Below are 230,686 nucleotides of genomic sequence, written 5' to 3'. Positions count from 1 at the left end.
GGAGAAGATCGACGGTGCCCGTGGCGCGCGCCCAGGTTCGGCGCCGCGTCAGCCTTCGAACACCGCACCGCGCAAGGAAACCACCGCCGCTGCACCGAGCAACAACGCCATGGCGTCGTTGTTCGCCAACGCCAAGCAGTTGAAGAAACGCTGATGGACGTGCCGGCCGAGCTGATCGAAAGCGCGTTTTTCCACTTGCTCGGCTGCCGTTTGCACAGTCTTGAGGCCGGGGTGGCGCACGTCGCCCTGGCCCTTGAGCCTGAACTGCGTAATCGCGGTGGCAAGCTGCACGGCGGGGCGATCTTCAGCCTGGTGGACATCGCCATGGGGCTGGCCTGCTCCAGCACCCATGGTTTCGACCAGCAGAGCGCGACGATCGAATGCAAGATCAACTACATCCGCGCCGTCGCTGACGGCGAGGTGATGTGCACGGCGCGGGTCATTCACCCGGGCCGGCGCACGCTGGTGGTTGAAGCGGATGTGATGCAAGGCGACAAACTGGTCGCAAAAGCACAAGGCACGTTCGCTGTCCTGTAGCTAGCAGTCATCGATTTGAGTTAATTTCGGCGCTGCGAATCCTGTGGGAGCGAGCAAGCTCGCTCCCACAGGATTCGCAGTTTCTGAATGACCGGCATTAGGCCTATCCGGCTCCAGAACCAGGCGAAAACGCCAGTTTTAACTTCACCCTTGTAGACCGTCTTGCCCACCCCCATATTGGGGCGACTGACGCGTGAAGGAATCCAACTTGAGCGAACTTCTCAACCGCCGCCTGGCTCTGCTCGGCGAGCGCGCTAACCTCTCTCTGCTCGAGCAGTGCCTGCACGGCATCGAGCGCGAATGCCTGCGCGTTACCGGCGAGGGTCGCCTGGCACAGACTCCGCATCCGGAAGCACTGGGCGCCGCGCTGACCAACGAACAGATCACCACCGACTATTCCGAATCGCTGCTGGAGTTCATCACGCCTGCCCTGCCGGACCCGGCAGACACACTGGCGAGCCTGGACAGCATTCACCGTTTCGCCTACAGCAAACTCGGCAACGAGTACCTGTGGAGTCCATCGATGCCGTGCCCGTTGCCGGCCGAGGAAGACATCCCGATTGCCTATTACGGCACCTCCAACATCGGTCAGCTCAAGTACGTCTACCGCAAGGGCCTGGCCCTGCGCTACGGCAAGACCATGCAGTGCATTGCCGGGATTCACTACAACTTTTCCCTGCCGGAAAAGCTCTGGCCGCTGCTCAAGGAAGCCGAAGGCTTTGTCGGTACTGACCGCGACTATCAGTCCTCGGCCTACATCGCGCTGATCCGCAACTTCCGCCGCTACAGCTGGCTGCTGATGTACCTGTTCGGCGCATCGCCTGCGCTGGATGCCGGGTTCCTGCGTGGCCGCGCCCACCAGTTGGAACAACTGGACGCCGACACGCTGTACCTGCCGTACGCCACCAGCCTGCGCATGAGCGACCTGGGTTACCAGAGCAACGCGCAAGCCGGGCTGACGCCGTGCTACAACGATTTGAGCAGCTACACCGACAGCCTGCGCAAAGCGGTGGCCACGCCTTACGCGCCGTACGTCGAAGTCGGCACGCACAAGGACGGTGAGTGGGTTCAGCTCAACACCAACATCCTGCAGATCGAAAACGAGTACTACTCCAACATCCGCCCCAAACGCGTGACCTACACCGGCGAGCGGCCGATTCAGGCACTGGTGGCCCGTGGGATTCAGTACGTCGAAGTACGCCTGCTGGACATCAATCCGTTTATGCCAATGGGCATCGACCTGCCTGAAGCACGTTTCCTCGACGCGTTCCTGCTGTATTGCGCGCTTAACGAGAGCCCGTTGCTGACCGCCAACACCTGCAGCAACGCCACCTCGAACTTCCTCAGCGTGGTCAAGGAAGGTCGCCGTCCGGGCCTGCAATTGCAGCGGGACGGCCAAGCGGTCGACCTGAAAGAGTGGGCCTTCGAGCTGCTGGAAAACATCGCCCCACTGGCCGCGCTGCTGGATCAAAGCCACGGCGGTGATGCCCACGGCAAAGCCCTCGACGCACAACTGGCGAAGATCAAGGATTCGTCCCTGACCCCTTCCGCTCAGGTGCTGGCCGCAATGAGCGAGCACAAGGAAAGCTTCGCCCGGTTCTCCCTGCGCCAGAGCCAGGCCCATGCCGAGTTCTTCCGCAGCGAACCGCTGGCGGCCGAAGAGCAGGCACGCTTTGATGCGTTGGCGCGCTCGTCGCTGGCGCAACAGGCTGAGCTGGAACAGAACGAAGTCGGCGATTTCGATGTGTTTGTCGGCTCGTATCAGGCGAGCATTTTGGCGATCAGTAACTAGACATACATCTCTGTGGCGAGGGAGCTTGCTCCCGCTCGGCTGCGCAGCAGTCGCAAGTGCAGTGACCGAATTTAATCTGACACGACATCACTGCTGTATTGGGAGTCCTTCGGCCTCCAGCGGGAGCAAGCTCCCTCGCCACAAAAGCGCTACGTGCTTACTCCAGCCTAAAGTTTTCCGCTCATAAGCTCATTCGAAAAAGTTATTTATTTTCGAGTTCTTAGATCATTTAGTCTCATCACTCGCCGAAACCCCGGCCGCCTGATGAGGACTTTCATGATGAAACGGCATTTCCCCCTTCGCCTCCTGGCGGCCGCCTCCCTGGCCGCAGCCAGCCTGTTTGCTCAAGCAGCCGACTTCACCGTGGCCTACCAGACCACCGTCGACCCGGCCAAAGTTGCCCAGGCCGACGGCGCCTATGAAACCGCCACCCACGCCAAAATCGACTGGCGCAAATTCGACAACGGTGCCGACATCATTGCCGCCATTGCTTCCGGCGATGTGCAGATCGGCTACCTCGGTTCCAGCCCCCTGACCGCCGCGATCACGCGCCAGGTTCCGGTGCAGACCTTCCTCATCGCCACCCAGATCGGCGCCGCCGAAGCACTGGTGGCGCGCGACGGTTCCGGGATCAAGACCCCGCAAGACCTGATCGGCAAGAAAATCGCCGTACCGTTCGTCTCCACCGGTCACTACAGCCTGCTGGCCGCGCTGAAACACTGGAACATCGACCCCTCCAAAGTGCAGGTCCTCAACCTCGCGCCGCCGGCGATCATTGCCGCGTGGAAACGCGGTGACATCGACGCCACGTACGTGTGGGACCCGGCGCTGGGCGTGGCCAAGGAAAACGGCAAGGTGCTGATCACCTCAGGCGAACTGGCCAAGTTCGGCGCGCCGACCTTCGATGCCTGGATCGTGCGCAAGGACTTCGCCGAGAAACACCCGGAAATCGTCACCGCGTTCGCCAAGGTCACCCTCGACGCCTACGCCGAATACCGCAAAGACCCGCAAGCCTGGCTCGCGGATAAAGGCAACGTCGACAAGCTGGTAAAACTCTCTGGCGCCAAGGCCAGCGACATCCCGTTGCTGCTGCAAGGCAACGTCTACCCGCTGGCGGCCGATCAGGTGATCACCCTCGGCGCACCGACCACCAAAGCCATCACCGACACCGCCACGTTCCTCAAGGAACAGGGCAAGGTCGACGCCGTCCTGCCGGATTACGCGCCGTACGTCAGCGCCAAGTACATCACTAACTGATCGGAGTACACCGCGATGGCTTTGCTACAGCTGGAGCGCATCAGCGCACAGTACCCAGGCAGCCCTGAACCGGTCCTGGCGGATATTTCCTTGAGCCTCGGGCCCCAGCAATTGCTGGTGGCCCTCGGCCCGTCCGGCAGTGGCAAGACTTCGCTGTTGAACCTGATTGCCGGTTTTGTCGAACCCAGCGCCGGGCGCATCACCCTCGATGGCGTGCCGGTCAAAGGCCCGAGCGCCGAGCGCGGCGTGGTGTTCCAGGACGACGCATTGTTGCCCTGGCAGGATGTGTTGGCCAATGTCGGGTTTGGCCTGGAACTGGCTGGCGTCCCTCTGGACGCACGCGAAATCCGCGCCCGTGAAATGCTCGCGCTGGTGGACCTCGCCGGGTTCGATTCACGGCGCATCTGGCAGCTCTCGGGTGGCCAGAAGCAACGGGTTGGCCTGGCCCGCGCGCTCGCCGCCGACCCGCGCGTCTTGCTGATGGACGAACCGTTCGGCGCCCTCGACGCCTTCACTCGCGAACAGATGCAGGAACTGTTGCTGCAAGTCTGGCGACGCACCGCCAAACCGGTGTTCCTGATTACCCACGACATCGAAGAAGCGGTGTTCCTGGCCACCGACCTGATTCTGCTGGCGCCAAACCCTGGGCAGATCGTCGAGCGCCTGAGCCTGGATTTCGGTCAGCGCTACGCGGCCGGTGAATCGGCCCGTGCGATCAAGTCCGACCCGCGTTTTATCGAAACCCGCGAACACGTTCTGGCCCGTGTGTTCTCCCAACGGCAGGAGCGCGCCTGATGAGCAGCTATGAGATTGCGCCGACGACCACCAAACCCTCCCGCTCACCGACCGTGACCCCGCTGCGACGCAGCCTCGGCACTCGCTGGATCAGCCTGCTGACCCTGTTTGCGCTGCTCGGTCTCTGGTGGGCGGTGACCGCCAGTGGCCTGATCGAACCGTTGTTCCTGCCGCCCCCTTGCGCCGTGTTGCAAAAAGGCTGGCTGCTGGTGACCACCGGTTACATGGATTCGACCCTTTGGCAGCATCTGGGAGCGAGCCTGAGCCGTATCGGTCTGGGCCTGGGTTTTGCGGTGCTGACCGCCGTGCCGGTGGGCATCGCCATCGGGCACAACCGTATCGCGCGCGGCATTCTCGATCCGCTGATCGAGTTCTACCGCCCTATTCCACCGCTGGCTTATCTGCCACTGATTGTGATCTGGTGCGGCATCGGTGAACTGTCCAAGGTGTTGCTGATTTACCTGGCGATCTTCGCCCCGATCGCCATCGCCACGGCCACCGGCGTACGCACCGTCGACCCGGCCAAACTGCGCGCCGCCCAGTCACTGGGTGCGACTCGGGCACAGTTGATTCGTCATGTGATTCTGCCCAGTGCCTTGCCGGACATTTTGACCGGCGTACGGATTGGCCTGGGCGTGGGCTGGTCGACGCTGGTTGCCGCCGAACTGATCGCCGCCACCAGCGGTCTGGGCTTCATGGTCCAGTCGGCCGCACAGTTTCTGGTCACCGATGTGGTGGTGTTGGGGATTCTGGTGATCGCACTGATCGCCTTCGCCATGGAAATGGGCCTGCGCGCCCTGCAACGCAAACTGGTGCCGTGGCACGGCCAGACCCACTAAATAAACATGTGGGAGCGGGCTTGCTCGCTCCCACAAACAGCTCAGCGCCCCGGATTGAAGAAAACCACCATGAGCACCCTGAACATCGTCCCTTTAAGCTCCGCCCTCGGCGCGCAAATCAGCGGCGTCGATATCTCCCGGCCGCTGACCGTCGAGCAACGCGATGCCATCGAGCAGGCACTGCTCAAGCATCAGGTGCTGTTCTTTCGCGACCAGCCGATCAACCCGCAGCAGCAAGCGCGGTTCGCGGCGAATTTCGGCGACCTGCACATTCACCCGATCTACCCGAACGTGCCGGAACAACCTGAAGTCCTGATCCTCGACACCGCTGAAACCGACGTACGCGACAACGCCGTGTGGCACACCGATGTGACCTTCCTCCCGACCCCGGCGCTGGGCGCGGTACTCAGCGCCAAGCTGTTGCCGGAATTTGGCGGCGACACGTTGTGGGCCAGCGGCATTGCCGCTTATGAAGCCTTGTCCGAACCGATGAAAACCCTGCTGCACGGCTTGAGCGCGACCCACGACTTCGTCAAATCCTTCCCGCTGGAACGCTTCGGCACCACCCCTGAAGCCCTGGCCCAATGGGAAGAAGCACGCCGCAAGAACCCGCCGCTGTCACACCCGGTGATCCGCACCCACCCGGTGAGCGGGCGCAAGTCGTTGTTCGTCAACGAAGGCTTCACGACGAAGATCAATGAGCTGACAGAGACGGAAAGCGAGGCGATTCTGAAGCTGCTGTTCGCCCACGCCACCCGCCCGGAATTCACCATCCGCTGGCGCTGGCAGCAACACGACGTGGCCTTCTGGGACAACCGCGTGACCCAGCATTTTGCGGTGGACGACTACCGCCCGGCACGCCGGGTGATGCACCGGGCAACGGTGTTGGGGGATGTGCCTTACTGAGTGATAACACCCAGGTTATGGATCAACACAACGACGAGGCGCACTAACAAACGTTCAACATCAACACTCGCGGCACTTACAACACCCTGCGCGAAGCCGCGACCCGCTTGAATGACGGCCGCCCCGGATTAGGGCTGGGTCAACGGGCAGCTTTTGCGGGTGAATGGCGGGTTGGTTTAAAGCCATGGCGCGCAGAGACGCCTATGCTCGATATGACGGGGTGAATCCGAGAGGACGCCTTCGCGGGCAACAGACATTTGAAGGGCGGAGCGCACCATGCACACCACCATCATCATTACCTTCGGCCTGGTCCTGCTGGCGTTGATGCTGTTCATTGGCCAGAAACTCGGCTTCAGCCGCCAGACCCTGACCTACGGTTTCGTGGTGCTGTGGCTGGCGCTGACCGTGATCAACGGCGCCATCGGCATGATCACCGCCGGCCAGTCGCTGACCTCCGAGTTGATGGTCGGCTTCATGGTGTTTGGCGTACCAGTGGCGGCGCTGGTGCTGTTCATGGCCTTGAACAATACCTGAGCGCCACCGGCCCTCGATCAACGCACCAGGTGCAGGAACTGCATGTGCCGTTCGTACTGGTCGAGGATGTCGTTGATGATCTGCTCCTTGGTGTAGCCCACCAGATCGTAATCCTGACTGCCCTCACTCAAGTGCACTTCGGCCCGGTAATAACGACGGTTGTTGAGTTCCTTGGAACCCATCCCGCCACGGGCGAAGGACGGCGTGAAGTAGCCGCGCATCTGCACCTGATAGATGAACGGGTGCTGTTCGCCATGACCGATTTCCAGGCTGACGCTGTCGTTGGCCGGGTCCGGCTGCGTGACCACGTTCAGGCCTTTCTCGACGAACACCGCCGTCACTTCCTCAATCGCCGGACGCACTGTCGTGTCGAGGAAACGGTACACCTCGTCGCGAGACGGGAAGTGCACCGCCTGACTCAAGCGCTGACGCCAGCCGCCCTTGCCGCGCCGCGATGCCGAGACCGGCGCCAACGAGTGCAACTGGGCAATCTGCTTCTGCGACTCCAGGTAGAACGCCTTGTGCAGCCCCCACATCATCAGCAGCAAAATCATCGAAAACGGCAGCGAAGTGAGTACCACCGCGGACTTCAGCGAATCGATGCTGCCAGCGAACAACAGCGCACTGGTCACCAGTGCGGTCATCGCGCCCCAGAACACCCGCAGCCATTTCGGACCGTCCTCATCGGCATTGCCGCCCTTGGCCGACAACGTCGAGAGCACCACGGTGCCGGAGTCGGCCGAGGTAACAAAGAACACGAAGCTGATGAACACCGTCACGGCGATCACCGTTTTGCTCCACGGGTAGGTTTCCAGCAGCAGGTAAAGGGTCATCGACGGGTTGTCGATGGCCGACAGGCCAAGGGCGCTCATGCCGTGATTGAGCACTTGATCAATGGCGCTGTTGCCGAAGATCGACATCCACGCGAGGGTGAAACCGAGCGGAATCAGCAGCACGCCGAAGACGAATTCACGAATGGTCCGGCCACGGGAAATCCGTGCGATGAACAGGCCCACGAACGGCGACCATGCAATCCACCAGGCCCAGTAGAACACCGTCCAGCCGCCCAGCCAGTCGCTGGGTTTGTCGTAGGCGTACAGGTCGAAACTCTTCATCGGCAAGGCGCCGAGGTAGTCGCCGAGGTTCTGGATCAGGGTGTTGAGCAAGTGCTGGGTAGGCCCGGCGAACAACACGAACAGCAACAGCGCGCAGGCCAGCAGCATGTTGATGTCGGACATCACCCGCACGCCTTTATCCACGCCCGCCACCGCGACAATGATCGCCGCGCCCATCATCAGCGTGATCAGGCCGACCTGAATCCACTGGGTGTGGGCGATGCCGAACAGGTAGTCGAGGCCCGAATTGAGGTGCAACACGCCGAAGCCCATGTCAGCACCCAGGCCAAACACCGTGGCGATGATGCCGAAGCCGTCCACCGCGTAACCGATAGGGCCGTTGATGCGTTTGCCGATCAGCGGGTACAGCGCCGAGCGCAGGGCCAGCGGCAGGTTATGCCGATAGGCGAAGTACGCCAGCGCCATGCCGACAAAAGCAAACACGCCCCAGCCATGCAGGCCCCAGTGCAGAAACAGAATCTGCATCGCCTGGCGCGCCGCATCCGCCGTGCCGGCTTCGCCCTGGGGCGGTTGCAGCATGTGGGTCAGGGGTTCGGAGACGCAGAAGAAAAACAGCGTGATGCTGATCCCGGCGGCAAACAGCATGCCGGCCCAGGACAAGTAACTGAATTCGGGCTCGTCGTGGTCGGCACCGAGTTTTATCTTGCCGTAGCCAGATAAAGCGGTGACCACCACGAAGACCAGATACAGGGTCATCGCCAGCATGTAGTACCAGCCGACCGTGTTGGCCGCCCAGTTTTGCGCCGCCAGAAGCCAGGCGCCGGACTGTTGCGGGAAGGCAATAACCACCAGGCCGAACAGCAGAATGAAGGTCGCCGCGAAGTAGAACACCGGCGGATTCATGCGGATTTGACCGCTGGGAGGGGTGGACGATGCACTCATGACGCGTGCACCTCAAGGGGGTAAAACGTGGCTGTCAATAACGGACTCAGCAAAGGCAAGCCTCCTGTTGTGAGCGGGCAGCGAACCACCGGTCTAACTTGAATGAACGTTCAAGTTAAACATGGATGGGCTTTGAGGACTAATCGCAAGGCTCGGCGGCACTGTTCGTACGCTAGCTCAAGGAAGGGTATGACGTGGGGTTGAACGGAATCGTTCACCGGAAAAATCAGCTAAATTCCATTCTCGCGATTCGGCTTGAAACCTTTCGCGAGCAAGCCCGCTCCCACAGTGGTTTTCTGTCGTTCACAGATGTTGTGTTCGACGCAGATCCATTGTGGGAGCGAGCTTGCTCGCGATGAGGCCGGGTCAGTCAGTCGAGATTCCGGGATTTATTTCTGCGTCCCATCATCATGCTGCAAATTCGCCTGCGTCAGGTTGCACCCGGCCGGCACGCTGCGGGTCAGCCAGACGTTGCCGCCGATGGTCGAGCCCTTGCCGATGGTGATCCGCCCCAGAATCGTCGCGCCGGCATAAATCACCACGTCATCTTCGACGATTGGATGGCGCGGGTGGCCCTTCTGCAACTGGCCGTCTTCGTCGGCCGGAAAGCGCTTGGCGCCGAGGGTCACGGCCTGATAAATACGCACGCGCTCGCCGATGATCGCGGTCTCGCCGATGACCACGCCCGTTCCGTGGTCGATGAAGAAGCTGCGGCCAATCTGCGCGCCCGGGTGGATGTCGATGCCAGTGGCCGAGTGGGCGATTTCCGCACTGATCCGCGCCAGCAGCGGCAGCCCGGCGCGATACAAATGGTGGGCCAGGCGATGGTGAATCACCGCCAGAATCCCCGGATAGCACAGCAACACTTCATCGACGCTGCGCGCCGCCGGGTCGCCGTGATACGCCGCCAGCACATCGGTGTCGAGCAGGCTGCGCAAGCCCGGCAAGGCCAGGGCGAAATCCTGAATCAGGCTGATGGCCTGCTTTTCAACGGCAGTGTCGACCTGGGCGCTGTGGCGCGCCACATAGCGCAACTCAAGCCGCGCCTGGCCGAGTAAGGCATTGAGCGCCACGTCCAGGGTGTGGCCGACGTAAAAGTCTTCACTTTCCTCGCGCAAATCCACCGGCCCCAGCCGCATCGGGAACAAGGCGCCGCACAGCGCTTCGAGGATTTCTGCCATGGCCGCACGTGAAGGCAACTCCCGTCCGCCCTGCTCGCCGCTCACCCGACCATTTTGCGCTCGCCACTGATCGCGGGCGGTACGCAGTTGACTGACGATGGTCTGCAATTGCCAATGGCTGGAACGCTCGCTCACGGTAAAGATTCCTCACGACGGGCGGCCGGACAATCGGGCCGCGCAAACGGCGTTCACTTTACGGCATCGCTCCAAGCCAGATTTAAGAACTAATTGTTCTGTTCTCAGCATTTTTTGGCATAAGCGAATGCAGGTTGCCCCGCCATATCAGCCTGCCTATAGTCCAGACATCTCCTGTAACCAGTACGGCACCATGATCAAACAACAGCTTGCTCGCTTCAATCGACTGGACCTGCTGGGCAACCCCACCCCCCTGGAAAAGCTCGAACGCCTGTCGGCCTGGCTGGGGCGCGATGTGTACGTCAAACGCGACGACCTGACGCCGCTCGCCATGGGTGGCAACAAGCTGCGCAAACTCGAATACCTCGCCGCCGATGCCCTGGCGCAAGGGGCCGACACCTTGATCACGGCCGGTGCGATCCAGTCCAACCATGTGCGCCAGACCGCCGCCCTGGCCGCGAAACTCGGCCTGGGCTGCGTCGCCCTGCTGGAAAATCCCATCGGCACCCATGACAGCAATTACCTGGGCAACGGTAACCGGCTGTTGCTGGAACTGTTCGACGCCAAGGTCGAGTTGGTGGACAACCTGGACAACGCCGACCAGCAACTGCAAGCACTGGCCGAGCGGCTGCGCAGCAACGGCAAAAAGCCTTACCTCGTGCCGATTGGCGGCTCCAATGCATTGGGCGCGCTGGGTTACGTACGCGCCGGGTTGGAACTGGCCGAGCAGATCAAGGACACCGGGCTGGACTTCGCCGCCGTGGTCCTGGCCTCGGGCAGCGCCGGCACTCACAGCGGCCTGGGCCTGGCCTTGAGCGAAGTGTTGCCACAGCTGCCGGTGATTGGCGTCACGGTCTCGCGCAGCGACGAAGACCAACGCCCGAAAGTCCAGGGCCTGGCCGAACGCACCGCCCAATTGCTCGGCGTCTCGCTGGCCGCAAGCTTCAAGGTCCAATTGTGGGATGAGTATTTCGCCCCTCGCTACGGCGAACCGAATGCCGGAACCCTGGCGGCTATCAAGTTGCTGGCCAGTCAGGAAGGTCTGTTGCTGGACCCGGTCTACACCGGTAAGGCCATGGCCGGCCTGCTCGATGGCATCGGCCGCCAGCGCTTCGATGACGGCCCGATCATCTTCCTGCACACCGGTGGGGCGCCGGCGTTGTTTGCCTACAACTCGGCGTTTTGAGCCTGTCGGAATAAGGTCTTCTGTGGCGAGGGCGTTCGCACCCGCGCCACAGAATTTGTACGCAGACCTTATATTCCATAAAGGAATAACAACGTGAATTTACAGTATTTTCACATCTAAGAAACCCGTCATATAGTCTCGCCACAGGCGAAGTTGCCACAAGACGCATACGCTTGCAGTTAAGGCAGGATGATGCAGCCGTCCAGATCCCGCTTTGCCTTCTTATCCAATAACGTCTTCATAAGAAAACACAGGGGCTTGTCATGAATTTTTCCGCACTACGTCGAAATCTGCTTCTTGGCTCGCTGGGTCTGGCACTGGGTGCTGGCCTGATGGGGCAAGCGGTCGCGGGTGAACAACTGCAAAAAATCAAGGACGCCGGCGTGATCAACGTCGGCCTGGAAGGCACTTACCCACCGTTCAGTTTCGTCGATGCCGACGGCAAACTGGCCGGCTTCGAAGTCGAGTTCTCCGAAGCCCTGGCCAAAGAGCTGGGTGTGAAGGTCAAACTGCAACCGACCAAATGGGACGGCATCCTCGCGGCGCTGGAATCCAAGCGTCTGGACGCGGTGATCAACCAGGTGACCATCTCGGACGAGCGCAAGAAGAAGTATGACTTCTCCGAGCCGTACACCGTTTCCGGGATTCAGGCACTGACACTGACCAAGAACAAAGACACCATCAAGACTGCCGCCGATCTGGCCGGCAAGAAAGTAGGCGTAGGTCTGGGCACCAACTATGAGCAGTGGGTCAAAGCCAATGTGCCTGCGGCTGACGTGCGCACCTACGAAGATGACCCGAGCAAGTTCCAGGATCTGCGCGTCGGCCGCATCGACGCCATTTTGATCGACCGTCTGGCCGCGCTGGAATACGCCAGGAAAGCCAAGGACACTGCCGCCGCCGGCGAAGCGTTCTCCCGCCAGGAAGCCGGTATTGCCCTGCGCAAAGGCGAACCTGAGCTGCTGGCCGCGGTGAACAAAGCCATCGACAAGCTGCGGGCCGACGGTACGCTGAAAACGCTTTCGGAAAAATACTTCAGCGCTGACGTTACCCAATAATGGAAGCAGGTTTCCAACTCGCGCTCGACTCCGCGCCCTTTCTGCTCAAGGGCGCGTACTACACGGTCATCCTCAGCCTGGGCGGGATGTTCTTCGGCCTGCTATTGGGCTTCGGCCTGGCCTTGATGCGCCTGTCGCGCTTCAAACTGGTGAGCTGGATCGCCCGCATCTACGTGTCGTTTTTTCGCGGCACGCCGTTGCTGGTGCAATTGTTCGTGATCTATTACGGCTTGCCGCAATTGGGCATCGAGCTTGATCCGCTGCCGGCGGCCCTGATCGGCTTCTCGCTGAACATGGCCGCCTATGCCTGCGAAATCCTCCGTGCCGCGATCAGCTCCATCGAGCGCGGCCAGTGGGAAGCTGCCGCCAGCATCGGCATGACGCGCGCGCAAACCCTGCGCCGGGCCATCCTGCCGCAAGCGGCGCGCACAGCCTTGCCACCGCTGGGCAACAGCTTCATTTCGCTGGTCAAGGACACCGCGCTGGCGGCCACCATTCAAGTGCCGGAGCTGTTCCGCCAGGCGCAGTTGATCACCGCCCGTACCTTCGAAATTTTCACCATGTATCTTGCCGCCGCGCTGATCTACTGGATTCTTGCCACGGTGCTTTCGCACCTGCAAAACCGGTTGGAAGAGCGGGTCAATCGGCACGACCAGGAGTCCTGACCCCATGATTGTCGTGGAAAAACTGACAAAGCAGTTCAAGGGGCAAGTGGTGCTCAACGGCATCAACCTGGAGGTCAAGGAAGGCGAAGTCGTCGCCATCATCGGCCCCAGCGGCTCGGGCAAGACGACCTTCCTGCGCTGCCTGAACTTTCTTGAAGAACCCACCAGCGGCCGGATCAAGGTCGGCGATATCGAGATCGATGGCAGCCGCCCGTTGAACCAGCAACAGGGGCTGGTGCGGCAACTGCGCCAGCACGTGGGTTTCGTGTTCCAGAACTTCAACCTGTTCCCTCATCGCACGGCGTTGGAGAACGTCATCGAGGGTCCGCTGGTGGTGAAAAAAATCCCCAGGGAGCAAGCGGTGGCGCTCGGCCGCAAACTGTTGGCCAAGGTCGGCCTCGCCGGTAAGGAAGACGCTTACCCGCGCAGGCTCTCCGGGGGGCAGCAGCAACGCGTGGCCATCGCCCGGGCGCTGGCCATGGAACCGGAAGTGATCCTATTCGACGAGCCCACGTCGGCGCTGGACCCGGAGTTGGTGGGTGAAGTGCTGGCGACGATTCGTGGCCTGGCCGAAGAGAAACGCACCATGGTCATCGTCACCCACGAAATGAGTTTTGCCCGTGATGTGGCCAACCGGGTGGTGTTTTTCGACAAAGGCGTGATCGTCGAGCAAGGCGAAGCCAAGGCGTTGTTTGCCAACCCGAAAGAAGAACGAACACGCCAGTTCCTCAGCAAGTTCCTGGACTCTTGAAAAGCCAAACATTTAATCTGCCTGCCACTCATTAGTTCTTCATCCATGGAAGGATGCTGACACTTCTCACCCCACCCATTCTTTCAAAGAATATGATGTGCACGATACTTATCGTCTTTTTATTACCGATAAAAATTTGATCCGCGCACAGTAAGCCCACCAATCAAACACATCACCCACTATTCAAACCTGACCCCTATCGTTAACTAGTCAACGCAAAGGCTGGCGGTATATAGATATACCCGACTCTGGATCCAGAACCTGTAACCTTCGACAACCGAAAATCAGAAAACCGCTCAGATAGCGCGGAAACACTGGCACACATAACCGCCGTGCCGAGGCAAAGTCCATACTGCGCGTAGACCATCACCTCCTGCACAGTAGGAACTTTCTGAATACTCCCGCTTTATAAAGTTACTCTCTCGCCGCTATTGACACTTCCCCACGCCCTCTCTTATCTAGCGACAACAGGCCTTTAGTCATTCCCTCAATTCACTAAAGACCTGCCCATTCATTACCAAACATTAAACTTTCATATTGCTGACCCCTTAACGCCTTTGATCTTTCCGAAACGGACTTCGTTGTAATGTTTCAAGGAGAATACTCATGACCTGCCTGTCGAACAGAGTTGAACTGGCCGCGCCCACGCTGGCGCAATCCACCAGAAACGGCATCAACCTGTGCGCTGCGGCGCACCTGTTGATCGAAATACCGCCCTACGCCGCCATGGACGAAGGCGATTTGATCGAGCTCTACTGGGACAACTGCTACGTGGCCTCCAGGGTGCTGACAGCCGCCGACCTTGGGGCCCCGGTGAGCCTGCGAGTCCCGCAGAGTTTTGTCGGCAATGGCACCTCCGGCACGCATTACCGGGTGATGCGCGTCGGTCACGGGCCGGTGCTGTCGGCCACCCGACGGCTGCACATCAAACTCGATTGCCCGGGCGGCCAGCCCCAACCCCTGGCGGACAATGAAAACCAGCACCTTGACCCGGTCATCCTCCCGGACCCGATCCGCCGTCATGGCGTCAATGCCAGCCAGATCAAACGTGGCGTGCCGCTGACCATCGCGCCCTACCTGAACATGGCGGCGGCGGATGCAATCACCTTGCGCTGGGGGGACGTGCGCATGGACTTGCCCAAGCTCAAGGCGAGCGAGGTCGGGCAGCCGATCAACGTCTGGGTCCCACCGGCGGTGATCCTTGAGGCGGGTGAAGATCCACGCCTGGAAGTGACCTACTGCATCCTCGACCGGGTCGGCAACAATTCGCGCTGGGCACCGGTGCGCACCTTGAAAATCGGTTGTGTGAATCCCTATCTGAAAGTGCCGTTGAAACCGGACCCCAAGACTGCTGAATCCCGAAAAAATTGAAACACATAACCAGAGATCAAGATTATTTGTGGCGAGGGAGCTTGCTCCCGCTGGGGTGCGAAGCGCCCCCAGCCCCTGTTGCCCCGTTGCATCAGTTGAATCGCAGTCACTGGTTTTACGACTGCTGTGCAGCCGAGCGCAACGGTGCGGCGTTCCGACAAGCTCCCTCGCCACAGAATCCCATTGCCAACGTTTCACAAAACTCTTAACCAACCGGGCCACTCACCCTTCTATACATATTCCTAAAAGTTAGTTTATTAATTATTTATACACGCTTAGGGTATATACACCGGACCACCGGACATTCTTGATTTCGATTTCGCCGCGCCAATGCGGCTTATCCATGAGATGTGAGGTAGGTATGGTCAGGAACAAAATCACCCCGGTGCAGATCGCCAGGGCATTGCGTGCAGCCAAGGAGCGGCACTGATGTCTAATCTGGCAGATGCAGGGGTCCAGACTGATCTGGACATCGCACCGTTGTTGTTGCCCGCGCACGTACTGAGCAGCGACGCTCAGGCACTCGAAGCCGCCCATGAACTCGCGCAAGTCGCCCGCCAGCAAGCGGCGCGGCGCGATCAACTGCGCAAATTGCCCTGGTCAGAAATTGAACAATTCACCCGCAGCGGACTCGGCAGCATTGCCATCCCTCGGGCGTACGGCGGCCCCGACGTTTCGTTCGTCACCATCGCCGAAGTCTTCGCCATTATTTCTGCGGCCGACCCGGCGCTCGGGCAAATCCCGCAAAACCAGTTCGGCATCCTCAACCTGTTGCTGCACACCGCTACCGAACGGCAGAAAAAACAGCTGTTTCAAAGCGTGCTCGAAGGCTGGCGGATCGGCAACGCGGGACCTGAACGCGGGACCAAAAACACCCTTGAACTCAAGGCCCGGATCACCGCTGACGGTGACGGTTTTGTCATCAACGGCCAGAAGTTCTACTCCACCGGCGCGCTGTTCGCCCACTGGATCGCCGTCAAGGCACTGAATGACGACGGCAAGCAAGTTATCGCGTTCGTCCGCCGTGGCACGCCGGGGTTGCGCATCGTCGACGACTGGTCGGGCTTCGGTCAGCGCACCACCGCCAGCGGCACCGTGCTGTTGAACAACGTGCGGGTCGAGGCCGAGCTAGTCGTGGAAAACTGGCGAATCAACGACAGCCCGAACATCCAGGGCGCCGTGTCCCAACTGATTCAGGCCGCCATCGACGCCGGCATCGCCCGTGGAGCCCTCGACGACGCCATTCAGTTCGTCCGTGAGCGCGCACGGCCGTGGATCGACGCCAAAGTCGAACGCGCCAGCGATGACCTCTACGTGATTGCCGACATCGGCAAACTGAAAATCGAACTGCACGCCGCCGAAGCGCTGCTGCGCAAGGCCGGGCAGGTCCTTGATCAGGTCAACGCGGCGCCGGTCACTGCCGAGTCCGCCGCCCGCGCCTCGATTGCCGTGGCCGAAGCCAAGGTGCTGACCACCGAGATTTCGCTGCTCGCCAGCGAGAAGCTTTTCGAGCTGGCCGGCAGCCGCGCCACGCTCGCCGAGTTCAACCTCGACCGTCACTGGCGCAACGCCCGCGTCCACACCCTGCACGACCCGGTGCGCTGGAAGTACCACGCGGTGGGCACCTATCACCTGAACGGCACCCTGCCCGCTCGGCATTCCTGGATCTGAACGACCAGAACACTTTTGACCAGATCTCTGGAGAAACACATGACTCTTTCCCAACACGTCGCGGTCATTACCAGCGATGAGCAAGCCCTCGTCGTCGCCAGCGATCTGGCCGACGACTTCAAGCGCGACAGCGCCGTGCGCGACCGTGAACGCCGCCTGCCGCACGCCGAACTGGAAGTCTTCACGCGCTCCGGTCTGTGGGGCATCACCGTGCCCCGGGAATTCGGCGGCGCTGCGGTTTCCAACGTCACGTTGGCCAAAGTCATCGCCCTGATCGCCCAGGCCGACAGTTCGCTGGGGCAGATCCCGCAAAACCATTTTTATGCCCTTGAAGTGCTCCGCGTAAACGGCACGCCCGAGCAGCAGAAACGCCTGTACGCCGAAGTCCTTGCCGGTCAGCGCTTCGGCAATGCACTGGCCGAACTGGGCACCAAAACCGCCCATGACCGGGTCACCCGCCTGACCCGTGATGGCGCCGGATTTCGCATCAACGGTCGCAAGTTCTACGCCACCGGGGCCATTTACGCGCAACGGATTCCGACCCTGGTGATCGATGAAAACGGCGTCCAGCAGTTGGCATTCGTCCCCGCGGATACCCAGGGCTTGAGCGTCATCGACGACTGGAGCGGCTTCGGCCAGCGCACCACCGGCAGCGGTTCGGTGGTGTTCGAAAACGTCTACGTGGCCGCTGAAGATGTGGTTCCGTTTCAAAGCGCTTTCGAGCGGCCGACACCGGTCGGCCCGCTGGCGCAGATTCTCCACGCGGCCATCGACACCGGCATCGCCCGCGCCGCCTATGAAGACGCCCTGCATTTTGTGCGGACCAAGACCCGCCCGTGGATCGATTCCGGCAACGAAAAAGCTACCGAAGATCCGCTGACGATCAAAAGCTTCGGCCACTTGAGCATCCGCTTGCACGCCACCGAAGCGCTGTTGGAACGCGCCGGCGAATTCCTCGACAAGGCCCAGGCCGACACCAACGCGCAGACCATCGCCGCAGCCTCGATTGCAGTCGCCGAAGTCCGCGCCATCAGCACCGAAATTTCCCTGGCCGCCGGCAGCACGCTGTTCGAACTGGCCGGCAGCCAGGCAACCCTCGCCGAACATGGCCTGGACCGCCACTGGCGCAATGCCCGCGTGCACACCCTGCACGACCCGGTGCGCTGGAAGTATCACGCGATCGGCAATTACTACCTCAACGATGAAAACCCGCCACTGCGGGGGACGATTTGATGAGTACGCCGCTGGAAACGAAAAAACAGATCCTGCTCAATGCCTTCAACATGAATTGCATCGGGCACATCAACCACGGCCTGTGGACTCATCCACGGGACAACTCGACCCAATACAAGACCGTCGAGTACTGGACCGAGCTCGCACAGTTGCTGGAACGCGGGCTGTTCGACGGTTTGTTCATCGCCGACATCGTCGGGGTTTACGACGTTTACCAGAACTCCGTCGATGTGCCGCTCAAGGAGTCGATCCAGTTGCCGGTCAATGACCCGTTGCTGCTGGTGTCGGCCATGGCTGCCGTGACGAAAAACCTCGGCTTCGGCCTGACCGCCAACCTCACCTACGAGCCGCCGTATCTGTTCGCCCGGCGCCTGTCGACGCTCGATCACCTGAGCCGTGGCCGGGTCGGCTGGAACATCGTCACCGGCTATCTCGACAGCGCCGCCAAGGCCATGGGCCTGAGCGAGCAGGTCGAGCACGACCGTCGTTACGACCAGGCCGATGAGTACCTCCAGGTGCTCTACAAACTCTGGGAAGGCAGTTGGGAAAACGACGCAGTGATCAACGATCCGCAGCAGCGGATCTACGCCCAACCGGGCAAGGTCCACAAGGTCGAGCACCACGGCGAGTTCTATCAGGTCGAGGGTTATCACCTTTGCGAGCCGTCACCGCAGCGCACGCCGGTGCTGTTCCAGGCCGGCAGTTCGGATCGCGGCCTGGTGTTCGCCGGGCAGCACGCCGAATGCGTGTTCATCAGCGGCCAGAACAAGGCCTCGACCAAGGTGCAGGTGGACAAGGTGCGCGCCAGCGCCATTGCCGCCGGGCGCAACCCTGAAGACATCAAGGTGTTCATGGGCCTGAACGTGATTGTCGGGGACACCGAAGACGCCGCGTGGGCCAAGCACGCCGAGTACCTGAGCTACGCCAGTGCCGAGGCCGGGGTGGCGCATTTCTCGGCCTCCACCGGGATCGATTTTTCCGCGTATCCGATCGACGAACCGATCCAGTACGTGAAGAACAACGCCATCCAGTCCGCCACCAAAAACCTGCAAAACAACGACTGGACCCGCCGCAAATTGCTGGAACAACACGCCTTGGGCGGCCGCTACATCACCGTGGTCGGCTCACCTGAACAGGTCGCCGATGAGCTGGAATCCTGGATCGCCGAAACCGGCCTGGACGGCTTCAACCTGACCCGCATCGTCACCCCGGAAAGCTATGTGGACTTCATCGACCTGGTGATTCCCGAGTTGCAGCGGCGTGGGTCGTACAAGACCGCCTACGAGCAGGGCACCTTGCGCGAAAAGCTGTTTCACGCAGCGGCGCATTTGCCCGAGCAGCACACCGGCGCAGCGTTCAGACGCTGATTCCTGTGGCGAGGGAGCTTGCTCCCGCTCGGCTGCGCAGCAGTCGCAAAACCTACTTACCGGTTTTATCTGGCACACCTCATTGAATGGCTTTGGGGCCGCTTCGCAGCCCAGCGGGAGCAAGCTCCCTCGCCACAAAATGCGCACACACATTAAATAATTGACTGGAAGAACCACCATGACCAAGAAACTGTTAACCCACCCAGTCAAAGCACTGGCCCTGGCCCTCGGCCTCTTCAGTTCCGTGACCTTCGCCGCCGACGCCCCGCTCAAGGTCGGCACCACCGCGGCCTTCGCCATCCCGCTGGAAGCCGCCGTCGAAGAGGCTGGCAAGCAAGGCCTGAAAGTCGAACTGGTGGAATTCAGCGACTGGATCGCCCCGAATGTCAGCCTGGCCTCGGGTGACATCGATGTGAACTACTTCCAGCACATCCCGTTCCTGGAAAACGCCAAGGCCGCCGCCGGTTTTGACCTGGTGCCGTTCGCGCCGGGCATTATCAACAACGTCGGCCTGTACTCGAAAAAATACAAAAGCTTCGATGAGCTCCCGCAAGGCGCCAACGTGGCCATCGCCAACGACCCGATCAACAGCGGGCGCGGCTTGCAACTGCTGGCCAAGGCCGGGCTGATCACCCTCAAACCGGGGGTCGGCTACAAGGCCACCGAGGACGACATCGTCGCCAACCCGAAGAAAATCAAAATCCTCCAGGTTGAAGCCGTGCAACTGGTGCGCGCGTATGACGACGCCGATCTGGTGCAAGGCTACCCGGCCTACATTCGCCTGGCGAAAACCTTCGACGCCACCTCGGCACTGCTGTTCGACGGCCTCGATCACAAGGAATACGTGATCCAGTTCGTGATCCAGCCAAAGAGCAAAACCGATCCGCGCCTGATCCGGTTTGTCGACATCTACCAGCACTCGCCGGTGGTCCGCGCTGCCCTGGATAAAGCCCATGGCAAGCTCTATCAAGCAGGCTGGGAAGGTTAACCATGAATGCCGCCAACGCCTCGCTTCGACTGCAAACACCCGCGCCTCGCAGCGCACAACAGACCGAACTGCACCCGGAACTGAACCGTGCCCACGTGCGTTTTATCGGCCTGGGCAAAACCTACAACGGCCAGCAAGGCCCGGTCGCGGCGCTGCATGGCATCGACCTGGCGATCCGGCGCGGCGAAGTGTTCGGCATTATCGGGCGCAGCGGTGCGGGCAAGTCATCGCTGATCCGCACCATCAACCGCCTCGAACAACCGAGCAGCGGCCGGGTGCTGATCGATCAGGTGGACATCGGCGAGTTCGATGAGGATCGCCTGGTGGCGCTGCGGCGGCGCATCGGCATGATCTTCCAGCACTTCAACCTGATGTCGGCCAAGACCGTGTGGCAGAACGTCGAGTTGCCGCTGAAAGTAGCGGGCGTGCCCAAGGAAAAACGCCAGCACAAAGTCCGCGAACTGCTGGAATTGGTCGGCCTGCAAGAGAAACACAAGGCCTACCCGGCGCAGCTTTCGGGCGGGCAAAAACAACGCGTCGGCATCGCCCGGGCGCTGGTGCACGACCCGGCGATTCTGCTCTGCGACGAAGCCACTTCGGCGCTGGACCCAGAGACCACTCAGTCGATCCTCGGCCTGCTGCGCGAGATCAATCAGCGCCTGGGGCTGACGATCATTTTGATCACCCATGAAATGGCGGTGATCCGCGATATCTGTGACCGGGTGGTGGTGCTCGAACACGGGCGGATCGTCGAGCAAGGGCCGGTGTGGGAAGTGTTTGGCAACCCGCAGCACGAGGTCAGCAAAACCCTGCTCGCGCCACTGCAACACGCACTGCCGCAAGAGCTGCAAAACCGTTTGCAGGCACAGCCGCAATCATCGGAAGCCGCCGTGGTGCTGCGCTTGCAGTTCACCGGCAGCCGCCAGGATGAGCCGGACCTGGCGGCGCTGTTCAGCGCCCTCGGCGCACGTGTGCGCTTGCTGCACGGCGGCGTCGAGCGGATTCAGGGGCATGCCCTCGGGCAGTTGCTGCTGGCGGTGAGCGGCTCGTCACTGGACGCCGAGGCATTGCGCCAACGCGCCGAACACTGGGCACAACACGTGGAGGTGCTGGGTTATGTGGTTTGATCGATTGCTTCAAGGGTTCATCGACACCTTCCTGATGGTCGGCGTGTCATCACTGATCGCGCTGCTGGCGGGCATTCCGCTGGCGGTGATTCTGGTCACCAGTTCCAAGGGCGGGATCTTCGAAGCACCGACGCTGAACCGCGCACTGGGCGTCTTCGTGAACCTGTTCCGCTCGATCCCGTTTCTGATTCTGATGGTCGCGCTGATTCCCTTCACTCGGCTGATCGTCGGCACCACTTACGGCGTGTGGGCCGCCGTGGTCCCGCTGACCATCGCCGCCACGCCGTTCTTTGCGCGCATCGCCGAAGTCAGCTTGCGCGAGGTCGACCACGGCTTGATCGAAGCGGCACAGGCGATGGGTTGCCGACGCTGGCACATCGTCTGGCATGTGCTGTTGCCCGAGGCGCTGCCGGGGATCGTTGGCGGCTTCACCATCACCCTGGTGACCATGATCAACTCCTCGGCCATGGCCGGCGCGATTGGCGCCGGTGGCTTGGGCGATATCGCGTACCGCTACGGGTATCAGCGCTTTGATAGCCAGATCATGCTGACGGTGATTGTGTTGCTGGTGCTGCTGGTGGCGGTGATTCAGTTGGGTGGGGATCGGTTGGCACGGGTGTTTAATAAACGTTGAACTAGACCTGAGCTCAGCGATTCATCTCTTACGCCACTAAACTTAACTTGCGTCGCACTTGTAACTCCGGCCTTAAAAGTTCGGCCTCAAACATCTCCTTGAAAGACAAGGAATTATCACCCAAGGCATCACTGAGCTTTGAAAACATACCCAGCAAGCCTCTTTTCACTTCAGTTGACAGCTCTGGAAATGCTTTAACCCCATTGCGGGGATCCATAGACAATTTGCTCGCCCTGCTATAGTCATCTCTACCGCCCCCAACTGTTTCAAAAGTATTTGAAACGCTTAAAGTCTTTCCCTGATTCAACGACCTTGACATTCCAACTACTGCAGACACCCCTCGATATCCTTCCACTGAAAGTGATGGAAGATTTCGAACATCATTTAATGTAAATCCTACTGCTAAAGACTCGTCCCTCAAAAAAACCTTTACCATTTGCTCATGTGAGGTCAGTTGTCCACTGACCTGGCTATTATGCTCTATTGGAGCTCTTCCGTCGTGGACAGAGCCCTCATAAGGGGATTGCCATTCAGGCATGCCTATTCGCGAATCCACACTCAAAGGATAAATATCAACCACGCCACCAAGGTCATTATCAGCCACGCCATCAGGATCATCCTCAGTCGGAAACGGTATAACACTTACTATCCCAGAAAAACTATTACCCGGTCGCGACCGTTCAAGATAATAAGCAAGATGAGTGCCTGGGCGCATTTCTGGGATTTCATAGTTCACAACAACCTTGGACTGAGTCAGTTCATCGGAACCGGACCACACCTTCGAAAAATGCAAAACAACTGTACCTTCGGAGTCAAAAAATACGACAGGGCTATTCTTGAAAGATCGATAAATATTTAGCCCATCGAAAACTCCAAGAGGATCCGCACTCACCCACCGCTGCAACCACGGCGCGTAATACCGATACCCGTAGTAATACAACCCCGTCGCATCCCGCTCTTTCCCCGAATACCGAATGCTCTTGTACTTCGCCACCAAGGCACTTTTACCCGCCCAACACGCCGTGCCCCCGAAGGCGTAATAGTGTTCCTGCGTCAGCACACCGGCCTGATCATCCAGCTCCAGAGTGCTGGACCCCAGATGATCACTCAGGCTGTAGCGCCGTTGATTGTTGTCGATGCCCTGCGGTGCAGACGTGGGCCAATGCAACACCCGCACGCTGCTGCGACCGGCTTCCAGGCTGATGACATGGTGTTCTTCACCGTCGGCATCCCGGTGAATTTCCAGCCCCGGTAGATAACGCACTTCGGCTTGCAGGGTTCGGGCGCCGGTTTGCGTCAGGGTGACTTTGCGCAGGCGATGGCCGGGGCGGTCGTAGACGTAACGTTCGTCATCATCGGGGCCGTCATCACGCTGGACCAAGGTCACCCGGCTCAACTGATTACGGGTGTCCCAACGCATCGCTTGTCCGCGTTGCAACGCCAGTTGATTGCCGTTGGCATCGAAGCCTTGGGCGATGTCGGCCTCCCCCGGCAAGCCGCCGTCGTCTCGTTGGCCGAGGCTGCGGTTACTGGCGCTGGCGGTGAACATCGAGAAGCCCGGAGCGTCGCTGTGGTGACGGGTGATCAGGTTGCCCGCCCGGTCATAGTCGAAGGTCTGGGTGTAAGTGCGCAGTTGGTTGGGGTCCAGTGGCGTCGGTACTAACCCCGGCAGCGCAGGCCCATGGCTCGGGGCGCTGACCTCCCAGCCTTTGGCTTCGACCAGTTGCGACAGACTGTCGTAGCGGTAGTGGCTGACCGGTTCGATGCGCTGGTTGTTGAAATGCCCGACGCTCCGGGAGCGGTCTTGCAACTCGACGATATTACCCACGGGGTCATAGGTGTAATTCAGATCCTGCAACGGCTTTTGCTGTGCCAGACCGGCCACCAACCTGATCAGGCGACCATCGTCGACGCCATACTCGGATGTGGTCACCACCCCGTTGCCAGCCGTTTCGCTGTCGATCTGGCCAAAGGCGTTGTAATGAATATTGCTGACCAGCACATGCGGCTCTTCGGCCGCTGCCTGTTTCAGCCAGACACCCTTGAGCTCTCCCGCGACGGTGTGGGAGAAGGTTCTGAGGTTGTGTTTTGCATCCGTCTGAACCCGGATCTCACCCGTCGGGTTGTAGGTGTGCGTCGTGATGAACGACTGCGGTTCCAACAAGGCATCCCGAGCGTCGATTGCCAGCGGCCAGTCCGGCGTTTCCAGGTCCGAGAGTACCCGCCGATCTTCGCTCAGTGCCAAGCCATGGAGGCCATAATCGGCGAAGACTTGAGAACCGGCAGGGTCATCGTGGCGGATCACTTGCCCGCACTGGTTGTGTTCAGCGAACGCTTCATCCGAACTGCCATAGGTCAGTCGATCAACGATTCGCGCAGGTCCGTCACTGGCCTGCTCCGTGATCACCACCGGGCGCTGCAACCCGTCGTACTCGGTGTGACGCTGACTGCCGCGTCCGTCCCACCCCGACCGCGACTGGCCCGTCTCGCCCAGCAAGCTCAACTGCCAGCCGCCGTCGACACTGTCGGTCAGCAGCGCAGTGCCGGACAGCGTATGAGTGGTCGCCAGATTGGGCCTAGGCGCCATCTCCCACAACCGCGGATCCCACGAAGCAATCAAACGCCCCGCCGCATCGAAGCGCTGCCGGGTAATCCGCGCATCCATGGCTTGCTCGACACGCTGACGGCAGTACCCCACGCTGCGGATCGCCAGCCCACGAGGGTCCGTGACCGACAACGTCGGTGTGGCGGTGTGGTGAGAAACCTGGACGGTCATCGCGCTCCCTCGCTCGCTTGAACCTTGCGCAGAGTGAGCGCTTTTTCGTCTGGCCGATACTGTAAGAAGTAACAGGTGCGACAGAGGATCAAGAATGCGTAGTTACCGGGAGCCGATGGCGGTTTCACCATCACCCTGGTGGCGGTGATTCAGTTGGGTGGTGATCGGTTGGCGCGGGGGTCGAATAAGCGCTGACTACCGCCCCTCAACGCCCAGCAAAACAGGATCGGAATATTGAAGGCCGCGTGCTTCTTGCCGGAGGGAGTGGCTGTTCGGCTCTGGCGGCACTCGCGGTGGGTCGCATGGGTTCTGCCAATCGTTCGGCCCGTTTCGACTCGGCCTCGTTTCTATAGATCTGCTCGGCCGTCAGGCCTGTCGCATCCATTTTGAAGATGACATTCATACCTTCGTTACTGCCCCAACGCTCTTTAGCGGCGTCCCACACACCCTGTTCTTTCAGGTACCCGATCAAACCTGGGAAATCATGCTTGAACGCATTTACAAGGCGTGAGTATTCCTCGGGCGAGGCAATGTTTGATCGAAGAGTTGATTCAAATGACGCGCTCTCGGGTACTGGGACGTAACTGACCGACTGCTGTCCTGGAGCGAACTCACGAATCATCGACGCTACGTCGATAGAGGATTCGGGTTTGTAGTGTCCAGAATGATTGTCGATGATGAACTTTGATGAATCATGCTGATCGACTTTCAAACGCCCGGCGAACTCTGGCAGCCCCATGTCGGGCTGCATGCCCATGTGCTGAAAGTACATATTGGCAAACAGACGAAGCTTACTGTTTTGATCGCGAAAAAGGGCAATCGCATGCCCGAACGGGGACGGGTACCACTCAGGATTTTCGCCCTCGAACACCTTCATTCCTCGACCAAAAACTGACCCGGCACTCACGAAGGTACTCCTCTTGTTGTCCCAGACCAGCTCCTCGAACCATCCCGTGCCAATAGTTTTGGCGACAGGATTGACGATATCGGCAATAAAAATATCCAGCGGGATCTTTAAAGTGCCTTGCCCGTCGTAGTAATTGAGTGGGTTGTTTCCCACCATTTGATAAAGATTCGGACCGTCTACGTTCCCCGCCGGATCCGGACTCACCCACCGCTGCAACCAAGGCGCGTAATACCGATACCCATAATAATAAAGCCCCGTCGCATCCCGCTCTTTACCCGAATAACGAATAGTCCTGTAGGTGGCCTCGGTAGCATTTTTCCCCACCCACCACGCCGTCCCGCCAAACGGGTAATAACTTTCCTGACTCAGCACCCCGGCGTCTTCATCCAGTTCCAGGCTGCTTGAGCCGAGGTGATCGCGGAAGTTGAAGCGCACCAGGTTGTTGCTGAGCCCTTTGGGTCGTTCTCCCGGCCAATGCAACACTCGCACACTACTGCGTCCAGCCTCGACGCTGATGACGTGGCGTTCCTCGTCGTTGGCCGTGTTGCAATACACTTCCAGTCCCGGCAGATAACGAACTTCACCCAGCAATGTACGACTGCGTGTCTGTGTAAGCCTGACTTTGCGCAGACGATGGCCAGGGCGGTCATAGGCATATTGCTCGACGTCAGGCGGCCCATCGCCACGCGCCACCAGCGTCACTTCACGCAACTGATTACGCGCGTCCCAATTCATTGCCTGGCCGCGCAGAAGCTGCCGCTGATTGCCGCATGCATCGAAGCCGTTGAAGATTTCTTGCTCATCGGGCAACGAACCGTCCTCATGCCGGGCAAGGCTGCGGTTACTGTTGCTTGAGGTAAACATGGCGAAGGTGTGCGTGCCACTGTGGTGCCGGCCCTGTAGATTTCCGGCCCGGTCATAGTCGAACGTCTGGGAGTAGCGGCGCAGTTGATCAGGGTCCAGCGGCGACGGCTGCATCACTGGCAACGCAGGGCCATAGCTCGGTGTGTTGACTTCCCGTCCACTGGCTTCGACCAGTTGATAGAGGCTGTCATAGTGGAAGCTGCTGACCGGCTCGATTTCTTGATTCTTGAAGTACCGAACGGATTGAGCGCGGTCTTCGATACGGCGAATGTTGCCGACAGGGTCGTAGTCATAGTAGAGGTCTTGAAACGGTTTACCGACAGGGTCGCAGAGCCGCAGTCGGGTCAGTCGCCCATCGTCGGAGGCGTATTGAACGAAGGTCTTCACACCGTTGCCAGCGACTTCACTTTCAACCTGACCGAAAACGTTGTAACGAATGTTGCTGAGCAACAACCTGGGCGACGCTGAAGAGTCTGCGAGTTGCAGTCGAACTGTCTTCAGGTGTCCCGCCAGCGTATGGGTAAATACCCGGGTGTTGTCCATTGCATCCGTCTGCCGCTGCACCTCCCCTGATGCGGTGTAAACCTGAGTGCTGATGTAGCAGCGTTTTTCCAGCAATGCGTCACGCGCATTGCTATCGGGCAACCAGTCGGGTCGATCCAGGCTGAGCAAAAATTGCCGTTGCTCCGAGAGCGTTTGACCGTTAATTGCGTACTCGGGAAACCGCTGAGTACCTGCCGGGTCATCATGGCGAGTCAACTGACCACACTGGTTGTGAACAGCATTCTGCTCACTGGCGTCTGCGTAAGTGAGGCGCTCAACCACACAAGGTCGCTCCTCGACCGTCCACTCTTTGACTTCAGTCGGTCGCACTTGTCCATCGAACCGGATGTGACGCTGACTGCCTCGGCTATTCCATACAGAGCATACCGAACCGGTTTCATCCGCCAGGCTCAATTGCCAACCCGCATCGACGCTGTCGGTCAAAAGGCTCTTGCCTGTCAAGCCGTAGGCGGTCGCCAGATTCGGCCTGGGCGCCATCCCCCACAACCGCGGATCCCACGAAGCAATCAAACGCCCCGCCGCATCGAAGCGCTGCCGGGTAATCCGCGCATCCATGGCTTGCTCGACACGCTGACGGCAGTACCCCACGCTGCGGATCGCCAGCCCACGAGGGTCCGTGACCGACAACGTCGGTGTGGCGGTGTGGTGAGAAACCTGGACGGTCATCGCGCTCCCTCACTCGCTTGAACCTTGCGCAGAGTGAGCGCTTTTTCGTCGGGCCGATACTGTTAGAAGTAACAGGTACGACGGTTAATCAACGGCGCAAAAGCGCCTATAGTCGGCCCATCTCCCTTGCCTGCGCAGCCGATCATGAAACACACCGCCGACGACCTCGAACAGATCACCACAACCACGCTGGGCCACTACAACCAAGTGGCCGAAGATTTCCGCGAAGGCACCCGCGATCATGACGTCAGCCAGAACATCGACGCGCTGTTGCGGCATATTCAGGGCTCACCGCCCTTCACCGTGCTCGATTTTGGCTGCGGCCCCGGCCGCGACCTGCAAACCTTCACCCGCATGGGCCACACCGCCATCGGCCTCGATGGCTCGGAACGGTTTGCCCAAATGGCCCGCGAGGACAGCGGTTGTGAAGTCTGGCAGCAGGACTTCCTCAAGCTCGATTTGCCGGCCGAACGCTTCGACGGAATCTTCGCCAACGCGGTGTTGTTTCATGTTCCTGCTCAGGAATTGCCTCGGGTGCTGAAGCAGTTGCACGGGGCATTGAAACCGGGCGGTGTGTTGTTCAGTTCAAATCCGCGTGGGGACAACCGTGAAGGCTGGAATGGCCCGCGCTTTGGGGCTTATCACGATCTGACAGCGTGGCAGGAACTGCTGACGGCCGCAGGGTTTGTCGAGTTGGAGCATTACTATCGACCGGCCGGGCTGCCGAGGGATCAGCAGCCTTGGTTGGCGAGTGTCTGGCGTAAGGGGTAGTGGGCTGGGTTGGTGGCGTCTGCACTAGCGCTTTCGCGAGCAAGCCCGCTCCCACATTTGATCTTCAGCGAACACAAAACATGTGTACGACACGATCCAGTGTGGGAGCGGGCTTGCTCGCGAAAAGAGCGCGAAGCGCTCGCCGTTACTGTGCGGTTTTCTTCGGCTCCTTGATCTTGTACCAGGCCACGTACAGCGCCGGCAGGAACAACAGCGTCAGCAAGGTGGCGACGACGATCCCGCCGATCATTGCGTAGGCCATCGGTCCCCAGAACACTTCGCGGGCGATGGGGATCATGCCCAGGCTGGCGGCCGCCGCCGTCAGCAGGATCGGCCGCCGTCGGTGCTCGGTGGCTTGCACCACCGCGTCCCACGGCGCGTAGCCGTCACGTTCGAAGGCATCGATCTGGGTCACCAGAATCACCGAGTTGCGGATGATGATGCCGATCAACGCCAGAATCCCGAGGATCGCCACAAACCCCATCGGCGTGCCTGTGGGAATCAGCGCCAGCACCACGCCGATCAGCCCCAGCGGCGCGACACTGGCCACCAGAAACATCTTCTGCACGCTGTGCAACTGGATCATCAGGAAGGTCGCCATCAAAAACAGCATCAACGGCACGACCTTGGCAATCGGCCCCTGGGCCTTGCCGCTTTCTTCCACCGTACCACCGGTGGCGACCTTGTAGCCCACCGGCAAACCGGCGGCAAACTGGTCGATGGCCGGTTTCAGCAGTTTCACCAGGTCGGTGGGTTGAATCTCGTCGCGCACCGCCGCTTTGATGGTGATGGTCGGTTTACGGTCGCGGCGCCAGACCAGCGGCTGCTCCAGTTCATAACGCACAGTGGCGAACGCCAGCAGCGGAATCGACGTGCCGCCGGGCGTCACGATTTGCAGGTTCTGCAGGGTCTCGGGCGTGCCGCGTTCGGCGTCCACGGCACGACCTACCACGTTGATCAGGTAGATATCGTCGTCGACCTGGGTCAGCGCCGAGCCGCTGACGATGCTGTTCATCAGGTTCGACACGTCCTCGGAGGACAACCCGAGTTGCCGCGCCTTGTCCTGGGCGATGTCGATGCGCAGGACTTTGCCCGGCTCGTTCCAGTCATAGATGATCTCGCCAATGTGGCTGTTCTTGTCCAGTTCGGCCGCCAGTGCAATGGCATGTTTGCGCACCTGGTCGATGTCTTTTCCGCTGACCCGGTACTGGATCGGCCGGCCGACGGGCGGGCCCATTTCCAGGGCCTGCACGTAGCTGCCGATGCCGACAAAGTCTTTGCGCAGCCGTTCGCGCAAGCGTTGGCTCAGCGCTGCGCGGGCCTTGAAGTCTTTACTGACGATCACCAGTTGCGCGTAGTAGGGGTTCTGCAACTGCTGGTCCAAAGGCAGGTAGAAACGGATTGCCCCCTCGCCGATGTAAGTGCTCCAGCGCACGATGTCCGGATCGTCCTTGAGCGTGGCTTCGAGGCGGTCGACGGCCTTGCGGGTCTCGTCCATCGAGGCGTTTTGCGGCAGGTTCAGGTCGACGAGGATTTCCGGACGGTCCGAGGACGGGAAGAACTGGTTCTGCACGAACTGCATGGAAAACACTGCGAGCACGAAGCACAGCAGCGTGATGCCGATGGCCCACCAGCGGTGGCGCAGGCACCACATCAACCCGCCATTGAAGGCTCGGCCGATGCGTCCGGGTTCGGCGTCATGGGGTTTCACATCGGCGCTGAGGATGTGCACGCCGATCACCGGGGCGAACAGCACCGCGACGATCCACGACACCAGCATGGCCACGGCGATCACCGCAAACAGGGTGAAGGTGTATTCACCCGCCGAGCTGGCGTTCAGGCCAATCGGCACAAAACCGGCCACGGTCACCAGGGTCCCGGTGAGCATCGGGAACGCAGTGGAGGTGTAGGCGAAGGTTGCCGCCTGCTCCTTGGTTTCGCCCATTTCCAGGCGTGTGACCATCATCTCCACGGTGATCATCGCGTCATCCACCAGCAGGCCGAGGGCGATAATCAACGCACCGAGGGAAATCCGCTGCATGGTGATGCCGCTGTATTCCATGAAGATGAAAACCATCGCCAACACCAGCGGAATCGAGCACGCCACCACCAGCCCGGCGCGCACGCCCAGGCTGATGAAGCTGACCACCAGCACAATGATCACCGCCTCGAACAAGGCACTGGTGAAGCCGCCGACCGCCTCTTCGACCACTTCAGACTGGTCCGAGACTTTATGCACCCCCACGCCCACCGGCAGGTTGGCGGTGAGTTCATCCATGCGTTGATGCAGCGCGTTACCAAACGCCTGAATGTTGCCGCCCTTCTTCATCGCGATTGCCAGGCCGATGGCCGGCTGACCATTGAAGCGAAACATCGGGGACGCCGGGTCGACGTAGCCACGGCTGATCTCGGCAATGTCCGCCAGCCGATAGAACCGGTCGTTGAGCCGCAGGTTGACGTCGGCCAGGTCTTTTTCCGAAGCGAATTGCCCCGAGGTGCGCACGGAAATGCGCTCCGGCCCGGCCTCGATCACCCCGGCCGGCGTCACCGCGTTCTGGGTTTGCAGGCTTTGCACCACCTGACGCTGGTCGATGCCCAGCGCCGCGAGTTTGCGGGTCGAGAAGTTCAGGTACAGCACTTCGTTCTGCTGACCGACCATTTCGATCTTGCCCAGCCCCGGCACATCCCGGATCTCGGCGCGGGCCTGTTCGACGTAATCGCGCAACTGGCGCATCGACAGGCCATCGGCGGTGAAGGCGTAGATCGAGCCGTACACGTCACCGAACTCATCGTTGAACGCCGGCCCCTGCAAGCCCTGGGGGAAGGTGCCGCGAATGTCGTTGATCTTCTTGCGCACCTGATACCAGATTTCCGGAATGTCCTTGGCACTGGTGGTGTCGCGCAGGTACACGAACACCGTCGATTCGCCGGGGCGGGTGTAGCTTTTCACGTAGTCGAGGGAGTCCAGCTCTTCGAGTTTTTTCTCGATGCGGTCGGTGACCTGCTTGAGGGTTTCTTCCTGGGTCGCGCCCGGCCAACGGGTCTGGATGACCATGGTCTTGATGGTGAAGGACGGGTCTTCTTCGCGCCCCAGGTTCAGGTACGAAAACACCCCCATCAGCAGTGCGACGAACATCAGGTACCACACGAACGACTGATGCTTGAGAGCCCATTCGGATAGGTTGAAAGGCCCTTTCATCGTGGACTGTCCTCGTCGATTTTGATTTTCTGCCCCGGTTTGAGGCTGTTCACGCCAGCACTGACCACCCGCTCGCCGGGTTTGACGCCGCTGGCGAGGGTCACGCTGTCGGCGCCTCGGCTGAGCAATGTGACCTCCCGTGGGGAAACGGTTTGGGTGGCCGTGTCGATGACCCAGATCCGTGTTTTGCCATCGACCTCTTGCAGGGCACCGAGGGGCAACTCGATGCGCGGCTCGATGGCTGAACTCAAGGTCACGCTGATTGCGGTGCCGAGCCGAAAGCCTGGCGGCGTCTCGGCCAGGGTCAGCCGCGCGCGGCGGGTCCGGGTGGCGCTTTGCGCCTGGGGTTCGATTTCGCGCACGGTGGCGGTGGTGTGAATGTCCGGGTCGAGTTGCGCCGCGACCAGAAACACCACGTCGGCCGGCAACCGTTCGGCGAGGTTGGCCGGCAGGTCGATCACTGCTTCCTTGATGTCCGGCCGCGCCAGCGTCACCACTTGTTGCCCGGCGCTGACCGTTTGCCCGGCCTCGGCGTTCCAGGCCGTGACCACCGCGGCATGGTCGGTGTGCAGTTGGCTGTAATTGAGCTGATCCTTGGCCTGATTGACCGCCGCTTTGGCCTGGTCCAGTGACGCCTGGGTGGTTTTCAGGTCGGTCTGGGCGATGTCCAGTTGTGCCTGGGCGCCCACGCCACGGTTGAACAGTTCCTGCTGACGCCGGGCATTGGCCTGGGCGTTGATCCACTGCGCCTCGACCCGCGCCAGGTCGCCCTGGCTGGCCCGCAACTGGTTCTGTTGATCGGTCGGGTCGAGGGTGGCCAGCAACGCGCCCTTCTCGACCTCACTCCCGACATCGACGTTGCGACTGGCAATGCGCCCCGGCACGCGGAAACCGACGTTGGTTTCATAACGCGCCTGAATGCTCCCGGCAAACCGCCCCAGCGCCTGTTGGTCGAGGGACTGGACTTCAATCGACAGCACCGGCCGGACCGGTTCCGGTGGCGGCTCCTTTTTCGAGCAGGCGCTCAGCAACAGGCCTGCAGTCAACCACAACAGGCGTTTCATGGCTGGTCTCCCGTGGGCCCTGCGTCGAGAGGCACGGCGATTTCCACTCGCGAGCCTGGGTGCAGCAACTGACCACCGGCGGTCACGACGTTTTCGCCGCCGCTCAGGCCGTCACTGATGATCACGTTGCCCGTCAGGTAGCGCGCCACCGTAACGCCCCGCAGCTGCGCCGTACCGTCGTCGCCGACCACCCAGACGGCCGGGGCGCTGAGGTCTTTGGTCAGCGCCGACCACGGCAGTTCCACCGCCGACTTGCCCGGCACCTTGGCCGTGGCGCTGACCACCGAGCCCAGTTGCATGCCCTGGGGCAGGTCGTTGAGGGTCACCTTGACCTGCACCGTGCCGGTTTGCGCGGAGACGGCCGGGGTGATTTCACGCACGGTGCCGGTGGTGTTGATGGCCGGGTTATCGACCAGGCTGACCACCAGCGAGCGGTCCGCGGGCGGTGCGATCAATAACGACTCATAGACATTGAACACGGCGTCACGCGCCCCGTCCCGGGCCAGGCTGAAAATCGGCTCCGTGGCCTGCACCACCTGGCCGACCTCGGCCTGACGTGCCGTAATCACCCCCGGCGCTTCGGCGATCAGCGCGGTGTAGCTCAATTGTTCGCGTGCGTTGGCCAGTTGCGCCTGGGCAGCGGTCAAGGCGCTTTGACTGCTGCGTAATGCGGCTTGGGCGGAATCGTACTCACTCTGGCTGGTGTAGCCCTTGGGCAAGAGTTTTTGCTGGCGCACAAACGCTGCGGCGGTCTGCGTGACCCGAGCCTGTTCGGCGACCACCTGGGCCTGCGCCGTGTCGACATTGATCTGCAAATCCTTGGGGTCCAGCCGGGCCAGTACCTGTTGGGCCGACACCCGGTCACCGACATCCACCAGGCGCTGGATGATCTTGCCGCCGACGCGAAACGACAACTCGGTCTGGACTCGTGCCTGGACGTCGCCGGTCAAGGTCACCGACGCCGCGAAATCGGCGGGGTTGACCGCTTGCACGAAGACTCGCGGGCGCTCTTTTTCGAGCGGTTTTTTATCGCCACACGCACCCAGCAGAGCCAACAGCCCCAGGCCGACGAACAGCTTTATTTCACGACCAGCCATGCAGGCTCCTTTGCGTCAGACCGTCACAAACGTGACTATGCGACTGAGAGCTTAGATCAGGGTTCCCTGTCTGCACGGGCCGTCCTTATACTGCCCACCGATCGTTCCCGCGCACGGCGAGGAGCGCCGCCATGGAACGCAATCCCACACGACCGGATCGGCGTGGGCACGACCCGAGAACGCCCCCATGCTCAAGACCCTCGCGGTGGCCAATTACCGTTCGATCAACAAACTGGTGATCCCGCTGGAGCGGCTGAACCTGATTACCGGCCCTAACGGCAGCGGCAAATCCAACCTCTACCGGGCGCTGCGTTTGCTGGCGGAAACTGCCCAGGGCGGCGTGGTCAATGCGCTCGCACGCGAGGGTGGCCTGGATTCGACGTTCTGGGCCGGCCCGGAAACAATCAGCCGGCGCATGCGCAATGGCGAGGTGGCGGTCGAGGCGTCGGTCCGCCATTCCCCGAAACGCCTGCGCCTGGGTTTTGCCGGTGAAGACTTCAGCTACTCGATTGCCCTCGGCCTGCCGGAACCGAGCGAGTCCGAGTTTTCCCTGGACCCGGAAATCAAGAAGGAATGCATCTGGTCCGGCCCGGTCTACCGGCCGGCCAGTTTGCTGGTGGACCGCGACGGGCCGATGATCCGCGCCCGCGAAGGTCGCGGCTGGGGCGTGCTGGCCCAGCACACGCCGAACTTCGACAGCCTGTTCGATCAGGTCGGCAACCTGCGCACGTCACCGGAAGTGCTGGAGCTGCGCGAGTTCATTCGCCGCTGGCGCTTCTACGATCACTTTCGCAGCGACGCCGATGCGCCGGTGCGCCAGCCGCAACTGGGCACCCGCACGCCAGTGTTGCACCACGATGGCCGGGACCTCGCGGCGGCGCTGCAAACCATCATCGAGATCGGCGACCCCGAGGCGTTACACACGGCCATCAGCGACGCGTTCCCCGGCGCACGGCTGAACATTGATCCGCTGCACGGTGGCCGGTTTGCCATCGAGTTTTATCAGGAAGGGTTGTTGCGGCCCCTGTCGGCGGCCGAACTGTCGGACGGAACCTTGCGCTATCTGCTGCTGGTCGCGGCGCTGCTGACACCCCGGCCGCCGACGCTGATGGTGCTCAACGAGCCGGAAACCAGCCTGCACCCGGATTTGTTACCGGCCCTGGCGCGCTTGATTATCCGCGCCTCCGGACAGTGCCAGGTGTGGGTGGTGTCCCACGCCCGACGGCTGATTTCGGCGTTGCAGCAAGACCCGGAGTGCAATTGCATCGTGCTGGAAAAAAACTTCGGCCAGACCGGGATTGTCGGGCAGCGGATGCTGGACGAGCCGGCGTGGCATTGGCCGGATTGAGCGTCGCACCCTCTGTGGCGAGGGAGCTTGCTCCCGCTCGGTTGCGCAGCAGCCGTAAACCTGGCAATGCGTTACAGACAAATCGCAAACGCAGGTTTCAGGGCCGCTACGCGCCCCAGCGCGAGCAAGCTCGCTCGCCACAGGTGGAATCAATCAGCAGCTTAGCCCTGCCACTTCCCGCCTTCAACGATCACGCTCTCAGGCTTGGTGTCGTCGCTCAGTTCTTTGCGCACGTACTGGTCGTACAGTTTGAGCAGGTATTTCTCTTCGCCCAATTTCGCCAGTTCGGTGTTCACCCAGTCGCGCAGTTCGAGGTTGCCCTTCTTCACGGCCGGCGCGATCGGTGCTTCAGCGCCCAGGGTTTGCGTCAGTACGCGGTAGCCCGGGTTCTGCTTGGCCCAGCTGAACAGGATCAGGTTGTCCTGCGCATAGGCATCGCCGCGACCACTGGACAGCGCTTGCAGCGACTCGGTGTTTTTCTCGAACTTGAGCAACTTCCAGTCCGGGTGGTTCTTGGTCAGCCAGATATCGGCCGTGGTGCCGGTGGTGACGATTGTGGTGCGGGTCGCCAGATCCTCCAGGCTCTTCACGGTGCTGGCCTCAGGGACCAGCGCCTGCACCGCAACCTTGAGGTTCGGATTGGTGAATTCCACCGCTTCCTTGCGCTCCGGAGTCACGGTCATGTTGGCCAGGATCAGGTCGACCTTGTCGCTTTGCAGGAATGGAATCCGGCTCGCCGGTTCCACCGCCACGAACTCGACCTTGTTCTCGTCACCCAACAGGTCCTTGGCAAACCGGCGACCAATGTCGGTATCAAAACCCACGTAGCGCCCGGCTTCGTCAACAAAGCCAAACGGCGGTTTGTCGGTGAACACGCCGACGATCAACTTGTCGCGTGCCTTGATTTTTTCCAGGTAGCTCGCCGCAGGCGCCGCGCTGGCGGTGGACGCCGCAGGCTTGGCGGGCTCTTCGGATTTGTTGCAACCGGCCAGCAACGCGAGGCCGACCAATGGGAGTAGCAGCAGTGAAGACTTGGCAGTTTTCATGAGGGTTCCAGTTCCTTGGCAAGAGTCTTTTTGGGCAGGGCTTCAACGAAGGAGAACTTCTCCAGGAACTGCTGCGCACGTGCGGTCTGCGGGTTCGTGAAGAACGTCTCGGGAGGGTTTTGCTCAAGGATGCGCCCGGCATCCATGAACACGATGCGGTCGGCCACGGCACGGGCGAAGGCCATTTCGTGGGTGACGATCAACAGCGTCATGCCATCGCGGGCCAGGCCCTGAATCACCTCCAGCACTTCCTTGACCATTTCCGGGTCCAGGGCGGCGGTGACTTCATCGAACAACATGACCTGCGGGTTCATGCACAACGACCGAATGATGGCGATGCGTTGTTGCTGGCCTCCGGAAAGCTGACGCGGAAAAGCATCGCGCTTGTCCGAAAGACCTACCCGTTCAAGCAAGGCTTCGGCTTGTTCGCGGGCTTCGCGCACCGGACGCTTTTGCACCTTGAGCGGACCGAGCAACAGGTTGTCGAGCACGCTCATGTGCGGGAACAGGTGGTAGCTCTGGAACACCATGCCGATCTGCTGGCGCACTTCGCGCCAGTCGGTGGTTTTGCCCAGCAACTCGCGGCCGGCGAAGTTCAAGCTGCCGCTGTGGGCGACTTCCAGGCCGTTGAGGCAGCGCAGCAAGGTGCTTTTGCCGCACCCGCTGGGGCCGAGGATGACGATCACCTCGCCGGCCTTCACGCTCAGGTCGATCCCGTCGAGAACCTGATGTTCACCGAAAAACTTGTTGAAACCCTTGAACTCGATCAATGCGCTCATGCTTGCGTCCAGCGCCGCTCCAGCACGCGTGAAGCGGCCGACAGCGGGTAGCAGATAAAGAAGAAAAACAGGAACAACGCGCCGTAGATCAGCACCGACTCGTAGGTGCGTTCGATGATCTGCTGGCCGACCTTGATCACGTCCACCACGCCGATCAGCACCGCCAGCGAACTGGTCTTGATGATCCGCGTGTAGACGTTGATGGTCGGCGGCGTCATGCGTTTCAGCGCCTGGGGGATCAGCACGTAACCGTAAAGCTGCGGGCCGGACAAACCAATCGACAGCCCCGCCTCGCGTTGCCCGTGCGGCAACGAATGCAGCGCGCCGCGCACCACTTCACCGACCTCGCTGGCGCCCCACAACGACAACACCAGCACCGCGCACCAGTAACTGGGAATGCTCAGACCGAAAAAGATCGGCAGGCCGAAAAACAGCAGATACAGCCAGACCAGCACCGGGATCGCCCGGAACAATTCCAGATAGACCCGCAGGATCGCGTTCAGCCATTTCGAATTCAGGGTTCGCAACACGCCGTAGAGCACGCCGCCAACGGTGCTGATGGCGATGCTCAAAAAGGAAATCGACAGGGTTTGCGCCGCGCCACGGCCTAGTTGAGGCAACGACACCCAGAGCAATTCAAGACCCGAACTGGCCATGCTGGAGCCTCCTTTCCAGGCGGCTGAGCAACAGCGACAGCGGCAAAAACAGCAGCACGCAAATCAGCGTCAACACGGCGAGCATTTCGTAGGTTTTGTAATACAGCGCGATGTAGCTCTTGGTGGTGTAGAGAATCTCCGGCACCGCCACCGCGGACACCACGGTGGTTTCCTTGAGCAGGAAAATGAAGTTGGCGAACAGCGACGGCAGGCTGAGGATCCCCGCTTGCGGCAGGATCACGTAGCGCAACAGCTGCCCGTTCGACAGACCGATGGAACGCCCCGACTCCAGTTGCGCCGCCGGCACCGCTTCGACGCCGGCCCGCAGCACTTCGGTGAGGTAGGCCCCACCCAGGAAGGTCATGGTGATGATCGCCGCCGTAAAACCGGAGACTTTGATGCCCAGCGCCGGCAAGGCGAAGTAGACGAAGAACAGCTGGATCAGCAGCGGCGTGTTGCGGGCCAGTTCAACGTAAAGCCCGACGAGACGTCGCAGGTAAGGGGTACGGAATACCAGGATGGTCGCGTTGATCAGGGCTACCAGCAACGAGGTGCCGATGGCGATCAGCCCGACCTGCAGTGTCACGCCCACGGCTTTGAGAAAAGCCGGAAGGGTGCTGAGGATGAAAGCGTAATCGAATGTCATTGAAGATCCTGAACGCCGCAGGGTAGGCGGCGGTGGTGCAGTCCATTGGGCTGTGGATAACAGCCCGGCAGGGGCAGACTTTAAAGGCATAAAAAGAATTTTTTAAATACCGATAAAGCATATTGATATCACGCAAAAAGCTAACCCACGGTTTGCGGTGTCTGCACAGGCCAGCTATTTTCCCTAACGCTGTAGGAGAGCTCTTTTTTTGCGTGCAGCTCTCCAAGGACACACAGCTTTTGGCCAGACTCCCCGGCCCCCCATCACAAGGACGATAAAAATGGCTGACGCGAAAGCACCCCAACGGCTGGACCCGCAGGACATCGTGAAATTACTGGTGGCGTTGCGCAGGGCGCTGAAGACCCGGGTGGCCTGAACCTCTAGGAGCAAGCACATCCCCTGTGGGAGCGGGCTTGCTCGCGAAGAGGTCGTGTCAGTTGCTATCAATGTTGGCTGACAGACCGCTTTCGTCGGGTCGCCGCCCGGAGCAAGCCCACTCCCACAGGGGTTTCGCGTCATTTTCCCCAAAGAGTGCAGCACACAAAAACGCCGACGCTAATACAAGCCGTCGGCGTTGAAACCTTGAAGGGGTTTAAAGCTGCGTCAGATCAGAACGCCGGCAGGACCGCGCCGTTGTACTTCTTGGCGATGAATGCTTTCACCTCCGGGCTGGTCAGGGCCTTGGCCAGTTTCTGGATCGCCACGCTGTCCTTGTTGTCCGGACGGGCCACCAGGAAGTTCACGTACGGCGAATCCGCACCTTCGATGACCAGCGCGTCCTTAGCCGGGTTCAAACCCGCTTCCAGCGCGTAGTTGGTGTTGATCATGTCCAGGTCGACCTGATCCAGCACACGCGGCAGCATGGCCGACTCCAGCTCCTTGAACTTGAAATTGTGCGGGTTCTTGGCGATGTCCTTTGGCGTGGCCAGGGCGTTTTTCGGGTCTTTCAACTCGATCAGGCCGGCCTTCTGCAACAGGATCAGCGCACGGCCGCTGTTGCTGCCTTCGTTTGGAATGGCAATGGTTGCGCCATCTTTCAATTCAGCCAGGGTTTTGACTTTCTTCGAGTAGCCACCGAACGGTTCGACATGCACGCCGATCACGGTCACAAGGTTCGTGCCTTTGCCGTCGTTGAAGCTTTTGAGGTACGGCAGGGTCTGGAAGTAGTTGGCGTCCAGACGCTTCTGATCGACCTGTACGTTCGGTTGCACGTAGTCGGTGAAGACTTTGATTTCCAGGTCCACGCCTTCTTTGGCGAGGGTGGGTTTGATCAGTTCGAGAATCTCGGCGTGGGGCACCGGCGTTGCCGCCACCACGAGTTTCTCCCCGGCCTGGGCCAGGCTTGCGGTCAGGGCAGCCGCCAATGCGGTGAACAACAGAACCTTTTTCATGCAGTGTCCTTATTTGTCGTTATCGACAACGGCTAAAAAGTGAAGTGCCAGTGAAGGGCTATCGCTGGTGTGAAGCGGACAATACCGAGATTTTTTATTCCCGAACAATATCTTTTATTCACTTTTATATTCCATTTAGTTCGCACACCAAAAAAGACACTTAACCCTGTGGCGAGGGAGCTTGCTCCCGTTCGATTGCACAGCAATCGCAATTCGATGAACGCGGCTTGCCTGACAGAAATTGGTTGCTGATTTTGGGGTCGCTTCGCAACCCAGCGGGAGCAAGCTCCCTCGCCACAGGGTTATAGGGCGACCAATAGATCTGTGAGCAGGCTTTTGAGGGATGAACGTTCAGCAGCCGTACCGTTTTTGCTGACTTGCGCGACCTGCCGCTTGATCTGCTCCAACGGTGAAAGAACCTGCGGCAGGTTCAAATGCTCCGGCAAAATCTCCTCGCCACTGCTCACCAGCAACGCAAAGTGAATGACATTTTCCAACTCGCGGGTATTGCCTGGCCAACTGTGCTGTTCCAGCACGTGCTGCGCCGCGTCGCTGATAAACGGCACTGGCAGGTCGAGGCGCTGGCTGTAGATACCGAGGAAGTACTCAGCCAATGACTGAATGTCGCCGACCCGCTCGCGCAATGCCGGCAACTCAAGCTGCCCTTCGCTGAGGTAGTGATACAGGCGCTCGTGGAATTTTCCGGCGGCCACGGCCTGGGCCAGGTCGATGCTGGTGGCGGCCACCAGGCGCACGTCCACCGGGCTTGGCTGCTGGGCGCCGACGCGGGTGACTTCGTGGTTTTCCAGGGCCGCGAGCAACTTGATCTGGATCGGCAACGGCAAGTCGCCGATTTCATCCAGGTACAGGGTTCCGCCGTTGGCCGAACCGAACCAGCCCGCGCGGCTGCTGGCCGCACCGCTGAAACTTCCGCCCGCGTAACCGAACAACTCGGCATCGGCGTAGGTCGGGCTGATCGCGCCGCAATTGACCGACACGAACAAACCGCCGCGATCGCTGCCGCGATGGATATGCCGCGCCAGCAGCTCTTTGCCGCTGCCGGTTTCACCGCGAATCAACACCGAAATCGAGCGTGGTGCCAGGTGTTCCAGTTCCTGGCGCAACTGTCGCGAGCGCGGGTCGACGAACACCAGTGCCTTGGCGCGAATGCTCAGCGGGCTTTTTTCAGCGTCGGGAAAGGTCAGCAATGGCTGACCGAAAGACTCATGCAGACTCATGGCAGACTCCCGCCCAAAACCGCCGGGAGACGGGGGCGATTAGAAAAATAAAAGGCTCAAGCGCGGCGCAAGGCGTGATGTTCCATGCGGTTTTGCAGCCGGTAAAGGTAGGCGAAACCCTGCTCCCAGCGATGGTGGCCGGACTTCACATTGATGTGCCCGGCGCCCGCCAGGATTCCCGCTTCGGCACCCCAGTTGCGGGCCAGTTCCAGGGCACGCGGCGCGCTGACGGCGGCGTCGTTGTCGGCGCTCACGACCTGGCTCGGGAACGGCAGCAAGTGCGTCGGGATCGGTGCGAAGTTGCGCAAGGCCGGCACGCAGGCCGGGCGCTCGACGTCGGCCGGCGCGACCAGCAAGGCCCCGCGTACCTGACGCAATGCCTGCACCGGCGCGGTGGCCGCCCAATGGGCCACGGTGATGCAACCCAGGCTATGGGCGATCAGGATCACCGGCGTGCTGTCGGCGGCAATGGCCTCGGCCAGCGCCGCCACCCAATCTTCACGGCGCGGCGTCAGCCAGTCGGCCTGCTCCACACGCGCGCTGTTGGGCAGACTGCTCTGCCAATGGCTTTGCCAATGATCTTCTGGCGATCCTTGCCAGCCCGGCACAATCAGGTAGCGAATTGATTCGTTGCGCATGGGGAGCTCTCCTGTGCGTGTCTGTTCCTGATCGAGTATAGGGACGAGAGTTATATTCGTTAAGGAATAAGAAGCTATTTATTAAGACCACAATAGAATATATAGAGGCTCAATGTGGGAGCGGGCTTGCTCGCGAAGGGGCCCTGACATTCAACATTGATGTCGACTGGTACTCCGCTTTCGCGAGCAAGCTCGCTCCCACAAAGGATTCGGTGTTCCTTCGAAACAAAAAAAGGGCCGCACCCTGCCAAGGAGACGGCCCCGGAAAACTTGAAAACGGTTAACGCGCCGTGATCACCGACAGCTTGGTGATTCCCGCTCGCTCGATGGACGCCATGGCCCGCGCCACTTCGCCGTAGTTCACCCCGTCGTCGGCCTGCAATTGCACGCGCACCTGCGGGTCCTTGGTCTTGGCGGCCTGCAGGTTGAATTCGAGCAATTCGGGCTGGATTTCGTCCTTGTTGATAAACAGCTTGCCCGCACCGTCGATACTCACCACCAGCGGGTCTTTCTGCTCAACCGGCGCGACCGCTTCGGTCTTCGGCAGGTTGATCGGAATCGCGTTGGTCAGCAGTGGCGCCGTCACGATGAACACCACCAGCAACACCAGCATCACGTCCACCAGCGGCGTGACGTTGATCTCGCTCAGCACCTCGTCACTGTCTTGCGTGGAGAAGGCCATATCAGGACGCCTCCTTCACTTTTTGCGGGCTGCCCTGGGCCGCCGCTTTATGCGCAGTCGGGTGGATCAGCACCCGGAACGAGCTCTTCTGCGCCAGGCTGTAGAAGTCATGGGCGAAGTCATCGAGGTCGGCGGCGGTCAGCTTCAAGCGCCGCAGGAAATAGTTGTAAACCAGCACGGCCGGCACCGCGACCGCGATCCCCACGCCCGTCGCCACCAGCGCGGCACCAATCGGCCCGGCCACGGTTTCCAGGCTCGCGGAGCCTGCGGCGCTGATGCCTTTCAAGGCTTCCATGATTCCCCACACAGTGCCGAACAAACCAATGAACGGCGAGGTGCTGCCGATACTGGCGACCACCGCCAGGCCAGTTTCCAGCGAGCGCCGTTCCCGCACGATCTGCTGGCGCAAGGCGCGCTCCAGGCGGTCCTGATGATTGATCGCCTGGCTCAGGTCCGTCGCATGCGGCGCTTCGCCGACCTGGATCGCGGCATAACCGGCCTGTGCCACGCGGGCCGCCGCGCCGGGTTGGGTTTCACTCAAATCAGCCGCCGAATCGAGACTGGAGGCCGCCCAGAACTGTTTGTGGAATTTGCGATCCTGGGCTTTCAAGCGCGCGAACTGCACACCCTTGAGCAACGCCAGGCCCCAGGTGGCGACGGAAAAAACCACCAACAGCCAGATCACCGCGCCTTCGATGGATTCAAGTGGAGATGCCAGTAACGTCATGATGTGTTCCCTCTGTGTAAGCGTTTAGCGCGAAAAGGTTTCGGTTCAATGAATCTTGAAATCGATGGGCACGCTGACCCAGCCGTCCTGGGCGACATCACCCTGCTTGGCCGGCACGAAACTCCAACGTTTCACGGCGGTTAAGGCCGCGTCGTCGAGCTGCTGGCGACCACTGCTTTTCTGAATCTGGATCTCTCCCGGTTTGCCGCTGGCCAACACCTGAACCCGCAACAACACCGTGCCTTCCCAACCGCGCCGCTGTGCCAGCGACGGATATTCCGGCGCCGGGTTTTTCAGGTACGCCGCGTTGGCCGATGCCGGAGTGACTGGCGCGGGCGCCGGCGGCGCAACGGGTGCCGGCGCGGCCACGGGCGCGGCGGGTTGCGGCGTCGCGGGCGGTTGTTCAACCGCTTTCGGCGCCGGTATCGGGGCCTGCTTGATCACCGGTTTTGGCCTGGGTTTGGGCGGTGGCTTGGCCGCCAATTCATCCACCACGGGCGGCGGTGGCTCGACCACGGGTGGCGCTGGTTGCGGGGGTGGCGGCTCGACCACTGGCGGCGCCGGGCGTGAAAATTCGATGGTCATCGGCGGGGTCTCCGGCGGCACGACGGGCAGCGCCGGTGTCGGTTGCTGATTGACCCAGTAAATCACCGCGCCATGCACCAGCAACGCCAGCACCCCCAGCAGAATCCCTTCGCGTCGGCTGAGGATGCCCTTGGGCGTGCGCTGCAACCGCAACTGACCCAATGGCACCCGATGGGGGCGGCCGAGATCGACCAACTCGCCACTCGGCGCCTGCCGCCATAGCACTTCATGTGCGCTGGCGGCGGTCTGGACATTGCCCATTGATTGACTCCCTACGGTCTTCTTCAATAAATCGATCCGCCGACGCCTGAATCCCCCACGCGGCCGTCTCGATGGATGAATCATTGGGCCAGACGCTTATCTCCGAAAGTAACATTTACAGTTATGAATAGATCCAAAACGCATAATAAGATCCACCGCTGTCTGCCAGCCCCCGGAATCAAAGGGCTGTAGAGGATCACGGCAAATGCCATGCTTTTCAGGCATTAAAAATATTCAGGGAAGGCATGAGCTTTGAGAAGTAAAGCGCGCATCGCACAATAAGAAGCAAGGAACCCAGATAGAGATGTCAGAAAAAACTTGAACACCAACAGCAACAACAAACATCCAAACCGATTATTAAAAAACAAACAAACACAAAAAAGCCGCCCACACTTTTACATGCAGGCAGCCGGTAGATATTAAACGTGGAATTTATTGCTTGACGAACTCGCCCGCCAGGCCAACAACATCGCCATCAAAGTTATTACGAGAACCGAACGCCTTCAGTTTTGAGTAATTATGATCAGGCGAGAACAGTGTCCACGCCTGGTAGCCGGTGCCATCGTTCAGGGCCGCGAACGTGATGATGGTTGGCTGACCGCTGCTGTTCTGGAAGTGGTAGTGCCCATAACTGACGTCGTAATTCACACCGTTCTGGCTCAGCTTGCCGCTGAAAGTCCCGTTCGAGTCATTACCATCGGTGATGACCAGTTTGGCGCCGGCGTTAGCGTTTACATAAGTCCCGTTAATACTCGACATAATGAATTTCCTTTGTCGTGAAATAAGTATCTTCCAATGAATGCAAGTTCTCTCCTGAAAACTCACGAAACAGAGCATGGACGGACATTCCATTATTGTCCACGCACAAAACACTTATTGTCGGACGAAAGCGCTATATGCACTACCCAAACACTTCATAATCTATACCCCCGGCCTACCTGTTTATTGCGACTGGCACTAACGCTTTAAATATTCAAACAGTGCCTAGGGTCTGTACGAAAAGTCGCCGAGTGGCGATCAGGCAAGGCAAAAACAGGCGAGGAAGCGGAGTTTACGGGTTGTAAATGAGCATTCCGAGCCTGTTTTTAACGCAGCATGATCGACACGCAGGCAGTTTTCGTACAGAGCCTAGAATTCATAACGACCAGTCACACCCAATGTCCGCGGTGTTCCGAGCAACCCTTCGTACCCGCCGTTGCCGCCCGTCCAGAGGGTCGTGTAATAGGTTTTGTCGAAGGCGTTCTTCAACCACAACGAAACGTCCCACTGGCCGTCGTTGAAATCGCCGCGCAAGCCTGTGGATAAATTCACCACGGCGTAGCTGGGGATCTGCCCGAAATCGGAGTCCTCGACCGTGCCCACCGCTTTGGAGCGGAACGCGTAGCTGGCGGTGACGTATTCTTCCAGGCCGTTATTGAGGTTCCATGTGTATTCGCCGTTGGCGTTGCCGATCCACTTCGAGGCGCCGACCACTTGATGGCCGCTGAGGTCGCACGATGCCGGCGCACCAGGACGCAGACTGACTTCGGGCGGGCATGGCGCATCCTTGTAGGAGAGGTAACTGACGTCGTTGTACGAGCCGTTGATGTTCAGCGTCAGGCCTCGCAGCGCAATCAGCGTGCTTTCCACTTCCACGCCCCGTGAACGCACCGAGCCGGCGTTGGTCAGGTACTGCACGCGGTTGGCTTCGTCATAGGCGTTGGTCTGGTAGCCGTTGACCCGGGTCCAGAACAGGTTGGCGTTGAGTTGCAGGCGTCGGTCCCACAGGGTGCTTTTGAAACCCAGCTCGGCGTTGTTGGCGCGCTCGGTGCCGATCAACAAGGAGTCGGCGCCCGCCGTCGGTGCAGAGCCGACCACCAGGTTGACCCCACCGGATTTCTCGCCATGGGACAAGGTCGCGTAGCCCAGCAGATCATCGGTGAAGTGGTAACTGAGGTTCAGCAAACCCGATGGGCTGCTGCTGTACTGATTCAGATCCCCGGAATCGTATGCCCCGGTGCGACCGCGCCGGGCGTTGGTCGCCGCACCAGTCACTGCTGCGCCGCCCAACGGCGCATCGCGGGTCACCCACGCGCTCTTATCCTCGTAACTGCCACGCACCCCGGCGGTGAAATCCAGCCGCTCGGTGAGGTGCCAGGTGCCTTGGGCAAACAGCGCAAAACTGTTGGTTTCGATGTGACCGTTGCCGACCGTGCTGACGTTGGCCAGCGCGCCCCGTGGCGTGCCATTCCAGATGTCGGCTTGCGGGCCGTAATAGGCGAAGGATTTGTTGTCCAGATCCGAGCCGAAATAGTAGGCGCCCAACACATAATCGAAAGCGCCACCGGTAGGTGAGGCCAGGCGAAACTCCTGGGAATACTGTTTGTCTTCCACCGAAACGCCTGCGTTGTAGGCAGCGGCCACATTCAGGCCATCGTCGTTGCGCGGGGTGAAGTTCCACCAGCGATAAGCGCTGACCGACGTCAGGGTGAAATCGTTCGGCAAGGTCCAGTTGGCCTCCAGCGAGGTGCCGCCCTGGAACACGGTGACGTGCTGATCGTTGTTCAGGTTGACCTTGCGGTGGGAGCCGTCCACCAGGGTCGCACCCGCCGCCCTGGCCCGCGACTGGTAGAGGTTGACGCCATTGATGGTCGGCCCGGTGCTGTAGAGCACTCGCGTCCCGGCGCTGGAATCCTCTTCGTTGTAGTCGCCGATCCAGCGCAGGTTGAAGCTTTCATTCGGTTTGTAGAGCAACTGGCCGCGAAAGCCCTGACGCGAGCCGCCATTCAAATCATGACCGTCGTACTCGTTCTTGATGTCGCCGTCACTGCGGGTGCGATAGGCAGAAAAACGCCCGGCCAGCTCATCGTTGAGCGGCCCGGAAACCGTGCCCTTGGTTTGAAAGTATCCGTCCTCGCCGACCGAGGTTTCGATGCTGCGCTCAGGGGTGAAACTCGGCGCGCGAGTGCTGATGTTGATCACCCCCGCCGTGGTGTTTTTGCCAAATAACGTCCCTTGCGGGCCACGCAGGACTTCCAGTTGCTCGATGTCCATCAGGTCGAACACCGCCATGCCCGGCCGTCCGAGGTAAACGTTGTCGATGTACAGCCCGACGCTGCCTTCCAGGCCATCGCTGGCCGGGTTGTTGCCCAGGCCACGGATCGACACGCTGGACTGTCGCGCATGCATGTAGGCCACGTTGACGCTGGGCACCAGTTGCTGCAGATCCTGGATGCGATAGACCCGCTGGCTCTCCAGCGCCTGGCCGCTGATCACGCTCATCGGCGTCGGCACCGCTTGTGAACTTTCTTCGCGACGCCGGGCCGTGACCGTCACGGTTTCCAGCCGCCCGTTGTCGGCCTTGGCCTTGCCGGCGGTGGTTTTGCCCGCACCCTCGGGCGGGGTTTCGGCCTCGGCAGCGTACCCCTGGGTCCAACTGGCGCTGCCGGCCAGCAACAAGGCCAAAGGCAGGCGCTTGAGCCGTCGTGGCGTTAAGGGTGACGCGAGATTCAACGGGCTCATGGGCGGCTCCTGGTCAAAAAATACACACAGCGCATATTCTTTAAAGTTATTTATTTATGTTTTTACAAAGATTTACTGCATAAGAGATTGCCTTTATAAGGAGTCGACCTAATGCATATCCAATGCATTTCCCCGATATTTTTTATGTGAAAAATGCATATCGATTTGCGCCAACTCCGTCACTTCATCGCCCTCGCCGAACAGCGCAGCTTCGTCGCGGGCGCGATGGCGGTGAACCTGTCGCAATCGGCCTTCAGCCGCAGTATTCAGGCGCTGGAACACAGCGTCGGCTGCCAGTTGGTGGACCGCGGACGCAAGGACCTGGCGCCGACCAAACAAGGCCAGGTGCTGCTTGAACACGCGCGGCGACTGGTCAGCGGCGCGCAGCAAATGGCCAACGAGATCAGCCAGTTCAATGGCCTGGAGGCCGGCGAGTTGCGTTTCGGTTGCGGCCCGGCGCCCGCCGCCGGGTTGATCCCGCGTGCGATCGGCAGTTTCATCGGACGCTACCCCAAGGCGCGGGTGCAGTTTCAGGTGGACGACTGGCAAACCCTGGGCAAGCGCCTGCTCAGTGAAGAGTTCGAATTCTTCGTCGCCGACACCCGACAGTTCGAAGCCCACCCGGATTACCTGACCCAACGCCTGCGCCCGCGCAAATGGCATTTCTGCTGCCGCGCCGGGCACCCGTTGGCGGGCCTGGCATCGGTCAGCGCGGCGCAACTGATGAGCTACCCGATGGCGGTCAGCATCCGCCCGCCGAACCTGCGCAAAGTCATCGTCGACCTCAGCGGCCGCCCGGACTTCAGCCCCAATGTGGAATGTGAAAACAGCTACAGCCTGCTCGGCGTGGTACTGCGCTCGGACGCCATCGGCATCGTCGGCGCCTACAGCGATGTGCTGCATCACACCCGGGGCGAACTGGTGTGCCTGAAAATCGAAGGGCTGGCCGATGACCTGGAGGAGCTCTACACCCGCTACGGCATCGTCAGCCGCGCGGGGTATCGGTTGTCACCGTTGGCCGAGGCGATGATCGCGCAGATCAAGGCGATTGATGAGCGTGATGACGAGGTATGTTCATTGGAGAACATCGCTGTCTGATCGCGAGCAGTTCCCGGACAGCAATGCACTTGCTGCATAAAAACCATTCCCCAAACGCACTTGCCTCACCCCCACCGCACCAGCGAAAACCTTCACCTGTCCTCCACTCGGTGAACCCCATGCCCAACACCCAGAACCCCGTGCGCAACGTGCTGTACATCATGTGCGATCAACTGCGCCGCGATTACCTGTCCTGCTACGGCCACCCGCACCTGCACACCCCCAACATCGACCGCCTCGCCGCCGCTGGTGTGCGGTTCAGTCGTGCTTACACCCAAGGCACGATTTGCGGACCGTCGCGGATGTCGGCCTACACCGGGCGCTACGTCAGCAGCCATCAAGTCGCCTGGAACGCCGTGCCGCTGCCCCTCGAAGAACTGACGATTGGCGACTACCTGCGCCCCCACGGCATCCGCACCGCGCTGGTCGGCAAGACCCACGCCACGCCCAACCTCGACGCGCTGCAACGCCTGGCCATCGACCCCGCAAGTACGCAGGCCGAGGCACTGAACGAAGTGGGGTTCGAGCCGTACTTCCGGCACGACGGGATCTTCCCCGACGACCCGCTGTTCGACGACAAACGCGAGTCGGCGCCCTACACCCATTACCTGCGCGAACACGGTTTTGACGGTCGCAACCCCTGGCACGACTGGGCCAACGCGGGCGCGGGCGCACACGGCGAAATCCTCAGTGGCTGGCACATGCGCAACGCCCACCTGCCGGCACGGATTCCCGAGCAGCACTCAGAAACCGTGCACACCACTGACCGCGCCATCGACTTCATCCGTGAGCAACAAGACCAGCCGTGGTGTTTGCACCTGTCGTACATCAAGCCGCATTGGCCCTACATCGCACCCGCGCCTTACCACGCGTTGTATGGCGCCGATCAAGTCCTGCCAGCCGTGCGTGCGGCCAAGGGAGAGGCAAGCGATCACCCGGTCTACCACGCGTTTCGACAGCACGAAGAGAGCCTGAATTTTTCCCGCGATGAGGTGCGCCTGAACGTAATCCCGACCTACATGGGCCTGATCAAACAGGTCGATGATCAGCTCGGGCGGCTGTTCGATTTTCTCGAAAGCAGCGGCCGCTGGGACGACACGCTGATCGTGTTCACCAGCGATCACGGGGATTTTCTCGGCGACCATTACCTGGGGGAAAAAGAGTTCTTGCTGGAGCCGGCGGTGGGCGTGCCGTTGATCGTCCGCGACCCGCGTGCGGCGGCGGATCTCACCCGTGGTTCGGTGGATGCACGACTGGTGGAAACCATCGACGCCCTGCCGACATTTCTTCAGGCGCTGGGCCTGCCGAGTGCGGAACATCGGCTGGAAGGACGTTCACTGATTCCGCTGTTGCACGCAGAAAAAACCGACTGGCGCCGCTATGCAATCAGCGAATACGACTACGCCTTCCAGGCCCCGGCGCGCGAACGCTTGGCACAACCCATCGACCGCTGCCGCATGACCATGGTGCGCAGCGACCGCTGGAAATATTTGGCGTACGACGGCTTTCGGCCGCAGCTATTCGATCTGCTGAATGACCCGCAGGAATTGCACGATCTGGGTACAGACCCGACCTGCGCGGCGGTGCGAGAAGAACATGCAGGGTATCTGTTCGAGTGGATGCGAGGGCTGAAGCGCCGCACCACCATCAGCCATCAGGAGATTGAGCTGCGCGGGCAGTGGTTTCGGTATGGCGAGCCCGAGATCGAGAAAGTGGTGCAGATCGGCGTTTGGTGAAAAAGCATCACGAGCAAGCTCGCTCCCACAAGGTCTGTGTCTGTTCACATTGACTGTGTTCAACACAAATCCACTGTTGGAGCGAGCTTGCTCGCGATAGCGTCAGATCAAACGGCGCCGATTTCAGCCGCCTTGATAGTCTGACTCCGCTGCCCCTCCACCCCTACCGGTACTTCGCCCCTGAGCGTCACGCGACGCACGATCCGTTCCTGCGTGCCGTAATCATCCACCGCGTAATGCTGGGTCGAACGGTTGTCCCAGATCGCCACGTCACCGGCCTGCCAGCGCCAGCGCACGGTGTTTTCCAGGCGCGTGACATGACTTTGCAGCAGGTTGAACAAATGCGCCGAATCGGCCTGTGAATAACCCTTGATACGTTTGACGAAATGCCCCAGCAACAGGCTTTTTTCGCCACTGATCGGATGCACGCGAACCACCGGGTGCTCGGTCTCGTAAACCGTCGAGGTGAAGATTTTGCGATAGCGCTCCAGCTTCTCTGCCGAGACATCGGGCTTGGCGCCTGCGTAGTCATATTCGTTGCTGTGCACCGCCCAGAGTTTGTCCGCCAGCTCACGCAACTCCGGCGCCAGTTCGTTGTAAGCGCTTGCGGTGTTGGCCCACACCGTGTCGCCACCGTGAGACGGCGCCAGCACCGAGCGCAGGATCGAGGCTTTCGGGTAGGCGTCGACGAAGGTCACGTCGGTGTGCCAGGAGTTGGCACGCTGGCCTTCAGCACCATCCAGCTCCAGCAGGTAACGGGTGCCGTCGCGCACTGGCACGGTCGGGTGCGCCACCGGTTCCCCGAGCAAATGCGCAAAGGCTTCCTGACGCTGATCGTCGAGGTGGGTCTGGGCACGGAAGAAGATCACTTTGTACTGCACCAGTGCCTGCTGGATCGCTTCGACCGTGCTGGCGTCCAACTCACCGGACAGCGCGATACCGCGAATCTCGGCACCGATGCGACCGGCCACCGGATGAATTTCAAGCGCGTGAACAGCGGGTTTTACAGCTAAAGCGGCATTGCTCATGGGTAGACCCTCATCTGACTGCTTACGGTTGAACGGCAGCGAACCAACGCTCTATCTATATTCAATTTAGATCTAATAGATATTCACATGCTTCGTTGACGGAATAAGAGCTTGCATTTAAAACCTCAAGCCACCCTCGTCGCAAATGCCTTCGAGCTATTTTTAGGATGCCGGGAAAGCATATGGATCTTCGCCAGTTGCGTTACTTCATCGCCCTCAACGAACACCGCAGTTTTGTCCGTGCGGCGGATGCGATGGGCATCACTCAACCGGCGTTCAGCCGCAGTATTCAAGGGCTGGAACAGGAGTTCGGCTGCGTGCTGGTGGACCGAGCCAACAAGGATCTGCGCCCCACCCCCGAGGGCCAGGTGGTGCTGCAACACGCCTTGACGCTGGTGCAGGGCGCGGCATTGCTCAACGCCGAAGTGACGCAAATGACCAAGCTTGACGCGGGTGAGTTGCGCTTTGGTTGCGGCCCGGCGCCAGCGGTCAAACTGGTGCCGGACGCGGTGGCGCAGTTCGTCAATTCGCACCCGAAAGTACGCACCTGTTTTCAAGTGGATAACTGGGAAAAACTCAGCCGCGCCCTGAGCCGTGAAGAGATCGAATTCTTCATCGCCGACATCCGCCATTTCGAGGCCGATCCGAACTTTCAGACGCGCGCGCTAACCCCCAAGCGCGGGGTGTTTTTCTGCCGCCCGGGGCATCCATTGCTGGCCAAGGAAAGCCTGTCGACCAACGACATGTTCGACTACCCGCTGGCGACCACGCTGATCCCGCCGGGCATTCGCAAACTGCTGGCGAACCTCAGCGGCCGCACCGATTTTTCACCAACCATCGAGACCGAGCATTTTCCGGCACTGGTGAAAATCGTGTTGCAGTCCAACGCGATTGGCGTGGGCACCGAGGAAGCGTTTGTCGAAGACATCGCCCAGGGTTCGCTGGCCCTGCTGCACTGGCGCAACCTGCCGCAGAACATCGAGAGCATGAATGCGCGGTGCGGGATTGTGAGCCGCACCGGGTTCCGGTTGTCGCCCGCGGCGCGGGCGATGATCGAGACGTTGGTGGCGGTGGATAAGCTGGAAGTTAGCGTCGCAGTTTGACCGCTCTTGTGGCGATGGAAGCTTGCTCCCGCCGGCCGATCCGCGCCAGGGCGCAGCAGTCGCAACCCGGCCACCGAGTTCTGACTGAATGAATGCGGTACTTCAGGTTGAGGCGGCTTCGCGCTCCAGCGGGAGCAAGCTCCCTCGCCACAGTTGAGTGCTTACAGTTTTGCCGCAGTCAATTGCGGCGCCACCCATTCGCTTACCTTGAACGGCTTGCGAATCAGCTTCTGCTGCGAAGCCAGGTCCACGGCGTCCTGCAATTTGCCGAGGAACACCGGGTCCAGGGTCGAGGGGAAAATCTCGCTCAGTTTCTGGTCCTTCAGGTCCTGCTGAAGAATCACCTGTGGATAACTTGCCAGCCCCGACACCAACTGAATGTAGGCGTCCTTGTTGCTGTCCTGGGTCAGCCACTCGACGGCTTGCTGTTGCGCCTTGAGCAATTTCGCCACGGCTTCGGGATGCTCGTCGACAAATTTCCCGGTCCCTATCAGCACGCTCTGAATACTGCCCGCACCCCCCAGATCCTTGGTGCTCAGTGGCAACTCGGCCAACCCCCTGGCTTGTAACGCGGTCAGCCCGGAGCCGCCCCACGACGCGTCGATCTGTTTGGCCGCGAGTGCCGCCACCGCAGCGTTGAAATCCAGGTTGATGACTTTCAGGTCCTTCTCGCTCAAGCCCTGGCTGGCCAGTGCGGCGTCGAACGACAGTTGGCTGGCGGTGCCCCGGAAGATCGCCACGCGCTTGCCTTTGAGGTCCTGCAAGGTCTTGATCCCCGAACCCGGCACCACGCCCAGATAATGCTTCACGCCACGGGCCGAGGCGCTGAGTAGCCGGGTGTCGAGGCCGTTGGACTTGCCGATGATCGCCGCGAGGTCGCCGAGGTACGCCAGGTCGACCTGACCGTTGGCAAAGGCTTCGTTGATCACAGGGCCAGCACCCTTGAAGAAACTCCACTGGATGGTGATGCCCTGATCGGCGAAGGCCTTTTCGAAAATCTGCTGCTGGCGCAACACGTCCACCACCCCGCCGCCACTGTGCTGCGTGCCGGCACTGAGGTCCGGTACGGCGATGCGGATTTCCTTGAGTTCGACCGCGCTGGCGTTCAGCGCCAGACCGGCGAGCACACCCGCAGCGAACAGATTGATAACGCGTTTGAAGGGAAAGTTCATGGGGGCAGCTCCTGATCACGGCGGGCGTTGAGGAGCCAAAAGTAGGCACAGTCGATCCAAACATTTAAATACTAAAAAATAACAATTTAATAACTAAAAAACATATACCCGCTAAAACGTACGTCCTGACGCGGTATGCAAAAACAGCATCGAAAATATTCTTCGAATGCATTGGATGCGTGGAAGCAGCAGGCCTTAAATGGCTTTTCTTATCTCCAAAAAGCATCGTTTTTAAATTTCATAGATCCATTTTGCATGAGCCTAAATCCTGTAGGAGCGAGGCTTGCCCGCGAAGAGGCCATCACATCCAGCATTGATGTCGGTTGTTACATCGCCTTCGCGAGCAAGCCCGCTCCACAAGGTCACCAACGGAGGTCCCTTCATGGCCCGTGTTTCCCTGCTGAGCCTGCCGCTGGCCGCACCCTCGTTAAACGCCCGGCGCTTGTGGCCAAGCCTGAACCAACGCCTGCTGCCGTGGCTGCTGCCGATCAGTCTGTTCACGCTGTGGTGGCTGGCCAGCCGTTATCACTGGATGAGCGAGCAGATCCTGCCCGCACCGTCGCTGGTCTGGAGCAGCGCGGTCGAGCTGTCCGGTGGCGAACTGTGGAGCCACTTGGCGATCAGCCTTCAGCGGTTGTTCTGGGGCTTGCTCACGGGGATCGGCGCAGGTGCTGTGTTCGGTGCCGCACTGGGTTTCAGCCAGCGTTTTGAACGCCTGGTGTTCCCGACCTTCGCCGCGCTGGCGCAAGTCCCGACGCTGGCGTGGGTTCCACTGTTCATGGTGTTTTTCGGCATCGGCGAAGTGTTGAAACTGGTGGTGCTGATCAAAGCCATCGTAGTGCCGGTGACCCTGCACACACTGGTCGGCGTGCGCGATGCCCAACCGAAACTGCGCGAAGCCGCAGCCGTATTGCGCTTACCGCCCAGGCTGCTGATTCGACGGCTGATACTGCCCGCCGCACTGCCGGCGTTCATGGCCGGTGTACGGCTGGCGCTGGCGGCCGGGTGGACGTCATTGCTGGCGGTTGAATTGCTGGCATCCAGCGAAGGCATTGGCTACCTGATGGTCTGGGCGCGGCAGTTGTTCATGCTCGACATTGTTTTCGTCTGCATCGTGGTGATCGGCGTGTTGGGCGTGGCGATGGACCGTGGCATCGGCCTGCTGGATCGCCAACTGGTGCACTGGCCGCACCCGGCCACCGCTGAAATCCGTCGCGGCCCGCGCTATCAAGGCTGGCAGCGCCTGCAATCGTGGCTGCTGCCACTGGCCCTGCTGACGCTGTGGCAAGTTGCGGTGGATCAGCAGTGGGTCGATGCGAACATTCTGGTCAGCCCCTGGGCGGTGCTCCAGACCACCGGCCACGGGTTGCTCGATGGCACGCTGCTCGGCGGCATGGCGCTGAGCCTGGGCCGCACCCTCGGCGGGCTGGCGCTGGGTGGTGGTCTCGGGTTCGGGCTGGGGCTGTTGCTGGGGTTGTCATCGGTCAGCGAACGCCTGCTCGGCCCGACCCTCGCGGCCATCCGCCAGATCGCGATTTTCGCCTGGGTGCCGCTGCTCACGGCGTGGTTCGGTCTGGGGGAACTGGCCAAGTGGGTGTTCGTTGCCCTCGCGGCGTTCTTCCCGCTGTTCATTGCTACCCAGCGCAGCGTCGCCAACCTCTCACCGCAGCTCAACGAAGCCGCGCAAGTCCTGCGCTTGAGCCTCGGCCAACGCCTGCGCCGGTTGATCCTGCCGGGCGCCGCGCCGGGGATATTCGCCGGGTTGCGCCTGGGCCTGATCTACGCCTGGCTCGGCACCATCGGCGCCGAATATTTCATGCCGTCCAACGGCGGCATCGGCAGCCAGATGATCGGCGCCCAGCAACTGCTGCGCATGGACCTGATCATGGCCGGCATGTTGCTGGTGGGCCTGACCGGCGCCCTGCTCAACCTGATTGGCCAACACATTGAAACCCGCGCCACGCGCTGGAGGCACGTATGACCGCACCGATTGTCAGCTTCAACCATGTGGGCAAAACCTTCGACGTCGACGGCTTTGAGCTGGAGGCGATTCACGAATTCAACCTGGACATTGCCGAGGGCGAATTCGTCGCGATTGTCGGCTCCAGCGGCTGCGGAAAATCCACCTTGCTGCGCTTGTTGGTAGGGCTGGACACCCAGTTTCGCGGGCGCATCAGCGTCGACGCAAAAGCCATCTCCGGCATCGGCGGGGAGCGCGGTATCGTGTTCCAGGAACACCGTTTGTTCCCGTGGCTGACGGTCGAAGAAAACATTGGCCTGGGCCTGGTCAACGAACCGCTGAGCGCTGCCCAGCGACAAAAGCGCATTGGCGATTTCATTGAGTTGGTGGGCCTCACCGACTTCACCCGCGCCTACCCGCATCAACTGTCCGGCGGCATGGCGCAGCGAGTCGCCATTGCTCGCGGGTTGGTGGCCAGCCCACGGATTCTGCTACTCGACGAACCCTTCGGCGCCCTCGATGCGTTGACCCGTCAACAGATGCAGGACGAACTGCTGGCGATTCGCAGCCGGGCAAGCATTACTACGGTGCTGGTCACCCATGACGTGGAAGAAGCGATCTTCCTCGCCGACCGCGTGGTGGTGATGGAGCCGCGCCCCGGACGGATCAAACAAGTCGTCGAGATCGCCCTGCCCCATCCGCGCCAGCGCAGCAGTTTCGACTTCCATCAATTGCGCGAAGAGCTGCTGCACGAACTGACCAGCAACGATCACTACCAACCGCCCATTCCCGAGCAGATCCGCGACCTGCCGCTGACGTTCATTGCTTGCTGACGTGGAGGTGACTGGCGTGATCCTCAGTGCTTTGCCGTTTCAGCCGGATTGAGGCCGCAATCACGTGCGCACACCTTCCACGGTTCCACCCTGAACCTCATCCTTGCGCACAAACCGGTTCGCCCGTGCAAACGTGCCGAAATCGTTGAAGCGCACGCCCATTTCGCGCATCACTTTGTGCGCCACCGGCACGGTCATCTGGCGCAGGTAAAACGGTTCTTTCACCACAAAGTGATGGATGCCGTGGCTGCTGCCGAAGTTGAAGCAAAACGCCTGCAACGGCCACATCCACCACGGGTTGAGCACTTGGGTTTGCTGGATCACGTTGCCCGGTTCGATGTCGCCGTAGTAGTGCATGTTCGAGCTGATGAAGTGCAGGCAAAAAGTGCGCAGCACGTTCGGTCCGATGATCACCACCGCCGCAATGTCGATCACCTGCATCACCGACAGCGTGGTTGCTGACCACTCCACCGACGTTCCCAGTAAATACGCGATGCCGTTGGCGGCATGAAAACCCAGGAACAGGTACCACGCGCCCCAATGCATCAGCGCCAATGGCGCGTAGACCTTCAGGGTGCGTTTGACGATGCTGAATTTGTGCGCCCGGGTCTTGGCGCGCAGCAGGCGGATGAACGCCGACATCACGTTGTCGCCCACCATCAGCAACCGCGCAATGCCCCAGGGCTCGCCGTTGGTGATGGCGCGTTCTTCCATGTCGGTTTCGCTGCCGGACACCTTGTGATGGTTGAGGTGCAGGTGGCGACGAATCCACGGATTGATGGTGCTCGGTCGCGCCAGCCAGACCAACCCCATCATCAGGTTGTGCGGCACACGCTGCTTGCGGAAATACATGCTGTGGATCAGGTCGTGTTCCAGCTCATGGGTCAGCGACGCAAAAAATGCATTCAGCAGCAGGCATACCCACCACGCCATGTGCCCGGTCATGTACAGCGCCGCCGAGCCGAGCATCCCGGCCAGGGCGAAGGCCAGAATGCCCGCGCCCAACGCATCCTGATGCTTGAGCAGCGGGTAGCGCTCACGCAACTCGACACCGCGCGCCAGCACCACTTCACGAATATGTGCTGATCGCTGCGCTGCATTCAGTCGTTCGGGACTTGCAGAAGTACCGTGCATGCTTCCATCCTCTGGTTATTGATGTTCGCATCCTGCCCTGTGTCTTCCTGTGCAGTGCTAGCTGTGAACGCCAACCTGTTGACTGGAAGCGCCAATCATCATGATTGAACCCACCTCCCTCGCCAGCTGGACCCGCGCCTTGCGCAAACAACTCGACGCCCTGGGTTTCGACAGCGGCACATTGTGCCAACAGGCCGGGCTCGACCCGCAGTTGATGGACGACCCCAACGCCCGCTACCCGCTGTCCGCCACCACTCGTTTGTGGGAACTGGCGGTGCAGGTCAGCGGCGATCCGGCCATCGGCTTGCGGGTGTCGCGCTTCGTCAGCCCGACCACGTTTCACGCATTGGGTTACGCGCTGGTGGCCAGCGGCAGCCTGCGCGAAGTGTTCGAGCGCATCGTGCGGTATCACCAGGTGGTCAGCGACGCGCTGGAGCTGGCGCTGATTCGCGGCGAAGATCGCTACTGCTTCATCCTGAAAGTCCCCGAAGGCAGCCCGACGCCAGCGCCCGAAGCCATTGACGCGTTTGCGGCGATTTATGTGCGCACCTGTCGCAACCGCCTCGGCCGCGATTACGCGCCACTGGCGGTGTACCTGCGCCGCCCTGAACCGGCAGACCCGAAACAGTGGCACACGGTGTTTCGCGCACCGATCCACTTCGGCGCCGACGAGGACCGGCTGGAGTTTGCCCTCGCCGATTTCGACAGCCACCTGGACGACGCCAACCCGGAACTGGCCGAGCACAACGAAACGGTGCTCAACCGCACCCTCGCGCAGCTCAAACCGCTGACGTGGGAACGCAAGGTACGCGGCGCCATCGAAGCGCAATTGCCGGAAGGCGAACCCGGCGCCGAGCGCATCGCCCAGGCTTTGCACCTGAGCCTGCGCAGCCTGCAGCGGCATCTGGCCGACGAAGGTTGCCGCTTCGACACGTTGCTCAACGAGTGCCGCGAAAACCTCGCGCTGCTGCACCTGCGCGATCCGCAGTGCTCGTTGAGCGAGATCAGTTATTTACTGGGATTTGCCGACACCAGCAGCTTCAGCCGCGCATTCAAGCGCTGGACCGGGATGACGCCGGGGCAGTTTCGGGATGGGATGCGGTAACCGTTTCGGAGGATGAGTTGGTTTTACCGGCCCCGATCACGCCGCAACAACTTGCGCACCCGCGCCACCAATTCACTCACCGCAAACGGCTTGAGCAAGTAGTCGTCGTCATGCAGTTCCAGCCCGCGCAACCGGTCTTCGATGCCGTCGGTGGTGGTCAGAAACAGCACCGGCGTGGCCCCGAGCTGGCGGATCTGTTGCAGCAACTGCCAGCCGTTGAGGCCGGGCAGCATCACATCGAGGATGATCAGATCGTACGCCTGCGCTTCGATGAAGCGTCGACCGGCCATGCCGTTGTCCGCCACATCCACTGTGTAACCGGCCTCGCTCAACCCCTGGGCCAGAAGCTTCGCGACCTCGGGTTCGTCTTCCACTAACAGCAAACGCATGGCACACCTCGATTATTCAGAGGTACAGGCTAGGCGTGTTTGGCTTGATTGCCCATCACAACCTTCAACACATTCCCACAGGGGTCAGTGGTTGCCGTTAGATTGTGGCCAACGCCCGTAACCGTTCGGTGTCGAGGATCTCGATCTCGCCGTAACCGAGGTTGAGAATGCCCTGGCTTTCGAGGTCCTTGAGGATCTGGTTGGTGGTTTGGCGCGACAGCGACAACAACAACGCCAGTTGCTCCTGGGGCAGTTGCAGAACGCGCCGCGCCGGTTCGAGTTCGCCGTAGCCGTCGGCGATCATCAGCAAGCGGTGCGCCACCCGGGCCGGGGCGGGCAGCAAGGCCAACTGTTCGAGATTGATGAAGGTCAGGCGCAGTTTGTGGCTCATCAGCAGCGCCAGTGGTTGCCAGTGCTGCGGTTGTTCGTCGAGCAGGGCCAGCAACGCCGATTGCGGAATGTGCAGCAGGATGCTGTGGCCCACACCGACAGCATCGTGGGTGCGCGGCTGGCCGTCGAACAGGCAGATTTCACCGAACCAGTGCGGCGGTTCGATCACGCTCAGCAGCGCCTCCTTGCCCTGCTCGTTCACCGCCCCGACCCGCACCGCGCCTTCAAGCACGGCGTACAGGCCACACGGCGAATCGCCGCGCTTGAACAGCCGCTGGCCCGGTGACAGGCGCCGCACGCGGGCCATGGCCAGCAGACTATCCTGTAGCAAGGACGGCAAATGGCTGAACCACTGACCGCTCATCAGGCGTGACCGCCAGGCCTGCATATCCATGAAATCTCCGGGTTGATTGTCGTCTGGCTGACAGAGCAGCGACCGCGCACAGCGGCATGATCGGCGTCCCTACAGGAGCAAGCACCATGAAAAGCCTCGTTGACCACCTCAGTCAATACGCCGCTTACCACCGTGACCCGCGCAACATCGCCAGCCACTTCATTGGCATTCCGCTGATCGTGGTCGCTGTCACGGTACTGCTGTCACGGCCGGAATGGCCGCTGGCCGGGCTCTGGCTGTCGCCAGCGGTGCTCGTGGCGCTGGCCTCGGCGGGGTTCTATTTGCGCCTGGAAAGGCGCCTTGGCGGGGTAATGACGGTGCTGCTCGGCCTGTCCGTTTGGCTAGGCCATGTACTCGCGCAGCAGAGTACGTTCGTCTGGCTCGCCAGTGGCGTCGCGATGTTTGTGATGGGCTGGGCGATCCAGTTTGTCGGCCATTACTACGAAGGGCGCAAACCGGCGTTTGTCGATGACGTGACGGGGCTGATAGTCGGGCCGTTGTTTGTGGTGGCGGAGTTGGCGTTTTTGCTGGGGTGGCGGCATGACCTCAAGGAACAGATCGAGGCGCGGGCCGGAGGGGTGCGTTTGCGCCAGAAAAACGCAGCAACATAAGACGCTGTGTGGCGAGGGCGCTTGCTCCCGCTGGCCTGCGAAGCCGTCCTAAAACCAGCAACCGCGTTTTTCAGGCAGGACAAGGGGCTTGCTTTGCGACTGCTGCGCAGCCGAGCGGGAGCTTGCTCCCTCGCCACAGGTCAGTACAGACCCTGTGGGAGCGGCGATCCGACGAAGTTTTGGCTGTTAGAGGCTCGCGTGTTTCTGCCAGACCTTCGGTTTGAAGAACAGCGTCTCGCCACGCGCCAGGGCCGGTCAGGCTGTCGTGGTCCTTCACCACTTCGGCTTCGATCAGTTCGCTCTGGCCTTCAACCTTCAAGGTGACGCGGGTAGTCGCGCCCAACGGACGGATGTCGCGTACCTCGGCCGCGTGGTGGTCTTCCAGTTCAGTGCGCGACAGCGACACTTCATGGGGACGGAACAGCACGTGGTTGTCTTCACCCAGGTGCAGACGGTTCGAGTCGCCGAGGAAGTGATACACAAAGTCGCTGGCCGGGTTTTCGTAAACGTCACCCGGTGAGCCGATCTGCTCGATCACTCCCTTGTTCATCACCACGATGCGGTCGGCCACTTCCATCGCTTCTTCCTGGTCATGGGTCACGAACACCGAGGTCAGGTTGATGTCTTCGTGCAGGCGTGCGAGCCAGCGGCGCAGCTCTTTACGAACCTTGGCGTCGAGGGCGCCGAACGGCTCGTCGAGCAACAACACTTTCGGCTCCACCGCCAGGGCACGGGCCAGGGCGATACGCTGACGCTGACCGCCAGAGAGTTGTTCCGGGTAGCGATCCGACAGCCAGTCGAGTTGAACCATGTTCAGCAATTCATGCACTTTGACCGCGATCTGGCTTTCACTCGGACGCTGGTTTTTCGGCTTCATGCGCAGGCCGAACGCGACGTTGTCGAACACCGTCATGTGGCGAAACAAGGCGTAGTGCTGGAACACAAACCCGACGTTGCGATCACGCACATCGTGCCCGGACACGTCTTCACCGTGGAACACGATGCTGCCGTCGTCGGGGGTTTCCAGCCCGGCGATGATCCGCAGCAAAGTGGTTTTGCCACAGCCGGACGGGCCGAGCAATGCCACCAGCTCGCCGCTGTGGATGTCCAGGTTGATGCTGTTCAGCGCCTTGAAGGCGTTGAAATTCTTGCTGACATTACGGACTTCGATCGACATGACTTATTCCTCCGCGGCGCTGGCGCGCAGGCGGTTAATACGGGACTCGCTCCACTGCTTGAGCAGCAGGATGAAGAGCGCCAGGATCAGCAACAGGCTCGCAACGGCAAACGCGGCGACGTGGTTGTATTCGTTGTAGAGGATCTCGACGTGCAGCGGCAAGGTGTTGGTCACCCCGCGAATGTGCCCGGACACCACCGACACCGCACCGAACTCGCCCATCGCCCGCGCAGTACACAACACCACGCCGTAGATCAGGCCCCACTTGATGTTGGGCACGGTCACATGCCAGAACATCTGCCAACCGTTGGCACCCAGCAGCCGCGCGGCTTCCTCTTCCTGCGTGCCCTGCTCCTGCATCAACGGGATCAGCTCACGAGCGACGAAGGGCACGGTGACGAAAATCGTCGCCAGCACGATGCCCGGCAGGGCGAAGACGATCTGAATGTCGTGGTCCTGCAACCACGGGCCGAAGAAACCCTGGGCGCCAAACATCAGCACGTAGACCAGACCCGCAATCACCGGCGACACCGAGAACGGCAAGTCGATCAGCGTCACCAGCATGCTCTTGCCACGGAACGAATACTTGCTCACACACCAGGCCGCGCTGACGCCGAACACCAGGTTCAGCGGCACCGAAATCAGCACGGCGATGACCGTGAGTTTCAAGGCCGACAAGGCGTCGGGTTCAAAGATCGCGGTGAAGAACGCACCGAGGCCCAGTTTCAGCCCCTGGGACACCACGATCAGCAGTGGCAGCAACAGGAACAGGGCAAAGATCAACCAGCCGAGAGCGATCAGTACTCGCCGTGCCGTGGCGCTGCCACGGCGAGCCGCGTTGGCCGAAGACGCAGCGGAAATAGACGATTGGGACATGTTCCGCGCCTCCTTATGGGGTTTCGATGCGCCGCTGCAACAAGTTGATCAGCAGCAACAGGACGAAGGAAACCACCAGCATCAACACGCCAATGGAAGTAGCACCGGTGTAATCGTACTGGTCGAGCTTGACCATAATCAGCAGCGGCAGGATTTCGGTTTTCATCGGCATGTTACCGGCGATGAAAATCACCGAACCGTACTCACCGACGCCACGGGCAAACGCCAGGGCGAAGCCGGTCAGCCAGGCAGGAAGCAAGGCCGGCAGCAGGATGTAGCGGAAAACCTGCAACGGTTTGGCCCCCAGGCACGCGGCGGCTTCTTCGATTTCACGCGGGATATCGGCCAATACTGGCTGTACGGTACGTACCACGAATGGAAGTGTAACGAACGTCAGTGCCAGGGTGATGCCCAGGGGGGTGTAGGCGATCTTGAAACCCAGGTCCGCTGCAAACTGACCCACCAGCCCGTTGGGCGCGTACAGCGCGGTCAACGCGATACCGGCCACGGCCGTCGGCAATGCGAACGGCAAGTCGATCATCGCGTCGATGACTTTGCGCCCCGGGAAGGTGTAGCGCACCAGCACCCAGGCCAGCAGCGTGCCGATGATGCCGTTGATGATCGCGGCACACAGCGCGGTGCCGAAACTGAGCTTCAACGCCGCCAGCACACGGGGTGCCGAGATGATGGCCCAGAACTGGTCCCAGGTGAGTTGGGCGGCATGCACGAACATCGCTGCCAGGGGAATGAGCACAATCAGGCTGAGGTACACCAAGGTGTAGCCCAGCGTCAGCCCGAAGCCGGGTATGACGGGGGAGATACGACGCGACATAAAAGTCCTTGGTTGAACACGGTTAACGCACGAAGCCCGGAAGCGAATTCCGGGCTCTGCGCAAGCTACTGGGCAACGCGCCTCACGGCGTTATTGCGCGGTGTAGATCTGGTCGAACACGCCACCGTCATTGAAGAATTTCGGTTGGGCGGTTTTCCAGCCACCGAAATCCTTGTCGATGGTCACCAGGTCCAGTGTCGGGAACTGCTTGGCGTACTTGGCTGCCACGTCCTTGTCACGCGGGCGGTAGAAGTTCTTCGCCGCGATCTCCTGGCCGGCCGGGCTGTACAGGTGCTTGAGGTAGGCCTCGGCGATCTGCTCGTTGCCCTTCTTCTCGGCATTCTTGTCGACGACCGCCACCGGCGGCTCGGCCAGGATCGACAGCGAAGGCACGACGATGTCGAACTTGTCGGCGCCGCCGTCTTCTTTCAATGCCAGGAACGCTTCGTTTTCCCAGGCCAGTAATACGTCGCCCTGACCGTTGTTGACGAAGGTGATGGTCGAACCGCGAGCACCGGTGTCCAGCACCGGAACGTGCTTGAACAGCTCCTTGACGTATTCCTGGGCCTTGGCTTCGCTACCGCCAGCCTTCAGGCCATAAGCCCAGGCGGCGAGGAAGTTCCAGCGCGCACCTCCGGAGGTTTTCGGGTTCGGGGTGATGACTTCAACGCCGTTCTTGGTCAGGTCGCCCCAATCCTTGATGCCTTTGGGGTTGCCCTTGCGCACCAGGAACACGATGGTCGAGGTGTACGGCGTGCTCGCTTCCGGCAGACGCTTCTGCCAGTCGGCCGGCAAGGTCTTGCCCAGTTTGGCGATTTCGTCGATGTCGCCGGCCAGGGCCAGGGTCACCACGTCGGCCCGCAGACCATCGATCACCGCCCGGCCTTGCTTGCCCGAGCCACCGTGGGATTGCTGGATCTTCACGGTGTCGCCAGCGTGGTCTTTCTTCCAGAAGTTGATGAACTCGGCGTTGTAATCCTGATACAGCTCGCGGGTCGGGTCGTACGACACGTTGAGCAGCTCGTAATCCTTGGCAACCGCGGAACCAGCAAAAAGGGCACTGGCCAGAGCGGCCAGCGCGTAACGGCGAATCGACGACATAGTGGAGCTCCTGAAATTCTGGGTGTTGGCTTTTCTTATTGGCGCTTCAGGCCCGCATTCGTGCTTGAACGCTTGTATACACGCTGGTTGGGGTCATGGGATGACGCCCTCCGGTTGACCAGTCGGGGCTCTCACACGTGAGAGGGTGACGCGGGGTTCAACTCGGTTTGTGGCCGGGGTTCTGTAAACGGAATTTCTCTTTGCGCTCGATCTGCACCACCTGGGCGTTATGCACGGTGATCTCCACCGCACCGAAGCGCAGATCGCGCAGGGCGCTTTGGATTTCGCGCAAGATGGTGGCTTCGTCCTGACCGTCAACGCTACGTAGAGATGCGCTCATGGTGTTGCTCCTGAAATGAGTAGTGCCTGGCAGTGGCGGCACTGCTTGCGGCGTGAGAGCAATAGTAGATAGCCGCAGATATTCTTAAAAATACTATTTAAGAATGCTTATATAACCAGAAGATTGATCGCTCCCACGCCCGAACGCGGAGCCCCGCCCACGGCGCTCTGCGGCGCTGTTCGTCAGGAGACACAGAGCATTTCGGGCGGCATACGTGGGAGGGAACTGTCGATCAGTGACGGAGAATCACGGGGGCCCGCGTCCAGTCCAGTTGCTCAGCCGGCACCGGCCGGCCAAACCAGTAGCCCTGGCCCAGGTCGCAGTCATGCTCAAACAGGAAACCCGCCTGCTCGGCCTGCTCGATGCCTTCGGCGTGAACCTGCATGCCCATGCTTTGCGCCAGGGCGATGATGACCCGCACAATGGCGGCGTCGTCTTCGTCCCACGGCAGACCGGCGACAAACCCCTGGTCGATCTTGAGCTTCTGCACCGGCAAGCGCTTGAGCCGCAGCAACGACGAGTAACCCGTGCCGAAATCATCGATGGCCAGCCGCACTCCCAATTCGCGCAAACGGTGCATTTGCTCCAGCGCCACTTCCGGGTCCTCCATCACCGCGCTTTCGGTGACTTCCAGCTCCAGATACGCCGGGTCCAGGCCTGTGTCGTGCAGCACCTGAGCGACGCGTTCATACAACTCGCGACGGGCGAACAGCCGCGTGGAAACGTTCACTGCCACAAACGACAACACCACGCCCGCCTGTTGCCACTGGCACATCTGCTGACACGCCTGCTGCATGACCCACGCATCGATTTCGGCGATCAACCCGGTGCGTTCGGCAATCGGGATGAACTCCGCAGGCGACACCAGCCCCCGTTGCGGGTGCTCCCAGCGCACCAGCGCTTCGACACCGATCAGACGGCTGCTCTTGAGGTCGTGAACCGGCTGGTAGTACACCCGCAGTTCCTGCTGCTCCAGGGCGCGACGCAACTCAAACGCGATCTCGACCCGCTGCTGGGCATGGGCCGTCAACTCTTCGGTGTACAGGGCATAGCCATCGCGACCGGCGCTTTTGGCCTTGAACAGCGCCGAGTCGGCATTGCGCAACAACTGCTCGGCACTCAGGGCATCACTGGGAAACAGGCTGATGCCGACACTCGCGTTGATGAACAACTGATGGCCGGCAATCTGAAACGGCTCTTTGAGGCCATCCAGAATCCGTTGCGCCAGCGCCGCCGCCTGCACCAGTTGCGGGCAGCTTTCGGCCAACACCGCGAATTCGTCGCCACCCAGGCGCGCCAGCGTAATGCCGGGGCCGAACATGTCCCGCAAGCGCGAGGCCACGGCCTTGAGCAATTTATCGCCGACGTTGTGCCCCAGGCTGTCGTTGATCATCTTGAAGTGATCCAGGTCGATCATCAGCAAGGCGCAGCCACGCTTGTGGATTTGTGCGGAGGCCAGCGCCTGCTCGGCACGGTCGGTGAACAACAGGCGATTGGGCAGGTCGGTCAGCGGGTCATGGTGGGCCAGGTGCGCCAGCTCATGCTCCGAATCCTTGATCGCGCTGATGTCGGAAAACACCGCCACGTAATGGCTGAGCTGGCCACGGTCGTCGTGAATGACCCGGATCGTCTGCCACTGCGGGTAGATTTCGCCGCTCTTGCGCCGGTTCCAGATCTCGCCACTCCACTCGCCGCAACCTTTGAGCGTGGAGAACATGCCTTGATAGAAGGCCGGGAGGTGATGGCCGGACTTGAACATGCTCGGCTGGCGGCCCAGCACTTCTTCGCGCTGATAACCGGTGATTTCCATGAACGCCCGGTTCACATGGACGATCAGGCCCCGGCGATCAGTGACCAGCACCCCCTCGCGCGTACAGTCGAACACCGCCGCCGCCTGACGCAAACGCACGCGATCTTCGCTGCGGCGTCGCAGCTTCGCGCCGATGCCGATGAAACTGAACAATCGCGCCCGCGCCAGGAAGATCAGGTAGGCGCTGAACAGCACCCACAGGTAACCGTTGATCAGTTGCCATCGCGGCAGATCAGCGGATTGATCGAAGAATTTGTTCAATAAATAACCAGTAATGCCCAGCCAAACGACCGAAATCACCAGATAAAGCAGCGATGCACGCAAAGCATCGCGAAAAGAGGCCGACATTAGGCGATCCATGTCCTTACAAAAAGGTTGGAATTATAGAGTAAAGAAACATTCCGCCACTCTTATCTGAAAGGCCGACTGGTTTTATCTGTGTGCTGAGTGATAATGCGCGGGCTGTTTTTTTCTTTATCGAGGGCCATACAGCCTATGTGGTACGAAGGTTTACTCGGCTTGTCGCCTTGGCAACTGGTGGCAGTCACCCTGTTAATGACCCACATCACCATCGTGGGCGTCACGGTCTATCTGCATCGTTATTCAGCCCATCGCTCCCTTGAGCTCAATGCGGGCCTGAAACATTTCTTCCGCTTCTGGCTGTGGCTGACCACGGCGCAGAACACCCGCGAGTGGACCGCGATCCACCGCAAGCACCACGCCAAATGCGAAACCGTCGATGACCCGCACAGCCCGGTCATCCTCGGCTTGTCGACCGTTCTGCGCAAAGGTGCCGAGCTGTACCGCGCCGAAGCGGAAAACCCCGAGACGCTGCGCATCTACGGCAAGAACTGCCCCGAAGACTGGATCGAGCGCAACCTCTACAGCCGCTTCCCGTTGCTGGGCGTGGCGATCATGGGCGTCATCGACCTGCTGCTGTTCGGCACCATCGGCATCACCATCTGGGCAATCCAGATGATGTGGATCCCGTTCTGGGCCGCCGGCGTCATCAATGGCCTGGGCCACGCCATCGGCTACCGCAACTTCGAGTGCCGCGATGCGGCGACCAACCTGGTGCCGTGGGGCATCCTGGTCGGGGGCGAAGAACTGCACAACAACCATCACACCTACCCGAACTCGGCAAAACTGTCGGTGAAAAAGTGGGAATTCGACCTCGGCTGGGCCTGGATCCAGGTCTTCAGCTTCCTGCGTCTGGCCAAGGTTCAGCGTGTAGCGCCGATTGCCCACCGCGTCGAGGGCAAGGGCAGCCTGGACATGGACACCGCCATGGCGATCCTCAACAACCGTTTCCAGATCATGGCCCAGTACCGCAAGCTGGTCATCGCGCCGCTGGTCAAGCAAGAGCTGGAAAAGGTCGATCACTCGGTGCGTCATCAATTCCATCGTGCCAAGCGCCTGCTCTCGCGGGAAACCAGCCTGCTGGATGACAAGCACCACATGCGCATCCAGACCATGCTCGAGCACAGCCAGGCACTGAAGGTCATTTACGAAAAGCGCCTGGCCTTGCAGCAGATCTGGGTCAAGACCAGTTCGAACGGTCACGACATGCTGGCCGCGATCAAGGACTGGGTACACGAAGCCGAAGCCAGCGGGATCCAGTCGCTGCGTGATTTTGCCAACCAGTTGAAAACCTACTCGCTGCGCCCTGCCGCCGTCTGAAGGGCTTGCCTGTGGCGAGGGAGCTTTCGTTCGGTTGCGAAGCAGCCGCAAAACCGGCGACGCGTTTTAACTGACAAAACGTAGTCGCCTGATTTGGGGCGGTGTACCGCCCAGCGGGAGCAAGCTCCCTCGCCACAAAAAGCGGGAACTAAGCTTCAAATCCCCTATCTCAAAGAGCACTTCGCCATCCTGGCGGGCTTTACTGTGGCCGCTGTCGAATCTTTAAGCGGCGAACGCCCTTTGAGAGTTGTGCCGATGGTCAATAAAAGCCTAATAGACTCATCCCTCCCCCAGTGGCCAGAAGCCGCGCAAACCCTGATGGCGTTGATGCACGCCCAAGGCGAAGTGGCGCGCCTGAGCGAACGCGAACAGTTGTTCAGTTCGTTGCTGGTCAGCGTCAACGCTGTGCTCTGGGCTTTCAATTGGGAAACCCGGCAAGTGCTGTATGTGAGCCCGGCCTATGAACGGATTTTCGGCCGCTGCGCCGGTTTACTGCTGGCCGATTACCACGAATGGCGTGACAGCATTTACCCCGACGACCTGGACTACGCCGAACGCAGCCTGGCCGAGGTGCTGGAAAAAGGTGCCGTGGAAGACCGCGAATATCGGATTATCGCCGCTGACGGCCAGGTGCGCTGGCTCAGCGACAAGTGCTTCATCAACCGCCAGGCCGAGCCTGGCCAACCGGTGATCGTGGTCGGCATTGCCGAAGACATCACCGAAAAGAAGCAACTGGAAGCCGAGCTGCAACGCCTGGCCACCACCGATGCGCTGACTCAGAGCAGCAACCGTCGACACTTCTTCGAATGCGCCAACCGCGAGTTCGAACAGGCACGCCAACAAGGCTCGCCGCTGGCGTTCCTGTTGCTGGACATCGATGACTTCAAAAGCATCAACGACACCTACGGCCACCCGGAAGGCGACAACGTGCTGCAACGGATCGCCGAATGCGGCCGGGCGGCGCTGCGTCGAGGTGATCTGTTTGGGCGGATCGGCGGCGAGGAATTCGCCGCCGTGTTCCCCGGCTGTGCGCCGGACATGGCCCTGCACGTAGCCGAACGGCTGCAACGGGAAATCCAGCGCCTGGGCTTCAGCCACGACGACCAGACGTTCGGCATCACCGTCAGCCAGGGCCTGACCAGCCTCACCGCCGACGACGAAACCCTCGACAGCCTGTTCGCCCGCGCCGACGCAGCGATGTATGAAGCCAAACGCCAGGGCAAGAACCGCATCATCTCCGCCTGACGATTTTCCGGCTGAACTCAATACCTGTGGCGAGGGGGCTTGCCCCCGTTGGACTGCGCAGCAGGCCCATTTTTTGGGGCCGCTTCGCGACCCAGCGGGTGCAAGCTCCCTCGCCACAGAAACCGTTTCTACAGGGACGGATCGGTCTACTTTTTGCGCAAGCGCATCAGTTCCGGCAACCCGATCTTGAGCAATCGCGCCGTCCGGCACTTCGCCAGTTCCTCAATGCCCTCATGCTCGGTCAACCGCGCCAGTTGCCCGGCCATGTTCATCACCAGCGCTTCACGGGAGTAAACCCCGCCCCCAAGCTGATAGACCGCCGCAATCAGCTCACGCAACTCCAGCGGCAAGCGCCAGCGCGTGCGCAGTGCCGATCCGTAAGCCGCACCAAACTCTTCCAGCGCATCGCCAACCTCTTCCCACTCGTCCAGCTCACCGCCAGCCTGCTTCCATTCCTGCAAACAGCGCAGCAGCGCCAGGTCGCCCAAACGGTGCAGCATGCCGGCGCAATAACAGCGTTCCTGATCCAGGTCCAACAAGCGCGCCAGGGTTCGGCCGTATTCGGCAGTGCGCAGCGACAACTCCCAGTAACGTTCGGCGTAATCAGCCAGGCATGGCTCGCGCAGGCGCGCGCTGCGCTTGAGGGTGAGGCCCAGTATCAGATTCATGCTTTGCCCGGTGCCCAACCGTTGCAACGCCTGAGACAGGGTTTGCACCGCGCTGCCGTGATGCTGCGCAGCGCTGTTGGCTGCGGCGATCAGCACCGCAGTGACCTGTGGGTCAGTGCGGACTTCCTCTTCCAGCAGTTTCAGGTCCAGGCCATTGGGGTTCAGGCTGCGCTTGACCGCCAGTTGCACGTCCGTCAGCAACGGCGCGCCGTCCGCCAGTTCGCGGCGTCGCTCCAGGAATGTCGACAAGGTCATGCCAGGCGCCAGCGTCGGGACGTCGCAGGACACCGACTCCCCCGCATTCAGCAGCAAGTCCTGCAAACGCTGGGTCAGGCTTTCCATGTTCAGGGGTTTGGTCAGGTACGCCGTCGGCGCCAGTGGCAAGGCTTCGCGCACGCTGGCGCTGTCATTGCGACTGCTCATCAGAATGAACGGCAACACCGGGTTTCGCCGTCGCTGGCGCACACTGCGCAGCACGCTCAGGCCATCGACACCGGGCAGTTCCCAATCGGCGATCACCAGGTCATAAGGATGCTCGCCCAGCAGGTCCAGTGCTTGTTGACCGTCTGCGCACAGATCCAGCCGAGCGTCGCAACGCACGTTCAACAACACCTGTTTGAGCAAGTCGCGGGACCAAGGGTCGGCCTCTGCGATCAGCACTCGTGGCACAGCGGGTAAATCAACAGCAGTCATGCAGCACGCTCCGAGGGCAATGCTTGCACCTTAGACAATGCTGGCACTTCGATACAGTGCCATCGCCCCCGATAGGTTTCATAAGACGAAAAAAACCCGCCGAAGCGGGTTTTTTGTCGATCAGGTCACACTCGGCGGATCACAGCTCGGAGAAGCACTCTTCGATGATCGCCAGGCCTTTGTCCAGTTGCTCGTCCGGCGACGTCAACGGCACCAGTACGCGCAGCACGTTGCCGTAAGTGCCGCACGACAGCAGGATCAGGCCCTTTTCACGCGCCTTGGCCACAACAGCAGCCACCGCAGGAGCGTTAGGCTTGTGGCTGTCGCCGTTTTCGAACAGCTCTACCGCGATCATCGCGCCCAGGGCACGCACTTCACCGATTACCGGGTACTTGGCCTGAATCGCCTTGAGGCCGGTCACCAGACGCTCGCCGACCGCTTTGCAGCGGTCCAGCAGGTGTTCTTCTTCAAACACTTCCATCACGGCCAATGCCGCGGCGCACGCGATCGGGCTACCGGCGTAAGTGCCGCCCAAGCCGCCTGGGGCGATGGCGTCCATGTATTCGGCCTTGCCGCACACACCGGCCAGCGGGAAGCCGCCGGCGATGGATTTGGCGAAAGTGGTCAGGTCGGCGGCAACGCCCATCTGTTCCATGGCGAAGAAGGTGCCGGTACGGCCTGCGCCGGTCTGCACTTCGTCAGCGATCATCAGGATGCCGTGCTGGTCGCACAAGGCACGCAGGCGCTTCATGAACTCTTTAGGCGCGACGTAGAAACCACCTTCGCCCTGAACTGGCTCGATGATGATGGCCGCGATATCACGCGGCTCGGCGTCGTTCTTGAAGATGCGTTCGATGCTGGCGATGGAGTCGTCGATGCTCACGCCGTGCAGTTCGTTCGGGAACAGCGCGCGGAAGATGCCGCCCGGCATCAGGCCCATGCCGGCCGAGTAAGGCACGACTTTACCGGTCAGGCCCAGGGTCATCATGGTGCGACCGTGGTACGCACCGGTGAACGCGATCACGCCGGCACGGCCAGTGGCGGCGCGGGCGATTTTCACGGCGTTTTCCACGGCTTCGGAACCGGTGGTCACCAGCAGGGTTTTCTTGGCGAAATCACCCGGAACCTTGGCGTTCACTTTCTCGCACAGTTCAACGTACGGCTCGTACGCCAGCACCTGGAAGCAGGTGTGGGTCAGCTTGTTCAGTTGCTCGGTCACGGCCGCGATGATTTTCGGGTGCAGGTGACCGGTGTTCAGCACGGCAATGCCGCCAGCGAAGTCGATGAACTCGCGACCTTCAACGTCGGTCACGGTGGCGTTCTTCGCAGAATCGGCGAAGATCGGGTGAATCTGGCCAACACCGCGGGGTACAGCGGCTTCGCGGCGTTTCATCAAAGAAGCATTGGTTTTGCTCATATGTCCTCATTCGCCGCTCAGGGCGGCGTAGCTCAAGGAGTTCATGGCGGGAGGCAACTACGGCAGCATGCGATGATCGACTGCCACAGCTTTCCCGGCCACAGAGAAAAATCGTCCTTACAAGCAGATGGGGCATCGCTCTCGTGCCCCGTCCGCTGCACACACTACCCGATCAGATGCCCAGGCAGAGGTATTTGATTTCCAGGTAATCCTCGATCCCGTACTTGGAGCCTTCACGGCCCAGGCCCGAGGCCTTGATGCCGCCAAACGGCGCGACTTCGTTGGAGATCAACCCGGTGTTGACGCCGACCATGCCGTATTCCAGGGCTTCAGCCACGCGGAACACACGGCCCAGGTCGCGGGCATAGAAGTACGAGGCCAGACCGAATTCGGTGTCGTTGGACATCGCGATCACTTCGGCTTCGTCTTTGAAGCGGAACAGCGGCGCCAGTGGGCCGAAGGTTTCTTCCTTCGCCACGGCGGCGTTTTTCGGCACGTTGATCAGGATGGTCGGCTCGAAGAAGTTGCCTTCCATCGGCTTGCCACCGGCCAGCAACGTTGCGCCTTTGCTCAGGGCATCGGCGATGTGTTCCTGGACCTTGGCCACAGCTTTTTCGTCGATCAGGGGACCGGTGGTGGTGCCGTCTTCCAGACCGTTGCCGATCTTGAGCTTGGCCACGGCAGCCTTGAGTTTCTCGGCGAAGACGTCGTAGATGCCATCCTGAATGTACAGGCGGTTGGCGCAGACGCAGGTCTGGCCGTTGTTGCGGTACTTGGAAATGATCGCGCCTTCGACGGCCTTATCCAGGTCCGCGTCGTCGAACACGATAAACGGTGCGTTGCCGCCCAGTTCCAGGGAGACTTTCTTGATGTCCTTGGCGCATTCGGCCATCAGTTGGCGACCGATTTCGGTCGAGCCGGTGAAGGACAGTTTGCGCACGATCGGGTTGCTGGTCAGCTCGCCGCCGATGTCGCCGGCGCTGCCGGTGACCACGCTCAGCACGCCTTTCGGGATACCGGCACGGTGCGCCAGTTCAACCAGGGCCAGGGCCGAGAACGGGGTTTGCGAAGCAGGCTTGATCACCATGGTGCAACCGGCGGCCAGGGCCGGGCCGGCTTTACGGGTGATCATGGCGGCCGGGAAGTTCCACGGGGTGATCGCTGCGGTCACGCCGATTGGCTGCTTGATCACGATCAGGCGCTTGTCTGGCTGGTGGCCCGGGATCACGTCACCGTAGATGCGCTTGGCTTCTTCGGCGAACCACTCGATGAAGGACGCGGCGTAAACGATTTCGCCCTTGGCTTCGGCCAGTGGCTTGCCCTGCTCGAGGGTCATCAGGCGACCGAGGTCGTCCTGGTTTTCGATCAACAGTTCAAACCAGCGACGCAGCTTGTTCGCGCGCTCTTTGGCGGTCAGCGAACGCCAGGCCGGCAGGGCCTTGTCGGCGGCTTCGATGGCACGGCGGGTTTCGGCAGCGCCCATTTTCGGCACAGTGCCCAGAATTTCACCCGTTGCCGGGTTGTTGACCTTGATCGTCTGACCATTGTCCGCATCGACCCAAGCGCCATCAATGTAGGCTTGCTGGCGGAACAACTGGGTGTCTTTGAGCTGCATGTGGGCTTTTCCTTAACAGCACCGCGCAAGCGCGGGGCGAATTGTTAATTATAAAAAAGGCGCCTCAGGCAGGTGAGGTGAAAACGTAGCGAGCGAAGGTAAGACAAGGCAAAAACAGGCGAGGACGCGGAGTTTACGTGTTTGTAAATGAGCAGTCCGAGCCTGTTTTTAACGCAGGATTACCGAGCGCAGTCGTTTTCACCTCATCTGACGGGCTGCCGTCAGGGAAATCATTCACAGGACCGAAGCACATAAATAGCGCACTGGTTGAAACACGTGCGGTTCAGCACCCAGACAAGAGCGTTTGAAATCTCAAACGAATCCTAGGATCAAAGGGGGTAAAGGACAATAGGCTGTTCGAAAAAAAGAACGAAAACGCCGCATTTGCAGAAGTTATCTGATCAACGTCACTCACGACAACGCCCCTGGGCCGTCAGGCGCAGGGGCGTTGTCAGGGGGCGTTCCAGCGGTTCAGCGACTCAAGACGGGGAGAAGGACTTGAGCACGCTCAGCAGGCTGGTGAGGTTGTCGGCCACACCGCCCTGGCTGATTTTTTCCGTGGTCGCGGCGGCAGCGCCGGTGTCGACGCTGTAGATCTGCATCACGCCCTGGTTGGCCGCGGCCTGTGCCAGGGTGTTTTGCTGTTGCTGCGCCGACACGGCGTTCTGGAACAGGATGCTGGTGGAATGCCCCATCGATTGATAGACGGTGCCAAGTGACATCGCCGGTGCTTCAGCGACGACCTTGACGTTGGTTTGGGTAACGGCATCGGTGATTTGCGGGCTTACAGTGGTCATTAGTCAAACTCCATGTATGAGACAAAGGTGTTACGCAAGCGATTCAGGGTTTCAATCAATCAACTCTGAAAGGACTTCATGACGGCCAAGAGGCTGGACAAGTTGTCGGCGATGCCGCCCTGGCTGACTTTTTCCGTGGCGGCCCCGGCAGCGCCGGTGTCCACGCTGTAGATCTGCATTACGCCTTGGTTCGCCGCGGCCTGGGCCAGGGTGTTTTGCTGTTGCTGCGCCGACACCGAGTTTTGGAACAGGATGCCGATGGAATGGGCCATGGATTGATAGATGGTCCCCATTGCCATGGCCGGCGCTTCAGCGACGACCTTGACGTTGGTCTGGGTGACCGCGTCGGTGATTTGCTCACTTACGGTAGTTGCCATGAGTTAACTTCCTTTGTTATTACACGGTGCATTCCGTGTTATTAAATGAACGTCGTAAAACAGCGGATGTGAATATTCAATCGTGCAGTTCATCGGCAGTTACTTAGTTGCTGGCCGCCGTCACGCCCTGGTCATTAAGCCGCGCCAGCGTTGACTCGACCTGCTGAACCAGGTTCTTCATCTGCTCTTCCATGGCGCTTTTAACTTCCTGGCGTATCAAGTCCATCAACAGCGCCTTAAAGTCCGCATCCTCCACCGTCAAGATGGAAGGCTGAGGCGGTTCTTCAAGGGCCGTTAACAACTGCTTTATCAATTCTTCGCGTGTTTGCGGGGTATGTTTGAGTATGTTTTCACTGGTTCGAAACTGATCGATCACCGCATTCGTGCGTTGTTCGTCGGCCTCGATCAGCCTGACGGTCTGTTCGCGCACCTGATCGATACTCCGTTGCGCCGCCTGGGCAAACGTCTGCGGCTTGTCCTGCACAAACGCCTCCAGCACTTGCCGTTCGGCGTGGGACAGCGGGCGCTTCATGAATAGCTCGGCGAACCGGTGAATGCTCGCCATGGGACTTTCGTTTTCCTTGCTCATCGGCGACTCCTTTTACGGTGCAGGGTTGGCAGTGTCGTGGCCGGAGGCGGCACGCGTAGCATGTTTCGCCACGCTGTCGCTGTACGTGGAGAGGCTTTTGTCGATCATTTCGATCGCGGCGGCGGCACCCGCCCCCTCCATGGCGCCTGCGGCGGCGCTCACAGCCGCCGCGGCCGCCACCAGCAGGTCGGTGACAAACGCGCCCTCGGCGTCCTTTTCAGCGGCCGTGTATTTCTCCAGGGCGATGTTCTTGGTCATTTCCTTGATCAATACCGCTTGGGCCGCCAGCGCCAGCTTGCTGACACCGTCGAAGTACCCCGCTGCCGACTGCGCGACCAGGCCGGCGGCCCTGGCCGATCATCATGTCCGGCGCAATGGCGATCTGCGCCGGGGCATAGCTGAGGGTCTGGGAATTGGTGAATTGCACCGCCTGAACGATCTGCTGGTTCAGCGCCGCGGTGGAATCCGTGGCCGGGGTGTTCACTTGCTTGATCAGATGCTCGTTCATCACGCTCATGATCGAGCGCGATGCCTGAGCCGTCTCGGGTCCCGACTCCGGCCCGTCAGCCTGCTTTCCAGGCTCGCCGGCAGGTTTCTCGGGGCTTGATGACTGATCGGTGAGGACCGGAGGTTTTCGTTTGAACCAGAACATGGCGGATCTCCCTTGCCATCAGACCTACTCACCACCAATCTTCATGATCAGCGTGACCGCCTTGGAGATCACCGCATTGGAAATCTGGTTAAGGGCCTGTTGACTGTTGACCGCGTTCTGCAAAGACAACCCCGCGGAATGGCTCGCCACCTGGTACAGCGAAGCGATGGCTTGCGCCGGCGCCTCGGCCACCACCTTGACGTTGGTCTGGGTTACGGCGTCGGTTATCTGGGAATTGACCGTCTGATCCGTCATACATCTCTCCTTGATCGAAAGCACCACAGCGGGCGCGGTGGTGGTGGACACATTCGTCAGCAGCGGTTGCTCACAGAACTAGAACGCGCCAGAGGCCTGGCTGTGAAACAACCCGCTTCGTTCAACGCAACGCCGCACGCAACATCTGCACGCGCTTGCGCACCAGAGGCAACGTGATCCCCAGCACGGCGGCGATTTCCGGGTAGGGAAGGTCTTCGACAAATTTCATTTCGAACAGGCGCTGTTGAGTCAGTGGCAGTTTCGCCACCACCCGATGGACCTGGGTCAGGCGCTCAAACAGCTCGGTCTGCTCAAGGACCGAGACACAGGGGGCGGCCAGGATGGCTTGGTGATCCTGCTCGAGATCGATTGAATGATCGAAAAAACGCCCCTCGCGCAACGTGCGTCGACAACTGTCGAAAAACACATGATCGAGAACCAGAAACAGAAAACCCTGCGGGTCCCTGATGCGTTCCGGAGAACGCCTGAAGAACAGCAGGGCCTTGATCGCCGTGGCAGACAGCCATTCCTGGGCATGTTCCATATTGCCCTTGGCCCGGTGCCTGGCCCGGCGCTTGAGCTCGGGGTAAACCGCTCGCCAACTCGCTTCGAACAGTTGGTCGATCACCGCAACCTGCACACCCGCGCGAATAGAACCCTCCATGCCAGCACTCCCTGTGCGTCCTAGATGAGCTGGCAGTCTGTGGCGCGGTTTTTTCCTTCGCTGTTACTTTGGGAACACTCCTACAACTAATTCAGCGCACAGGCTTTGCGCCGCAAATGGTCGATGTCGTTGATCACGATCCGGTCGCGCTGACTGCTGATCAGCCCCAACCGGCGCCACAGTTGCAACTGGACATTGAGCTTGGGCCGACTGGTGTTGAGCATCGAGGCCAGGACCCCCTGGTTCTGCGGCATCAGCACGCTGGGCAACGTGGCGACACTCAGATCGTCATCCTCCATGTTGGCCAACAGAAAACGCGCCAGCCGCGACTCCAGCCGATACAGGCAGACCATCTCCAGCAATTCCATGACGCTTTGCAGGCGTCTCATCAACAGCGCCAGAAGCCGGCGCACGAACAAAGGCTCGGCGCACAACACCGAGAAGTGTCGCCGCCCCAACAGCAGGATCCGGGTCGGGCCGCAGGCATAGGCAGAGGTTTCCCGCGCATGCCCGTCAATCAGCGCCGACTCGCCCACCACCTGCCCGACTTCGGTAGTGCCCACAATCTGCTCGCGTCCGTCCGGCCCATGCACCATCGAATAGACCCGCCCCTCCACCACCAACGCCAGGAACTCCAGCGTGTCCTGCTTGAGGAACAACACATCCCGGTCACCGAGCGAGCGCTCAATGCAATGCGTGGCCACATACTGAATGAGCGGCTCGGGCATACCTTGAAACAGATCCGAACGTCCCACCAATCGCTGTCGCCGAGGAATATCGAGCATCACTGATCCTTTGATTGCATTGACGCGCCGTGAACGTCAGAGATCTGCGCGCAAATGCGCAGCAAATTAGAGCGCCACGACCCATGGAGCAAAGCAAACAAAGGGACGTTCACCGGCGACAGTTGTGAAGCGCTCGCGCCGGAATCGGCGGACAACGCTTCAACCGCGCCGCAAGAAGGTGACGGGACAGGCAGGGGAATCAAATCGCTCAAAAAACCGGCATGGACGGCCCGAACCGACATGGGTATGATGTCGCCCGCACATGCACCAGTAGCTCAGCTGGATAGAGTACTGCCCTCCGAAGGCAGGGGTCGTGGGTTCGAATCCCGCCTGGTGCACCATGATTCAACGAGAAAGCCTCAGGTCTTACGGCCTGAGGCTTTTTTGTGGCTGCCGGGAAAGTCCGGCCATTGTCTGCCGATCAGGACAGGAGGTCCCATGTTGCATTGCCCCTACGGTACTCAGCCATTCACGCCAACGCTGCGGTTGTTGGTGAGCTGTTTCTTTCAGGAAACCCATGAAACCCTCCTGAGCGCCTACAACCCGAATGACCCGGTCGAACTTGAGCAACTGCTCCGCCAGCATTGCCTGATGCCTGAACCTCGGGAAACTTTCCGGCATCGTCAGGCCCGGTTCGAATTTCTGGAGCTGGCCCTCGCGGACCCCGACACCGATTTCGACGACGTATGGGACATCGACGAAGAGAAGGATGGGTTCGACATCTACGAATACCCGTCCTGGCCCAAGGGCTGGCAGTCGATCAACAACTCTCGGGGATTGTTCGAGCTGTACCTGGCGACGGCCAGGGACGTGTGGCGCGACGATCTGATCCGCGCCAACCTGCCCTCTCTGGCTACCTGCCGAGAGATACCTGCGCGTGATCGCGGTGGCTACGACTGGCTGTTCAGTGTGGACAACCCGCAGAGCTGGAAGGAGGTCTTCGGGCACGCTTCCACGCCTCAAGAGCCGTACACCCAAGGGCCGGTGTTTCACGAGGGGCGATTGAAGCTGCACCTCGAGGGTTCGTTGAACCTGTTGCGCTGCCTGCCCTCGAGCTGGCCCGCCAGTGATCCGCTGACCCACTGCACGTTCGACGTGTCGATTGAAGAAATCAGCGAAATGGAGATGCACGGCACCGATTTCAGCGGCCGGGTCAAAGTCTGCCTGACACCGCTCAAGCCCGGGTATCACCTGCGGCTGGAAATCGGTTTCGACTGTGTGATCGAGTGTGTCGCGCTCCATGTCAGCCTGTGCGGGGTGCAGGGTTTTCGCTCGGCAAAATAGGGTGCTCAGCCTCGGGCTTACCCGCCGAAGGTGGCTCGGCGGGGGCTTCGTCTTCTTCCTGCGCCGCGTTGGCCTCTTTGCGACTTTGCGCAATGGCCTGGCGAATTTCCTCACCCTTGCGTGGGCAATTGAGGAGTTGGGCAATGCGGTCGACTCGTTGCGTCACGTTTAGTCTCCTTCGCATCAGCAATGGTGTTGATAATGCTCGCTTTGCACGACCGACACCAATGCGTTGAACGCAATCGACTTTATGGCGTGCGCAAAGCCTCCAGCCGGGCCTCCAGGTCCTCCTTGGGAAACCGTTTGTGCAAGGCCGCCAACCGGGCGTCCGCCGCTTGGGTCTGGCCGGCCTCACGCAGGCGCAATACCTCGCGCAACCCTTGATCCAGCGTTGCGAGCGGTGCCGCTGCGCGCTTGCTGACGTGCACTTCGTCAGCCATGGGTTCGGCAGCCTTTTTCTCGTACTCGGCGCTGATCGACTCACGCTGTGCCGGCTGCGCGAAACTGGCCACCGGCGCGGCCGGTGCGGGGGCTGACAACGCGCCAGCGGGGGCGCTCGGTGCCGGGGGCGACGCCATTTCAGCAGCCTCACGCTTGGCGGCCGGCGGCGCAGAACGTGTGGCCTCTGGTGCGAACTCGTAAGGCTGCGGCGGTTCAGGCGAACGCTGGACCATCACCAGCATCAACGCGACACCCGTGAGGCTCGCGAAAGCGACTTGCCAACGCGGCCGTTGGCACGCGTGCAACCAGCGTTGCCACAAGCCGGGCTTGGGCACGGGCGTTTCGCGACGGGCGGTGGCCAGGATCAACGCATCCAGGCTGGCCGGCGGCTCTGCGGTTCGGTGCTGGCGAACGTGCTTGAGCAGATCGTCGTCTTCGCGGTCCGGTGTGTGACGGGCGTCAGTCATGTGATTACCTCCTCGGCCAGCAGCCGACGCAGTTTTTGCTGGGCGTAACGCAAACGGCTCTTGACCGTTTCCAGTGGCGTTTCGGTCAGAGTGGCGATCTGCGGCAGATCAAGCTCACCATGAACGCGCAGCAGAAACACTTCACGCTGATCGGCCGGCAGCGCCTGCAACGCGGCTTCAAGACGCTCGCTATCGCGACTCAGGCTGAGCAACTGCTCCGGGCTGGCGGTGTCATCGAGCACGCTGTGAAGTTGCTCGTCGTAGCTGTCGTGCAGCGGATAGCGAATGCCGTGCTTGCGCCAGTAGTCGATCAGGCGATGACGGGCGATCTGGTACAGCCAGGTCCGAAAGTTCGCCCGTCCCTCGGGTTGAGTGGTGCTGCGGATCAGGCTTAGCCAGGTGTCCTGGTAAACCTCCTCCGCCGATTCGGCCTTGCCGCTCACCCCCAGCAAAAAACCGTACAAGCCCCGGCGATGACGCTGGTACAAAACCTCGAAGGCCGGACCGTCGCCAGCGCGATAGCGCGCCAGCAGCGTTTCATCGCTGCTGGCGGTGTCGACACCGGACGCCGTGGTGGCAGAGCTGTCGATAGTGGACTCCTTGGCGCTATTCAAGCCGTGACTCAACCGATGAGGTGGCGCGCTCACCCAGGTTCGGTGCTGGAGTTTGCAGGCTCTGCGCCAGTTCGACCAGTTGCACGAATTCACCGCGCAGGCCGAACGGATCATCGCCCCGGGCGCCACGGGCCAGCGCCAGTGTGTCCTTGAAGCCGAACGCGCCGGTGTAGCGCCCGTCCTTGAGTTGTTGCGAAAAGGCAGCCACGGCGGCGGCGAACCGCAGGTCATCACTGGCACTGGCCAAGGTTCCGACCGTGGTGCCAATCGGCCGCTCAATCAAACGACTGCTGCCACCCTCCGGTGCTTGATACCGCACACGCAGCATCGCCAATTCCTCTGTTTTACCGGACGCCTCATGCGCCTGGCCGTTGGTGTAGCGCAATGGTTCAAGCCAGCCCGGCTGGCCCTTGGGCACGATTTCGTACAACGCGGTGACGCTGTGCCCGGCGCCGATTTCCCCAGCGTCGACCTTGTCGTTACTGAAGTCTTCGCGCTTCAACGCACGGTTTTCATAACCCAGCAAACGGTACTCGCTGACCTGCGCCGGGTTGAATTCCACCTGCAACTTGACGTTCCTGGCCACCACCGCGAGGGTCGAGCCGAGCTGATCCACCAGCACTTTTCGGGCCTCGCGCAGGGTATCGATGTAGGCGTAGTTACCGTCGCCAGCATCGGCCAGTTGTTCCATCAGGTGTTCATTGTAGTTGTCCACGCCAAACCCCAATGTGGTCAGGGAAATACCGGTCTTGCGCTTGTCCGCGGCCATTTGCTTGAGGCTGTCGAAGTCGCTGATGCCGACGTTGAAATCACCGTCGGTGGCCAGCAGGATTCGGTTGATGCCGTTGGGGATGAAGGCCTGTTGAGCCTGTTGATACGCCAGCTCGATCCCGGACGCACCGGCCGTCGAGCCGCCCGCACTCAACTGATCGATAGCCCGGCGGATGGTTGCCTTGTCGCGCCCGGATGTCGGCGCCAGCACCACCCGTGATTCCCCGGCATACACCACCAGCGACACCCGGTCCTGCTCACGCAACTGGTCGACCAGCAGCTTCAGCGTGCTTTGCACCAGCGGCAGGCCTTCGCGACGGTCCATCGAACCCGACACGTCCACCAGGAACACCAGGTTGGCCGGCGCCAGGTCCGCCACCGCCCGATCACTGGCCTTGATACCAATGCGCAACAAGCGGGTATGCGGGTTCCAGGGCGATGGCGCCAGTTCGGTGGTCACGCCAAACGGCGAGCCGTCCGTGGGCAACGCGTAGGCGTAGGGAAAGTAATTGACCATTTCTTCCAGGCGCACCGCGCCTTCGGGCGGCAAGCGACCCTGATTGAGCAGACGTCGCACGTTGGCGTAAGCGCCGGTGTCGACGTCGGCGCTGAAGGTCGACACCGGCGTCTCGGCGACGCTATGAATCGGGTTGTCCGCCAGCGCTTGATACTGCTCGCGCTGTTCGTCCCGATAACCTGCCGCAAACGCCTCGCCCTGAACGACCGGCGCATACGATGCGGCAGGTGCCGGCTGCGCACGCAGGCTGCGCTTGGTCATTGGCGCATCGGCCATCTCGACCACCTCGGGCTCGGAGGCTGCGGGCTTCGACTCGGCGTGCAGCGCGCCCTGCGCTGGCGGCGCCGCGGCATCCGGGGTCGATGACACGCCGCAGCCCGCCATGGCCAACAGCAAACCGGCGGCAAAACCCTGGGCGGCCGGGCGAAGAATGTGCAGAGGAAGGGACATGGGAGCTGACCTCGTGGAGAAATGATCCATTCCTCCACTGAGACGGACAGCCTGGGCGATTCGGGTTAAGGCGACTCAAAAAAATTTGAACGCGATTAACCGGTGTTGCGCACCAGCACCAACTCCGGCCGCTGGGCACGCGGTGCCGACAGCAACGATTCGGCGTGAGAGCGATGCGCACTGACCTCGCTCAAGCCACCCTCCTGATCATTGTGAATCACCAGCACGCCGGGCAGGCGCAGGCGTTGCAAGCGGTCCTCGGTGAGGTTGAAGCTTTCGCTCAGGCCATCGTCGCTCAACACCGGCGAGTACACCCGGCGCCGGGCAAAATGCAGGCCGCGACGTTGTTGATAGCGCGCCCAGAGAATCAACAGCCCGGCGTTGAACAAGCCCACGTAGAGGTAGATTTGCAGGGTGTTGAGCGCCGCGAAAATCGGCGCATCGAGGCGCGGCCCGCCGTGGGTTTCAAGCATCGGCACCAGCCCTTGTACCAGTAGAAACACCAATCCGCCCCAGGCCAGCACCGTGAGCAACGTGTCCACCAGACGCAGGACCGGACGTTGACGGGTTCGAATGATTTTCATGGATTGCTCTCCTCGGCAGACGGTTTGATGCCTCGGTCGGGGCTGACCCAACGGGCACGTTTCTGGTGTTGGCGGAACAGTACTTTGGGGAAACTGACCAGCGTCGTGAACAGGCTGACCAGCCAGAACACCAGCGGATACCAGACCACCCAGAACAGGGTTTTCCACAGGTCACGCTCGTAGCGCCGGTCGATCAGGATGCTCACGGCAAACTGCAACAGACAGACCATCGCCAGCACCAGCCCGGTGAAGGCCGGGGGCACCAGATGTTCGACGGCGATGGCGGCCGGCATATCGACGAACTTACCCATGGCCCAGAAGATCACCGACAGCAGGAAGGTGAACGCCCAACCGGTGGACAGGCAGTACTCGAACAGCAGCGGCCACAGGTAGCGATGGCGCCATTGCCAGATCCCGCGAATGTTCTTGAACAACACCTCCGCGCCGCCCTGGGCCCAACGCAAACGCTGCTTCCACAACCCGCCGAGGGTTTCCGGCATGAGGATCCAGCACAACGCACGGGGCTCGTAAAAAATGCTCCAGTGGTCCAGTTGCAGTTTCCAACTGATGTCGATGTCTTCGGTGATCATGTCCGGGCTCCAGTAGCCCACCCGGTCCAGCGCGGCGCGGCGGAAGGCGACCACGACGCCCGAGACGGTGAAGATCCGTCCAAACACCCGCTGCGTGCGTTTGATCAAGCCGATAATCGACGAGAATTCCCCGACCTGGACCCGGCCCACCAACGTGGAACGCGTGCGAATTCGTGGGTTGCCGGTGACCGCGCCCACCCGTGAATTGTCGAGCATCGGCGCCACCAGATAAGCCGCTGCGTCCGGCGCCAGCAACGCATCGCCGTCGATGCACACCAGGTAGTTGCTGCGCGCCGCTACTGCGCCCATCCGCAGGGCCACGGCCTTGCCCTGGTTCTCGGCCAGGTGCAGCACGCGCAACCGGGGTTCGGTGGCGGCCAGGGCGTCGAGCACGGCGGCGGTGTTGTCGCTGGAGCCATCGTTGATGGCGATCACTTCCAGGTTCGGGTAGTTCTGCGCCAGCGCCGCGCTGATCGTGTCGGCGGCGTTGTCGCCCTCGTTGTAGCAAGGCACCAGAATCGAGATCAGCGGCTCACCGGCCAATACCGGCGCCGGAGTGTCCGCCGCCCAAGGCCAGTGGCGCTCCCAGTGCAGCCAGAAGTACAGGCCACCGGCAATCCACAGGCCGGACATGAACAGCGGATAAAAGAACACGAAGTCCATCAGCACTTGGCCGGTGAGCAGGAAAATCACCCCCAGCGGCACACCGAGCACAATCAACAGAACGAGCAGAGCCAGCAGTCGGTCCAGCATGATTTATGGATTCCACTTGTTGGAGAGCGCCGAACGCACGGTGTTCAGGTCGGGCTGGTTCTCGAGGAAATTGTCCGGGTAGTAACCGAAACTGGTCGCACCCTGGCGCTTGAGTCGGCCCATCCAGTCCGCCAGTTGCGCGCCGTCGACCGCCGACGCCGGTTGGCTCGCCCAGTCGCGGGCCTGCAGTTCGAATACGGTGCGCTCAAGCGCGCCGGGCCGGGATTTGAGCGTCGCCACCAAGGCTTCGAGCCAGGCACCGGATTGCTCGCGGGTCTGGCCTTCCATCAACGGCATGGCCATTGGCGCGGTCCAGGTGTAGGCGCCCAGGAAGTCGTCGAGGTTCTGCGCAAACCAGGCTTCGCTGTGGGGGTTGAGCATTGGTTCGGCGAACAGGTTGCGTGCGGTTTCCACCTGCGGCCCGCGAATGGCCCGGACCTTGGCGGTCAGCTCATGGGTGAAGTCGATCAGGTAGCGGCTCTTGAAGCGGCTCCAGCGCTGCATCGTCGCCGGGTCGGCGCGCAACGCGGCCATCGAGCCTGGCAGACCGTTGGCGGCGTACACCCGCAAGGCTTCGGGGCTGGCGTCTTCGAAGTCCGAGAGCAGTGCGTCGTCGTGGTAGAGGATGCCGTCGACCGACGTCAGGCGCGCCACGTCTTCATACAGCTCACCGATGATCCGCCGCACGTTCGGGTCGAACGGCGACAGCCGTTGATATTGCCCGGGGTCCACCGACACCTGCCCCGTCGCCGGGTCCCAGCGGCTGACCCGTGGCAATGTCGGGTCGAGGGCGAAACTGAGCACCGGCATCCAGGCGTACACCTTGACGTGGGCGCGGGTGCGCAACTGCCAGGCCACGCGGTCGAACAGGTCGGCGCGCACTGGCAAGTGGCGGTTGGGGAAGTACAGCGAGCGCACCAGGCCATCACCCTTCGGATCGGCGAAGGCTTGGAGGAACACGGTGTTGGCGCCCATGTCGGCCATACGCTGGATCAGCTTGCCGAGGTTGGCGTCCTGCTGCACCGGGTCAGGGTCGTAGACGTTGTCCAGGTCGACATGCACCACGCGCATCGCCGTTGTGGCCTGCACCGCGACGATGCTGTTGGCGAAATGCTCGCCGTCCGGGTCGGACGCCACCAGAAAGCGCGGGCTGCTCATCAGGTTGTTCAGGCTGTCGAGGCCGTCGTCGAGGGTCAGCGCCATCTCGTAGCCCTGCTCACCGACCACCTGCAACGCCGTGCCGTCCGCCGCGCCGTACGGCCACACCCAGACCCGTGGCGCGGTGCCGGTGGCCGCGCGGACTTTCTCTGAAATGGCGGTGACGTCACTGCGCAGACGCGCCTGGAATTGGGCTTCGGTTTCGTACCGGCCGGTCGCGGCGTCGTAACGACGGGTGGCCGCGGCCGGTTGCAGATTACCCTGCGGGTTGGCCAGCACACCTTTGTGATTGGCGTCCGTGTGGGCGGCGATTTCCACCAGCCCGGAGCGGGAAATCTCGCGAATTTGCTGCCACGTCAGGAAGTCCGAACGCGGGCGCGGCGTGCCGGCGAAATCCACCGGTTGGTTGAGCGGCGTGTCGATCCAGCTGCCGACCGGCGCCAGCAGCGCGGGCCAATGGTAGGCGCGCAGCACCGGCATGACGCGGGTGTAAAAGCTCGAATAGCCATCGTCGAAACTCAGCAGCACGGCTTTGGCCGGCAACTCGGGCCCACCCCGACGGGCGGCCATGATCTGGTCGACGGTCACTGGCCGATAGTTGTTTTCACGCAGCCAGGCGAGTTGTTCCAGCAGACGCTCGGTGCGCACCGCGACCACCGCCTGATCGGGGTCACGGTCCTCGACATCGTGGTAGGCGATTCCCAGCACGTGGTTCTTCGGCCAGGGTTGTTCGTTGAGCGGCAGCGGGCGCTGGGACGGCGGCACAAAGGCCGGCGCTTGCTGGGCGCAGGCACTGAGCAGCATGACGCCGAGCAGCAGAATGCAGCGGGTAATGGCAGGCATGATCACACTCTTCTAAAAGCGGTAGGTGAGGTCGATGAGCAGGCGCAGATCGCTTTCGCGGTCGCCGTCATACGGGCGGTTGAGCCAGCTCAACACGGCACCGGCCTCGAACACGTCGTTCCACATGACACGCTGGCCATAACTGAGCAGGCCGACCGCACCGGTGCCGTAATCACGCTGGCTGTACGTTCCCGCACCCGCCTGGAACTGCTGGCTCCAGACCGTTTCGTAGCGGTGGTACAACACATGATTGACGCTCACCGTCGGCAGTACGCTGAAGTCCGACTTGGGGTTGAAGTACGGCGTGTCTTCTTTGCTGTTGCGACTGCTGCCAACTTCCAGCCCGAGGTCGACCTGCAGGCCCGGCGCGCTGTACACGCCTTCGCGACCGGTCAGCAACGCTTCGAGGCGGTTGTTGCCGTCGCTGAAGTGCGAGGGGCTCAGGGCCAGTTTCCATTCGCGGCTTTCATTGGCCCGCCAGCGAATGAAGCCGCTGCCGCCATTGGCGGTGATGTCACTGTTCAAGGCGCGCAACGGGGTGTTGGCCGACAGGTAGTCCAGGCTTGCGCCGTACTGCCAGTGATCGTCGATGTCACGGGCCAGCGCCAACCGCGCACCTTGTTTGTCGCCATGGCCGTAGGAGTGATTGGAGACTTCGGCTTCGAGGGTCATGTCGCGGGTCCGCCGCTCGACACCCAGGCGTTGCCAGCGATGCCGGCCGGTGCCTTCCTGGAAGTCGCCAGTGGCATAACCGGCGCCACCGAACAGGCGCCAGTCCTCGTCGATGGGTGGGCTGTAAAGCAGGGTTTCGATGCCAAAATCACGGCTGCCACTGACCGCGCCCGCGCCGCCGCTGCCACCGCCGTAACTCTTGCCGCCGTAGGTCGACACGCGCAGCTCGGCCATGTCGTGAACCTCACGCTGGCGCTGCAACCGCTGCACCTGACGGTTCTCCGGGAAGCGCGCCACCACGTCGTCGGTCAGCGCGTCGAGCTGGCGCCACTCCTGCAAATCCTGAGCGGTGTGCCCTTGGGCGACTTCCAGGCCGATGTCTCGCGGCGCGGCGCTCTCGACTTCCTTGAGCAGGTTTTCCGCGCGCCGTGGCCAGTCCCGCGCCAGGTACAAATCGGCCTGAGCCACGCGTAAGCCGAGGTTGCCCGGCGCTTGCCCGACCAGCGTCGCGAGCCGTTGCTCCGCGCCCGGTAAATCGGCGCCATAGGTGCCGGCCTGCGCGGCGAGTTGCTGGGCGTCGATCCATTCGTCATTGGGATTGCCCACCGGCAAACCCTTGAGCTCGACGCGAGGCTTCTGGCTCAGGGCCAGGCTGTCGGCCAGTTTGCGGGCCTCCAGCGGTTGATCGCTTTCGAGCAGCGCGTAATACAGCGCGGTGCTGTCTTCCAGACGATCACCGACATCGGCGTCCGGTGCCGCCAACACCTGGCGATACAGGTCGACGGCCACTTCTGGCTGGCGTCGGTCCAGATACGCCGACGCCACCCAACGCCGGGCGTAGGTCGGAATGACCACGCCTTCGGCTGTCAGCTTCTGGTACTCGGCGATGACTTCAGCGGTGCGCGTGCGGGCCTTGAGCGCGCCCATCCGGTCGATGCGCCAGCGCAGCACATCGTCGTGGGCCTGCGAAACCGGCGTCCAGGTTGCGAGCAATTGGTCGTAGTCGACCAACGCACGGTCGGCGATCAAATAGCGCTCTTTCTCGCTGCGCGTCGCCAGCTCTGCGAGGCGTACCCGCTCGGCGGCCACGTCGCCTTCCAGACGCCGTTGCACGCCTGGGTCGATCAACCCCGGACGTTGTTGCGCCAAGCGCAACGCCGGTTCCGGCAACCGCGCCCGTTGCAACGCAAACAGGTATTCGCGGGCGATTTCCGGCGACTTCCCGGCACGCACGAACGCCTGGTCATATTCAAACAACGCATCGTAAGTGGCCCCGGAACGGGTCAAGGCGTAGCCCAGCGCCAAGCGTCGGGCCGGGTCATCCGGCCTGGCCGCCACCAACGCCCGGGCACGGCTGACCGCCTCGGCTGGCTTGCCCGAATCGGCCTGCGTCATCGCCAGGCCCAATTGCAGGTCTGCGTTAGACGGCTCACGGGCCAAAGCCTTCTGGTACAGCGCGATGGCCGCGTCCCAGCGTTGAAGGTTGCGGTAAGCGCGCGCGGTGGCGGTCAGTGCCTGAACCGGCAAAGAGCGGCCAGCGCCCTGGGCTTCATAGACCTCGACCACTTCGGCGTCGAGTCCGGCCCAACTGGCGATTTGCAGGTGGTCACTGAGTTGGGCGGTAGTCACCCGGCCGCCGGGCACCTGACGCAGGGTGGTCAGCGCGGGGGCGTAGTTGCCGGCGCGTGCCTGGCGCACTGCGTTGTCGTAGGCCGTGTCGGCCAGGGCAAACCCGGGCCAGAGCAATTGGCTGCACAACGCCATGCGAACAATGGGCCGGAAATGGGGGTGAAAGGTACGCAACATTCGTCAGCTTCCTTACGAGGAGAGCTGGAGCGATGGGTTCCCCTGAGTACTACACATCAGGCGGCCGGTGCCCTGTGACCCAGCCAAGCTTTCCTGTTGAGCAGTCTTCCATGTCGCTATCAGGCAAAAGACGAATCCGCATATTTCTTCAGATTCGTCCTACAAAGCAAAACGCCCAGCGGCTCCGTGAAAAACGGACGCTGGGCGTTCGGTGGTCAACGGCGCATGCGCGCCGTGACCGTTGGGTGGTGCGGGGCCTTATTGCAGGGCGCCGGCACCGCCCGCTTTGCTGTTGACGAAGGCGACGAATTCTTCGACGGTCATTTTCTGGCCGTTGAAGTCCACCTTGTTGTCGGCATAGTGCAGCTTGGACACGATGTTGTTGCCTTCCAGCTTCGCCAATTGCGTGCCTACCGCCATGCTGCTGACCATTTCACTGGCAGCGGTGGCTTGATCGGCAACAGCCTTGAGGTCGGCCTGGCCTTCCATTTCGCCTTGCAGGGTCATCAGGTCGATGATCATCGGCTTGGACACTTGCAGGTTCACGCTCAGTTGGGAAATCATCTGGCGAGCCAGTTGATCCACCGGCAGCTCCATGGAGGCCGGTTTGGTCAGCTCGACCGACAGGCTGGCGCGGCTTTCACCGTTAGGCGTGTTGAACGAGAGGTTTTCCATGGCGATCTGTGGCTTGGCGGCCAGCAGCTTTTGCAGGTCCAGCTTGACCTGCGCCTGTTCGGCTTCGGTCAGCTTCAGCTCAGGTGTCGGCAAACCGGCCTCTGCCGCTTCGGTGGAAGCTTTTTCGTACGGTTGCAGCTTGGTCTGGTAGATCTTGACCAGCGACATGGTCGCCGGCAGATCAAGGTTCTTCAGGCTCCAGGCCATCTGTGCGCCACCGATGACCTTGCCGTTGAACGCGACTTCACCCATTTTGTATTCGGCGCGGCCCGAGCCGTTGGTGCCGGACTCTTGCGAGGAGGTCTTGATCTCGGAGTTCTTGAAGATCAGCAGCGTCTTCTGCTCCGGCAGTGCCACGCGGGTGCTGGTCAGTTCCAGGGTGTTGTCACCCATGTAGGAACCGTAGGCACCTTTGGTCATGTTGCTGACCAGCGTCAGGCCGTTCAACTCAACCTCGGAAGGACCCTGGCCCTCAGTGTTCGCAACCAGCTTCAGGCTGTCCATGTAGCCTTTGGCCTTGACGTTCTTGGCCTCGGCACTGGCCGAAATCTCGACGTTCAGGCCGGAAAACTTCAGGGTGGAGGTGTCTTCCATCCCGAGTTCCAGTGGCAACAGTTCCAGGGTGCCGTCAGTGGAGCGGTCATACCCGATGCTGACCATGCCTTTGAGCGGAGCTGCATCCTTGGTCAGCGCGAACCATTTTTCGGTCAGCGGGGTCTTTTCCAGTTCGTAGTGACTGGTGGCCATGACCGGCATCAACTTCAAAGAAGTCAGGCGCGAAAGTGGCAGCGGGCCGTGCTCGATGCGGTCGACGAACAGCAGCTCGACGCCTGCCGGGTCTTCGCCGAACATGGCGCCCTGGCCTTTGAGGCGGTAGTGGGCGGTGCTGCTGAACAGTTTACGGTCCAGGGAAACCAGTTCGACGGTCATCGCGCCGTCGGAACCGATCAAAGCTTCTTTCAGCTCTTTGTTGGCGTCCGCAATCGAGGCCTGCAACACCCCTTCCAGCTTGGTGCCGGTGTACCAGGCGCCGCCTGCACTGATTGCACCGATTGCGACGACGATTCCTAACAGTACGCCTGCTGACTTATTCATTTTTTACCCGATCGATATCCGTTGTTGAACATGTGGTCGTCTTCCCTGAACCCTTCACGGGTGCAGCTCGACTGCGCGTGAAACGCGCAAATATTAGCATTTGCCACGCCAGACAGCGCTGTATTCCCCATAAAAAAGTGTCGATAGGCCACTGGTCAGCCGCAGGTGAACCTTTTTTCCGATTGGCCTATGCTTCTTTTGACGACACATAACGCGTCAAATGACAGGAGCAGCCATGAGCGTCGAAACCCTCGCCCGCAAACCGGCCACGGTCCGCGCTGCCCGCAGCGTGCAGGCCAGCGCAGTGGTACAGCCGTTATTCTGGGGCAAGGCCCGGGCCTTGCTGAGCCACAGTGAAAACCAGCGTCTGCAATTGATCCTTGAAGGTTTTCCGGCGTCGTGGATCGATGAGACCAAAGCCACCTTCGGATTGAGCAGCCGGTTGGCGGAGGTGCTGTTCAACACCTCGACGTCAACCCTGGAACGCCGCCGCAAGGACGACAAACCCTTGGGTTCGGTGGCTTCCGAGCGACTGGACCGGATTGCCACCGTCGCCACCCAGGCCGCCGAAGTCTTCGAAGACGACGACAAGGCTGCACGCTGGATGGCCACGCCGAACGCCGTGCTGGGCAACAAGACGCCCATCGAACTGTGTGAAATGGAAATCGGCGCCAAGCAGGTTCGCCGCGTGCTCAACGCCATGGAATGGGGCGGCGTCGCCTGATGCGGGCGTGGCGCATCGCCAAGGCCAGACGGGCGAAAGACCTGAGCGGCATGGGCGCCGCCATCGAGGGCGGGCGCTGGAACGACGTGGACGTGGCGGCGGTGTACATGGGCCTGACACCGGCCATCTGCGCCCTGGAGACCTTCGTCCACGCCACCCGCATGCCGGATTACCCGGTGAAAATCACCTGTTTCGAACTGCCCGACGAACCTGAGCTGTACCTGAAACCAACGCCCCAGAGCCTTCCAGAAGGCTGGGACGCACGACCCTGCGACCGCCCGAGCATGGACTTCGGCACCGCATGGCTCAATGGGCTGGAGCAGCTCGGGTTGATGGTGCCGTCGGTGATTCTGCCGCTGGAGCTGAACCTGGTGGTCAACCCGCGGCACCCCGCCGTCAGCCGGATCAAGGTGCTTGAAGTGTATGACTTCAGTTACGACCCGAGGATGTTCGACCCACGCGGCTGACCGCGCCGCTCACGAATACTGCACCTCGATCTCGTCCAGTTGATGGTCGAAACTCTTGAGCCGCGCGGTCCACGTGTAGACCAGCACTTCAAAGTCCCGGTTGATCACCGTTCCGTTGGGTGATTCGGAGCGCGGGTCGCAGAAGTCCAGTTGATAGCGCTCGCGGGCCATGGCGTTGGCCACGTCGCTGAGTTCACGGGCGTTGTTGAGCCAGTGCCAGCCTTCTTCGGTGACTTGCTTGTCGAGGGCCAGGCATCGGGTTTTCAGGGTTTCGAGGCTTTTTTCCAGCGGGGTGCCAGTGAGTTCGCCCATCACTTCCTGAAAGGTACGGCCCGGCTGCCAGTAACTGCCCCAGAAGTAGCGATCAAACACGGTTTCAACCCGGCGCAAGGCCACTTTGGTGTCCCAGATCATCACCAGGGTCTTGCCTTGTTCAAGATGCTTGCGCTTGATGCGCTGGCCCTGGAACGAAGCCCAGGCCACGACCATGATCGACATCACACCGATCAGCGCGCTCGCGCTGTCGAGAAAGACCAGAGCCTTGTCAATCTGATGGGTCAGCATGACGCCGTAGAAATAAGTCGCCGAGAGCAGCACCAGCGCGGCAATTGCGCACCAGAAACCAGGAGCATAAGGGTTTTTCATTATTGGAATCCCCATCGCCAACGCGAGCCTTGATTGCCGGGTTCACCCGCGCGAACCCAACACTTCAAAGCATAGCAATGGCCTCAGGGTTTCGTCGGCGACAAGCCTTGCGTTCGTCCGCTTTCCCACCCACCACCGAGCGCCAGGAACAAGTCGATCTGGCTCATGGCGACCTGGGTATTGGCCGACGCCAGTTGCGCCAGGACGTCGGTGTAGGTGCGCGTGGCTTGCAAGTCGGCCAGGAAGGAGGCGCGGCCAGCCTGGAAGAAGCGGTGCGTCTGGTCTGCCGCCTGTTGCGCCGACTGCCTGGCATCCGCCAATGCGTCGCGCCGCTGCAACAGCGCCGAGTATTGCGCCAGGCCGGTCTGGGTTTCGCGAATCGCGTTGAGCACCACCCCGTCAAAATGCGCCAACGCACCTTGGGTCTCGGCTTCGGCCTCGCGTACCCGCGCCCGGGCGCCGTTGGACGGCACGGTCCAGGTCAGCAACGGGCCGAAGCCCCAACGATTGGTCTGCGACTGGCCGAGGTGATCAAGAAGACCGACCGTGCCGACGGTCGCGCCGATGCTGATGTCCGGGTACAACTGACCGGTGGCGACCCCGATTTCAGCCGTCGCGGCCGCCAACCGGCGCTCGGCCTGACGCACGTCCGGGCGACGCTTGAGCAGCGTGGCGCCGTCACCGACCGGCAACAATTGCGCAATCTTGGGCAGCTCGTTGCAACTGCCGGTGCCGGCAGGCAGTTGATCCACCGGTTTGGCCAGCAGCATCGACAAGCGGAACAACCCGGCCTGCCGCGACGCTTCATAACGCGGCATGTCGGCGCGCAAGGATTTGAACTGGGTTTGCGAACGCGTGACCTGGGTTTCGTCGCCGCGTCCGGCATCGCGCAGGCGCTGGATGAGCGCGGTGCTCTGGCCTTGCAGGTCCAGCGAGTGCTCGGCGATTTCCCGCTCTTCGTTGGCCGCACACACTTGGGTGTAGGCCCGCACGACGTCGGCGACCACGGTGATGCGCGCGGTGTCGGAGGCCGCTTGGGTTGCGTCGGCGCTGGCCTTGGCCGCTTCGATGCCGCGCTGCAAGGTGCCGAACAAGTCGAACTGATAGGACGTGGTGAAGGCAATATCACCGACATTGGCCACCGGGACTTTTTCCGGCAGCAAAAACGCTTCGCCGGACTCCTGCAAACGCTGTGCACCCAGCTTCACGCCGCCGCTCCAGCCGCCTGCGGATTCGGCTTCTTCGACCTGATAACGGGCACGAGAGAGGTTGGCCGCCGCCACCCGCAAATCGGTGTTCGACGCCAGGGCCTGGCGCACCAACTCCTCCAGACGCGGGTCCTGGTACAAGCGCCACCAGTCGCCCGGCACCGGCGCGGAAACCACGTTCTGGTTGCGTGCAGTCAGTTCGCCCTGAAAGTCATCGCGGTGTACCGCGGCCTCCTTGGGCAACTGGTAATCCGGGCCGACCGCCTGACAGGGCCGACAGCAGCAGGCCAAGGCCCACCGAGGTTAAACCGGCGACCGCTTTCATTGCGCCGGCTCCTCGATGATCGACACGGTCGCAGTACGCCCAGCGATCATGCGGAAATCTGCCGGCACATCGTCAAAGGCAATGCGCACCGGAATCCGCTGGGCCAAGCGTACCCAACTGAACGCCGGGTTCACGTTGGGCAGCAGGTTGGAACCGCTGCTGCGGTCGCGGTCTTCGATGCCGGCGACGATGCTTTCAACATGCCCGCGCAATCGCGCACGGTCACCGATCACGCGGATATCGACGCTCTGGCCGACATGAATACCGTTGAGTTTGGTCTCTTCGAAATAGCCGTCGATGTGAAAGGACGTGCTGTCCACCACCGACAACACCGGGCGACCGGCGGTGACAAACTCCTGAGCCCGCGGCGCACGGTCGTTGACGTAACCGTCCACCGGGCTGCGAATCACCGAGCGATCAAGGTTCAACTGGGCGCTGTCCACCGCCACCTGGGCTTCCATCAACGCCACCTCGGCGCGGGCCACGCGAGACTGGCTTTCTTCCAGTTGCTCGCCCGGCACCAGATTGCCCAGGCCACGGTTTCGCTTGGCTTCCCGCTGGGCCTGCGCCAGGGTTTCCTGACGGTCGGCGACCGACGCCTTGGCCTGACGCAAGGCCAGTTTGAAGCGGTCCTGATCAATGCTGAACAGCACCTGGCCGCGTTTTACCCACTGGTTGTCGCGCACTTCGACTTGCTGGATCAGCCCGGAAACATCCGGGGCGATCTGCACAATGTCGGCCCGAATGTGCCCGTCCCGGGTCCACGGCGCGAACATGTAATACATCACCATGCGCCAGACCACGAAACAGGCCAGCGTCACGATCAGCAGGGTCAACACCACACGACCAAGGGTCAAAACAGGTTTTTTCATGTCATCAGGTATCGACTGAGTGAGTCCACGGCGCCAAGCAGCAAGGCGTAGAGACCCACGTTGAACAACGCCCGGTGCCAGACCAGGCGATAAAAGTGCAGGCGCGTCAGCACCCCGTGCACCAGCAGGTACAACACGTACGTAATGCCCATCAGCACCAGCAAGGTAGGCAGGAACACCCCGCTGACGTCCAGATCACCGATCATAAAGGCGCTCCATCAATGCCATGTGGAAGCAGCTCTTCAACCTCGCTGCCACCGATGAATTCCACGCCGGGCAACAACGCCAGTCGCAGACCGGCGAGGGCGTGCAGAAGGTTCAGGCGGGTATCATCGTCACCTTGCAGGGCTTGGCCATTGAGCGCGCGGCGAGTGCGATCCATGGTCATCAGCAACGGTGCCGGCGCCGGCAAGCGTTCGCCAGCCTTGAGGCAAGCCTTGAAGTACTCGCCGACCTCGGCCACCACCTGACGCAACAACACGTTTGGCACGCCCGACACCCGCGGCGCGTACGCCAGCAAGTCAAGCAGGTTCAGCGCCGCCCGCACTTCGCGCAACGCGATGCCGGTGTCCTGGCCGGTCATGGCCAGCCGCGGCAAATGCTGCATCAGTCGGTCAAGCATCTGCACGCCCAACTGCCGGTGTTCGGCGAGGTTGGCCGGCTCGGTCATGCCGACGATGTCGCGCCAGCTGAAACGGGTCAGGCGCTTGGCCGCCAGCTCTGAGCCGAACGGGCGCGCTACCAGGGTCCAGACGAAGGCAAACAACAGCCCGATAGGCCCGGCGAGGTTGGAATTGACGAAGTTCAGGAAGTCCGCGTCGTAAACGCCCTGAAGGCTGATAAACGATGAGGTGTTGACGATGGTCAGCAGCATGCCGAGGTAAAAGGCAGGCTGTACCGTCAGGGTGCCTACGCAGATGTAGGGCACGGCGAACGCCAGCACCAGCATCGGGAAATCATGCAGGTTCGGCAGGATCAGAAACAAATAAAGGCTGGCGAACAGCACCGACAGTGCGGTCCAGAAAAAGAACCGGTAAATCTGCGGCGCCGGGTCGTCCATCGCCGCAAAGAAGCTGCACGCCACCGCCGCCAGAATCACCGCGCTGCCGCCATCGCTCCAGCCGAGCAGAATCCACAGCACCGAGGCGACGATGATTGCCAGCACCGTCGACGTCGCCGAGTAGAGCATCAACCCACGGTCGAGAAACGGCGTCAGCCGACCCAGCCGCCAATGGCGGTAAACGGCGCGCCAGTTGTCCTGGCTTTCGCAGTGAATCGCCGCTTGCAGGCTGCGCAGGTCTTGCCACAAATCGATCCATTCGCCGAGGCGATACAACGCGTTGGAAAACAGCAGTTGCTTGCGATCATCCAGCGCCTCAGCGCTTGGTTGCAGGGCTTCGAGCTGGTTGCGCAGGGCTTGCCAGCGTTCGATGTTTGCGTCGGTACTGTCGAGCCATTGCAGCGCCGCGCTCAGCAGCGGCGCAAATTTATCCACAAGCTCGGGGGTGCGGCGCTGCAAGGCGTAGAGCGCATCGTCCAGCGCATCCACCACCGGCAGCAGGTGAATCATCCGCCCGCGCAGCTCTTTGGTATTGCGCACGGTTTGCGGTCGGGCGCCTTCGTGAGGCAACTGGCCGATCATCACTTCAAGGGAGTTGAAGGTCGCGACCATCGAAGCACGCAAGGCACTGACTTCTTCAGGCTTTACATCGCGGGTCAGGAAACGTTGGCTGTAAGTCACTGCGGCACCGAACCACTTGCTCACCGCATCATCGAACACCGGCGCCAGCCGCCGTGGCCAGAACAGGCTGCCGACCACCGCCGCGCAGACGATACCGAGGAAGATTTCTTCGGTTCGCGCCTCCGCCACATCCCATATCGCCAACGGGTTATCCACCACCGGCAGGGCGATCAGCGGCAAGGTGTAACCGGCGAGCATCAGCGCGTAGCTGTTGGCCGTGCGCAGGTGCATCGACAAAAACAGCAGGATGCCGGTCCACAACGCAATGACCACCACCAGCACATACGGGCTCTGGACGAACATCGGCACAAACAGCAACGCCGCGGCCGCCCCGGTCAAGGTGCCGATGGCGCGGTACAAGGCCTTGGAACTGGTCGGCCCGACGAACGGGCTGGAAACGATGTACACCGTGGCCATCGCCCAATACGGACGCGGCATTTGCATGAGCATGGCGATGTACAGCGCGATCATCGACGCGGCGAAGGTGCGCACGCCGTAAAACCAGTCGCGGGCCGGCGGCACTCCGCAAAAGAACCCTTTCAAGACGGGCCCACCGGCTCGTGTTCGGCACCCTCGAATGCACGAATCACCCGCAGCGCGGCTTCCAGATCCGCCGCGGCGATGCCTTCCAGCACGCCACGGCGCAGTCGCACCAATTCAGCTTCCACCGCCTGCACCAACTCGCGACCGCTGTCGGTCAGGCTCAGGCACTTGGCGCGACGATCAAGAGGATCTTCAGTGCGGCAAACATACCCGGCCTGACACAGCTGATCGAGCAGCCGCACCAGCGAAGGGCTCTCCATTCCCGCCGCGTGCGCCACCGTCACCTGCCGCACACCCTCGCCCAAACGCCCGATCATCAACAACGGGGCGGCGCAGGCTTCGGAAATACCAAAGTTGACCAGCGTGGTCTGGCAGATCTTCCGCCAATGCCGCGCGGCCACCACCATGGTACTGCTGATGTTCATCTGAAGGGCGTCGAGGGTCTGGGACACGAGGGAATTCGCACACTGTTAGTTTGCTAACTATCAATATCGCACTGGAGGGGAAATTCAGTCAAGTTTTGAAACAAATTAGTGTAGTGCGCAAACCTGTGGCGAGGGGGGGGTTGTCCTGATGCCGGTAAATTAACGGAGATCTATCGCCTGGTGATCCATTGTGGCGAGGGAGCTTGCTCCCGCCCGGCCGCGAAGCGGTCGTAATCCGGCCATCGCGTTCCATCTGAATACTCGCGGTGGCTGATTTCAGGGTCGCTTCGCAACCCAGCGGGAGCAAGCTCCCTCGCCACAGGTTTGGTGCTCGCCGCTGGAGCAGGATGCTCCACGTTCAGTCTGAAGCTGACACGGAGCATCGTTATCGCATCAGCTCGCTTGCGCCGCCTGTTTCGCCAAGCGGTGTTGCACACTCTTCCATCAAATCCAGCCCATCGCGCAATGACACATACGCGGCATTGATCAGGCGGTAGAAGTCTTTGTCGTTGAGATCGCGAATTCGCCCGCTCGTCGCGGCAACATCTGGGCTGTGATGAATACATACTGAAGATGTATATACTTTTTCAGTACTCAACCCCGGAAAGCAGATCATGTCCAAACAAGCCGTCTTTACGATGAAACTTGAACCCGAGCTGCGCGAACAGTTCATGGCTGAAGCAGAAGCCTCTCATCGGCCAGCGTCGCAAATTGTCCGGGAAATGATGCGGCAGTTTGTTCAAACACAACGGGAATCGCGTGAGTACGAGGCATTTTTGCAACGTAAAGTCGATATCGCACGAGTCTCCATGCGGGCAGGCGAAGGCCTGACAAACGATGAAGTAGAAGCCGAATTTGCTGCCAAGCGTACTCAAGCAGCCAGACAAGGATGAGGGTAATTTGGACGCCAGCCGCAGCACAGGATCGTGCAAACATTTGGGACTATCTCCACGCCGTAAACCCACGAGCAGCCATCGAGATGGACAACCGATTCAGCGAATCGGTTTCTCGCCTCTCACTCCACCCTGAATGCGGTCCTGTAGGGACAATTTCTGGTACTCACGAATTGATCCCTCATCAAAGTTACCGACTGGTCTATCAACTGGATCAGGGAACCGCTTGGATACTCGCCTTGGTCCATACCTCGCGCCAATGGCCTCTTGAGAAATGAACATTCCCGCGCCTTGCGCGGGAACGCATTGCAGCAACCTTAACTCGCTTGCGCCGCCTGTTTCGCCAAGCGGTGTTGCAACTCTTCCATCAAGTCCAGCCCATCGCGCAATGACACATACGCGGCATTGATCAGGCGGTAGAAGTCTTTGTCGTTGAGATCGCGAAGGGTGATCGAGGTGAGGGTTTCCAGCAGATCGGTGCCGATACGCACACGGCTACAGGCGGTTTCGTGGAGGAAGTGGGTCGGCGCGAGGATGTTGTAGGCCAGAACGCAGACGGGGGTTGGGTTGGTGCTCAGCGGTCGATATGGGTGCATGGGTAGCTCTCAAAAAAGTAGTTTTTTGAAGCCATCACTCATCGTCGCCAAACGAAAAGGGGTGGCAGCTGTACGCAGGTTGGCGAACCGGTCCATACCCCAAACCCGGCAGACCCGAAGGTCTCCCACGCACAGCCGCCATAAAGCATCTCACCTCGACCGATAATGTCGAGGCGCAAGAATACTGGACGCTGAAGCGCTGGGTTATGAAGTAGGATCGCCAAATCCTGTCGCCGATGTGCGGCGACGTGGCGAACTATAGGGGTGCGATTAGGGCTTCGCAACCGACCGGGCGAGCTTCGGAACTTTCCTCGGGCTTTCGGGCCCTTTCATACATCGGCCAGCAGTCGCCCCGCTTCGGCCTCAATAAACTCAAACACCACTTCCGGCACGCTGTACTGAAACTGTTTGCGCCGATGCTTGGAAACCTTGCCCTCGTTGTCCAGGCACATCATTGCCAGTTTCGACAGGTCGCTGCCGCGTACGTCATAACGCTGGTTCACCGCTTTGACGATGCGGTCATAGCGATCGAGGAATTCGGTTTCTGCGCGCAATTCGACTTCGAGGGCGCGGCGGGCCATTTGCAGGGTGAATTCGACGCAGCGGGTGGCGTCCCAGAAGCGGTAAATCGAGGGATGGCCGATGAACTCGAAGGCCATTTGGTCGGCGTCCAGCCAGGTGACATTCCAGAAATCACGGGCCGGTTGCGAAAAGTCCTTGAGGGCGGCCAGGTAGTTAGGCTCTTCGTGTTTCATGGCGACGGAAACCGGCAGCAGCAGGCCGTTTTCCAGAGCGCCGGAATGACACAGGGTCTGGTGGATCAGAAAGCGTGAAAGTCGACCGTTGCCGTCCATGAACGGATGGAGAAAGACGAAACCAAACGCGGTTACAGCGGCGGCCACCAATGGATCGACCTTTCGCGACGACTGATTGGCGAACGTCATCAGTTCGTCCATCAACTCACGGCACAGGTCCGGTTCAGGCGGGATATAGCTAACTCCGGCGGCACCGCGCAGGCCGTTATGCAGATGGTTTTGTTCATGGCGAAACAACGCAGCTTTATCGAAAGGATTGGAGACCGTGCTGTTCTGCAATTCCACCAGATACTCTTCGCTCAGCTCGCGACCGTCATGGGCCTGGCGCAGTAATTGAACGAAACGTCGGGACTTTTCATCGCTGGGTTCTTCCCTCTCGATGGCAAAGGAATCACGGGTTTCGTGGAGATACGCCCAGTTGATGGCGCGGTCCATCATCTCTGCTGGCAACGTTGCCATGAAGGTTTTGGCGCGACCGAGGATGTCGAGGCTGAGCAGAGCTTCAAGCTCGGAAGTCCGCTCAACAACGGCGCAATAGCGAAGGGAGCCAAGACCATTAAACTCGATACGCCAGCGCGCATTTCTAACGGTGGGGCCAGTGATATACCGTGCAGGATCAAACAGCGGTGAAAATCGGCTATTCACAGACGTTTCGTAGTCGAGTCGCCGGTGGGTTAAACCTTCCCAGAGATAGCAGGCTTTTCGAACGAATACACCGTTCGGGGCCTTCGCTAGCTCCTGAAGCAACTCTTCAGCAGGCACAGACTCAAGCGCTTGCGCCAGAATGGCTAGGTTGATGCCTTCATGCTTGAGCGCAAAGAATATGTGCTCAAGGGTCGAGTCGCTTGCAGGTGCAACTGACTGTGGAACAGCCAGGCAATCTCCGATCATGGATACGCGGGTGACGGGTTTGATCATCGCCACACGCGTAGGCGCAATGGCTTTGAGTCTTAAGGCATCATGCAGGTAGGCGTATCCAACCAAGGGCATCGTGCGCATCCACAGAAAAAGTTCAGAAACCCGATTAAAGCCCAGTTTTTTTCATCGCTCATCAGTTTTTTGCACGATTTGCCGTTTCTCCTCAGATTTTTACACCCCCCGCCCCTTCCGCAGCAGCACATCCAGTTGATCCACCACCTCCGCCCAATCGGAATCGTCGAGGATGTCTTCACGCAGGAAGTCCGCCTGGCTTTTGGTCCAGAAAAACGCGTCGGCCAAGTGCAGTTCGGGCTTTAACGGTGAGTGGGTGGCGATGAATTTGTCGATGCTTTCGGCATCGTCGGGCAGGCCGAGTTGCTTGAACAGGTTGGGGAGGCTATGGGTCGGTGATTCCATGGGAGCTGGTTCCTGAGGTGTCTTGGGGAAGGGCGGGGACTGCTGTGCAGTCCATCGCGGGCAAGCCACGCTCCCACAGTGGGAGCGTGGCCATCAGGTTAATGACTCACTTCGCACACTTCGGCATGCGGCACCATTTTCAGGTACTGGTCCATGCTCATGTGGACGAGGTTGTTGTGGTTGCCGGCTTCGACGTAGATCTCTTTTTGACGGGTCAACATCGGGTCGATGACCATGTCCAGGCCGTAAGATTCGCCCAGGGCCGGCACGGCGCCGCGTTCGCAGTCGTTGAACAGATGGGCCAGGGTGCTTTCGCGGGTGACTTGCCATTCGCCGCTGCCGCGCACTTTGGTCAGGTCCAGATGCCGGCTGGCCGGCAACACGGCCATCAGGTAGTGGCCGTGGTGGTCGTCGAGGATCACCGATTTCGCCACGCGTTCAGCAGGAATGCCCGCCACCCTGGCGGTTTCCAGGCTGCTGGCCGAATGCGGGTGAGTCACCACGTCAAATTCGCAGCGCGCCTCTTCCAGGCTGCGCTGCACGGTTCTTGCCATACGCATGATGCACCTCGGTGTCCGCAAAAACGGCTGGCGGACAATGATTAAACGGCTTGGTCTCACTACAAAGTCTAGGCCCGATGCCGGGCGGCGACGAAAAATCTGCCCACTGGAAGTGTCGACTACAACTGATCAAAATTCGTTCAACTCCAAGCTCAACTAGACTGTAAACAGGGCCGCCGTGTGGCTCGCAAACGGATGGCTCTCCTGGAGGGTCAAGTGAACATTCGTGAGTGGTGTTGTGCAGTTGCGCTGTTGTTGGGGCTGAGCGGATCGGTAGTCGCCGCAGACACGCTTGTGTTCTTGGTCCCCAACCCGCTCGGCGTCTGGCTGATGATGTTTGGTATCACGTTTCTCGTGGCCGAGGCGGTGCTGCCCAATTACGGCGTGATCGGGCTGGGCGGCATTTTGATGTTCGTGATCGGTGCAATCATTTTGAGCAACGCCGACATCCCCGCACCTCTGCTCATCGGACTTTCGCTGGTCAGCGCGCTGTTGTTGATCGCGTTGCTGATCCATGCCCTGAAAACCCGACCGCGCCAGACTGTCAGCGGCGATGCTGGGTTAGTCGGCAGCGTGACGGCGGTAACGGCGTTGCAGGCCGGCAGTGCCTGTTACGGCTGGGTGCATTTGCAAGGCGAGCGTTGGCAGGTACGGAGTGCCACACCGCTGCAACCGGGGCAACAGGTACGGGTGGTGGCGCGCAAGGGAACGCTGCTGGAAGTGGCCGCGGCTGACGCGGCGCCGCAAGGAGAATGATCATGGGCCTGCAAGTGGGTTTTGCCGCGCTGTTGGTGCTGGTGATTGCGCTGGCATCGTCGACCTTCCGCATCCTGCGCGAATACGAGCGCGGGGTGGTGTTCCAGCTTGGGCGCTTCTGGCAGGTCAAGGGCCCGGGGCTGATCCTGTTGATTCCGGTGGTCCAGCAAATGGTTCGGGTCGATCTGCGCACCGTGGTGCTCGATGTCCCGCCGCAAGACGTGATCACCCGCGACAACGTCTCGGTGAAGGTCAACGCGGTGCTGTACTTCCGTGTGCTTGACCCGCAAAAAGCGATCATCCAGGTCGAAGATTTCCTCATGGCCACCAGCCAACTGGCGCAAACCACTTTGCGGGCGGTGCTCGGTAAACATGAGTTGGACGAATTGCTGGCCGAACGCGAGCGCTTGAACTTCGACGTCCAGCAAGTGCTGGACGCCCAGACGGATGCTTGGGGCATCAAAGTCGCCAACGTCGAAATCAAACACGTCGACCTCAACGAATCGATGATCCGTGCCATCGCCAAACAGGCCGAAGCCGAACGCGAACGGCGGGCGAAGGTGATCCACGCCGAAGGTGAATTGCAAGCCTCGGAAAAACTCATGCAAGCCGCCGAAATGCTCGGTCGCCAGCCCGGTGCCATGCAATTGCGCTACATGCAGACCCTGAGTTCGATTGCCGGGGACAAGAGTTCGACGATTGTCTTTCCGTTGCCGATCGAATTGCTCAAGGGCATGGCGGATTTGTCATCGAAAAATTGAGCGATTGATTCACCTGTGGCGAGGGTGCTTGCTCCCGTTCGGCGGCGAAGCCGTCGCCATTCAGCCAATGCGGTGTGCCTGGAAAAATACCGTCGCCGGATTCAGGGCCGCTCCGCAGCCCAGCGGGAGCAAGCTCCCTCGCCACAAGAAGCAGTTCGCCAGTGTTCCAGTGCTTCATAAGGTCCACGCGTCCAGAACTCGACGTGTTCTCTGAGCAGCGCCGAGGCTTCTCCTTGCTTGTCTTCGCCGTCGGCCACAAACGTTTCGTTCGGTTGCTTGGCGTGCTGATTGACGGCCCGGAACACCTGGGCCCGCTGCTCGCGGTCCAACTCGAAGAATTGCCCGAGGCGCTCGCCCATCGCGCCCGGCAACTCACGATAATTGACTGCCAGACCGGCAAATTCGCGGCAATGTTCAAGCGCCAGGTGCAGCAATCGGCCCAGGCGTCGGGCGATGAAGTCTTCTTGCCCTTCAAACGCCGCCCCATCGTCCAATACGCTCGCGCCGATCAGCCCCGGCACCATGTGCATGCCCGGCCGGCGCAGATGCGAGACAGCGATTTCCAATGGGTCGCGGTAAACAAACAACCAGGGTGTGTCAGGAAAACACTCGCGCAACAACGCCTGCTCACCGAGGTTCCAGGCGTCCAGTTTGATCACCAACCGTTGCTCCATGCCTCGCCGTCGCTGGCCGTACGCCGAGAACAGGCCGCGAATGGCGGCGTTACGTTCCAAAGCCGGCAAACCACTGCGCAGCAAGGCATCCAGCGGCGGCGGTTCAGAGATGACGATGTGGTTGTCGAGTTGCGCGAGCATCTGGCCGATCAGCGTCGAGCCACAGCGCGAAGCGTGAAAAATGAACGCGCTTGGCGTCAACCCTGGGCTGATCGTCTGCCAGACACTCAACACCCGCAGCGGTGTTTGACGGCGAAAGGCCTGATTGAACGGCAGGCGCAGCGCCTCCTCCACCGCGTCGCGGAAAAACGGCTGGTGCAACGGCTGATCACCGAACCAGCACCAATCGACCCACCACTCACCGGCCTGTTGCCAGAGGCGAATCGGCAGCCAGCCGTCGAGGTTCAGGCGCTCCATTGTTCGTTCCACTGACGCCGGCCAGTGCGCATCGCGGCACGCAGCTCTTCACGGGAAAACGCCAGGCCACGCTCGGCGGCCAGCGTCAGGGTGGTGGCGATAAAAGCTTCGCTGTCGGTCACGCCTTGCAAGGTCTGGCACAGCTGTGGATCGCGCTCCAGCAGGCGTCGAAACTGCGCCAGCGCTTGCGCCGCGTGGCCAGCACCCGGCTCCGGCGTGGTGGCCGCGCCCTCGATAATCGCCTGCTCCAGCCAGGCACCGGGTCGGCAATCGATCACCAGGTGCACCCGCTCGCGGCGGTCGCGATTGTCGACGCTGTGGGGCCGCGACAAGTCGAGAAACCAGCATTCGCCGGCACTCATCGGAATGCGTAAGCCGTCGAGCATGAAATCGACGTCAGGTGGGCTGAGCAAGGGAATGTGTAGCCGCACATCGGCCTCGGCCCCTTCAAGGTCGTAGTCGCGGTGCTCGTGAATGCGACTGCCCGGCCCCAGTTTCAGCAGCCGGGCCGAGACGATGTCCAGAGTTAGATGCTGCAACGCCTGGCGCCAGCGATCATCGAGCAGCCACGGCGCCCGCCGCAGCGGCTCCCCGCGACCGGGGGACAGCTCCGTCAGCGCATCGACCGCACTGATCAGCGCCACGCCGCTCCATTCACCACTGAAGTAGTTGCTGTTGAAATGGCTGTGCCAGTCGCTGTGTTTGATCTGCGCCAGCGCCTGCAACAGCAACGGCAGATGCACCGTCACCGGCAGTCGGGAAAATACCGGCCGGCTCATCGTTTCGGCAGCACTGCGCATTCGCCGAGCCAAGTCAGTAAACGGTCGAGGCAGGCGTCCACCGACAACTTGCCGGTGTCGAGTACCAACGCTGCTGACGCGGGCGGCTCGTAAGGGGCGGACACACCGGTAAACCCCGGCAGTTCACCACTGCGCGCACGGGCGTAATGACCTTTGGGGTCACGCTGCTCGCAGACGTCGAGCGAGGCACTGCACCAGACTTCGCGGTAGTCCTCACCCAGTCGCCGGGCGAAGACTTCGCGCAACTCAACCAACGGCGCAATCATCGCCAGAATCACGATCTGCCCGTTTTCCACCAGCAACGCCGCCACCTCGCTGGCGCGGCGAATGTTTTCCTGGCGATCCTGGTCGGCAAACCCCAGGTCGCGATTAAGCCCGACCCGCAGCCCGTCGCCGTCGAGTACCAGACTTTGCACACCGCGCTCGAACAACACGGCGTGCAGCGCCTGGGCGAGGGTCGACTTGCCGGCTGCCGGCAAACCGGTCAGCAAGATGGCCGCCCCGCGATGACCTTGACGGTCTTCGCGTTGTGCCCGGCTGATGCTGGCCGTGGGCGCCAGCAGATTACTGCGCAGGGACACGGGCCACCGGCACGCTGATGTTGCCCGACGCCCACGCCGACTCGCGACTGGCCAGCGCCGTGGCGATGGACTGTACCTGCGTCGACTGCACTTGATCCGGCAACGGATCAAGCCCGGCGCTGGCGAAAATCTGCCCATACGCGTTACGCAGATCGGCGTACGACAGGTCGCGGCGCAAATCGGCTTTCAGGTTGTTCAACTCGCCCTGAATCAGGTCCAGCTCACCGATGCCCGCAGCCTCATGACGGTTGCGCAACTGGCCGACAATTTGCCCGTCGATGTCCGACAGTTGTTGGTTGGTCTTGAACTGGCGCAGGGCTTCTTGATAGTTGGCCCTGGCCACGTAGAGCTGCGCCAGGATGGCGATCGACATCGCCTGACGCCGCGCTGCCGCGACTTCTTCGCCGGCCTTGGCCACGTCGATGGCCGCCGGGGCGGAAATCACGTTGAACAGGTTCCAGGTGACTTTCACGCCGTAGTCGGCCCAGCTCGAATCCACCAGGAACGAGTTGCTGTCGTAATGCCCGCCTGCCGAGAATTCCAGGCCCGGCAGCAGACGCAGCATGGCTTTGCGGGTTTCGGCGGCGCTGATGCGCGTCTGGTAATCCTGCTCGCGCAGCTCCGGACGGCTGGTGAGGGCTTCCTGTTCCAGCGCGGCGAGGCTGACTTTCAGCTCGGGAATCGGGTAGTCGTCCGGCGTTGCCAGTTTCAGGTCGGTGCCCAGTGGCAGGTTGATCAGGGTCGCCAGTTCGGTCTTGGCCAGGGATAACGCCCGGCGCTGTTCCTGCAACTGACGGGTAGCCTCGATCAGCGAGCGCTGGTAACTCAAGGCCTGTATCGGGTCGCCGATGCGTTGGTCGCTCATGCTCTGGCTGTTGCTCTGGGCTTGCTCGACCCGCGCCATGAGACTGTCGATCTGACCGAGCAGGCGCTCGGCCGCCACGGCGCGCCAATAGGCGGAACGTACGTCCTGAACGATGGTGTTGATGACCTTGCGCCGCCGCTCTTGCACAATCAGGCGCTGGTCGCCCTGCTGCTTGGCGCTGATGTAGCTGACGCCGAAGTCGAGTACGTTCCAGACCATGGTCAGGTCCGCCACGTCACGGTCGCGGTCCTGCGAAGTGGACGGTTCCAGGGACTGGGCGCCGGTACGTACGCTCTGGCTGCTGGAGGCGCTGACGTTGTTACGCCCCACGTAACCGGCGTCCAGCGCCATGCGTGGCAGCATGTCGAAACTGGCGAGGTCGAGTTGTCGCTTGGCCAGCGCCTCTTCCATGATCTTCAACCGGCCTTCGAGGTTGTACTTCACGGCGCGAGCCATGGCCTGGTGCAGGGTCAGCGGGCCGCTGAGCGGCTCCTGCCCCTTGTACATATTCAGCAGATCGGTTCTGCCACGCTGCTCACTGACACTGCGCTCAATCGGATCACTGGTGACGGCGCATCCGCTGACCATCAACGCCAGGAGGCTGGCGCCGAACAACTTCTGACTTTTCTTCATCCCTGTTTCGCCCCTGGGTACCGCATGGTTATGGTGTGTGTCAGGCCTGCATTTCGCTGATGCCGGCGTGTTGCAAAGCGGCGGCCAATACGTCGATTTGCCGTTGCTCGGTGTTTTTCAGGTGTTGCAGTTGTTCACCCAGTGTCGGCGCACCGATCACCCCTTGCGCGGTCTGGGCAATTTCGCCGCCGTTGACTGAAGGACGCTCAAAAACGCTGAACGAATCATCCTGGGACGCGGCGTCCTCATGGAACAGCGTCGACAACGTGCTGTTGCCGAACACCCCGCCATCGCCACCGCCAAAGCCGAGGAAACCGTGACGGGCGCCGTCACCCGCGTTCTCGCTGCCGCCAAATACTTGAGCGAGGTAACTGGGGGCCAATTCGCCTCGGTTAATGAAGATCTCGCCCAGCGGACGGATGCCATCGCCCAGCACGCGCTGTTCAAACAGCGGCGCAAAGGTCAGCGGTGAGCCGAGGTTGCCGGTCGGTGGCGTGAAGACAATCGGTTGCAGCGGCACATTCGGCACGTCTTGCGGCGGTGCCGGGTCGTTGATGCGGAACTGCGGATCGCCGAACGAAACCCCGGCTGTCGGTGGTGTCACTGCAGGCACGGTGTTGATTGCAAAGTTGTTGGAGATCGCGACGCCCGTTCCGGTATTCCCGGCACGATCGGCCACATTGCTGGTGTCCAACCCGATGAAGTTGGTCGCATCGTTGGTATTGGCTGCCGGGGTCAGGGTGGCGGTCCAGATCTTGCCGCCGTTGCTGCTGACCAGGTTGGACAGCGTGCCGTTGGCCACACTGATGTCGGACAACGTGAAATTCTTCACGGCCTCGCTGAAGGTGAAGGTCACCTGCGAGGTCTGGCCAACACCCAGGTTCGGGTTGTCGATCACGATGGTCGCGGTGGGGCGGTCACTGTCCAGCGCATAGTTGTTGGAGATGCCCAGGCCCGTCCCGGCATTGCCCGCGAGGTCGGTCACATTGCTGTTGTCGAGCACAATCAGGTTGGTGGGATCGGTCACGTTCGGCGTCGGTGTAAAGGTCGCGGTCCAGGTCTTGCCACCGTCACTGCTGGCCAGGTTGGACAGCGTGCCGTTGGTCACGCTCAGGTCGGACACGTCAAAACCGCTCACCGCCTCCGTGAAGGTGATGGTCACCAGCGACGTCTGGCCGATGCCCACGAGCGACTTGGCGACGACAATGGTCGCGGTCGGACGGTCGGCATCGAGCACGTAGTTGTTGGACAGGGCAACGGTACTGCCCGCGTTGCCGGCCGCATCCAGCACACCGGCGGTGTCGAGGGTGATCTGGTTAGTGGTGTCGTTGATGTTCGCGGTCGGAGTCAGGGTCGCAGTCCAGGTCGTGCCGCCGTCACTGCTCAGCAGATTGGACAGCGTGCCATTGGCCACGCTGAAATCGGAGACATCAAGACCACTGACGGCCTCACTGAAGGTGATGGTCACCTGCGAAGTCTGGCCAATGCCCAACTGCGGATGGGCGACGACGATGGTCGCCGTAGGACGGGCAGTGTCGATGGCGTAGTTGTTCGAGTCGGTGGTCCCCGCCCCCACGTTCCCGGAAGCGTTTTGCACACCGGTATTGTCCAGGGTGATCAGGTTGGTCGCGTCGGTAATGCTCGCGCTCGGAGTGAAGGTCGCGGTCCAGGTAATTCCGCCGTCGCTGCTGCTGACCGCTGTCAACGTACCGTTGGCAATCGTCAGGTCGGCATTGCTGAAGCCGGTTACCGCCTCACTGAAAGTAATGGTCACCACTGTGGTTTCACCAGCCTTGAGTGCCGCGTCGGCAACCACGATGGTTGCGGTCGGACGCACGGTGTCGATGGTGAAGTTGCTCGAATTGGTGATGCCTGTACCGGCGTTACCGGCCAGGTCCGCCACACCGCTGTTGTTCAGGGTGATGAAGTTGGTGGTGTCGTGAATGCCGGTGGTGGGCGTGAAGGTGGCGGTCCAGGTAATTCCGCCGTCGCTGGAGCTGACGTTGGTCAAGGTACCGTTGGGCACGCTCAGGTCGCTGTTGTCGAAATCGGTGACCGCTTCGGAGAATGTGATGGTCACCAGCGAGGTTTCGCCTGCGCTCAACGTCGGGTCGGCCAGCACAATCGTGGCGGTTGGGCGCTGGCTGTCGATGGCGTAGTTGTTGGAGTCGGTGGTACCGCTGCCGGTGTTGCCGGACAAGTCCTGGATCCCGGTGTTATTCAGTTGAATGATATTGGAGGTGTCGGTGATGCTCGCAATTGGGGTCAGCGTCGCGGTCCAGGTAATACCGCCGTCACTGCTGCTGACGTTGCTCAAGGTAGCGTTGTCGATGGTCAGGTCGGCGTTGGTGAAACCGCTCACGGCCTCGCTGAAGGTGATGGTCACCAGCGACGTCTGGCCGATGCCCAGGGCCGGGTTGGCCACCACAATGGTTGCCGTCGGGCGCTGCGTGTCGATGGCGTAATTGTTCGAATCGGTGGTCCCCGCGCCCACGTTCCCGGAAGCGTTCTGCACGCCGGTGTTGTCCAGGGTGATCAGGTTGGTCGCGTCGGTGAGGCTCGTGCTCGGAGTGAAGGTCGCGGTCCAGGTGATACCGCCATCGCTGCTGCTGACCGCTGTCAACGTACCGTTGGCAATCGTCAGGTCGGCATTGCTGAAGCCGGTTACCGCCTCACTGAAAGTAATGGTCACCACTGTGGTTTCACCAGCCTTGAGTGCCGCGTCGGCAACCACGATGGTTGCGGTCGGACGCACGGTGTCGATGGTGAAGTTGCTCGAATTGGTGATGCCTGTACCGGCGTTACCGGCCAGGTCCGCCACGCCGCTGTTGTTCAGGGTGATGAAGTTGGTGGTGTCGTGAATGCCGGTGGTGGGCGTAAACGTGGCGGTCCAGGTAATCCCGCCGTCGCTGGAGCTGACCGCGCTCAAGGTACCGTTGGGCACGTTCAGGTCAGCGTTGGTGAAACTGCTCACCGCCTCGCTGAAGGTGATGGTCACCAGCGAGGTCTCGCCTGCGCTCAGCGTCGGGTCGGCCAACACAATCGTAGCGGTCGGACGCTGGGTGTCGACGGCATAGTTGTTGGAGTCGGTGGTGCCGCTGCCCGCGTTGCCCGCCAGGTCGGTCACGCCGGTGTTGTCCAGGGTGATCAGGTTGGTCGCGTCGGTGATGCCGTTGGCAGCCGAGAACGTGGCGGTCCAGGTAATCCCGCCATCGCTGGAGCTGACCGCGCTCAACGTACCGTTGGCAATCGTCAGGTCGGCGTTGGTGAAACCGGTCACGGCCTCACTGAAGGTGATGGTCACCAGCGAGGTCTGACCAATGGCCAGTGTCGAATCCGCGATCACAACGGTCGCGGTTGGCCGCACGGTGTCGACCGCGTAGTTGTTGGAGTCGGTAGTGCCGCTGCCGACGTTGCCCGAGCTGACAGCCTGGATTCCGGTGTTGTCCAGAGTAATCAGGTTGGTCGCATCGGTAATGCTGGCGCTCGGGGTAAAGGTTGCGGTCCAGGTGATACCGCCATCGCTGCTGCTCACCGCGCTCAGCGTACCGTTGGCAATCGTCAGGTCGGCGTTGGTGAAACCGCTCACGGCCTCGTTGAAGGTGATGGTCACCAGCGAGGTTTCGCCGATTCTCAGGGCGTTGTCGGCGACCACGATGGTCGCGGTCGGCCGCACGGTGTCGATGGTGAAGTTGCTCGAATTGGTGATGCCTGTACCGGCGTTACCGGCCAGGTCCGCCACGCCGCTGTTGTTCAGGGTGATCAGGTTGGTGGCGTCGAAAACCCCCGCGGTCGGGGTGAAGGTCGCGGTCCAGGTAATCCCGCCGTCGCTGGAGCTCACCGCGCTCAACGTACCGTTGGGCACGTTCAGGTCAGCGTTGGTGAAACTGCTCACCGCCTCGCTGAAGGTGATGGTCACCAGCGAGGTTTCGCCTGCGCTCAGCGTCGGGTCGGCCAGCACAATCGTGGCGGTCGGACGTGCGGTGTCGATGACGTAGTTGTTGGAGTCGGTGGTGCCGCTGCCCGCGTTGCCCGCCAGGTCGGTCACGCCGGTGTTGTCCAGGGTGATCAGGTTGGTCGCGTCGGTGATGCTGGCGCTCGGCGTAAACGTCGCCGTCCAGGTAATGCCGCCATCGCTGGAGCTGACCGCGCTCAACGTACCGTTGGCAATCGTCAGGTCGGCGTTGGTGAAACCGGTCACGGCCTCACTGAAGGTGATGGTCACCAGCGAGGTCTGACCAATGGCCAGTGTCGAATCCGCGATCACAACGGTCGCGGTTGGCCGCACGGTGTCGACCGCGTAGTTATTGGAGTCGGTAGTGCCGCTGCCGACGTTGCCCGAGCTGACAGCCTGGATTCCGGTGTTGTCCAGGGTGATCAGGTTAGTCGCGTCGGTAATGCTGGCGCTCGGGGTAAAGGTTGCGGTCCAGGTGATGCCACCGTCGCTGCTGGTGACTGCCGTCAGCGTGCCGTTGGCAATCGTCAGGTCGGCGTTGGTAAAGCCGCTCACGGCCTCGTTGAAGGTGATGGTCACCAGCGAGGTTTCGCCGATTTTCAGGGCGTTGTCGGCGACCACGATGGTCGCGGTCGGCCGCGCCGTGTTGACCACGTAGTTGCCCGAGTCGGTGGTGCCGCTGCCGGCATTGCCCGCCAGGTCGCTGACACCGCTATTGGCCAGGGTGATCAGGTTGGTGGTGTCGAAAACCCCCGCGGTCGGGGTGAAGGTCGCGGTCCAGGTGATCCCGCCATCGCTGCTGCTCACCGCGCTCAGGGTGCCGTTGGCGATGCTCAGGTCCGCGTTGGTGAAACCGCTCACGGCTTCACTGAAGGTGATGGTCACCAGCGAGGTTTCGCCTGCACTCAGCGTCGGGTCGGCCAGCACAATCGTGGCGGTCGGACGCGTGGTATCGATGGCGTAGTTGTTGGAGTCGGTGGTGCCGCTGCCCGCGTTGCCGGCCAGGTCGGCCACACCGGTGTTGTCCAGGGTGATCAGGTTGGTCGCGTCGGTGATGCTCGCGCTCGGTGTGAAAGTGCCCGTCCAGGTAATGCCGCCATCACTGGAACTGACTGCGCTCAACGTACCGTTGGCGATGGTCAGGTCCGCGTTGGTGAAACCGCTCACGGCTTCAGAGAATGTGAAGGTGACCAACGAGGTTTCGCCGATTTTCAGCGAGGTGTCCGCGAATACGATGGTCGCGGTTGGCCGCACGGTGTCGACCGCGTAGTTGTTGGAGTCGGTAGTGCCGCTACCGACGTTGCCCGAGCTGACGGCCTGGACGCCGGTGTTGTCCAGGGTGATCAGGTTGGTCGCGTCAGTGATACTACTGCTCGGCGTAAACGTCGCGGTCCAGGTGATCCCGCCGTCGCTGCTGGTGACTGCCGTCAGTGTGCCGTTGGCAATCGTCAGGTCGGCGTTGGTGAAACCGCTCACGGCCTCGTTGAAGGTGATGGTCACCAGCGAGGTTTCACCGATTTTCAGGGCGTTGTCGGCGACCACAATGGTCGCGGTTGGCCGCGCCGTGTTGACTACGTAGTTGCCCGAATCGGTGGTGCCGCTGCCGGCGTTACCCGCCAGGTCGCTGACACCGCTATTGGCCAGGGTGATCAGGTTGGTGGTGTCGAAAACCCCCGCGGTCGGGGTGAAGGTCGCGGTCCAGGTGATCCCGCCATCGCTGCTGCTCACCGCGCTCAGCGTACCGTTGGCAATCGTCAGGTCGGCGTTGGTGAAACCACTCACGGCTTCACTGAAGGTGATGGTCACCAGCGAGGTTTCGCCAGCGGTCAGCGTCGGGTCGGCCAGCACAATCGTGGCGGTCGGACGCGTGGTGTCGATGGCGTAGTTGTTGGAGTCGGTGGTGCCGCTGCCCGCGTTGCCGGCCAGGTCGGCCACACCGGTGTTGTCCAGGGTGATCAGGTTGGTCGCGTCGGTGATGCTCGCGCTCGGTGTGAAAGTGCCCGTCCAGGTAATGCCGCCGTCGCTGCTGCTCACCGCGCTCAACGTACCGTTGGCGATAGTCAGGTCCGCGTTGGTGAAACCGCTCACGGCTTCAGAGAATGTGAAGGTGACCAACGAGGTTTCGCCGATTTTCAGCGAGGTGTCCGTGAACACGATGCTCGCGGTCGGCCGTACGGTATCGATCGCGTAGTTGTTGGAATCCGTGGTGCCGACACCCGGGGTGCCGAGGCCGTTCAGGACTCCGGTGTTGTCCAGGGTGATCAGGTTGGTCGCGTCAGTGATACTACTGCTCGGCGTAAACGTCGCCGTCCAGGTGATCCCGCCGTCGCTGCTGGTGACTGCCGTCAGCGTGCCGTTGGCAATCGTCAGGTCGGCGTTGGTGAAACCGCTGACGGCTTCAGAGAATGTGAAGGTGACCAGTGAGGTTTCGCCGATTTTCAGCGCGGTGTCCGCCATCACGATGGTCACGGTGGCCGGTGGTGAGTACGCGGTATTCAGGACACCGCCGTCGTTGTAGATCGCCGCCACCGCGGTCGGTGAGGTGCCCGTCGTGCCACCGCCCAGCGCCGCACCGCCGGCACCGCTGCCGGCCGCGTTGCCGGCGATGGCCGCGAAGTTGGCTGCCGTGATCAGCAACGTACCTTTGTTCCAGATTGCGCCGACACCCCGGCCGCCGATCCCGCCGTTGCTGGCGTTGCTGCCAAAGCCACCACCGCCACCCCCGCCGCCACCGGCACCGATGTTGTTGGTGATGTTCGAAGTGCCGATGATGGTCATGGTACCGGTCGAGGCGTTGTAGATCCCGCCAGCCGCGTTGCCGCCTGCACCGCCCACCTTGTCCCAACCGGCGCCGCCACCGCCGCCACCGATGGAAATCGTGCCGTTGGTGGCCGTCGCACCACTACCGCCGTTGCTGTAATAGGAAACCCCGATGCCACCCAAACCACCGGTGCTGGTGCCGCCGCGACCGCCCATGTGCGTGGCGTCGTAACCGCCGCCGTAGCCACCCACGCCGCCACTGCCCGCCTGACCGCCCAAGGTGCCGGTGCCTGGCCCCGCCGTACCGCCGTGACCACCGCCCTGGCCGCCCAGCCCGCCGCCACCGCCGCCACCGCCGCCATAGAAAGCGCCCGTGACACCACCGCCGCCACCGCCGCCCGAGGCGGCGTTGGACGTTACGCTGACGTTGTTCAGGGTCAGGATCCCGGCGTTGAAAATCCCGCCGGCCATGGCCCCGGCCGAGCCATAGCCACCGTTGCCACCCGTTCCCGAGACCAGGCCTCGGGTAATCACCAGCCCGTCGAGGGTCACGGTTTTCCCCGAGGCGATCTCGATCACCCGGGTCTTGTATTGACCATCCAGGGTCACATCCGCCACGCCATCATTGTTCAGGTCACCGTCGATGGTGATGTTCTTGTTGACCAGCAACTCGGAGGTGAGCTGCACGGTCATGCTGCTGCTGAAGGTGACGATGTCGCCGTTCTGCGCCGAAGCAATCGCGGCGCGCAACGAACCCACGCCGGTGTTGGCGTTGTTGGTGGTGGTCCAGGTGGCCAGGCCCCATTGATACTCGCTCATGGCCTGGCGTGACAGCACGTTGGCACTTTCGATATTGCCCGTGGCGATTTCCAGGTCCCAGTCGCCGCCCACACCGGTGCGGTTGGTCGACGCCGCAACATCACGTCCGGTCAACTGCGCCAGCGTGTCGACGAAGTTCAGGCCCCGCTCGCCCTCGGCGGTGTAGCAGCCGTAGATCAGAATATCGCCGCCGACGTTCATCCCCTTGCCGATCTCGGCCAGCACCGCACTGCGGGCCGCAACGTTGTCGGCCGACAGGTAACTGTCTCCCAGCCACAGGTCGCCGGCATTGCCGTGGGCAACAATTTGCACCGAGCTGATGCCCTGATGTTGCCCCAGGTAATCGGCGATCTGCTGCAAACCGTCCTTGCTCGCGTCGAGCCGGACCACCTGAGTGCCCGGGGCCACGCCTTTGAGCAGGCTGTCGGCGTCCTTGACCCGGCCATCGACGAACACCACGCTCTGGCCCGGCACGGCAGCAGGTGCCGGCGTCGACGGTGCATCAGCCTGGCTGTGGGTGGTGTCCTTGCTGGCCGCCGGGTGATCGGCCGTCGGGGCTTTCGCCGCTTCAGCGCTGGTATGGCTATCGGCCTGGGCTGTGTCGGCAACCGTCGCCGCCACCGCGCCGTCGAACAACATGCGTGGCTCCAGGGAGACGATCAATGGCGATGCCAGGACGCGTGCGCCCTCCGTGACCCGCGACTTGCCTTTGCTCCACCACATGTTGCTCACCCGGATTCGAACGTTCATACCGCGTCAATGAAAACGCCGCGATCAACTGATCGCGGCGTCGGCTTTCATACGAATGACATTGGCAGCGCTGGCAGAGCCATCGAGCCAGAAAGACAGTTCTGCGTATTGCGCGAACAGGTCCGGCGGCAGAATGGTGCGCCGCGACTCCAGGCGGACCCTGGGTTTGACCTTGTGCAGACCCGCGACCCCAAGCGCCTGATCGAACGCCGGCGCATCGTAGGCCAGGTTGTTGAAATCATGCTCAAACCAGGGTTCGCCGATGAAATCGTAAACCAGCCGAATGACCCGCTCTGGCGCCTGGCTCAGCAGGTCGTAGTCGACAATCAACAGTGAATCGGCGTGTTCGCCGTAATAGGCTTCCTTGAGTGCGGCCCAGGCGAACCCCACCAACCGGTTGCGCTGCGCCAGGGTTTCGCAACGGCTGTAGACCGTGTTGCGCTCCACCGCATCGCCAAACAGCTTGGTGTTTTCAAAGGGGTTGGCGCGGTAGAGCCGCTCAAGGCTGTCCATGACCCAGGCGACATTGCGCACACAGGCAATGACCTTGGCTTGGGGAAACAGATCGTTGAGCGCGGGGAGCCGTGAGCACCATTGGCGATTGGTGTCGAAGACGACCGGTTTGTCGGCCTTGTCGGCGTAGAACGAATCAAACAGGCCCCGCAACAAACGGCGTCGCAGCGGGGTGTCGATCACGGCACCGAACTCGCTGCCGGCGCTGCATTGTTCGAGGACTCCGCTGAACAGGGCACCGACGGGGCTGCTCATGCCGGCATGAAAGCGCGGGTTCTGCAACAAAATGGCAGAAAGCAGGGTCGAGCCTGAGCGCGGCAAGCCGGAGATAAAGTGGAACTGCTGCATCCCTTCACCCTAAATGTCAGTCCTTTTGTGGCAGAGCGTAGACCATAAATCGCAATCAACTAGTGGTGTTTTGATATCAAATCGGAGCAAGACCCCAACAAAAGTGTGCTCAAAAACTCACCGCGCGAGCAGCCACGCGGGGTGAAGCGTTTAAGTGTGAAGGCGTTGCACAGCGGCGATAAATCGACCTGAAACCGATGGCGCACTCAAGACGCGTTCGGCCTGGCCTTGCCCATCAAAAACAGCCGTGCCCGGGCATTGCCTGCTGCGGTTTCACCGAGGACCTGCCAACCGGCTGGCAACGGTGCAAACTCATCCGGCTGGTCATACGTGCTGATCAACCAGACTCGCCCGGTGCCACGGGCCAGGGTCGTCAGGCTGTCGAGGTAAATCTCTGGCGCCTGCGCCTCCACCAGCGTGCCGAAACCGTACGCGTTCGGACGGCTGGACCCGCCTTCGGCCGAAGGTGGGGTGTAGAGCAGCGGCTGGGCATCGGTACGGTTGTAATAGACGTAACTCAAGTACCACAGCAGGTCACTGATGACGATCCGGTCACCCGGCACGTAATGCTGGTTGACGTAATCGACCATGACGTTCACCTGATCCTTCACATCGACGGTGCTGTTGTTGTTCAACCCTGCCAGCTCGACCCCGCCAAACAGCACCAGCACTGTCAACGCCAGCCACCGGACATGCCGGTACAAACGCGCGCAGGCCAGCGCGATGAGCAACGGCAACGCCACGGCGTACGCGGTCAGGTATCGCTCGATGAAGACCGGCGAGATGAATGACACGCCAAACACCGTCAGCAGCGGCAACACGGCATAGATCGCCAGCAATGTGCTCCAGCGGTAATGGCTGCGATCCGTCACCACCGCCCAGCCCACGACGCCCAGCAGCAACAGCGGCAATGCGGCAAAGACTGGCCAGGGCAGGGCTTCACCGTCGTCCTGCAGCAGGAACGACCAGATCATCGAAGGCAGCGCGTCGAAGGTTACCGGCAGCTCCCAGCCCACATCGCCATTGGCCTTGAGCTCGTCGACATGGCGCACCAGGTCCACCAGGCCCGGCACCCAGGGCAGGTAAAGCAACACAATCGCCGCGTTCGCCAGCCACCAGGCCGGGCGGTTGACGTAACGCATCGGGCTGGTCGGCTGCCAACGCAGCACCAGCAAATAGGACCAATGGGCGAGCACGCACAGCGCGGTGAAGTAGTGGGTGTAAAACGCCGCGGTCATCAACAGCACGTAGCCCAGCAGGTAACGCGTGCGGTTCGGGTATTTGATCCAGTACACCAAGGCAAGGGTCGCGCCAAGCAGCCACAGGCCCAGCAGCGAATACATCCGCACTTCCTGGCTGTAACGCACCGCCGTGGGCAACAGTGCGAGCAGCAACCCGGCCAGCAGCGCCGCCCGGCGACTGGCGATCAACCGCGTGAGCCAGACGCCGAGCGCCACGGTCGCGATGCCGGGCACTGCGCTCAGGCAGCGGATCGAAAAGATGCCGTCGCCAAACAGCTCGATCCAGCCATGCAGGATCATGAAATACAGGGGCGGGTGTACATCATGGGCGGCATGAAACCAGATACCGGCCAATGAATACTGGCTCATCAACAGGCTGGAGCCTTCATCTCCCCAGATGGCGGCGGCCGTGAGGTCATAAAAACGCACGACGGTGGCCACGACCATAATCGACAGGAACCCGTACCCCCCGACCCACCGCCACACCTGTCGGGCAGCCGACACCTGCCGCAGCACCGGGAACGCCCCGGCCGGTTTACCCGCCTCTATCACACGTCGGCTCGACATACTGTCCACTGGCCCCCTGAGTCACCCGGTAACTGTAGGACAACCCTCAACGGCCCGCGCGCTGTGCACCGCTCGGCGCAGAAACTGCCGACACCCGGCAACACGCCTCATCAGCGTCTACGCTCAGCACTGCGTGACCGGCCCCTGCAGTGAATGGAATCGGCTGTATCGACACGGCCTCTCCAGCGCCTGAAGCGCACCCAAGAAAGCGCCCTACCATAATCAGAAGGATGACGATCTATGGAAGTTTTCATCGGCACCATTCAGGCTTTTGCGTTCAACTTCTCTCCCAGCGGCTGGTCGACCTGTAATGGCCAGATACTGCCTATCTCACAGTACCAAACGGTGTTTGCACTGCTCGGGACTTACTACGGCGGCAATGGCACCACCAGCTTCCAGTTGCCGAACCTGCAAGGACGGTTTCCCGTCGGCCAGGGTAACGGGCTGGGCCTGACGCCCCGTGTCATCGGCCAGTTTTCAGGCACCGAGAGCGTCGTCCCCACCCTCAACAACCTGCCCAACCACACCCACACCCTCGCAGGCCTGAGCGCCACCACCACGGTGAAACTGGCCAACCCTGCCAGCAACCCGCTCAGTGTCCCGACGGCGACCAACTCATTCATCGGCACCTCCGGCGGAGGCCCGGGCACTGCCACGGTCTATTCCGACCAGCAGGGCACCACGCCGGTGCCGTTGCAGGGTGTCAGTACCGCCATCACCGGCACGGTGTCCGCCACCGGCACCGGGTTGCCGCTTGAGGTGATGAACCCCTTCCTGGTGATCAACTTCAGCATGGCCCTGAACGGGTTGTTCCCTTCACGTAACTGAAGTTCCAGCCGGGGGCCTGGCCCCCGGCTCCTTCCCTGGCCCGGAGTCGCGCCATGCTGCAACTGGTTAAAAGTGAGCATTTCCAGCCCCTGCTGGGCAAACCCTGCAGCCTGTCTCTGCCGGACGGCAGCGTCATGCCGATCCAGATCGAATCCATCAAGGACACGCCGCAGGCACGTATGCCGAACAGTACGCGCATGCCTTTCAGCGTCGAGTTGAACAGCCTGGCGCCAACTTCCTTTGTCGATGGTTTATGCGAGTTGGAACTGCCCGGATTCGGCTGTTTGAAGGGTGTCTTCGTGTCGCGGATTCCGGCCATGGGCCGCGACCCGACGCTGGGTTATTTCTTTATCGCCTTCAACTGAAACGACCGCGCTTGAAACCCGTCAAGCACGCGCCGTGGCGAGGGTTTCTACGCCCTCGCCAGCACCTCACCGCCATCAACACGGCCCCGGATACCAGACCAGCCGCTCGGCCGCCGGGTTTTGCTCTTCAACCTGGAAACCCAGTGCCAGGTAATGCTGGCGAGCATGAGGATTACTGGCCCAGACCACCGTCGCTACCGGGCAGCGGATCTGCTCGGCGGCTTTTTGCACGCCTTTGAGTACCGTGCGGCCATACCCCAGGCCGCGAGCAGCGGGGATGAACGCCAGGTACAACACCCGGATCTCGTTGGGTCCGAAGTCGGTGCTCAAGGCGCCAATCGCGGTGCCGAGCTTTTCGATCACATAGTGCATGGCATTGGGAAAGTTCTCGCCCGCGCCCGTTTCCTGTACCTGAAACTGCTGTGCGATAACCTGTTCGACCTGCTCCTGTTCGCCATCGATCCATTGCAGATCACTGCGTGCCGAACGATAGAGGCATTGCAGAAACGGCCCGTCAGTGTCTCGCGACGGGCGCACCACCAAGCCATCCGAGGCATTCGCATTGTTGTTCAGCATGAGCCTTCTCCCTGCGCTAGAAACCACTCTCCCTGACGCCCAACGCCGCCAACCGACGCCAGGGCCGTGCCCACGATTGACTCACTGCGCCCCTGCAACACCACCACGCCACGCAATGGCTGGTGCGGCGTGGCCATGGCGTGAAGCGCCTCGAACCGGACCGCGTATTGCGCCTGCACCGGCTCGGGGCGATGGTTTTCATCACGGCGCACGGCAATCGGTCCGTGATGGTCGGAGGTCAGCGCCTCCTGTTCGACATACGCCGCACCGTTGGTGTCGATTTCACTGAGCTGCACCTCGACCGCCGGGTGCATCGGGTCATCGGCGATGAATCGCCCCGTGGCGCCCGGCGCAACCCGCCACAACTCGGCCTCGGCCAGATAACCGCGCAGCCGCACGCCCTCCTCGACCACCCGGGCCAAGGCATCCTTGGTCGACAACCAGCGACCGACACTCAGTTGCGGCAACAGATCGCGAACGGTGCCCGCCTGAGGCGCACGCAACAGCAAACGTTCACGCTGAGCCGCCAGGCCACGGTACTGCGCCACCGCTTCGGCCAGCCGTTGTTCGACGATCCCGGCATCGGCCGCGGTCTCGCTGCGCCCGGCCTGTCGGCGCATCTGCAACTGCTGAATCTCGATTTCCCGACGCACAATGGCCTGGCGCGAATCCAGGTCCGGTGATTCCAGTTCGATCAACACCTGGCCCTGAGCGACCACTTGCCCGTCGCTGACGTTCACCTGCTTGACCCGCGCCGCCACCGGCGCATGCAAGGCGCTGACACGCCCGGCCTCAAGCATGCTCGGCAACTCCACCGCACTGCGCCAGGGCAGCGCGAGTACCAGCAGCAGCGCCAACACACCCAACGTGCTGAGCAGCACCCGTGGTGCATACGCCTGCTCGCGGCGGGTCCACCATTCGCGCCACTCACGCACGATCGGCAAGAAGATGAACCACACCAGTTCCACCAGCATCAGGAAGATCCCGAGCAACTTGAAGAACAGGTGATACACCGCCAGCGCGATCCCGAAAAACAGCACCGCACGCCACAGCCACGCCCCGTAGCCCCAGATCAGCAAACGCCGTTGCATGCGCGGCGACCACGGCTCCGGGGCCGGCTCGTCGTAGCCGAACAACGCCTCGCGCAGGCGCCAGCGACACAGCGCAAACGCCCGGCCCTGGAGGTTGTCCACCTCCCAGAAGTCGCTGAGCAGAAAGTAACCATCAAAACGCATGAACGGGTTGAGGTTGATCAGCAACGTGGTGATCCAGGTCGCGCTGGCGAGCATGAAGGCGGCGGTGCGCGCCGGCCCGTCGGGCAACAGCGACCAGGCCAGCAGCGCCACACTGGCCAACAGCAACTCCGCCAGCACGCCGCCCGCGCCGATCAACAGCCGCGCACGCCGGTCATTGACCCGCCAGGCGTCGCTGACGTCGGTGTAGAACATCGGCAGCAACACCATGAATGCCACACCCATGCTCTGCACCCGACACCCCGCGCGCTTGGCCATGAACGCGTGGCCAAACTCGTGACAGAGCTTGGCGAAGAACAACGCCACGCCAAACGCCATCGCCCCGCCGAGGCTGAACAGGTGCGGAAAGGTCCCGACAAACCGCTGCCAGTCCCGCGCCACCAGAAACACCCCGAGCCCCAAAGTCATCGGTAAGCCGTAGCGCAAGGCGCCAGGGCCGAACCGCGCCAGCCAAGGCCAGGCGCGGTTGAGAAAACTATCCGGGCGCCACAGTGGAATGCGAAAAAACAAATACTGATGCAAGACGATTTGCCACAGGCTCTGGCGTTGCGCGGCGGCCTTGATCCCATAACTGCCGCGCTGCTGCGGATCGAGCGCGCTGATCAAGTCATGGGCGCGTAGAAAACTCAGCAACTGGTCGAGCTCCTGCCCGTCCAGGACCAGCCCTGGCTCACGATTGGCCGCCCGCAACACCTGCTCGGGATCGCCCAGCGACCAGTGCCGCAACAAGCGCATGGCTGCCGCGCCCAGCTTGAAATAGCGCCCGCGCAGCGGGTCGGCCAGGGTCCAGCGCGGCGAACCGTCTACGGCCGGCGCCGCCGGGGTCAGTTGCAAATCCGCCCGCAGGTTGGGCAACGTCATCTAAAGACCTACGCTCTGGCGCAAACCGGCCAGAGGCTTGCGCAACAGGTACAGCGCCAACGGCGCGCGATCACCGAAAATCTTTGCCGTGCCCCGCAGGCCGATCCTGGGCGGTGCCTGTTCGAAACTCGCGTCCAGCCGATAGGCCAACTGCCCGCCGGCCGTGGCTTGCGCCTCATACGCCGAGCGTTCGAGCCGGGCCAGGTGGCGTTGCAACGGATCGCTGTCGAGAAACAGCGCCACTTGCGCGCCCGGGTCCAGCGCAATCGCATCGCCCACCGCCAGTTCAATGCGCAATTCGGCCTGGGTCGGGTCGGCAATTTCCATCAAGCGTTCGCCGGTCTGTACCGGTTTGCCGGTCATGCGCTCGGCGTCGGCGAACACCGCAATGCCGTCGCGTTCGGCGCGCACTTCGCTGCGTTTGAGCAGCTCGCGGGCGTAATCGCGTTCGGCGCGTTTCTGTTCGACCCGAGCCGCGAGCAGGTCAATTTTCGAACTCGATTCGGCATCGGCGAAAGCACGCTGGGCGTTGGCCTTGAGTTCGGCTTCTGCCACGCCCAGCGCACGGTCGGCCACATCGGCCTGGGCTTTGAGGGTAGTGCTTTCGAAACGCAGCAGCAGGTCGCCACTCTTGACCGTCTGGTTGGGCTTGACCAGGAATTCGGCGATGACCCCGTCCAGCGGCGCAGCCACCACCCGACCGCCCAAGGGCACGACTTCGGCCGGGGCCAATACCGACTGACGCACCGGAATCAGCAACCCGAGCACCACCATCGCCGCCAGCGCGACCTGGCGTTTGCGCGTCCAGCGCAAGCGCCACGGCTTGCGCGGTTGCAGCGCCAGCCAGGCATGGCTGTAGGTGTCACCGAGTTGCGACAACAGCACTTGTTCGGACGGGTTCCACGGCAGATCGCGGGCCAGCCACAGGCCACCGAACACCTCGCCCTTGTGATCGACCAGCGGCAACCAGAACACCTGCGCCGCCGAGAGACTCTGCCAGTCGGCCTGGATTGCACCGCTCAACGAGGTGGCCGGAATCACCCGCGCCTGATTGAGCAGATCAAGCTTGAACAGCTGCACCACGGCCTGCTCGACAAAGGCCACGAACGGCGCATTCGGCTCCACCGCACTGACCCCGGTCACCGCCCGCACCTTGCCGGCGATCAACAGCGCCGCGTGACGAAAACCGAACAGCGCCTGGCCGTCGTTCACCAGGCTGAAGGCCAGTTGTTCGGTGGAGCGTGCCGCGCGGGTCAGGCGTTCGAGTTCAAGAAACCGGGCGAAGACCTGCTCGGCGCCAGTCGCGACCGGCGCGTTCACTTAAGCTCCGTAAAACGCGCCGTGCCACTCATGCCGGCCAGCAGGCCGCTGGCATTCGGCAGCGTGGCCACCAGCAACAGGGTCTGGCTGCCTTCGTCGATCCGCGCGCCCAGGCGTTTGACTGTGGCATCGAGGGCCTGACCGGTTTCATCGGGGACGAAGCTGAAGGTCTGGCCCGGCTTGAGCCTGGCCATCCAGCTTGACGGCACCAGCAAGTGGATTTCCAGGGTGCGGTTGTCGACGATGTCCAGCAGCGGCGCGCCAGCGGCCACGCTTTCATAACGCTGGACCTTGCGCTCCACGACCTGGCCGTCAAACGGAGCAACCACGCTGCAGCGTTTGACCTGGACCTGATACACCTGGGATTGCGCGCGGATTTCGGTGAGTTTGGCCTCGGCCCGCGCGACTTCGAAGCGCCCCACTGAATTCAGCGACGCCAACTGCCGGTTGTGGGCCAGTTCTTCACTCGCGCCACGGCTGGCGGCCTGAGCGGCATTGAGCTGGGCTTGGTAGGCCGAGCAGTCGAAGCGGGCCAGGGTATCACCCTTTTTAAAGGATTCGCCTTCGCTGAAGGGCAACTCGACAATGCGCCCCGGCAGCTCACTGGCAAGCATCGCCTGATCCTTGGCGCGCAACACACCTCGGGCTTCATTGCCGGTGACAGCGCTGGCGGAGGACGCCGGGGTTTCCTGTAGCGGATCGTCTGGCACGGGCGTTTGCGCGTGAACCCAACCTGCCAGACCGAACAATCCAAACATCAATCCATAAATACGCGGCATGACCGTGACTCCCTGACGGATGGTCGGAGTCTATGACAGACTTCCGAACCGTCAAGCAAATAGCCATCAGTGCCCGCAATTGCTGCTCGGCATGGCGGCATTCGGCGCCGGACGCGGTATGATCGCGACCTCGATTTCAGGCGTTTCAGGATTAAGGACAATTCATGCGTATCGGACTGCTGTCGACTCTCGCGCTGGCCATCAGCGCCACCTGCGCACTCCCGGCGCAGGCCAGCTACGACGAGGACATGTGCAGCGCCGAGTGGTCGCTGGAAGGCTCCGGTCATTGCAACAGCGTGCCATTCCTGAGCCCGACCAACGACAGCCGCGTCAACCTGCGCTTGCTGCTGGCGGACCAAGGCGTGCCGGCGTTCGATCCAACGCCCATTGCCGACCACGAGCGCGAGGCCGGCTACGGCCCGGTGCCGTTCGACATCACACGCCTGGACCCCGCGCCCCTGCCAGCGCTCGTACCGCCACCGGCAACCACCCCGGTCTCGGTGCTGGATGAACCGCTGCAACAGCTGGGTCTCGGCGGCATGGTCCCGAGCATTGCCGGTAACGCGTTCATCGATGGCGAAGGCAGCCGCTGCCGCAGCAATAACGAAGACAGCGCGGCCGCCTTCATCAAACAGTTGATCGCCAGCCCCGAACTTCCGGCCCCGGAGCGTCTGTACCTGGCACAGGCGCGCTTGAACCTGCTCAACGCCTGCGACACCGCAACCCTGAGCAGCCCGCCGCCCGCCACCATTGCCTCGGCGCCGGGCCTTACCTTCCTCGCGTACCTGCGCGGTGCCGCCCAGTTCTACAGCGGCGCCTTCGCCGACGCGACACAGACCTTCGCCAGCCTGAGCACCAGTGAACAACCGTGGCTGAAAGAAACCGCGCTGTACATGAGTGGCCGAATCCCGCTCAACGCCGCCCAGGCCAATGCCTTCGACGACATGGGCCTGCCCACGTACGAGCATGTGGATGAAGCCAACCTGAAACTGGCCGAACAAGGCTTCGAGCACTACCTGAAGACTTATCCACAGGGCGACTACAGCGCTTCGGCCAGGGGCCTGATCCGTCGCGTGCACTGGCTGGCCGGTGACGATAAAAACCTCGCCGACGACTACGCCTGGCAGCTCACTGCGGCCACTGAAGCCCAGCGCAACAAGAGCCTGCCGGAGTTGATCGAAGAGACCGACAGCAAACTCCTGAGCCGACCGGACAACGGCATCCAGGCGCCCCTGCTGCTGGCGATCAAGGACCTGCAAAACATTGGCGGCTACCAGACGACCTTCAGCAGCCAACAACTGGAAGGCCAAAAAGCCCTGTTCGCCCAGCAACCGGGGCTCTACGACTACCTGCACGCCGCCGTGTTGTTGCGGGTTGAAAACAACCCCGAGGCCGCGCTGGGCGTTCTGCCCGCCAACATCGTGGACAACCCCGACCACCTCGCGTTCAGCCAGCAGTTCTTGCGGGGGCAGGCGTTGCACGCACAGAAAAAATGGCCCGAAGCGCAGGCGCATTGGCTGCAATTGATGACCAAGGTCAAACGCCCGCTGCAATACGAGCAGGTGGAGTTGGCGCTGACCAGCAACTACCTGTACAGCGAGCAGATAGACAAGATTTTCGCCACCGGCTCGCCCATCAAAACCCCTGCGCTGCGCTATCGCCTGCAACGCATGGCCGCCGACGCACCGCTGTTGCGCCAGCAAGTCAGCCAGGGCGCCGACGCCACCGAGCGGGACAGCGCCCTGTTCGTGCTGCTCTACAAAGAACTGCTGCGCAACCAATACGCCGCGTTCGCCGAAGACATGAAGCGGCTGCCAGCCGAACCGTCGACGGACAACCTCGGGGTCAGCATCGGTTACCTGTACGGCAGCGGCAGGCCACTGTCGATGTTCCGCTGGCAAGGCGAACAGAGCGAATCCGCCTATCGCTGCCCGAGCATCGCCGACACCGCCACGGCGTTGCAGGCCAATGGCAAAGACCCCAGAGGCCTGAACTGCCTGGGCGAGTTCATCCTGCGCAACAAACTGGACGACTCGCCCGTGGACGAGCGCTCCACGGCAGCCCCGCAACCCGGCGTCCCGGTGCCGTTCAAAGGCGATATCTATGCGCGCCACGAGGGCTATCGCCAGGTGATCGGCGACACCCAGGCACCAAAGGAAGATCGCGCCTACGCCCTGTTCCGCGCCATCAACTGCTACGCGCCATCGGGTAACAACAGTTGCGGTGGCACGGACGTCGAACCGGCGGTGCGCAAGGCCTGGTTCCGTCAGCTCAAAAGCGGCTTTGCCGACACGCCGTGGGGCAAGTCCCTGCAGTATTACTGGTAAGGCATGCGGCGTTTTCACGTTGGCCTGCTGCTGGCCCTGTTGAGCGGCGCGCCCGCCCACGCCGCCGTCGACGCCCGCGACCATGACGCCTTCTGGCTGTGGAGCGGGGTCAAGAGCCAACCAGTGCTGGCCCAGGCCAAAAGCCTGTACATCCTGCAAGGGCAGATCAGCGAATCACGCCGTTATCCACAGCGCGGCGTGCGCTTCATCGCTCAGGGCATGGCAATCCCGCGCCTGACCCAGGGCGAGGTCTGGGTGGTTTACCGCGCCCACACCTTGCGCTGGCCTGATTCGGCTTACACCCAGTTACTGGGGCAAGTCGAGCGTTGGCAGCAGGCGGGCAATCCGGTGGTCGGCATCCAGATCGACTTCGACGCCCGCACCCGTTACCTCAACGAGTACGTCGACTTTCTCAAGGACCTGCGCCATCGCCTGCCCGCCCACTATCGCCTGAGCATCACCGGCCTGATGGACTGGAGCAGCAACGCCGACCCCGTCGTGATCGGCCAGCTCAGCGGGGTGATCGACGAAGTGGTGGTGCAAACCTACCAGGGCCGCCACAGCATCCCGAACTACGCCGCCTACCTGCCACGCCTCAACCGCCTGGGGCTGCCGTTCAAGGTCGGGTTAATTCAGGGCGGCGACTGGGACGAACCGGGGTATTTGCAAGACAGCGAGTGGTTCAGGGGGTATGTGGTGTTTTTGCAGAACCAATAGGGCCTGCGGGCCGTTGAAATGAGAAAACCGGCCTAGGCCGGTTTTCTCTTCGCCCATCACCAATCGTACGTCAGGCTCGACACCACCCGGCGCCCTTCGCCGTAGTAGCAATCCCACTCGCTGGTGCAGTTGGCGACGTAGGTCTTGTCTTCGAGGTTCTGCACGTTCAGCGCCAGTTTCACGCCTTTGAGTTGCAACGGCGACTTACTCAGGTCATAGGAAAGGCTGGCATCGTAGACCGTATAAGACGGGATCTTGAACGCGCCTTCGTAGTAGTCGCCGTAGCTGCCTTTGACGTAGCGCGCGCCGACGCCTGCACCCAAACCGGCCAGCGGCGTGTCGCCCAGCAAGGTGTAGTTGACCCACATCGACGCGGTCAGTGGCGGGCTGGCTGCCGGGTGACGACCTTCGCGACCGTCGTTGTCCTTGGTGTACTTGATGTCGTTGCGGGACGCCGAGACGATCACGTTCAGCGCTTCGCTCAACTCGGCCTTGGCTTCCAGCTCAATACCCCTGGAGCGCATGGCACCGCTTTGCTTGCTGAAGCCGGGGTTGCCCAGGTCGGTGGTCAGGAGGTTTTCCTGATCGATCTGATAGGCCGAAATCTGCACGAAGCTGTTCTGGCCCGGCGGTTGATACTTCAGGCCCGCTTCATATTGTTTGCCGGTGGACGGATCGAACGGCGTCTTCCCGACGCTGGTGCCACTCTGCGGGATGAACGATTCGGAATAGCTGACGAAGGGCGCCAGGCCGTTATCGAACAGATAGACAATGCCGCCACGACCGGTGAACGCCTCATCCTTGCGGTTGGTGTGATTGCCGCTGATCGGCTCCTTGTTATCGGTTTCGGCCCAGTCATAACGCCCGCCCAGGACGAAGATCCACTGATCGAGTTTGATCTGGTCCTGCGTGTAGAGGCCGGTCTGGGTCACGGTGTTATCCCAGCGGTAGCGGCCACCGAACTTGATCGGCTTGCCGTACTTGGGGGTGAACAGGTCGATGATCGGCGGATTGCGGTCATACAACCCGTCGAACTTGGAGTTGAAATGGTAGTAGTCGAGCCCGACGATCAGGGTATGGCTGAACGCGCCAGTGTCGAATTCGGCCTGGGCGATGTTGTCCATACCGAAGACGCGGTTGTCCTGTTTCCAGTCCACCCCGTAGCGAGTCATGTAACGTTGATCCTTTGCCCCGGTGCTGGGGTTGGCCACGAATTTGTAGCCATGCAACGGCGCCGTGTAGCGGTCGTCGACGCGGGCATAACGAGCGTTCTGCTTGAACGTCCAGACGTCGTCCAGACGATGGGAAAACTCATAGCCGAACGCGTACTGATTACGTGTGTAATCGTTGACGCCAGGCTCGCCGAGGAACAGGCCACGGTCGATCTTGCCGTTGGGGTTGTGGAACACCGTGCCCACGCTCGGCAGGCCCTGGGCCTCTGGCACGCTGTTGTCTTTCTGGTACTGGGCGAACACATTCAGGCGCGTGTCTTCAGTCGGCTGCCAGGTGAAGCTGGGCGCGATGAACTTGCGCTGGTCTTCGACGTAATCGATCTCGGCATTGCTGTCACTGGCAAGGCCCGTCAGGCGATAGAGGAACTTGCCCTCTTCATCCAGTGGCCCGCCGAGGTCGACCGCGACACTCTTGTGATCGTAACTGCCCGCCTCCAGCACCACTTGGTGCAGCGGTGTGGCGGTCGGGCGCTTGCTCACCATGTTGATGATGCCGCCCGGCTGGTTCTGCCCGTAGAGCACCGACGCCGGGCCCTTGAGGACCTCGACGCGTTCCAGCGAATACGGTTCGATTTGCAGCGCGCCACCGGTGCTGCCGCCGCCGTAAGGCAAGTGCAGACCGTCCAGGTACAGCGGCGCCGGCAGAAAGCCACGGGACGTCGGTTCATCGAACAACTTCACCCGGTCGGAGAAGCCGCCGCCGGTAATCCCCGGCGTGTAAAGCAACGCTTCGGTGACGCTCTGGGCGCCACGGGCCTTGATCTCGGCGGCGGTGATCACGTTGATGGTCTGGGGGATTTCCACCAGCGCCGAGTCGGTCTTGCTGCCAGTGGCGCTGCGCTTGGCGACGATTCCGTCGACCGGTCCCCAGGCACTTTCAACGATCTCGGCGGCGCTGACCCGGGTCGCGCCCAGTTGCAGCGGACCGTCCTGCACGATCGGTTGCAACGACCAGCCGCCATCCGATTGCACCGCTTGCAAGCCGCTGCCGGCGAGCAGACGCGACAGCCCCTGAGCCGTGTCGAAACGCCCCTGCAACCCGACGCTGTGCTTGCCTTCAGTCATTTGCGCATCCACCGACAACAGGATCCCCGCCGCACTGGCGAAGCGGTTCAAGGCCTGATCGAGACTGCCCGCCGGGATCGCGTATTCACGCACCTGATCGACGCTTGAGGATTGGGCCTGAACCAGATTGGGCAGTAAGGGTGTCGCGGCCAAAAGGCTGACAAACAGGCCACGGCGCAAGGCGCCGGCTAACACAAACGTCGACGGTGTCGGGTGAAATGGCATTGCAGGGCTCCCCATGAGAATGCTTCTGATGTGCTTTCATGAGGTATCCCGGCCAGGTTCTGAAAACCGACAAGGCTTGGCCGAAATTATTTTTCGCGATCAGCCTCTGCGCTTCACCGTGACCCAATAGCGGGTCACGGCTTCCACGCGAATCGGCAGGGTGCGTTCAAGGGCGGCGAGGATCGAGTCGGTGTCGTTGAGCGGAAACACCCCGGTCAGCAACAGCCCGGACACGTCATCCTCACAGCGCAACCAGCCCGGCCGGTAACGCGCCAGCTCATGGATGAAGCGGCCCAGGGGCTGGCGTTCGGCAATCAAACGCCCTTCGCTCCAACTGCTGGCATTGACGTCCAGCGGTTGCATCGCGCCCACCTGACGAGCGTTGAACCACAGGCAACTGCCGGCGTCCATCTGCACCGCCGAAGCATGACGCGGGCTGATGCGCACCTGACCTTCGTAGAGTTCGACACGACTGCCGCCGTCCATTTCCCGCACGGTAAACCGGGTGCCCAGCGCCTGAACGTCACCGACTGCGGTCTCGACAATCAACGGGCGAACCGGATCGTGACCGCTGGTGAGCAGGATCTCGCCACGGATCAGCCGCATACGTCGCGCTTGCGCGGTAAACCGCAGGTCCACTGCGCTGTCGCTGTTGAGGGCCAGGCGCGTGCCGTCGCTCAAGGTCAGGTGACGGATCTCCCCGGTGCCCGTGCTCTGCTCGGCAAACGCAGCCCGCCAGGGCTGACTGTCTTGAACCAAATACGCGCTGCCGCCGGCCATCAACAACCCGCCCAGCAGCTTCAGCGCCGTGCGCCGTTGCGCGTCCGGCGCATCGCGCAACACCGCTCGCGCGCTGTCGGCCGGCACGCCACCCAGGGTCTGCTGCAACTGTTGCAGGCGTTGCCAGGCGCGCTGGTGCTCGGGGTTGGCGGTTTGCCAACGGGCAAAGGCCTGACGCTGATCGGCATCCAGCTCACCGCCCCAATGCAGCATCAGCCACTCACTGGCCTGCTCGACAATGGCTGGAGTGATCGGAGCATCGCGGCGCAATTTCATTCTTCGAAGACCACCTGGTAGCAGGCAAGGATCGCCCGGGTCATGTACTTCTGCACCGAACTGACGGTCACGCCCAGGCGCTCGGCAATCTGTGCATAACTCAGCCCTTCGAACTGCGACAGCACGAACGCCTGACGCACATTGTCCGGCATGCGGTCGAGCATGACGTCGATCTGCATCAGGGTTTCAAGAATCAGCGCCCGGGTCTCCAGTGACGGCGACTCCGGCTCGGGCAGGTGGGCGATGCTTTCCAGGTACGCACGTTCGATGCGCAGGCGCCGCCACTGGTCGATCACCAGATTGCGGGCGATTTGCGCCAGATAGCTGCGGCTTTCCTGATGGCCGGGAAAACGCCCGGACACCAGCAGGCGCAGGAAGGTGTCCTGCGCCACGTCCGCCGCGTGCTCCCGATCGCCCAGGCGCTTGCGCAACCAGCCTTGCAGCCAGCCATGGTGATCGCGGTAAAGACGATGAAGGTGTTCGTTGCCGTCAGTCGTTGCGTCCATGAATGGCTCACGCACATGATTGAGAGCAATTATCATTACACTTTTATTCTGCCCAGGCAAAACGCCGTGATTCAGCGCACAACTGTCGCCTCCTCAAGCGGATACACCGACTGCCATCCGCCGCCCAAGGCCTTGTACAAACCGACCATGGCCAACGACACACCGGTGGCGCTTTCCACTTGTTGTTCCTGAGTGGCCAGCAACGCGCTTTGCACCGTCAGCACGTTGACGAAATCCACGACCCCTTCAACGTATTGCTGCTGCGCGGTGCGCAGGGCGATCTGGTTCTGGCGCACCGCCTCGGCGAGGCTGTCGCGGCGCAGTTGGGTGGAGTTGTAACGGCTCAGTTGATCGTCAATCTCGTGCCAGGCCCGCAGCACGGTGTGCTGATACGCCAACGCCGCTTCCTGCTGTTGCGCCTCACGCAGTTTCAGCACACCACGCAAGCGGCCGCCGTCAAACAGCGGCAGGTTGAATTGCGGACCGATGCCGAACTGACGCGAACTCCAGGAACCAAAATCGCTCAACTGCATGGCTTGCGATCCCACGTTGCCCGACAGCGTAATGCGCGGATAAAAGTCGCCCTTGGCCACGCCGATGCTGGCAGTAGCCGCATGCAGACGCGCTTCGGCCTGACGAATATCCGGGCGCCGTTCGGCCAGTTGCGACGGCAGGCCGATGGCCAACCGGGGCGGCGCCTGCGGCACCGGTGCATCCGTGGACAGCTCGGCGTGCAACGCTTGCGGCGGCTCCCCCATCAACAGGCTCAGGGCGTTGATCAACTGTGACTGGCGCTGCTGCAGCGCCGGCAAATGTGCTTCGATGGCCGCGACTTGGGCGGCCGCTTCGGCCACATCCAGATCGGTCGCCACGCCGTCGGCCAGACGCAGTTGCGACAGCTTCAGGCTGTGGCGGGCAACGTCGAGGTTCTGCTCGGTGACCGCGCGAGTACTCTGCACGCCACGCAATTGAATGTAGTCCTGCGCCGTCTCGGCCAGCACCGCCAACAACACGCCACGGCGATCATTTTCAGCGACTTCGAGGCTCGCATCCGCCGCCTCGGTTTCGCGCCGCACCCGGCCCCATATATCCAGTTCCCAGGACGCCGAAAAACCACCTTCCCAGAGGGAGTACGCCGAGCGACCGTTGTTTGCGGACGGATCGCTCAGGCCTTCTGCACTGTTGCGTTTACGCCCATAACTGCCGGTCGCGGATGTCGTCGGGTATTGCTCGGCGGTGATCACCTGACGTGCCGCACGGCTTTGTTGCAGGCGACTGCTGGCCAGTTGCAAGTCCAGGTTGTCGGTCAGCGCGCGGCGGCTGAGGGCTGACAATTTCGCGTCGTTGAACACCTCCCACCAGCGCTCATCCAGCTCGGCTGTCACCGCTTGGCTGGCAGCGGATTTCTGGGGTTTTGACCATTCGACGACTTGCTGCGCCTGGGGTTTTACAAAGTCCGGGCCGACGGTGCAGGCGCAAAGGCAAACCACACTCATCACCATAACCGCAGACTGAACACTCCCCCTGTGGCGAGCGAGCTTGCTCGCGCTCGAGTGCGCAGCGCTCGTCGATTTAGGGGCCGCTACGCGACCCAGCGTGAGCAAGTTCGCTCGCCACAGAGGCATGTGGTGACTCTGGTTCATCGTTGCGCAACCTCATGTTTGTCAGCACCTGCAGTATCGATACTCGCCTCCACCGACATCCCGACCCGCAAACGCTCGGCCAGTGGCTGACCCGGATCGAGGGTGATTTTCACCGGAATCCGCTGCACTACCTTGGTGAAGTTGCCGGTGGCGTTGTCCGGCTTCACCGACGCGAAGGTCACGCCCGTGGCCGGCGCAATGCTCTCGACCCGCCCGGTCAGGGTTTCACCGCCAAGGCTGTCGACCCGCACCTGCACGTCCTGCCCGGCCTGCACGTCGGTGAGCTGGGTTTCCTGAAAGTTGCCCACCACGTAAGCCTGCTGCAACGGCACCACTGCGAGGATCTTGCTGCCCGGCGTCACGTAAGCCCCGACCCGCACCGCCCGCTCGCCCACCATGCCATCCACCGGCGCGACGATGCGCGTATAGGACAACTCGAAACTGGCCATCTCCAGTGCCGCGTGGGCCCGTTTCAATCCGCCCTCTGCCGCATCGCGCTGCGCCGTGAGGATTTCCACCTGCTTGCGCTCTGCCGCCAGCACCGCCGTGGCGTTGGCCAGCCGTGCGTTCGCCTGATCGATGCGCGTACGCGCCTGCTGGGCGTTTTGCACCGTACCGGCACCGACCCCGGCGAGGTGGTTGTAGCGGTTCAACTCGTGGTCGGCGAACGCCTGCTCGGCTTTGGCGGCGACCACCGTGGCCTGGGCCTGAGCGATAACCGACGCCTGGCGCTCCAGGGTGGCCCGGGCGTTTTGCAACTGGGCCATGGCCACCAGGGTTTCGGCGTCGGCGGCCTGGGCGGCGGCGCGCAGGTCGCGGTCATCAATCAGCGCCAGCAACTGACCGGCCTTGACCTGCTGGTTGTCTTCGACCAGCACTTCCTTGATGAACCCGGCCACGCGCGGGGCCACCAGGGTGAAGTCCGCCGCGACAAACGCATCATTGGTGCTTTGTTGGTTTTTCTTGCCGAACGCCCCCGATGCCAGTCCATAGACCAGCGCAGCGACCACCAGCAGCGCCGCGCTCAGCGCGACTTTGTGTTTGGTTTGGATTGTCATAAAAACCTTCTGTTTCAGTGAACGTTCAAGTCGGCGCGCGCGGCGGATACACCCGCGTCGGCAGCCAGAAAATCAGCAGGATCAGCGCCAGTGCAACGCCGGCCATGCACAGGTAAAGGTCCGAGGAAGTCAGCACCACCGCTTGCTGGTGCAGCCGGTGCGCCAGGCCCGGGGTGTCGCTGTCGGCCAGCGGTGAATTGCCGAGGCGGTCGACCAGCATGGTCGAGTGAAAATGCAGGCGTGCTGTGGTCAGTGCATCCAGTACGCCCGTGGCAACCACCGCCGCCAGGCCTTTCACGGTGTTGAACCACGCCGAGGCGTACGGGCCTTCCACCGGGCTGATGCTGCCCGTGGCCAGCATCAACAACGGCAGCACCGCCATCGGTTGGCCAAAGATCTGCAACAGTTGCAGGGCGTAGAAGTCGTCGCGAATCCACACCGAGGTCAGTTGCGAACCGCCGATGCACGACAGCGCCAGCATGCTCAGGCCAATGCCCAGCACCCAGCGGCAATCGACCCAGCGCACGTTGCACAACGCCGCCACCAGCGGCAGCGCGATCAATTGCGGGCCAGCCATCAACAACATCACCGGGGCCGTTTGAATCGGCCGGTAGCCCTGGACCTGCGCCAGGTAACCCGACGGAATGATGATCACCGCCAGCAGCACCACCAGCACCCCGGCCAGCGTCAGCAAGGCGAACGACAGGTTGCGGATGCCGAGCATCTGCAATTTGAAGAACGGCACCGGTTGCGACCATTCGTTGAACATGAACAGCACCAGCAACAACGCACCACCGCCGAGTAGCCAGCAGATCAGCGCCGACTCGAACCAGTCCAGCCGATTGCCCTGCAAGAGACCGATCACCAGCATGCAGATCGCCGGAAACCCCAGCAGCAAGCCACGCCAGTTGAATTGTTTGAGGCGCTCCAGGCGCAGCGGGTCCTGAGGCAAACCGTAGGCCACGGCGACCATGGCCAGCAGGCTCGGCGCAATGATTTGCCAGAAGGTCCAGCGCCAGCTCACGTATTCGGTCCACAACCCGGCCAGCGGCGTCCCCAGGCCCGGCCCGAACGTGGCCGTCAACGCATAGCCGGCCAGGCCATAAAGCTTGACGTTGGCCGGCAGGAAGCGCAGCGCGACGGTCATCAGCATCGGCGGCAACGCGCCACCGGCCAGCCCTTGCAGGGTGCGCATCAGCAGCAGGCTTTCGTAGTTCGGGGCCAACGGGCTCAGCACCCCGAGCAAGGTGAACAGGGCAATCGCGCAGAGGGTGAAACGCCTTAGTGAAAAGGTCACCGAACACCAAGGGGCGAATGCCATGGCCGCAACCGAGGTCGCGGTGTAGCTGGCGACCAGCCAGGTGCCTTCGTCATAACCGATGGCCAGGGCGCCGCGAATGTCGGCCAGGGCGACCTTGGTCACCATTTCGTTGAGGCCCGACACCAGCACCGCCAGCAACACGCCGACCAACCCGATGATGATGCGCGGACCGAAAACGGGAGGCGCGGCGGCTGCCGGTTTGCTGGCCGCCTGGAGGGTCGCGGGGACAGCGAGGGAAGTCATGTGCGGTAACGCTCCGGAAAACAGAAATACCGGAGCAGTTTATGAACGCAGACAGCTGACGAAAACTGACTTATTGGCAGCTTATAAGTGCGTCTGATGCAGCAATGAGGAGTGTCATGGCCGCTTCACGACCATCAGGATGCCGTATCACCCCGAAGCCGGCTGCGCCGCCTGCCACGTCTCGTCGCAACAGCGTTTGAGGGTTTCGCGCAGCCAGCGGTGGGCCGGGTCCTTGTCGTATCGCGGGTGCCAGGCCTGGGTCAGCATCAAGGTCGGCAATGGCACCGGCAACGCGAATGACTGCAACCGCAAGCCCAGGCGGGTCACGCTCAGCAGCGCCTCCTTGGGCACGGGCAGAATCAGGTCCGAATCGGGCAGCACGAACATCGCGGCATGGAAGCTTGGGGCAATCAGTGTCACCCGCCGCTCAAGGCCCAGCGCATTGAGCGCGGTGTCGATCGGCCCACGGGCCAGGCCACGGCGGGACATGCTGATGTGAGAAAAACTGGCAAAGCGCTCCGGGGTGATTTCCCCGTCGAGCAACGGATGGTTCTCACGTACCAGTCCGACAAAGGTTGTCGAAAACAGGTTCTGGACTTTCACCTCTGGAGTCAGCGGCCGCGTATTGCTGATGCGCAGGTCGATCCGGCCTTCGCGCAGCGCCTCGTCGTCACCATCGCCCTCCGGCACAAAACGCAGCTCGCAGTGCGGGGCCTGGCGGTCCAGGGTGTCGATCAGATGACCGCCGTACACCCCGACGAAAAAGTCGTTGGCACGCACGTTGAACCGCCGACGCAAGGTGCTCATATCCACGTCATCGGCCGAACGAAACAACAACGCCGCTTGCTCCACCACGTCTCGCACCTGATCACGCAGTGCCAGCGCCTTGGGGGTCGGCACCAGGCCTCGTCCGGCCCGCACCAGGATCGGGTCGCCAATTGCTTCGCGAATCCGCGTCAGGGTCCGGCTCATCGCGGCCGGGCTGAGGTTCATCCGCCGCGCCGCGCCCACCACGCTGCCCTCGTCGAGCAACGCATCGAGGGCAACCAGAAGGTTCATGTCCGGGAGTTGCATAGTGAGCACTCGTGGCAGGGCAGGATTGAGCCAGGCGCAATGTTAGCAGCGTTCTCTACCGCGGTAGCCAGAACGCCTTCTTCACGCTTTCAGGCAGTACATCGCTGTACAAGGCTGTCGGCGTGCTCTGACAGCGCCGAACGATGTCCGGCAGCGCATTGAGCAGCTCGCTGTTGAGGTGCGAACCTTCCTCGATTTTTCGCTCATGGGTAAACACCGGTATCAGCAGGGCGGCACTGGTCATGGCGAACGTCGGCATGCTGCTCAGGGGCTTATCGGGATAATTGCCTCGATACTGCGCAACCTCAGTGTTCAAGGCGTTGCAGCGCTGAGACAGCAAGGTCTGAATGGTGTTCTGTGTCTCGGAGACAGCCTTCATGTTGGGTTCCGGCGAGAACACCAGCGTGTTCTGCGCTTCGACCACGGCAGGCAAGTCCGTCGTCACGTCCCAGGGTTTGAACCGCCACTGTCTGACAGCCGCTTTCGCCGCCTCGGCAAATTCGTCGTGGGTGGCACTCAACACCTTCACGTCGCTGACCGAACCGTCGTTATGAATGTTCAGGCTGACCCGCACCTTGCCCGACACGCCAACCAGCGCTGGCGGGTAATGCGGTTTGGGCATGAAGGCCCCGTCTAACGAGGGGTATGCCGCAAACACATTGAGAGAGCACAGCAACGCTGCACTCAACAGCAGAAAACGCATTTGAAAGTCCTTTTAAGAATCGCCAGCCTGCGTCCCACGTGCGGGACACAGGACACTTCGCGATGGAGGGCGCACGCCGCTGCTGGCAAACCAGCGATCAGCACAACGCGGTCACCCTCTTAGCGCTCGTGCAACGCCTCCGCCCGCGCCTTGATGATCGGCTTGAGCAGGTAACTGAGGATGGTTTTCTTGCCGGTGATGATGTCCACCGAAGCGACCATGCCGGGAATGATCAGCAACGGCTTTTCGTCGGTGCCCAGGTGGCTGCGGTCGGTGCGCAGCTTGATCATGTAGTAGGTGGTTTTCTTGTCTTCGTCGGTGATGGTGTCGGCACCGATCTGTTCCAGCGTGGCCTTCAGGCCGCCGTAAATGGTGTAGTCGTAGGCGGTGAATTTGACGATGGCTTCCTGACCGGGGTGCAGGAACGCGATGTCTTGCGGACGAATCTTCGCTTCCACCAGCAGGGTGTCATCCAACGGGACGATTTCAACCATGTCGCTGCCCGGCTGAATCACGCCACCGATGGTGTTGACCAGCAGTTGCTTGACGATCCCGCGCACCGGCGAGGTCACCAGCGTCCGGCTGACGCGGTCTTCCAGGGCCTTGCCGGTCGCCTGGGCCTTGTTCAGGTCCGTGCGCGCTTCGTTGAGCTGGGTCAGCGCCTCGCTGCGGAACTTGCCACGGGTTTCGTCGATCTTGCGCTGCACTTCCTTGATCGCCGATTCGGCACGCGGGATCGCCAGGGTGGTGGCGTCCAGTTGGCCACGGGTTTCGACTTCGGCGCGCTTGAGCCGCAGCACTTCCACCGGCGACACCGCGCCCTGAGCCACGAGTGGCTCCGACATGTTGATTTCCTGGCGCTGCAAGCCCAGTGCGTTGCGGTACTGCGATTGCTTGGAGGTGAATTCGCGCAGCTCTTGCTGGCGCTGAATCAACTGCTCCTGCAAACCACCGATCTCGTCGTGCAGTTGCTGGCGACGACTGATGTACAGCGATTCTTCACTGGCGGCCTGCACCGGTACCGCTTTCATGACGTCGTCCGGGAAAGCCAATGGACGGTCGTCAACTTCCGCGCTCAAGCGTTCAACCCGCAGCAACATCGACAAACGGTCCGCTTCGGTTTCGCCGACGTTGGACACAAACCGCGTGTCGTCCAGACGAATCAGCGGTGCGCCCGCCTCGACGATTTGCCCTTCGCGAACGAAGAGCTCGGCAACAATACCGCCCTCCAGGTTCTGGATTTTCTGGATCTTCGACGAAGGAATCGCCTTGCCATCGCCCTTGGTGACCTCATCGATCACCGCAAAGTTGGCCCACAGCAGCAGAAACACAAAAAAGCCGATGATCGCCCAGATCGTCAGGCGCACCACGCGCGGGGCGTCTTCGATCAACGCCTTGTTGACCTCCGGCAGCGGTTGGCCTTGCAGTGAATCGGTGCCTTTGAAATAACGACGGATCGAGTCCTTCATCCCAGACTTAAGCAACACTGATCTGCCCCTTCTTCAACGCTTCCATCACCACGGCTTTTGGACCATCGGCCAGAATTTGCCCTCGATCGACCACCAGCAATCGGTCAACCAGCGACAGCAGCGATGCCCGGTGCGTCACCAGCACCACGGTTTTGCTTTCCACCACGGCTTGCAGGCGTTGCTTCAAGCGCTCTTCGCCGGTGTTGTCCATGGCGCTGGTCGGCTCATCGAGCAGCAAGATCGGCGGGTTCAGCAACAAGGCACGGGCCAGGGCCACGTTCTGGCGCTGGCCGCCGGACAGGTTCTGCCCGCGCTCGCCCACTTGCAGCTCATAGCCTTGCGGGTGCAGGCGGGCGAATTCGTGGACGCCGGCCAGTTCGGCCGCTTGCAGCACCAGTTCGTCTTCGACGTAACGGGCGCCGGAAACCAGGTTGTCGCGCAGGGTGCCGGCGAGCAACTGGATGTCCTGAGGCACGTAGCCGATGTTGTGGCGCAGTTCACTGACGTCGATCTGGCGGATGTCGACGCCATCCACCAGCAACGCGCCGTCATCCGGTTGATACAGGCCCACCAGCAGCTTGGCCAGCGAGCTTTTGCCCGAGCCGCTGCGCCCGATGATGCCGATCTTCTCGCCCGGCTTGATGATCAGGTTGATGTTCTTCAGTGCCGCGTTCTGCTGGCCCGGGTAGGTGAAGTTCAGTTGACGGCATTCGATGGCGCCTTGCAGGACCTTGCGGCTCAGCGGGCGCTCTTCGAAGTTGCGCTCTTGCGGCAACTCCATCATCTGGTCGACCGAGGTCATGGTGACCCGCGCCTGCTGGTAACGCGTGAGCAAGCCGGACAACGACGCCAGCGGGCTCAGGGCGCGGCCGCTGAGCATGTAGCAGGCAATCAGGCCGCCCATGCTCAGGTTACCGGCAATGATCTGGTACACGCCGAAGACAATCATGATCACGCCCGCCAGTTGCTGGATCAGCAGGGTGATGTTCATCGCCAGGCCGGAGAGCATTTTCACCCGCAACTCGAGGCGGCTGAGGGTGCCGATGGTCTGTTCCCACTGGTACTGGCGTTCGCTTTCAGCGTTGTTGACCTTGACCGCATCCAGCCCGGCCAACGTCTCGATCAGGCTCGACTGACGCTCGGCGCCCAGGGCCATGGTGCGTTCCATGGTTGCCACCAACGGCTTCTGCAAGGCATAGCCGATCAACAGGGCAATCGGGAACGCCAGGACGGGGATCCACACCAGATGGCCGCCGAGGATGGCGATCACCAGGAAGATCAGCAGCGTAAACGGCAGGTCGATCAGGCTGGTCAGGGTCAGCGACGCCAGGAAGTCGCGCAGGCTCTGAAACTCGTGGATGTTCTGGGCAAAGCTGCCGACCCGCGCCGGGCGGTACTTCATGGCCATGCCGACGATCCGCTCGAACAACGTCGCGGAGATGATCAGGTCGGTTTTCTTGCCGGCCAGGTCCAGGCACAAACTGCGCAGGCTTTTAAGCACCAGGTCGAACAGGTAGGCACCGGTAATGCCGATGGCCAGCACCCAGAGGGTCGCTTCGGCCTGGTTCGGTACCACGCGGTCATAGACGTTCATCACAAACAGCGGCGCAGCCATGGCGATGATGTTGATCAGCAGGCTGGCGGCGATGGCGTCGGCATACAGCCAGCGCGAACGCTTGAGGGTGTCGCGAAACCAGGAACGCGCGCGAGGAATCAGCGTGCCGTGGTTCACGTCGAATTTGTGTTGGGGTTGGGCGAAGAACACTTGCCCGGTGTAATCGTCGGCGAGCAGCTCACGGCTGACGCAGACTTCACCGCCGTCGCTTTCGCTGAGCAGCAAACGCGCCTGGTCGTCACCTTGCCAGCCCAGCAGAACGGCGCTGCGGCCGTCCTTGAGCAACAACAGCGCCGGCATGGCGATGGCCGGGATCTGCTCCAGTTTGCGCTGCAACACCCGCCCTTGCAGGCCGGCGCGTGCAGCGGCACGCGGGAGCAACTCGACACTCAAGCGCTGCTTGGGCAATGGCAGACCGGTGGTCAGCATGGCCGCGCTCGCCGGCTTCTGGTGCAACGTGCACAGCGCCAGCAGGCCATCCAGTAACGGATCGTCATGCAACGCACGTGGATCATGACTGAGATGAACTCGACTGACTTCTGATTCCACGCTCGGCAACCTTGGCTAACTATTGAACAAAAAAGGGTCTGCTCAATTCATGCCGGGCAGTTGGACCTTGGGCTTCACGTCATTGGATACGACGGAGGCCATCGGTGCGACCACTCCCTGGCTCTTGAGCAACTCGCCCATGGTCGCCTTGATTCGATACTGAGTAAATAACTGAATGTTTTTGATTTCCGCCAAACGACGGGAAGCGGTGAACAGTTCGTTCTCACTGTCGAGCAAGTCGAGCAGGGTACGCTCGCCGAGGCTGAATTGTTTCTGATAGGCGGTGCGCACGCTGGTGCTGTAGTCGACATACTGCTGAGCGATCGGCACCTGGGCGTTGGCATTGTTCAAGGCGTTCCAGGCCAGGCCCAGCTCCTCGTTCAAGACCCGCAGGGCGTTATTGCGAATATCCAGCGCCTGGGTGGACTGATAGGCCTTGGATTCCAGGTCAGCCTTGTTGCTGCCACCGGCAAACAGGTTGAAGCGCATGCGCAACATCGCCTGCCATTCATTGTTGTGACCGTTCTGGCCGTCCAGGTCATTGTCGGCGGTGCGGCCCAACTCGGCATCGAAGCGCGGGTAGAACGTCGATTTGGCCGTGTCGTACTGCTTCTCGGCGGCAACGATGTCCGATTCGGCGGAACGCAGGATCGGGCTGTTCTCCAGCATTTGCTGGCGGGCTTCATTCAGGTCGGCGGGCAGCATCGCAACAAAGCTGTTCGGACGCTCCAGTTGATCAGGCATCTGGCCCACAGCACTGAGGAAGTTGGTCTGGGCATCGGCCAGGTTGGTCTGTTCGGTGATCAGGTTGTTGCGAGCCTGCGCCAGACGGGCTTCAGCCTGATCGCGGTCAGCGGTACGGCCAACGCCGCGCTCGGTGCGCAATTTGATCTGGTCGAAAATCCGTTCGTGGTTGCGCAGGTTGTCCTGGGCCAGTTGCACGAACTCACGACGGGTCAGCACGTCGAGGTACACCTGGGCCACGGTCAGCGCGGTGCGCTCGGAAGTGCCCAGCAAGGAATAGGCACGGGAGTTGACGGTGGCTTGTTGACGCCCGACTTCGCTGGACGTCGCAAAACCGTCAAACACCATCTGTTGAAGACGCAGGCTCGATTCGCCGCGGTTCAGGGTTTCCCAGTGATTGTTGCCGGTGCCCGCGCGGGTGGTCGGGTTGTCGGTGCCTTCACGGCCATAACCGCCCAGCAGATCGACCCGTGGCAGGTATCCGCCTTTGGCCGCTTTTAATTGATAATCCGCGGCGATTCGGCTGTTAACGCCCGCCTGGATTTCCGGGTGCACGTCCAGAGCCTGTTGCATGGCCTCTGGAAGGGTTTGTGCTTGAACGAAACTGGCGGCGAGGACGAACGGAATAGCCTTGAACACGTGCGAACGCATAGATAAATTTCCCAGGACTTCTTGTCTCAAATCACAGCAGAACGTGGTGCTGCGTCGGAAGATGGCAACCAGAGTGACCGTATATCGGAAAGTTCAAAATCGGAACTGGGTCACACACTGTAGGACAGGTCGCCGCATAAATATCAATGTGACATTACCGGGACGATTGTTTAGGATGGCACCCAGAAGGTCAATAGTTTGGCATAAAGTTAATTTCGAAAGATTCTAGCCAAATTATTGACGAAAGCCCTGTTAAACAGTGCGTCAAATACTTTACAAGTACGTCCAGACCGAGGTGGCAAAGGCCCCGCGGGTACATGGAAGTCAACTGAACGGAACGTCCGGAGAATCCTCAATGAGCAGTGTTGTTGCCATCGTCAAAAGCATTGTCGGTCAAGTTTTCGCGGTGTCCCCCGAGGGCATCAGACGCGTACTCATTGAAGGCGACCGGCTGTTCGTGGGCGACCAGGTCGACACCGGCCCGGCTGGCGCGGTCACCCTGGAACTGGCTGACGGCCGCAGCCTGGACCTGGGCCGCGACACGCAATGGAGCGGCAGCGCGCCGGATTCCAGCACCGACCTGGCACAAGCCACCGCGCAATCCGCGCCATCGGTTGACGAACTGCAACAAGCTATCGCCGCGGGCGTCGACCCGACGACCGCCTTCGAAGCCGCTGCAGCAGGCCCGACCGCCGCAGGCTCGGGCGGTGCTGCCGGTGGTGGTCACAGCTTCGTGGTGCTCGATGCCACGGCCGGCCGTGTCGACCCGACCATTGGCTTCCCGACCGCAGGCATCGGCTCTGCAACCTCGGCGGTGGACAACACCGTCGGCGGCCAGAACAACGACAGTGGCAACGGTAACAATGTGCTGCGTGGCTCGACCCTGAGCCTCAGCGCAACCCCGACCATCACGGAAGCCGGCGGCGTGCTGGTGTACACCGCGACGCTCACCGAGGCCCCCCTCACCGACCTGATCGTGACCCTGTCCAACGGCTCGGTGATCGTGATCCCGGCCGGCCAACTGACCGGCAGCGTCAACGTGCCACTGGCCCCCAATGACAGCGTCTATATCGACCCGGGCCAACTGACCGTCGACGTCGCCCGCACCACCGGCGGTGGCGGCCTGGTGCTGACAGTCGACCCGACGCCGGCTGTCACTCAGATCACCGACACCATCGACACCACCACCGTCACCCTGACGGCCAATCCGACCGTCACCGAAGGCGGCCAGATTACCTATACCGCGACCCTGACCAGCCCGGCGCAGACACCGGTCACCGTGACCCTGTCCAACGGTTCGACCATCACCATCGAAGCCGGCAAAACCACCGGCACCGTGAACGTCGATACCCCGCCAAATGACGTGTACAACAACAGCAGTACCGTCAGCACCACGATTACCGGCGCCACTGGCGGCAACTTTGAAAACCTGGTGCCGGGCACCACGCCTGCCGTCACCACGATCAACGACTCGATCGACAACACCGGCCTGACCCTGACGGCCACCGAAAGTGTCACCGAAGGTGGCCAGATCACTTACACCGCGACGCTGACCAACCCGGCGCAGACACCGGTTACCGTGACCCTGTCCAACGGTTCGACCATCACCATCGAAGCCGGTAAAACCACCGGTACTGTGAACGTCGACACCCCGCCGAATGACGTCTACAACAACGGCGGCACCGTCAGCACCACGATTACCGGTGCCACCGGCGGCAACTTTGAAAACCTGGTGCCGAGCACCACGCCTGCCGTTACCACGATCAACGACTCGATCGACAACACCGGCCTGAGCCTGACCGCCACCGGCACCGTGGTTGAAGGTGGCCAGATCACCTACACCGCCACCCTGACCAACCCGGCCGGCACGCCGATGACCGTGACCTTGAGCAACGGCTCGGTCATCACCATCGAAGCCGGCAAAACCACCGGCAGCGTGGTCGTCGACACGCCGCCAAACGACGTCTACAACAATGGCAGCACCGTCAGCACCACGATTACCGGCACCACCGGCGGTAACTTCGAGCAACTGACCCCGAGCACCGAGCCGGCACTCACCACCATCACCGACTCCAAGGACGACACCGGCCTGAGCCTGTCGGCGTCCACCGAAGTCGCCGAAGGTGGCTCGATTCTCTACACCGCGACCCTGACCAATGCGGCCCAGACCCCTGTCACCGTCACGTTGAGCAATGGTGCGGTTATCACCATCGCGGCCGGCGCAACAACCGGTACCGTCAGTTTTCCGGCACCGGCCGACGACGTCTATAAAGACGCCGGTACGGTGGAAGTCACCATCAAGGACGCCAGCGGCGGTAACTTCGAGAACCTGGTGACCAGCGATGTGCCTGCCGTCACGGTGGTTAATGACACGATCGATACCAGCACCGTTTCGCTGACCGCGACTGAAAACGTCGCTGAAGGCGGCACCGTGGTGTACACCGCTTCGGTTACCGCGCCAGTCACTGGCTCGCCAGTGGTTATCACGTTGTCGAACGGCCAGACCATCACTATTCCAGTGGGCGCGAGTTCCGGGACCGTGAGTTTTGTTGCGCCGAATGATGTGTTGGCCGGTGGCAGCTCCCTGAGCGTGAAGATCGACGACGCCAAGGGCGGCAACTACGAAAAACTGGCCATCGACAGCAAGCCCGCCGACACCTCGGTGACCGACGTCAACGACACCACCAACCTCTCGCTGAGCGCGACCGGTTCGGTGGATGAAGGTGGCCAGATCACCTATACCGCGACCTTGACCAACGCGGCCGGCACCCCAGTGACCGTGACCCTGTCGAACGGTTCGACCATCACCATCGACGCCGGCAAGACCACCAGTACCGTGACCATCGACGCGCCGAAAGACAGCGTCTACATCGATGCGAGCAAGGTTGAAGCGACCATCACCGGTACCGCCGGTGGTAACTTCGAAAACCTGGTGACCAGCGACAAACCAGCGGTCACCGTGGTCAACGACACCATCGATACCAGCACCGTTTCGCTGACCGCGACTGAAAACGTCGCTGAAGGCGGCACCGTGGTGTACACCGCTTCGGTAACAGCGCCCGTCACCGGTTTGCCGGTGGTTATCACGTTGTCGAATGGCCAGACCATCACCATTCCAGTGGGCGCCAGCTCCGGCACCGTGAACTTCATCGCGCCAAATGATGCATTGGCCGGCGGCAACTCCCTGAGCGTCAAGATCGACGACGCCAAGGGCGGCAACTACGAAAAACTGGCCATCGACAGCAAGCCCGCCGACACCTCGGTGACCGACGTCAACGACACCACCAACCTGTCGCTGAGCGCGACCGGCTCAGTGGATGAAGGCGGCCAGATTACTTACACCGCGACCCTGACTAACGCGGCTGGCACCCCGGTGACCGTGACGTTGAGCAACGGCTCGACCATCACCATCGACGCCGGCAAAACCACCGGCACCGTGACCATCGACGCGCCGAAAGACAGCGTCTACATCGACGCCGGCAAGGTCGAAGCGACCATCACCGGCACCGCCGGTGGCAATTTCGAGAACCTAGTGACCAGCGACAAACCAGCCGTCACCGTGGTGAACGACACCATCGACACCAGCACCGTTTCGTTAACCGCGACTGAAAACGTCGCTGAAGGCGGCACCGTGGTGTACACCGCCAGCGTCACCGCGCCAGTGACCGGTTCGCCGGTGGTGGTGACCTTGTCCAACGGTCAGACCATCACCATCGCTGTGGGCGCAAGCTCCGGCACCGTGAGCTTCATCGCCCCGAACGACGCCCTCGCGGGCGGCAACTCCCTGAGCGTCAAGATCGACGACGCCAAGGGCGGCAACTACGAAAAACTGGCCATCGACAGCAAGCCCGCCGACACCTCGGTGACCGACGTCAACGACACCACCAACCTGTCGCTGACCGCGACCGGTTCGGTGGATGAAGGCGGCCAGATTACTTACACCGCGACCCTGACTAACGCGGCGGGCACCCCGGTGACCGTGACGTTGAGCAACGGCTCGACCATCACCATCGACGCCGGCAAGACCACCGGTACCGTGACCATCGACGCGCCGAAAGACAGCGTCTACATCGATGCGGGCAAGGTTGAAGCCACCATCACTGGCACTGCCGGCGGTAACTTCGAAAACCTGGTGACCAGCGATAAAGCTGCCGTCACCGTGGTCAACGACACCATCGATACCAGCACCGTTTCGCTGACCGCGACTGAAAACGTCGCTGAAGGCGGCACGGTGGTGTACACCGCTTCGGTTACCGCGCCCGTCACCGGTTCGCCAGTGGTTATCACGTTGTCGAACGGCCAGACCATCACTATTCCAGTGGGCGCTAGCTCCGGGACTGTGAACTTCATCGCGCCAAACGACGCCCTCGCGGGCGGCAACTCCCTGAGCGTCAAGATCGACGACGCCAAGGGCGGCAACTACGAAAAACTGGCCATCGACAGCAAGCCCGCCGACACCTCGGTGACCGACGTCAACGACACCACCAACCTGTCGCTGACTGCGACCGGTTCGGTGGACGAAGGCGGCCAAATCACTTACACCGCGACCCTGACTAACGCGGCTGGCACCCCGGTGACCGTGACCCTGTCGAACGGTTCGACCATCACCATCGACGCCGGCAAAACCACCGGCACCGTGACCATCGACGCGCCGAAAGACAGCGTCTACATCGACGCCGGCAAGGTCGAAGCCACCATCACCGGCACTGCCGGCGGTAACTTCGAAAACCTGGTGACCAGCGATAAAGCTGCCGTCACGGTGGTTAATGACACCATCGACACCAGCACCGTTTCGCTGACCGCGACTGAAAACGTCGCTGAAGGCGGCACCGTGGTGTACACCGCCAGCGTCACCGCGCCAGTGACCGGTTCGCCGGTGGTGGTGACCTTGTCCAACGGTCAGACCATCACCATCGCTGTGGGCGCAAGCTCCGGCACCGTGAGCTTCATCGCCCCGAACGACGCCCTCGCGGGCGGCAACTCCCTGAGCGTCAAGATCGACGACGCCAAGGGCGGCAACTACGAAAAACTGGCCATCGACAGCAAACCCGCCGACACCTCGGTGACCGACGTCAACGACACCACCAACCTCTCGCTGACCGCGACCGGCTCAGTGGATGAAGGCGGCCAGATTACTTACACCGCGACCCTGACTAACGCGGCGGGCACCCCGGTGACCGTGACGTTGAGCAACGGCTCGACCATCACCATCGACGCCGGCAAAACCACCGGCACCGTGACCATCGACGCGCCGAAAGACAGCGTCTACATCGACGCCGGCAAGGTCGAAGCCACCATCACCGGCACTGCCGGCGGTAACTTCGAAAACCTGGTGACCAGCGATAAAGCTGCCGTCACCGTGGTCAACGACACCATCGATACCAGCACGGTTTCGCTGACTGCGACGCCGGATGTGGCTGAAGGTGGCACGGTGGTTTACACCGCTTCGGTAACAGCGCCAGTCACTGGCTCGCCAGTGGTTATCACGTTGTCGAACGGCCAGACCATCACTATTCCAGTGGGCGCGAGCTCCGGGACTGTGAACTTCATCGCGCCAAATGATGCATTGGCCGGTGGCAGCTCCCTGAGCGTGAAGATCGACGACGCCAAGGGCGGCAACTACGAAAAACTGGCCATCGACAGCAAGCCCGCCGACACCTCGGTGACCGACGTCAACGACACCACCAACCTGTCGCTGAGCGCGACCGGCTCGGTGGATGAAGGCGGCCAGATTACTTACACCGCGACCCTGACTAACGCGGCTGGCACCCCGGTGACCGTGACGTTGAGCAACGGCTCGACCATCACCATCGACGCCGGCAAAACCACCGGCACCGTGACCATCGACGCGCCGAAAGACAGCGTCTACATCGACGCCGGCAAGGTCGAAGCCACCATCACCGGCACTGCCGGCGGTAACTTCGAAAACCTGGTGACCAGCGATAAAGCTGCCGTCACCGTGGTCAACGACACCATCGATACCAGCACCGTTTCGCTGACCGCGACTGAAAACGTCGCTGAAGGCGGCACCGTGGTGTACACCGCCAGCGTCACCGCGCCAGTGACCGGTTCGCCGGTGGTGGTGACCTTGTCCAACGGTCAGACCATCACCATCGCTGTGGGCGCAAGCTCCGGCACCGTGAGCTTCATCGCCCCGAACGACGCCCTCGCGGGCGGCAACTCCCTGAGCGTGAAGATCGACGACGCCAAGGGCGGCAACTACGAAAAACTGGCCATCGACAGCAAGCCCGCCGACACCTCGGTGACCGACGTCAACGACACCACCAACCTGTCGCTGAGCGCGACCGGCTCGGTGGACGAAGGCGGCCAAATCACTTACACCGCGACTCTGACTAACGCGGCTGGCACCCCGGTGACCGTGACGTTGAGCAACGGCTCGACCATCACCATCGACGCCGGCAAAACCACCGGCACCGTGACCATCGACGCGCCGAAAGACAGTGTCTACATCGATGCGGGTAAAGTCGAAGCGACCATCACCGGCACCGCCGGTGGTAACTTCGAAAACCTGGTGACCAGCGATAAAGCTGCCGTCACGGTGGTTAATGACACCATCGACACCAGCACCGTTTCGCTGACCGCGACTGAAAACGTCGCTGAAGGCGGCACCGTGGTGTACACCGCCAGCGTCACCGCGCCAGTGACCGGTTCGCCGGTGGTGGTGACCTTGTCCAACGGTCAGACCATCACCATCGCTGTGGGCGCAAGCTCCGGCACCGTGAGCTTCATCGCCCCGAACGACGCCCTCGCGGGCGGCAACTCCCTGAGCGTCAAGATCGACGACGCCAAGGGCGGCAACTACGAAAAACTGGCCATCGACAGCAAGCCCGCCGACACCTCGGTGACCGACGTCAACGACACCACCAACCTGTCGCTGAGCGCGACCGGCTCAGTGGATGAAGGCGGCCAGATTACTTACACCGCGACCCTGACTAACGCGGCTGGCACCCCGGTGACCGTGACGTTGAGCAACGGCTCGACCATCACCATCGACGCCGGCAAAACCACCGGCACCGTGACCATCGACGCGCCGAAAGACAGCGTCTACATCGACGCCGGCAAGGTCGAAGCCACCATCACCGGCACTGCCGGTGGTAACTTCGAAAACCTGGTGACCAGCGACAAACCAGCGGTCACCGTGGTGAACGACACCATCGATACCAGCACGGTTTCGTTGACTGCGACGCCGGATGTGGTTGAGGGCGGGACCGTGGTGTACACCGCGTCCGTCACTGCGCCCGTCACTGGTTCGCCAGTGGTTATCACGTTGTCGAACGGCCAGACCATCACTATTCCAGTGGGCGCTAGCTCCGGGACTGTGAACTTCATCGCACCAAATGATGCGTTGGCCGGTGGCAGTTCCCTGAGCGTGAAAATCGACGACGCCAAGGGCGGCAATTACGAAAAACTGGCCATCGACAGCAAACCCGCCGACACCTCGGTGACCGACGTCAACGACACCACCAACCTCTCGCTGACCGCGACCGGCTCAGTGGATGAAGGCGGCCAGATTACTTACACCGCGACCCTGACCAACGCCGCTGGCACGCCAGTGACCGTGACGTTGAGCAACGGTGCAGTCATCACCATCGACGCAGGTAAAACCACCGGCACCGTGACGGTCGACGCGCCGAAAGACGACGTCTACATCGATGCCGGCAAAGTCCAGGCGACCATCACCGGCGCCAACGGTGGCAACTTCGAAAAACTGGTCACCAGCGACAAGGCCGCGGTAACTGACGTCACCGATACCATCGACACCACGACGGTCAAACTGACCGCCACCCCGAACGCCGCCGAAGGCGGGACCGTGGTCTACACCGCGTCCGTGACCTCGCCGGTCACTGGTTCGCCGGTGGTGGTGACCTTGTCCAATGGCCAGATCATCACCATCGCTGTGGGCGCAAGCTCCGGCACCGTGAACTTCATCGCCCCGAACGATGCATTGGCCGGTGGCAGTTCCTTGAGCGTCAAGATCGACGACGCCAAGGGTGGCAACTTCGAAAAACTGGCCATCGACAGCAAGCCCGCCGACACCTCGGTGACCGACGTCAACGACACCACCAACCTGTCGCTGAGCGCGACCGGTTCGGTGGATGAAGGCGGCCAGATCACTTACACCGCGACCCTGACTAACGCGGCCGGCACCCCGGTGACCGTGACCCTGTCGAACGGCTCGACCATCACCATCGAGGCCGGCAAGACCACCGGTACCGTGACCATCGACGCGCCGAAAGACAGCGTTTACATCGATGCCGGCAAGGTTGAAGCGACCATCACCGGTACCAACGGTGGTAACTTCGAAAACCTGGTGACCAGCGACAAGCCAGCCGTCACCGTGGTCAACGACACCATCGACACCAGCACCGTTTCGCTGACTGCAACGCCGGATGTGGCTGAAGGTGGCACGGTGGTTTACACCGCTTCGGTAACAGCGCCCGTCACCGGTTCGCCGGTGGTTATCACGCTGTCGAACGGCCAGACCATCACCATTCCAGTGGGCGCCAGCTCCGGCACCGTGAACTTCATCGCGCCGAACGATGCATTGGCCGGTGGCAGCTCCCTGAGCGTGAAGATCGACGACGCCAAGGGCGGCAACTACGAAAAACTGGCCATCGACAGCAAACCCGCCGACACCTCGGTGACCGACGTCAACGACACCACCAACCTCTCGCTGACCGCGACCGGCTCAGTGGATGAAGGCGGCCAGATTACTTACACCGCGACCCTGACTAACGCGGCTGGCACCCCGGTGACCGTGACCCTGTCGAACGGCTCGACCATCACCATCGAGGCCGGCAAGACCACCGGTACCGTGACCATCGACGCGCCGAAAGACAGCGTTTACATCGATGCCGGCAAGGTTGAAGCGACCATCACCGGTACCAACGGTGGTAACTTCGAAAACCTGGTGACCAGCGATAAAGCTGCCGTCACGGTGGTTAATGACACCATCGACACCAGCACCGTTTCGCTGACCGCGACTGAAAACGTCGCTGAAGGCGGCACCGTGGTGTACACCGCCAGCGTCACCGCGCCAGTGACCAGTTCGCCGGTGGTGGTGACCTTGTCCAACGGTCAGACCATCACCATCGCTGTGGGCGCAAGCTCCGGCACCGTGAGCTTCATCGCCCCGAACGACGCCCTCGCGGGCGGCAACTCCCTGAGCGTCAAGATCGACGACGCCAAGGGCGGCAACTACGAAAAACTGGCCATCGACAGCAAGCCCGCCGACACCTCGGTGACTGACGTCAACGACACCACCAACCTCAGCCTGAGCGCGACTGACTCGGTGGCTGAAGGTGGCCATATCACCTACACCGCGACCCTGACCAACGCCGCTGGCACGCCAGTGACCGTGACGTTGAGCAATGGCGCCGTGATCACCATCGACGCTGGTAAAACCACCGGCACCGTCACGGTCGACGCGCCGAAAGACGACGTCTACATCGATGCCGGCAAAGTCCAGGCGACCATCACCGGCGCCAACGGTGGCAACTTCGAAAAACTGGTCACCAGCGACAAAGCTGCGGTGACTGACGTTACCGATACCATCGATAAAACCGAAGTCAGCATCAGCGGCAGCAGCCAGGTCACTGAAGGTCAGACCGCCAACTACACCGTGACCCTGTCGCACCCGTCGCAAACCGAAGTGACGCTGAATATCAGCTACAGCGGCACCGCTAAAGACGGCTCGGACTTCACCGGCGTGTACACGGTGAAAATCCCGGCCGGCGCCAGCACCGCCACCTTCAACATCGCGACCATCGACGACAAGATCACCGAAGGCACCGAGAACTTCGTGGTCAAGATCGACTCGGCCTCCGGTGGCAACTTCGAAAGCCTGGTGGTCAGCAGCACCAACGGCAGCGTCAATACCTCGATCATCGACAACGATGCGCCGCCGGTCATCGACCTGGACGCCAACAACTCCAGTGGCGCAACCGGTGCCGACTACAAGGTGACGTTCACCGAAGGCACCGCCGGGCCAGGTGTGTCGATTGCCGACACGGACCTTTCGATCACCGACCCGGACAGCACGATGCTGACCGGCGCCACCATCGTGCTGACCAACCGTCAGCCGGGTGACTCGCTGAACCTGGGCAACAGCGTCAACGGCATCACCATCAATGCCGACAGCAAGAATGGCTCGATCACCCTGACGTTGTCCGGCAATGCAACGCTGGCCGACTACATGCAGCAGATCAAAAACATCACCTTCACCAACAACAGTGAAGACCCGAGCACCACGCCTCGGACCATCACCGTGACCGTGACCGATGGCGGCAACTACTCCAACGTGGCCACCACCACCGTCAACGTGGTGGCGGTCAACGATGCACCGGTCGCCACTGGCGGCGCGGTCACCGGCACCGAAGACACCCCGCTGATCCTCGGCTGGTCGAACTTCGGTGTGAGCGATGTGGACAGCCCTGCCGCCAGCCTGGGCGTGAAAATCACCCAACTGCCGGGCGACGGGAAACTGCAGTACCTGGACGGTTCGACCTGGAAAGATGTGGCGAACAACCAGACCTTCACCAAGGCAGACATCGACAGCGGCAAGCTGCGCTTCATGCCTGATGCCAACGAATCCGGCACCGACGGCTACGGCGGCACCAAGGTCGGCGATCAGCAATCTGATTACGCACAGATCAAGTTCCAGCCAACCGACGGTCAACTGCTGGGTAATACCGGCACGGTGAAAGTCGACATCACGCCAGTCGCCGATACGCCGACACTGAGCATCGCCGGCAACAACGTGACCTCCACCGGCCTGATCAAGGAAGTCTGGACCGGTCTGGCTGGCCTGGGCACCAACGGTAATGGCGCGCCATCCGACACCCTGAAATCGGTGATCGATGCCGCTGGCAAACCGAACAGCAGCACCACCGTGACCAACGTGCAGTCTGACGGCAGCGTGACCGCGGGCACCGCGTCGAAAACTTCCGGGCTGATCTACCTTGAAGCCGGCAAGACCTACAGCTTCAGCGGCGTCGGCGATGACAGCTTGCTGGTGACCATCGGCGGCAAAAACGTGGCCAGCGCCCTGTGGGGCAACGGCGGGCAGCTCAGCGGTTCGTTCACGCCGACCACCAGCGGTTACTACACCCTGGACATCTACCACCATAACCAGAGCGGCCCGGGCAGCTATGACGTCAACCTGTCGGTCAATGGCAGCACGCCTGTCGACCTGAACACCGCAGGCGTGCCGATCTACACCGGCGTGACTGACCTGGTGAATGCCGGCGTGACGGTCTCCGACCTGCACGGCAGCAATGGCGAGGGTTACTACGACGGCTACAAACTCAACGAAGGCGCCGAGGGCGGCAGCGTTCATCTGTCGAAGATCACCACCGCACTGACCGACACCGACGGCTCCGAAAGCCTGAGCGTGAAAATCGGTGGCATTCCGGCAGGCTCGGTACTCACCGATGGCGCCGGCCACACCTTCACCGCTGGCGCGACCACGGGTGAAGCGAACGTGACGGGCTGGAACCTCGGCACCCTGACGATCACCCCGCCGCCGTACTACAACGGTTCGTTCAACCTGACCGTGACCTCGACCTCCACCGAGTCCCTCGGCGGCTCGGCACCGAGCACCGCGCAAATCCCGGTCACCGTCTACCCGGCGGTGTACAACGCGGTCACGGCCACTGCGGCGGACGACAACATCACCGGCACTGACGGCAACGACATCATGGTCGCCGACATCGGCGGGCTGACCGTGGTGCCTGGCGCCAACTACAACATCGCTTTCATGGTCGACAGCTCCGGCAGCATGAGCGCGGCCTCGATCAACGCGGCCAAGGACTCGCTGACATCGGTGTTCAACACCCTCAAGCAAAGCCTGGCCAGCAACGGTTCGGGCACGGTGAATATTTTCCTGGCGGACTTCGATAACCAGGTCAACAAGTCGATCTCGGTCAACCTGAACGATCCGGGTGCCCTGACACAGCTCAAATCCGTGCTGGACTCCATGGCGTCCGGCGGCGGCACCAACTACGAAGACGTGTTCAAGGCCACGGCCAACTTCTTCCAGAGCGGCATGGCCACCGGTAACAACAATGCGACCAACCTGACTTACTTCATCACCGACGGTAAGCCAACGTATTACCAGACCAACGAACAGACCAACCCGACGCTGTACGGCAACGTGAAGCTCGATGACGTGCTGACCACCAGCAACTACTCGCTGGGCCAGACTTACAGCGCCTACATCGATAACACCCACGCGCTGTCCATCAACAGTTCGGGCGCCGCCACGCTGTCGACCTGGAACGGTAACCGCTGGGTCGACAAAGGCCTGGGCACCGTACACGCTCAGGGCGACGGCACCTATGAGATCTCCAAACTCGGGGGCACCGGTTACGCCGAGTACTGGAACTACATCGACTCGGCCAACAACTCCAGCGCCAGCTTCACGCTGCTGAGCAAGCTGTCGCAGGTCGAGGCCATCGGCCTGAACAACGACGTCGGCCTCAATGACCTCAAGCCTTACGACACCGATGGCAAGCCGCAAACCAACATTGATCCGAAGGACCTGGCCAACTCGATCATCGGCCACACCGAAGCAACGATGCCAGGGTCCGACACCGTCAGTGGTGGCGACGGCAATGACATTTTGTTCGGCGACCTGGTGAGCTTCAACGGGATTGCCGGCGAGGGTTACCAGGCCATGCAAGCGTTCGTCGCCCAGCAAACCGGCGTGGATGTCAGCAAAGTCACCACCAGCAACGTGCACCAGTACATTACCGAGCACTACACCGCGTTCGATGTGTCCGGTTCACATGACGGTAACGACACCCTGCTGGGCGGTGCCGGCAACGACATCATCTTCGGCCAGGGCGGCAACGACCTGCTCGACGGCGGCAAGGGCAATGACATCCTGCTCGGCGGCACCGGTAGCGACACGCTGATCGGCGGTCAGGGCAACGACATCCTGATTGGCGGCTCGGGTGCCGACACCTTCGCCTGGAAGGCCGGTGACGTTGGCAACGACGTGATCAAGGACTTCAAGGCCAGCGAAGGCGACCGGATCGACCTGCGTGATCTGTTGCAGGGCGAGAGCGGCAGCACCATCGACAACTTCCTGAAGATCACCACGGTTGAAGGCGTGTCGACCTTGCAGGTCAGCTCCGAAGGCAAGCTCAACTCGGCTGGCGGCGTGGCCAACGCAGACGTGACGATCAAGCTGGAAGGCAACAACTGGTCCGGTCAGAGCATCAACTCGCTGATCGCCGGCAGTGACCCAACCATCAAGATCGACCACAACAACAGCTGATCCGGCCCCTGGCGGTCGCCCTCACCGGGCGGCCGTCATGCGCCGCCATCACCGCCCCGTGACGATTTCGTCGTCGCACCGCATACTCGCGTCCGTTGGCCTATGCTGCTGACAGCATGACGCTGGTCCATTCATGAGGGATTCTCAATGTTCTACGTGCAACGCGATGCACAAGGCCTTCTGGTTCGCGTGGAAGCCGCCGCTTATGCCGAAGCGACGGAGACACTGCCCGCCGATCACCATGAAATCCAGGCCTGGTACGCCAACGAGGTGATGGAAACCAGCCTCAAACAGCTCAAGCAGAGCGACCTGGAAATGATCCGGGTACTCGATGACTTGATTCAGGTGCTGACCACCAAGGGCGTGATTCGCGTCACCGACCTGCCGCCAGCCGCACAAGCCAAACTGATGGACCGGACCCAGGCCCGTGAGGCGCTGGGAGGCTTGAGCCACCTGATCAATGAAGAAGAAAGCGGGTTGATCTGACGACCAGAAAAGCATCGCGGGCAAATCGGGCGACGCTCCGATGCTCGCGATGACCGGCTCATTGGCAACTCATCTCAAACGCCTTGCTTCCAGGGCTTCGGCTCACCCAACAGCTGACCCTGCACCCCGTACAAACCCATCTCGCGAATCACCTGCAACTCCCCTTCCGTTTCGACTCGCTCGGCAATCAGCGGCAAGTCGATGCTGTGGGCGGCGCGCTGGATGGCTTCAATGAACAGGCGTTTGTCGCTCTCCTGATCGATGGCACGGATGTAACTGCCATCGATTTTCAGGTACGCCAACCCCAGCCGCGCCAGGTTGCCGATCATGCTGAAACGGCCGCCGAAACGTTGCAGGCTCAGGGAAAAACCCAGCTCGCGCAGACGCCGGGTCAGTTGTTCGAGCACGGCTTGCTCAGGCAATTGCTCTTCACCGATTTCCAGGGTCAGTCGCGACCCCAGGTGGGCATGCTGGCGCAGAATGTCGAAGACTGCGTTCAGCGCCTGCGGGTCGGCCAGCGTCGCGGCAGAGAGGTTCAGCGCCAGCGAATCTTCATGCTCGCCCATTTGCTTGAGCACCTGTTCAAGCATCAGGCGGTCCAGCCGTGCGGTCCAGCCGAAACGCTCCAGCCACGGCAGAAAGCGCCCGGCGGGAATGGTCTGGCCCTGTTCGTCGTGCAGGCGCGACAGCACTTTGTAATGCAGCACCGTTTGCGTGTCCTGACTGGCCACGACGGGTTGGAAGTACAGTTCGAAACGCTGCTGACTCAAGGCCTGATCCAGCAACGTATGCCACGCGTGATGGTCATCCCCGACGCTGGCCGCAGCGCTGTGATCCAGGCACGCCCAGTTAGCCTCGCCTTCGCTTTCAGCCTGGGACAACGCCTGATCGGCCAGGCTCAATACAGCTTGCGGTGTGTCACCGTGGGCATACGGCACCAGCCCGATTGACGCTACCGAAGCCACATCGGTGGCCCCGGTCGTGTGCAGGCTGGACAGCGCGGTGTCCAGGTTCTGCGCCAGTTGCAACGCCTCTTCATGCACCAGCCCCGGCGCCAGCACCGCGAATTCACCCCCACGGATGCGGGTGACCAGGTTGTGGGTTTCCGGGTGACGGGAGCACTCGCGCAGCAATTGCTCACCGACAGCCTGCAACAGCAGGTCGGTACGCTGACCGCCCAGCCGCTGGTTCAAACCGGCCAGGTCCTTGACCCGCAACAGCAGCAGGTAACCGGAACTGGCTTGCTCGGGGTTGCTCACCCGGGCGTTGAGCTGCATTTCGAAATAGCGTCGGTTGGCCAGCCCGGTCAGGGTGTCCTGATAGGACTCGACCCGCAGTTTTTCACTGCGCTCAGCCTGCTCCTGGAACAGCGCCTTGAGCTTCTCGACCATCTGGTTCATCGCTTGCACCACGCGCCGAAGTTCGGGCGTGCGTGGCAGCTCAGGCAGGCTGAGGAACTCGCGACGGGCAATGGCGTGGGATTGCTGAACCATGTAGTCGAGCGGTTTCAACTGCCGGCGCAAAAGCAGCGCACCCAGCACGGCGCTCGCCGCGCCGCAGATCAGCAACCAGCCCAGGCTGCCCAGCGCGCTCTGCCAGAGCTTGGCCACGGCGAACATCGGGTGGCTGACCACCTCGACCCGCGCGGCCTGCTCCCAGCCACGGCTGACTTGCGCATCGCCACCGGCCGGCTCCAGGTCGATCAGCTTGACGAACCAACCCGGCACACTGCCAACTTCGGGTGCACCGCTGCGCTCGACCATCACCTGATCGGTCTTGAGGTCCACGACGCGGATGCTTGCGTAATAACCACTGTCGAAGATCGAGCTGACCATCAACTCGACCATTGCCGGGTCGTCGATATTGGGCGTCAGTGACAACGCCAGCGCGGTCGCGGCGTCCTGCGCATGGGAACGCAACTGGTTGACGTACTGGGTACGTGAACTTTCCAGACTGACCATGAAGCTGCCGGTGAAAGCGACCACCAGGAACAGACAGATTGCGATCAACAGCTGTTTGAACAAAGACATCTGAGCGCGTGCTCCTAGTTAGTCGTCTCGACCGGGAAACCTTCGGCCTGCATTTTCTTCAACACATCCTGCCAGCGAGACAGGCGCTTGGTATCACCGACTTTCTTGTTGCCCTTGGCTCCCGTCAACCACAAGCCTTCGGCGTTGAAGGAGTAGACCGGCAGCAGGTCGGTACGTTGGCTGGCCGGCTGGATCGCATCGATCAAGCTGTCGAGGACCAACGGCATGGCGTTCGGGCTTGAATAGTAGGTCAAGACCATGTGGGCGCGATTCTGGCGCAAGGCCTTAACGTAGGTGATGCGTAACTTGTCACTGGAAACGCCGAGGTGGCGCAGGCTGAAATACTTGGCGATGGCGTAGTCCTCGCAATCGCCGGCGCCTTTCCACAGCGCTTCGATCGGCGTTTCCCAGTAGTCTTCGACGTGCCACAGATCGATGTCTTCGACATAGCGCATCTGCTTGTTGAAGAACAGGTTGACCACTTTGAGCTGTTCAAGCTCCGGGGTTTGCTTCTGTGTCGCCAACAGGTGCTGCCAGGCGTCGACCCGCTGCTTGCCGGGGCCCAGCGGCCCATAGAGCGCTTCGGCGCGGCGGCTGATCAGCGAGAAGTCCCAATCGGCATGCAGACCGCCCAGCAGAACGCCGGCCAGCAGCAGCGCTGAGCACAGCCATCGCAGGGTTCGTGGGAGAGCTGAACGCGTCGCCAATGCGAGACATCCCGGGGGCAGTTGAAAACCCAGTGATGGTGAAGGCTCACTGACCAAAAGACAATGGCACCATGCGATCACGCACTATGCTTAGAAGATGCAACAAAAGGGCTCGGCAGGCGGTTTGACAAGCGTTCAGACGGCCTCTAGTGTGGCCCGGATCCAATGTTTGACACTTTATGTCGGGTGCGTTGTCGTGACAAAGAAGCCGAACCCTCTCAACAGTATTGTCGTCAGTGGGCCGATTCCCGCCCACTTGGCACGTGCGGTGATCGAGGAAACCCTGCGCGCGGCGATTCTTGACGGTCGTTTACCCTGCGGCGCCGCCCTGCGCCAGCAAGAGTTGGCCGACCTGTTCGGTGTCAGCCGCATGCCGGTGCGCGAGGCCCTGCGCCAACTCGAGACACAATCGCTGCTGCGCGTTGTCGCCCATAAAGGGGCGGTCGTCGCGCCGCTGATCGAAGGCGATGCAGCCGAAACCTATGCGCTGCGCATCCTGCTCGAATCCCAAGCCCTGCGTTTATCGGTCCCACTGCTCGATGCCGAGGACTTTGCCGAAGCCACGCGATGCATCGACCTCCTTGAGTCGCAGACCGACTACGCTGCCATCGGCCGACTCAACCGGCTGTTTCACATGAGCCTGTACCGCAAAGCGCCCAACCGCCGGCTGCTGACCCTGATCGAAGACGGCTTGAATGAAGAAGAACGCTTCCTGCGCTTGAACCTTGAAGCCATGGGGCTGGGCAAGCTCAGCCAAAAGGACCACCGCGACCTGCTGAGCGCCGCCCAGGCGCGGGACATTCAGTTGAGCGTGCAAACACTCGAACACCACCTCAACCGTGGTGTCGAGGCCATCACTCGCTATCTGGACAGCCTCGCGGCTAAAAAGTGAACCCGACAGGAAACCCCGTGCACGCTCAAGACACGCAATGGCTCACCCCTCTGAACACGCGACAGCAGACCGATATTCGGCTGATCTGTTTTTCCCAGGCCGGTGCCGACCCTGAACAATACCGCAGTTGGGCGCCAGGCCTGAGCCAGCACATTGAACTGCTGGCGTTCACCCTGCCCGGTCACGGCACGCGGCAGAGCGAGTCTCCTTATGAGCAATGGTCGCCATTGCTGGAGGATGCCTTCGCGGCGCTGGAACCTTACCTGAGCAAGCCTCACGCGCTGTTCGGCCACGGCTTGGGGGCGATTCTCGGTTATGAACTGGCCAAGCTGACCGAAGCCCGCTACCCCGGGCAAACCCGCCACTTGTTCGTCTCCGGCTGCCGCAGCCCTGGCAGCGCCAACGCCCCCCTGTCATTGAACGGTCTGGCGCCGCCTCAGCTTCGTCGCGCGCTGTTGAACCTGAGCGCCCCGGGCAAGGTGACCCCTGAACTCGGGGTCATGGACTATCAGGTGCTGTTGCGCAGTGATCTCAAACTGCTGGAGTCCTGGCCGAACAGCAGCCGTCATAACCTGAATGTGCCAATGACGGCGCTCTACGGCAGTGATGACCCGCTGGCGCCCCTGGAAAGCATGTTCAATTGGCGCAACTTCACGGCACGGGAGTTCGAACTGATCGAGGTGGGCGGCAATCACTTTTTCATCACCACCGCCCGCCAACGCCTGCTGCAAATCATCAACACGCACCTGGGGTTGCTCAGCGAGTAACCCGCAGGTCGTACAGAGCCCTTGAAAACAAAAACGCGATGAGTCATGCAGACCTCATCGCGTTTTTTGTCGACGCTACGGTTTAGATTTTGAAGCTGTCGACCAGTTGCTTCAGGCGATTGGCCTGTTGGGACAAGGCGTCGCAATCCTTCAAGGTTTCGTTGAGGTTCGCTACGCCCTGTTGGTTCAACAGGTTGATCTGGCTGATGTCGACGTTGAGGGTTTCCACCACCGCGGTCTGTTCTTCTGTCGCTGCCGCAACCGACTGGTTCATGCCGTCGATTTCGGTAATCCGCTGAGTCACGCTGACCAGCCGCGCACCGGCCCTGGTTCGCCACTTCAACGCTTTCTTCGCTGGACGTCTGGCTGGCGTTCATGGTCGATACCGCCTCGCGGGAACCGATCTGCAGCGAAGTGATCATTTTGTGGATCTCCTCGGCCGACTCCTGCGTGCGGTGAGCCAGGTTACGCACCTCGTCCGCCACGACCGCAAAACCACGTCCGGCTTCACCGGCACGGGCCGCTTCGATGGCCGCGTTCAGCGCCAGCAAGTTGGTCTGCTGGGAAATGCCTTTGATCACATCGAGAATGTGCCCGATGTTATCGGTGCTGGCGTTCAGGGTTTCGATCTGGGTGCAGGACAAGCTGATTTTTTGCGACAACTCGGTCATCGCCAGAATCGTTTGCTCTACTACCTGACGACCGTCATCGGCCTGTTCACTGGCGCCGCTGGCGTGTTGCGAAGCATCAGCGGCGTTGCGGGCGATTTCCTGGGTGGCAGCACCCAATTCGTTGATCGCCGCAGCCACGCTGTTGGTCCGCGCGCTTTGCTCATCGGAACCGATGATCGAAGCATTCGAGGAGGCCATTACGCGCTGCGACAGGTCATGCACCTGGCGGGTGGCCGAGGACACTTCGGAAATCGATGCGTGAATACGCTCCACGAACTGGTTGAAAGAACCGCCCAGCTCGCCGAACTCGTCCTTGCTTTCCACAACCAGACGACGGGTCAGATCGCCTTCACCCTGAGCGATGTCCTGCATCGCACGGCCCATGGTGGTCAGCGGACGCATCAACACCTGGATCAGCAGCGTCAACAGCACCGCAATGGTCGAGACTGCGATGAACATCGCAATCAGCGCCGAAGTACGGAACTGGCTCAAAGGTGCGTAGGCTTTTTCCCTGTCGATCGACAGGCCAATGTACCAGTCAGCGTTCGGCAAACCGGTCACCGGGGTGAACGACAGGATACGTTCCTGCTTGTTCAGCACCACTTCCTGATTGCCCTTCTCGATACGGACGTTCGAACCCGGGTAGATGTCCTTGAGGTTCTTCATCACCTGGTCTTTGTCCGGGCTGACGATCACCTGGCCATCACCGCTCACCAGGAACGCATGACCGATGCCGCCGAAGTCCACGGAGTTGATGATCTTCACCAGGGTTTCCAGGCTCAGGTCACCGCCGACCACACCCAGCAGCTCGCCGTTCTTCTTCACCGGCATGGCGATGGTCACCACCAGGCCACCGACCGCGGCCATGTACGGCGGGGTCAGCATGGTTTTATCAGCGGCAAGGGCCTGCTTGTACCACGGGCGCTGACGCGGATCGTAGCCATCGGGCATCTTGGCGTCAGGACGCTGGGTGAAGACGCCATTGGCCTGGCCAACGTAGGTGAACTGGAAGTTCGAAGTGAACGCCGGCTGGTCAACCAGCCCCGGGAAATCCGCGTGGGCGCCCTGGTGGGCAACGTTCTGCGCCAGGTTCTCCAGCACCAGAATCCGGCCGCTCATCCAGTTCTGCACACTGCTGGAGGTCAGATCACCGGCCTGCTGAACGGAGGACTCGAGGTTTTGCCTGATGGTGTTTCGCTGGAGGTAGTCGTTGTACAAAGTGAACAAGGCAAAAGCCAGAACCACTACGCCTGAAGCGGCCAAAAGGATTTTATGGCTGAACTTGAGATTCATTTCATGGGACTTCTTATGCAGAAAGTGGGGATGCGTCCGTTGTGAACATTCCATGTAACAGTGCAGGCGATGTTCTATGACCGCTCTACTTTGGTGCACGCATGTCTCACCAGTCTGTCGGCAGGAGTCGGAGAAAACTTAGGCCTTTATGCAAAATCCAGGGCATTCCTGTCAGAAACCCGCCGAACGGCGTGCTAGAGCGGTTGGTTCAACCCATTCGACAGCGGCGGGTCGAGATCGCCCCAGGACTGGTGATCGATCATTGGCGCCGCGAAGAGATCGAACGCGCCTACCTGGAAACCATCGCCCATCTGCCCGAAGTCGAAGTCCCGAACGTTGAATCCCATGCGTTGGTGCTTGCGCGTCGACATTCTCAAAGGCCCGTCCTCGGTACTTTATGGCCGCAGTTCGCCAGGGGGCTGCTGGCGCTCACCAGCAAAAGACCGCTGTATGAGCCCTACCATCAGATTCAAGCCACGATCGGCACTCAGGGCCAGCGTGGCATGGGGTTCGACTTAAACCCTTTGCCGCGCCTAACCAGATGCTCTATCTGGAGCCTGTCAGCGACGAACAAAAGGATCAGCGTAACTGGGGGTGAGTGCTGTCTCCAGCGCGAGCACTTCATCCGGTCAACATGACACCGAGGGGAACGTATCTATCGCCTGCAATTGCCGATGCATGGAGGAAGGATCATCGGTTTCACCGCACAGGTAATGATTGCCTGTTAGGTGTGATGATTGCGGTGTTGTCGGGGGACAGGGATCTACATCTGGTGGCGCAAGTTGCTAGCAAGGCGCATAGAGCCAGGTCTGGCAGCTTGCCTCTTGAAGATTTAGCGATGCCTGAAACGACAAAACCCCTGTCTGCATAAGCAGACAGGGGTTTCGGAATTCAATCTTGACGATGACCTACTCTCACATGGGGAAACCCCACACTACCATCGGCGATGCATCGTTTCACTGCTGAGTTCGGGATGGGATCAGGTGGTTCCAATGCTCTATGGTCGTCAAGAAATTCTGTGTCCAGCCCGTCAAGTAACAACGTGCCAGTAAAATAGGTGACTTCTACTAAAACAAAACCCCTACCTGCATACGCAGATAGGGGTTTCGGAATTTAATCTTGACGATGACCTACTCTCACATGGGGAAACCCCACACTACCATCGGCGATGCATCGTTTCACTACTGAGTTCGGGATGGGATCAGGTGGTTCCAATGCTCTATGGTCGTCAAGAAATTCGGTAGCCAGCTCGTGTGCCTTTCGGTTCACGCTCCAGCGAATGGGGATGTGATAGATCTCGGTGCTTTGTGAATCGCAAACTTTCGGTTCGTTTCGTCTTCACACACCGCAATCTGGCGCTCTCTCGAGTCACTAAATTGCTTGGGTGTTATATGGTCAAGCCTCACGGGCAATTAGTATTGGTTAGCTCAACGCCTCACAGCGCTTACACACCCAACCTATCAACGTCGTAGTCTTCGACGGCCCTTCAGGGAACTCAAGGTTCCAGTGAGATCTCATCTTGAGGCTAGTTTCCCGCTTAGATGCTTTCAGCGGTTATCTATTCCGAACATAGCTACCCGGCAATGCCACTGGCGTGACAACCGGAACACCAGAGGTTCGTCCACTCCGGTCCTCTCGTACTAGGAGCAGCCCCTCTCAAATCTCAAACGTCCACGGCAGATAGGGACCGAACTGTCTCACGACGTTCTAAACCCAGCTCGCGTACCACTTTAAATGGCGAACAGCCATACCCTTGGGACCGGCTTCAGCCCCAGGATGTGATGAGCCGACATCGAGGTGCCAAACACCGCCGTCGATATGAACTCTTGGGCGGTATCAGCCTGTTATCCCCGGAGTACCTTTTATCCGTTGAGCGATGGCCCTTCCATACAGAACCACCGGATCACTAAGACCTACTTTCGTACCTGCTCGACGTGTCTGTCTCGCAGTCAAGCGCGCTTTTGCCTTTATACTCTACGACCGATTTCCGACCGGTCTGAGCGCACCTTCGTACTCCTCCGTTACTCTTTAGGAGGAGACCGCCCCAGTCAAACTACCCACCATACACTGTCCTCGATCCGGATAACGGACCTGAGTTAGAACCTCAAAGTTGCCAGGGTGGTATTTCAAGGTTGGCTCCACGCAGACTGGCGTCCACGCTTCAAAGCCTCCCACCTATCCTACACAAGCAAATTCAAAGTCCAGTGCAAAGCTATAGTAAAGGTTCACGGGGTCTTTCCGTCTAGCCGCGGATACACTGCATCTTCACAGCGATTTCAATTTCACTGAGTCTCGGGTGGAGACAGCGCCGCCATCGTTACGCCATTCGTGCAGGTCGGAACTTACCCGACAAGGAATTTCGCTACCTTAGGACCGTTATAGTTACGGCCGCCGTTTACCGGGGCTTCGATCAAGAGCTTCGCGTTAGCTAACCCCATCAATTAACCTTCCGGCACCGGGCAGGCGTCACACCCTATACGTCCACTTTCGTGTTTGCAGAGTGCTGTGTTTTTAATAAACAGTCGCAGCGGCCTGGTATCTTCGACCGGCATGAGCTTACGGAGCAAGTCCTTCACCCTCACCGGCGCACCTTCTCCCGAAGTTACGGTGCCATTTTGCCTAGTTCCTTCACCCGAGTTCTCTCAAGCGCCTTGGTATTCTCTACCCAACCACCTGTGTCGGTTTGGGGTACGGTTCCTGGTTACCTGAAGCTTAGAAGCTTTTCTTGGAAGCATGGCATCAACCACTTCGTCACCCAAAGGGTAACTCGTCATCAGCTCTCGGCCTTAGAATCCCGGATTTACCTAAGATTCCAGCCTACCACCTTAAACTTGGACAACCAACGCCAAGCTGGCCTAGCCTTCTCCGTCCCTCCATCGCAATAACCAGAAGTACAGGAATATTAACCTGTTTTCCATCGACTACGCTTTTCAGCCTCGCCTTAGGGACCGACTAACCCTGCGTCGATTAACGTTGCGCAGGAAACCTTGGTCTTTCGGCGTGGGTGTTTTTCACACCCATTGTCGTTACTCATGTCAGCATTCGCACTTCTGATACCTCCAGCAAGCTTCTCAACTCACCTTCACAGGCTTACAGAACGCTCCTCTACCGCATCACCTAAGTGATACCCGTAGCTTCGGTGTATGGTTTGAGCCCCGTTACATCTTCCGCGCAGGCCGACTCGACTAGTGAGCTATTACGCTTTCTTTAAAGGGTGGCTGCTTCTAAGCCAACCTCCTAGCTGTCTAAGCCTTCCCACATCGTTTCCCACTTAACCATAACTTTGGGACCTTAGCTGACGGTCTGGGTTGTTTCCCTTTTCACGACGGACGTTAGCACCCGCCGTGTGTCTCCCATGCTCGGCACTTGTAGGTATTCGGAGTTTGCATCGGTTTGGTAAGTCGGGATGACCCCCTAGCCGAAACAGTGCTCTACCCCCTACAGTGATACATGAGGCGCTACCTAAATAGCTTTCGAGGAGAACCAGCTATCTCCGAGCTTGATTAGCCTTTCACTCCGATCCACAGGTCATCCGCTAACTTTTCAACGGTAGTCGGTTCGGTCCTCCAGTTAGTGTTACCCAACCTTCAACCTGCCCATGGATAGATCGCCCGGTTTCGGGTCTATTCCCAGCGACTAGACGCCCTATTAAGACTCGCTTTCGCTACGCCTCCCCTATTCGGTTAAGCTCGCCACTGAAAATAAGTCGCTGACCCATTATACAAAAGGTACGCAGTCACCCAACAAAGTGGGCTCCCACTGCTTGTACGCATACGGTTTCAGGATCTATTTCACTCCCCTCTCCGGGGTTCTTTTCGCCTTTCCCTCACGGTACTAGTTCACTATCGGTCAGTCAGTAGTATTTAGCCTTGGAGGATGGTCCCCCCATATTCAGACAAAGTTTCTCGTGCTCCGTCCTACTCGATTTCATGACTAAGAGATTTTCGCGTACAGGGCTATCACCCACTATGGCCGCACTTTCCAGAGCGTTCCGCTAATCTCAAAGCCACTTAAGGGCTAGTCCCCGTTCGCTCGCCACTACTAAGGGAATCTCGGTTGATTTCTTTTCCTCAGGGTACTTAGATGTTTCAGTTCCCCTGGTTCGCCTCTTAAGCCTATGTATTCAGCTTAAGATAACCATCTTATGATGGCTGGGTTCCCCCATTCAGACATCTCCGGATCAAAGTCTGTTTGCCGACTCCCCGAAGCTTTTCGCAGGCTACCACGTCTTTCATCGCCTCTGACTGCCAAGGCATCCACCGTATGCGCTTCTTCACTTGACCATATAACCCCAAGCAATCTGGTTATACTATGAAGACGACATTCGCCGAAAATTCGCATGCTCTCTTAATCAAGAGCAACTCACAAATTTTACCTTAGCCTGATCCGTTACCAGTGAAAGTAACGTCCAGTCTATCTTTCTATCACATACCCAAATTTTTAAAGAACGATCTAATCAAAGACTAGAAATCAACATTTAACCTTCATCCGAAGGAAATGCTCATTTCTAAGCTCTAACGCAGAAACAGCAGTAAGTGGTGGAGCCAAACGGGATCGAACCGTTGACCTCCTGCGTGCAAGGCAGGCGCTCTCCCAGCTGAGCTATGGCCCCGTATTTCTACAGGCGTTTCCCACACAAAATTGGTGGGTCTGGGCAGATTCGAACTGCCGACCTCACCCTTATCAGGGGTGCGCTCTAACCAACTGAGCTACAGACCCAATTTCGAGCTACTAAGGCCGACCTCACCCTGCTCCTTACCACAAAGCATGGGGTACGCTCTAACCAACTCAGCTACAAACCGATACAGGCTGCTTCTATCGTCTTCTTCAATGAATCAAGCAATTCGTGTGGGAGCTTATGCAGCAGCTGATGTCGTCGATTAAGGAGGTGATCCAGCCGCAGGTTCCCCTACGGCTACCTTGTTACGACTTCACCCCAGTCATGAATCACACCGTGGTAACCGTCCTCCCGAAGGTTAGACTAGCTACTTCTGGTGCAACCCACTCCCATGGTGTGACGGGCGGTGTGTACAAGGCCCGGGAACGTATTCACCGCGACATTCTGATTCGCGATTACTAGCGATTCCGACTTCACGCAGTCGAGTTGCAGACTGCGATCCGGACTACGATCGGTTTTATGGGATTAGCTCCACCTCGCGGCTTGGCAACCCTCTGTACCGACCATTGTAGCACGTGTGTAGCCCAGGCCGTAAGGGCCATGATGACTTGACGTCATCCCCACCTTCCTCCGGTTTGTCACCGGCAGTCTCCTTAGAGTGCCCACCATAACGTGCTGGTAACTAAGGACAAGGGTTGCGCTCGTTACGGGACTTAACCCAACATCTCACGACACGAGCTGACGACAGCCATGCAGCACCTGTCTCAATGTTCCCGAAGGCACCAATCCATCTCTGGAAAGTTCATTGGATGTCAAGGCCTGGTAAGGTTCTTCGCGTTGCTTCGAATTAAACCACATGCTCCACCGCTTGTGCGGGCCCCCGTCAATTCATTTGAGTTTTAACCTTGCGGCCGTACTCCCCAGGCGGTCAACTTAATGCGTTAGCTGCGCCACTAAGAGCTCAAGGCTCCCAACGGCTAGTTGACATCGTTTACGGCGTGGACTACCAGGGTATCTAATCCTGTTTGCTCCCCACGCTTTCGCACCTCAGTGTCAGTATCAGTCCAGGTGGTCGCCTTCGCCACTGGTGTTCCTTCCTATATCTACGCATTTCACCGCTACACAGGAAATTCCACCACCCTCTACCATACTCTAGCTCGACAGTTTTGAATGCAGTTCCCAGGTTGAGCCCGGGGATTTCACATCCAACTTAACGAACCACCTACGCGCGCTTTACGCCCAGTAATTCCGATTAACGCTTGCACCCTCTGTATTACCGCGGCTGCTGGCACAGAGTTAGCCGGTGCTTATTCTGTCGGTAACGTCAAAACAATTACGTATTAGGTAACTGCCCTTCCTCCCAACTTAAAGTGCTTTACAATCCGAAGACCTTCTTCACACACGCGGCATGGCTGGATCAGGCTTTCGCCCATTGTCCAATATTCCCCACTGCTGCCTCCCGTAGGAGTCTGGACCGTGTCTCAGTTCCAGTGTGACTGATCATCCTCTCAGACCAGTTACGGATCGTCGCCTTGGTGAGCCATTACCTCACCAACTAGCTAATCCGACCTAGGCTCATCTGATAGCGCAAGGCCCGAAGGTCCCCTGCTTTCTCCCGTAGGACGTATGCGGTATTAGCGTCCGTTTCCGAGCGTTATCCCCCACTACCAGGCAGATTCCTAGGCATTACTCACCCGTCCGCCGCTCGCCACCAGGTACAAGTACCCGTGCTGCCGCTCGACTTGCATGTGTTAGGCCTGCCGCCAGCGTTCAATCTGAGCCATGATCAAACTCTTCAGTTCAAACATCTTTGGGTTTTTAAGAAACCCTAAACTTGGCTCAGCAATCGTTGGTTACATCTTTGATTTCTCGCGGAGTAACTTGTGATGCTGATAATCTTGTTGACTATCAGTCTGACTGCACAAGCACCCACACGAATTGCTTGATTCAGTTGTTAAAGAGCGGTTGGTTAAGACCTTTCGTCTCAACCGAGGCGCGCATTCTACAGCAGCCTCTGTTGCTGTCAAGTGATTATTTTCAGAAGCTTTCGAAGAATTCTTCAACAACTTCAACCACTTGCGCTTCCGATCTCTCGTCAGCGGGAGGCGAATTCTACAGCGTTACTCGCTGTTGTCAACCCCTCTTTTTCTCCGCTTTCGATCGAGAAGACCGAACCGTTAAAAGAGCCAAACTACACCGCTCTTTCAACCCCTTCCAGGCTTCGATGAACTGAAGCAACCTGCTGCCGAAAACTGCGTAACTCTTTGTTTACCAAGAAGTTTTCCGTTTCGACTGCGCCGGAAGTGGGGCGAATTATAGACTTCCAGAATCTGCCGTCAAGGGTTAATTACGCTTTTCTATCAATGAGTTGCAGAACACCCAGAAAGCAGCGCTTTACCCTCTATATAGGGAGGGCAAACCGCTGCTTCTATATAGAAGGAATCCTCAGAGCACTCCAGCCTCTCTAAGAGCCGCTACCGCAGACGCTTCGAGACCCAGCACCCGCTGCAAGACTTCAAGCGTGTGCTCACCCAACAAAGGAGGCGCACTCCGATACTCCACCGGCGTCTCGGACAACCGAATCGGACTGGCAACCTGCGGCACCAGCCCAGCCAATGCATGCGGAAGCTCAATGGCCAAGCCTCGAGCCTTCACCTGCGGATCGGCAAACACCTGCGACAAATCGTTGATCGGCCCGCACGGCACACCCGCCAGTTCCAACTGCGCTACCCATTCAGCCGTGGTCTTGAAGACAGTAGCCTGGCGAATCAGCGGAATCAGCACCGCCCGATTGGCGACACGCAGCTTGTTGGTGGCGAAGCGCGGATCATCTGCCCACTGCGGCTGACCGGCGACCTCCGCAAATTTACGGAATTGCCCGTCATTCCCCACCGTCAGAATGAAATCACCATCTGCTGTCGGAAAGTCCTGATAGGGAACGATGTTCGGATGAGCGTTACCCAGCCGCTTGGGCGCGACGCCCGTCGTCAGGTAATTCATTGCCTGGTTAGCCAGGCACGCCACTTGAACATCAAGCAACGCCATGTCGATGTGTTGACCACCACCGCCATGCTCGCGATGAGCCAAGGCCGCCAGGATCGCCACGGTCGAGTACAGCCCCGTCAGAATATCCGTCAGCGCCACACCGACCTTGACCGGGGCCGGCCCCATCATAACCTTCAGGACGACCGGTCAGGCTCATCAAACCGCCCAGGCCCTGAATCATGAAGTCGTAACCGGCGCGCCTGGCATAAGGGCCGGTCTGGCCGAAGCCGGTGATGGAGCAATAGATCAGCCGAGGATTGATTGCCTTGAGCGACTCATAGTCCAGCCCATACGCCGCCAAACCACCGACCTTGAAGTTCTCGATCAGGATGTCCGACTTCGCCGCCAGCTCACGCACCAGCCGCTGGCCGTCGGCCTGCGTGAAGTCGATGGTCACCGATTGCTTGTTGCGATTGGCCGACAGGTAATAGGCGGCCTCGCTGGTGTTCTCGCCGTAAGCGTCCTTAAGGAAGGGCGGGCCCCAGGCGCGCGTGTCATCGCCATTACCCGGGCGCTCGACCTTTATTACCTCGGCACCGAGGTCCGCGAGGATCTGCCCGGCCCAAGGCCCGGCCAATACCCGCGATAAATCCAATACCCGCAAATGCGATAACGCGCCCATGGCCGCTCTCCTATTAATAGAACGCCTGGAGACCGGTCTGCGCACGCCCCAGAATCAGCGCATGAACGTCGTGAGTGCCTTCATAGGTGTTCACCACCTCAAGGTTGACCAAGTGACGTGCCACACCGAATTCGTCGGAGATACCATTGCCGCCCAGCATGTCGCGAGCCATGCGCGCGATATCCAGCGATTTGCCGCACGAGTTGCGCTTCATGATCGAAGTGATTTCAACCGCAGCCGTGCCTTCATCTTTCATACGCCCCAGACGCAGGCACCCTTGCAGCGCCAGGGTGATCTCGGTCTGCATGTCCGCCAGTTTCTTCTGGATCAACTGAGTGGCCGCCAAAGGCCGACCGAACTGCTGACGGTCCAGGGTGTATTGGCGAGCGGTGTGCCAGCAGAACTCGGCGGCACCCAAAGCCCCCCAGGAGATCCCATAACGTGCGGAGTTAAGGCAGGTAAAAGGGCCTTTCAAACCACGGACATCCGGGAAGATGTTCTCTTCGGGAACAAATACGTTGTCCATCACGATCTCGCCCGTGATGGAAGCACGCAGGCCAACCTTGCCGTGAATCGCCGGAGCACTCAGGCCTTTCCAGCCTTTTTCCAGAACGAAGCCACGAATGTCGCCGGCATCGTCCTTAGCCCACACCACGAACACATCCGCGATCGGGCTGTTGGTGATCCACATCTTGCTGCCAGTCAGGCTGTAGCCGCCTTCCACTTTGCGCGCACGAGTAATCATCGCACCCGGGTCGGAGCCGTGGTTCGGCTCGGTCAGGCCAAAGCAGCCAATCCATTCACCCGAAGCGAGTTTAGGCAGGTATTTCTGTTTCTGGGCTTCGGTGCCAAACTCATTGATGGGCACCATGACCAACGAGGACTGCACGCTCATCATCGAGCGATAGCCAGAATCGACGCGCTCGACCTCACGGGCGATCAGGCCGTAGCTGACATAGTTCAGACCACTGCCACCGTACTGCTCAGGAATGGTCGCCCCCAGCAGACCGATCTCGCCCATCTCGCGGAAGATCGCCGGGTCGGTCTTTTCATGACGGAAAGCTTCGAGAACACGCGGCGCCAGTTTGTCCTGGGCAAATTGCGCAGCACTGTCGCGCACCATGCGCTCTTCTTCGGTGAGCTGTTGATCCAACAGCAGGGGATCGATCCAGTTGAAGCTCGCTTTACCGCCCATGAGAGTGTCCTCGCGAAGTAGGTCAAATATCGTGGACTGATCCTAGGCGCCGTTCGCACATTGGGCAAACGAGGATTTTGCATGCTGTTGTGCTAATTTCTCACTCCGTAACAGCCTGAAAGGGCATCTATACAAACGTTTAGTGAGGATGCTGTACATGCGCAGGAAAATCCCCAGCACAGCCGCGCTCATCAGCTTCGAGGCTGCCGCCCGTCATGAGAGTTTTACCAAGGCTGCGCAGGAGCTTTCCCTGACGCAGGGCGCGATTTGCAGACAGATTGCCAGCCTGGAGGAGTTCCTCAGCGTCGAACTGTTCCGACGCTCACGACGCGGCGTGAAACTCACCGAAGCAGGACTTTCCTACAGCCGCCGAGTCGCCACGCAACTGGACGCCGTCGAGCGGGACACCTTGTCAGTCATGGGCCAGCAGGGCGCCAATGTGGTTGAACTGGCGGTGGTGCCGACGTTCGGCACGCAATGGCTGTTGCCGCGGCTCAAGGACTTCCAGCAGCGACACCCGGAGGTCACGGTGAACCTGACCAACCGCACGCGCCCGTTCCTGTTCGCCGACACCGACTTCGACGCAGCGATCTACTTTGGCGATGCCGACTGGTCCGGTACAGAGTCCCACAGGCTGATGGGCGAAAACCCGATGCCCGTATGCAGCCCGGCCTTACTCGGCGACCACACACACCTGAGTGCCGAAGCCATCGCCGAACTGCCACTGCTGCAACAGACCACGCGGCCCTATGCCTGGCGCCAGTGGTTCAACTCACACACCCTCAACATCCCGCGCGACATGACAGGCCCACGCTACGAGCTATTCTCCATGCTGGCTCAGGCAGCCATGCACGACATGGGCATCGCGCTGATTCCACCGTTCCTGATCCAGCGTGAATTGGCAGAGAAGCGGCTGGTCATCGCAAACCCCAAGGCATTGTCGAGCCTGAAGGCCTATTACCTGATGATTCCGGAGCGAAAGGTCGAATCCGCCTCTTTGCGCGCATTTCGCGATTGGCTGACCGATCAAGCACACAGCTACAACCTAGAGGGGCAGGGGCTACAGGAGATTAGCTGACCTCGTAGTCAGTAAATACAAAGCACTACAGATATAACTATTTGTCGCATTTTAACGGACTGTACCCAACACTTGAACAATCGTCCCACAAGCCACGTACGACAGGGCTTTTGGCTGTTATTTCGAAGCAATATCCGTTCATTCATAGCGCCAATGTGTAAATTTCCGAATTTCGACCAAAATCCTTACAAGGCTTGGCCCACAAGGGATTAGAGCAGGGGGTTGCGACATTCGGTCACGGGGTGACTTGTAGTTAATTTTTCGTCACGCGTCATAATCCCTTGAAGGCCATAAAGTTCGCCTGCAAAATGCCGCGCCCCGCCCTGAATACGGCGGGATCGTGCTGATCGCCCGCCCCAGCACACCTTGCGTAGTGCGCTGGCCTTCAAAGAAAGATCAAAGCAATAAGATCAAGCAGGAGATTTGACGTGCACATTGGTGTTCCCCTCGAAACCCAGACCGGTGAAACGCGGGTTGCTGCAACCCCGGAAACCATCAAGAAGCTGATCGGCCAGGGTCATAAAGTCACTGTGCAACGCGGCGCCGGCATTAACGCCAGTGTTGTCGACAGTGCCTATGAAGCGGCAGGTGCGATGATTGGCAGCGCTGACGATGCCTTTGGTGCAGAGCTGATTCTCAAGGTCGTCGCCCCCAGCGACAATGAACTGGCCCTGATTAAACGCGGCACCGTGCTGGTCGGCATGCTCAACCCCTTCAGCAATGAAACCATCGCCAAGCTGGCGGAGCGGGGCATTACGGCATTCGCCCTGGAAGCCGCGCCGCGCACCTCCCGCGCGCAAAGCCTGGATGTGCTGTCCTCGCAAGCCAACATTGCCGGCTATAAAGCCGTGCTGCTGGCCGCGCATCACTATCCGCGCTTCATGCCGATGCTGATGACCGCCGCCGGCACCGTGAAAGCCGCTCGCGTGCTGATTCTGGGTGCCGGCGTGGCGGGTTTGCAGGCGATTGCCACCGCCAAGCGTCTGGGTGCGGTGATCGAGGCATCGGACGTGCGTCCGGCCGTGAAGGAGCAGATCGAATCCCTGGGCGCCAAGTTCGTCGACGTACCGTACGAAACCGATGAAGAGCGCGAATGCGCCGTCGGTGTCGGCGGTTACGCCCGCCCCATGCCGGCCAGCTGGATGCAGCGCCAGGCCCTGGCCGTGCACGAACGCGCCAAGCAGGCAGACATTGTCATTACCACCGCGCTGATTCCCGGCCGCAAGGCACCGGTATTGCTGAGCGCCGAAACCGTCGCGCAGATGAAACCGGGCTCGGTGGTCATCGACCTCGCGGCCGCGCAGGGTGGCAACTGCCCGCTGACCGTGGCCGATCAGGTGATCGTCGCGAACGGCGTGACCATTGCCGGCCCGACCAACCTGGCAGCACAGGTCGGTGCAGATGCGTCGGCACTGTACGCCCGCAACCTGCTGGATTTCCTGAAACTGGTTTTCACCCCCGAAGGCCAGTTCCAGATCAACCTCGAAGACGACATCGTCGCTGCGTGCCTGATGTGCCGCGACGGCCAAGTCATCCGCAAAAACGCCTAAGCAGGGATTCAGACGATGGAAGAGCTTATCTCCCCCGGTATCTACAACCTGATCATCTTCGTGCTGGCGATTTATGTCGGTTATCACGTGGTCTGGAACGTGACTCCCGCACTGCACACGCCGCTGATGGCAGTGACCAACGCCATTTCGGCGATCGTGATTGTCGGCGCCATGCTGGCCGCCGCGCTGACCGTGACGCCGCTGGGCAAAACCATGGGCACCCTCGCGGTGGCCCTGGCAGCAGTGAACGTGTTCGGTGGCTTCCTGGTGACCCGCCGCATGCTTGAGATGTTCAAGAAGAAAGCCCCGAAAGTTATAAAAGAAGAGGCGCCCAAGTAATGAGCATGAATCTCGTCACGACGCTCTACTTGATTGCGTCGATCTGCTTCATCCAGGCCCTCAAAGGCCTGTCGCACCCGACCACCTCGCGACGCGGCAACCTGTTCGGCATGCTGGGCATGGCGCTGGCCATCGTCACGACAGTCGGCCTGGTGTTCAAACTCGGTGCAGAACTCGCGACCGCAGGCATCGGCTATGTAATCGTTGGCTTGCTGATCGGCGGCACCGCCGGTTCGATCATGGCCAAACGCGTTGAAATGACCAAGATGCCGGAACTGGTTGCCTTCATGCACAGCATGATCGGCCTGGCCGCGGTGTTCATTGCGATTGCCGCCGTTGTCGAGCCGCAGTCCCTGGGCATCGTCAAACACCTGGGCGATGCGATTCCTGCGGGCAACCGTTTGGAGCTGTTCCTTGGCGCCGCCATCGGTGCGATTACCTTCTCCGGTTCGGTGATCGCGTTCGGCAAGCTGTCGGGCAAGTACAAGTTCCGCCTGTTCCAGGGCGCACCGGTACAGTTCGGCGGCCAGCACAAACTGAACCTGCTGTTGGGGTTGGCGACATTGGGCCTGGGCATCACCTTCATGCTGACCGGCAACCTCAGTGCCTTCGCGCTGATGCTGGCCCTAGCCTTCGTGATGGGTGTGCTGATCATCATCCCGATCGGCGGCGCCGACATGCCGGTGGTGGTGTCGATGCTCAACAGCTACTCCGGCTGGGCTGCGGCGGGGATCGGCTTCTCGCTGAACAACTCGATGCTGATCATTGCCGGCTCCCTGGTCGGTTCGTCCGGTGCGATCCTCTCGTACATCATGTGCAAGGCGATGAACCGTTCGTTCTTCAACGTGCTGCTTGGCGGTTTCGGCAACAGCGCAGACGCGGCTGGCCCGGCTGGCTCGAAAGAAGCGCGCCCGGTGAAGTCCGGCTCGGCGGATGACGCGACGTTCCTGCTGACCAACGCCGACACCGTGATCATCGTTCCGGGCTACGGCCTGGCGGTCGCTCGGGCGCAACACGCGCTTAAAGAGCTGACCGAAAAGCTGACCCACCGTGGCGTGACTGTGAAGTACGCGATTCACCCGGTTGCCGGTCGCATGCCCGGCCACATGAACGTATTGCTGGCCGAGGCCGAAGTGCCTTACGACCAGGTGTTCGAGATGGAGGACATCAACTCCGAGTTCGGCCAGGCCGACGTGGTGCTGGTGCTCGGCGCCAACGACGTGGTCAACCCGGCGGCGAAGAACGATCCGAAATCGCCGATTGCCGGCATGCCGATTCTCGAAGCCTTCAAGGCCAAGACCATCATCGTCAACAAGCGCTCGATGGCCAGCGGCTATGCCGGCCTGGACAACGAACTGTTCTACCTGGACAAGACCATGATGGTCTTCGGCGACGCCAAGAAAGTCATCGAAGACATGGTCAAAGCCGTCGACTAAGGCTGCTCCAGCGCAATACCGAAAACCCCGGCGCAGGTTAGGCTGGGGTTTTTTATTTCCTGCGATAACCCGACCAAAGGCTCTAAATCAGGGCCCTGCATTCGACCATGGTAGCGGGACGAATATTTTTGAAATCACTAGACTGCGCATCTTGCTTCCGTTGCCCGAGATAATAATCCATGTACCGTGACCGTATTCGCTTGCCTTCGTTGTTGGACAAGGTAATGAGCGCAGCCGACGCTGCCGCTCTGATTCAGGACGGCATGACCGTCGGCATGAGCGGCTTCACCCGCGCCGGCGAAGCCAAGGCCGTGCCCCATGCACTGGCCGAACGCGCCAAGGTCACGCCGCTGAAAATCAGCCTGATGACCGGCGCCAGCCTGGGCAACGACCTCGACAAGGAACTGACCGAAGCCGGCGTGCTTGCCCGACGCATGCCATTCCAGGTCGACAGCACCCTGCGCAAGGCGATCAACGCCGGCAAGGTGATGTTCATTGACCAGCACTTGTCGGAAACCGTAGAGCAACTGCGCAACCAGCAGCTCAAGCTGCCGGACATCGCCGTGATCGAGGCGGTGGCAATCACAGAACTTGGCCACATCGTGCCAACGACCTCGGTAGGCAACTCGGCCAGCTTCGCGATTTTCGCCAAGCAGGTGATCATCGAGATCAACATGGCGCACAACCCGAACCTGGAAGGTCTGCACGACATCTATATCCCGACCTACCGCCCGACGCGCACGCCGATCCCGCTGGTCAAGGTCGATGACCGCATTGGCAGCACCGCGATTCCGATCCCGCCGGAAAAGATCGTCGCGATCGTCATCACTAATCAGTCCGACTCGCCTTCCACCGTGTTGCCACCGGACAGCGACACCCAGGCCATTGCCGATCACCTGATCGACTTCCTCAAGCAGGAAGTGGATGCAGGGCGCATGACCAACAAACTCGGCCCGTTGCAGGCAGGCATCGGCAACATCGCCAACGCGGTGATGTGCGGCCTGATCGACTCGCCGTTCGAAGACCTGACCATGTACTCCGAAGTGCTGCAGGATTCGACCTTCGACCTGATCGATGCCGGCAAACTGAGCTTCGCCTCGGGCAGTTCGATCACGCTGTCGAGCCGCCGCAACGCCGACGTGTTTGGCAATCTGGAGCGTTACAAGGAGAAGCTGGTCCTGCGCCCACAGGAAATCTCCAACCACCCTGAAGTGGTTCGGCGCCTGGGCATCATCGGCATCAACACCGCGCTGGAGTTCGACTTGTACGGCAACGTCAACTCCACTCACGTCTGCGGCACGCGGATGATGAACGGCATCGGCGGTTCCGGCGACTTCGCCCGTAACGCACACCTGGCGATCTTCGTCACCAAGTCGATTGCCAAGGGCGGGGCGATTTCCAGCGTGGTGCCGATGGTCAGCCACGTCGACCATACCGAGCATGACGTCGACATCCTCGTCACCGAAATCGGCCTGGCCGACCTGCGTGGCCTGGCGCCACGGGAACGGGCGCGGGTGGTGATCGACAACTGTGTACACCCCGACTACCGCCAGGCGCTCAATGACTACTTCGAAAAGGCCTGCGCCATCGGCGGCCACACACCGCATATCCTGCGCGACGCCCTGAGCTGGCACATCAATCTGGAAGAAACCGGAAGAATGCTCGCGGTCTGATTGCAACAGTTGGCAGCTGACGCAAACACAGTTTCGTCAGCTGGCCAGACTCTGCGCCAAGGCCTGCAAAAACTGTACTGCTGTACCGGTCATTTCCTACCGTAGTTGCCTACATTTTCACCATCAATACTCGAAAATGCACCATATGAGTGCTGACAGGTACAGTTTCCTCATTTTCGAGCCATACAGCCCCTATTAACAGTTAACTGGTCTCTCACAATACAGGTGAACTGTATCTAGAGCGGCTGGCCAAACGAGAGGATCATTGGCATCAGTTAAACCACTACCTGATCCCGCCACAAGCGGAAGGATGTCAACCATGGAACGTACACTCAGTTCCGAACTGTTCTTCGACGACAAAGCTGTAAACACCCAGGCTTCCCTGCCTCTTCGCGTTATCGCCAACCTGATGTTGTGGCAGCGCCGCATCTCCAGCCGCCACCAATTGGCTCGCCTGGATTCGCGTCTGCTGGCTGACGCCGGGATTAGCGAAGCACAACGCTACGAAGAGCTGAGCAAGCCGTTCTGGCGCTAAGTTAGCGTCGCTGGCTCTGACCCACCGGGCCCACCGCCAGCACCCCGAATTGAATACACAAAACCCGTCGCGGGAAACCGCGACGGGTTTTGTCGTTTCGGGGGTCTGAAGAGCCTCGAACAGATGGCTTGCCTTCCGACCATTACAGTTAAAACAATAATCGATCTGAACCAGTACAATTTAACACGGGTGTATCTGCCCTCATCTGTACCGGCCGTGCAACATGGTGTTCCAAGGACATTGCCTCACAAGGACATCCCCATGAATCGCCCACCCAAAGCACAAGCCAACCCCGTTCTGCGCTTGATCTGCACGCTGTTCGCCCTCATGGAAAGGGCTCGTACACGGCGCCTGCTGGGGCAACTCAATGATCAGCAACTCAGCGACCTGGGCCTCAGCCACGCCGATCGCCTGGCAGAAATGGACAAACCGTTCTGGCGCTGACCATTGACGCAAGACTGTTCGAAACACCCGCCGGGCGCCTACTATTGCGCGAAACGTGGCGAACACCGCGTAGTGCGCGTCTGACACTTCAGGCAGTAAGCGCCTCGCCGTGGCTGCCCGATGTTTTACCCGGCACCACTTTTATTGTGTTTCCCACAGGAGTCATCCCATGTCCCGTCTTCGCCTGCTCAGCGCCGCAGCCCTGCTGGCCGTGGCTGCCAATTCGCACGCTACCAGCCTGATCGTCACCACCGACGCCATTGTTGGGGCACTCAAGGCCACGTCCGACGTCACCTCCGATGCCAGCTCTTCACTGCGTGACAACAAGATCGTCCTCGCTGCTCGTGACGACGCCGCCAGCTTTGTGGCCAGCGAAGGCGCCATCCGTGGCGTGAAACTGGAAAGCGCGTTTGACCACATCCGCCACCAGGCACCGCAACTCAACGCCACCGACGAGCAACTGGCCCAGGCCATCCTCGCCATCTGACCGCAGGTCGGGAAAGGGGCGTGCAACAACCGCCCCAAACCTTCGGCGCTGGCTCTAGTCCGGGCATTGCGCTAGCCTTGGCGCTCGCTTTTCGCTATCGAGTCCAATGCGCTTTCTTTCAAGCTTGTTCATCGTCCCCGCTTTTTTTACTGCCTGCTGGACCGGGTCGGCCAATGCCCTGGACCTGACCACGCAGAACCTGGTCATCACGGCGTATGCCACGAGCATGGTGACCTCCGCGCCCTTCGACCATAAACTGCTGCTCGCCGCCCAGGATGACGCGGCGGCTTTCGTTGCCAGTGAGGGCCAACTGCGAGGCGCACGACTGGAGTCCGCGCTGGCTTACCTGCGTCAGACCCAGCCAAAACTTCATGCCAGCGACCTTGAACTGGCACAGGCAATTCTCGTCCAATAGTTATCCATGTTTTTCCGGAGTCGTTCCATGCGTAACCCGCTGATTGCTGCCACCCTTGGCCTGCTGTTGTTCGCCGACGTGGCCCAGGCGCACACCCTGGTAGCCACCAGTAACATCATCGTTCGGGCCTTTGGCCGCACGATCGATTTCACGTCCGATACCACCACCTCCATCCGCGACTCGAAAGTCGTGCGTGAAGCCCACGACGATGCCGCCAGCTACGTGGCCAGCAACGGCGACATTCGCGGCGCGCAACTGGAAGCCGCCTTCGACACCCTGCGTGCTCGCGTTCCCGAAGCGCGCGACGCCAGCGATCAGGTCCTCGCTGAAGCCATCCTCGCTCTGTGAAGAACCTCGCCGCCTGGCTCCTGGCCAGCGCCGTGCTGCTGTTCGGCAGCACGGCCCAGGCCGATCTGCAATTATGGCTCAAGACCGAAGGCCTGAGCCCGGCAGAGCAACAGGCCAGCCAGGCGCTGATCGATGAAGCGATGCAGGCGCTGCCGCCGCGTTTCATCGAGCAACTGGACCGCCGGATCGATGTCGGCTGGACCGACCGGATGCCCGACAACGCCTACGGCGAAGCGTCGCTGGTGTCCGAGCTCAACCTCAATCGCAACCTGCTCAAAGGCCTGGCCGACGGCAGTGCCGCGACTCAAAAAACCCATCGCCCTCACGGCACTGTACGCCGGGAAATGCTCGCCACGGTGCTGCACGAACTGACCCATATTTATGACCGCTCGCGTTTGTGGCCAAGCGCCGAGCGCACGTTGATCCAGCGCTGCACGCGGCAGAACAACAGCTCGGGCCTGATCGGCATTCCCGACCCGTGTCGCGGGCAGACGGCACGGCGCTTCACTCTCAGCGATGACCCGCGCCTGCTCGACCTCGCGGGCTGGCAGCAATATGTCGGCCGTCGCGGTGAACGCGAGCAACACAACCGGCAAATCGCCCGCAGCCCGGACCTCTACGAAATCAGCAGCCCCAAGGAGTTTGTCGCGGTCAACATGGAGTACTTCCTCCTCGACCCGAGTTACGCCTGTCGGCGCCCGGCGCTGTACCGTTATTACAAGGAACACTTCGGCTGGGCGCCGGCCGCCAAGGACACCTGCGCGACATCGTTCGCATTCCTCAACGCCGGCAACGACTTCGCCAAGCAGCCGTTGGGCAAAGTCGACCCGGAGCGGGTGTACGCCGTCGATTACCTGCTGGCCGAGGCCAACCAGAACTGGGTCAGCCGTTGGGGCCACAGCATGCTGCGGCTGGTGATCTGTGCGCCGGGCCGGCCCCGTGGGCCGGACTGTCGACTGGACCTCGATCAACACCTGGTGTTGTCCTACCGCGCATTCGTCGGCGACGTACAGCTGTCGAGCTGGGACGGACTGGTGGGTAAATACCCGTCCCGCCTCTTTGTGTTGCCGCTGGCCCAGGTCATCGACGAATACACCAAGACCGAACTGCGCAGCCTTGCCTCGGTGCCGCTCAATCTGTCGCGCAATGAAATCGAAGAGGTGGTCGAACATGCCGCCGAGATGCACTGGAGTTACGACGGCAACTATTACTTCCTGTCCAACAACTGCGCAGTCGAAAGCCTGAAACTGCTGCGCAGCGGCAGTAACAATCCACAACTGACCGGCCTGGACAGCATCATGCCCAACGGTCTGCTGGAAGTGCTCAAGGGCCGTGGCCTGGCGGACACCAGTGTGCTCGACGACCCACGCGAGGCGCTGCGCCTGGGGTATCGCTTCGACTCCTTCCGCGACCGTTACCAAGCCATGTTCGAGGTGTTGAAAAAACACTTGCCGATCAAGCAGGCCACCGTCGAAGACTGGTTATCCTTGAACGCAGTCGAGCGACGCGGATGGTTCGAACAAGCCGACTTGCGCACCAGCGCAGCCTTGCTGCTGTTGGAGCAAGCGAGCTTCCGGCGGCAATTGCTGCTGGCCCAGGACGAGGTCAAGCAGCGCTACCTCGGTGCCCGCGAGCTGAAAAACGGTGGCATGGAAAAAGCCAACAACACCCTGCAACTGATCCTCGCCAACAGCGGATTTCTCAGCCGTCCGGCGGAACTGCTGGGCAGCAGCGGTTACGGGTTGCCACAACCCAGTGAGTGGCAGCGGCTGGAATCGGAAAGCAGCTTGCGCCAGAAACAGTTGCAGACACTGACCGGTGACCTGGATAAGGAAGTTCGCGCCCTGCTGGAGCCTGGCCGCGCAGCCGAGATTGCCGCGAACGAGGCCAACGTCAAACAACTGGGCGAGCATTTGCGGGCGCTGCATAAAGCCGCGGGTGGCCTGGAACTGCCCTGACGCTAAAAGCTTTGCGGGCACAGGTCGGCTGGCCCGCGAACTTACAGCGTCTCCTCGGTCTCTTCCGGTAGATGCTCATCCAGGTGCAGCCAGGGCAGCCGGCTTCGGGTCCAGATATGCCGATCTGCCGGTGCCTGCTCCGGGTGATCCAGCGTGGCGATGGTCACGTCAATGCTGTCCGGGCTCAGCTGCGTGGTCAACGCCACGTGGGCGCCGCAGTTCGAACAGAAATACCGCGCACATTGAGCCGACGAGTCGTAACACGCTGGCTTGCCGGCCAACCACTGAAACGCGGAACGGGGCAGAGTGATCCAGGTCGTCACCAGGCCACCGCTGACTCGCCGACAAATCGAACAATGGCAGTGGGCGATGTCCTGCAAGGGCCCACTGAACTGATACCGCAGTTGTCCGCAATGGCAACCGCCCGTCTGAAGCTCGCTCATGTCGCGCTCTCCCTTTCGTGTATTCGACGCCGCAACCCCCATGAACCGGCGCCTTGGCCATTACTTTAGGCCGTAATCACCACCGCCGGACATCTCGTCCGAGGTTTGTCCGGCGAAAGCTGGCTGAAAGCTTTGCCGATTAGGATCGCCGCCACTGCCGGCAAAAGACCGGTTGGCCCTGGCATGCGTTTCGACGCCAGCCGGCCCAATTAACAACAACAATGGTGATTCTGATGTCCGCTGCTACCCGCCTGTACGCCCCGACTCCCCCCGTACGCCTCGTGCTTTCCGTTCTGCGCTGAGCCCATCCGGTTCCGCCATTCCCTAGCCGCGCTACGCCTGGAGTATTCCCATGCTGACTTTCCTTGGCTTTGCCATGGTCATCACGTTCATGTTCCTGATCATGACCAAGCGCCTGTCCGCGCTGATCGCCCTGATCATCATCCCGATTGTCTTCGCCCTGTTCGGCGGTTTTGCGCCGAAGATCGGCCCGATGATGCTCGAAGGCATCACCAAGCTGGCCCCGACCGGGGTGATGCTGATGTTCGCCATTCTGTATTTCGCCCTGATGATCGACTCCGGCCTGTTCGACCCGGCCGTGCGCAAGATCCTCAAACTGGTCAAGGGTGACCCGCTGAAAGTTTCCGTCGGCACGGCGGTCCTGGCACTGATCGTGTCCATGGACGGTGATGGCGCCACTACCTACATGATCTGCGTGGCCGCCATGCTGCCGCTCTACAGCCGCATCGGCATGAGCCCGCGCATCATGGCCGGCCTGATCATTCTGGCCGGGGGCGTGATGAACATGACCCCGTGGGGTGGCCCGACCGCCCGTGCCGCGAGTGCGCTGCATGTCGACCCGTCGGACATTTTCGTGCCGATGATTCCGGCGATGCTCGCCGGTGTGGTGGCGATCCTGGCGATTGCCTACTACTACGGTAAACGCGAGCGCGCGCGCCTGGGTGAACTGCACCTGCAAGGCGACGAAATCGACCATAGCGAAATCAGCGTTTCCCAGTTCCCGGATGCCCGTCGTCCGAAACTGATCTGGTTCAACGGCCTGCTGACCCTGGCCCTGATGGGCACACTGATCGCCGGCCTGCTGCCGCTGCCGGTGCTGTTCATGGTCGCGTTCAGTATCGCGATGATCGTCAACTACCCGTGCCTGCAACAGCAGAAAGACCGCGTCGCGGCCCACGCCGGCAGCGTGCTGTCGGTGGTCGGATTGATCTTTGCCGCCGGGATCTTCACTGGCATCCTGACCGGCACCGGCATGGTCGACGCCATGTCCAAGAGCCTGCTGGCGGTGATCCCCGATTTCCTCGGCCCGTACCTGGCGGTGATCACGGCGCTGGTGAGCATGCCGTTCACCTTCTTCATGTCCAACGATGCGTTTTACTACGGTGTGCTGCCGGTTCTGGCCGAGGCGGCCAGCCATTACGGCATCACCGCGGTGGAAATGGCCCGCGCCTCGATCGTTGGCCAACCCGTGCACTTGCTGAGCCCGCTGGTTCCGTCCACCTACTTGCTGGTGGCGCTGGCCGGGATCGAGTTCGGCGATCACCAGCGGTTCACCCTCAAATGGGCCGTGCTGGTGTGCCTGTGCATTCTGGTCGCCGCGTTGCTGATGGGGATCTTCCCGCTGTTCAGCACGCTGTAAAACACTGACTCACTGCGCCGCCAGCTAGACTTCAGACCTGAAGCGGCTGGCGTCGTGGCTTAACACTTGCTCAAAGGAATACTCATGGAATGGCTGACTAACCCGGAGATCTGGGTTGCCTTCTTCACACTGACGGCCCTGGAAATCGTGCTGGGCATCGACAACATCATCATGATTTCGATCCTGGTCAGCCGCATGCCCAAGCACATGCAGACGCGCACCCGGCTCTTTGGCCTGGCGCTGGCCATGGTCACGCGCATCCTGCTGTTGCTGTCGATCACCTGGGTCATGCGCCTGACCACCGACCTGTTCGAACTCTTCGGCCAGGGCATTTCCGGACGGGACCTGATCCTGTTCTTCGGTGGCCTGTTCCTGTTGTGGAAAAGCTCCCAGGAGATGTACCACGCGCTGGAAGGCGAAGACGAAACCGATGAGACGCCGGGCGGCAAGGGCGGCAACTTCCTCTACACCATCATCCAGATCGCGATCATCGACATCGTGTTCTCCCTGGACTCGGTGATCACCGCCGTCGGTATGGTCTCCCATGTACCGGTCATGATCGCCGCCATCGTCGTGGCCGTGCTGGTGATGATGATGGCTTCCGGCAAGATCAGTGAATTCATCGACAAGCACCCGTCGCTGAAGATGCTGGCGTTGTCGTTCCTGCTGATCGTCGGCACCGTGCTGATCGCCGAAGCCTTTGAAGTGCATGTGCCAAAAGGCTACGTCTACTTCGCCATGGCGTTCTCGCTGGCGGTTGAAGCCATCAACATCAAGATGCGCGCCGCGATGATGAAAAAGAAGAAACAACAGGAACCGGTGAAACTGCGCAAGGACATCCCGGGTCAGTAACCCGTGTGGCGAGGGCGCTTGCTCCCTCGCCACAATGAATCAAGGGGCCTACGGCTAATGCCAGTCAGCTAGGGCGCTCCCACAGAGATTTCACTTAACTGACTGGCATTAGGCCTACGGGCCCTTTTTCACGCCTGCATGAAGCTGTTTTCATGACAGCTTTATTTCAATCACTTCTTTAGCTATGCGATGCTGGCGCCCAGGCCGTTCGCCAACTACAGCTTAAGTACAGAACGTAGAACGTCGCGCGGCACCGCCAACTTGCCCCTTTGGGGCGCTATTCACCCAGGGGGCCCACCATGCTGACCCTGCTCAATCTACTCTCCGCCGTGACCCTGCTGATCTGGGGCACGCACATCGTGCGAACCGGCATCCTGCGGGTCTACGGTTCCAACCTGCGTCACGTGATCGGCCAGAACATGGCCAGCCGTCCACTGGCCTTCGTCGCCGGAATCCTCGTCACCGCCATGGTCCAGAGCAGCAACGCCACGGCGATGCTGGTGACCTCGTTCGTCGGTCAGGGCCTGATGGCGCTGACACCCGCCCTGGCGACCATGCTCGGCGCGGACGTCGGTACGGCGCTGATGGCGCGGGTGCTGACCCTCGACCTGTCGTGGCTGTCGCCGCTGCTGATCTTCCTCGGGGTGATTTTTTTCCTGTCCCGCAAACAGACCCGTGCCGGCCAGCTCGGACGGGTCGGCATTGGCCTGGGGCTGATCATTCTTGCGCTGCAACTGATCGTCGAATCCGCCGCGCCCATTACCCACGCCCAAGGCGTGAAAGTGATTTTCGCTTCACTGACCGGCGACATCCTGCTCGACGCATTGGTGGGTGCGCTGTTCGCGATGATTTCCTACTCCAGCCTGGCCGCCGTCCTGCTGACCGCGACCCTGGCCGGTGCCGGCGTCATCAGCCTGCCGGTGGCCATCGGCCTGGTGATCGGGGCCAACATCGGCAGCGGCGTGTTGGCGTTCCTCAGCACCAGCATGCAAAACACCGCTGGCCGGCAAGTGGCACTGGGCAGCCTGTTGTACAAGCTGATCGGCTTGCTGCTGATCATTCCGGTGCTCGACCCGCTGGTGCACTGGATGGACAGCCTCGATTTCAGCCCGCAAGGCCTGGTGATCGGCTTTCACCTGCTCTACAACACCGTGCGTTGCCTGGTGCTGCTGCCCAGTGTCGGGCTGATGGCCAGGTTGTGCGCCTGGCTGATGCCCGAGCGAGTGGAAACCAACGGCCACGCACACCCCCGGCATCTGGATCAGACCGCGCTGGTCACTCCCAGCCTGGCACTGGCCAACGCGGCGCGAGAAACCCTGCGCATCGGCGACCTGATCGACAACATGCTTGAAGCGACGCTTGATGTGCTGCGCGGCAAACAGACCGCCGTCACCCTGGAAATGCGCCGCCTGAGCGATGATGTCGAAGCCCTGTACAGTGCCATCAAGCTCTATCTGGCGCAGATGCCACGCGAAGACCTCAGTGAGCAGGACAGCCGCCGCTGGGCCGAAATCATCGAACTGGCGTTCAACCTGAAACTGGCCAGCGACCTGATCGAACGCATGCTGCGCAAGGTCCAGCAGCAGAAGACCTCGCAGCGCCGGTCCTTTTCCGATGTCGGCCCTGGAAGAGTTGACCGGGCTGCACGCGCAACTGATTACCAACCTGCGGCTGGGGTTGTCGGTGTTCCTCAGTGCCGACCGCGAAAGTGCCCACCAACTGCTGCGGGAAAAACGCCGCTTCCGCGCCCAGGAACGCCGACTGGCCCACGCTCACGTCAGCCGGTTGCAACGCAAGATCGCTCAAAGCATCGAGACCAGCTCTCTTCACCTGGAACTGATTGCCGACATGAAACGCCTGAACTCGCTGTTTTGCAGCAGCGCCTACGTGGTACTGGAAACGTCCGACACCGGCGCGCTGGAGCCGGACGATATGGCTGACATCACTCATTCACCCTGAACGTCCACGATCGCTGGAAGTCTGTTGAACTTACGCACGCCGTAAGGAAGCCCGTTATGCGTTGTTTGCTGTTCGCTTGTCTGTTGTTCGGTTCTACCGCGTCCTTTGCCCTGGATCGCTTTCAGGTCGAGGGCTACGTGTTGCCCAACGGCCTGCAATTGCTGCTCAAACCCGGCAGCGAGCGCGGGCATGTGGCGATCCGCCTGGTGGTAGGGGTGGGCCTGGACGACTTTGCCTGCGCCGACAAGGAACTGCCGCACCTGCTCGAACATGTGCTGTTCAGTGGTATCGACGACAGCGGTGAAGGCGGGCTGGAGGAACGCATGCAAGCGCTGGGCGGCGAGTGGAACGCCTACACCAGCAACGCCGACACCACCTTCGTGATCGAAGCCCCGGCGAAAAACCAGCGTAAAGTCCTCGACCTGCTACTGGCGGTACTGACCCAGACCCGGATCGACGACGCCGCGATCAATGCAGCCAAACACGTGGTGGAGCGCGAGGACGGCGGCCACTATTCGCACTTGCAGCGCTGGCTGGACCGTCAGGACCTCGGGCACAAGGCGAGCAATCAACTGGCAGTGGAACTGGGCCTCAAATGCCCGGAACGCGCCGAAGTCACCCATCTGACCCGCGAACAGCTGGAGAAGGTGCGCAAGGCCTGGTACGCGCCAAACAACATGACCCTGATTGTCGTCGGTGAACTCGACCGCTTGCTGCCCGCCTACCTGGAGCGCACCTATGCCCAGCTCCAGTCCGTCGACCCGGCGGATCATCGGCCACTGCCGCAAATCAGGGACACCGCCGCCTCTCAGCGTGAATTGATCCAGGGCGTGGTGGGCAATAGCGCCAAACTGCATTGGTTGTTTCCCGAACCGGTGCAGGAAGAACAACACGACGAAACCTTCGACCTGCTCAAGGACTACCTGGACTGGGCGCTGTATCGCCAGTTGCGCCTGAACCACGGTTTGTCCTATGGGCCGTGGGCCGAGCGTGAAGTGTTCGGCGGCGTCGGGTTCTTCAGCCTCAATGCCGACCTGGACCGCAACGACCTGGAACCGGCCCGGCACGTGCTCGATGAACTCAAAGCCACACTGCTCAAGGACGGCCTCGACCCGGTCAGTTTCAATCGCCTGAAGCAGGCCGCCATCGCCCGCCAGGCCTGGGCTGTGCAGGGCAATAGCGCGCTCGCCGATTACTACTGGAGCGCCCTCGGCGACTATGAGGACGGGCGCTTCGCCGACCCGGCCAAAGACCTTCAAGGGGTCACGCTGGAACAGGCCAACAAGGCCCTGCGTGAAATGCTGGAGCAACCGGGCTATGTGCGAATCGAGAAGCCGCTGCTCAGTGATGACGAGGTGCTCTGGATTGCGGCGGGAATGCTCGGGTTGATACTGCTGGGATTGCTGGGCTGGCGCAGGCACCGCAAGCCGTGAGTTGTCTCGCAACATCAGTGTGCCAGCGGTATCCTGTCGGGGATTTTTCCTACGACCATTGCGAACCGCCGAATGCCTAACCTGACTCTTTGCGTACAGCGCATCCTCGAACTGATGAAGCGCTATCCGGGGGTCATCGCGCTCGGCGGGTTTATCTCCGGGGTCGGCAGCTTCATCCTGGTGGATCGCCAGCAAAGCCTGGCCACCTGGATCTCCATCATCATGCTGGTCAGCTGGGTCTGGCTGATGCTGGAGAACAGCCTCACGCAGTTGTTCACCAGGGTGTTCAAACGCGAAATACCGCAGCCGCTGCTGCGCTATGCCACACAGATGATCCATCAGGAAAGCCTGTTCTTTGTCCTGCCGTTCTTCTTTGTCACCACGACCTGGAACAGCGGCCAACTGGCGTTCACCGGGCTGCTGGGCGCGGCGGCGCTGGTGTCGATCATCGACCCGTTGTATTACAAATGGCTGGCGCCCCGGCGTTGGGCGTTCCTGGCGTTGCACACCCTGACCCTGTTTGCCGCGCTGCTCACGGCGCTGCCGATCATTGTGCACCTGACCACCTCCCAGAGTTTCAAACTGGCGCTGGGCATTGCCATGCTGATGTCCTTCCCGAGCCTGGCGTCGATCTTCCCGATTCGTACCGTGCGCAATGCGCTGGCCATTTTGAGCATCACCCTGGGCATCGGCGCCGCCGGCTGGTTGCTGCGTTCGTGGGTACCGCCGGCCACCTTGTGGATGACCGACGTCGCCATCAGCACCCAACTGCAGGACCGCACGCCCGGCGACAGCCTCCACGAAGTCACCGCTGCGCAGTTGCGCACCAACGGCCTGTACGCCTACACCGCGATCAACGCCCCGCGTGGGCTGGACGAGCGGATTTATCACGTCTGGAAATTCAACGGCAAAGAGGTCGACCGCATCGCCCTGGATATTCATGGCGGGCGCAAGGAAGGCTACCGGGCCTGGACCCACAAGCAGAATTTCCCCGCCAACCCGGTGGGCAAATGGCAAGTGCGGGTGTTGACCGAAGACGATCAGGTGATCGGCGTGCTGCGCTTCGAAGTCACCGACCCAGGTCAAGACAACGCGAAGCCGAGCGAGGCAAAGTAGCCGTTATCGTGCTATTACGTAGCACTGCGTAACAGCCGAACAAGCACGGAGCTTATGACCAACAGCGGCAGTGCCTACCTCGATACCTCCAGCCTCCCAGCGCAGTTACGCGTCACGGGGGACTGGACGCTCGCCCATTACGCCGACCTCAAGCGCTTGAGCGAATCCCTCCAGGGCCAGTACAACGACAGCACCCCCATCGACCTCAACGGCCTCGGTGCCCTGGACACGGCGGGCGCCTCGCTGCTGGTCGAGTTGCTGGGCAGCGAACGCATCGGCCGCTCCGCCGAGCACCCCGATTGCAGTTTGTCGGCCGCCGACCGTGCGTTGCTGCACACCGTCTACTGCTCGTTGACCGACTTCTGCGTACCGGTCAAAGAGCCGGAAGTCAGCGTCGGCATTCAACTGCTGAGCCGCATCGGCCGGGCCGTCGACACCATCTGGCAAGACACCCTGCAACTGCTGGGCTTCATCGGGCTGATTCTGGAAACCATCGCCCGAGGGCTGTTTCGCCCCAAGCGCTGGCGCATCACGCCGATGGTCGCGCACATCGAACAGACCGGCCTCGACGCCGCGCCTATCGTGGCCCTGCTGACGTTTCTGGTGGGCGCCGTGGTGGCGTTTCTCGGCGCCACGGTGCTCAAGAGTTTTGGTGCGAGCATCTTTACCGTCGACCTGGTGGCGTTCTCCTTCCTGCGTGAGTTTGGCGTGTTACTGACCGCCATCCTCATGGCCGGGCGCACCGCCAGTGCCTTCACCGCTCAAATCGGCTCGATGAAGGCCAACGAAGAAATCGACGCGATCCGCACCCTGGGCCTGGACCCGACCGAGTTGCTGGTGGTACCACGGGTGCTGGCGCTGCTGGTTGCGCTGCCGATGCTGACCTTTCTGGCGATGCTCTCGGGGATTGTCGGCGGCGGGGTGGTGTGCGCACTGTCGCTGGGGATCTCGCCGGCGATGTTCCTCGCTTTGCTGCAATCGGACATCGGCGTTCAACATTTCCTGGTGGGCATGGTCAAAGCACCGATCTTTGCGTTCCTGATCGCCGCGATTGGCTGTCTGGAAGGCTTCAAGGTCAGCGGCAGCGCCGAATCGGTCGGCGCCCACACCACCTCCAGCGTGGTGCAGTCAATTTTCGTGGTCATCGTGCTTGATGCCGTGGCCGCGCTGTTTTTCATGGAGATGGGCTGGTGAATCGCATCCCCCGTGCGCCTGCAGAGGCGGTGATCGAAGTTCGAGGGCTGTGCAACCGCTTCGGCAAACAGAGCGTGCACGAGAACCTCGACCTGGATTTGTACAAGGGCGAGATCCTCGCCGTGGTCGGTGGCTCGGGCAGCGGCAAGTCGGTGCTGTTGCGCAGCATCGTCGGCCTGCGCCGACCCAGCGAAGGCTCGGTGCGGGTGTTTGGCCAAGACTTGCAGAACCTGCCCGAACAGCAGCGCTCGCTGATCGAACGGCGGTTTGGCGTGCTGTTTCAGAAGGGCGCGCTGTTTTCCTCGCTGACCGTGACGGAGAACGTCGCCCTGCCGCTGATCGAACACGCCGGCCTCAGCCGCGCCGACGCCGAACACCTGGCGGCAGTCAAACTGGCGCTGGCCGGGCTGCCGTTGTCGGCGGCCGACAAGTACCCCTCGTCACTGTCCGGCGGCATGATCAAACGGGCCGCGCTGGCCCGGGCGCTGGCGCTGGACCCGGACATCCTGTTTCTCGACGAACCCACTGCCGGCCTCGACCCGATTGGCGCGGCGGCGTTCGATCAACTGATCCTGACCCTGCGCGATGCGCTGGGCTTGAGTGTGTTTCTGGTCACCCATGACCTGGACACGCTCTACACCATCACCGACCGGGTGGCGGTGCTGGCGCAGAAGAAAGTGCTGGTGGCGGACGCCATCGACAAGGTCGCCGAAACCGACGACGCGTGGATTCACGAATACTTCCATGGCCCCCGGGGCCGCGCGGCGTATCAAGCCGCTTCACTGCTCAACGAGGTATGACATGGAAACCCGAGCCCATCATGTATTGATCGGCCTGTTCACCGTGATTGTGGTGGTCGGGGCGCTGCTGTTCGGCCTGTGGCTGGCCAAGTCCAGCGTCGACACGGAGTTCAAGGATTACGAAATCGTCTTCAACGAGGCGGTCAGCGGCCTCTCCAAAGGCAGTGCGGTGCAGTACAGCGGGATCAAGGTCGGTGACGTCGTCACCCTGCGCCTGGACCCGAAAGACCCGCGCCGGGTGCTGGCACAAATCCGTCTGAGCGGCGAAACGCCGATCAAGGAAGACACCCAGGCGAAACTGGCCCTGACCGGGATCACCGGCACCTCGATCATCCAGCTCAGTGGCGGCACACCGCAAAGCCCGGCGCTGCGCGGCAAGGACGGCAACCTTCCGGTGATCGTCGCCACGCCATCGCCCATTGCACGCTTGCTGAACAACAGCGATGACCTGATGACCAACGTCAACGTGCTGCTGCATAACGCCAACCAAATGTTCTCGTCGCAGAACATCGAACGCGTCAGCAACACCCTCGAACACCTGGAACAGACCACCGGAACCATCGCCGAGCAACGCGGCGACATCCGTCAGACCATGCAACAGCTGGGCTCCATCGGCAAACAGGCCAGCGCCACCCTGGAGCAGACCGCCGCGCTGATGCGCAACGCCAACGGCCTGCTCGACGATCAGGGCAAGCAGATGTTCGGCAGCGCCGAGCAAGCGATGAAGTCGCTGGAACAAAGCGCCGCAACCATCAACACCCTGCTGTCGGACAACCAGGACTCACTCAACAACGGCATGCAGGGCCTCAATGGCCTGGCGCCCGCAGTGCGTGAACTGCGCGACACCCTGAGCTCGTTGCGCGCCATCTCTCGTCGGCTGGAATCCAACCCCAGCGGTTACCTGCTGGGCAGCGACACGAACAAGGAGTTCACGCCATGAAGCCGGTCTTTCGTTTAGCCAGCCAACTCACCTTGATCGCCGGTTTCGCGCTGACCAGTGCCTGCTCGATCCTGCCCAAGGCCGAGCCACTGGACGTGTATCGCCTGCCGGCCGGGCCTGCTGCCGGGCCGTCGACCAGCCATGCACAGGCCTGGTCGTTGCGCCTGTCCAAGCCCCAAACCAGCGATGTACTGGGCAGCGCGAAAATCGCCGTGATCCCCCAAGGGAACCTGATCAGCAGCTACAAGGCATCGCGCTGGAGCGACCCGGCGCCGATCCTGCTGCGCAATCGCCTGCTCGATGGCTTTGCCCGGGACGGCCGCGTACGCCTGCTGAGCACCGATGACAGCAACTTGCAGACGGACTTGGAGTTGGGCGGGAACCTGCAAGCCTTCCAGACGGAGTACCAGGGCAACGCCGCGCAGGTGGTGATTCAACTGGATGCGCTGCTGGTGCGCGGCAGCAATCAGCGAATCCTCGCCAGCCGCCGCTTCGAAGTGCGCCAGCCGTTGAGCGACGTGAAAGTGCCCGCGGTGGTGACGGGGTTTGGCCAGGCCAGTGACGTGCTCACCGCACAAGTTATTGCGTGGACGGTGGAGCAAGGGCAGAAAGTCGCGGCGCCACCAAAACCCTGAAGTTTCAGTGGTGCCTTTGTGGCGAGGGCGCTTGCTCCCGCTGGACTGCGTAGCAGTCCCATTTCAGGGCCGCTTCGCGACCCAGCGGGAGCAAGCTCCCTCGCCACAGAGAAAGTGGGTTAACCGAAGAACCAGTAGCACACCCCGATCGCACCCAGCACCCCGGCCAGCTCCGCCAACAGTGCACAACCCACCGCATGGCGGGCGCGCTGGATGCCGACGGCACCGAAGTACACCGCCAACACATAGAACGTGGTTTCCGTACTGCCCTGAATGGTCGCGGCCACCAACGCCGGGAAGCTGTCGACGCCTGAGGTCTTCATGGTTTCGATGAGCATGGCCCGCGCGGCGCTACCGGAGAACGGCTTGACCATCGCCGTCGGCAAGGCATCGACGAAGCGCGTGTCCCAACCGGCCCACTCCACCAGATGGCGAATCCCGTCCAAGCCAAAGTCCAGCGCGCCCGATGCGCGCAACACACCTACCGCGCAGAGCATCGCCACCAGATACGGCAGCAGGTTCTTGGCCACATCGAAGCCTTCCTTGGCGCCCTCGACGAACGCCTCGTAGACCTTGACCTTGCGCAACGCGCCGATCACCAGGAACAACATGATCAGGCCAAACAGCGTCAGGTTGCCGAGGATCGAGGACAACCCCGCCAGCGCGGTCGCCGACATCGTCGCCAACAACGCCATAAAGGCCCCCAGTACCAGCGCACCGGGAATCAGATACGCCAGCACCACCGGGTCCCACAACCGCAGGCGCTGCATGAATGCCACCGACAGCAGGCCCACCAGGGTCGAGCAACTGGTTGCCAGCAGGATCGGCAGAAACACCAGCGTCGGGTCGGGCGCGCCTTGCTGGGCGCGGTACATGAAGATCGTCACCGGCAGCAGCGTCAGGGACGACGCGTTGAGCACCAGGAACAGGATTTGCGCATTGCTCGCCACCGTCGCGCTCGGGTTGAGTTCCTGCAACGCTTTCATGGCCTTGAGGCCAATCGGGGTCGCGGCGTTGTCCAGGCCCAGGCCGTTGGCGGCAAAGTTGAGGGTGATCAGGCCGATGGCCGGGTGACCGCGCGGCACTTCCGGCATCAGCCGCAGGAAGAGTGGGCCGAGGGCCTTGGCCAGCCATTCGACAATCCCGGCCTTTTCGGCGATGCGCAAAAAGCCCAGCCACAAGGTCAGGGTGCCGAACAGCAGCACCATGACTTCGACCGACAGCTTGGCCATGGCGAAGATGCTTTCCACCATCGCCGCAAAGATCCCGGCATTGCCGCCGATCAGCCACTGCGCCAGTGCCGAAACGGCCGCCACGATGAAAAAGCCAAGCCACAGGCCATTGAGCATCAGTCAAATCCCCCAGAAGATGCGCGAATGATAGCGGGGTGTGCAGAAACGACAAACCCCGGATTTCTCCGGGGTTTGTTGGCATTACTGGCGATGGACCACTGTGGGAGCGAGCTTGCTCGCGAAAGCGGTGTATCAGTCAACATCAATGTTGGCTGTTACTCAGTCATCGCGAGCAAGCTCACTCCCACAGGGTTTTGCATCAGTTTTTAGAGATTTCGCCAGCCGGCAGCTTCTCTTTGCTGCGCCAGTGCGGCAGGGAGTTCCAGTAGCGCTGGCCCTTCGCATCGTCGTACATGCCTTCCCAACGCGCGATGACCAGAACGGCCAAGGCGTTGCCGATCACGTTCAGCGCGGTACGGGCCATGTCCATGATGCGGTCGACACCGGCGATGAACGCCAGGCCTTCCAACGGAATGCCCACGCTGCCCAGCGTGGCCAGCAGCACCACGAAGGACACGCCCGGCACGCCGGCGATACCTTTGGAGGTGACCATCAGGGTCAGTACCAGCAGCAACTGCTGGCTGATCGACAGGTCGATGCCGTAGAGCTGGGCAATGAAGATGGCCGCGATGCTCTGGTACAGGGTCGAACCGTCGAGGTTGAACGAGTAACCGGTCGGCACCACGAAGCTGCAAATGGCTTTCGGCGCGCCGTAGGCTTCCATCTTCTCGATCACGCGCGGCAGCACGGTTTCGGAGCTCGCGGTGGAGTAGGCCAGCACCAGCTCATCCTTGAAGATGCGCATCAGCTTGATCACCGAGAAGCCGAACAGGCGAGCGATCAACCCCAGCACCACGAAGGCGAAGAACAGGATGGCGACGTAAACCAGGATCACCAGTTTGGCCAGCGGCAGCAGGGAGGCGAAGCCGAAGTTGGCCACGGTCACCGCAATCAGTGCGAACACGCCGATCGGGGCGTAGTTCATGATCATGTGAGTGACCTTGAACATGCTTTCCGATACGCCCTGGAACATCTTCACCAGCGGCTCGCGCAGGTCCGATTGCAGGCTCGACAGACCAAGGCCGAACAACACGGAGAAGAAGATGATCGGCAGCATCTCGCCACGCGCCATGGCGGCAAAGATGTTCGACGGGATCAGGTTGAGGATGGTTTCGATGAACGCATGTTCATGCTGAACCTCGGCGGCCGTCGCCTGGTACTTGGAAATATCCACCGTACCCAGGGTGCTCATGTCGATGCCCGAACCCGGATGGAACAGGTTGGCCAGCACCAGACCCACCAAAATAGCGATGGTGGTGACGATTTCAAAGTAAATGATGGTCTTGAGACCGATGCGCCCGAGCTTCTTCGCGTCGCCCACACCGGCAATGCCGACGATCAGCGAGGAGATCACGATCGGGATCACGATCATCTTGATCAGACGGATAAAGATATCGCCCGCCGGTTGCAGGACGTTGCTGATCCACCAGGCTTTTTCGGCACTGAAATGGTTGAGCAGCGCACCGATTGCAATCCCCAGTACCAGACCGATGAGGATCTGCCAGGCGAGGCTAAGCTTTGCCTTCTTCATATCATTACCCTTACTTGCGTTTGACTCAGGCAGATGCGCGAACTGGAACGCTCAATAGCGGAAAAGTCTTTGCATCTGCCCCCGTATAAGGTCGCCCGGAGCTCGTATTTACGGCTCTTCGGCAGGCGAAAAAAGGCGCAACTATTCCGATGCAAGGGAGCCGCGTCTAATGCCGTAAACGCCTACCCTATGCCGAATCGGCATGAGTTTTTTCAAACAAAACCATCGTCCCAACCGGTTCGAATACGACATTTCGGCAGGCATAAGTGCCGTGAACCGGCCATCGTAGAGGAGATCGGACATTTTTTGAGCAACAGAACGGGGACAAAAACTCAGGAAATTCCCTACGACTGAGGTCGAAAAAGAAGCGCAAATTAACGCCAAATTTCTCGATATACGGTCGCCCGGAAACACCGCGAAATGTTTTGGGCGCAGTGTAGGAGGTATTTCCAGAATCAACCTCGCCAAAAACGACTCGACTGCTCTAGATCAAGCCTTTGCGAGATAAAGCTCGCCGCAGGTCCGCCAAGGCTTGCGCAATTGGCGAACGTGCGGCTCGACTTTTACCTGACTCGGCCCTTGCGCGGGCACTCCCTGTACCCGTAGGTCACTCCGATCCTGAAACAATCAGAACATCCCGGCCCCTTGGTCATGCACCCACCTTCCTCGGGTGGTGCAGAGGAAAGAAGCGTCGCGCTTCTTTCGTGATCCGGACTCAGTACCCGTTCGGATCTTTCTTCAGTGGTTCTTTCAACAATCCCTGCATACCGTCGTCCGGCTTGCCGAGGAAACGGTACTCGCCATGGCACTGCCGCCCAGTAGCAGGGCGGCGGCCAGTGTCTTTAACGCCCCCCCATGGTCAGCCTCGTCCACGACGGCCAAAGAAGAAGGAAGCAACAAACATCACCAGGAACACGACAAACAGAATCTTGGCGATACCCGTGGCGGTGCCCGCGATACCACCGAAGCCCAGTACCGCAGCGACAATGGCAATGATCAGGAAGGTGATTGCCCAGCTCAACATGGTAATTCTCCTTACGCGTCTATTAAGGGGTGCTGCAGTGGATCGGTGCACGGCGCGCCGGTCACGCGTCCGTGTGTTGCCTAAAACACCCAACGTTCCTGACGGGGCATCTCGGCCACAGGCTGCGCCTGGTCGACGTCCATCAGCTTCATCGGGGTTGCGTCAGCAACGTGGCTGCCGACTGCACTGAAATGGGTTTGGGGAGCATGCTGGATCGATACACAAGGCGCCTCGGGCTGCTGGCTCAGTTGCCAGAGCTGATACTGCTGACCGCCGATCAGGGTGGCCACCAGTGCCAGCACTACGAACAACCCTTGCTGCACGAACAGTGTCGAGATACGCAATTGAGCAGCACGTTGGCGATTCATCCTGAAACTCCTCCCACGCGAGTGGTCTTGGGTTCAAGGGCGATTCTTCAGTAGCGCCCTGGGCTAATCAGGCTGTTGCAGCCTGCATGCCAGCTTTTCCAAGGAGTTAAGTTAAATTAAATCAATCAGTTATAGAAATACGAAAATCTCTGTAAGACGCATCCTGCACGATGCCCCTCTGAGGGGTCGTGCGAAATGCCCGACAACGAGCCAAGAAACAGAAATTTTTTGAATGTTCCCGTGACCGCACAGGTCAGACGTAAGAGAAGGAGGGCAGACGCCAGTCGCTTTTTTTCAGAAAAACCAATCGAATCAGCTAGTTAATAAGACGACTAGCAGATAGCTACCCTGCACTGGGTGGAATCGATCAGAATCGATCATGCAACTTGCCCGATTCGTCCGGGCCCCCATCACGACTACTCATTAAGGAGCGCAGGAATATGGAATCAGCCACCGAGCATCAGGGCCGCATTCTGCTGGTGGACGATGAATCCGCCATCCTGCGAACCTTCCGCTATTGCCTCGAAGACGAAGGCTACGCCGTCGCCACCGCCAACAGCGCGGCCCAGGGCCGATGCGTTGTTGCAACGCCAGGTGTTCGACCTGTGCTTCCTCGATTTGCGCCTGGGCGAAGACAACGGCCTCGACGTCCTGGCGCAAATGCGCATCCAGGCGCCCTGGATGCGCGTGGTGATCGTCACCGCGCATTCGGCCGTGGACACCGCCGTCGATGCGATCCAGGCGGGCGCAGCCGACTATCTGGTCAAGCCGTGCAGCCCCGATCAATTGCGCCTGGCCACCGCCAAGCAACTGGAAGTGCGCCAGCTCTCGGCGCGCCTGGAAGCCCTCGAAGGCGAAGTCCGCAAACCCAACGATGGCCTGGATTCCCATAGCCCGGCGATGAAAGTCGTACTGGAAACCGCCCGTCAGGTGGCCGGCACCGACGCCAACATCCTGATTCTCGGCGAATCCGGCACCGGTAAGGGCGAACTGGCCCGGGCCATTCATGGCTGGAGCAAACGGGCGAAGAAATCCTGCGTCACCATCAACTGCCCGTCGCTGACGGCCGAACTGATGGAAAGTGAACTGTTCGGTCATAGCCGCGGCGCCTTCACCGGCGCCAGCGAAAGCACCCTGGGCCGAGTCAACCAGGCCGACGGCGGAACACTGTTCCTTGATGAGATCGGCGACTTCCCGCTGACCTTGCAGCCCAAGTTGCTGCGCTTCATCCAGGACAAGGAATACGAGCGCGTCGGCGACCCGGTAACCCGCCGCGCCGACGTGCGCATCCTCGCCGCGACCAACCTGAACCTTGAGGACATGGCCCGCGATGGGCGTTTTCGCGAAGACCTGCTCTATCGCCTGAACGTCATCACCTTGCACCTGCCACCGCTGCGCGAACGGGCCGAGGACATCCTGACCCTCGCCGACCGTTTCCTCGCCCGCTTCGTCAAGGAATACGCGCGCCCGGCCCGTGGTTTCAGCGATGACGCCCGTGAGGCACTGCTTGGTTACCGCTGGCCGGGCAACATCCGCGAACTGCGCAACGTGGTCGAACGGGCCAGCATCATCTGCCCGCAAGAACGCGTGGAAATCACCCACCTGGGCATGGCCGAACAACCCACTAACAATGCGCCGCGCATCGGTGCGGCGCTGAGCCTGGACGAACTGGAGAAAGCCCACATCGGCGCGGTCCTGGCCAGTGCCGGGACGCTGGACCAGGCGGCCAAGACGCTGGGGATCGACGCCTCCACGCTGTACCGCAAACGCAAGCAATACAACCTGTGAGCCGTGCCTCATGAAACTGGCGATGAAACTGCGCACCCGGCTGTTCCTGAGCATATCGGCCCTGATCACCGTAGCCTTGCTCGGGCTGCTGCTCGGGCTGGTCAGCGTGATGCAGATGGCCAGCAGCCAGGAAGCGTTGATCCGCAACAACTTCATCACCCTCGACCTGGGCCTGAAACTGCGCCAGACCCTGGGCGACCAATTGATCATCATGCTCAGCGAAAAACCCGACCACGCAGCCTTCGAGGCCTCCAGGCAACACTACTTCGAACTGCTGGACGAAGGCATCGCCCATGAAGAGCGCGGCGATGGCACCCAGTACAGCTTCAATCAGGCCAAGGCCGACTACCTGAGTTTTCTTCAGGCCTTCGACCAGGCTCATGAGCCGTCCCGTGTCCTGAGCGGTAACGAAGACCTGACCGAGAAATTCAATACCCTGCGCAACGGCCTGATCGCCGAACACCAGCGCGCGCTGGATAACATCAACGCCACCGAACGCCAGGCCCGCGAACGCGCATTACTGGTCGCCGGCCTGCTCGGGCTGGTCGGTTTGGCGGTGCTGGTCATCGGGTTCATCACGGCCCATGGCATCGCCCGCCGCTTCGGCGAGCCGATCGAGGCGCTGGCCAAAGCGGCGGACAACATCGGCCAGGGCAACTTTGACGTCACGCTGCCGATCTCTCCGGCGGCGGAAATGAATCAGCTCACCCGACGCTTCGGGATCATGGCCGAGGCCTTGCGCGAGCATCAGGCAACCAACATCGATGAGCTGCTTGCCGGCCAGCAACGCCTGCAAGCGGTGCTCGACAGCATCGACGACGGGTTGCTGATGATCGACCGCGACGGCCACCTGGAACACCTCAACCCGGTGGCCCAGCGTCAGTTGGGCTGGGATGAGGAACGCCTCGGCCAAGGGTTGGGCAGTGCACTGTCGCGCCCCGAACTCGATGAACAATTGCAACTGGTGCTGCGCGGCGGAACGCTTGAACGGGCCCCGGAAGACCTGAACGTCGAAGTCGACGGCGAGTCGCGCTTGCTGACGTACAGCCTGACCCCGGTCAGCCATACCCAGGGGCATATTCTGGGCGCGGTCATGGTACTGCACGACGTCACCGAACAGCGTGCCTTCGAACGGGTGCGCAGCGAGTTCGTCCTGCGTGCGTCCCACGAATTGCGCACGCCTGTCACCGGCATGCACATGGCGTTTGGTCTGCTTCAGGAACGCGTGCACTTTGCCGACGACTCCCGCGAAGCCGACCTGCTGAACACCGTGAACGAAGAAATGCAGCGGCTGATGCAGTTGATCAACGACCTGCTGAACTTCTCCCGCTACCAGAACGGCCTGCAAAAGCTGACCCTGACACCGTGCTCCATCGTTGACCTGCTGGAACAGGCCCAGGCACGCTTCAGCGATCAGGCCGGCGCCAGGCACATCGAATTGGTGGTGGAGACGCAAGCGTCGCTGCCACACCTGCACGCCGACCCACCGCAACTGGACCGCGTGCTGGACAACCTGATTGGCAACGCACTGCGCCACACCGCCGAAAACGGGTTGATCCGCCTCCAGGCACGCCGGCATGGCGAGCGGGTGATTATCAGCGTCGAGGACAACGGCGAAGGCATCGCCTATGGGCAGCAAGGACGGATCTTCGAACCGTTCGTGCAGGTCGGGCGCAAAAAGGGTGGGGCCGGGTTGGGTCTGGCGCTGTGCAAGGAAATAGTGCAACTGCATGGCGGGCGGATGGGCGTGTATTCCCGGCCAGGCCAGGGCACGCAGTTCTACATGGCGCTGCCACTTTAAGGCGGGCCCTAGGCTTCGTCATCGATCCGGCGGGGCGCCAGACGCCGCCCGCGAGTAATCAGTTCGATGAACTGCACCGCGCTCAACGCGTGAGCGAACAGCCAGCCCTGACCGAAATGCACCCCTTCGCTACTCAGCAACACGGCCTGGGCTTCGTACTCGATGCCTTCGGCGATCACCTTGAGCTGCAACGCATGGGCCATACGGATAATGTGCGGGGCTACGCCGCTGCTGGCGGCATCGTGACCCAGCGCATCGATAAACGCCTTGTCGATCTTCAGGCAATCCACCGGCAGGGTTTGCAGGTAGGCGAGGCTGCAATAGCCGGTGCCGAAATCATCAATCAACACCTGATGGCCGGCATCGCGCAGCGCCTGCAAATTATCCCGCGCCACCCTCACATCGATCAGCCCGCGTTCGGTCACCTCGAATGCAATCTGCCGGGCCGCGACCCGGTGCAGTGCCAGCAAACGCGCCATCACCTGGCCGATACGCGGCACCATCACGTCGCAGGCCGCCAGGTTGACCGAGATGTACAACTGCGGATTGGCGCGTAATAACTGACCCAATTGTTCGAGCAGGCGTTGCAGGACGAAATCGGTGATCTGGCGGATCTGCCCCGAATCTTCCGCCATCGGGATAAACAGATCCGGGCTGGTCAGCGTTCCATCGGGCCGCCGCCAGCGCAACAACGCCTCGGCGCCGACGCAACTGCGGTTGTCGAGGTCAAAGATCGGCTGGTACAACACCTGCAATTCGCCCCGGCGCAGCGCCCCCTGCAACTCGCCGCCCATGGACTGACGCTGACGCGCCAACACAAACACCACACCGCCGATGCACGCGCCTGCCAGCACACTCACCGGCAGCAGCCACCACCAGGCTGACAGCAAATGTGACTGAGCCCCGCTGCGAGGGGCGACCAGCACTAACTGGTACTCGGGCGTGTTGGTGGGCATCCGGTAGATCAGCCGGGTCTGCGTGACTTGCAGGGGATTGCCCGTGGACCTTGGCCAAGGTTCGCTGGGCGGCCAGGACTGAGGGGCGCCCAGAACCGGAATCGCCCGCGTGCCATGGTCGAGCACCACCATCAAGCTGCTGCCGGGAGACAGGTCGACCATGTCGGTCAAATGCCCACGGGAGGTGGCCACGCGAAAGTTGCCGCGACCGAGCATCAACGCGGCGCGGTTCTCATCCGGTTCGGTGGAGGTGTTCAGCCAATAGCTGTAGGTCCGCCCTTTGATGTCCGGGGCACGGACGGCCAAGAGGCCATCCTGGCGCGGTCGGTTCGAACAGAAGTGCTTGGCATCGATGTAGGCCGCTTCGTAGACAAATCGATAACTGAAGCTGACCTGCTGCAAGGTCGCGATCATCTCTTCGTCACAGCCGCGTAACGGCTGCGCTTCCAGATCGTCCAGCCCTTCACGCAATTGACCGAAGAGCTGTTCGAGGCGCTCCAGGAACCGTTTGCCCTGGGCGTTCATCTGCTCGCTTTCGCGTTGCTGGACCTGATGCAGCGCCACTCCCAGGCTAACGGCCAGCAGCAACACCGCACTCAACACAGCCGCCATCATCGCCAAAGACCAAGGACGATAGAACCAACTGTGCACGGTCTCTCGAGCGGCAGGCATCATTGAATATCCGAAGGATTACCAATGAGTTATAGCAACTGATGACGGACTCGCGCTGACCGTCGGGCGGGCGTCATTATTTTGTCTGATTAAGCACCTGGAGAATCGCGGCACTTTGCGCGTCTGGCGTGCCGTCAAAACGTGCAGGCCGGAAATGCATCTGGAAGGCGGCCAGCACATGTCGGGTTGCCACATCGAGCTCGCCGGTCTGCGGCGTGGTGTACCCCAGACGCGCCAATTCTTCCTGGAACCAGCTGATACTCGGCAACTGCACGGCGAACTGCGCCTGCTGGCGCGCCACGGCCTGGGCATCGGGCCACACGGCCAGACCTTCGTCCGCCAGGCGTTTCCAGGGGAACAGCGGCCCCGGATCAAGTTTGCGCAACGGCGCGATGTCGCTGTGACCAATGATGTGGCGCGGCGAAATGCCGTAGCGCTGGCTGATGTCCTTGAGCAAGACGATCAGTTGCTGAACTTGCGCTTCGCTGTACGGATACCAGACCCGTCCGGTCGGGGTATCGCGGAAACCCGGGTTGACGATTTCAATGCCGATGGAGCTTGAGTTCAGCCAGGTCCGGCCCTGCCATTCGCTTTCCCCGGCGTGCCAGGCGCGCAGGTTCTCATCCACCAGTTTGTAAATCGTTGCACCTTTGTCGTCACCGATCAGGTAGTGGCTGCTGACCTCGCCGTGGGTCAGCAATTGCAGCGAGCGCTCCAGGGAGGCGGAGGTGTAGTGAACGACGATGAACTGCACCCGGCTGTCATGATTGACCGACGGGTGGCGGGTGTCATATCGAGGGCCGCTGGCACAACCGGCCAGCAAGAGAAAGGCGAGGACAAACGAGAAAAATTTCATGGCAGAAGGCAATACGCTAAGACAGTAATGCAACAGTGTAACGTACTGCCTTCCCCTGAGACCGCTAAAGCTGTGGTTTACACAAAATCAAACACATCGCTGTCAGCCCAGTTCCACACGGTTGCGGCCGGCATTTTTTGCACGGTATAGCGCCTGATCGGCTCTTTTAAGCACCAGATCGCTGTGTTCTCCCGGTTTGAAGGCGCTTAACCCGATGGACACAGTGACCGTCACCCGCTCACCTTTGAAGTGAAACGGGCAGGCTTCGATGGCCGCGCGCAGGCTTTCAGCCAGTTTTGCGCCTACCGTCAGCGGCGTATTGGGCACCAACAGGACAAACTCCTCGCCACCGAACCGGGCGATGAAATCCGAACCGCGCAGACGTTTTTTCAGCACGTTGGCGATGATCTTCAGCACTTTGTCGCCGGCCAGGTGACCGTAGTTATCGTTGATGCGCTTGAAGTGATCGAGGTCGAGCATGGCCAGCAGCAATGTATTGCCGTGCTGCTGCCATTGCTCGATTTCATGGCCCAGCCGTTCACTCCAGGCTGCGCGGTTCGGCAGTCCGGTCAATGGGTCGACCAGTGCTTTCTGGCGCTGTTCTTCAAGATGCTCGCGATAACCCTGGGCTTCCTGCTCCATGCTCGCAACACGTTCAGCCAGGCCTTGCAGGCGCGCCGCCACTTCTTGCTCCCGTTCGTCGCGCTGTTTCTGGTGCTGGTCCATGGTGCCGAGCAAGCCTTCGAGATGGTTCTCCAGCACGTGCTTGAGGTCCTCCAGGTTCGCCGCTTCCTGCACGCTGCTTTGCAGGCCATCCACCTGCTCACGGATTTGCGTGTCCATCTCGCGAGCGGCGCTGCGACTGTCAGCGTGGCCTTCGCTGGCGGCCTGCAAGTTGCTTTGGAAGGACTCAAGGCGTTCATTGAGTTGCTTGAGGTAAACCTCGAACTCATGCTGGCCGCTGTCGGTGATCGCCAGCATCAACACCGCCAGATCGTCGAGGATCGGCAGCAATTCGTACCAGTTCAGCCCATGTTGCAAACGCTCGCGCATCGCCTCGGCTTGCGGACGATGGGGTTCGGGCAGTGACAGCTCGTCGAGCAGCCCCAACAGTGTCTCTTCGATGTGCTTGGCCACCGAACTGTAGGACGGCTCCGGCGAATCGGGCAGGGCGTAGAGAATGTCGTGTTCGGCGTGCTCCGGGTCGATGGCCGCCAACGCTTCGGCCATCACGGGCGGGAGCGGCAGGCTGTCGAGGAACACGGTGGATTCATGCGCTGGCGCCGTTGTGGCTATCGGCATCAGTTCGTCAGGATTGAGCGGCGCATCGGCCACCGGCGCTGGCGCCGCAGGGGTGGCGTTGGCTTCAATCTCGGGCAGTAGCGGGTCAGGCGCTGAAACAGGGGGCTCGACCGGCCGGGCCTCTGGGGCCAGCACCGGCGGGACGAACGCCACCACTTTCGGTGTTTCGTCCGGCATTGGCAGTTCGCTAGCTTCGGCTTCGGCTTCAGGCTCTGGCTCTGGCTCTGGCTCGACAACCGCGACCGCGACCGGCGCAACGGTATCCGGCATCGACTGCGTCGCAGGCGCAATCGGCGCGGAAGCCGAAGTCTCGGCCAGCGGTTCGATAGCGGATTCTGCGGGAGCTTCTGTCGGCGCGTGCCCGGACGGTGCATCGCCCGGATGAGCCGCCGCAGGTGGCGCATCATCCTCCGCATCCCGCCCGCCAAACAGCCGCTGCAACAAACCTGGGCGGTTCGGCTCGGCAGGGGTTTCCAGCACGTTCAATGCCTGGCTCTGCAAACTGCTCAACTCACCCAGCAGCAGCGGGATCTCGCGCGCCTGGCTGACCCGTCCGTCCAGTTTCTTGGCAAACACCTTCAGCGGGCGGCTGACCTCGCGCGGCAATGGCAAGGCTTGCAGCTGGCTGACCAACGACGTCAGCGCAGTGCCGATCTGGTCGACCCGGGTTTCCCGGCGCTGCTCGGAGTCGAGCACGGCTTTTTCCAGCCGGGGCAGCAAGGCCGCCAGACCAGCGTCCATGTCATTGGTGCGGATGACTTCGCGCATTTCTTTCATGCACTGGTCAACGGCGCGGTCCGTACCTTCCGCCGCCAGCGTGCTGCGCACCAGCCCGCGACGCAGCAAGTCGAGCCGGGCATCCCAGCGACGTTCGAGTTTTTCCTGCTGTTCGATACTTTTGAGGTATTTCTCTTTCCAGCGCTGTGCTTCGTCGCTCATTCAGGGGTTCCGCGAGGGGCAGGACTCAACGCGGGCAATGCATCGGCCGTGAGCGAACCCGGCAGACGAATTTCTACCGCGACCGGCAGGTGATCGGAAATCGGTTGTGCCAGCACCTCGACCCGTTCAAGGGTCAGGGTCGGGCTGAGCAGAATATGGTCAAGACAGCGTTGCGGGCGCCAACTGGGGAAGGTCGCCTCGACTTGCGGCGCGAGCAGACCGAGGTCGCGCAGCGGGGAGCTTTGCAGCAGGTCGCTGGCGTGGGTGTTCATGTCACCCATCAGCACCTGATGCTTGTAATCGCCGATCAACTCGCGGATGTACGCCAGTTGCATCGTCCGCACCCGAGCGCCCAGCGCCAGGTGCATCATCACCACCACCAACGCTTCGGAGCCCTCGCCAAAACGCACGAGGATCGCGCCACGGCCCTTGGGCCCGGGCAACGGGTGGTCTTCAATCATCCATGGGCGCAAACGGCTGAGCACGCCATTGCTGTGCTGGCCTAGGCGACCAAGGTTGCGATTGAGTTGTTGATACCAGTAGGGGAAGGCGCCCAATTGGGCCAGGTGCTCGACCTGATTGACGTAGCCGGACCTCAGGCTGCCACCATCGGCTTCCTGCAACGCGACAAGGTCGAAGTCGCCGAGCAGGTTGCCGATCTTTTGCAGGTTATCGGCGCGCCCGGTGTGCGGCAGCAGATGCTGCCAGCCACGGGTCAGGTAATGCCGATAACGCTCGGTGCTGATGCCGACCTGGATGTTGAAACTGAGTAAACGCAGACGACTGTCTGCGGGCAAGCCCGAGGATTGCACATGGTGCTCGTTGATCTGCGGATCATGCAGACCAACGACGCGCTCAGTTCCCCAGCGGCGCATGGCGTGCGCCGCTTACTTAGCGGCGCGCTCCTTGGCGATCAACTGATCGGCCACGCTCAGTGCACCTTCAGGGCCACCGGCAGTGCCGAGGTCGAAACGGTACTTACCATTGACGACCATGGTCGGTACACCAGAGATCTGGTAGGCCTGAGCCTTCTTCTTGGCGTCCTCAACCTTGCCTTTGACGGCGAACGAATTGTAGGTGCTCAGGAATTTGTCCTTGTCGATGCCTTCGCCGACCAGGAATTCAGCCATTTCTTCCGGGGTAGCGAGCTTCTTGCCGGAGTGGACCGCTTCAAACACGGCTTTGTGAACCTTGTGTTCCACGCCCATGGCTTCCAGGGTGATGAACAGTTGGCCATGAACGTTCCAGATACCGCCGAACATCGCCGGGATACGCACGAAGTTCACGTCTTCAGGCAGTTTTTCAACCCAAGGGTTGATCATGGGTTCGAACGAGTAGCAGTGTGGGCAGCCGTACCAGAACAGCTCCACGACTTCGATTTTGCCTGGCACTGCCACCGGAACGGCGCTGCTGAGTTCGATATATGGCTTGCGGTCCACCAGTTGCTCTTCAGCCGCTTGAGCGGTGATACCAAACAGGCTGGCGGTAACGAGTGCGGCGCTGAGAATCAGATTACGCATGCTTTACTCCTGGACAAATAAGGTCGCCTCGCGCGGCCTGCTTTCGGGCAGGTCATGGCGGGCATTAGTTCTCTAGTGTAACGGCAGCGGCCACAAAAAAGGGCGGCCTAGGCCACCCTTTTTATGCTTGCATCGAAGGATTAATCGAGCGTTAACATTGCGCGAGATCAACACCTCGCGCCACGTCCGCCCGGCAGGCCCTTAGTGCAGGCCTTGAATGTAGCTGGACACCGCTTCGATGTCTTTGTTGCTCATTTTTGCAGCAATGCTTTGCATGATTTTCGTGTCACCGTCGTTGGTACGGTTACCTTCACGGAAATCCGTCAGCTGCTTGGCAATGTACTGAGCATGCTGGCCACCCAGATGCGGGAAAGCAGCCGCAGCGTTGCCGGCACCGTTAGGTGCATGGCAGCCGGTGCACGATGGCATGCCCTGGTCCAGTTTGCCGCCACGGAACAACTCTTCACCGCGAGCCACGACTTTCGGGTCCGCTGCGCCGACGCTGCCTTTCTGGCTGGCGAAGTAGGCAGCGAGGTCAGCCAGGTCCTGATCGCTCAGGTTGGTCAGCAGGCCGGTCATTTCCAGAACGGTGCGCTTGCCCGACTTGATGTCGTGCAATTGCTTGTTCAGGTATTTCTCACCCTGACCCGCCAGTTTTGGAAAGTTTGGCGCCATGCTGTTGCCATCCGGGCCATGGCAAGCGCCACACACTGCGGCTTTCGCCTGGCCAGCAGCAGCGTCGCCTGCAGCATGGGCAAAACCGGTGACGCCCAAGGTCAACAGCAGACTCACGATTAATTTGTTCATCAGCTAATCCAACTACGGCTAAGGGTTAAAGAGTTATGGGCCGGGATCACTCGCTCATCCACTGGATGATGGCTCGGTAATCCTCGGCACTGCAGTCCATGCACAAACCACGCGGCGGCATCGCCTTGAAACCCTGGGTCACGTGTTGCACCAGCGTCTCCATACCTTGCGCCAGTCTTGGCGCCCAAGCTTCCTGATCGCCCTTTTGGGGCGCCGTTGGGAGTTGGCCGGAATGACAGGCTCCACAAACACGGTTGTACACAGCTTCCGGATCCTGTGTAGCCTGAGCGCTGTAAAGCGGCATCAAGACACCGGCAGCTAGCAGCCATTTCGTCATAAAACGACCTTTTCAGGGTTGAGAGCGTGCTGCGTTCTAATGCGCAATCAAGGTCAATCGCTCTCGTGAACTTCATCCTACGCTGGGACAAAGCGCACACAAAATCTGCGGCATTATATACTGGCGTCACTGAAACGGAAACGACACTGCTCGCCGCGTCCATTCCCGGCGCCGCCCACATCGGAAATCCCATGCAACTCAAGAACCCCATCCTCGGCCTGTGCCAACAGTCCACCTTCATGCTCAGCGCAGCTAAAGTCGACCAATGCCCAGATGACGAAGGCTTTGAAGTGGCCTTCGCCGGGCGTTCCAACGCCGGCAAGTCCAGTGCGCTGAACACCCTGACCCACGCCAGCCTGGCGCGCACGTCGAAAACCCCAGGCCGCACGCAGCTCTTGAACTTCTTCAAGCTAGACGATGAACGCCGTCTGGTCGACCTGCCGGGTTACGGTTACGCGAAAGTCCCTATCCCGCTGAAGATGCACTGGCAGCGCCACCTGGAAGCCTACCTGGGCGGTCGCGAGAGCCTGAAGGGCTTGATTCTGATGATGGACATCCGCCATCCGATGACCGACTTCGACCTGCTGATGCTCGATTGGGCCGTGGCCAGCGGCATGCCGATGCACATTTTGCTGACCAAAGCCGACAAGCTGACCTACGGTGCCGCGAAGAATTCGCTGCTCAAGGTTCAGGCAGAAATCCGTAAAGGCTGGGGCGAAACCGTGACGATCCAGCTGTTCTCGGCCCCCAAACGCCTGGGCCTGGAAGAGGCTTACACCGTGCTGGCGGACTGGATGGAGCTGGCCGACAAAGGCGCAGAAACCGAGGCCTGAGAGGTATAGGCAAATTGTCTGCGGGGTGATCAGGCAAGGCAAAAAACAGGTGGGAAAGCGGAGTTTAGGGGCCTGAATGAGCATTTCCCGCCTGTTTTTAACGCCGCATGATCGCGCCATAGGCGATTTGCAGGCAAAAAAAACCCCGGACTTCATATGGGGAGAGGAAGTTCGGGGTCTAAGTTCCGGACCGTTAGGGCGGGGTCCAGATATTTGCCAACACTTAACACAACATAGGAGCATCGAAGGGCTTCACCACCCATTCAGTAACTCTGAGTGGGGGTTCACGGATTTAGTTCAAACCCATTTCAAAATCTATTGGGAATAAACCCCAGAATTTTCCGAACTAATAGCCCTTCGCTAGCGTTTGCCGCGACACTATGCCGCGGCATCGCCCCCGAAAAAACCGCCTCAAATCGGCTTAATGAGCCTCATCCCAGTTGTTTCCAACCCCGACATCGACCAAAAGAGGTACATCGAGCGTTGCTGCGCCGCTCATGTGAACGCGAATTTCCTCGCGAACCTGGTCGACCAGATCCTCGCGAACCTCCAGCACCAGTTCATCGTGTACCTGCAGGATGACTTTGGCATCCAGCCCTGAGGCCGTCAGCCAGTTATCCACCGCCACCATGGCTTTCTTGATGATATCTGCCGCCGTGCCTTGCATCGGGGCGTTGATCGCCGTGCGCTCGGCACCAGCGCGCTCCTGCGGTTTGTTGGAGTTGATTTCCGGCAAGTACAGCCGACGGCCGAACAAGGTCTCCACATACCCTTGGTCCGCAGCCTGGGCACGGGTGCGCTCCATGTACTCGCGCACGCCCGGGTAGCGGGCGAAGTAAGTGTCGATGTAGGCCTTGGCCTGCTTGGTGCCGACGCCGATGTCCTTGCCCAGTTTCTGCGCGCCCATGCCGTAGATCAGACCGAAGTTGATGGCCTTCGCGCTACGGCGCTGATCGGTGGTGACCTCCGCCAGCTCGACCTTGAAGACTTCGGCCGCCGTCGCGGTGTGCACATCCAGGTTATTGCGGAAGGCGTTGACCAGACCTTCATCCCGAGACAGGTGGGCCATGATGCGCAGCTCGATCTGCGAGTAGTCCGCCGCCAGTAGCTTGTAGCCTTTTGGCGCAATGAACGCCTGACGAATCCGACGGCCTTCGGCGGTGCGCACCGGAATGTTCTGCAGGTTCGGATCGCTGGAGGACAGACGCCCGGTGGATGCCACAGCCTGGTGATAAGAGGTGTGGATACGCCCGGTGCGCGGGTTGATCTGCTCCGGCAGGCGGTCGGTGTAGGTGCTTTTCAGCTTGCTCATGGAGCGGTACTGCATCAGCACCTTGGGCAGCGGATAGTCATCTTCCGCCAGTTTTGCCAGCACTTCTTCGGCGGTGGACGGCTGGCCCTTGGCGGTCTTTTTCAGTACTGGCAAACCGAGCTTTTCGTAAAGGATCGCGCCCAACTGCTTGGGCGAACCGAGGTTGAACTCCTCGCCCGCGATTGCGCAGGCTTCACGCTCCAGCGCGACCATCTTGTTGCCCAGCTCGATGCTCTGCACGCCCAACAGCTCGGCATCCACCAGCGCGCCCTGGCGCTCGATTCGCGCCAGCACCGGCACCAACGGCATCTCGATGTCGGTCAGCACGCTCGCAAGGCTCGGGATCGCGGTCAGCTTCTCATGCAGGGCCTGATGCAGACGCAGGGTCACGTCGGCATCTTCAGCGGCATAAGGTCCGGCCTGTTCCAGAGCAATCTGATCGAAGGTCAGTTGCTTGGCGCCCTTGCCGGCGATGTCCTGGAAGCTCACGGTCGTGTGGGCCAGGTACTTCTGCGCCAGGCTGTCCATGTCGTGGCGGGTCGCCGTGGAGTTGAGCACATAGGATTCGAGCATGGTGTCGAACGCGATGCCGCGCACCGTGATGCCGCACGCCTGATCGCCACCGATGGCGCAGTTGGCCAGGATGTTCATGTCGAACTTGGCGTGCTGGCCGACCTTGAGCTTGCTCGGGTCTTCCAGCAGCGGCTTGAGGGCACGCAGCACGGTGTCGCGATCCAGTTGGTCCGGCACGCCGATGTAGGAATGGGTCAGTGGAATGTAGGCCGCTTCGTGGGCGTGCACTGCAAAGGACAGCCCCACCAGTTGCGCCTGCTGGGCATCGATGCCGGTGGTTTCGGTGTCGAAGGCAAACAGCTTGGCGTTCTTCAGCTTCTCCAGCCAGGCATCGAAACGCGCCTGATCGAGGATGGTTTCGTACTGTGCTTCGACCGCCACCGGCGCCTCAACCTCGACCGCGCTCAGCAGATCAACCACCGGCTCAGGCTGGGCTACGGCGCTCAGTTCAATGCGTTTGGCGTCACGTTGCAGCTCGTCCATCCAGCTCTTGAATTCCAGCAGGGTGTACAGCTCGGCCAGCTTTTCACGGTCCGGCTCACGCAGGTGCAAATCGTCGAGGGCCGACGTCCAGCGGCACGTCGATTTTGATGGTCGCCAGTTGATAGGAGAGGAATGCCATCTCCTTGTGCTCTTCGAGCTTGGCCGGCAGCGTCTTGGCGCCGCGAATCGGCAAGGTTGGGACGATGTCGAGTTGAGCGTAAAGCTCGACCAGACCACCGTTCACCCCCACCAGCAAGCCAGACGCAGTCTTGGGACCAATGCCCGGCACACCCGGAATGTTGTCGGAGGAGTCGCCCATCAACGCCAGATAATCGATGATCTGCTCGGGAGCGACACCGAATTTCTCCTTGACGCCAGTGACGTCCATGGCGCTACCGGTCATGGTATTGACCAAGGTAATGTGCCCGTCGACCAACTGCGCCATGTCCTTGTCCCCGGTGGAGATCACCACCGGACGGTCAGCCGCCGCGCTGCTGCGGGCCAGCGTGCCGATCACGTCGTCCGCCTCGACGCCTTCCACGCAGAGCAGCGGGAAACCGAGGGCGATCACACTGGCGTGCAAGGGCTCGATCTGCACGCGCATGTCGTCGGGCATGCTTGGGCGGTTGGCCTTGTATTCGGCATACATGTCATCGCGAAACGTCCCACCCTTGGCGTCGAAAACGACGGCGAACGGACTGTCAGGGTACTGCCTGCGCAGACTCTTGAGCATGTTCAGTACGCCCTTGACCGCGCCGGTCGGCAGGCCTTGGGATGTGGTCAACGGTGGCAACGCGTGAAACGCGCGGTACAGGTAAGAAGAACCGTCCACCAGGACGAGGGGGGCTTGGCTCATGAGCAGGATCAACCTTTTCGGCGGGTCCGGCGCTAGAATAGCGGGACCGTTGACGACAAAGGGATAAGGTTATCATGCGCACACTCAATCGCCTGTTGCTTGCCGGCTTGTTTGCACTCACGCCACTGGCCGTCATGGCAGCCGATGATGCACCCACGCCGGAGCCGGAAGTCACCATCCACACCGAAGGCGACAAAGTCATTCAGGAATACCGCCAAAACGGCTTCCTGTATGCGATCAAAGTCACGCCCAAGGGTGGGGTTCCGTACTTTTTGGTACGCGCGGACGGCACGGATGCCAACTTTATCCGTTCGGACCAGCCGGATATGCTGATCCCGGCGTGGAAAATTTTTGAGTGGAAGTAGCTTCTTAACTTTAATCGGCGCCGCCTCAACTGCGGCGCCCGAACTGAGCAGTTTTTAACCATGTCTGTGTTCACCCCCCTGGCTCGGCCCGAGCTGGAAACCTTTCTTGCCCCTTACGGGCTCGGTCGCCTGCTTGATTTCCAGGGAATTGCCGCAGGTAGCGAAAACACCAATTTTTTCATCAGTCTGGAGCAGGGCGAATTTGTCCTGACCCTGGTCGAGCGCGGCCCCGTGCAGGAGATGCCGTTCTTCATCGAGCTGCTCGACGTGCTGCATGACGCCAACCTGCCCGTACCTTACGCGCTGCGCACCACGGACGGCGTGGCCTTGCGTGAACTGGCGGGCAAACCTGCGCTGTTGCAGCCACGGCTGGCCGGCAAGCACATCAAACAGGCCAATGCACAGCATTGCGTGCAGGTCGGCGAGTTGCTGGGGCATCTGCACCTGGCGACCAAAGACAACATGATCAAGCGTAAAACCGACCGCGGCCTGGACTGGATGCAGGAAGAGGGCACGCAACTGCTTTCCCATCTGGGCGCCGAACCGCGGGATTTGCTGCAACGGGCGCTGGACGAAATCACCGAGCAGAAGACAAAAATCCTGGCGCTGCCTCGGGCGAATATCCACGCGGACCTGTTCCGCGATAACGCGATGTTCGAAGGCACGCACCTGACCGGGTTGATCGACTTCTACAACGCCTGTTCAGGTCCGATGCTCTACGACGTGGCGATTGCCCTGAATGACTGGTGTTCGGACGAAGACGGGATAATCGACGGCCCTCGGGCGCGGGCATTGCTGGGAGCTTATGCGGCACTGCGTCCGTTTACAGCCGCCGAGGCCGAGTTGTGGCCGACCCTGTTGCGGGTAGCTTGCGTGCGGTTCTGGTTGTCGCGCCTGATCGCCGCCGAGTCGTTTGCCGGGCAGGATGTGCTGATTCACGATCCGAAAGAGTTCGAGCAGCGTCTGGCTCAGCGTCAGCACGTCAGCACGCCGTTGCCGTTCGCCCTTTAAATTGTGGCGAGGGAGCTTGCTCCCGCGGGGTTGCGAAGCGACCCCCTCTTTACCAAAAAGAATGGGCCTGCTGCGCAGTCCAGCGGGAGCAAGCTACCTCGCCACAGGTTTATTGCTTTAATTAAAGCGACTCCAGGCACCCCGCCAAATCATTCCCCAGCTTCTCCAGCACCTGTTCGTAACCTTGAGCGGTCGCTGGCGTGTAGCCGCCCAGCGCATCCAGCTCTGCCAGTTTCACCGGCAACCCTGCCACCAGGGTTTCAGCCAGGCGCGGACGCAGCGGTGGCTCACTGAATACACACGTCTTGCCCACTTCCTGCAACCGCGCACGCATGGCCGCTACATGTTGGGCGCCGGGCTGCACTTCAGCGGCCACGCTGAACACGCCGGTGTGCTTGAGGCCGTACGCGTCTTCGAAGTAGTCGAACGCTTCATGGAAAACGAAGTACGGCTTGCCCGCAATACCGGCCAGGCGAGCTTTCAAGCGCAGGTTCAGCGCATCCAGACGCTCGTCGAACGCCTTGAGGTTGCTCTGATAGCGCGGCGCGTTGGCCGGGTCGGCAGCACTCAGGTCTGCGGCGATTTTCGCGGCGATGACCCGCGCATTGACCGGTGATAACCACAAGTGAGCGTCGAGGCTGCCAGGGCGATGGTCGTGATCGTGCTCGTCGGCATCGGTGGCATGGGAATGGCTGTCTTCGGCGAAGCGGCGCAGCTTCAAACCCGACAAATCCTGCACGGCAACCGATGGAAGGCTGCGGCCCTTGAGGACGCGCGGCAGGAAACCTTCCATGTCCGGGCCGATCCAGTAGAGCAAATCCACCGACTGCACCTTCCGTACGTCGGATGGGCGCAAGGCGTAGTTGTGTGGTGAAGCACCCGGCGGCAGCAACACTTCCGGAACCCCGGCACCGTCCTGCACCGCTGCGGCAATCAGCTGCAAGGGTTTGATGCTGGTCAGCACTTTCACCTCGGCCTGGGCGGCGCTGATCGCGAACAAACTGACGGTAAATGTGACAAAGATGGCAAAAAGTCTGGACACGATGACCACTCAAAGAGGCGAGAACGGGTAACATAATAACGTCTCTCACAAACCTCGTCGCCGCTCATGCCTAAAACACCGATTGCCAGCCGCCCCCACGACCACTCTCACTGTGTGCACAGCGCATTGTCCGAGGGCCGACGCCATTTGCGCTCGCCAAGGCCTGCGCCTGACCGCGTTGCGTCGGCGGGTGCTGGAACTGGTATGGCAAAGCCACAAACCGCTGGGCGCCTACGACATTCTGGCGGTACTCAGCGAGCAGGACGGCCGCCGCGCCGCGCCGCCCACCGTGTACCGCGCACTGGATTTCCTGCTGGATAACGGCCTGGTGCATCGCATCTCTTCGCTCAACGCCTTCGTCGGCTGCAACCATCCGGGGCACGCGCACCAAGGCCAGTTCCTGATCTGCCGCGAATGCCATGCCGCCATTGAGCTGGAACAGAAATCCATCAGCGACACCATCGTCAGCAGCGCCAGCGAAGTCGGGTTCGTGGTCGAAGGCCAGACCGTCGAAGTGGTCGGTCTCTGCTCGGGTTGCCAGGGGGCTTGATGAGCGCTGCGTTGATCCGCCTCGAGCAGGTGACGGTGACCTTCGCCGGGCAAAACGTGCTGGACAATATTCAGCTCAGCGTCGAGCCGGGGCAGGTCGTCACCCTGATCGGCCCCAACGGCGCAGGCAAGACCACCCTGGTGCGCGCCGTACTCGGCCTGCTCAAGCCCGACAGCGGCAGCGTCTGGCGCAAGCCGAAACTGCGGGTCGGCTACATGCCGCAAAAACTGCACGTCGACCCGACCCTGCCGCTCTCGGTGCTGCGTTTCTTGCGCCTGGTGCCGGGCGTGGACCGCGCGCGGGCCTTGGCGGCGCTCAAGGAAGTCGGTGCCGAACAGGTGATCGACAGCCCGGTGCAAAGCGTTTCCGGCGGTGAAATGCAGCGTGTGCTGCTGGCCCGCGCCTTGTTGCGCGAGCCGCAATTGCTGGTGCTCGACGAGCCGGTACAAGGCGTCGATGTGGCCGGGCAGGCCGAGCTTTACAGCCTGATCACCCGCCTGCGCGACCGCCACGGTTGCGGGGTGCTGATGGTTTCCCACGATTTGCATCTGGTGATGAGCACCACCGACCAGGTGGTGTGCCTCAACCGCCATGTCTGCTGCTCGGGACACCCGGAGCACGTCAGCGGCGACCCGGCGTTCGTCGAGTTGTTCGGAAAGAACGCACAGAGCCTGGCGATTTATCACCATCATCACGACCACGCCCACGACCTGCATGGCGCGGTGGTCAGCGAGGCCCCGTCGGCCCACACTCACGTTCATGGAGATGGCTGCAAGCATGGCTGATTTTCTGTTGTATGCCCTGCTCGCAGGCCTGGCCCTGGCCGTCGTTGCAGGTCCGCTGGGCTCGTTCGTGGTCTGGCGGCGCATGGCCTATTTTGGCGACACCTTGTCCCACGCCGCGCTGCTCGGCGTGGCGCTGGGTTTTTTGCTGGATGTCAGCCCGACCGTCGCTGTCACCGTAGGCTGCCTGCTGCTGGCGGTGTTGCTGGTGACGTTGCAACAGCGTCAGCCACTGGCTTCCGATACGCTTTTGGGAATTCTCGCACCGAGTACGCTCTCTCTTGGCCTGGTGGTACTAAGCTTCATGCATGAAGTGCGGATCGACCTGATGGCCTATCTGTTCGGCGACCTGCTGGCGATCAGCCCGACCGATCTTGCGTGGATCCTCGGCGGCAGCGCGGCAGTGCTGGCGCTGCTGGTAGCGCTGTGGCGCCCCTTGCTGGCGATTACCGTGCATGAAGAATTGGCGACCGTCGAAGGTTTGCCCGTGGCGGCATTGCGCCTGACCTTGATGCTGTTGATTGCAGTGGTGATCGCGGTGGCGATGAAAATCGTCGGTGTTCTGCTGATTACCTCGCTGTTGATCATCCCGGCCGCTGCGGCACAGCGTCACGCCCGCTCCCCGGAGCAGATGGCCCTGGGCGCGAGCCTGCTGGGCATGCTGGCGGTGTGCGGCGGCCTGGCGCTGTCGTGGTTCAAGGACACTCCGGCCGGCCCGTCGATCGTGGTCGCGGCCGCCGCACTGTTTCTGCTGAGTTTTGTCCTGCCCCGTCGAGGGGTGTAGACTTGCTCGTTTTTTGCGCAATCAGAGAGTCGCAGGAATGAAGCCGTTCGCCTCCCGTTATCTGCTCCTTATCGCGTTTTCCCTGCTGCTGGGTGCCTGCCAAAGCACGCCGCCAGCCTCCGAGGTTCCGGATGCCCGGGCCACGGCCATCGCGCAGCTGGAACAAAGCCTGGCCAGCAGCGAACTGGCCACCGCCGAAGATCAACTCGCGGCCCTGCAGGCCGAGACGCCCAACGATCAATCGCTGGAGCAGTATCAGCGGCAATTGGCCGAAGCCTACCTGCAACGCAGCCAGATCGTCCTGCAAAAAGGCGATGTGAATGCCGCCGCCACGGCGTTGAGCCGTGCTCGCGCACTGATGCCCAAGGCCCCGGCGCTGACCGGTGGCGTCAACAGCGCCATCACCCATGCGCGCAAAGCCGAGCTGGATCAGGCCGAAGCCGCCCTCAAGGCGGCCGAAGCCCAACCCGTCGCCAAAGTGATCGACCCGAGTGCTGAAAGTACAACGATTGCATTGAACATCACCGATAGCCGGCAATTGCGTCGACAACTGGACGCGATCGCCACCGATGTGGTGAATTATCAGTGTGACGTCAGCATCCAGGCACCGCGCACCCAGGATTACCCGTGGCTGGCCACACTGCTGAGCAAGCGGGTGAAGAAACTGGATGCCGGGTTTGATCTGAAGATCGAACGACAAATCCTGCGACACGTTCCGGCACAGATGGTTCTGACACCGCGCAAGCCTTGAACACGAAGATCGCAGCCCCCGGCAACGCCTACCGCCCCGCGTAGGAACTGCCGGGGGCTGCGATCTTTTGCATTCCAGGCCAGGTGGTTATTTCCAAATCGCAGGATGAATGCGAAATAAATGCTAAGAACCTCTATACGGACAGGCTAAAATGCGCGCCCGGCTAACCGCTGATCCTTTTCTAACGCGCCCCACAAGGTTCGCTACGTGATCGAGTTTCAAAACGTCCATAAAACCTACCGCGTCGGCGGCAAGGATATTCCCGCACTGCACCCGACCAATCTGACGATTGAGAATGGTCAGGTGTTCGGCCTGATAGGCCATTCCGGTGCGGGAAAAAGTACCCTGCTGCGCCTGATCAATCGCCTGGAAGACGCCAGCGGCGGCAAGATCACCGTTGACGGCGAAGTCGTCACGGCTCTGACCCCGAATGATCTGCGGCGCTTTCGTCAGCAGGTCGGGATGATTTTCCAGCACTTCAACCTGCTGGCATCCAAGACCGTCGCCGACAACGTCGCGCTGCCTCTGACCCTGGCAGGCGAGCTGTCACGCAGTGACATCGACAAGCGTGTGGCCGAATTGCTTGACCGTGTGGGTCTGGCTGACCATGCCAAAAAGTACCCGGCGCAGCTGTCCGGTGGCCAGAAGCAACGCGTCGGCATCGCCCGCGCCCTGGCGACCAAGCCGAAGATTTTGCTCTGCGACGAAGCCACCAGTGCCCTCGACCCGCAAACCACGGCGTCGGTCCTGCAATTGCTGGCCGAGATCAACCGTGAGCTGAAACTGACTATCGTGCTGATCACCCATGAAATGGACGTGATCCGTCGGGTCTGCGACCAGGTCGCCGTAATGGACGCCGGCATGATCGTCGAGCAAGGCCCGGTGGCCGAGGTGTTCCTGCACCCCAAGCACCCGACCACCAAGCGTTTCGTCCAGGAAGACGAACACATCGACGAGAGCGAACAGCGCGACGACTTCGCCCACGTGCCAGGCCGTATCGTACGTCTGACGTTCCAGGGCGACGCCACCTACGCGCCGTTGCTGGGAACGGTCGCCCGTGAAACAGGCGTGGACTACAGCATCCTCGCCGGTCGTATCGACCGCATCAAAGACACCCCTTACGGGCAACTGACCCTGGCCATCACCGGCGGTGACATGGAAGCGGCGTTCGCCCGCTTCACCGCGGCTGAAGTCCACATGGAGGTGCTGCGTTAATGGAAGCCCTGATGAGTTTCTTCAGCAATATCGACTGGTACGAAATCTGGCTGGCCACCGGCGACACCTTGATGATGCTCGGCGGTTCGCTGCTGTTCACGGTACTGCTCGGCCTGCCGCTGGGCGTGCTGCTGTTCCTGTGCAGCCCGCGCCAACTGCTCGAAGCCAAGGGTTTCTACGCACTGCTGTCGCTGATCGTGAACATCCTGCGCTCGCTGCCGTTCATCATCCTGCTGATCGTGATGATTCCGTTCACCGTACTGATTACCGGCACCTCGCTGGGCGTCGGCGGTGCGATTCCGCCACTGGTCGTGGGCGCCACGCCGTTCTTCGCCCGCCTGGTGGAAACCGCCTTGCGTGAAGTGGATCGCGGCATTATCGAAGCCACCCAGGCCATGGGCGCGACGACACGGCAAATCATCACCAATGCCCTACTGCCAGAGGCCCGTCCGGGTATCTTCGCGGCGATTACGGTGACGGCTATTACACTGGTGTCCTACACGGCAATGGCCGGTGTGGTGGGTGCCGGTGGTCTGGGCGACCTGGCGATCCGTTTCGGTTACCAGCGTTTCCAGACCGATGTGATGATCGTGACCGTGGTGTTGCTGCTGGTGCTGGTGCAGGTTCTGCAAACCGTCGGCGATAAGCTGGTGGTGCACTTTTCCCGAAAATAAATGCAATCGCCGGCCACCGCTGGCAGGTGCCCGACCGGGCGTCTCACAAGGAGTTTGCTGGATGAAAAAACTACTCGTTGCGTTCGCTGCCGTTGCAGCGTTCTCTGCCCAGGCCGCTGAAACCCTGACCGTGGCCGCGACCCCGGTCCCGCACGCGGAGATCCTGGAGTTCGTGAAACCGGCATTGGCCAAAGAAGGCGTGGACCTCAAGGTCAAGGTCTTCACCGACTACGTTCAGCCGAACGTGCAAGTGGCCGAAAAACGCCTGGACGCCAACTTCTTCCAGCACAAGCCGTACCTTGATGAGTTCAACAAGGCCAAGGGCACGCACCTGATCAGCGTGGCCGGCGTGCACCTGGAACCGCTGGGTGCTTACTCCAGCAAGTACAAGACACTGGCGGACCTGCCGGGCGGCGCCAACGTCGTGATCCCGAACGATGCCACCAACGGTGGCCGCGCGCTGCTGCTGCTGGAAAAGGCCGGCCTGATCAAGTTGAAGGATGCGAACAACATCCTGTCGACCGTCAAGGACATCACCGAGAACACCAAGGACCTGAAATTCCGTGAACTGGAAGCCGCGACCATCCCGCGCGTGCTGACCCAGGTCGACCTGGCGCTGATCAACACCAACTACGCGCTGGAAGCCAAGCTTGACCCGTCCAAGGACGCGCTGACCATCGAAGGCAAAGACTCGCCTTACGTGAACATCCTGGTCGCCCGCCCGGACGACAAGGACAGCGACGCGATGAAGAAGCTGGTTGCTGCCCTGCACAGCCCGGAAGTCAAAGCCTTCATTCTGGAGAAGTACAAAGGCGCGGTATTGCCGGCGTTCTGATTCAGGTTGCAACGAAAAAGGGGACGCCATGAGCGTCCCCTTTTTTGTCTGTTCGGATCTAGGACTGCTGTGAATCCACCCCACCCCAGCCCTCTTCCGAGGGAGAGGGAGCCGATCTTCGTGCTTTTCAAAACCTGAGTTCGACTCGCAATTGCAGGTCGGTGTGGCTCGAACAAACACCTCGGTCAGTCCCCTCTCCCTCTGGGTGAGGGCTAGGGTGGGTAAGCTTTTGATGTTCTTACTTGCGCTTGAGCATCACCGGCAACTGCGCCACCAGTTTGGCGTTGTTCAACGGTGCGCGAATGAACCCGCGCTGCGTACCGTCCGGGCCGATCACTGCCAGGTTGCCGCTGTGGTCCACGGTGTAGTTGGGCTTGCTGGTGTCGGCCGGGATGAACGGGATGCTCACCGCGTTGGCGACTTTCTGCAGGTCCTCGATCGACGCCGGAGTCAGGCCGATGAACTGCGGGTCGAAGTAACCCAGGTACTGCTTGAGCTGCTGGGGGTTGTCGCGGTTCGGGTCGACGCTGACCAGAATGATCTGCAACTGGTCGACCGCGTCTGCCGGCAGTTCACTCTTGATCTGCCGCAACTGCGCCAGGGTGGTCGGGCAGATGTCCGGGCAGAAGGTGTAGCCGAAGAACAACAGGCTCCATTTACCTTTCAGCTCGTTGACCGTGACCGGTTGGCCATCCTGATTGGTCATCTGCACGTTCGGCAGGTTGCGGCTTTGCGGCAGCAGGATGATCCCGGCGTCGATCAACGCCGTCGGGTCGCCCTGGCCCTTGCTGGTCAGCACTTTGTTGACGGTCAGCCCCAGGACCAGGGCCACCAGAGCGACGAGAATAAAGACGGTTTTCTGAGTTCGAGTCATAGGTTCAACACTAGGTAGTGGTCTACGAGCAGGGCGATAAACAGCAGGAACAAGTAGTAAATAGAGTACTTGAAGGTGTTGATCGCCGCGTGCGGCCGAGTGCCACGGTACAGCACCACGGCCCATTGCAGAAACCTTGCGCCCAGCACCAGTGCGCACACCAGGTACAGCAGGCCGCTCATGTGGATCACATACGGCATCAGGCTTACCGCCAGCAAGGCGAAGGTGTACAGCAGAATGTGAACCTTGGTGTAGTGCTCGCCATGGGTCACCGGCAGCATCGGGATATCGGCCTTGGCGTATTCCTCCTTGCGGTGAATCGCCAGTGCCCAGAAATGCGGCGGGGTCCAGGCGAAGATAATCAGCACCAGCAACAGCGGTTCAGCGCTGACATGGCCGGTGGCGGCGACCCAGCCCAGCAACGGTGGCGCGGCGCCCGCCAGGCCGCCAATGACAATGTTCTGCGGCGTGGCGCGTTTCAGGAAACCGGTGTAGACCACTGCATAACCGAGCAACGAGGCCAGCGTCAGCCAGGCCGTCAGCGGGTTGGTGAAGGCCAGCAACAAGGCTTGCCCGGCCACGGCCAGCAAGAGTGCAAAGGTCAGGGCAGCGGTCGGTGAAACCCGGCCTTCGGCCAGTGGCCGCTTATGGGTACGGGCCATCACGGCGTCGATACGCCGGTCCACCACGTGGTTGACCGCCGCCGCGCCCCCCGCGCACAACCCGATCCCCAGGTTACCGAACACCAGCACTGTCCACGGCACCCCGGCACGGGTCGCCAGGAACATGCCCACCAGCGAGGTGATCAACATCAGCACCACCACTTTGGGCTTGGTCAGCTCCAGATAGTCGCGCCAGATCGCCCGGCCGTGCCGTTCGCCGATCAGAGTCGCCATGGCATTTCTCCTTTAAGGGTTGTGGGCCCGGCCGAGTGCTTGCGCAGACTGAAGCGCCAGCGTGCAGGCAGTGGCTGCCTGACCCGGACCAGGCTGGTCCGTGCGTGGTAATTGACCAGCACCATCGTCAGCAACAACGCCGCACCGCCCGCGTTATGGGCAACGGCCACCGGCAGCGGCAGGTGGAAAATCACGTTGCTGATGCCCAGGCTGATCTGCGCCGCCAATGCCACCAGCACCAGCCCGGCGAGCCGGGTCATGCCGACGACCTTGAGTTGCCAGGCCAGCCCCAGCAGCACCAGGGTGACCAGCAGCGCGCCGAGGCGGTGAGTCAGGTGAATCGCCGTGCGGGCATCGCTGTCGAGCTGCCCGCCCAGGTAATTGGGGCCGATGTGTTGGGTCAGGTGAAAGCCGTTGGCGAAATCCGCCGACGGCAACCACTGGCCGTGGCAGGTCGGAAAATCGATACAAGCCACCGCCGCATAGTTGGAGCTGACCCAGCCACCGAGGGCGATTTGTCCGATCACCAGCAGCAACCCGGCGGTCGCCCAGTGCTGCAAACGCCTGGGCACAATCAGCGCTGGCAACACGCCGGACAAACGCAACGTCAGCAAAAACAGCAGGCTCAAGGTTGCAAAACCACCCAGCAGATGCCCGGTCACCACTTGCGGCCAGAGCTTGAGGGTCACCGTCCACATGCCAAACGCCGCTTGGGCAAACACCACCGCCAGCAAGAACAGCGGCAACTTCAAGGGTTGGTCCGGATGATGCCGATGGGTCCAGGCGCGGGCGGCCAACAACACGATCAGCAGCCCCAGCGTGCCGGCGAAGTAGCGGTGGATCATCTCGTTCCAGCCCTTGTGGGCCACCACTGGCGTATCGGGAAAATGCAGTTCGGCGTGGGCCAGTTGGGCTTCGCTTTTCGGCACGCTGATGAACCCGTAGCACCCCGGCCAGTCCGGGCAACCGAGGCCCGCATGGGTCAGCCGGGTGTAGGCGCCGAGCAACACGACGACCAGCGCCAGCAGGGTGGCAAACAGCGCAAGGCGAAATCCAGGTTTGGCCATGACGATGCCCTTATCCGATGTTCGACAGTTTCAGCAGGTGGCGCAGGTCGTTGAGCAGGTCCTTGCCTTTGACGGTCGGGTCGTAGCGCAGCACCAGGTTGCCGTGCGGGTCGATGATCCACAGTTGCGCCGACGCCTTGCCCTGAACGCTTTTGCTGTAGGTCGCAAGGTCCAGCGGGTAGCGCTGCAACTGCGGATACTCACGTTTGAGCTTGGCGTCGTAGTCCGCGCCCAAGGGTTGCGCGGTGGCCAGTGCATGGCTGGCGCGTGAAGCATCACGGCCCAGGCCGACCTGAATCTGCCGGGCCAGGTACACCAGTTGCTGGCAGTCCACCGAGCAATCCTGCGGCGCGGTGACCAGCATCTGCCAACGCGCTTCATCCGCCTGCACGCCGAGTTCGGCACGGTTCTGGCCATTGCCGATCAACTCGCCGTGATAGCTGCGACCGTCCGGCACCCAGAACTGCAATTTGTACATGCCGGTGGCGAGGATCATCGGGCCGATGACCATCAGCAGGATCAGGATCAGTTGCCAGCGCCCACGTCGACGATTGGGGGCCTGCGCCTCAGACATGTTGGGTGGATTCATGGCCGCTCCCATGCTGTTTCTCCTTTGCGTTGTGCCATCCGCAGTAGAGGTAAAGGCCGAACAGGGCCAGCGCCATGGCAAACCACTGCACGGCATAACCGAGGTGTTTTTCCGGCCCCATGGCCACCACCGGCCAGTCGGTTTCATAGGACGCGGGGCCTGCTTCTTCGCGCAGTTCATAGGCATAGCCGCTGCGACCCAATTCGCCCCACAGCAGGGCCGGCTCGACAGCCGTCACCAGCCGTGGCCAGTTCGCCTTCGCCGGGTCGGCGTGCAGTTGAAAGGTCGCACCGGGGGCGACATACACCCACGCGTCCAGGCTCAGCGCTTGTTCGGGGGTGGTGAACACTGGCGGCGTGCGCCGATCCGGCCACGGCAGCCAGCCACGATTGAGCAGCAGCCACGTGCCCGTCGCCAGGTCATGAAAAGGTTGCAGCAGCTCGACGCCGGGGCGGCCGTTGCGGGTGCGGTTGTCCAGCAGGTAGCTGTGGGCGGCATCGAACTGGCCGTGCAGGCGCACTCGGCGAAACGCCGGGTCTGCGCTGGCTTGCAGTTGCTCGCTGACCATTGGCTCGGCCGCCCGGCGTTCGGCGTAACTCTGGAGCAACTCGCGTTTGTGTTCGCCCCGGCTCAGTTGCCAGAAGCCGAGAAACACCAGCAGCGGCAACAACACGGCCACCACCAGCGTCGGCACAAGACCTGGGCGAAAGCGCGTCATAGCGGCGCCGGAAAGTCGGTAGTCGGGCTGGCTATACTCATGTGCATCGCATTCCCCCTGGAGCCTCGCCATGCTCAAAGCAGCCATCGTCCTGATGCTGATTGCCACGGTTATCAGCCTGTTCAGCGGCCTGTTTTTTCTGGTCAAGGACGACAGTCGCTCAAATCGCCTGGTCATTGCCTTGAGCGTTCGTGTAGCCCTGGCCGCAGCCACCGTCGGGCTGATTGCCTGGGGCTTTTTCAGTGGCCAGCTGGTGTCCCACGCGCCCTGGTAAACACCGCCTCAGAGCACGTAAACGAAGACAAACAGACCGATCCACACCACGTCCACGAAGTGCCAATACCAACTCGCCGCCTCGAACCCGAACTGATGCTCGGCGTCGAAATGCCCGCGCATGATGCGCATCAGCATCACAAACAGGATGATGGTGCCGATGGTCACGTGGGCACCGTGGAATCCGGTGAGCATGAAAAACGTCGCGCCGTACACGCCGGAACCCAGGGTCAGCCCCAGCTCGTGATAGGCGTGAATGTATTCCTCCGCCTGGAAGCCGAGGAACGCACAGCCCAGCAGCACGGTCAGCGCCAGCCAGATTTTCAATGCGCCGCGATGGCCCTTCTTCAAGGCATGGTGGGCGATGGTCACGGTGACGCTGGAGCTGACCAGCAACACCGTGTTCAACAGCGGCAAACCCCAGGGGCTGATGACTTCCTTGGGGGGCGGGAACAGTGTCGGGTCCGGGGTGTGCAGCAATGGCCAGGCGAACTGGAAGTTCGGCCAGAGCATGTGCGCGATGCCTTTGTGCCCCTCACCGCCCAGCCATGGGCCGGACATGTTGCGCACGTAGAACAATGCCCCGAAGAAGGCGATGAAGAACATCACCTCGGAGAAAATGAACCAGCTCATGCCCCATCGGAACGAGCGATCGAGCTGTGCGCTGTACAGCCCCGAACGGCTTTCCTTGATCACCGTGCCAAACCAGCCGAACAGCATGTACGCCAGCAACAGGCTGCCGACAAAGAAGATCAGCGGACCGTGGGATTCGGGCCGCGCAGCCTTGAGGTCGTTGAACCAGGTGCCCAGGCCAAACACGGTGACGACCATGCCGACCGTGGCGATGATCGGCCATTTGCTCTGGGCGGGAACGTAATAGTGCTCATGACTTGCCATTGATTGTTCTCCTTATCGGGCACGCTTGAACGCTCAAGGACCGGCGTTGGTGTTGGCCACCACCGGCGGATGACGTGCAGTGATATCGAACAGCGTGTACGCCAGCGTCAGGTGCTTCACGTCCTTGGAGATGTCGCGGTCGACGATGAACCGCACGGGCATCTCGATCCGCTCACCGGGTTGCAACACTTGCTGGGTGAAACAGAAACATTCGGTCTTGTGGAAATACATCGCCGCGTCACCCGGCGAAATGCTCGGTATCGCCTGGGCGCTCATCGGACGATCCGTCGGGTTGCGTGCGACGAAGACCATCTCGTTCACCGCACCGGGGTGGATCACCAGGTCATCGGCCTTGGGGTAAAACTCCCAGGTCATGTCCACCGCGTTGGTCGACAGAAACTGCACACGGATCTGCCGCGAGGTGTCGACTACCTGCTCGCCCTGGTACTGCCCACCGGTCTTGCCGTTGATACCCAGCGCCTTGCACATCACGTCGTAGATCGGCACCAGGGCAAACCCGAAGACAAACATGCCGGCCACCACCAGCAGCAGGCGGGTGACCAGTTTTTTCATGGAAATAGAGTCAGCCATGGCGGCGGGCCTCTATATGGAAATGGAACCCTGTGGGAGCGAGCTTGCTCGCGATAGCGGCGCGTCTGACACACCGAGCCGCCTTCATCGCGAGCAAGCTCGCTCCCACACAAGAAAGGCTGTTCATTTCACTTCCGGCGGCGTGGTGAAGGTGTGGTATGGCGCCGGAGATGGAATGCTCCACTCCAGGCCTTCCGCACCTTCCCACGGTTTGGCCGGGGCGGGCGGGCCGCCACGGATGGTCTTGATCACGATGAACAGGAAGAAAATCTGCGTCGCGCCGAAGGTAAAAGCGCCAATCGACGACACCATGTTGAAGTCGGCGAATTGCAGGTTGTAGTCCGGAATCCGCCGCGGCATGCCCGCCAGCCCCACGAAGTGCATCGGGAAGAAGGCCATGTTCATGCCGATGAACGACAGCCAGAAGTGCAGCTTGCCGAGGGTTTCGTCGTACATGTGGCCGGTCCATTTCGGCATCCAGTAATAGGCCGAGGCGAAGATCCCGAAGATCGCCCCCGGCACCAGCACGTAGTGGAAATGCGCGACCACAAAGTAGGTGTCCTGGTACTGGAAGTCCGCCGGGGCGATGGCCAGCATCAACCCGGAAAACCCGCCAATGGAGAACAGGATCACGAACGCCACGGCAAACAGCATCGGTGTCTCGAAGGTCAACGAGCCTTGCCACATGGTGCTGGCCCAGTTGAACACCTTGACCCCGGTAGGCACCGCGATCAGCAGCGTTGCGTACATGAAGAACAGCTCGCCCACCAGCGGAATGCCCACCACGAACATGTGGTGCGCCCAGACGATGAACGACAAGAAGGCAATACTGGCCGTGGCGTAAACCATCGAGGTGTAGCCGAACAGCGGTTTGCGCGCGAAGGTCGGAATGATCGAGCTGACGGCACCGAACGCCGGCAGGATCATGATGTACACCTCGGGATGACCGAAAAACCAGAACACGTGCTGGAACAGCACCGGGTCACCGCCACCGGCGGCATTGAAGAAACTGGTGCCGAAGTGGATGTCCATCAGCATCATGGTTACGCAGCCCGCCAGCACCGGCATCACCGCGATCAGCAGGAACGCGGTGATCAGCCAGGTCCAGACGAACAGCGGCATTTTCATCAGGGTCATGCCCGGCGCACGCAGGTTGAGGATGGTGGCGATCACGTTGATCGCGCCCATGATCGAGCTGATGCCCATCAGGTGGATGGCAAAGATGAAGAACGTCACGCTTTCCGGTGCATAGGTGGTGGATAACGGCGCGTAGAAGGTCCAGCCGAAGTTCGGCCCGCCGCCCGGCATGAACAGGGTCGAAACCAGCAACAGGAATGCGGCCGGCAGCAGCCAGAAACTGAAGTTGTTCATGCGCGGCAGGGCCATGTCCGGCGCGCCGATCATCAGCGGGATCATCCAGTTGGCGAGGCCGACAAACGCCGGCATCACCGCACCGAAGACCATCACCAGGCCGTGCATGGTGGTCATCTGATTGAAGAACGCCGGTTCGACGATCTGCAACCCCGGCTGGAACAGCTCGGCGCGTATCACCATGGCGAACGAGCCGCCGAGCAGGAACATCGTGAAACTGAACCACAGGTACAGCGTGCCGATGTCTTTGTGGTTGGTGGTCAGCACCCAGCGCATCAGGCCCTTGGCAGGGCCGTGGGCGTGGTCATCGACGATGGCATGACCGTGGTCATCGCTCACAGCATTCATGGCCTGACTCCTGCAACCGGGTGGGCTGGGTGGCTTGGGGCGGCAAGCCACAAGCATTCACGGGAACACGCAATAGACCGGGTCATTTGCTTTGCGCCTGTTTGAGGGCCAGTACGTCTTTAGGCGTGACCATGTCGCCTTTGTTGTTACCCCACGCGTTACGCTCGTAGGTCACGACGGCGGCGATATCGACTTCCGACAGCTGCTTGCCGAACGCCGCCATGGCGGTGCCGGGTTTGCCGAAGTACACGCGGTGCAGGTGGTCTTCTTTCGGCCCGGTGGCAATCGGTGAACCCTTGAGTGCCGGGAACAGCGGCGGCATGCCCTGGCCTTCAGGCTGGTGACAGGCCGCGCAGGTGGTGTGATAAATCTTGTCGCCGCGTTCCTTCAGCTCGTCCAGGGTCCATTCTTTGCTGGTCAGCTCCTTGAGCTTGGCGGCGTCGGCCTTGCGGTCGGCCAGCCAGGTGTCGTAATCGGCCTTGGTCTTGGCCTCGACCACGATCGGCATGAAGCCGTGGTCCTTGCCGCAGAGCTCGGCGCACTGGCCACGATAGAGGCCGGGCTTGTCGATGCGGGTCCAGGCTTCGTTGACGAAACCGGGAATTGCATCACGCTTGACCGCAAACGCCGGCACCCACCATGAGTGGATCACGTCGGCGGAGGTCACCAGAAAACGCACCTTGGCCCCCACCGGCAGCACCAGCGGCTGGTCGACTTCCAGCAGGTAGTGTTCGCCCTTGGCGCTTTTGTTATGGATTTGTTCTTGCGGGGTGGCCAGGTTGCTGAAGAACTCGACATCCTGGCCCAGGTATTTGTAGTGCCACTTCCATTGGTAACCGGTGACCTGGATATCAATGTCCGGTTCGCTGGTGTCGTACATCCTGATCAGGGTGGCCGTGGCAGGCACGGCCATGGCCACAAGGATGATGAAGGGAACGACGGTCCAGAGGATTTCGACGGTGGTGCTTTCGTGGAACTTGGCCGCCACCTGGCCGGTGGAACGCCGATGAACCATCATCGACCAGAACATGGCGCCGAAGACGATGAGGCCGATCACCACACATATCCAGAAGATGGTCATGTGCAGATCAAACACTGCGTGACTGATTTCAGTCGCTCCAGGCGCCATATTCACAGTCCAGGCAGCGTGCGCCTGACTGAAAACCGACCACAACAGGAGGCCCATCCAGACTCGTGGATGTCGCATCATTGCGGGTTCCCCTTATCGTTCTTGTTATCCCGCCGGTTTTCACCTGCGGCCAAGGGATCGGCTGCCCAGACGACGAACTTAAACCGCCGAGCCCTCGCTGCACATGCAGCCGGGCGTCATCAGCTAACTCCATACAAACCCGAGTATAGACAGCGACTCAGACCTCGCAACGCAGTGGCGTAAATCAACTGAAACACCCTGGACTTGCGCCAGAGGCCTTGAATGGAGAAGGATGCAGAGGTGAATACTGGCGAACCGATATAACGCAGGCGTATAAGGATTAATTAATTATGACAAAACCGTCTTAGCAGTTTTCATAAGCAGGCTAACTTATGTTCTCCCTATTTCACTGCCTTTGTTCCCTGGAGTTTTCATGAACACCGCCGCATTGCGCGAGCAGATACAACGTGCCCAACACCATGAAACCGAAACTGGCCAACTGACGCGTCAGTTGGAAATTCAATTACCGCACCTTCACTCCGCCATTCAATTGCCGGATGTCGACGCCAAAGGCGTCATGACCCGTTTTGTCACTGCTTATATAGAACAAGTACCGGACCTGCTGGACGCGGCAAATGATGTCGCACGCGAAGCGGGTATCGAATCCCAGATCAAACCGGTGCTGAAAATTGCCGAGCAGTTCTTCATCCAGCCGCCCGCCATCATGGCCGGCCACGTCGGGCTCGACAGCCTGCTGGACGAAGCCTACCTCGCGCACCGCCTGGTTGAAGAGGTCAACGACCTCTATATCAAGCACTTTGGCCAGCCACTGATCCCCTTGGACATGACTGTCGCCAACCTGATTGCCCACCAACTGATCGGCGAAGCTTTCGCCAACCAGCTGGATGAGGCCGTGCATCACGCCGTCGACGCCATGCTCGATGAAGACAGCTTCGCCTTGGAATCCGTCGAAGCCTACCGCGAAAAACTCAATAGCCCGGACACCGGCGCCGCATGGAAACGCTGGCCGTGCCTGTCACGCCAGTTAGGCGTGGGCCTGGAACTCGATCAGCCGGCAGCCTGATCCAACTGAACCACAGCCGGCTTGCTCCAGGCTGAGATCCGACAACGGCGGTCAATCATTCAATAGGGATGTCGACTGGCTTACCGCCTTCGCAAGCAAACGCAACACTGCCCGGCCTG

Annotated in this window: 179 protein-coding genes, 3 tRNA genes, 4 rRNA genes and 14 pseudogenes (1 of these 200 running past the window's edge); 83 read left to right on the top strand and 117 right to left on the bottom strand. The window is 61.0% G+C overall.

Features of this window, described 5'->3' with window-relative positions:
- The 9 genes and pseudogenes from AABM54_RS01290 to AABM54_RS01250 form a co-directional block, all read left to right on the top strand.
- Positions 1-154 carry the 3' end of a Tex family protein gene (locus AABM54_RS01290; RefSeq protein WP_347903223.1) on the top strand. It extends 2,171 nt beyond the left edge of the window, so the window shows 154 of its 2,325 coding nt (coding positions 2,172-2,325); its start codon lies off the left edge, out of view; it ends in the stop codon at positions 152-154.
- Positions 154-537: a PaaI family thioesterase gene (locus tag AABM54_RS01285; RefSeq protein WP_347903222.1), complete on the top strand. Its 384-nt coding sequence runs from the start codon at positions 154-156 to the stop codon at positions 535-537. The genes AABM54_RS01290 and AABM54_RS01285 overlap by 1 nt, the downstream gene beginning before the upstream one ends.
- Positions 538-745: 208 nt before the next feature.
- The gene (gene gshA / locus AABM54_RS01280; protein ID WP_347903221.1) at positions 746-2,329 is read left to right on the top strand and encodes a glutamate--cysteine ligase; all 1,584 of its coding nucleotides are present in this window, start codon (positions 746-748) and stop codon (positions 2,327-2,329) included.
- Between the two features lie 279 nt (positions 2,330-2,608).
- Positions 2,609-3,586 carry a taurine ABC transporter substrate-binding protein gene (gene tauA, locus AABM54_RS01275; RefSeq protein ID WP_347906115.1) on the top strand — a complete coding sequence of 326 codons (978 nt, stop codon included), beginning with the start codon at positions 2,609-2,611 and terminating at the stop codon, positions 3,584-3,586.
- A gap of 15 nt (positions 3,587-3,601) precedes the next feature.
- Positions 3,602-4,381 (top strand): taurine ABC transporter ATP-binding subunit, encoded by a 780-nt coding sequence (tauB, locus tag AABM54_RS01270; RefSeq protein ID WP_347903220.1) that lies wholly within the window; start codon positions 3,602-3,604, stop codon positions 4,379-4,381.
- Positions 4,381-5,220, top strand: a complete 840-nt coding sequence (tauC, locus tag AABM54_RS01265; protein WP_347903219.1) for a taurine ABC transporter permease TauC — start codon at positions 4,381-4,383, stop codon at positions 5,218-5,220. The genes tauB and tauC overlap by 1 nt, the downstream gene beginning before the upstream one ends.
- 69 nt (positions 5,221-5,289) lie before the next feature.
- On the top strand, positions 5,290-6,126 hold the full coding sequence (gene tauD / locus AABM54_RS01260; protein WP_347903218.1) for a taurine dioxygenase: 837 nt from the start codon (positions 5,290-5,292) through the stop codon (positions 6,124-6,126).
- Positions 6,127-6,149: 23 nt separating this feature from the next.
- Positions 6,150-6,245 (top strand): annotated as a pseudogene (locus AABM54_RS01255) (3-ketoacyl-ACP reductase); the annotation flags it as partial.
- 157 nt (positions 6,246-6,402) lie between these two features.
- On the top strand, positions 6,403-6,660 hold the full coding sequence (locus tag AABM54_RS01250; protein WP_347903217.1) for a hypothetical protein: 258 nt from the start codon (positions 6,403-6,405) through the stop codon (positions 6,658-6,660).
- A gap of 17 nt (positions 6,661-6,677) precedes the next feature.
- Here the strand turns inward: AABM54_RS01250 and betT are convergent, their stop codons facing one another.
- A complete protein-coding gene (gene betT, locus AABM54_RS01245) occupies positions 6,678-8,639 on the bottom strand; it encodes a choline transporter BetT (protein WP_347906114.1) in 1,962 nt (653 codons plus the stop codon).
- Positions 8,640-9,067: 428 nt separating this feature from the next.
- Positions 9,068-9,994: a serine O-acetyltransferase EpsC gene (gene epsC, locus AABM54_RS01240; RefSeq protein WP_347903216.1), complete on the bottom strand. Its 927-nt coding sequence runs from the start codon at positions 9,992-9,994 to the stop codon at positions 9,068-9,070.
- Positions 9,995-10,187: 193 nt separating this feature from the next.
- Here epsC and AABM54_RS01235 point away from each other — a divergent pair, with 193 nt between their 5' ends.
- The 11 genes from AABM54_RS01235 (at position 10,188) to AABM54_RS01185 (ending at position 22,045) form a co-directional block, all read left to right on the top strand.
- Complete coding sequence (locus AABM54_RS01235; protein ID WP_347903215.1) at positions 10,188-11,180, top strand: D-cysteine desulfhydrase; 993 nt, start codon at positions 10,188-10,190, stop codon at positions 11,178-11,180.
- A 263-nt stretch (positions 11,181-11,443) separates the two neighbouring features.
- Positions 11,444-12,238, top strand: a complete 795-nt coding sequence (gene tcyJ / locus AABM54_RS01230; protein ID WP_347903214.1) for a cystine ABC transporter substrate-binding protein — start codon at positions 11,444-11,446, stop codon at positions 12,236-12,238.
- Positions 12,238-12,903: a cystine ABC transporter permease gene (gene tcyL / locus AABM54_RS01225; RefSeq protein WP_347903212.1), complete on the top strand. Its 666-nt coding sequence runs from the start codon at positions 12,238-12,240 to the stop codon at positions 12,901-12,903. Before tcyJ ends, tcyL begins: the two co-directional genes overlap by 1 nt.
- Positions 12,904-12,907: 4 nt before the next feature.
- Positions 12,908-13,654: an L-cystine ABC transporter ATP-binding protein TcyN gene (gene tcyN, locus AABM54_RS01220; RefSeq protein ID WP_347903211.1), complete on the top strand. Its 747-nt coding sequence runs from the start codon at positions 12,908-12,910 to the stop codon at positions 13,652-13,654.
- 606 nt (positions 13,655-14,260) lie between these two features.
- A complete protein-coding gene (locus AABM54_RS01215) occupies positions 14,261-15,025 on the top strand; it encodes a hypothetical protein (protein WP_347903209.1) in 765 nt (254 codons plus the stop codon).
- Positions 15,026-15,454: 429 nt separating this feature from the next.
- A complete protein-coding gene (locus AABM54_RS01210) occupies positions 15,455-16,696 on the top strand; it encodes an SfnB family sulfur acquisition oxidoreductase (protein WP_347903207.1) in 1,242 nt (413 codons plus the stop codon).
- Between the two features lie 39 nt (positions 16,697-16,735).
- Positions 16,736-17,929, top strand: coding sequence for an SfnB family sulfur acquisition oxidoreductase (locus AABM54_RS01205; protein ID WP_347903205.1), 1,194 nt, complete (start codon positions 16,736-16,738; stop codon positions 17,927-17,929).
- Positions 17,929-19,296 carry an LLM class flavin-dependent oxidoreductase gene (locus AABM54_RS01200; protein ID WP_347903204.1) on the top strand — a complete coding sequence of 456 codons (1,368 nt, stop codon included), beginning with the start codon at positions 17,929-17,931 and terminating at the stop codon, positions 19,294-19,296. Before AABM54_RS01205 ends, AABM54_RS01200 begins: the two co-directional genes overlap by 1 nt.
- 178 nt (positions 19,297-19,474) lie before the next feature.
- The gene (locus AABM54_RS01195; protein WP_347903202.1) at positions 19,475-20,284 is read left to right on the top strand and encodes a MetQ/NlpA family ABC transporter substrate-binding protein; all 810 of its coding nucleotides are present in this window, start codon (positions 19,475-19,477) and stop codon (positions 20,282-20,284) included.
- Positions 20,285-20,286: 2 nt separating this feature from the next.
- Positions 20,287-21,411 carry an ATP-binding cassette domain-containing protein gene (locus AABM54_RS01190; RefSeq protein WP_347903201.1) on the top strand — a complete coding sequence of 375 codons (1,125 nt, stop codon included), beginning with the start codon at positions 20,287-20,289 and terminating at the stop codon, positions 21,409-21,411.
- The gene (locus tag AABM54_RS01185; RefSeq protein ID WP_347903199.1) at positions 21,401-22,045 is read left to right on the top strand and encodes a methionine ABC transporter permease; all 645 of its coding nucleotides are present in this window, start codon (positions 21,401-21,403) and stop codon (positions 22,043-22,045) included. Before AABM54_RS01190 ends, AABM54_RS01185 begins: the two co-directional genes overlap by 11 nt.
- 28 nt (positions 22,046-22,073) lie before the next feature.
- Here AABM54_RS01185 and AABM54_RS01180 read toward each other — a convergent pair whose 3' ends face one another.
- Positions 22,074-24,821, bottom strand: a complete 2,748-nt coding sequence (locus AABM54_RS01180) for an RHS repeat-associated core domain-containing protein (protein WP_347903197.1) — start codon at positions 24,819-24,821, stop codon at positions 22,074-22,076.
- 205 nt (positions 24,822-25,026) lie between these two features.
- A complete protein-coding gene (locus AABM54_RS01175) occupies positions 25,027-27,822 on the bottom strand; it encodes an RHS repeat-associated core domain-containing protein (RefSeq protein ID WP_347903196.1) in 2,796 nt (931 codons plus the stop codon).
- Between the two features lie 144 nt (positions 27,823-27,966).
- Here AABM54_RS01175 and AABM54_RS01170 point away from each other — a divergent pair, with 144 nt between their 5' ends.
- Positions 27,967-28,593 carry a class I SAM-dependent methyltransferase gene (locus AABM54_RS01170; protein WP_347903195.1) on the top strand — a complete coding sequence of 209 codons (627 nt, stop codon included), beginning with the start codon at positions 27,967-27,969 and terminating at the stop codon, positions 28,591-28,593.
- A 145-nt stretch (positions 28,594-28,738) separates the two neighbouring features.
- On the opposite strand, the gene AABM54_RS01165 is transcribed toward AABM54_RS01170, so the two are convergent.
- The 3 genes from AABM54_RS01165 to AABM54_RS01155 are packed head-to-tail and all read right to left on the bottom strand — an operon-like array spanning position 28,739 to position 33,953.
- Positions 28,739-31,792, bottom strand: a complete 3,054-nt coding sequence (locus AABM54_RS01165; protein WP_347903194.1) for an efflux RND transporter permease subunit — start codon at positions 31,790-31,792, stop codon at positions 28,739-28,741.
- Positions 31,789-32,856: an efflux RND transporter periplasmic adaptor subunit gene (locus tag AABM54_RS01160; RefSeq protein ID WP_347903192.1), complete on the bottom strand. Its 1,068-nt coding sequence runs from the start codon at positions 32,854-32,856 to the stop codon at positions 31,789-31,791. Before AABM54_RS01160 ends, AABM54_RS01165 begins: the two co-directional genes overlap by 4 nt.
- Positions 32,853-33,953 carry an efflux RND transporter periplasmic adaptor subunit gene (locus tag AABM54_RS01155; RefSeq protein ID WP_347903191.1) on the bottom strand — a complete coding sequence of 367 codons (1,101 nt, stop codon included), beginning with the start codon at positions 33,951-33,953 and terminating at the stop codon, positions 32,853-32,855. Before AABM54_RS01155 ends, AABM54_RS01160 begins: the two co-directional genes overlap by 4 nt.
- A gap of 187 nt (positions 33,954-34,140) precedes the next feature.
- Between AABM54_RS01155 and AABM54_RS01150 the strand changes: the two genes are divergently transcribed.
- Positions 34,141-35,301 carry an AAA family ATPase gene (locus AABM54_RS01150; protein WP_347903189.1) on the top strand — a complete coding sequence of 387 codons (1,161 nt, stop codon included), beginning with the start codon at positions 34,141-34,143 and terminating at the stop codon, positions 35,299-35,301.
- Positions 35,302-35,462: 161 nt separating this feature from the next.
- On the opposite strand, the gene AABM54_RS01145 is transcribed toward AABM54_RS01150, so the two are convergent.
- The 12 genes from AABM54_RS01145 to AABM54_RS01090 all read right to left on the bottom strand — a co-directional run bounded on the left by AABM54_RS01145 (position 35,463) and on the right by AABM54_RS01090 (position 47,451).
- A complete protein-coding gene (locus AABM54_RS01145) occupies positions 35,463-36,347 on the bottom strand; it encodes a transporter substrate-binding domain-containing protein (RefSeq protein ID WP_347903187.1) in 885 nt (294 codons plus the stop codon).
- Positions 36,344-37,126, bottom strand: a complete 783-nt coding sequence (locus AABM54_RS01140; protein ID WP_347903185.1) for an amino acid ABC transporter ATP-binding protein — start codon at positions 37,124-37,126, stop codon at positions 36,344-36,346. The genes AABM54_RS01145 and AABM54_RS01140 overlap by 4 nt, the downstream gene beginning before the upstream one ends.
- Positions 37,123-37,782 (bottom strand): amino acid ABC transporter permease, encoded by a 660-nt coding sequence (locus tag AABM54_RS01135; RefSeq protein ID WP_347903184.1) that lies wholly within the window; start codon positions 37,780-37,782, stop codon positions 37,123-37,125. The genes AABM54_RS01140 and AABM54_RS01135 overlap by 4 nt, the downstream gene beginning before the upstream one ends.
- Complete coding sequence (locus AABM54_RS01130; RefSeq protein ID WP_347903183.1) at positions 37,763-38,428, bottom strand: amino acid ABC transporter permease; 666 nt, start codon at positions 38,426-38,428, stop codon at positions 37,763-37,765. Before AABM54_RS01130 ends, AABM54_RS01135 begins: the two co-directional genes overlap by 20 nt.
- A gap of 608 nt (positions 38,429-39,036) precedes the next feature.
- Positions 39,037-39,819, bottom strand: a complete 783-nt coding sequence (locus AABM54_RS01125) for a MetQ/NlpA family ABC transporter substrate-binding protein (RefSeq protein ID WP_347903181.1) — start codon at positions 39,817-39,819, stop codon at positions 39,037-39,039.
- Positions 39,820-40,121: 302 nt separating this feature from the next.
- The gene (locus AABM54_RS01120; RefSeq protein ID WP_347903180.1) at positions 40,122-41,057 is read right to left on the bottom strand and encodes a sigma 54-interacting transcriptional regulator; all 936 of its coding nucleotides are present in this window, start codon (positions 41,055-41,057) and stop codon (positions 40,122-40,124) included.
- Between the two features lie 56 nt (positions 41,058-41,113).
- Positions 41,114-41,695: an alpha/beta hydrolase gene (locus tag AABM54_RS01115; RefSeq protein WP_347903179.1), complete on the bottom strand. Its 582-nt coding sequence runs from the start codon at positions 41,693-41,695 to the stop codon at positions 41,114-41,116.
- Between the two features lie 280 nt (positions 41,696-41,975).
- Positions 41,976-42,377 (bottom strand): biopolymer transporter ExbD, encoded by a 402-nt coding sequence (locus AABM54_RS01110; protein ID WP_347903178.1) that lies wholly within the window; start codon positions 42,375-42,377, stop codon positions 41,976-41,978.
- 1 nt (position 42,378) lies between these two features.
- On the bottom strand, positions 42,379-43,104 hold the full coding sequence (locus AABM54_RS01105; protein ID WP_347903177.1) for a MotA/TolQ/ExbB proton channel family protein: 726 nt from the start codon (positions 43,102-43,104) through the stop codon (positions 42,379-42,381).
- A 45-nt stretch (positions 43,105-43,149) separates the two neighbouring features.
- Positions 43,150-43,950: an energy transducer TonB gene (locus AABM54_RS01100; protein WP_347903176.1), complete on the bottom strand. Its 801-nt coding sequence runs from the start codon at positions 43,948-43,950 to the stop codon at positions 43,150-43,152.
- 432 nt (positions 43,951-44,382) lie between these two features.
- Positions 44,383-44,709, bottom strand: coding sequence for a hypothetical protein (locus tag AABM54_RS01095; protein WP_347903175.1), 327 nt, complete (start codon positions 44,707-44,709; stop codon positions 44,383-44,385).
- Between the two features lie 369 nt (positions 44,710-45,078).
- Positions 45,079-47,451 (bottom strand): TonB-dependent receptor, encoded by a 2,373-nt coding sequence (locus AABM54_RS01090; RefSeq protein WP_347903174.1) that lies wholly within the window; start codon positions 47,449-47,451, stop codon positions 45,079-45,081.
- A gap of 153 nt (positions 47,452-47,604) precedes the next feature.
- Between AABM54_RS01090 and AABM54_RS01085 the strand changes: the two genes are divergently transcribed.
- Positions 47,605-48,549, top strand: coding sequence for a LysR family transcriptional regulator (locus AABM54_RS01085; protein ID WP_347903173.1), 945 nt, complete (start codon positions 47,605-47,607; stop codon positions 48,547-48,549).
- 119 nt (positions 48,550-48,668) lie between these two features.
- Complete coding sequence (locus tag AABM54_RS01080) at positions 48,669-50,285, top strand: alkaline phosphatase family protein (protein WP_347903172.1); 1,617 nt, start codon at positions 48,669-48,671, stop codon at positions 50,283-50,285.
- 107 nt (positions 50,286-50,392) lie between these two features.
- Here AABM54_RS01080 and AABM54_RS01075 read toward each other — a convergent pair whose 3' ends face one another.
- The gene (locus AABM54_RS01075; RefSeq protein WP_347903171.1) at positions 50,393-51,313 is read right to left on the bottom strand and encodes a TauD/TfdA family dioxygenase; all 921 of its coding nucleotides are present in this window, start codon (positions 51,311-51,313) and stop codon (positions 50,393-50,395) included.
- A 182-nt stretch (positions 51,314-51,495) separates the two neighbouring features.
- Between AABM54_RS01075 and AABM54_RS01070 the strand changes: the two genes are divergently transcribed.
- Entirely contained in the window at positions 51,496-52,416 is a 921-nt protein-coding gene (locus AABM54_RS01070) for a LysR family transcriptional regulator (RefSeq protein ID WP_347903169.1), read from the top strand.
- Positions 52,417-52,577: 161 nt separating this feature from the next.
- Here the strand turns inward: AABM54_RS01070 and AABM54_RS01065 are convergent, their stop codons facing one another.
- Positions 52,578-53,588, bottom strand: coding sequence for an ABC transporter substrate-binding protein (locus AABM54_RS01065; protein WP_347903168.1), 1,011 nt, complete (start codon positions 53,586-53,588; stop codon positions 52,578-52,580).
- A gap of 382 nt (positions 53,589-53,970) precedes the next feature.
- On the opposite strand from AABM54_RS01065, the gene AABM54_RS01060 reads away from it, so the two are divergent.
- Positions 53,971-55,569, top strand: a complete 1,599-nt coding sequence (locus AABM54_RS01060; protein ID WP_347903167.1) for an ABC transporter permease subunit — start codon at positions 53,971-53,973, stop codon at positions 55,567-55,569.
- Positions 55,566-56,381 carry an ABC transporter ATP-binding protein gene (locus AABM54_RS01055; protein WP_347903166.1) on the top strand — a complete coding sequence of 272 codons (816 nt, stop codon included), beginning with the start codon at positions 55,566-55,568 and terminating at the stop codon, positions 56,379-56,381. The genes AABM54_RS01060 and AABM54_RS01055 overlap by 4 nt, the downstream gene beginning before the upstream one ends.
- Before the next feature lie 60 nt (positions 56,382-56,441).
- On the opposite strand, the gene AABM54_RS01050 is transcribed toward AABM54_RS01055, so the two are convergent.
- Positions 56,442-57,515, bottom strand: coding sequence for a fatty acid desaturase (locus AABM54_RS01050; RefSeq protein WP_347903165.1), 1,074 nt, complete (start codon positions 57,513-57,515; stop codon positions 56,442-56,444).
- 100 nt (positions 57,516-57,615) lie between these two features.
- Between AABM54_RS01050 and AABM54_RS01045 the strand changes: the two genes are divergently transcribed.
- On the top strand, positions 57,616-58,620 hold the full coding sequence (locus AABM54_RS01045; protein WP_347903164.1) for an AraC family transcriptional regulator: 1,005 nt from the start codon (positions 57,616-57,618) through the stop codon (positions 58,618-58,620).
- A 23-nt stretch (positions 58,621-58,643) separates the two neighbouring features.
- Here the strand turns inward: AABM54_RS01045 and AABM54_RS01040 are convergent, their stop codons facing one another.
- The gene (locus AABM54_RS01040; RefSeq protein ID WP_347903163.1) at positions 58,644-59,009 is read right to left on the bottom strand and encodes a response regulator; all 366 of its coding nucleotides are present in this window, start codon (positions 59,007-59,009) and stop codon (positions 58,644-58,646) included.
- A 97-nt stretch (positions 59,010-59,106) separates the two neighbouring features.
- On the bottom strand, positions 59,107-59,793 hold the full coding sequence (locus tag AABM54_RS01035) for a Crp/Fnr family transcriptional regulator (RefSeq protein WP_347903162.1): 687 nt from the start codon (positions 59,791-59,793) through the stop codon (positions 59,107-59,109).
- A gap of 86 nt (positions 59,794-59,879) precedes the next feature.
- Here AABM54_RS01035 and AABM54_RS01030 point away from each other — a divergent pair, with 86 nt between their 5' ends.
- Complete coding sequence (locus AABM54_RS01030) at positions 59,880-60,404, top strand: Mpo1-like protein (protein WP_347903160.1); 525 nt, start codon at positions 59,880-59,882, stop codon at positions 60,402-60,404.
- Positions 60,405-60,590: 186 nt separating this feature from the next.
- Here the strand turns inward: AABM54_RS01030 and AABM54_RS01025 are convergent.
- The 6 genes and pseudogenes from AABM54_RS01025 to dibA all read right to left on the bottom strand — a co-directional run bounded on the left by AABM54_RS01025 (position 60,591) and on the right by dibA (position 66,888).
- A pseudogene (locus AABM54_RS01025) lies at positions 60,591-61,581 on the bottom strand (sulfate/molybdate ABC transporter ATP-binding protein).
- A gap of 3 nt (positions 61,582-61,584) precedes the next feature.
- Positions 61,585-62,457 carry a sulfate ABC transporter permease subunit CysW gene (cysW, locus tag AABM54_RS01020; protein WP_347903159.1) on the bottom strand — a complete coding sequence of 291 codons (873 nt, stop codon included), beginning with the start codon at positions 62,455-62,457 and terminating at the stop codon, positions 61,585-61,587.
- Positions 62,458-62,470: 13 nt separating this feature from the next.
- Entirely contained in the window at positions 62,471-63,289 is an 819-nt protein-coding gene (cysT, locus tag AABM54_RS01015) for a sulfate ABC transporter permease subunit CysT (RefSeq protein WP_347903157.1), read from the bottom strand.
- 90 nt (positions 63,290-63,379) lie between these two features.
- Complete coding sequence (locus tag AABM54_RS01010; protein ID WP_347903155.1) at positions 63,380-64,390, bottom strand: sulfate ABC transporter substrate-binding protein; 1,011 nt, start codon at positions 64,388-64,390, stop codon at positions 63,380-63,382.
- Between the two features lie 157 nt (positions 64,391-64,547).
- Positions 64,548-64,730, bottom strand: coding sequence for a sulfur starvation response protein OscA (oscA, locus tag AABM54_RS01005; protein WP_133216364.1), 183 nt, complete (start codon positions 64,728-64,730; stop codon positions 64,548-64,550).
- A gap of 232 nt (positions 64,731-64,962) precedes the next feature.
- Positions 64,963-66,888, bottom strand: coding sequence for a phosphodiesterase DibA (gene dibA, locus AABM54_RS01000; protein ID WP_347903154.1), 1,926 nt, complete (start codon positions 66,886-66,888; stop codon positions 64,963-64,965).
- 147 nt (positions 66,889-67,035) lie between these two features.
- Between dibA and desA the strand changes: the two genes are divergently transcribed.
- Together desA and AABM54_RS00990 are read left to right on the top strand one after the other, a co-directional pair.
- A complete protein-coding gene (desA, locus tag AABM54_RS00995) occupies positions 67,036-68,220 on the top strand; it encodes a delta-9 fatty acid desaturase DesA (protein ID WP_347903152.1) in 1,185 nt (394 codons plus the stop codon).
- A gap of 255 nt (positions 68,221-68,475) precedes the next feature.
- Entirely contained in the window at positions 68,476-69,465 is a 990-nt protein-coding gene (locus AABM54_RS00990) for a sensor domain-containing diguanylate cyclase (protein ID WP_347903150.1), read from the top strand.
- 146 nt (positions 69,466-69,611) lie between these two features.
- Here AABM54_RS00990 and AABM54_RS00985 read toward each other — a convergent pair whose 3' ends face one another.
- The 10 genes and pseudogenes from AABM54_RS00985 to AABM54_RS00940 form a co-directional block, all read right to left on the bottom strand.
- Positions 69,612-70,826: a response regulator gene (locus tag AABM54_RS00985; RefSeq protein WP_347903148.1), complete on the bottom strand. Its 1,215-nt coding sequence runs from the start codon at positions 70,824-70,826 to the stop codon at positions 69,612-69,614.
- 139 nt (positions 70,827-70,965) lie between these two features.
- Positions 70,966-72,243, bottom strand: coding sequence for a 4-aminobutyrate--2-oxoglutarate transaminase (gabT, locus tag AABM54_RS00980; protein ID WP_347903146.1), 1,278 nt, complete (start codon positions 72,241-72,243; stop codon positions 70,966-70,968).
- A gap of 172 nt (positions 72,244-72,415) precedes the next feature.
- A complete protein-coding gene (gabD, locus tag AABM54_RS00975) occupies positions 72,416-73,858 on the bottom strand; it encodes an NADP-dependent succinate-semialdehyde dehydrogenase (protein ID WP_347903144.1) in 1,443 nt (480 codons plus the stop codon).
- 479 nt (positions 73,859-74,337) lie between these two features.
- Positions 74,338-74,655 carry a RebB family R body protein gene (locus AABM54_RS00970; RefSeq protein WP_347903142.1) on the bottom strand — a complete coding sequence of 106 codons (318 nt, stop codon included), beginning with the start codon at positions 74,653-74,655 and terminating at the stop codon, positions 74,338-74,340.
- Between the two features lie 59 nt (positions 74,656-74,714).
- The gene (locus AABM54_RS00965) at positions 74,715-75,032 is read right to left on the bottom strand and encodes a RebB family R body protein (RefSeq protein ID WP_347903141.1); all 318 of its coding nucleotides are present in this window, start codon (positions 75,030-75,032) and stop codon (positions 74,715-74,717) included.
- A gap of 103 nt (positions 75,033-75,135) precedes the next feature.
- Positions 75,136-75,621 (bottom strand): hypothetical protein, encoded by a 486-nt coding sequence (locus AABM54_RS00960; protein ID WP_347903139.1) that lies wholly within the window; start codon positions 75,619-75,621, stop codon positions 75,136-75,138.
- A gap of 12 nt (positions 75,622-75,633) precedes the next feature.
- Positions 75,634-76,147: pseudogene (locus AABM54_RS00955) on the bottom strand (hypothetical protein); the annotation flags it as partial.
- A 150-nt stretch (positions 76,148-76,297) separates the two neighbouring features.
- Positions 76,298-76,528 carry a RebB family R body protein gene (locus AABM54_RS00950; protein WP_347903138.1) on the bottom strand — a complete coding sequence of 77 codons (231 nt, stop codon included), beginning with the start codon at positions 76,526-76,528 and terminating at the stop codon, positions 76,298-76,300.
- A 121-nt stretch (positions 76,529-76,649) separates the two neighbouring features.
- Positions 76,650-77,192 (bottom strand): sigma-70 family RNA polymerase sigma factor, encoded by a 543-nt coding sequence (locus AABM54_RS00945; RefSeq protein ID WP_347903136.1) that lies wholly within the window; start codon positions 77,190-77,192, stop codon positions 76,650-76,652.
- An 86-nt stretch (positions 77,193-77,278) separates the two neighbouring features.
- A complete protein-coding gene (locus AABM54_RS00940; protein WP_347903134.1) occupies positions 77,279-77,977 on the bottom strand; it encodes a Crp/Fnr family transcriptional regulator in 699 nt (232 codons plus the stop codon).
- 264 nt (positions 77,978-78,241) lie between these two features.
- On the opposite strand from AABM54_RS00940, the gene AABM54_RS00935 reads away from it, so the two are divergent.
- Positions 78,242-78,318: transfer RNA gene (locus AABM54_RS00935), tRNA-Arg, on the top strand.
- 97 nt (positions 78,319-78,415) lie between these two features.
- On the top strand, positions 78,416-79,261 hold the full coding sequence (locus AABM54_RS00930; RefSeq protein ID WP_347903133.1) for a hypothetical protein: 846 nt from the start codon (positions 78,416-78,418) through the stop codon (positions 79,259-79,261).
- Here AABM54_RS00930 and AABM54_RS00925 read toward each other — a convergent pair.
- From AABM54_RS00925 to AABM54_RS00885, 9 genes are all read right to left on the bottom strand, one after another.
- Positions 79,221-79,427, bottom strand: coding sequence for a hypothetical protein (locus AABM54_RS00925; RefSeq protein ID WP_347903131.1), 207 nt, complete (start codon positions 79,425-79,427; stop codon positions 79,221-79,223). The two genes, AABM54_RS00930 and AABM54_RS00925, sit on opposite strands and share 41 nt — an antisense overlap.
- Before the next feature lie 82 nt (positions 79,428-79,509).
- Positions 79,510-80,169, bottom strand: coding sequence for a hypothetical protein (locus AABM54_RS00920; RefSeq protein WP_347903129.1), 660 nt, complete (start codon positions 80,167-80,169; stop codon positions 79,510-79,512).
- Positions 80,166-80,759 (bottom strand): RNA polymerase sigma factor, encoded by a 594-nt coding sequence (locus AABM54_RS00915; protein ID WP_347906113.1) that lies wholly within the window; start codon positions 80,757-80,759, stop codon positions 80,166-80,168. Before AABM54_RS00915 ends, AABM54_RS00920 begins: the two co-directional genes overlap by 4 nt.
- Positions 80,760-80,775: 16 nt before the next feature.
- Positions 80,776-82,521: a VWA domain-containing protein gene (locus AABM54_RS00910; protein ID WP_347903128.1), complete on the bottom strand. Its 1,746-nt coding sequence runs from the start codon at positions 82,519-82,521 to the stop codon at positions 80,776-80,778.
- A 95-nt stretch (positions 82,522-82,616) separates the two neighbouring features.
- Positions 82,617-83,105: a poly-beta-1,6-N-acetyl-D-glucosamine biosynthesis protein PgaD gene (gene pgaD / locus AABM54_RS00905; protein WP_347903127.1), complete on the bottom strand. Its 489-nt coding sequence runs from the start codon at positions 83,103-83,105 to the stop codon at positions 82,617-82,619.
- Positions 83,102-84,448 (bottom strand): poly-beta-1,6-N-acetyl-D-glucosamine synthase, encoded by a 1,347-nt coding sequence (gene pgaC / locus AABM54_RS00900; RefSeq protein ID WP_347903125.1) that lies wholly within the window; start codon positions 84,446-84,448, stop codon positions 83,102-83,104. The genes pgaD and pgaC overlap by 4 nt, the downstream gene beginning before the upstream one ends.
- 3 nt (positions 84,449-84,451) lie before the next feature.
- A complete protein-coding gene (pgaB, locus tag AABM54_RS00895) occupies positions 84,452-86,449 on the bottom strand; it encodes a poly-beta-1,6-N-acetyl-D-glucosamine N-deacetylase PgaB (RefSeq protein WP_347903124.1) in 1,998 nt (665 codons plus the stop codon).
- Between the two features lie 12 nt (positions 86,450-86,461).
- Entirely contained in the window at positions 86,462-88,927 is a 2,466-nt protein-coding gene (pgaA, locus tag AABM54_RS00890) for a poly-beta-1,6 N-acetyl-D-glucosamine export porin PgaA (RefSeq protein WP_347903123.1), read from the bottom strand.
- A gap of 258 nt (positions 88,928-89,185) precedes the next feature.
- Entirely contained in the window at positions 89,186-90,697 is a 1,512-nt protein-coding gene (locus AABM54_RS00885) for a YdgA family protein (RefSeq protein ID WP_347903122.1), read from the bottom strand.
- 235 nt (positions 90,698-90,932) lie between these two features.
- Here AABM54_RS00885 and AABM54_RS00880 point away from each other — a divergent pair, with 235 nt between their 5' ends.
- Both AABM54_RS00880 and AABM54_RS00875 read left to right on the top strand, forming a co-directional pair.
- Complete coding sequence (locus AABM54_RS00880; RefSeq protein ID WP_347903121.1) at positions 90,933-91,421, top strand: antitoxin Xre/MbcA/ParS toxin-binding domain-containing protein; 489 nt, start codon at positions 90,933-90,935, stop codon at positions 91,419-91,421.
- Complete coding sequence (locus AABM54_RS00875; protein ID WP_347903120.1) at positions 91,421-91,888, top strand: RES family NAD+ phosphorylase; 468 nt, start codon at positions 91,421-91,423, stop codon at positions 91,886-91,888. The genes AABM54_RS00880 and AABM54_RS00875 overlap by 1 nt, the downstream gene beginning before the upstream one ends.
- A 9-nt stretch (positions 91,889-91,897) precedes the next feature.
- Here the strand turns inward: AABM54_RS00875 and AABM54_RS00870 are convergent, their stop codons facing one another.
- The 7 genes and pseudogenes from AABM54_RS00870 to AABM54_RS00840 form a co-directional block, all read right to left on the bottom strand.
- Entirely contained in the window at positions 91,898-92,533 is a 636-nt protein-coding gene (locus AABM54_RS00870) for an NADH:ubiquinone oxidoreductase subunit N (protein WP_347903119.1), read from the bottom strand.
- Positions 92,534-92,616: 83 nt separating this feature from the next.
- Positions 92,617-94,066: pseudogene (locus AABM54_RS00865) on the bottom strand (efflux transporter outer membrane subunit).
- On the bottom strand, positions 94,063-94,938 hold the full coding sequence (locus AABM54_RS00860; RefSeq protein ID WP_347903118.1) for an HlyD family secretion protein: 876 nt from the start codon (positions 94,936-94,938) through the stop codon (positions 94,063-94,065). Before AABM54_RS00860 ends, AABM54_RS00865 begins: the two are co-directional and overlap by 4 nt.
- On the bottom strand, positions 94,935-95,144 hold the full coding sequence (locus AABM54_RS00855) for a DUF1656 domain-containing protein (RefSeq protein ID WP_093426042.1): 210 nt from the start codon (positions 95,142-95,144) through the stop codon (positions 94,935-94,937). The genes AABM54_RS00860 and AABM54_RS00855 overlap by 4 nt, the downstream gene beginning before the upstream one ends.
- Positions 95,141-97,222 (bottom strand): FUSC family protein, encoded by a 2,082-nt coding sequence (locus AABM54_RS00850; RefSeq protein ID WP_347903117.1) that lies wholly within the window; start codon positions 97,220-97,222, stop codon positions 95,141-95,143. The genes AABM54_RS00855 and AABM54_RS00850 overlap by 4 nt, the downstream gene beginning before the upstream one ends.
- Complete coding sequence (locus tag AABM54_RS00845) at positions 97,219-97,647, bottom strand: MarR family transcriptional regulator (protein ID WP_347906112.1); 429 nt, start codon at positions 97,645-97,647, stop codon at positions 97,219-97,221. Before AABM54_RS00845 ends, AABM54_RS00850 begins: the two co-directional genes overlap by 4 nt.
- Positions 97,648-98,032: 385 nt before the next feature.
- A complete protein-coding gene (locus AABM54_RS00840) occupies positions 98,033-98,269 on the bottom strand; it encodes a hypothetical protein (protein ID WP_347903116.1) in 237 nt (78 codons plus the stop codon).
- On the opposite strand from AABM54_RS00840, the gene AABM54_RS00835 reads away from it, so the two are divergent.
- Together AABM54_RS00835 and AABM54_RS00830 are read left to right on the top strand one after the other, a co-directional pair.
- On the top strand, positions 98,262-98,540 hold the full coding sequence (locus tag AABM54_RS00835) for an antitoxin of toxin-antitoxin stability system (RefSeq protein ID WP_347903115.1): 279 nt from the start codon (positions 98,262-98,264) through the stop codon (positions 98,538-98,540). The genes AABM54_RS00840 and AABM54_RS00835 overlap by 8 nt on opposite strands.
- Entirely contained in the window at positions 98,537-98,818 is a 282-nt protein-coding gene (locus AABM54_RS00830) for a type II toxin-antitoxin system RelE/ParE family toxin (RefSeq protein ID WP_347903113.1), read from the top strand. Before AABM54_RS00835 ends, AABM54_RS00830 begins: the two co-directional genes overlap by 4 nt.
- Before the next feature lie 39 nt (positions 98,819-98,857).
- Here AABM54_RS00830 and AABM54_RS00825 read toward each other — a convergent pair whose 3' ends face one another.
- The 4 genes from AABM54_RS00825 to AABM54_RS00810 form a co-directional block, all read right to left on the bottom strand.
- On the bottom strand, positions 98,858-99,136 hold the full coding sequence (locus AABM54_RS00825; RefSeq protein WP_347903112.1) for a hypothetical protein: 279 nt from the start codon (positions 99,134-99,136) through the stop codon (positions 98,858-98,860).
- Between the two features lie 329 nt (positions 99,137-99,465).
- The gene (locus AABM54_RS00820; protein WP_347906111.1) at positions 99,466-100,941 is read right to left on the bottom strand and encodes a Fic family protein; all 1,476 of its coding nucleotides are present in this window, start codon (positions 100,939-100,941) and stop codon (positions 99,466-99,468) included.
- A gap of 99 nt (positions 100,942-101,040) precedes the next feature.
- Entirely contained in the window at positions 101,041-101,286 is a 246-nt protein-coding gene (locus AABM54_RS00815; RefSeq protein WP_019691148.1) for a DUF2789 domain-containing protein, read from the bottom strand.
- A 98-nt stretch (positions 101,287-101,384) separates the two neighbouring features.
- On the bottom strand, positions 101,385-101,846 hold the full coding sequence (locus AABM54_RS00810; RefSeq protein ID WP_347903111.1) for a YbaK/EbsC family protein: 462 nt from the start codon (positions 101,844-101,846) through the stop codon (positions 101,385-101,387).
- Between the two features lie 216 nt (positions 101,847-102,062).
- Here AABM54_RS00810 and AABM54_RS00805 point away from each other — a divergent pair, with 216 nt between their 5' ends.
- Positions 102,063-102,602, top strand: coding sequence for an NfeD family protein (locus AABM54_RS00805; protein ID WP_347903110.1), 540 nt, complete (start codon positions 102,063-102,065; stop codon positions 102,600-102,602).
- The gene (locus AABM54_RS00800) at positions 102,602-103,363 is read left to right on the top strand and encodes a slipin family protein (RefSeq protein WP_347906110.1); all 762 of its coding nucleotides are present in this window, start codon (positions 102,602-102,604) and stop codon (positions 103,361-103,363) included. The genes AABM54_RS00805 and AABM54_RS00800 overlap by 1 nt, the downstream gene beginning before the upstream one ends.
- Positions 103,364-103,464: 101 nt before the next feature.
- Here the strand turns inward: AABM54_RS00800 and AABM54_RS00795 are convergent, their stop codons facing one another.
- The 7 genes from AABM54_RS00795 to AABM54_RS00765 all read right to left on the bottom strand — a co-directional run bounded on the left by AABM54_RS00795 (position 103,465) and on the right by AABM54_RS00765 (position 118,286).
- The gene (locus tag AABM54_RS00795) at positions 103,465-104,454 is read right to left on the bottom strand and encodes a sulfotransferase family protein (protein WP_347903109.1); all 990 of its coding nucleotides are present in this window, start codon (positions 104,452-104,454) and stop codon (positions 103,465-103,467) included.
- The gene (locus AABM54_RS00790) at positions 104,442-105,233 is read right to left on the bottom strand and encodes an aspartyl/asparaginyl beta-hydroxylase domain-containing protein (RefSeq protein ID WP_347906109.1); all 792 of its coding nucleotides are present in this window, start codon (positions 105,231-105,233) and stop codon (positions 104,442-104,444) included. Before AABM54_RS00790 ends, AABM54_RS00795 begins: the two co-directional genes overlap by 13 nt.
- Entirely contained in the window at positions 105,230-105,835 is a 606-nt protein-coding gene (gene cysC / locus AABM54_RS00785; RefSeq protein WP_347903108.1) for an adenylyl-sulfate kinase, read from the bottom strand. The genes AABM54_RS00790 and cysC overlap by 4 nt, the downstream gene beginning before the upstream one ends.
- Positions 105,819-107,333 (bottom strand): TolC family protein, encoded by a 1,515-nt coding sequence (locus tag AABM54_RS00780; RefSeq protein WP_347903107.1) that lies wholly within the window; start codon positions 107,331-107,333, stop codon positions 105,819-105,821. The genes cysC and AABM54_RS00780 overlap by 17 nt, the downstream gene beginning before the upstream one ends.
- Before the next feature lie 40 nt (positions 107,334-107,373).
- Positions 107,374-115,590, bottom strand: coding sequence for an Ig-like domain-containing protein (locus tag AABM54_RS00775; protein ID WP_347906108.1), 8,217 nt, complete (start codon positions 115,588-115,590; stop codon positions 107,374-107,376).
- A gap of 51 nt (positions 115,591-115,641) precedes the next feature.
- Entirely contained in the window at positions 115,642-116,478 is an 837-nt protein-coding gene (locus AABM54_RS00770) for a sulfotransferase (protein WP_347903105.1), read from the bottom strand.
- 206 nt (positions 116,479-116,684) lie between these two features.
- Positions 116,685-118,286, bottom strand: coding sequence for a glycosyltransferase family 39 protein (locus AABM54_RS00765; protein WP_347903104.1), 1,602 nt, complete (start codon positions 118,284-118,286; stop codon positions 116,685-116,687).
- 240 nt (positions 118,287-118,526) lie between these two features.
- Between AABM54_RS00765 and AABM54_RS00760 the strand changes: the two genes are divergently transcribed.
- Both AABM54_RS00760 and AABM54_RS00755 read left to right on the top strand, forming a co-directional pair.
- On the top strand, positions 118,527-119,114 hold the full coding sequence (locus AABM54_RS00760; protein WP_347903103.1) for a tail fiber protein: 588 nt from the start codon (positions 118,527-118,529) through the stop codon (positions 119,112-119,114).
- A 53-nt stretch (positions 119,115-119,167) separates the two neighbouring features.
- Positions 119,168-119,479, top strand: a complete 312-nt coding sequence (locus AABM54_RS00755; RefSeq protein WP_347903102.1) for a hypothetical protein — start codon at positions 119,168-119,170, stop codon at positions 119,477-119,479.
- A 75-nt stretch (positions 119,480-119,554) separates the two neighbouring features.
- Here AABM54_RS00755 and AABM54_RS00750 read toward each other — a convergent pair whose 3' ends face one another.
- The 4 genes and pseudogenes from AABM54_RS00750 to AABM54_RS00735 all read right to left on the bottom strand — a co-directional run bounded on the left by AABM54_RS00750 (position 119,555) and on the right by AABM54_RS00735 (position 124,268).
- Positions 119,555-120,055 carry a GNAT family N-acetyltransferase gene (locus AABM54_RS00750; RefSeq protein WP_347903101.1) on the bottom strand — a complete coding sequence of 167 codons (501 nt, stop codon included), beginning with the start codon at positions 120,053-120,055 and terminating at the stop codon, positions 119,555-119,557.
- Positions 120,056-120,071: 16 nt separating this feature from the next.
- A pseudogene (locus AABM54_RS00745) lies at positions 120,072-122,169 on the bottom strand (biotin/lipoyl-binding protein).
- A complete protein-coding gene (locus AABM54_RS00740; RefSeq protein WP_347903099.1) occupies positions 122,170-123,489 on the bottom strand; it encodes an HlyD family efflux transporter periplasmic adaptor subunit in 1,320 nt (439 codons plus the stop codon).
- Positions 123,486-124,268 (bottom strand): efflux RND transporter periplasmic adaptor subunit, encoded by a 783-nt coding sequence (locus AABM54_RS00735; RefSeq protein ID WP_347903098.1) that lies wholly within the window; start codon positions 124,266-124,268, stop codon positions 123,486-123,488. Before AABM54_RS00735 ends, AABM54_RS00740 begins: the two co-directional genes overlap by 4 nt.
- Positions 124,269-124,432: 164 nt before the next feature.
- On the opposite strand from AABM54_RS00735, the gene AABM54_RS00730 reads away from it, so the two are divergent.
- Together AABM54_RS00730 and AABM54_RS00725 are read left to right on the top strand one after the other, a co-directional pair.
- Positions 124,433-126,595, top strand: coding sequence for an outer membrane assembly lipoprotein YfiO (locus tag AABM54_RS00730; RefSeq protein ID WP_347903097.1), 2,163 nt, complete (start codon positions 124,433-124,435; stop codon positions 126,593-126,595).
- A 3-nt stretch (positions 126,596-126,598) separates the two neighbouring features.
- Positions 126,599-127,312, top strand: coding sequence for a DUF3142 domain-containing protein (locus tag AABM54_RS00725; protein ID WP_347903096.1), 714 nt, complete (start codon positions 126,599-126,601; stop codon positions 127,310-127,312).
- A gap of 56 nt (positions 127,313-127,368) precedes the next feature.
- Here AABM54_RS00725 and AABM54_RS00720 read toward each other — a convergent pair whose 3' ends face one another.
- The 11 genes from AABM54_RS00720 to AABM54_RS00670 form a co-directional block, all read right to left on the bottom strand.
- Entirely contained in the window at positions 127,369-129,834 is a 2,466-nt protein-coding gene (locus AABM54_RS00720) for a TonB-dependent siderophore receptor (RefSeq protein WP_347903095.1), read from the bottom strand.
- 99 nt (positions 129,835-129,933) lie between these two features.
- Positions 129,934-130,890 (bottom strand): FecR domain-containing protein, encoded by a 957-nt coding sequence (locus tag AABM54_RS00715; protein WP_347903093.1) that lies wholly within the window; start codon positions 130,888-130,890, stop codon positions 129,934-129,936.
- On the bottom strand, positions 130,887-131,396 hold the full coding sequence (locus AABM54_RS00710) for a sigma-70 family RNA polymerase sigma factor (protein ID WP_347903092.1): 510 nt from the start codon (positions 131,394-131,396) through the stop codon (positions 130,887-130,889). The genes AABM54_RS00715 and AABM54_RS00710 overlap by 4 nt, the downstream gene beginning before the upstream one ends.
- 71 nt (positions 131,397-131,467) lie before the next feature.
- Complete coding sequence (locus AABM54_RS00705) at positions 131,468-133,039, bottom strand: efflux transporter outer membrane subunit (RefSeq protein ID WP_347903091.1); 1,572 nt, start codon at positions 133,037-133,039, stop codon at positions 131,468-131,470.
- Positions 133,036-134,097, bottom strand: a complete 1,062-nt coding sequence (locus AABM54_RS00700) for an HlyD family secretion protein (RefSeq protein ID WP_347903090.1) — start codon at positions 134,095-134,097, stop codon at positions 133,036-133,038. The genes AABM54_RS00705 and AABM54_RS00700 overlap by 4 nt, the downstream gene beginning before the upstream one ends.
- Before the next feature lie 25 nt (positions 134,098-134,122).
- Complete coding sequence (locus AABM54_RS00695) at positions 134,123-135,661, bottom strand: MFS transporter (RefSeq protein WP_347903089.1); 1,539 nt, start codon at positions 135,659-135,661, stop codon at positions 134,123-134,125.
- Between the two features lie 147 nt (positions 135,662-135,808).
- Positions 135,809-136,735, bottom strand: coding sequence for a LysR family transcriptional regulator (locus tag AABM54_RS00690; protein WP_347903087.1), 927 nt, complete (start codon positions 136,733-136,735; stop codon positions 135,809-135,811).
- 55 nt (positions 136,736-136,790) lie between these two features.
- Positions 136,791-137,357 carry an energy transducer TonB gene (locus tag AABM54_RS00685; RefSeq protein ID WP_347903085.1) on the bottom strand — a complete coding sequence of 189 codons (567 nt, stop codon included), beginning with the start codon at positions 137,355-137,357 and terminating at the stop codon, positions 136,791-136,793.
- A gap of 200 nt (positions 137,358-137,557) precedes the next feature.
- Positions 137,558-138,925 carry an HlyD family type I secretion periplasmic adaptor subunit gene (locus tag AABM54_RS00680; protein WP_347903084.1) on the bottom strand — a complete coding sequence of 456 codons (1,368 nt, stop codon included), beginning with the start codon at positions 138,923-138,925 and terminating at the stop codon, positions 137,558-137,560.
- Positions 138,915-141,071: a type I secretion system permease/ATPase gene (locus tag AABM54_RS00675; protein ID WP_347903083.1), complete on the bottom strand. Its 2,157-nt coding sequence runs from the start codon at positions 141,069-141,071 to the stop codon at positions 138,915-138,917. Before AABM54_RS00675 ends, AABM54_RS00680 begins: the two co-directional genes overlap by 11 nt.
- Before the next feature lie 42 nt (positions 141,072-141,113).
- Positions 141,114-142,466 (bottom strand): TolC family outer membrane protein, encoded by a 1,353-nt coding sequence (locus AABM54_RS00670; RefSeq protein ID WP_347903082.1) that lies wholly within the window; start codon positions 142,464-142,466, stop codon positions 141,114-141,116.
- A gap of 355 nt (positions 142,467-142,821) precedes the next feature.
- Between AABM54_RS00670 and AABM54_RS00665 the strand changes: the two genes are divergently transcribed.
- Together AABM54_RS00665 and AABM54_RS00660 are read left to right on the top strand one after the other, a co-directional pair.
- Complete coding sequence (locus AABM54_RS00665; RefSeq protein ID WP_347903081.1) at positions 142,822-155,769, top strand: retention module-containing protein; 12,948 nt, start codon at positions 142,822-142,824, stop codon at positions 155,767-155,769.
- A 147-nt stretch (positions 155,770-155,916) separates the two neighbouring features.
- Positions 155,917-156,255, top strand: coding sequence for a tryptophan synthase subunit beta (locus AABM54_RS00660; protein WP_347903080.1), 339 nt, complete (start codon positions 155,917-155,919; stop codon positions 156,253-156,255).
- 74 nt (positions 156,256-156,329) lie between these two features.
- Here AABM54_RS00660 and lapD read toward each other — a convergent pair whose 3' ends face one another.
- Together lapD and lapG are read right to left on the bottom strand one after the other, a co-directional pair.
- Positions 156,330-158,285 (bottom strand): cyclic di-GMP receptor LapD, encoded by a 1,956-nt coding sequence (gene lapD, locus AABM54_RS00655; RefSeq protein WP_347903079.1) that lies wholly within the window; start codon positions 158,283-158,285, stop codon positions 156,330-156,332.
- 14 nt (positions 158,286-158,299) lie between these two features.
- Positions 158,300-158,992, bottom strand: a complete 693-nt coding sequence (gene lapG, locus AABM54_RS00650) for a cysteine protease LapG (RefSeq protein WP_347903078.1) — start codon at positions 158,990-158,992, stop codon at positions 158,300-158,302.
- A 196-nt stretch (positions 158,993-159,188) separates the two neighbouring features.
- On the opposite strand from lapG, the gene AABM54_RS00645 reads away from it, so the two are divergent.
- Together AABM54_RS00645 and AABM54_RS00640 are read left to right on the top strand one after the other, a co-directional pair.
- A complete protein-coding gene (locus AABM54_RS00645) occupies positions 159,189-159,884 on the top strand; it encodes a GntR family transcriptional regulator (protein ID WP_347903076.1) in 696 nt (231 codons plus the stop codon).
- Between the two features lie 17 nt (positions 159,885-159,901).
- Entirely contained in the window at positions 159,902-160,651 is a 750-nt protein-coding gene (locus AABM54_RS00640) for an alpha/beta fold hydrolase (protein ID WP_347903075.1), read from the top strand.
- 82 nt (positions 160,652-160,733) lie between these two features.
- On the opposite strand, the pseudogene AABM54_RS00635 reads toward AABM54_RS00640, so the two are convergent.
- A pseudogene (locus AABM54_RS00635) lies at positions 160,734-162,615 on the bottom strand (methyl-accepting chemotaxis protein).
- Positions 162,616-162,851: 236 nt separating this feature from the next.
- On the opposite strand from AABM54_RS00635, the pseudogene AABM54_RS00630 reads away from it, so the two are divergent.
- Together AABM54_RS00630 and AABM54_RS00625 are read left to right on the top strand one after the other, a co-directional pair.
- Positions 162,852-162,974: pseudogene (locus tag AABM54_RS00630) on the top strand (RNA polymerase subunit sigma); the annotation flags it as partial.
- A gap of 285 nt (positions 162,975-163,259) precedes the next feature.
- Positions 163,260-163,451, top strand: a pseudogene (locus AABM54_RS00625) (hypothetical protein); the annotation flags it as partial.
- 59 nt (positions 163,452-163,510) lie between these two features.
- Here the strand turns inward: AABM54_RS00625 and rrf (AABM54_RS00620) are convergent.
- From rrf (AABM54_RS00620) to AABM54_RS00585, 8 genes and pseudogenes are all read right to left on the bottom strand, one after another.
- Positions 163,511-163,626: ribosomal RNA gene (rrf, locus tag AABM54_RS00620) — 5S ribosomal RNA — on the bottom strand.
- A 106-nt stretch (positions 163,627-163,732) separates the two neighbouring features.
- Positions 163,733-163,848: ribosomal RNA gene (gene rrf / locus AABM54_RS00615) — 5S ribosomal RNA — on the bottom strand.
- 158 nt (positions 163,849-164,006) lie between these two features.
- Positions 164,007-166,898: ribosomal RNA gene (locus tag AABM54_RS00610) — 23S ribosomal RNA — on the bottom strand.
- A gap of 253 nt (positions 166,899-167,151) precedes the next feature.
- Positions 167,152-167,227 (bottom strand) — tRNA-Ala (locus tag AABM54_RS00605).
- 30 nt (positions 167,228-167,257) lie between these two features.
- Positions 167,258-167,334, bottom strand: a tRNA-Ile gene (locus AABM54_RS00600).
- Between the two features lie 162 nt (positions 167,335-167,496).
- Positions 167,497-169,035, bottom strand: a 16S ribosomal RNA gene (locus AABM54_RS00595).
- Together the 16S, 23S and 5S rRNA genes with 2 tRNA genes alongside form the textbook arrangement of a ribosomal RNA operon.
- A 643-nt stretch (positions 169,036-169,678) precedes the next feature.
- A pseudogene (locus tag AABM54_RS00590) lies at positions 169,679-170,900 on the bottom strand (CaiB/BaiF CoA transferase family protein).
- Positions 170,901-170,913: 13 nt separating this feature from the next.
- Positions 170,914-172,095: an acyl-CoA dehydrogenase gene (locus tag AABM54_RS00585; protein WP_347903074.1), complete on the bottom strand. Its 1,182-nt coding sequence runs from the start codon at positions 172,093-172,095 to the stop codon at positions 170,914-170,916.
- Between the two features lie 157 nt (positions 172,096-172,252).
- Between AABM54_RS00585 and AABM54_RS00580 the strand changes: the two genes are divergently transcribed.
- From AABM54_RS00580 to AABM54_RS00530, 11 genes are all read left to right on the top strand, one after another.
- A complete protein-coding gene (locus tag AABM54_RS00580) occupies positions 172,253-173,173 on the top strand; it encodes a LysR family transcriptional regulator (RefSeq protein WP_347903073.1) in 921 nt (306 codons plus the stop codon).
- A gap of 428 nt (positions 173,174-173,601) precedes the next feature.
- The gene (locus tag AABM54_RS00575; RefSeq protein ID WP_347903072.1) at positions 173,602-174,723 is read left to right on the top strand and encodes a Re/Si-specific NAD(P)(+) transhydrogenase subunit alpha; all 1,122 of its coding nucleotides are present in this window, start codon (positions 173,602-173,604) and stop codon (positions 174,721-174,723) included.
- A gap of 15 nt (positions 174,724-174,738) precedes the next feature.
- Positions 174,739-175,062, top strand: a complete 324-nt coding sequence (locus AABM54_RS00570; RefSeq protein ID WP_347903070.1) for an NAD(P) transhydrogenase subunit alpha — start codon at positions 174,739-174,741, stop codon at positions 175,060-175,062.
- On the top strand, positions 175,062-176,498 hold the full coding sequence (locus AABM54_RS00565; RefSeq protein WP_347903069.1) for an NAD(P)(+) transhydrogenase (Re/Si-specific) subunit beta: 1,437 nt from the start codon (positions 175,062-175,064) through the stop codon (positions 176,496-176,498). Before AABM54_RS00570 ends, AABM54_RS00565 begins: the two co-directional genes overlap by 1 nt.
- 179 nt (positions 176,499-176,677) lie before the next feature.
- Positions 176,678-178,171 carry an acetyl-CoA hydrolase/transferase family protein gene (locus AABM54_RS00560; RefSeq protein WP_347903068.1) on the top strand — a complete coding sequence of 498 codons (1,494 nt, stop codon included), beginning with the start codon at positions 176,678-176,680 and terminating at the stop codon, positions 178,169-178,171.
- Between the two features lie 319 nt (positions 178,172-178,490).
- On the top strand, positions 178,491-178,706 hold the full coding sequence (locus AABM54_RS00555) for a DUF1127 domain-containing protein (RefSeq protein WP_347903067.1): 216 nt from the start codon (positions 178,491-178,493) through the stop codon (positions 178,704-178,706).
- 261 nt (positions 178,707-178,967) lie between these two features.
- A complete protein-coding gene (locus AABM54_RS00550; RefSeq protein ID WP_347903066.1) occupies positions 178,968-179,150 on the top strand; it encodes a DUF1127 domain-containing protein in 183 nt (60 codons plus the stop codon).
- A 169-nt stretch (positions 179,151-179,319) separates the two neighbouring features.
- On the top strand, positions 179,320-179,637 hold the full coding sequence (locus tag AABM54_RS00545) for a DUF2388 domain-containing protein (protein WP_347903065.1): 318 nt from the start codon (positions 179,320-179,322) through the stop codon (positions 179,635-179,637).
- 106 nt (positions 179,638-179,743) lie between these two features.
- Positions 179,744-180,052, top strand: coding sequence for a DUF2388 domain-containing protein (locus AABM54_RS00540; protein WP_347903064.1), 309 nt, complete (start codon positions 179,744-179,746; stop codon positions 180,050-180,052).
- A 27-nt stretch (positions 180,053-180,079) separates the two neighbouring features.
- The gene (locus AABM54_RS00535) at positions 180,080-180,400 is read left to right on the top strand and encodes a DUF2388 domain-containing protein (RefSeq protein WP_347903063.1); all 321 of its coding nucleotides are present in this window, start codon (positions 180,080-180,082) and stop codon (positions 180,398-180,400) included.
- Complete coding sequence (locus AABM54_RS00530; RefSeq protein ID WP_347903062.1) at positions 180,397-182,358, top strand: DUF4105 domain-containing protein; 1,962 nt, start codon at positions 180,397-180,399, stop codon at positions 182,356-182,358. Before AABM54_RS00535 ends, AABM54_RS00530 begins: the two co-directional genes overlap by 4 nt.
- A gap of 41 nt (positions 182,359-182,399) precedes the next feature.
- On the opposite strand, the gene AABM54_RS00525 is transcribed toward AABM54_RS00530, so the two are convergent.
- Complete coding sequence (locus AABM54_RS00525; RefSeq protein ID WP_347903060.1) at positions 182,400-182,801, bottom strand: GFA family protein; 402 nt, start codon at positions 182,799-182,801, stop codon at positions 182,400-182,402.
- A gap of 352 nt (positions 182,802-183,153) precedes the next feature.
- Between AABM54_RS00525 and AABM54_RS00520 the strand changes: the two genes are divergently transcribed.
- The 9 genes and pseudogenes from AABM54_RS00520 to AABM54_RS00480 all read left to right on the top strand — a co-directional run bounded on the left by AABM54_RS00520 (position 183,154) and on the right by AABM54_RS00480 (position 193,390).
- On the top strand, positions 183,154-184,461 hold the full coding sequence (locus tag AABM54_RS00520) for a CitMHS family transporter (RefSeq protein ID WP_347903059.1): 1,308 nt from the start codon (positions 183,154-183,156) through the stop codon (positions 184,459-184,461).
- Positions 184,462-184,545: 84 nt separating this feature from the next.
- Positions 184,546-185,313: a TerC family protein gene (locus tag AABM54_RS00515; protein ID WP_347903057.1), complete on the top strand. Its 768-nt coding sequence runs from the start codon at positions 184,546-184,548 to the stop codon at positions 185,311-185,313.
- Positions 185,314-185,612: 299 nt separating this feature from the next.
- Positions 185,613-187,272: pseudogene (locus tag AABM54_RS00510) on the top strand (Na/Pi cotransporter family protein).
- 56 nt (positions 187,273-187,328) lie between these two features.
- Positions 187,329-188,705, top strand: a complete 1,377-nt coding sequence (locus tag AABM54_RS00505) for a pitrilysin family protein (protein ID WP_347903056.1) — start codon at positions 187,329-187,331, stop codon at positions 188,703-188,705.
- Between the two features lie 72 nt (positions 188,706-188,777).
- On the top strand, positions 188,778-189,821 hold the full coding sequence (locus AABM54_RS00500; RefSeq protein ID WP_347903054.1) for a DUF5924 family protein: 1,044 nt from the start codon (positions 188,778-188,780) through the stop codon (positions 189,819-189,821).
- 54 nt (positions 189,822-189,875) lie between these two features.
- Positions 189,876-191,015 (top strand): ABC transporter permease, encoded by a 1,140-nt coding sequence (locus tag AABM54_RS00495; protein ID WP_347903052.1) that lies wholly within the window; start codon positions 189,876-189,878, stop codon positions 191,013-191,015.
- Positions 191,012-191,815, top strand: a complete 804-nt coding sequence (locus tag AABM54_RS00490; protein WP_347903051.1) for an ABC transporter ATP-binding protein — start codon at positions 191,012-191,014, stop codon at positions 191,813-191,815. The genes AABM54_RS00495 and AABM54_RS00490 overlap by 4 nt, the downstream gene beginning before the upstream one ends.
- A 1-nt stretch (position 191,816) precedes the next feature.
- Positions 191,817-192,755 (top strand): MlaD family protein, encoded by a 939-nt coding sequence (locus AABM54_RS00485; protein WP_347903049.1) that lies wholly within the window; start codon positions 191,817-191,819, stop codon positions 192,753-192,755.
- A complete protein-coding gene (locus AABM54_RS00480) occupies positions 192,752-193,390 on the top strand; it encodes an ABC-type transport auxiliary lipoprotein family protein (protein ID WP_347903048.1) in 639 nt (212 codons plus the stop codon). Before AABM54_RS00485 ends, AABM54_RS00480 begins: the two co-directional genes overlap by 4 nt.
- A gap of 119 nt (positions 193,391-193,509) precedes the next feature.
- Here the strand turns inward: AABM54_RS00480 and AABM54_RS00475 are convergent, their stop codons facing one another.
- The 5 genes and pseudogenes from AABM54_RS00475 to AABM54_RS00455 all read right to left on the bottom strand — a co-directional run bounded on the left by AABM54_RS00475 (position 193,510) and on the right by AABM54_RS00455 (position 197,665).
- The gene (locus AABM54_RS00475; protein WP_347903046.1) at positions 193,510-194,739 is read right to left on the bottom strand and encodes a nucleoside recognition domain-containing protein; all 1,230 of its coding nucleotides are present in this window, start codon (positions 194,737-194,739) and stop codon (positions 193,510-193,512) included.
- 202 nt (positions 194,740-194,941) lie between these two features.
- The gene (gene gltP / locus AABM54_RS00470) at positions 194,942-196,273 is read right to left on the bottom strand and encodes a glutamate/aspartate:proton symporter GltP (RefSeq protein ID WP_347903044.1); all 1,332 of its coding nucleotides are present in this window, start codon (positions 196,271-196,273) and stop codon (positions 194,942-194,944) included.
- A 715-nt stretch (positions 196,274-196,988) separates the two neighbouring features.
- Positions 196,989-197,078: pseudogene (locus AABM54_RS00465) on the bottom strand (Ivy family c-type lysozyme inhibitor); the annotation flags it as partial.
- A gap of 54 nt (positions 197,079-197,132) precedes the next feature.
- Positions 197,133-197,297 carry a DUF1328 domain-containing protein gene (locus AABM54_RS00460; RefSeq protein ID WP_007989444.1) on the bottom strand — a complete coding sequence of 55 codons (165 nt, stop codon included), beginning with the start codon at positions 197,295-197,297 and terminating at the stop codon, positions 197,133-197,135.
- Between the two features lie 80 nt (positions 197,298-197,377).
- Entirely contained in the window at positions 197,378-197,665 is a 288-nt protein-coding gene (locus AABM54_RS00455; RefSeq protein WP_347903042.1) for a hypothetical protein, read from the bottom strand.
- A 440-nt stretch (positions 197,666-198,105) separates the two neighbouring features.
- Between AABM54_RS00455 and algB the strand changes: the two are divergent.
- Together algB and AABM54_RS00445 are read left to right on the top strand one after the other, a co-directional pair.
- Positions 198,106-199,453, top strand: a pseudogene (algB, locus tag AABM54_RS00450) (sigma-54-dependent response regulator transcription factor AlgB).
- Between the two features lie 10 nt (positions 199,454-199,463).
- Entirely contained in the window at positions 199,464-201,254 is a 1,791-nt protein-coding gene (locus AABM54_RS00445; RefSeq protein WP_347903041.1) for a KinB sensor domain-containing domain, read from the top strand.
- Between the two features lie 8 nt (positions 201,255-201,262).
- On the opposite strand, the gene AABM54_RS00440 is transcribed toward AABM54_RS00445, so the two are convergent.
- The 7 genes from AABM54_RS00440 to AABM54_RS00410 all read right to left on the bottom strand — a co-directional run bounded on the left by AABM54_RS00440 (position 201,263) and on the right by AABM54_RS00410 (position 208,643).
- Positions 201,263-202,885, bottom strand: coding sequence for an EAL domain-containing protein (locus tag AABM54_RS00440; RefSeq protein ID WP_347903040.1), 1,623 nt, complete (start codon positions 202,883-202,885; stop codon positions 201,263-201,265).
- 73 nt (positions 202,886-202,958) lie between these two features.
- Entirely contained in the window at positions 202,959-203,738 is a 780-nt protein-coding gene (locus AABM54_RS00435; protein WP_347903038.1) for an N-acetylmuramoyl-L-alanine amidase, read from the bottom strand.
- Between the two features lie 102 nt (positions 203,739-203,840).
- The gene (locus tag AABM54_RS00430; protein ID WP_347903037.1) at positions 203,841-205,979 is read right to left on the bottom strand and encodes a diguanylate cyclase; all 2,139 of its coding nucleotides are present in this window, start codon (positions 205,977-205,979) and stop codon (positions 203,841-203,843) included.
- On the bottom strand, positions 205,976-206,854 hold the full coding sequence (locus tag AABM54_RS00425; RefSeq protein ID WP_347903035.1) for an endonuclease/exonuclease/phosphatase family protein: 879 nt from the start codon (positions 206,852-206,854) through the stop codon (positions 205,976-205,978). The genes AABM54_RS00430 and AABM54_RS00425 overlap by 4 nt, the downstream gene beginning before the upstream one ends.
- A 12-nt stretch (positions 206,855-206,866) precedes the next feature.
- Positions 206,867-207,499 carry a thiol:disulfide interchange protein DsbA/DsbL gene (locus tag AABM54_RS00420; RefSeq protein WP_347903033.1) on the bottom strand — a complete coding sequence of 211 codons (633 nt, stop codon included), beginning with the start codon at positions 207,497-207,499 and terminating at the stop codon, positions 206,867-206,869.
- A gap of 201 nt (positions 207,500-207,700) precedes the next feature.
- Positions 207,701-208,306, bottom strand: coding sequence for a c-type cytochrome (locus AABM54_RS00415; RefSeq protein ID WP_347903031.1), 606 nt, complete (start codon positions 208,304-208,306; stop codon positions 207,701-207,703).
- A 46-nt stretch (positions 208,307-208,352) separates the two neighbouring features.
- Positions 208,353-208,643 (bottom strand): c-type cytochrome, encoded by a 291-nt coding sequence (locus tag AABM54_RS00410; protein ID WP_347903030.1) that lies wholly within the window; start codon positions 208,641-208,643, stop codon positions 208,353-208,355.
- A 191-nt stretch (positions 208,644-208,834) separates the two neighbouring features.
- Between AABM54_RS00410 and yihA the strand changes: the two genes are divergently transcribed.
- Positions 208,835-209,476, top strand: coding sequence for a ribosome biogenesis GTP-binding protein YihA/YsxC (yihA, locus tag AABM54_RS00405; protein WP_347903029.1), 642 nt, complete (start codon positions 208,835-208,837; stop codon positions 209,474-209,476).
- A 421-nt stretch (positions 209,477-209,897) separates the two neighbouring features.
- On the opposite strand, the pseudogene polA reads toward yihA, so the two are convergent.
- Positions 209,898-212,700: pseudogene (gene polA, locus AABM54_RS00400) on the bottom strand (DNA polymerase I).
- A gap of 74 nt (positions 212,701-212,774) precedes the next feature.
- Here polA and AABM54_RS00395 point away from each other — a divergent pair.
- Positions 212,775-213,065 carry a DUF2782 domain-containing protein gene (locus tag AABM54_RS00395; RefSeq protein ID WP_347903028.1) on the top strand — a complete coding sequence of 97 codons (291 nt, stop codon included), beginning with the start codon at positions 212,775-212,777 and terminating at the stop codon, positions 213,063-213,065.
- Positions 213,066-213,125: 60 nt separating this feature from the next.
- Positions 213,126-214,076, top strand: coding sequence for a homoserine kinase (locus AABM54_RS00390; RefSeq protein ID WP_347903026.1), 951 nt, complete (start codon positions 213,126-213,128; stop codon positions 214,074-214,076).
- Positions 214,077-214,197: 121 nt separating this feature from the next.
- Here AABM54_RS00390 and AABM54_RS00385 read toward each other — a convergent pair whose 3' ends face one another.
- Positions 214,198-215,127 (bottom strand): zinc ABC transporter substrate-binding protein, encoded by a 930-nt coding sequence (locus AABM54_RS00385; RefSeq protein WP_347903025.1) that lies wholly within the window; start codon positions 215,125-215,127, stop codon positions 214,198-214,200.
- A 57-nt stretch (positions 215,128-215,184) separates the two neighbouring features.
- On the opposite strand from AABM54_RS00385, the pseudogene AABM54_RS00380 reads away from it, so the two are divergent.
- The 7 genes and pseudogenes from AABM54_RS00380 to AABM54_RS00350 all read left to right on the top strand — a co-directional run bounded on the left by AABM54_RS00380 (position 215,185) and on the right by AABM54_RS00350 (position 220,709).
- Positions 215,185-215,668, top strand: a pseudogene (locus tag AABM54_RS00380) (Fur family transcriptional regulator).
- Positions 215,668-216,453: a zinc ABC transporter ATP-binding protein ZnuC gene (znuC, locus tag AABM54_RS00375; RefSeq protein ID WP_347903023.1), complete on the top strand. Its 786-nt coding sequence runs from the start codon at positions 215,668-215,670 to the stop codon at positions 216,451-216,453. The pseudogene AABM54_RS00380 and the gene znuC overlap by 1 nt, the downstream one beginning before the upstream one ends.
- The gene (gene znuB / locus AABM54_RS00370) at positions 216,446-217,234 is read left to right on the top strand and encodes a zinc ABC transporter permease subunit ZnuB (protein WP_347903021.1); all 789 of its coding nucleotides are present in this window, start codon (positions 216,446-216,448) and stop codon (positions 217,232-217,234) included. Before znuC ends, znuB begins: the two co-directional genes overlap by 8 nt.
- 37 nt (positions 217,235-217,271) lie before the next feature.
- On the top strand, positions 217,272-217,985 hold the full coding sequence (locus AABM54_RS00365; RefSeq protein ID WP_347903019.1) for a PA5502 family lipoprotein: 714 nt from the start codon (positions 217,272-217,274) through the stop codon (positions 217,983-217,985).
- 207 nt (positions 217,986-218,192) lie between these two features.
- Complete coding sequence (locus tag AABM54_RS00360; RefSeq protein WP_347903017.1) at positions 218,193-219,200, top strand: methionine ABC transporter ATP-binding protein; 1,008 nt, start codon at positions 218,193-218,195, stop codon at positions 219,198-219,200.
- Positions 219,200-219,874, top strand: coding sequence for a methionine ABC transporter permease (locus AABM54_RS00355; protein ID WP_347903016.1), 675 nt, complete (start codon positions 219,200-219,202; stop codon positions 219,872-219,874). The genes AABM54_RS00360 and AABM54_RS00355 overlap by 1 nt, the downstream gene beginning before the upstream one ends.
- A gap of 61 nt (positions 219,875-219,935) precedes the next feature.
- Positions 219,936-220,709 carry a MetQ/NlpA family ABC transporter substrate-binding protein gene (locus AABM54_RS00350; protein WP_347903014.1) on the top strand — a complete coding sequence of 258 codons (774 nt, stop codon included), beginning with the start codon at positions 219,936-219,938 and terminating at the stop codon, positions 220,707-220,709.
- A 238-nt stretch (positions 220,710-220,947) separates the two neighbouring features.
- Here the strand turns inward: AABM54_RS00350 and AABM54_RS00345 are convergent, their stop codons facing one another.
- Genes AABM54_RS00345 through AABM54_RS00325 form a run of 5 tightly spaced genes read right to left on the bottom strand, consistent with a single transcriptional unit; the run spans position 220,948 to position 224,853 of the window.
- Positions 220,948-221,583 (bottom strand): SCO family protein, encoded by a 636-nt coding sequence (locus tag AABM54_RS00345; RefSeq protein WP_347903012.1) that lies wholly within the window; start codon positions 221,581-221,583, stop codon positions 220,948-220,950.
- The gene (gene cyoE / locus AABM54_RS00340) at positions 221,580-222,479 is read right to left on the bottom strand and encodes a heme o synthase (protein WP_347903011.1); all 900 of its coding nucleotides are present in this window, start codon (positions 222,477-222,479) and stop codon (positions 221,580-221,582) included. The genes AABM54_RS00345 and cyoE overlap by 4 nt, the downstream gene beginning before the upstream one ends.
- The gene (locus tag AABM54_RS00335) at positions 222,467-223,546 is read right to left on the bottom strand and encodes a COX15/CtaA family protein (protein WP_347903010.1); all 1,080 of its coding nucleotides are present in this window, start codon (positions 223,544-223,546) and stop codon (positions 222,467-222,469) included. Before AABM54_RS00335 ends, cyoE begins: the two co-directional genes overlap by 13 nt.
- 10 nt (positions 223,547-223,556) lie before the next feature.
- On the bottom strand, positions 223,557-224,147 hold the full coding sequence (locus AABM54_RS00330) for a hypothetical protein (RefSeq protein ID WP_347903009.1): 591 nt from the start codon (positions 224,145-224,147) through the stop codon (positions 223,557-223,559).
- Complete coding sequence (locus AABM54_RS00325; RefSeq protein WP_347903008.1) at positions 224,113-224,853, bottom strand: SURF1 family protein; 741 nt, start codon at positions 224,851-224,853, stop codon at positions 224,113-224,115. Before AABM54_RS00325 ends, AABM54_RS00330 begins: the two co-directional genes overlap by 35 nt.
- A 70-nt stretch (positions 224,854-224,923) precedes the next feature.
- On the opposite strand from AABM54_RS00325, the gene AABM54_RS00320 reads away from it, so the two are divergent.
- Positions 224,924-225,127, top strand: a complete 204-nt coding sequence (locus AABM54_RS00320) for a twin transmembrane helix small protein (RefSeq protein WP_347903006.1) — start codon at positions 224,924-224,926, stop codon at positions 225,125-225,127.
- 8 nt (positions 225,128-225,135) lie between these two features.
- On the opposite strand, the gene AABM54_RS00315 is transcribed toward AABM54_RS00320, so the two are convergent.
- The 4 genes from AABM54_RS00315 to coxB all read right to left on the bottom strand — a co-directional run bounded on the left by AABM54_RS00315 (position 225,136) and on the right by coxB (position 229,543).
- Positions 225,136-226,023 (bottom strand): cytochrome c oxidase subunit 3, encoded by an 888-nt coding sequence (locus tag AABM54_RS00315; RefSeq protein WP_347903004.1) that lies wholly within the window; start codon positions 226,021-226,023, stop codon positions 225,136-225,138.
- A gap of 33 nt (positions 226,024-226,056) precedes the next feature.
- Positions 226,057-226,614: a cytochrome c oxidase assembly protein gene (locus AABM54_RS00310; protein ID WP_347903002.1), complete on the bottom strand. Its 558-nt coding sequence runs from the start codon at positions 226,612-226,614 to the stop codon at positions 226,057-226,059.
- Positions 226,615-226,737: 123 nt separating this feature from the next.
- A complete protein-coding gene (gene ctaD / locus AABM54_RS00305) occupies positions 226,738-228,333 on the bottom strand; it encodes a cytochrome c oxidase subunit I (protein WP_347903001.1) in 1,596 nt (531 codons plus the stop codon).
- 82 nt (positions 228,334-228,415) lie between these two features.
- Positions 228,416-229,543 (bottom strand): cytochrome c oxidase subunit II, encoded by a 1,128-nt coding sequence (gene coxB / locus AABM54_RS00300; protein WP_347902999.1) that lies wholly within the window; start codon positions 229,541-229,543, stop codon positions 228,416-228,418.
- A gap of 373 nt (positions 229,544-229,916) precedes the next feature.
- Here coxB and AABM54_RS00295 point away from each other — a divergent pair, with 373 nt between their 5' ends.
- Positions 229,917-230,567, top strand: coding sequence for a hypothetical protein (locus AABM54_RS00295; protein ID WP_347902998.1), 651 nt, complete (start codon positions 229,917-229,919; stop codon positions 230,565-230,567).
- Positions 230,568-230,686 lie beyond the last annotated feature (119 nt).

This window comes from Pseudomonas purpurea, assembly GCF_039908635.1.
In the GTDB taxonomy this organism is placed as follows: Bacteria; Pseudomonadota; Gammaproteobacteria; order Pseudomonadales; family Pseudomonadaceae; genus Aquipseudomonas; species Aquipseudomonas purpurea.
This window is presented reverse-complemented; position numbering and strand designations above follow the sequence as displayed.

Coding starts and splice junctions, on each gene's coding strand:
- AABM54_RS01285 (WP_347903222.1), top strand. CDS start 154: ATGGACGTGCCGGCCGAGCTGATCGAAAGCGCGTTTTTCCACTTGCTC.
- tauA (WP_347906115.1), top strand. CDS start 2,609: ATGAAACGGCATTTCCCCCTTCGCCTCCTGGCGGCCGCCTCCCTGGCC.
- tauB (WP_347903220.1), top strand. CDS start 3,602: ATGGCTTTGCTACAGCTGGAGCGCATCAGCGCACAGTACCCAGGCAGC.
- tauC (WP_347903219.1), top strand. CDS start 4,381: ATGAGCAGCTATGAGATTGCGCCGACGACCACCAAACCCTCCCGCTCA.
- tauD (WP_347903218.1), top strand. CDS start 5,290: ATGAGCACCCTGAACATCGTCCCTTTAAGCTCCGCCCTCGGCGCGCAA.
- AABM54_RS01250 (WP_347903217.1), top strand. CDS start 6,403: ATGCACACCACCATCATCATTACCTTCGGCCTGGTCCTGCTGGCGTTG.
- betT (WP_347906114.1), bottom strand. CDS start 8,639: ATGAATCCGCCGGTGTTCTACTTCGCGGCGACCTTCATTCTGCTGTTC.
- AABM54_RS01235 (WP_347903215.1), top strand. CDS start 10,188: ATGATCAAACAACAGCTTGCTCGCTTCAATCGACTGGACCTGCTGGGC.
- tcyJ (WP_347903214.1), top strand. CDS start 11,444: ATGAATTTTTCCGCACTACGTCGAAATCTGCTTCTTGGCTCGCTGGGT.
- tcyL (WP_347903212.1), top strand. CDS start 12,238: ATGGAAGCAGGTTTCCAACTCGCGCTCGACTCCGCGCCCTTTCTGCTC.
- tcyN (WP_347903211.1), top strand. CDS start 12,908: ATGATTGTCGTGGAAAAACTGACAAAGCAGTTCAAGGGGCAAGTGGTG.
- AABM54_RS01215 (WP_347903209.1), top strand. CDS start 14,261: ATGACCTGCCTGTCGAACAGAGTTGAACTGGCCGCGCCCACGCTGGCG.
- AABM54_RS01210 (WP_347903207.1), top strand. CDS start 15,455: ATGTCTAATCTGGCAGATGCAGGGGTCCAGACTGATCTGGACATCGCA.
- AABM54_RS01205 (WP_347903205.1), top strand. CDS start 16,736: ATGACTCTTTCCCAACACGTCGCGGTCATTACCAGCGATGAGCAAGCC.
- AABM54_RS01200 (WP_347903204.1), top strand. CDS start 17,929: ATGAGTACGCCGCTGGAAACGAAAAAACAGATCCTGCTCAATGCCTTC.
- AABM54_RS01195 (WP_347903202.1), top strand. CDS start 19,475: ATGACCAAGAAACTGTTAACCCACCCAGTCAAAGCACTGGCCCTGGCC.
- AABM54_RS01190 (WP_347903201.1), top strand. CDS start 20,287: ATGAATGCCGCCAACGCCTCGCTTCGACTGCAAACACCCGCGCCTCGC.
- AABM54_RS01185 (WP_347903199.1), top strand. CDS start 21,401: ATGTGGTTTGATCGATTGCTTCAAGGGTTCATCGACACCTTCCTGATG.
- AABM54_RS01180 (WP_347903197.1), bottom strand. CDS start 24,821: ATGACCGTCCAGGTTTCTCACCACACCGCCACACCGACGTTGTCGGTC.
- AABM54_RS01175 (WP_347903196.1), bottom strand. CDS start 27,822: ATGACCGTCCAGGTTTCTCACCACACCGCCACACCGACGTTGTCGGTC.
- AABM54_RS01170 (WP_347903195.1), top strand. CDS start 27,967: ATGAAACACACCGCCGACGACCTCGAACAGATCACCACAACCACGCTG.
- AABM54_RS01165 (WP_347903194.1), bottom strand. CDS start 31,792: ATGAAAGGGCCTTTCAACCTATCCGAATGGGCTCTCAAGCATCAGTCG.
- AABM54_RS01160 (WP_347903192.1), bottom strand. CDS start 32,856: ATGAAACGCCTGTTGTGGTTGACTGCAGGCCTGTTGCTGAGCGCCTGC.
- AABM54_RS01155 (WP_347903191.1), bottom strand. CDS start 33,953: ATGGCTGGTCGTGAAATAAAGCTGTTCGTCGGCCTGGGGCTGTTGGCT.
- AABM54_RS01150 (WP_347903189.1), top strand. CDS start 34,141: ATGCTCAAGACCCTCGCGGTGGCCAATTACCGTTCGATCAACAAACTG.
- AABM54_RS01145 (WP_347903187.1), bottom strand. CDS start 36,347: ATGAAAACTGCCAAGTCTTCACTGCTGCTACTCCCATTGGTCGGCCTC.
- AABM54_RS01140 (WP_347903185.1), bottom strand. CDS start 37,126: ATGAGCGCATTGATCGAGTTCAAGGGTTTCAACAAGTTTTTCGGTGAA.
- AABM54_RS01135 (WP_347903184.1), bottom strand. CDS start 37,782: ATGGCCAGTTCGGGTCTTGAATTGCTCTGGGTGTCGTTGCCTCAACTA.
- AABM54_RS01130 (WP_347903183.1), bottom strand. CDS start 38,428: ATGACATTCGATTACGCTTTCATCCTCAGCACCCTTCCGGCTTTTCTC.
- AABM54_RS01125 (WP_347903181.1), bottom strand. CDS start 39,819: ATGAAAAAGGTTCTGTTGTTCACCGCATTGGCGGCTGCCCTGACCGCA.
- AABM54_RS01120 (WP_347903180.1), bottom strand. CDS start 41,057: ATGAGTCTGCATGAGTCTTTCGGTCAGCCATTGCTGACCTTTCCCGAC.
- AABM54_RS01115 (WP_347903179.1), bottom strand. CDS start 41,695: ATGCGCAACGAATCAATTCGCTACCTGATTGTGCCGGGCTGGCAAGGA.
- AABM54_RS01110 (WP_347903178.1), bottom strand. CDS start 42,377: ATGGCCTTCTCCACGCAAGACAGTGACGAGGTGCTGAGCGAGATCAAC.
- AABM54_RS01105 (WP_347903177.1), bottom strand. CDS start 43,104: ATGACGTTACTGGCATCTCCACTTGAATCCATCGAAGGCGCGGTGATC.
- AABM54_RS01100 (WP_347903176.1), bottom strand. CDS start 43,950: ATGGGCAATGTCCAGACCGCCGCCAGCGCACATGAAGTGCTATGGCGG.
- AABM54_RS01095 (WP_347903175.1), bottom strand. CDS start 44,709: ATGTCGAGTATTAACGGGACTTATGTAAACGCTAACGCCGGCGCCAAA.
- AABM54_RS01090 (WP_347903174.1), bottom strand. CDS start 47,451: ATGAGCCCGTTGAATCTCGCGTCACCCTTAACGCCACGACGGCTCAAG.
- AABM54_RS01085 (WP_347903173.1), top strand. CDS start 47,605: ATGCATATCGATTTGCGCCAACTCCGTCACTTCATCGCCCTCGCCGAA.
- AABM54_RS01080 (WP_347903172.1), top strand. CDS start 48,669: ATGCCCAACACCCAGAACCCCGTGCGCAACGTGCTGTACATCATGTGC.
- AABM54_RS01075 (WP_347903171.1), bottom strand. CDS start 51,313: ATGAGCAATGCCGCTTTAGCTGTAAAACCCGCTGTTCACGCGCTTGAA.
- AABM54_RS01070 (WP_347903169.1), top strand. CDS start 51,496: ATGGATCTTCGCCAGTTGCGTTACTTCATCGCCCTCAACGAACACCGC.
- AABM54_RS01065 (WP_347903168.1), bottom strand. CDS start 53,588: ATGAACTTTCCCTTCAAACGCGTTATCAATCTGTTCGCTGCGGGTGTG.
- AABM54_RS01060 (WP_347903167.1), top strand. CDS start 53,971: ATGGCCCGTGTTTCCCTGCTGAGCCTGCCGCTGGCCGCACCCTCGTTA.
- AABM54_RS01055 (WP_347903166.1), top strand. CDS start 55,566: ATGACCGCACCGATTGTCAGCTTCAACCATGTGGGCAAAACCTTCGAC.
- AABM54_RS01050 (WP_347903165.1), bottom strand. CDS start 57,515: ATGCACGGTACTTCTGCAAGTCCCGAACGACTGAATGCAGCGCAGCGA.
- AABM54_RS01045 (WP_347903164.1), top strand. CDS start 57,616: ATGATTGAACCCACCTCCCTCGCCAGCTGGACCCGCGCCTTGCGCAAA.
- AABM54_RS01040 (WP_347903163.1), bottom strand. CDS start 59,009: ATGCGTTTGCTGTTAGTGGAAGACGAACCCGAGGTCGCGAAGCTTCTG.
- AABM54_RS01035 (WP_347903162.1), bottom strand. CDS start 59,793: ATGGATATGCAGGCCTGGCGGTCACGCCTGATGAGCGGTCAGTGGTTC.
- AABM54_RS01030 (WP_347903160.1), top strand. CDS start 59,880: ATGAAAAGCCTCGTTGACCACCTCAGTCAATACGCCGCTTACCACCGT.
- cysW (WP_347903159.1), bottom strand. CDS start 62,457: ATGTCCCAATCGTCTATTTCCGCTGCGTCTTCGGCCAACGCGGCTCGC.
- cysT (WP_347903157.1), bottom strand. CDS start 63,289: ATGTCGCGTCGTATCTCCCCCGTCATACCCGGCTTCGGGCTGACGCTG.
- AABM54_RS01010 (WP_347903155.1), bottom strand. CDS start 64,390: ATGTCGTCGATTCGCCGTTACGCGCTGGCCGCTCTGGCCAGTGCCCTT.
- oscA (WP_133216364.1), bottom strand. CDS start 64,730: ATGAGCGCATCTCTACGTAGCGTTGACGGTCAGGACGAAGCCACCATC.
- dibA (WP_347903154.1), bottom strand. CDS start 66,888: ATGTCGGCCTCTTTTCGCGATGCTTTGCGTGCATCGCTGCTTTATCTG.
- desA (WP_347903152.1), top strand. CDS start 67,036: ATGTGGTACGAAGGTTTACTCGGCTTGTCGCCTTGGCAACTGGTGGCA.
- AABM54_RS00990 (WP_347903150.1), top strand. CDS start 68,476: ATGGTCAATAAAAGCCTAATAGACTCATCCCTCCCCCAGTGGCCAGAA.
- AABM54_RS00985 (WP_347903148.1), bottom strand. CDS start 70,826: ATGACTGCTGTTGATTTACCCGCTGTGCCACGAGTGCTGATCGCAGAG.
- gabT (WP_347903146.1), bottom strand. CDS start 72,243: ATGAGCAAAACCAATGCTTCTTTGATGAAACGCCGCGAAGCCGCTGTA.
- gabD (WP_347903144.1), bottom strand. CDS start 73,858: ATGCAGCTCAAAGACACCCAGTTGTTCCGCCAGCAAGCCTACATTGAT.
- AABM54_RS00970 (WP_347903142.1), bottom strand. CDS start 74,655: ATGACCACTGTAAGCCCGCAAATCACCGATGCCGTTACCCAAACCAAC.
- AABM54_RS00965 (WP_347903141.1), bottom strand. CDS start 75,032: ATGGCAACTACCGTAAGTGAGCAAATCACCGACGCGGTCACCCAGACC.
- AABM54_RS00960 (WP_347903139.1), bottom strand. CDS start 75,621: ATGAGCAAGGAAAACGAAAGTCCCATGGCGAGCATTCACCGGTTCGCC.
- AABM54_RS00950 (WP_347903138.1), bottom strand. CDS start 76,528: ATGACGGATCAGACGGTCAATTCCCAGATAACCGACGCCGTAACCCAG.
- AABM54_RS00945 (WP_347903136.1), bottom strand. CDS start 77,192: ATGGAGGGTTCTATTCGCGCGGGTGTGCAGGTTGCGGTGATCGACCAA.
- AABM54_RS00940 (WP_347903134.1), bottom strand. CDS start 77,977: ATGCTCGATATTCCTCGGCGACAGCGATTGGTGGGACGTTCGGATCTG.
- AABM54_RS00930 (WP_347903133.1), top strand. CDS start 78,416: ATGTTGCATTGCCCCTACGGTACTCAGCCATTCACGCCAACGCTGCGG.
- AABM54_RS00920 (WP_347903129.1), bottom strand. CDS start 80,169: ATGACTGACGCCCGTCACACACCGGACCGCGAAGACGACGATCTGCTC.
- AABM54_RS00910 (WP_347903128.1), bottom strand. CDS start 82,521: ATGTCCCTTCCTCTGCACATTCTTCGCCCGGCCGCCCAGGGTTTTGCC.
- pgaD (WP_347903127.1), bottom strand. CDS start 83,105: ATGAAAATCATTCGAACCCGTCAACGTCCGGTCCTGCGTCTGGTGGAC.
- pgaC (WP_347903125.1), bottom strand. CDS start 84,448: ATGCTGGACCGACTGCTGGCTCTGCTCGTTCTGTTGATTGTGCTCGGT.
- pgaB (WP_347903124.1), bottom strand. CDS start 86,449: ATGCCTGCCATTACCCGCTGCATTCTGCTGCTCGGCGTCATGCTGCTC.
- pgaA (WP_347903123.1), bottom strand. CDS start 88,927: ATGTTGCGTACCTTTCACCCCCATTTCCGGCCCATTGTTCGCATGGCG.
- AABM54_RS00885 (WP_347903122.1), bottom strand. CDS start 90,697: ATGAATAAGTCAGCAGGCGTACTGTTAGGAATCGTCGTCGCAATCGGT.
- AABM54_RS00880 (WP_347903121.1), top strand. CDS start 90,933: ATGAGCGTCGAAACCCTCGCCCGCAAACCGGCCACGGTCCGCGCTGCC.
- AABM54_RS00875 (WP_347903120.1), top strand. CDS start 91,421: ATGCGGGCGTGGCGCATCGCCAAGGCCAGACGGGCGAAAGACCTGAGC.
- AABM54_RS00870 (WP_347903119.1), bottom strand. CDS start 92,533: ATGAAAAACCCTTATGCTCCTGGTTTCTGGTGCGCAATTGCCGCGCTG.
- AABM54_RS00860 (WP_347903118.1), bottom strand. CDS start 94,938: ATGAAAAAACCTGTTTTGACCCTTGGTCGTGTGGTGTTGACCCTGCTG.
- AABM54_RS00855 (WP_093426042.1), bottom strand. CDS start 95,144: ATGATCGGTGATCTGGACGTCAGCGGGGTGTTCCTGCCTACCTTGCTG.
- AABM54_RS00845 (WP_347906112.1), bottom strand. CDS start 97,647: ATGAACATCAGCAGTACCATGGTGGTGGCCGCGCGGCATTGGCGGAAG.
- AABM54_RS00835 (WP_347903115.1), top strand. CDS start 98,262: ATGTCCAAACAAGCCGTCTTTACGATGAAACTTGAACCCGAGCTGCGC.
- AABM54_RS00830 (WP_347903113.1), top strand. CDS start 98,537: ATGAGGGTAATTTGGACGCCAGCCGCAGCACAGGATCGTGCAAACATT.
- AABM54_RS00825 (WP_347903112.1), bottom strand. CDS start 99,136: ATGCACCCATATCGACCGCTGAGCACCAACCCAACCCCCGTCTGCGTT.
- AABM54_RS00820 (WP_347906111.1), bottom strand. CDS start 100,941: ATGCCCTTGGTTGGATACGCCTACCTGCATGATGCCTTAAGACTCAAA.
- AABM54_RS00815 (WP_019691148.1), bottom strand. CDS start 101,286: ATGGAATCACCGACCCATAGCCTCCCCAACCTGTTCAAGCAACTCGGC.
- AABM54_RS00810 (WP_347903111.1), bottom strand. CDS start 101,846: ATGCGTATGGCAAGAACCGTGCAGCGCAGCCTGGAAGAGGCGCGCTGC.
- AABM54_RS00795 (WP_347903109.1), bottom strand. CDS start 104,454: ATGGAGCGCCTGAACCTCGACGGCTGGCTGCCGATTCGCCTCTGGCAA.
- AABM54_RS00790 (WP_347906109.1), bottom strand. CDS start 105,233: ATGAGCCGGCCGGTATTTTCCCGACTGCCGGTGACGGTGCATCTGCCG.
- AABM54_RS00780 (WP_347903107.1), bottom strand. CDS start 107,333: ATGAAGAAAAGTCAGAAGTTGTTCGGCGCCAGCCTCCTGGCGTTGATG.
- AABM54_RS00775 (WP_347906108.1), bottom strand. CDS start 115,590: ATGTGGTGGAGCAAAGGCAAGTCGCGGGTCACGGAGGGCGCACGCGTC.
- AABM54_RS00770 (WP_347903105.1), bottom strand. CDS start 116,478: ATGCAGCAGTTCCACTTTATCTCCGGCTTGCCGCGCTCAGGCTCGACC.
- AABM54_RS00765 (WP_347903104.1), bottom strand. CDS start 118,286: ATGTCGAGCCGACGTGTGATAGAGGCGGGTAAACCGGCCGGGGCGTTC.
- AABM54_RS00760 (WP_347903103.1), top strand. CDS start 118,527: ATGGAAGTTTTCATCGGCACCATTCAGGCTTTTGCGTTCAACTTCTCT.
- AABM54_RS00755 (WP_347903102.1), top strand. CDS start 119,168: ATGCTGCAACTGGTTAAAAGTGAGCATTTCCAGCCCCTGCTGGGCAAA.
- AABM54_RS00750 (WP_347903101.1), bottom strand. CDS start 120,055: ATGCTGAACAACAATGCGAATGCCTCGGATGGCTTGGTGGTGCGCCCG.
- AABM54_RS00735 (WP_347903098.1), bottom strand. CDS start 124,268: ATGCCGCGTATTTATGGATTGATGTTTGGATTGTTCGGTCTGGCAGGT.
- AABM54_RS00730 (WP_347903097.1), top strand. CDS start 124,433: ATGCGTATCGGACTGCTGTCGACTCTCGCGCTGGCCATCAGCGCCACC.
- AABM54_RS00725 (WP_347903096.1), top strand. CDS start 126,599: ATGCGGCGTTTTCACGTTGGCCTGCTGCTGGCCCTGTTGAGCGGCGCG.
- AABM54_RS00720 (WP_347903095.1), bottom strand. CDS start 129,834: ATGCCATTTCACCCGACACCGTCGACGTTTGTGTTAGCCGGCGCCTTG.
- AABM54_RS00715 (WP_347903093.1), bottom strand. CDS start 130,890: ATGAAATTGCGCCGCGATGCTCCGATCACTCCAGCCATTGTCGAGCAG.
- AABM54_RS00710 (WP_347903092.1), bottom strand. CDS start 131,396: ATGGACGCAACGACTGACGGCAACGAACACCTTCATCGTCTTTACCGC.
- AABM54_RS00705 (WP_347903091.1), bottom strand. CDS start 133,039: ATGAACCAGAGTCACCACATGCCTCTGTGGCGAGCGAACTTGCTCACG.
- AABM54_RS00700 (WP_347903090.1), bottom strand. CDS start 134,097: ATGACAATCCAAACCAAACACAAAGTCGCGCTGAGCGCGGCGCTGCTG.
- AABM54_RS00695 (WP_347903089.1), bottom strand. CDS start 135,661: ATGACTTCCCTCGCTGTCCCCGCGACCCTCCAGGCGGCCAGCAAACCG.
- AABM54_RS00690 (WP_347903087.1), bottom strand. CDS start 136,735: ATGCAACTCCCGGACATGAACCTTCTGGTTGCCCTCGATGCGTTGCTC.
- AABM54_RS00685 (WP_347903085.1), bottom strand. CDS start 137,357: ATGCCCAAACCGCATTACCCGCCAGCGCTGGTTGGCGTGTCGGGCAAG.
- AABM54_RS00670 (WP_347903082.1), bottom strand. CDS start 142,466: ATGCGTTCGCACGTGTTCAAGGCTATTCCGTTCGTCCTCGCCGCCAGT.
- AABM54_RS00665 (WP_347903081.1), top strand. CDS start 142,822: ATGAGCAGTGTTGTTGCCATCGTCAAAAGCATTGTCGGTCAAGTTTTC.
- AABM54_RS00660 (WP_347903080.1), top strand. CDS start 155,917: ATGTTCTACGTGCAACGCGATGCACAAGGCCTTCTGGTTCGCGTGGAA.
- lapD (WP_347903079.1), bottom strand. CDS start 158,285: ATGTCTTTGTTCAAACAGCTGTTGATCGCAATCTGTCTGTTCCTGGTG.
- AABM54_RS00585 (WP_347903074.1), bottom strand. CDS start 172,095: ATGGGCGGTAAAGCGAGCTTCAACTGGATCGATCCCCTGCTGTTGGAT.
- AABM54_RS00580 (WP_347903073.1), top strand. CDS start 172,253: ATGCGCAGGAAAATCCCCAGCACAGCCGCGCTCATCAGCTTCGAGGCT.
- AABM54_RS00570 (WP_347903070.1), top strand. CDS start 174,739: ATGGAAGAGCTTATCTCCCCCGGTATCTACAACCTGATCATCTTCGTG.
- AABM54_RS00565 (WP_347903069.1), top strand. CDS start 175,062: ATGAGCATGAATCTCGTCACGACGCTCTACTTGATTGCGTCGATCTGC.
- AABM54_RS00560 (WP_347903068.1), top strand. CDS start 176,678: ATGTACCGTGACCGTATTCGCTTGCCTTCGTTGTTGGACAAGGTAATG.
- AABM54_RS00555 (WP_347903067.1), top strand. CDS start 178,491: ATGGAACGTACACTCAGTTCCGAACTGTTCTTCGACGACAAAGCTGTA.
- AABM54_RS00550 (WP_347903066.1), top strand. CDS start 178,968: ATGAATCGCCCACCCAAAGCACAAGCCAACCCCGTTCTGCGCTTGATC.
- AABM54_RS00545 (WP_347903065.1), top strand. CDS start 179,320: ATGTCCCGTCTTCGCCTGCTCAGCGCCGCAGCCCTGCTGGCCGTGGCT.
- AABM54_RS00540 (WP_347903064.1), top strand. CDS start 179,744: ATGCGCTTTCTTTCAAGCTTGTTCATCGTCCCCGCTTTTTTTACTGCC.
- AABM54_RS00535 (WP_347903063.1), top strand. CDS start 180,080: ATGCGTAACCCGCTGATTGCTGCCACCCTTGGCCTGCTGTTGTTCGCC.
- AABM54_RS00525 (WP_347903060.1), bottom strand. CDS start 182,801: ATGAGCGAGCTTCAGACGGGCGGTTGCCATTGCGGACAACTGCGGTAT.
- AABM54_RS00520 (WP_347903059.1), top strand. CDS start 183,154: ATGCTGACTTTCCTTGGCTTTGCCATGGTCATCACGTTCATGTTCCTG.
- AABM54_RS00515 (WP_347903057.1), top strand. CDS start 184,546: ATGGAATGGCTGACTAACCCGGAGATCTGGGTTGCCTTCTTCACACTG.
- AABM54_RS00505 (WP_347903056.1), top strand. CDS start 187,329: ATGCGTTGTTTGCTGTTCGCTTGTCTGTTGTTCGGTTCTACCGCGTCC.
- AABM54_RS00500 (WP_347903054.1), top strand. CDS start 188,778: ATGCCTAACCTGACTCTTTGCGTACAGCGCATCCTCGAACTGATGAAG.
- AABM54_RS00495 (WP_347903052.1), top strand. CDS start 189,876: ATGACCAACAGCGGCAGTGCCTACCTCGATACCTCCAGCCTCCCAGCG.
- AABM54_RS00485 (WP_347903049.1), top strand. CDS start 191,817: ATGGAAACCCGAGCCCATCATGTATTGATCGGCCTGTTCACCGTGATT.
- AABM54_RS00480 (WP_347903048.1), top strand. CDS start 192,752: ATGAAGCCGGTCTTTCGTTTAGCCAGCCAACTCACCTTGATCGCCGGT.
- AABM54_RS00475 (WP_347903046.1), bottom strand. CDS start 194,739: ATGCTCAATGGCCTGTGGCTTGGCTTTTTCATCGTGGCGGCCGTTTCG.
- gltP (WP_347903044.1), bottom strand. CDS start 196,273: ATGAAGAAGGCAAAGCTTAGCCTCGCCTGGCAGATCCTCATCGGTCTG.
- AABM54_RS00460 (WP_007989444.1), bottom strand. CDS start 197,297: ATGTTGAGCTGGGCAATCACCTTCCTGATCATTGCCATTGTCGCTGCG.
- AABM54_RS00455 (WP_347903042.1), bottom strand. CDS start 197,665: ATGAATCGCCAACGTGCTGCTCAATTGCGTATCTCGACACTGTTCGTG.
- AABM54_RS00445 (WP_347903041.1), top strand. CDS start 199,464: ATGAAACTGGCGATGAAACTGCGCACCCGGCTGTTCCTGAGCATATCG.
- AABM54_RS00440 (WP_347903040.1), bottom strand. CDS start 202,885: ATGATGCCTGCCGCTCGAGAGACCGTGCACAGTTGGTTCTATCGTCCT.
- AABM54_RS00435 (WP_347903038.1), bottom strand. CDS start 203,738: ATGAAATTTTTCTCGTTTGTCCTCGCCTTTCTCTTGCTGGCCGGTTGT.
- AABM54_RS00430 (WP_347903037.1), bottom strand. CDS start 205,979: ATGAGCGACGAAGCACAGCGCTGGAAAGAGAAATACCTCAAAAGTATC.
- AABM54_RS00425 (WP_347903035.1), bottom strand. CDS start 206,854: ATGCGCCGCTGGGGAACTGAGCGCGTCGTTGGTCTGCATGATCCGCAG.
- AABM54_RS00420 (WP_347903033.1), bottom strand. CDS start 207,499: ATGCGTAATCTGATTCTCAGCGCCGCACTCGTTACCGCCAGCCTGTTT.
- AABM54_RS00415 (WP_347903031.1), bottom strand. CDS start 208,306: ATGAACAAATTAATCGTGAGTCTGCTGTTGACCTTGGGCGTCACCGGT.
- AABM54_RS00410 (WP_347903030.1), bottom strand. CDS start 208,643: ATGACGAAATGGCTGCTAGCTGCCGGTGTCTTGATGCCGCTTTACAGC.
- yihA (WP_347903029.1), top strand. CDS start 208,835: ATGCAACTCAAGAACCCCATCCTCGGCCTGTGCCAACAGTCCACCTTC.
- AABM54_RS00395 (WP_347903028.1), top strand. CDS start 212,775: ATGCGCACACTCAATCGCCTGTTGCTTGCCGGCTTGTTTGCACTCACG.
- AABM54_RS00390 (WP_347903026.1), top strand. CDS start 213,126: ATGTCTGTGTTCACCCCCCTGGCTCGGCCCGAGCTGGAAACCTTTCTT.
- znuC (WP_347903023.1), top strand. CDS start 215,668: ATGAGCGCTGCGTTGATCCGCCTCGAGCAGGTGACGGTGACCTTCGCC.
- znuB (WP_347903021.1), top strand. CDS start 216,446: ATGGCTGATTTTCTGTTGTATGCCCTGCTCGCAGGCCTGGCCCTGGCC.
- AABM54_RS00365 (WP_347903019.1), top strand. CDS start 217,272: ATGAAGCCGTTCGCCTCCCGTTATCTGCTCCTTATCGCGTTTTCCCTG.
- AABM54_RS00355 (WP_347903016.1), top strand. CDS start 219,200: ATGGAAGCCCTGATGAGTTTCTTCAGCAATATCGACTGGTACGAAATC.
- AABM54_RS00350 (WP_347903014.1), top strand. CDS start 219,936: ATGAAAAAACTACTCGTTGCGTTCGCTGCCGTTGCAGCGTTCTCTGCC.
- AABM54_RS00345 (WP_347903012.1), bottom strand. CDS start 221,583: ATGACTCGAACTCAGAAAACCGTCTTTATTCTCGTCGCTCTGGTGGCC.
- cyoE (WP_347903011.1), bottom strand. CDS start 222,479: ATGGCGACTCTGATCGGCGAACGGCACGGCCGGGCGATCTGGCGCGAC.
- AABM54_RS00335 (WP_347903010.1), bottom strand. CDS start 223,546: ATGGCCAAACCTGGATTTCGCCTTGCGCTGTTTGCCACCCTGCTGGCG.
- AABM54_RS00330 (WP_347903009.1), bottom strand. CDS start 224,147: ATGGGAGCGGCCATGAATCCACCCAACATGTCTGAGGCGCAGGCCCCC.
- AABM54_RS00325 (WP_347903008.1), bottom strand. CDS start 224,853: ATGACGCGCTTTCGCCCAGGTCTTGTGCCGACGCTGGTGGTGGCCGTG.
- AABM54_RS00320 (WP_347903006.1), top strand. CDS start 224,924: ATGCTCAAAGCAGCCATCGTCCTGATGCTGATTGCCACGGTTATCAGC.
- AABM54_RS00315 (WP_347903004.1), bottom strand. CDS start 226,023: ATGGCAAGTCATGAGCACTATTACGTTCCCGCCCAGAGCAAATGGCCG.
- AABM54_RS00310 (WP_347903002.1), bottom strand. CDS start 226,614: ATGGCTGACTCTATTTCCATGAAAAAACTGGTCACCCGCCTGCTGCTG.
- ctaD (WP_347903001.1), bottom strand. CDS start 228,333: ATGAATGCTGTGAGCGATGACCACGGTCATGCCATCGTCGATGACCAC.
- coxB (WP_347902999.1), bottom strand. CDS start 229,543: ATGATGCGACATCCACGAGTCTGGATGGGCCTCCTGTTGTGGTCGGTT.
- AABM54_RS00295 (WP_347902998.1), top strand. CDS start 229,917: ATGAACACCGCCGCATTGCGCGAGCAGATACAACGTGCCCAACACCAT.